Source organism: Bradyrhizobium sp. CB3481 (assembly GCF_029714305.1).
Classification (GTDB): domain Bacteria; phylum Pseudomonadota; class Alphaproteobacteria; order Rhizobiales; family Xanthobacteraceae; genus Bradyrhizobium.
The window spans coordinates 7,310,362-7,541,047 of record NZ_CP121647.1; the positions used below are offsets into that span (position 1 = coordinate 7,310,362).

Annotated in this window: 209 protein-coding genes and 4 pseudogenes (2 of these 213 running past the window's edge); 98 read left to right on the top strand and 115 right to left on the bottom strand. The window is 63.5% G+C overall.

Features of this window, described 5'->3' with window-relative positions:
- The 7 genes from gap to QA643_RS35400 all read left to right on the top strand — a co-directional run.
- A protein-coding gene (gap, locus tag QA643_RS35370) for a type I glyceraldehyde-3-phosphate dehydrogenase (RefSeq protein ID WP_283030270.1) crosses the window boundary here: on the top strand, positions 1-36 show its final stretch. 972 nt of this gene lie to the left of the window's left edge; 36 of the gene's 1,008 nt are visible here — the last part of the coding sequence; the start codon falls outside the window, past its left edge; it ends in the stop codon at positions 34-36.
- 135 nt (positions 37-171) lie between these two features.
- Entirely contained in the window at positions 172-1,368 is a 1,197-nt protein-coding gene (locus QA643_RS35375; RefSeq protein WP_283030271.1) for a phosphoglycerate kinase, read from the top strand.
- Positions 1,369-1,418: 50 nt separating this feature from the next.
- Entirely contained in the window at positions 1,419-2,486 is a 1,068-nt protein-coding gene (gene fba / locus QA643_RS35380) for a class II fructose-bisphosphate aldolase (RefSeq protein ID WP_283030272.1), read from the top strand.
- A gap of 159 nt (positions 2,487-2,645) precedes the next feature.
- Complete coding sequence (locus tag QA643_RS35385) at positions 2,646-3,671, top strand: class I fructose-bisphosphate aldolase (protein WP_283030273.1); 1,026 nt, start codon at positions 2,646-2,648, stop codon at positions 3,669-3,671.
- Between the two features lie 2 nt (positions 3,672-3,673).
- Positions 3,674-4,369, top strand: a complete 696-nt coding sequence (locus tag QA643_RS35390; RefSeq protein ID WP_283030274.1) for a thiamine phosphate synthase — start codon at positions 3,674-3,676, stop codon at positions 4,367-4,369.
- Between the two features lie 8 nt (positions 4,370-4,377).
- On the top strand, positions 4,378-5,526 hold the full coding sequence (locus QA643_RS35395) for a tetratricopeptide repeat protein (protein WP_283030275.1): 1,149 nt from the start codon (positions 4,378-4,380) through the stop codon (positions 5,524-5,526).
- A 44-nt stretch (positions 5,527-5,570) separates the two neighbouring features.
- Positions 5,571-6,362 (top strand): inositol monophosphatase family protein, encoded by a 792-nt coding sequence (locus tag QA643_RS35400; protein ID WP_283030276.1) that lies wholly within the window; start codon positions 5,571-5,573, stop codon positions 6,360-6,362.
- 114 nt (positions 6,363-6,476) lie between these two features.
- Here the strand turns inward: QA643_RS35400 and QA643_RS35405 are convergent, their stop codons facing one another.
- Together QA643_RS35405 and QA643_RS35410 are read right to left on the bottom strand one after the other, a co-directional pair.
- Positions 6,477-9,635, bottom strand: a complete 3,159-nt coding sequence (locus QA643_RS35405) for a multidrug efflux RND transporter permease subunit (RefSeq protein ID WP_283030277.1) — start codon at positions 9,633-9,635, stop codon at positions 6,477-6,479.
- Between the two features lie 8 nt (positions 9,636-9,643).
- On the bottom strand, positions 9,644-10,855 hold the full coding sequence (locus tag QA643_RS35410) for an efflux RND transporter periplasmic adaptor subunit (RefSeq protein WP_283030278.1): 1,212 nt from the start codon (positions 10,853-10,855) through the stop codon (positions 9,644-9,646).
- Positions 10,856-11,650: 795 nt separating this feature from the next.
- On the opposite strand from QA643_RS35410, the gene QA643_RS35415 reads away from it, so the two are divergent.
- Positions 11,651-12,643, top strand: a complete 993-nt coding sequence (locus QA643_RS35415) for a flagellar motor protein MotA (protein ID WP_283030279.1) — start codon at positions 11,651-11,653, stop codon at positions 12,641-12,643.
- Positions 12,644-12,789: 146 nt separating this feature from the next.
- Positions 12,790-13,818 (top strand): peptidoglycan -binding protein, encoded by a 1,029-nt coding sequence (locus tag QA643_RS35420; RefSeq protein ID WP_283030280.1) that lies wholly within the window; start codon positions 12,790-12,792, stop codon positions 13,816-13,818.
- Positions 13,819-13,890: 72 nt separating this feature from the next.
- Here QA643_RS35420 and QA643_RS35425 read toward each other — a convergent pair whose 3' ends face one another.
- Positions 13,891-14,091 carry a hypothetical protein gene (locus QA643_RS35425; protein ID WP_283030281.1) on the bottom strand — a complete coding sequence of 67 codons (201 nt, stop codon included), beginning with the start codon at positions 14,089-14,091 and terminating at the stop codon, positions 13,891-13,893.
- A gap of 79 nt (positions 14,092-14,170) precedes the next feature.
- Complete coding sequence (locus QA643_RS35430) at positions 14,171-16,024, bottom strand: ABC transporter ATP-binding protein/permease (protein ID WP_283030282.1); 1,854 nt, start codon at positions 16,022-16,024, stop codon at positions 14,171-14,173.
- A gap of 180 nt (positions 16,025-16,204) precedes the next feature.
- Between QA643_RS35430 and rpmE the strand changes: the two genes are divergently transcribed.
- Positions 16,205-16,432, top strand: coding sequence for a 50S ribosomal protein L31 (gene rpmE / locus QA643_RS35435; RefSeq protein ID WP_057833964.1), 228 nt, complete (start codon positions 16,205-16,207; stop codon positions 16,430-16,432).
- Between the two features lie 176 nt (positions 16,433-16,608).
- Here rpmE and QA643_RS35440 read toward each other — a convergent pair whose 3' ends face one another.
- Positions 16,609-17,121, bottom strand: a complete 513-nt coding sequence (locus tag QA643_RS35440; protein ID WP_283030283.1) for a DUF1465 family protein — start codon at positions 17,119-17,121, stop codon at positions 16,609-16,611.
- A gap of 511 nt (positions 17,122-17,632) precedes the next feature.
- Positions 17,633-17,824, bottom strand: coding sequence for a DUF1192 domain-containing protein (locus QA643_RS35445; RefSeq protein ID WP_283030285.1), 192 nt, complete (start codon positions 17,822-17,824; stop codon positions 17,633-17,635).
- Positions 17,825-17,945: 121 nt separating this feature from the next.
- Here QA643_RS35445 and QA643_RS35450 point away from each other — a divergent pair, with 121 nt between their 5' ends.
- Positions 17,946-18,944, top strand: a complete 999-nt coding sequence (locus QA643_RS35450) for an NAD(P)H-quinone oxidoreductase (RefSeq protein WP_283030286.1) — start codon at positions 17,946-17,948, stop codon at positions 18,942-18,944.
- Positions 18,945-19,065: 121 nt separating this feature from the next.
- Complete coding sequence (locus QA643_RS35455) at positions 19,066-21,942, top strand: EAL domain-containing protein (RefSeq protein ID WP_283030287.1); 2,877 nt, start codon at positions 19,066-19,068, stop codon at positions 21,940-21,942.
- Positions 21,943-22,040: 98 nt separating this feature from the next.
- Here QA643_RS35455 and QA643_RS35460 read toward each other — a convergent pair whose 3' ends face one another.
- Positions 22,041-22,325: a hypothetical protein gene (locus QA643_RS35460; RefSeq protein ID WP_283030288.1), complete on the bottom strand. Its 285-nt coding sequence runs from the start codon at positions 22,323-22,325 to the stop codon at positions 22,041-22,043.
- A gap of 132 nt (positions 22,326-22,457) precedes the next feature.
- Between QA643_RS35460 and QA643_RS35465 the strand changes: the two genes are divergently transcribed.
- Positions 22,458-23,984, top strand: coding sequence for a diguanylate cyclase (locus QA643_RS35465; protein ID WP_283030290.1), 1,527 nt, complete (start codon positions 22,458-22,460; stop codon positions 23,982-23,984).
- A 128-nt stretch (positions 23,985-24,112) separates the two neighbouring features.
- Here QA643_RS35465 and galU read toward each other — a convergent pair whose 3' ends face one another.
- Positions 24,113-24,991, bottom strand: a complete 879-nt coding sequence (gene galU, locus QA643_RS35470) for a UTP--glucose-1-phosphate uridylyltransferase GalU (RefSeq protein ID WP_283030292.1) — start codon at positions 24,989-24,991, stop codon at positions 24,113-24,115.
- A 236-nt stretch (positions 24,992-25,227) separates the two neighbouring features.
- Here galU and QA643_RS35475 point away from each other — a divergent pair, with 236 nt between their 5' ends.
- Positions 25,228-26,589, top strand: a complete 1,362-nt coding sequence (locus tag QA643_RS35475) for a lytic murein transglycosylase (protein WP_283035039.1) — start codon at positions 25,228-25,230, stop codon at positions 26,587-26,589.
- Positions 26,590-26,749: 160 nt separating this feature from the next.
- On the top strand, positions 26,750-28,483 hold the full coding sequence (locus QA643_RS35480; protein WP_283030293.1) for a DUF459 domain-containing protein: 1,734 nt from the start codon (positions 26,750-26,752) through the stop codon (positions 28,481-28,483).
- 88 nt (positions 28,484-28,571) lie between these two features.
- Here QA643_RS35480 and QA643_RS35485 read toward each other — a convergent pair whose 3' ends face one another.
- The 3 genes from QA643_RS35485 to QA643_RS35495 all read right to left on the bottom strand — a co-directional run bounded on the left by QA643_RS35485 (position 28,572) and on the right by QA643_RS35495 (position 30,330).
- A complete protein-coding gene (locus QA643_RS35485) occupies positions 28,572-28,967 on the bottom strand; it encodes a CsbD family protein (RefSeq protein WP_283030294.1) in 396 nt (131 codons plus the stop codon).
- A gap of 90 nt (positions 28,968-29,057) precedes the next feature.
- On the bottom strand, positions 29,058-29,792 hold the full coding sequence (locus QA643_RS35490) for an SDR family oxidoreductase (RefSeq protein ID WP_283030295.1): 735 nt from the start codon (positions 29,790-29,792) through the stop codon (positions 29,058-29,060).
- A 22-nt stretch (positions 29,793-29,814) separates the two neighbouring features.
- The gene (locus QA643_RS35495) at positions 29,815-30,330 is read right to left on the bottom strand and encodes a GNAT family N-acetyltransferase (protein WP_283030296.1); all 516 of its coding nucleotides are present in this window, start codon (positions 30,328-30,330) and stop codon (positions 29,815-29,817) included.
- 86 nt (positions 30,331-30,416) lie between these two features.
- On the opposite strand from QA643_RS35495, the gene QA643_RS35500 reads away from it, so the two are divergent.
- A complete protein-coding gene (locus QA643_RS35500) occupies positions 30,417-31,196 on the top strand; it encodes an SDR family oxidoreductase (protein WP_283030297.1) in 780 nt (259 codons plus the stop codon).
- A gap of 115 nt (positions 31,197-31,311) precedes the next feature.
- A complete protein-coding gene (locus QA643_RS35505; RefSeq protein ID WP_283030298.1) occupies positions 31,312-32,196 on the top strand; it encodes a TauD/TfdA family dioxygenase in 885 nt (294 codons plus the stop codon).
- Positions 32,197-32,319: 123 nt separating this feature from the next.
- Here QA643_RS35505 and QA643_RS35510 read toward each other — a convergent pair whose 3' ends face one another.
- The gene (locus tag QA643_RS35510) at positions 32,320-32,970 is read right to left on the bottom strand and encodes a YqgE/AlgH family protein (protein ID WP_283030299.1); all 651 of its coding nucleotides are present in this window, start codon (positions 32,968-32,970) and stop codon (positions 32,320-32,322) included.
- 136 nt (positions 32,971-33,106) lie between these two features.
- Here QA643_RS35510 and QA643_RS35515 point away from each other — a divergent pair, with 136 nt between their 5' ends.
- Positions 33,107-33,943 (top strand): protein-disulfide reductase DsbD domain-containing protein, encoded by an 837-nt coding sequence (locus tag QA643_RS35515; protein ID WP_283030300.1) that lies wholly within the window; start codon positions 33,107-33,109, stop codon positions 33,941-33,943.
- A gap of 295 nt (positions 33,944-34,238) precedes the next feature.
- Here the strand turns inward: QA643_RS35515 and QA643_RS35520 are convergent, their stop codons facing one another.
- Positions 34,239-34,445, bottom strand: a complete 207-nt coding sequence (locus QA643_RS35520; RefSeq protein ID WP_283030301.1) for a hypothetical protein — start codon at positions 34,443-34,445, stop codon at positions 34,239-34,241.
- 240 nt (positions 34,446-34,685) lie between these two features.
- On the opposite strand from QA643_RS35520, the gene QA643_RS35525 reads away from it, so the two are divergent.
- From QA643_RS35525 to QA643_RS35535, 3 genes are all read left to right on the top strand, one after another.
- Positions 34,686-35,033, top strand: a complete 348-nt coding sequence (locus QA643_RS35525) for a hypothetical protein (protein WP_283030302.1) — start codon at positions 34,686-34,688, stop codon at positions 35,031-35,033.
- Positions 35,034-35,408: 375 nt separating this feature from the next.
- The gene (locus QA643_RS35530; protein WP_283030303.1) at positions 35,409-36,791 is read left to right on the top strand and encodes an oligosaccharide flippase family protein; all 1,383 of its coding nucleotides are present in this window, start codon (positions 35,409-35,411) and stop codon (positions 36,789-36,791) included.
- 256 nt (positions 36,792-37,047) lie between these two features.
- Positions 37,048-37,878: a sulfite exporter TauE/SafE family protein gene (locus QA643_RS35535; protein WP_283030304.1), complete on the top strand. Its 831-nt coding sequence runs from the start codon at positions 37,048-37,050 to the stop codon at positions 37,876-37,878.
- Between the two features lie 167 nt (positions 37,879-38,045).
- Here QA643_RS35535 and QA643_RS35540 read toward each other — a convergent pair whose 3' ends face one another.
- The 12 genes from QA643_RS35540 to cysG all read right to left on the bottom strand — a co-directional run bounded on the left by QA643_RS35540 (position 38,046) and on the right by cysG (position 49,535).
- Positions 38,046-38,834: a 3-hydroxybutyrate dehydrogenase gene (locus tag QA643_RS35540; protein ID WP_283030305.1), complete on the bottom strand. Its 789-nt coding sequence runs from the start codon at positions 38,832-38,834 to the stop codon at positions 38,046-38,048.
- A gap of 5 nt (positions 38,835-38,839) precedes the next feature.
- On the bottom strand, positions 38,840-40,015 hold the full coding sequence (locus tag QA643_RS35545; RefSeq protein ID WP_283035040.1) for a DUF3734 domain-containing protein: 1,176 nt from the start codon (positions 40,013-40,015) through the stop codon (positions 38,840-38,842).
- Positions 40,016-40,175: 160 nt separating this feature from the next.
- Positions 40,176-40,673: a CAP domain-containing protein gene (locus tag QA643_RS35550; protein WP_283030306.1), complete on the bottom strand. Its 498-nt coding sequence runs from the start codon at positions 40,671-40,673 to the stop codon at positions 40,176-40,178.
- Positions 40,674-40,861: 188 nt separating this feature from the next.
- Entirely contained in the window at positions 40,862-41,911 is a 1,050-nt protein-coding gene (locus QA643_RS35555) for a sulfate ABC transporter ATP-binding protein (RefSeq protein WP_283030307.1), read from the bottom strand.
- Positions 41,908-42,876, bottom strand: coding sequence for a sulfate ABC transporter permease subunit CysW (gene cysW, locus QA643_RS35560; RefSeq protein ID WP_283030308.1), 969 nt, complete (start codon positions 42,874-42,876; stop codon positions 41,908-41,910). Before cysW ends, QA643_RS35555 begins: the two co-directional genes overlap by 4 nt.
- A 10-nt stretch (positions 42,877-42,886) precedes the next feature.
- Positions 42,887-43,672 carry a sulfate ABC transporter permease subunit CysT gene (cysT, locus tag QA643_RS35565; RefSeq protein WP_283035041.1) on the bottom strand — a complete coding sequence of 262 codons (786 nt, stop codon included), beginning with the start codon at positions 43,670-43,672 and terminating at the stop codon, positions 42,887-42,889.
- Between the two features lie 90 nt (positions 43,673-43,762).
- Positions 43,763-44,752, bottom strand: coding sequence for a sulfate ABC transporter substrate-binding protein (locus tag QA643_RS35570; protein WP_283030309.1), 990 nt, complete (start codon positions 44,750-44,752; stop codon positions 43,763-43,765).
- Positions 44,753-44,890: 138 nt separating this feature from the next.
- The gene (locus QA643_RS35575) at positions 44,891-45,616 is read right to left on the bottom strand and encodes a phosphoadenylyl-sulfate reductase (protein WP_283035042.1); all 726 of its coding nucleotides are present in this window, start codon (positions 45,614-45,616) and stop codon (positions 44,891-44,893) included.
- Between the two features lie 2 nt (positions 45,617-45,618).
- Positions 45,619-46,134, bottom strand: a complete 516-nt coding sequence (locus QA643_RS35580; protein ID WP_283030310.1) for a DUF934 domain-containing protein — start codon at positions 46,132-46,134, stop codon at positions 45,619-45,621.
- The gene (locus QA643_RS35585; protein ID WP_283030311.1) at positions 46,121-47,776 is read right to left on the bottom strand and encodes a nitrite/sulfite reductase; all 1,656 of its coding nucleotides are present in this window, start codon (positions 47,774-47,776) and stop codon (positions 46,121-46,123) included. Before QA643_RS35585 ends, QA643_RS35580 begins: the two co-directional genes overlap by 14 nt.
- A 14-nt stretch (positions 47,777-47,790) precedes the next feature.
- The gene (locus QA643_RS35590) at positions 47,791-48,102 is read right to left on the bottom strand and encodes a DUF2849 domain-containing protein (protein WP_283030312.1); all 312 of its coding nucleotides are present in this window, start codon (positions 48,100-48,102) and stop codon (positions 47,791-47,793) included.
- Positions 48,099-49,535, bottom strand: a complete 1,437-nt coding sequence (gene cysG / locus QA643_RS35595) for a siroheme synthase CysG (protein WP_283030313.1) — start codon at positions 49,533-49,535, stop codon at positions 48,099-48,101. Before cysG ends, QA643_RS35590 begins: the two co-directional genes overlap by 4 nt.
- 255 nt (positions 49,536-49,790) lie before the next feature.
- Here cysG and cysD point away from each other — a divergent pair, with 255 nt between their 5' ends.
- The 6 genes from cysD (at position 49,791) to QA643_RS35625 (ending at position 58,684) form a co-directional block, all read left to right on the top strand.
- Positions 49,791-50,585 (top strand): sulfate adenylyltransferase subunit CysD, encoded by a 795-nt coding sequence (gene cysD, locus QA643_RS35600; protein ID WP_283035043.1) that lies wholly within the window; start codon positions 49,791-49,793, stop codon positions 50,583-50,585.
- A 24-nt stretch (positions 50,586-50,609) separates the two neighbouring features.
- Positions 50,610-52,547 carry an adenylyl-sulfate kinase gene (gene cysC, locus QA643_RS35605; protein ID WP_283030314.1) on the top strand — a complete coding sequence of 646 codons (1,938 nt, stop codon included), beginning with the start codon at positions 50,610-50,612 and terminating at the stop codon, positions 52,545-52,547.
- A gap of 131 nt (positions 52,548-52,678) precedes the next feature.
- Complete coding sequence (locus QA643_RS35610; protein WP_283030315.1) at positions 52,679-54,841, top strand: malate synthase G; 2,163 nt, start codon at positions 52,679-52,681, stop codon at positions 54,839-54,841.
- A gap of 260 nt (positions 54,842-55,101) precedes the next feature.
- Positions 55,102-57,792, top strand: a complete 2,691-nt coding sequence (locus QA643_RS35615) for a DUF2235 domain-containing protein (RefSeq protein ID WP_283030316.1) — start codon at positions 55,102-55,104, stop codon at positions 57,790-57,792.
- Positions 57,793-57,801: 9 nt separating this feature from the next.
- The gene (locus tag QA643_RS35620; protein ID WP_283030317.1) at positions 57,802-58,368 is read left to right on the top strand and encodes a hypothetical protein; all 567 of its coding nucleotides are present in this window, start codon (positions 57,802-57,804) and stop codon (positions 58,366-58,368) included.
- A gap of 115 nt (positions 58,369-58,483) precedes the next feature.
- Positions 58,484-58,684 carry a CsbD family protein gene (locus QA643_RS35625; protein WP_283030318.1) on the top strand — a complete coding sequence of 67 codons (201 nt, stop codon included), beginning with the start codon at positions 58,484-58,486 and terminating at the stop codon, positions 58,682-58,684.
- Between the two features lie 93 nt (positions 58,685-58,777).
- On the opposite strand, the gene QA643_RS35630 is transcribed toward QA643_RS35625, so the two are convergent.
- Entirely contained in the window at positions 58,778-58,930 is a 153-nt protein-coding gene (locus QA643_RS35630) for a Thivi_2564 family membrane protein (protein ID WP_283030319.1), read from the bottom strand.
- 209 nt (positions 58,931-59,139) lie between these two features.
- On the opposite strand from QA643_RS35630, the pseudogene QA643_RS35635 reads away from it, so the two are divergent.
- Positions 59,140-61,232 (top strand): annotated as a pseudogene (locus tag QA643_RS35635) (HAMP domain-containing methyl-accepting chemotaxis protein).
- A 74-nt stretch (positions 61,233-61,306) separates the two neighbouring features.
- Here the strand turns inward: QA643_RS35635 and QA643_RS35640 are convergent.
- Both QA643_RS35640 and QA643_RS35645 read right to left on the bottom strand, forming a co-directional pair.
- The gene (locus QA643_RS35640; protein WP_283030320.1) at positions 61,307-61,945 is read right to left on the bottom strand and encodes a DUF2865 domain-containing protein; all 639 of its coding nucleotides are present in this window, start codon (positions 61,943-61,945) and stop codon (positions 61,307-61,309) included.
- A 31-nt stretch (positions 61,946-61,976) separates the two neighbouring features.
- Positions 61,977-62,741, bottom strand: coding sequence for a L,D-transpeptidase (locus QA643_RS35645; protein WP_283030321.1), 765 nt, complete (start codon positions 62,739-62,741; stop codon positions 61,977-61,979).
- Positions 62,742-63,048: 307 nt separating this feature from the next.
- On the opposite strand from QA643_RS35645, the gene QA643_RS35650 reads away from it, so the two are divergent.
- From QA643_RS35650 to QA643_RS35660, 3 genes are all read left to right on the top strand, one after another.
- Complete coding sequence (locus QA643_RS35650; protein ID WP_283035044.1) at positions 63,049-64,152, top strand: AI-2E family transporter; 1,104 nt, start codon at positions 63,049-63,051, stop codon at positions 64,150-64,152.
- A 66-nt stretch (positions 64,153-64,218) separates the two neighbouring features.
- A complete protein-coding gene (locus tag QA643_RS35655; RefSeq protein WP_283030322.1) occupies positions 64,219-64,578 on the top strand; it encodes a DUF883 family protein in 360 nt (119 codons plus the stop codon).
- A gap of 148 nt (positions 64,579-64,726) precedes the next feature.
- Entirely contained in the window at positions 64,727-65,173 is a 447-nt protein-coding gene (locus QA643_RS35660) for a hypothetical protein (RefSeq protein ID WP_283030324.1), read from the top strand.
- Positions 65,174-65,964: 791 nt separating this feature from the next.
- Here QA643_RS35660 and QA643_RS35665 read toward each other — a convergent pair.
- Positions 65,965-66,378 (bottom strand): hypothetical protein, encoded by a 414-nt coding sequence (locus QA643_RS35665; protein ID WP_283030325.1) that lies wholly within the window; start codon positions 66,376-66,378, stop codon positions 65,965-65,967.
- Positions 66,379-66,700: 322 nt separating this feature from the next.
- Here QA643_RS35665 and QA643_RS35670 point away from each other — a divergent pair, with 322 nt between their 5' ends.
- Entirely contained in the window at positions 66,701-67,210 is a 510-nt protein-coding gene (locus QA643_RS35670; RefSeq protein WP_283030327.1) for a DUF4269 domain-containing protein, read from the top strand.
- Between the two features lie 57 nt (positions 67,211-67,267).
- A complete protein-coding gene (locus QA643_RS35675; RefSeq protein ID WP_283030328.1) occupies positions 67,268-68,356 on the top strand; it encodes a mandelate racemase/muconate lactonizing enzyme family protein in 1,089 nt (362 codons plus the stop codon).
- A 34-nt stretch (positions 68,357-68,390) separates the two neighbouring features.
- Here QA643_RS35675 and QA643_RS35680 read toward each other — a convergent pair whose 3' ends face one another.
- From QA643_RS35680 to QA643_RS35695, 4 genes are all read right to left on the bottom strand, one after another.
- On the bottom strand, positions 68,391-68,606 hold the full coding sequence (locus QA643_RS35680) for a hypothetical protein (protein WP_283030329.1): 216 nt from the start codon (positions 68,604-68,606) through the stop codon (positions 68,391-68,393).
- A gap of 87 nt (positions 68,607-68,693) precedes the next feature.
- Positions 68,694-69,971 carry an MFS transporter gene (locus tag QA643_RS35685; RefSeq protein WP_283030330.1) on the bottom strand — a complete coding sequence of 426 codons (1,278 nt, stop codon included), beginning with the start codon at positions 69,969-69,971 and terminating at the stop codon, positions 68,694-68,696.
- Between the two features lie 340 nt (positions 69,972-70,311).
- Positions 70,312-70,917: an NYN domain-containing protein gene (locus tag QA643_RS35690; protein WP_283030331.1), complete on the bottom strand. Its 606-nt coding sequence runs from the start codon at positions 70,915-70,917 to the stop codon at positions 70,312-70,314.
- 428 nt (positions 70,918-71,345) lie between these two features.
- Positions 71,346-72,152, bottom strand: coding sequence for a response regulator (locus QA643_RS35695; protein WP_283030332.1), 807 nt, complete (start codon positions 72,150-72,152; stop codon positions 71,346-71,348).
- 301 nt (positions 72,153-72,453) lie between these two features.
- On the opposite strand from QA643_RS35695, the gene QA643_RS35700 reads away from it, so the two are divergent.
- Together QA643_RS35700 and QA643_RS35705 are read left to right on the top strand one after the other, a co-directional pair.
- Entirely contained in the window at positions 72,454-72,651 is a 198-nt protein-coding gene (locus tag QA643_RS35700) for a NepR family anti-sigma factor (RefSeq protein WP_025588264.1), read from the top strand.
- A complete protein-coding gene (locus QA643_RS35705) occupies positions 72,651-73,199 on the top strand; it encodes a sigma-70 family RNA polymerase sigma factor (protein ID WP_225675277.1) in 549 nt (182 codons plus the stop codon). Before QA643_RS35700 ends, QA643_RS35705 begins: the two co-directional genes overlap by 1 nt.
- 376 nt (positions 73,200-73,575) lie before the next feature.
- Here QA643_RS35705 and QA643_RS35710 read toward each other — a convergent pair whose 3' ends face one another.
- From QA643_RS35710 to urtA, 16 genes are all read right to left on the bottom strand, one after another.
- Entirely contained in the window at positions 73,576-75,234 is a 1,659-nt protein-coding gene (locus QA643_RS35710) for an HWE histidine kinase domain-containing protein (RefSeq protein WP_283030333.1), read from the bottom strand.
- A 430-nt stretch (positions 75,235-75,664) separates the two neighbouring features.
- Entirely contained in the window at positions 75,665-76,294 is a 630-nt protein-coding gene (gene ureG, locus QA643_RS35715) for an urease accessory protein UreG (RefSeq protein WP_283030334.1), read from the bottom strand.
- 213 nt (positions 76,295-76,507) lie between these two features.
- Positions 76,508-77,248: an urease accessory protein UreF gene (locus tag QA643_RS35720; RefSeq protein ID WP_283035045.1), complete on the bottom strand. Its 741-nt coding sequence runs from the start codon at positions 77,246-77,248 to the stop codon at positions 76,508-76,510.
- On the bottom strand, positions 77,229-77,822 hold the full coding sequence (locus QA643_RS35725) for an urease accessory protein UreE (protein ID WP_283030336.1): 594 nt from the start codon (positions 77,820-77,822) through the stop codon (positions 77,229-77,231). Before QA643_RS35725 ends, QA643_RS35720 begins: the two co-directional genes overlap by 20 nt.
- Before the next feature lie 160 nt (positions 77,823-77,982).
- Positions 77,983-78,282, bottom strand: a complete 300-nt coding sequence (locus tag QA643_RS35730) for a putative quinol monooxygenase (RefSeq protein ID WP_283030338.1) — start codon at positions 78,280-78,282, stop codon at positions 77,983-77,985.
- A gap of 25 nt (positions 78,283-78,307) precedes the next feature.
- Positions 78,308-78,607 carry a putative quinol monooxygenase gene (locus tag QA643_RS35735; protein WP_283030340.1) on the bottom strand — a complete coding sequence of 100 codons (300 nt, stop codon included), beginning with the start codon at positions 78,605-78,607 and terminating at the stop codon, positions 78,308-78,310.
- 48 nt (positions 78,608-78,655) lie between these two features.
- Positions 78,656-80,371, bottom strand: a complete 1,716-nt coding sequence (ureC, locus tag QA643_RS35740; protein ID WP_283030341.1) for an urease subunit alpha — start codon at positions 80,369-80,371, stop codon at positions 78,656-78,658.
- Positions 80,372-80,499: 128 nt separating this feature from the next.
- The gene (locus tag QA643_RS35745) at positions 80,500-80,955 is read right to left on the bottom strand and encodes a DUF559 domain-containing protein (RefSeq protein ID WP_283030342.1); all 456 of its coding nucleotides are present in this window, start codon (positions 80,953-80,955) and stop codon (positions 80,500-80,502) included.
- Positions 80,956-81,042: 87 nt separating this feature from the next.
- Positions 81,043-81,348 carry an urease subunit beta gene (locus tag QA643_RS35750; protein ID WP_283030343.1) on the bottom strand — a complete coding sequence of 102 codons (306 nt, stop codon included), beginning with the start codon at positions 81,346-81,348 and terminating at the stop codon, positions 81,043-81,045.
- Positions 81,349-81,484: 136 nt separating this feature from the next.
- Positions 81,485-81,787 carry an urease subunit gamma gene (locus QA643_RS35755; RefSeq protein WP_057858346.1) on the bottom strand — a complete coding sequence of 101 codons (303 nt, stop codon included), beginning with the start codon at positions 81,785-81,787 and terminating at the stop codon, positions 81,485-81,487.
- A gap of 24 nt (positions 81,788-81,811) precedes the next feature.
- Positions 81,812-82,648, bottom strand: coding sequence for an urease accessory protein UreD (locus QA643_RS35760; protein ID WP_283030344.1), 837 nt, complete (start codon positions 82,646-82,648; stop codon positions 81,812-81,814).
- Between the two features lie 42 nt (positions 82,649-82,690).
- Entirely contained in the window at positions 82,691-83,386 is a 696-nt protein-coding gene (gene urtE / locus QA643_RS35765; protein ID WP_283030345.1) for an urea ABC transporter ATP-binding subunit UrtE, read from the bottom strand.
- Positions 83,387-83,543: 157 nt separating this feature from the next.
- Positions 83,544-84,305 carry an urea ABC transporter ATP-binding protein UrtD gene (gene urtD, locus QA643_RS35770; protein ID WP_283030346.1) on the bottom strand — a complete coding sequence of 254 codons (762 nt, stop codon included), beginning with the start codon at positions 84,303-84,305 and terminating at the stop codon, positions 83,544-83,546.
- On the bottom strand, positions 84,302-85,477 hold the full coding sequence (gene urtC, locus QA643_RS35775; RefSeq protein ID WP_283030347.1) for an urea ABC transporter permease subunit UrtC: 1,176 nt from the start codon (positions 85,475-85,477) through the stop codon (positions 84,302-84,304). Before urtC ends, urtD begins: the two co-directional genes overlap by 4 nt.
- Before the next feature lie 173 nt (positions 85,478-85,650).
- Complete coding sequence (gene urtB / locus QA643_RS35780; protein ID WP_283030348.1) at positions 85,651-87,264, bottom strand: urea ABC transporter permease subunit UrtB; 1,614 nt, start codon at positions 87,262-87,264, stop codon at positions 85,651-85,653.
- A 103-nt stretch (positions 87,265-87,367) separates the two neighbouring features.
- Positions 87,368-88,651 (bottom strand): urea ABC transporter substrate-binding protein, encoded by a 1,284-nt coding sequence (gene urtA / locus QA643_RS35785; RefSeq protein WP_283030349.1) that lies wholly within the window; start codon positions 88,649-88,651, stop codon positions 87,368-87,370.
- A 599-nt stretch (positions 88,652-89,250) separates the two neighbouring features.
- Between urtA and QA643_RS35790 the strand changes: the two genes are divergently transcribed.
- The 3 genes from QA643_RS35790 (at position 89,251) to QA643_RS35800 (ending at position 91,479) form a co-directional block, all read left to right on the top strand.
- A complete protein-coding gene (locus QA643_RS35790) occupies positions 89,251-90,687 on the top strand; it encodes a DEAD/DEAH box helicase (RefSeq protein WP_283030350.1) in 1,437 nt (478 codons plus the stop codon).
- 23 nt (positions 90,688-90,710) lie between these two features.
- Positions 90,711-90,998, top strand: coding sequence for a translation initiation factor IF-1 (gene infA, locus QA643_RS35795; RefSeq protein ID WP_283030351.1), 288 nt, complete (start codon positions 90,711-90,713; stop codon positions 90,996-90,998).
- A gap of 268 nt (positions 90,999-91,266) precedes the next feature.
- Positions 91,267-91,479 carry a cold-shock protein gene (locus QA643_RS35800; protein ID WP_002714433.1) on the top strand — a complete coding sequence of 71 codons (213 nt, stop codon included), beginning with the start codon at positions 91,267-91,269 and terminating at the stop codon, positions 91,477-91,479.
- Positions 91,480-91,612: 133 nt separating this feature from the next.
- On the opposite strand, the gene QA643_RS35805 is transcribed toward QA643_RS35800, so the two are convergent.
- The 8 genes and pseudogenes from QA643_RS35805 to QA643_RS35840 form a co-directional block, all read right to left on the bottom strand.
- Positions 91,613-92,203, bottom strand: a complete 591-nt coding sequence (locus QA643_RS35805; protein ID WP_283030357.1) for a TadE/TadG family type IV pilus assembly protein — start codon at positions 92,201-92,203, stop codon at positions 91,613-91,615.
- Between the two features lie 25 nt (positions 92,204-92,228).
- On the bottom strand, positions 92,229-92,765 hold the full coding sequence (locus QA643_RS35810; RefSeq protein ID WP_283030358.1) for a TadE/TadG family type IV pilus assembly protein: 537 nt from the start codon (positions 92,763-92,765) through the stop codon (positions 92,229-92,231).
- A gap of 188 nt (positions 92,766-92,953) precedes the next feature.
- Complete coding sequence (locus QA643_RS35815; RefSeq protein ID WP_283030359.1) at positions 92,954-93,460, bottom strand: pilus assembly protein N-terminal domain-containing protein; 507 nt, start codon at positions 93,458-93,460, stop codon at positions 92,954-92,956.
- 201 nt (positions 93,461-93,661) lie between these two features.
- Positions 93,662-94,486: pseudogene (locus QA643_RS35820) on the bottom strand (sterol desaturase family protein); the annotation flags it as partial.
- Positions 94,487-94,555: 69 nt separating this feature from the next.
- Positions 94,556-95,608, bottom strand: a complete 1,053-nt coding sequence (locus QA643_RS35825) for an acyltransferase (RefSeq protein ID WP_283030361.1) — start codon at positions 95,606-95,608, stop codon at positions 94,556-94,558.
- On the bottom strand, positions 95,605-97,053 hold the full coding sequence (locus QA643_RS35830) for a hypothetical protein (RefSeq protein WP_283030362.1): 1,449 nt from the start codon (positions 97,051-97,053) through the stop codon (positions 95,605-95,607). The genes QA643_RS35825 and QA643_RS35830 overlap by 4 nt, the downstream gene beginning before the upstream one ends.
- A gap of 70 nt (positions 97,054-97,123) precedes the next feature.
- The gene (locus tag QA643_RS35835) at positions 97,124-98,593 is read right to left on the bottom strand and encodes a hypothetical protein (protein ID WP_283030363.1); all 1,470 of its coding nucleotides are present in this window, start codon (positions 98,591-98,593) and stop codon (positions 97,124-97,126) included.
- Positions 98,594-98,702: 109 nt separating this feature from the next.
- A complete protein-coding gene (locus tag QA643_RS35840) occupies positions 98,703-99,530 on the bottom strand; it encodes a sterol desaturase family protein (RefSeq protein ID WP_283030364.1) in 828 nt (275 codons plus the stop codon).
- 306 nt (positions 99,531-99,836) lie between these two features.
- Between QA643_RS35840 and QA643_RS35845 the strand changes: the two genes are divergently transcribed.
- The 9 genes from QA643_RS35845 (at position 99,837) to QA643_RS35885 (ending at position 108,605) form a co-directional block, all read left to right on the top strand.
- On the top strand, positions 99,837-100,001 hold the full coding sequence (locus tag QA643_RS35845) for a Flp family type IVb pilin (RefSeq protein ID WP_283030365.1): 165 nt from the start codon (positions 99,837-99,839) through the stop codon (positions 99,999-100,001).
- A 177-nt stretch (positions 100,002-100,178) separates the two neighbouring features.
- The gene (locus QA643_RS35850) at positions 100,179-100,703 is read left to right on the top strand and encodes a prepilin peptidase (RefSeq protein WP_283035046.1); all 525 of its coding nucleotides are present in this window, start codon (positions 100,179-100,181) and stop codon (positions 100,701-100,703) included.
- Between the two features lie 126 nt (positions 100,704-100,829).
- Positions 100,830-101,624, top strand: coding sequence for a Flp pilus assembly protein CpaB (cpaB, locus tag QA643_RS35855; protein WP_283030367.1), 795 nt, complete (start codon positions 100,830-100,832; stop codon positions 101,622-101,624).
- Positions 101,625-101,641: 17 nt separating this feature from the next.
- A complete protein-coding gene (locus tag QA643_RS35860) occupies positions 101,642-103,114 on the top strand; it encodes a type II and III secretion system protein family protein (RefSeq protein WP_283030368.1) in 1,473 nt (490 codons plus the stop codon).
- An 8-nt stretch (positions 103,115-103,122) separates the two neighbouring features.
- Positions 103,123-103,875 (top strand): CpaD family pilus assembly protein, encoded by a 753-nt coding sequence (locus QA643_RS35865; protein WP_283030369.1) that lies wholly within the window; start codon positions 103,123-103,125, stop codon positions 103,873-103,875.
- Entirely contained in the window at positions 103,872-105,149 is a 1,278-nt protein-coding gene (locus QA643_RS35870; protein ID WP_283030370.1) for an AAA family ATPase, read from the top strand. Before QA643_RS35865 ends, QA643_RS35870 begins: the two co-directional genes overlap by 4 nt.
- Before the next feature lie 22 nt (positions 105,150-105,171).
- A complete protein-coding gene (locus QA643_RS35875; RefSeq protein ID WP_283030372.1) occupies positions 105,172-106,632 on the top strand; it encodes a CpaF family protein in 1,461 nt (486 codons plus the stop codon).
- A 15-nt stretch (positions 106,633-106,647) separates the two neighbouring features.
- Positions 106,648-107,619 (top strand): type II secretion system F family protein, encoded by a 972-nt coding sequence (locus QA643_RS35880; protein ID WP_283030374.1) that lies wholly within the window; start codon positions 106,648-106,650, stop codon positions 107,617-107,619.
- Positions 107,620-107,630: 11 nt separating this feature from the next.
- Entirely contained in the window at positions 107,631-108,605 is a 975-nt protein-coding gene (locus tag QA643_RS35885) for a type II secretion system F family protein (RefSeq protein WP_283030375.1), read from the top strand.
- Between the two features lie 278 nt (positions 108,606-108,883).
- Here the strand turns inward: QA643_RS35885 and QA643_RS35890 are convergent, their stop codons facing one another.
- Positions 108,884-109,726 carry a tetratricopeptide repeat protein gene (locus QA643_RS35890; protein WP_283030376.1) on the bottom strand — a complete coding sequence of 281 codons (843 nt, stop codon included), beginning with the start codon at positions 109,724-109,726 and terminating at the stop codon, positions 108,884-108,886.
- A gap of 128 nt (positions 109,727-109,854) precedes the next feature.
- Between QA643_RS35890 and QA643_RS35895 the strand changes: the two genes are divergently transcribed.
- Together QA643_RS35895 and QA643_RS35900 are read left to right on the top strand one after the other, a co-directional pair.
- Complete coding sequence (locus tag QA643_RS35895) at positions 109,855-111,237, top strand: leucyl aminopeptidase family protein (RefSeq protein ID WP_283030377.1); 1,383 nt, start codon at positions 109,855-109,857, stop codon at positions 111,235-111,237.
- A complete protein-coding gene (locus QA643_RS35900; protein ID WP_283030379.1) occupies positions 111,230-112,072 on the top strand; it encodes an NlpC/P60 family protein in 843 nt (280 codons plus the stop codon). Before QA643_RS35895 ends, QA643_RS35900 begins: the two co-directional genes overlap by 8 nt.
- A 143-nt stretch (positions 112,073-112,215) precedes the next feature.
- On the opposite strand, the gene QA643_RS35905 is transcribed toward QA643_RS35900, so the two are convergent.
- From QA643_RS35905 to QA643_RS35930, 6 genes are all read right to left on the bottom strand, one after another.
- Positions 112,216-113,829, bottom strand: coding sequence for an ABC transporter ATP-binding protein (locus QA643_RS35905; RefSeq protein ID WP_283030380.1), 1,614 nt, complete (start codon positions 113,827-113,829; stop codon positions 112,216-112,218).
- A gap of 12 nt (positions 113,830-113,841) precedes the next feature.
- Positions 113,842-115,020, bottom strand: coding sequence for an ABC transporter permease (locus QA643_RS35910; RefSeq protein ID WP_283030382.1), 1,179 nt, complete (start codon positions 115,018-115,020; stop codon positions 113,842-113,844).
- The gene (locus QA643_RS35915) at positions 115,020-116,129 is read right to left on the bottom strand and encodes a microcin C ABC transporter permease YejB (RefSeq protein WP_283030384.1); all 1,110 of its coding nucleotides are present in this window, start codon (positions 116,127-116,129) and stop codon (positions 115,020-115,022) included. Before QA643_RS35915 ends, QA643_RS35910 begins: the two co-directional genes overlap by 1 nt.
- A 3-nt stretch (positions 116,130-116,132) precedes the next feature.
- A complete protein-coding gene (locus QA643_RS35920) occupies positions 116,133-118,001 on the bottom strand; it encodes an extracellular solute-binding protein (protein ID WP_283030385.1) in 1,869 nt (622 codons plus the stop codon).
- Positions 118,002-118,013: 12 nt separating this feature from the next.
- Entirely contained in the window at positions 118,014-119,915 is a 1,902-nt protein-coding gene (locus tag QA643_RS35925; RefSeq protein ID WP_283030386.1) for an extracellular solute-binding protein, read from the bottom strand.
- A 220-nt stretch (positions 119,916-120,135) separates the two neighbouring features.
- Positions 120,136-120,687 (bottom strand): cytochrome c family protein, encoded by a 552-nt coding sequence (locus QA643_RS35930; RefSeq protein WP_283030387.1) that lies wholly within the window; start codon positions 120,685-120,687, stop codon positions 120,136-120,138.
- A gap of 198 nt (positions 120,688-120,885) precedes the next feature.
- On the opposite strand from QA643_RS35930, the gene QA643_RS35935 reads away from it, so the two are divergent.
- Positions 120,886-121,626 carry a 3-deoxy-manno-octulosonate cytidylyltransferase gene (locus QA643_RS35935; protein WP_283030388.1) on the top strand — a complete coding sequence of 247 codons (741 nt, stop codon included), beginning with the start codon at positions 120,886-120,888 and terminating at the stop codon, positions 121,624-121,626.
- Positions 121,627-121,658: 32 nt separating this feature from the next.
- A complete protein-coding gene (locus QA643_RS35940) occupies positions 121,659-122,519 on the top strand; it encodes a prephenate dehydratase (RefSeq protein WP_283030390.1) in 861 nt (286 codons plus the stop codon).
- A 674-nt stretch (positions 122,520-123,193) separates the two neighbouring features.
- Here the strand turns inward: QA643_RS35940 and QA643_RS35950 are convergent.
- Together QA643_RS35950 and QA643_RS35955 are read right to left on the bottom strand one after the other, a co-directional pair.
- Positions 123,194-123,322 carry a hypothetical protein gene (locus QA643_RS35950; RefSeq protein WP_283030392.1) on the bottom strand — a complete coding sequence of 43 codons (129 nt, stop codon included), beginning with the start codon at positions 123,320-123,322 and terminating at the stop codon, positions 123,194-123,196.
- Between the two features lie 166 nt (positions 123,323-123,488).
- Positions 123,489-124,508, bottom strand: a complete 1,020-nt coding sequence (locus tag QA643_RS35955) for an LLM class flavin-dependent oxidoreductase (RefSeq protein WP_283030393.1) — start codon at positions 124,506-124,508, stop codon at positions 123,489-123,491.
- A gap of 383 nt (positions 124,509-124,891) precedes the next feature.
- Here QA643_RS35955 and metF point away from each other — a divergent pair, with 383 nt between their 5' ends.
- From metF to maiA, 3 genes are all read left to right on the top strand, one after another.
- A complete protein-coding gene (gene metF / locus QA643_RS35960) occupies positions 124,892-125,806 on the top strand; it encodes a methylenetetrahydrofolate reductase [NAD(P)H] (RefSeq protein WP_283030394.1) in 915 nt (304 codons plus the stop codon).
- A 4-nt stretch (positions 125,807-125,810) separates the two neighbouring features.
- Positions 125,811-129,662: a methionine synthase gene (metH, locus tag QA643_RS35965; RefSeq protein WP_283035047.1), complete on the top strand. Its 3,852-nt coding sequence runs from the start codon at positions 125,811-125,813 to the stop codon at positions 129,660-129,662.
- 252 nt (positions 129,663-129,914) lie between these two features.
- Positions 129,915-130,577 carry a maleylacetoacetate isomerase gene (maiA, locus tag QA643_RS35970; protein ID WP_283030396.1) on the top strand — a complete coding sequence of 221 codons (663 nt, stop codon included), beginning with the start codon at positions 129,915-129,917 and terminating at the stop codon, positions 130,575-130,577.
- 133 nt (positions 130,578-130,710) lie between these two features.
- Here the strand turns inward: maiA and QA643_RS35975 are convergent, their stop codons facing one another.
- The gene (locus QA643_RS35975; RefSeq protein ID WP_283030397.1) at positions 130,711-131,340 is read right to left on the bottom strand and encodes a glutathione S-transferase family protein; all 630 of its coding nucleotides are present in this window, start codon (positions 131,338-131,340) and stop codon (positions 130,711-130,713) included.
- A gap of 222 nt (positions 131,341-131,562) precedes the next feature.
- Between QA643_RS35975 and QA643_RS35980 the strand changes: the two genes are divergently transcribed.
- Positions 131,563-131,979 (top strand): DUF6636 domain-containing protein, encoded by a 417-nt coding sequence (locus QA643_RS35980; RefSeq protein WP_283030398.1) that lies wholly within the window; start codon positions 131,563-131,565, stop codon positions 131,977-131,979.
- A gap of 158 nt (positions 131,980-132,137) precedes the next feature.
- Here the strand turns inward: QA643_RS35980 and QA643_RS35985 are convergent, their stop codons facing one another.
- From QA643_RS35985 to QA643_RS36015, 7 genes are all read right to left on the bottom strand, one after another.
- Positions 132,138-132,731: a GNAT family N-acetyltransferase gene (locus QA643_RS35985; protein ID WP_283030399.1), complete on the bottom strand. Its 594-nt coding sequence runs from the start codon at positions 132,729-132,731 to the stop codon at positions 132,138-132,140.
- A 117-nt stretch (positions 132,732-132,848) separates the two neighbouring features.
- On the bottom strand, positions 132,849-134,351 hold the full coding sequence (glpK, locus tag QA643_RS35990) for a glycerol kinase GlpK (protein WP_283030401.1): 1,503 nt from the start codon (positions 134,349-134,351) through the stop codon (positions 132,849-132,851).
- A 229-nt stretch (positions 134,352-134,580) separates the two neighbouring features.
- Positions 134,581-135,354, bottom strand: a complete 774-nt coding sequence (locus tag QA643_RS35995; protein ID WP_283030403.1) for an SDR family oxidoreductase — start codon at positions 135,352-135,354, stop codon at positions 134,581-134,583.
- Between the two features lie 167 nt (positions 135,355-135,521).
- Positions 135,522-136,664, bottom strand: a complete 1,143-nt coding sequence (pimD, locus tag QA643_RS36000; protein ID WP_283030404.1) for a pimeloyl-CoA dehydrogenase small subunit — start codon at positions 136,662-136,664, stop codon at positions 135,522-135,524.
- 169 nt (positions 136,665-136,833) lie between these two features.
- Entirely contained in the window at positions 136,834-138,024 is a 1,191-nt protein-coding gene (gene pimC / locus QA643_RS36005; protein WP_283030405.1) for a pimeloyl-CoA dehydrogenase large subunit, read from the bottom strand.
- A 202-nt stretch (positions 138,025-138,226) separates the two neighbouring features.
- Complete coding sequence (gene pimA / locus QA643_RS36010) at positions 138,227-139,915, bottom strand: dicarboxylate--CoA ligase PimA (RefSeq protein WP_283030407.1); 1,689 nt, start codon at positions 139,913-139,915, stop codon at positions 138,227-138,229.
- A 128-nt stretch (positions 139,916-140,043) separates the two neighbouring features.
- Positions 140,044-142,140 (bottom strand): 3-hydroxyacyl-CoA dehydrogenase NAD-binding domain-containing protein, encoded by a 2,097-nt coding sequence (locus QA643_RS36015; protein ID WP_283030409.1) that lies wholly within the window; start codon positions 142,138-142,140, stop codon positions 140,044-140,046.
- Positions 142,141-142,308: 168 nt separating this feature from the next.
- Here QA643_RS36015 and QA643_RS36020 point away from each other — a divergent pair, with 168 nt between their 5' ends.
- The 10 genes from QA643_RS36020 (at position 142,309) to QA643_RS36065 (ending at position 154,462) form a co-directional block, all read left to right on the top strand.
- A complete protein-coding gene (locus QA643_RS36020) occupies positions 142,309-143,172 on the top strand; it encodes an IclR family transcriptional regulator (protein WP_283030411.1) in 864 nt (287 codons plus the stop codon).
- A 69-nt stretch (positions 143,173-143,241) separates the two neighbouring features.
- The gene (locus QA643_RS36025; protein WP_283030412.1) at positions 143,242-144,039 is read left to right on the top strand and encodes an ABC transporter ATP-binding protein; all 798 of its coding nucleotides are present in this window, start codon (positions 143,242-143,244) and stop codon (positions 144,037-144,039) included.
- The gene (locus QA643_RS36030; RefSeq protein WP_283030413.1) at positions 144,036-144,749 is read left to right on the top strand and encodes an ABC transporter ATP-binding protein; all 714 of its coding nucleotides are present in this window, start codon (positions 144,036-144,038) and stop codon (positions 144,747-144,749) included. The genes QA643_RS36025 and QA643_RS36030 overlap by 4 nt, the downstream gene beginning before the upstream one ends.
- 12 nt (positions 144,750-144,761) lie before the next feature.
- Entirely contained in the window at positions 144,762-145,640 is an 879-nt protein-coding gene (locus QA643_RS36035) for a branched-chain amino acid ABC transporter permease (protein WP_283030414.1), read from the top strand.
- A gap of 2 nt (positions 145,641-145,642) precedes the next feature.
- The gene (locus QA643_RS36040) at positions 145,643-146,659 is read left to right on the top strand and encodes a branched-chain amino acid ABC transporter permease (protein WP_283030415.1); all 1,017 of its coding nucleotides are present in this window, start codon (positions 145,643-145,645) and stop codon (positions 146,657-146,659) included.
- A gap of 30 nt (positions 146,660-146,689) precedes the next feature.
- Entirely contained in the window at positions 146,690-147,913 is a 1,224-nt protein-coding gene (locus QA643_RS36045; RefSeq protein WP_283030416.1) for an ABC transporter substrate-binding protein, read from the top strand.
- 187 nt (positions 147,914-148,100) lie between these two features.
- Entirely contained in the window at positions 148,101-149,330 is a 1,230-nt protein-coding gene (locus QA643_RS36050; protein WP_283030417.1) for an ABC transporter substrate-binding protein, read from the top strand.
- Between the two features lie 157 nt (positions 149,331-149,487).
- Positions 149,488-150,714: an ABC transporter substrate-binding protein gene (locus QA643_RS36055; protein ID WP_283030418.1), complete on the top strand. Its 1,227-nt coding sequence runs from the start codon at positions 149,488-149,490 to the stop codon at positions 150,712-150,714.
- Between the two features lie 128 nt (positions 150,715-150,842).
- Positions 150,843-152,132 (top strand): DUF4147 domain-containing protein, encoded by a 1,290-nt coding sequence (locus QA643_RS36060; RefSeq protein WP_283030419.1) that lies wholly within the window; start codon positions 150,843-150,845, stop codon positions 152,130-152,132.
- 182 nt (positions 152,133-152,314) lie between these two features.
- Positions 152,315-154,462, top strand: coding sequence for an EAL domain-containing protein (locus tag QA643_RS36065; RefSeq protein ID WP_283030420.1), 2,148 nt, complete (start codon positions 152,315-152,317; stop codon positions 154,460-154,462).
- Positions 154,463-154,576: 114 nt separating this feature from the next.
- Here QA643_RS36065 and QA643_RS36070 read toward each other — a convergent pair whose 3' ends face one another.
- Complete coding sequence (locus QA643_RS36070; protein WP_283030421.1) at positions 154,577-155,107, bottom strand: MarR family transcriptional regulator; 531 nt, start codon at positions 155,105-155,107, stop codon at positions 154,577-154,579.
- Between the two features lie 194 nt (positions 155,108-155,301).
- On the opposite strand from QA643_RS36070, the gene QA643_RS36075 reads away from it, so the two are divergent.
- From QA643_RS36075 to QA643_RS36090, 4 genes are all read left to right on the top strand, one after another.
- Entirely contained in the window at positions 155,302-156,342 is a 1,041-nt protein-coding gene (locus QA643_RS36075; protein ID WP_283030422.1) for a branched-chain amino acid ABC transporter permease, read from the top strand.
- Positions 156,343-156,346: 4 nt separating this feature from the next.
- A complete protein-coding gene (locus QA643_RS36080; RefSeq protein WP_283030423.1) occupies positions 156,347-158,116 on the top strand; it encodes a branched-chain amino acid ABC transporter ATP-binding protein/permease in 1,770 nt (589 codons plus the stop codon).
- Positions 158,113-158,844 (top strand): ABC transporter ATP-binding protein, encoded by a 732-nt coding sequence (locus tag QA643_RS36085; RefSeq protein ID WP_283030424.1) that lies wholly within the window; start codon positions 158,113-158,115, stop codon positions 158,842-158,844. The genes QA643_RS36080 and QA643_RS36085 overlap by 4 nt, the downstream gene beginning before the upstream one ends.
- A 174-nt stretch (positions 158,845-159,018) precedes the next feature.
- Positions 159,019-161,592, top strand: coding sequence for an EAL domain-containing protein (locus QA643_RS36090; protein ID WP_283035048.1), 2,574 nt, complete (start codon positions 159,019-159,021; stop codon positions 161,590-161,592).
- Between the two features lie 237 nt (positions 161,593-161,829).
- Here QA643_RS36090 and QA643_RS36095 read toward each other — a convergent pair whose 3' ends face one another.
- The 9 genes from QA643_RS36095 to QA643_RS36135 form a co-directional block, all read right to left on the bottom strand.
- Positions 161,830-162,981, bottom strand: a complete 1,152-nt coding sequence (locus tag QA643_RS36095) for an ABC transporter substrate-binding protein (RefSeq protein ID WP_283030425.1) — start codon at positions 162,979-162,981, stop codon at positions 161,830-161,832.
- A 66-nt stretch (positions 162,982-163,047) separates the two neighbouring features.
- A complete protein-coding gene (locus QA643_RS36100) occupies positions 163,048-163,488 on the bottom strand; it encodes a thioesterase family protein (RefSeq protein WP_283030426.1) in 441 nt (146 codons plus the stop codon).
- A 27-nt stretch (positions 163,489-163,515) separates the two neighbouring features.
- Positions 163,516-164,277 carry an SDR family NAD(P)-dependent oxidoreductase gene (locus tag QA643_RS36105; RefSeq protein ID WP_283030427.1) on the bottom strand — a complete coding sequence of 254 codons (762 nt, stop codon included), beginning with the start codon at positions 164,275-164,277 and terminating at the stop codon, positions 163,516-163,518.
- A 35-nt stretch (positions 164,278-164,312) separates the two neighbouring features.
- The gene (locus QA643_RS36110) at positions 164,313-166,199 is read right to left on the bottom strand and encodes a feruloyl-CoA synthase (RefSeq protein ID WP_283030428.1); all 1,887 of its coding nucleotides are present in this window, start codon (positions 166,197-166,199) and stop codon (positions 164,313-164,315) included.
- Position 166,200: 1 nt separating this feature from the next.
- Positions 166,201-167,004, bottom strand: a complete 804-nt coding sequence (locus QA643_RS36115) for a crotonase/enoyl-CoA hydratase family protein (protein WP_283030429.1) — start codon at positions 167,002-167,004, stop codon at positions 166,201-166,203.
- Between the two features lie 411 nt (positions 167,005-167,415).
- Positions 167,416-167,877 (bottom strand): DUF3237 domain-containing protein, encoded by a 462-nt coding sequence (locus QA643_RS36120; protein ID WP_283030430.1) that lies wholly within the window; start codon positions 167,875-167,877, stop codon positions 167,416-167,418.
- Between the two features lie 8 nt (positions 167,878-167,885).
- Positions 167,886-169,202, bottom strand: a complete 1,317-nt coding sequence (locus tag QA643_RS36125; RefSeq protein ID WP_283030431.1) for a TRAP transporter permease — start codon at positions 169,200-169,202, stop codon at positions 167,886-167,888.
- A 5-nt stretch (positions 169,203-169,207) separates the two neighbouring features.
- Complete coding sequence (locus tag QA643_RS36130) at positions 169,208-169,717, bottom strand: TRAP transporter small permease (RefSeq protein WP_283030432.1); 510 nt, start codon at positions 169,715-169,717, stop codon at positions 169,208-169,210.
- A 203-nt stretch (positions 169,718-169,920) separates the two neighbouring features.
- Entirely contained in the window at positions 169,921-170,937 is a 1,017-nt protein-coding gene (locus QA643_RS36135) for a TRAP transporter substrate-binding protein (RefSeq protein WP_283030433.1), read from the bottom strand.
- A 263-nt stretch (positions 170,938-171,200) separates the two neighbouring features.
- On the opposite strand from QA643_RS36135, the gene pobA reads away from it, so the two are divergent.
- Positions 171,201-172,370, top strand: a complete 1,170-nt coding sequence (gene pobA / locus QA643_RS36140; protein ID WP_283030434.1) for a 4-hydroxybenzoate 3-monooxygenase — start codon at positions 171,201-171,203, stop codon at positions 172,368-172,370.
- 260 nt (positions 172,371-172,630) lie between these two features.
- Positions 172,631-173,056 carry a PaaI family thioesterase gene (locus QA643_RS36145; protein ID WP_283030435.1) on the top strand — a complete coding sequence of 142 codons (426 nt, stop codon included), beginning with the start codon at positions 172,631-172,633 and terminating at the stop codon, positions 173,054-173,056.
- Positions 173,057-173,108: 52 nt separating this feature from the next.
- On the opposite strand, the gene QA643_RS36150 is transcribed toward QA643_RS36145, so the two are convergent.
- On the bottom strand, positions 173,109-174,002 hold the full coding sequence (locus tag QA643_RS36150; protein WP_283030436.1) for a LysR family transcriptional regulator: 894 nt from the start codon (positions 174,000-174,002) through the stop codon (positions 173,109-173,111).
- 118 nt (positions 174,003-174,120) lie between these two features.
- On the opposite strand from QA643_RS36150, the gene QA643_RS36155 reads away from it, so the two are divergent.
- The gene (locus tag QA643_RS36155; protein WP_283030437.1) at positions 174,121-174,753 is read left to right on the top strand and encodes a pyridoxamine 5'-phosphate oxidase family protein; all 633 of its coding nucleotides are present in this window, start codon (positions 174,121-174,123) and stop codon (positions 174,751-174,753) included.
- Here the strand turns inward: QA643_RS36155 and QA643_RS36160 are convergent, their stop codons facing one another.
- Entirely contained in the window at positions 174,754-175,482 is a 729-nt protein-coding gene (locus QA643_RS36160) for a glutathione S-transferase family protein (RefSeq protein WP_283030438.1), read from the bottom strand.
- Between the two features lie 68 nt (positions 175,483-175,550).
- Complete coding sequence (locus QA643_RS36165) at positions 175,551-175,799, bottom strand: hypothetical protein (protein ID WP_283030439.1); 249 nt, start codon at positions 175,797-175,799, stop codon at positions 175,551-175,553.
- A gap of 103 nt (positions 175,800-175,902) precedes the next feature.
- Between QA643_RS36165 and QA643_RS36170 the strand changes: the two genes are divergently transcribed.
- Both QA643_RS36170 and QA643_RS36175 read left to right on the top strand, forming a co-directional pair.
- Positions 175,903-176,601 carry a YafY family protein gene (locus QA643_RS36170; protein WP_283030440.1) on the top strand — a complete coding sequence of 233 codons (699 nt, stop codon included), beginning with the start codon at positions 175,903-175,905 and terminating at the stop codon, positions 176,599-176,601.
- Between the two features lie 158 nt (positions 176,602-176,759).
- Positions 176,760-177,080: a YkgJ family cysteine cluster protein gene (locus QA643_RS36175; protein WP_283030441.1), complete on the top strand. Its 321-nt coding sequence runs from the start codon at positions 176,760-176,762 to the stop codon at positions 177,078-177,080.
- A gap of 144 nt (positions 177,081-177,224) precedes the next feature.
- Here QA643_RS36175 and QA643_RS36180 read toward each other — a convergent pair whose 3' ends face one another.
- Positions 177,225-177,626, bottom strand: a complete 402-nt coding sequence (locus QA643_RS36180) for a hypothetical protein (RefSeq protein WP_283030442.1) — start codon at positions 177,624-177,626, stop codon at positions 177,225-177,227.
- A gap of 190 nt (positions 177,627-177,816) precedes the next feature.
- Positions 177,817-178,170, bottom strand: a complete 354-nt coding sequence (locus QA643_RS36185; protein ID WP_283035049.1) for a DUF3307 domain-containing protein — start codon at positions 178,168-178,170, stop codon at positions 177,817-177,819.
- A gap of 442 nt (positions 178,171-178,612) precedes the next feature.
- Here QA643_RS36185 and QA643_RS36190 point away from each other — a divergent pair, with 442 nt between their 5' ends.
- Both QA643_RS36190 and QA643_RS36195 read left to right on the top strand, forming a co-directional pair.
- A complete protein-coding gene (locus QA643_RS36190; protein WP_283030443.1) occupies positions 178,613-180,001 on the top strand; it encodes a TAXI family TRAP transporter solute-binding subunit in 1,389 nt (462 codons plus the stop codon).
- Positions 180,002-180,853: 852 nt separating this feature from the next.
- Positions 180,854-181,453 (top strand): CarD family transcriptional regulator, encoded by a 600-nt coding sequence (locus QA643_RS36195; RefSeq protein WP_283030444.1) that lies wholly within the window; start codon positions 180,854-180,856, stop codon positions 181,451-181,453.
- A gap of 795 nt (positions 181,454-182,248) precedes the next feature.
- Here QA643_RS36195 and QA643_RS38815 read toward each other — a convergent pair.
- From QA643_RS38815 to QA643_RS36210, 3 genes and pseudogenes are all read right to left on the bottom strand, one after another.
- Positions 182,249-182,458: pseudogene (locus QA643_RS38815) on the bottom strand (MaoC/PaaZ C-terminal domain-containing protein); the annotation flags it as partial.
- A 64-nt stretch (positions 182,459-182,522) separates the two neighbouring features.
- On the bottom strand, positions 182,523-183,797 hold the full coding sequence (locus QA643_RS36205; RefSeq protein WP_283030446.1) for an OpgC domain-containing protein: 1,275 nt from the start codon (positions 183,795-183,797) through the stop codon (positions 182,523-182,525).
- A gap of 86 nt (positions 183,798-183,883) precedes the next feature.
- Entirely contained in the window at positions 183,884-184,132 is a 249-nt protein-coding gene (locus QA643_RS36210; protein ID WP_283030447.1) for a hypothetical protein, read from the bottom strand.
- A 554-nt stretch (positions 184,133-184,686) separates the two neighbouring features.
- Here QA643_RS36210 and QA643_RS36215 point away from each other — a divergent pair.
- Entirely contained in the window at positions 184,687-185,673 is a 987-nt protein-coding gene (locus QA643_RS36215) for an AraC family transcriptional regulator (RefSeq protein ID WP_283030448.1), read from the top strand.
- A gap of 50 nt (positions 185,674-185,723) precedes the next feature.
- Here the strand turns inward: QA643_RS36215 and QA643_RS36220 are convergent, their stop codons facing one another.
- The gene (locus tag QA643_RS36220) at positions 185,724-186,611 is read right to left on the bottom strand and encodes a DUF6537 domain-containing protein (protein WP_283030449.1); all 888 of its coding nucleotides are present in this window, start codon (positions 186,609-186,611) and stop codon (positions 185,724-185,726) included.
- A 16-nt stretch (positions 186,612-186,627) separates the two neighbouring features.
- Positions 186,628-187,296, bottom strand: a complete 669-nt coding sequence (locus tag QA643_RS36225) for a cyclic nucleotide-binding domain-containing protein (RefSeq protein ID WP_283030450.1) — start codon at positions 187,294-187,296, stop codon at positions 186,628-186,630.
- 317 nt (positions 187,297-187,613) lie between these two features.
- Between QA643_RS36225 and QA643_RS36230 the strand changes: the two genes are divergently transcribed.
- The 4 genes from QA643_RS36230 (at position 187,614) to QA643_RS36245 (ending at position 192,078) form a co-directional block, all read left to right on the top strand.
- Positions 187,614-188,726: an ion transporter gene (locus QA643_RS36230; RefSeq protein WP_283030451.1), complete on the top strand. Its 1,113-nt coding sequence runs from the start codon at positions 187,614-187,616 to the stop codon at positions 188,724-188,726.
- Positions 188,727-188,880: 154 nt separating this feature from the next.
- Complete coding sequence (locus QA643_RS36235; RefSeq protein ID WP_283030452.1) at positions 188,881-189,657, top strand: enoyl-CoA hydratase/isomerase family protein; 777 nt, start codon at positions 188,881-188,883, stop codon at positions 189,655-189,657.
- 306 nt (positions 189,658-189,963) lie between these two features.
- Positions 189,964-190,209: a hypothetical protein gene (locus QA643_RS36240; protein WP_283030455.1), complete on the top strand. Its 246-nt coding sequence runs from the start codon at positions 189,964-189,966 to the stop codon at positions 190,207-190,209.
- Between the two features lie 237 nt (positions 190,210-190,446).
- Positions 190,447-192,078 carry a hypothetical protein gene (locus tag QA643_RS36245; RefSeq protein ID WP_283030457.1) on the top strand — a complete coding sequence of 544 codons (1,632 nt, stop codon included), beginning with the start codon at positions 190,447-190,449 and terminating at the stop codon, positions 192,076-192,078.
- Here the strand turns inward: QA643_RS36245 and QA643_RS36250 are convergent.
- The 8 genes from QA643_RS36250 to QA643_RS36285 form a co-directional block, all read right to left on the bottom strand.
- Positions 192,075-192,773 (bottom strand): nitroreductase, encoded by a 699-nt coding sequence (locus QA643_RS36250; RefSeq protein WP_283030459.1) that lies wholly within the window; start codon positions 192,771-192,773, stop codon positions 192,075-192,077. The genes QA643_RS36245 and QA643_RS36250 overlap by 4 nt on opposite strands.
- Positions 192,774-192,903: 130 nt before the next feature.
- A complete protein-coding gene (locus QA643_RS36255; RefSeq protein ID WP_283030461.1) occupies positions 192,904-194,148 on the bottom strand; it encodes an acyl-CoA dehydrogenase in 1,245 nt (414 codons plus the stop codon).
- Between the two features lie 120 nt (positions 194,149-194,268).
- Positions 194,269-195,516, bottom strand: coding sequence for an acyl-CoA dehydrogenase (locus tag QA643_RS36260; protein ID WP_283030462.1), 1,248 nt, complete (start codon positions 195,514-195,516; stop codon positions 194,269-194,271).
- Between the two features lie 147 nt (positions 195,517-195,663).
- On the bottom strand, positions 195,664-196,791 hold the full coding sequence (locus QA643_RS36265) for an acyl-CoA dehydrogenase family protein (RefSeq protein ID WP_283030463.1): 1,128 nt from the start codon (positions 196,789-196,791) through the stop codon (positions 195,664-195,666).
- Between the two features lie 178 nt (positions 196,792-196,969).
- Positions 196,970-198,841: an AMP-binding protein gene (locus QA643_RS36270; RefSeq protein ID WP_283030464.1), complete on the bottom strand. Its 1,872-nt coding sequence runs from the start codon at positions 198,839-198,841 to the stop codon at positions 196,970-196,972.
- A 51-nt stretch (positions 198,842-198,892) separates the two neighbouring features.
- Positions 198,893-199,699, bottom strand: coding sequence for an enoyl-CoA hydratase/isomerase family protein (locus tag QA643_RS36275; RefSeq protein WP_283030465.1), 807 nt, complete (start codon positions 199,697-199,699; stop codon positions 198,893-198,895).
- A gap of 154 nt (positions 199,700-199,853) precedes the next feature.
- Entirely contained in the window at positions 199,854-200,612 is a 759-nt protein-coding gene (locus QA643_RS36280) for an SDR family NAD(P)-dependent oxidoreductase (RefSeq protein ID WP_283030467.1), read from the bottom strand.
- A 75-nt stretch (positions 200,613-200,687) separates the two neighbouring features.
- Positions 200,688-201,386, bottom strand: a complete 699-nt coding sequence (locus tag QA643_RS36285; RefSeq protein WP_283030469.1) for a TetR family transcriptional regulator — start codon at positions 201,384-201,386, stop codon at positions 200,688-200,690.
- Between the two features lie 114 nt (positions 201,387-201,500).
- Here QA643_RS36285 and QA643_RS36290 point away from each other — a divergent pair, with 114 nt between their 5' ends.
- Positions 201,501-202,673, top strand: coding sequence for an acetyl-CoA C-acetyltransferase (locus QA643_RS36290; RefSeq protein ID WP_283030470.1), 1,173 nt, complete (start codon positions 201,501-201,503; stop codon positions 202,671-202,673).
- 187 nt (positions 202,674-202,860) lie between these two features.
- On the top strand, positions 202,861-204,402 hold the full coding sequence (locus QA643_RS36295) for an acyl-CoA synthetase (RefSeq protein ID WP_283030472.1): 1,542 nt from the start codon (positions 202,861-202,863) through the stop codon (positions 204,400-204,402).
- A gap of 192 nt (positions 204,403-204,594) precedes the next feature.
- On the opposite strand, the gene QA643_RS36300 is transcribed toward QA643_RS36295, so the two are convergent.
- Positions 204,595-205,101 (bottom strand): hypothetical protein, encoded by a 507-nt coding sequence (locus tag QA643_RS36300; protein ID WP_283030473.1) that lies wholly within the window; start codon positions 205,099-205,101, stop codon positions 204,595-204,597.
- Between the two features lie 215 nt (positions 205,102-205,316).
- On the opposite strand from QA643_RS36300, the gene QA643_RS36305 reads away from it, so the two are divergent.
- The 5 genes from QA643_RS36305 (at position 205,317) to QA643_RS36325 (ending at position 210,220) form a co-directional block, all read left to right on the top strand.
- A complete protein-coding gene (locus QA643_RS36305; protein WP_283030474.1) occupies positions 205,317-206,492 on the top strand; it encodes an alpha/beta hydrolase in 1,176 nt (391 codons plus the stop codon).
- Positions 206,493-206,544: 52 nt separating this feature from the next.
- Entirely contained in the window at positions 206,545-207,516 is a 972-nt protein-coding gene (gene mbfA / locus QA643_RS36310) for an iron exporter MbfA (RefSeq protein WP_283030475.1), read from the top strand.
- 159 nt (positions 207,517-207,675) lie between these two features.
- Positions 207,676-209,148, top strand: a complete 1,473-nt coding sequence (locus QA643_RS36315; protein ID WP_283030476.1) for an amidase — start codon at positions 207,676-207,678, stop codon at positions 209,146-209,148.
- A gap of 149 nt (positions 209,149-209,297) precedes the next feature.
- Complete coding sequence (locus QA643_RS36320; protein WP_283030477.1) at positions 209,298-209,828, top strand: hypothetical protein; 531 nt, start codon at positions 209,298-209,300, stop codon at positions 209,826-209,828.
- A gap of 38 nt (positions 209,829-209,866) precedes the next feature.
- Positions 209,867-210,220 (top strand): nuclear transport factor 2 family protein, encoded by a 354-nt coding sequence (locus QA643_RS36325; RefSeq protein ID WP_283030478.1) that lies wholly within the window; start codon positions 209,867-209,869, stop codon positions 210,218-210,220.
- A 158-nt stretch (positions 210,221-210,378) separates the two neighbouring features.
- Here QA643_RS36325 and QA643_RS36330 read toward each other — a convergent pair whose 3' ends face one another.
- On the bottom strand, positions 210,379-211,467 hold the full coding sequence (locus QA643_RS36330; protein ID WP_283030479.1) for a Zn-dependent alcohol dehydrogenase: 1,089 nt from the start codon (positions 211,465-211,467) through the stop codon (positions 210,379-210,381).
- A gap of 48 nt (positions 211,468-211,515) precedes the next feature.
- Positions 211,516-211,986, bottom strand: a pseudogene (locus tag QA643_RS36335) (acyl-CoA dehydrogenase family protein); the annotation flags it as partial.
- Positions 211,987-212,193: 207 nt separating this feature from the next.
- Here QA643_RS36335 and QA643_RS36340 point away from each other — a divergent pair.
- Together QA643_RS36340 and QA643_RS36345 are read left to right on the top strand one after the other, a co-directional pair.
- Positions 212,194-212,895 (top strand): SDR family NAD(P)-dependent oxidoreductase, encoded by a 702-nt coding sequence (locus QA643_RS36340; RefSeq protein ID WP_283030480.1) that lies wholly within the window; start codon positions 212,194-212,196, stop codon positions 212,893-212,895.
- Positions 212,896-213,019: 124 nt separating this feature from the next.
- The gene (locus QA643_RS36345; RefSeq protein WP_283030481.1) at positions 213,020-213,850 is read left to right on the top strand and encodes an enoyl-CoA hydratase; all 831 of its coding nucleotides are present in this window, start codon (positions 213,020-213,022) and stop codon (positions 213,848-213,850) included.
- A 107-nt stretch (positions 213,851-213,957) separates the two neighbouring features.
- Here QA643_RS36345 and QA643_RS36350 read toward each other — a convergent pair whose 3' ends face one another.
- Both QA643_RS36350 and QA643_RS36355 read right to left on the bottom strand, forming a co-directional pair.
- The gene (locus tag QA643_RS36350; RefSeq protein ID WP_283030482.1) at positions 213,958-214,578 is read right to left on the bottom strand and encodes a GNAT family N-acetyltransferase; all 621 of its coding nucleotides are present in this window, start codon (positions 214,576-214,578) and stop codon (positions 213,958-213,960) included.
- Between the two features lie 71 nt (positions 214,579-214,649).
- Positions 214,650-214,853 (bottom strand): DUF1127 domain-containing protein, encoded by a 204-nt coding sequence (locus QA643_RS36355; RefSeq protein WP_283030483.1) that lies wholly within the window; start codon positions 214,851-214,853, stop codon positions 214,650-214,652.
- Between the two features lie 114 nt (positions 214,854-214,967).
- Between QA643_RS36355 and QA643_RS36360 the strand changes: the two genes are divergently transcribed.
- The 5 genes from QA643_RS36360 to QA643_RS36380 all read left to right on the top strand — a co-directional run bounded on the left by QA643_RS36360 (position 214,968) and on the right by QA643_RS36380 (position 220,300).
- Positions 214,968-215,876, top strand: a complete 909-nt coding sequence (locus QA643_RS36360) for a transcriptional regulator GcvA (RefSeq protein ID WP_283030484.1) — start codon at positions 214,968-214,970, stop codon at positions 215,874-215,876.
- Positions 215,877-216,052: 176 nt separating this feature from the next.
- Positions 216,053-217,456, top strand: coding sequence for an FAD-dependent tricarballylate dehydrogenase TcuA (gene tcuA / locus QA643_RS36365; protein WP_283030485.1), 1,404 nt, complete (start codon positions 216,053-216,055; stop codon positions 217,454-217,456).
- Positions 217,457-217,631: 175 nt separating this feature from the next.
- Positions 217,632-218,663, top strand: a complete 1,032-nt coding sequence (locus QA643_RS36370) for an esterase (protein WP_283030486.1) — start codon at positions 217,632-217,634, stop codon at positions 218,661-218,663.
- Between the two features lie 31 nt (positions 218,664-218,694).
- Positions 218,695-219,810 carry a tricarballylate utilization 4Fe-4S protein TcuB gene (gene tcuB / locus QA643_RS36375; RefSeq protein WP_283030488.1) on the top strand — a complete coding sequence of 372 codons (1,116 nt, stop codon included), beginning with the start codon at positions 218,695-218,697 and terminating at the stop codon, positions 219,808-219,810.
- A gap of 211 nt (positions 219,811-220,021) precedes the next feature.
- Positions 220,022-220,300 (top strand): hypothetical protein, encoded by a 279-nt coding sequence (locus QA643_RS36380; RefSeq protein ID WP_283030490.1) that lies wholly within the window; start codon positions 220,022-220,024, stop codon positions 220,298-220,300.
- A gap of 80 nt (positions 220,301-220,380) precedes the next feature.
- Here QA643_RS36380 and QA643_RS36385 read toward each other — a convergent pair whose 3' ends face one another.
- The 3 genes from QA643_RS36385 to QA643_RS36395 all read right to left on the bottom strand — a co-directional run bounded on the left by QA643_RS36385 (position 220,381) and on the right by QA643_RS36395 (position 223,029).
- Positions 220,381-220,794, bottom strand: coding sequence for a Rieske (2Fe-2S) protein (locus tag QA643_RS36385; protein ID WP_283030491.1), 414 nt, complete (start codon positions 220,792-220,794; stop codon positions 220,381-220,383).
- A complete protein-coding gene (locus tag QA643_RS36390; protein ID WP_283030492.1) occupies positions 220,794-221,897 on the bottom strand; it encodes an amidohydrolase family protein in 1,104 nt (367 codons plus the stop codon). Before QA643_RS36390 ends, QA643_RS36385 begins: the two co-directional genes overlap by 1 nt.
- Positions 221,898-221,958: 61 nt before the next feature.
- Entirely contained in the window at positions 221,959-223,029 is a 1,071-nt protein-coding gene (locus QA643_RS36395; protein WP_283030493.1) for an amidohydrolase family protein, read from the bottom strand.
- 131 nt (positions 223,030-223,160) lie between these two features.
- Between QA643_RS36395 and QA643_RS36400 the strand changes: the two genes are divergently transcribed.
- Positions 223,161-223,655, top strand: coding sequence for a CinA family protein (locus tag QA643_RS36400; RefSeq protein WP_283030494.1), 495 nt, complete (start codon positions 223,161-223,163; stop codon positions 223,653-223,655).
- 130 nt (positions 223,656-223,785) lie between these two features.
- A complete protein-coding gene (locus tag QA643_RS36405; RefSeq protein WP_283030495.1) occupies positions 223,786-224,673 on the top strand; it encodes a hypothetical protein in 888 nt (295 codons plus the stop codon).
- A 159-nt stretch (positions 224,674-224,832) separates the two neighbouring features.
- Here QA643_RS36405 and QA643_RS36410 read toward each other — a convergent pair whose 3' ends face one another.
- The 3 genes from QA643_RS36410 to QA643_RS36420 all read right to left on the bottom strand — a co-directional run bounded on the left by QA643_RS36410 (position 224,833) and on the right by QA643_RS36420 (position 228,516).
- Positions 224,833-226,140 carry an HlyD family type I secretion periplasmic adaptor subunit gene (locus tag QA643_RS36410; protein ID WP_283030496.1) on the bottom strand — a complete coding sequence of 436 codons (1,308 nt, stop codon included), beginning with the start codon at positions 226,138-226,140 and terminating at the stop codon, positions 224,833-224,835.
- A complete protein-coding gene (locus QA643_RS36415; RefSeq protein WP_283030497.1) occupies positions 226,137-227,882 on the bottom strand; it encodes a type I secretion system permease/ATPase in 1,746 nt (581 codons plus the stop codon). Before QA643_RS36415 ends, QA643_RS36410 begins: the two co-directional genes overlap by 4 nt.
- 364 nt (positions 227,883-228,246) lie before the next feature.
- On the bottom strand, positions 228,247-228,516 hold the full coding sequence (locus QA643_RS36420) for a GlsB/YeaQ/YmgE family stress response membrane protein (protein ID WP_161851617.1): 270 nt from the start codon (positions 228,514-228,516) through the stop codon (positions 228,247-228,249).
- Between the two features lie 125 nt (positions 228,517-228,641).
- Here QA643_RS36420 and QA643_RS36425 point away from each other — a divergent pair, with 125 nt between their 5' ends.
- A complete protein-coding gene (locus QA643_RS36425) occupies positions 228,642-228,857 on the top strand; it encodes a hypothetical protein (protein WP_283030499.1) in 216 nt (71 codons plus the stop codon).
- Positions 228,858-229,001: 144 nt separating this feature from the next.
- Here QA643_RS36425 and QA643_RS36430 read toward each other — a convergent pair whose 3' ends face one another.
- Entirely contained in the window at positions 229,002-229,985 is a 984-nt protein-coding gene (locus tag QA643_RS36430) for an ABC transporter ATP-binding protein (RefSeq protein ID WP_283030501.1), read from the bottom strand.
- On the bottom strand, positions 229,982-230,686 hold the 3' portion of the coding sequence (locus QA643_RS36435) for an amidase (protein WP_283030502.1). Its footprint extends 708 nt past the window's final position; 705 of the gene's 1,413 nt are visible here — the last part of the coding sequence; the start codon falls outside the window, past its right edge — the gene reads right to left on this strand; it ends in the stop codon at positions 229,982-229,984. Before QA643_RS36435 ends, QA643_RS36430 begins: the two co-directional genes overlap by 4 nt.

A 230,686-nucleotide genomic window follows, 5' to 3' on the forward strand; every position in this document is an offset into this window, starting at 1 on the left:
GCCGATACCGCCGTGGCGATGGGGAAGCTGCTGTAAGTGTAAGTCTCGTGTCCCGGACGCGCCGCGGCACGAAGTGACGCGGCGCAGAGCCGGGACCCATTCCAGCGTAGAGGTCCCGGTTCAGCGCAGCGTCACTTCGTGCCGCAGTGCGCCCGGGACAAGAGACCCGCCATGACAAAATCATTCCGCACCCTCGATGACGTTGACGTGAAGGGCAAGCGCGTGCTGCTGCGCGTCGACCTCAACGTACCCATGGAAAACGGCCGCGTCACCGACGCGACCCGGCTCGAGCGCGTCGCGCCGACCATCAGCGAAATTTCCGGCAAGGGCGGCAAGGTCATCCTGCTCGCCCATTTCGGCCGGCCGAAGGGCCGCGACGCCAAGGATTCGCTCAAGCCCGTCGCTGACGCGCTTTCGAAGGTCGTCAAGAAGCCGGTCGCTTTCGCCGACGACTGCATCGGCGAGGCTGCGGCCAAAGCCGTTGGCGCGATGAAGGACGGCGACATCCTCTGCCTGGAGAACACCCGCTTCCACAAGGAAGAAGAAAAGAACGATCCTGCCTTCGTCGGCGAACTTGCAAAACTCGGCGACATCTGGGTCAACGACGCGTTCTCGGCCGCGCACCGCGCGCATGCGTCCACCGAGGGCCTCGGCCACAAGCTGCCGGCCTATGCCGGCCGCACCATGCAGGCCGAGCTCAATGCGCTGGAGAAGGCGCTGGAAGCGCCGACCAAGCCGGTCATCGCGATCATCGGCGGCGCAAAAGTCTCGACCAAGATCGACCTGTTGGAAAACCTGGTGACGAAAGTCGACGCGCTGGTGATCGGCGGCGGCATGGCCAACACCTTCCTGCATGCGCAGGGCGTCAATGTCGGCAAGTCGCTGGCCGAGAAGGACCTCGCCGCGACCGCGCTGCGCATCGTGGAAAAAGCCAATGCCGCGAACTGCGCCATCATCCTGCCCGTCGATGCCGTGGTCGCCTATCACTTCGCGGCCAACTCGCCATCGCACGCCTATGGTCTCGACGCCATTCCGGCCGACGGCATGATCCTCGACGTCGGCCCGCAATCGATTGCGCGGATTCACGCGGCGATTGACGACGCGGCGACGCTGGTCTGGAACGGCCCGCTCGGCGCCTTCGAAATGACGCCGTTCGATCGCGGCACGGTGGTCGCGGCCAAGCATGCCGCGGAGCGGACCAAGGCGAAGAAGCTGATCTCGGTTGCCGGCGGCGGCGACACCGTCGCGGCGCTGAACCAGGCCGGCGTGGCCGACGATTTCTCATATGTTTCGACGGCCGGCGGCGCCTTCCTCGAATGGATGGAAGGCAAACCCCTGCCCGGTGTGGAAGTTCTCAAATCACGTTAGATCAAGACTTAATGGGGCGCCAACAGCGCGGCAAATACAGGAGAATTTGAATGGCTCGCATTACCTTGCGTCAACTGCTCGATCATGCGGCAGAGCACGATTACGGTGTGCCGGCGTTCAACATCAACAACATGGAGCAGGCGCTCTCGATCATGGAGGCCGCCTCCGCCGTCGACGCGCCCGTCATCATCCAGGCTTCGCGCGGCGCCCGCTCCTACGCCAATGACGTGATGCTCAAGCACATGATGGATGCCGTCACCGAAATCTATCCGCAGATCCCGGTCTGCGTGCATCTCGATCACGGCAACGAGCCCGCCACCTGCATGACCGCGATCCAGGCCGGCTTTACCTCTGTCATGATGGACGGCTCGCTGAAGGCGGACGGCAAGACCCCTGGCGACTGGGACTACAATGTCGGCGTGACCCGGACTGTCACCGACATGGCGCACCTCGGCGGCATCTCGGTGGAAGGCGAACTCGGCGTGCTCGGGTCGCTCGAGACCGGCATGGGCGACAAGGAAGACGGCCATGGCGCCGAGGGAAAACTGTCACACGACCAGCTGCTGACCAATCCCGACGAAGCCGTGAAGTTCGTCAAGGAGACCAAGGTCGACGCGCTCGCGATCGCGATGGGCACCTCGCACGGCGCCTACAAGTTCACCCGCAAGCCGGACGGCGACATCCTCGCCATGAACGTGATCGAGGAGATCCATCGCAAGCTGCCGAACACGCATCTGGTGATGCACGGCTCCTCCTCGGTGCCGCAGGAACTGCAGGAGATCATCAACGCCAATGGCGGCAAGATGAAGCCGACCTGGGGCGTGCCGGTTGCGGAGATCCAGCGCGGCATTAAGAACGGCGTCCGTAAGATCAACATCGACACCGACAACCGCATGGCGATGACCGGTCAGATCCGGAAAGTGCTGAAGGACAATCCGGAAGAGTTCGATCCGCGCAAATACCTGAAGCCCGCGATGGAGGCCATGACCAAGCTGTGCAAGCAGCGGCTGCAGGAATTCAATACCGCAGGCCAGGCCAGCAAGATCAAGAAGGTGCTGACCACCGCCGAAATGGCCAAGCGGTATGCCAAGGGTGAGCTCGATCCCAGGACAGCCTGACGGGACAGCCCGATAGGACAGCCTGATAGGACGGCCCTGACAAGCCGCCCGAACAGGCGCCCTGCAAACACCCAAGGTGCGACGAACGATTTCTAGGCATTTGCCCGAGAACCGCCTATTTTGGTTTGCAAGGGCATGATGTTTCCGGAGAACGTTCCCATGAATCTTGCTGACCTCAACAAGGTTGCCCTCGCCATGGTCACCCCAGGCAAGGGCATTCTCGCCGCCGACGAATCCTCAGGCACGATCAAGAAGCGTTTCGACGCCATCAAGGTCGAATCCACCGAGGAGAACCGCCGCGACTATCGCGAGATGCTGTTCCGTTCCACCGAGGCGATGAGCAAGTATGTCTCGGGGGTGATCCTTTACGACGAGACGATCTGGCAGAATGCGAAAGACGGCACGCCGCTGGTCAAGCTGATCGAACAGGCCGGCGCGATTCCCGGCATCAAGGTCGACGAGGGCACGCAGGCGCTGCCGCAATGCCCGGGCGAACTCGTCACTGTCGGCCTCGACAAGCTCGCCGAGCGCTTGAAGAAATATTACGAGCGCGGCGCACGCTTCGCCAAATGGCGCGCGGTGATCGATATCGGCAGCGGCATTCCCAGCATGACCGCGATCAGCGTCAATGCGCATGCGCTGGCGCGCTATGCCGCGCTGTGCCAGGCGGCGCAGATCGTGCCGATCGTCGAGCCGGAAGTCTTGATGGACGGCGATCACGACATCGACCGCTGCTATGACGTGACCCAGCGCGTGCTGAACAAGACGTTCCAGGAATTGCGCGTGCAGCGCGTCGAGCTCGAAGGCATGGTGCTGAAGCCCAACATGGCCATCTCAGGCAAGAAGTGCGCGAAGCAGGCGTCCGTCAGCGAAGTCGCGGAAAAGACTGTGCGGATGCTGAAGGCCTGCGTGCCCGCGGCCGTGCCGGGCATCGCCTTCCTTTCCGGCGGGCAATCCGACGAGGAAGCGACCGCGCATCTGGATGCCATGAACAAGATTGGCGGCCTGCCCTGGAAGCTCACTTTCTCCTATGGCCGCGCGCTGCAGGCGGCGCCGCAAAAGGCGTGGTCCGGCAAGGCTGAGAACGTCGCTGCGGGCCAGCGCGCATTCACGCATCGTGCGAAGATGAATGCGCTGGCAAGCAAGGGCGAGTGGGAAACCGGCCTGGAAAAGAAGGTCGCCTGAACTTGGCCAATAAACCTGCTCCGTCGCGCCCGGCGCCGCGCCTCTATCTCGCGACGCCCGAGGTGGACGATCCGTCGCACCTCGTGTCCGGGCTTCCGGAGCTGCTCGCAGCGGCCGACGTCGCGGCCGTGCTGGTGCGGCTGAAACAGGCCGACCCGCGCAGCATGATCACCCGCGCGAAAGCGCTGGCGCCTGCGGTCCAGAACGCCGGCGCGGCGCTGCTGCTCGACGGTCACGCCGAGCTGGTGGCGCGCGCCGGTGCCGATGGCGCGCACCTGACCGGGCTAGCCGCGCTGGAAGATGCCTGGCCGTCGCTGAAGCCGGACCGCATTGCCGGCATCGGCGGCCTTGCTACGCGGCACGATTCGATGACGGCGGGCGAAGCCGGCGCCGATTATGTGCTGTTCGGCGAGCCGGACGCGAAAGGCCAGCGCCCCTCGATGGAAGCGATCGCCGAGCGCCTGCAATGGTGGGATGAGCTGTTCGAGCCGCCCTGCGTCGGCTTTGCCGTCACGTGCGAGGAGGCTGCTGAATTTGCCGCTGCCGGCGCTGATTTCGTCCTGGTCGGCGATTTCATCTGGGTCGATCCGCGCGGCGCAAAGGCGGCGCTGATCGAGGCCGCAGAGGCGATTCGCAAAGCGCACGAAACCGCGTTCGAAAAAGCCAAAGACAGCTCTGACATGGCCGGGCACGGATAACGCCGGAGATGAAGCTGCTGCGTCCCACATCGCTCCTTGCGGGCCTCTTGATGACGATGTCTGCCGCCTCCGCGCAGGTCTCGCTTACGCCACCGGCCGCGCAGCCGCCAGCCGCCCCGCCGGCGGCGAAAAAGGAAGCGCCGAAGCCGAAGGCCTCGCCCGCCGCGAAGCAGCACACAGCAGCGCCGAAGCAACCGGCCGCCGCGCCACGACCGGCGGCGACGCCGACGCCCTCCCCCTCGCCCTCGGCGGCGTTCGAGGACCCGAACGTCGATCTCGTCTACGGCGCCTATCAGCGCGGCATGTACAAGACGGCGTTCGATCTCGCCACCACGCGCGCGCAGTATAACTCCGACCCCAAGGCGATGACGATGCTGGGCGAGCTCTACGCCAACGGGCTCGGCGTCAAGCGCAACTATCCGAAGGCTGCGGAGTGGTATCAGCGCGCCGCCGATGCCGGCGACCGCGAGGGCATGTTCGCGCTCGCGATGATGCGACTATCCGGACGTGGCGGAAACAGCAATCGCGAGCAGGCCGTCAAGCTGCTCGCCTCCTCGGCCAAGCTCGGCAACCCGAAGGCGGCCTATAATCTGGCGCTGCTCTATCTCGACGGCAACACGCTGCCGCAGGATCTCGGGCGTGCCGCCGAACTGCTGCGTGTCGCGGCGGACGCCGGTAACGCCGAGGCACAATACGCGCTCGCCACCTTCTACAAGGAAGGCACCGGCGTGCCGAAGGACCTCGAACGGGCCGTGCGGCTCTTGCAGGCGGCGGCGCTGGCCGACAATGTCGATGCCGAGGTCGAATATGCCATCGCGCTGTTCAACGGCACCGGTACGCCGAAGAACCAGCCGGCCGCCGTCGCGCTCTTGCGCAAAGCTGCCCGGCAAAACAACGCGATCGCGCAAAATCGGCTGGCCTGGGTGTTGGTCTACGGTGCAGGCACATCGGTGGACAAGATCGAGGGCTTCAAATGGCATCTCGTCGCCAAGAGTGCCGGCAAGGGCGACCCCAAGCTGGACGAGATGCTTGCGGAACTGCCCCCCGCGGATCGCGCCAAGGTGCAGGAGGCGGCGGAGCGATGGACCGGCGCCGCCACCAGCAAATCACGCCTTGACGGCGGCACGTCAGCAGGGCACCCAGTCGCTAAACCCTGACGGCATCAGGCCGTTCCCTCTCACGCCATAAGCGGCTCCCCCTCATGCTCCACTCCGCCCTTATCAATGTCATGGTGAAGGCCGCGCGCCGCGCCGGCCGCAGCCTCAAGCGCGACCTCGGCGAGATCGAGCACCTGCAGGTGTCGCTGAAGGGCCCGGCGAACTTCGTCAGCAAGGCCGACAAGCGCGCCGAGGAAATGCTCTATGAAGATCTCGCCAAGGCGCGGCCGGGCTACGGCTTCATCGGCGAGGAAGGCGGCACGCGCGAAGGCGCCGACAAGACCCACACCTGGATCGTCGATCCCTTGGACGGCACCACCAACTTCCTGCACGGCATCCCGCAATTCGCGATCTCGATCGGTTTGCGGCGGGAAGACACCGTCATTGCCGGCGTGATCTACAACCCCGCCAATGACGAGCTCTATATCGCCGAGCGCGGCAAGGGCGCGTTCCTCAACGACCAGCGCCTGCGCGTCGCCGGCCGCCGCCGGCTCGATGAATGCGTCGTCGCCTGCGGCCTACCGCATATCGGCCGCGGCGACCATCAATTGGCATTGAAGGAAATGGCAGCCCTGCAAAACAAGGTCGCCGGCTTCCGCCGCTTCGGCGCCGCCTCCCTCGACCTTGCCTTCGTCGCCGCCGGCCGCATCGACGGCTACTGGGAACGCAATTTGTCGCCTTGGGACATCGCCGCGGGCCAGATCATGGTGCGCGAGGCCGGCGGCACGATTTCGGATATCGGCGGCAAGGATGATGCACTGTCGACCGGCCACGTGGTGTGCGGGAATGAGTTCGTGCATGGGGAATTGGTGCGGATATTGAAGCCGCTGGGGTAGCTCGCGCCACTCGCTCCGCTGTCGTCATCCGCGAAGGCGGATGATCCGGTACGCCGCGGCCAACATCGACTGTCACGGCGTACTGGATGCCCCGCCTTCGCGGGGCATGACAAGTCAGGACTTGGCCGGTGCCGGCGGCCCATGCGGCTCGCTCACAGCGGCCTGCTCGGCCACCTTCTCCCGGTCGCCCGCCAGCACGCGCTGCACGGAGACGAAGAACACCGGCACCATCAAGAGCGCCAAGATCACCACGGCGATCATGCCGCCCATGACGCTGGTGCCGAGCGCCTGCTGGCTGGCGCCGCCCGCGCCGGTCGCGATGGCCATCGGCAGCACGCCGCAGACGAAGGCCAAACCTGTCATCAGGATTGGGCGGAAACGAAGCGAGCAAGCCTCGAGGGTCGCTTCCAGCAGCGGCTTGCCCTGGGCGCGCAGATCCTTGGCGAACTCGATGATGAGGATGGCATCCTTAGCGGCAAGGCCGATGATGGTGATCAGGCCGACGGTGAAATAGACGTCGTTCGGCAGGCCGCGCATGGTCGCGGCGACCACCGCGCCGCAGACGCCGAGCGGCACCGTCAAGAGCACCGCGAGCGGGATGGTCCAGCTCTCATAGAGCGCGGCGAGCAGCAAAAACACCACCAGCACCGAGAGGCCGAGCAGGAACGGCGCCTGCGAGCCCGACAGCTTCTCCTGCAGCGATTGCCCGGTCCATTCATAGCCGAAGCCGCGCGGCAGCTTATTCGCGAGCCGCTCCATTTCCGCAATGGCGTTGCCTGAGGTGAAGCCAGGCTTGGCTTCGCCCGAAATGCGCACGGCGGGATAGTAGTTGAAGCCCGCGATTTGCGTCGGGCCCCTCTGCCACTGCACGGTGGCGAAGGCCGAGAACGGCACCAATTGGCCGCGGCTGTTCTTGACGTTGTAATTGAGAATGTCGTCCGCGTTCATGCGGCTGGTGCGATCCGCCTGGACGATGACGCGCTGCATCCGCCCGCGGTTCGGGAAGTCGTTGATGTAGTTCGAGCCGAGATTGGTCGAAATGGTCTGGTTGATGTCCTCGAAGGTGACGCCGAAGGCGCCCGCCTTCTCGCGGTCGATCAACAGATTGACCTGCGGCGCCGGCGGCAGGCCCTCGACATAGACCTTCTGCAGCACCGGGCTGGCATTGGCTTCGGCGATCAGCCGGTCGGCGGCGGCGACCAGCGCCGGATAGCCCTTCTGGCCGCGGTCCTGCAGGCGGAACGAGAAGCCGCTAGAATTGCCGAGATTGTCGATCGGCGGCGGCTGCAGCGCCGAAATCCGGGCGTCGCGGATCGACGACAGATCGCGGTTGATGTCGGCGACGATCGCGGCGGCGGAATCCTTCGGCCCGCGCTCCTTCCAGTCTTTCAGCGTGATGAAGGCCTGCGCGGTGTTCATGCCCTGGCCGAGGAAGCTGAAACCGGTGAGGAACGTGACGTCCTCGACGCCCTGGCGCTCGCGCAGGTATTTCTCGACCTGCTCGACTGCGGCCTCGGTGCGGGCATAGGACGAGTCGGACGGCGTCTGTACGTCGGTGGTGATAAAGCCCTGGTCGTCGACCGGCAGGAAGCCGCCCGGCAGGCGGACGAACGCCCAGCCGAGGCCGATCAGCAGCACGGCGTAGATCAGCATCAAGCGTCCGGTGCGCTTCAGCGAGCCCTTGACGGTGCGCGTATAGCCGCCGCGGCCGCTCTCCAGCACGCGGTTGAACCAGCCGAACACGCCCTTGCGTGCGTGGCCGTGACCGGCCTCGACCGGCTTGAGCAGCGTCGCGCACAGCGCCGGCGTCAGCGACAGCGCCATCAAGGCGGAGAAGGCGATCGCGGAAACCATGGTGACCGAGAACTGGCGGTAGATGATGCCGACCGATCCCGGGAAGAACGCCATCGGCACGAACACCGCCATCAAGACCAGCGTGATGCCAATGATGGCGCTGGTGATCTGCGACATCGCCTTGCGGGTCGCCTCCTTCGGCGGCAGACCCTCTTCGGCCATGATGCGCTCGACGTTCTCGACCACGACGATGGCGTCGTCGACGAGGATGCCGACCGCCAGCACCATGCCGAACATGGTCAGCATGTTGATCGAATAGCCGGCGGCCATCAGCGTCGCGCAGGTACCGAGCAGCGCCACCGGCACCACAATGGTCGGGATGATGGTGTAGCGGATGTTCTGCAGGAACAGGAACATCACGATGAAGACCAACACTACCGCTTCCACCAGCGTCATCAGCACCTTGTTGATCGAGGCCTTGACGACGGGCGTGATGTTGTAGGGGATGTCGTAGGAGATGTTGGCCGGAAAGAACTTCGACAGTTCCGTCATCTTGGCTTCGACGGCGCTGGCGGTCGCGAGCGCGTTGCCGGTCGGCGACAGCAGCACCGAAAGGCCCGCCGTCGGCTTGCCGTTCAGCCGCGTATTGAACTGGTAGCTGAGGCCGCCGATCTCGATGCGCGCGACGTCGCGCAGCCGCACCGTGGAGCCGTCAGCGTTGGCGCGCAGCGTGATCGCGCCGAATTCCTCCGGCGAGGAGAGCTGGCCCTTGACCAGCACGAGGGCAGAAATCTTCTGCTCCGGCGTGCTCGGCTCGGCGCCGACGCTGCCCGAGGCGACCTGCGCGTTCTGCGCCGTGATCGCCTTGTTGACGTCGTCGGCGGTGAGGCCGTAGCCGACCAGCTTTGCCGGATCGACCCAGATCCTGAGCGAGCGTTCGGTCGAATACAGCGTGGCGCGGCCGACGCCGGGAATACGCCTGATCTCGCCGAGCACGTTGCGGATCATGAAATCGCCGAGCCCGATTTCGTCGAGCGAGCCGTCGGTCGAGTTCAGCGTGATGATCTGCAGCACCGCGCTGGATGCTTCCTCGATCAGGATGCCCTGCTGGATCACGGCGCGCGGCAGCCGCGCCTCGACGCGCTTGATACGGTTCTGCACCTCCACCGACGCCGCGCCGGTCTCGGTGCCGGGCACGAAATTGGCGATGATTTCGACCTGCCCCAGCGAGTCGGAGGTCGATTCGAAATTGAGGATGCCGTTGGCGCCGTTGAGCTCCTCCTCGATCAGCCGCGTGACGCTGTTATAGAGGTTTTCCGGCGACGCGCCGGGATAGCTGGTCGAGATCGAGATCGAGGGCGGCGCGATGATCGGATATTGCGCGACCGCGAGCAGCGGGATCGAGATCGCGCCGATCAGGCAGATGAAAAGCGCGACGACCCAGGCGAAGATCGGCCTGTCGATGAAGAAGCTAGGCATCGATCAGCTCAGCGGGCGGCCTGGGTCGCCGGCGCACTCGATACCGAACCAACCGAGGCATCCGCGTCGATCCACGCCTTCGCCTTGACCTTGTCACCGGGAACGAATTTCTGGAACCCGTCGACCACGATACGGTCGCCGTCCTTCAGGCCTTCGCTGACCAGCCAGAGGCCGTCCTGCACCGCGCCGGTGCGGACCGGCTGCGTCGCGATACGGCCGTCATCCTTGACGACGAAGACTTCGCTGCCGCCGCCCGCGTCGCGCTGGATCGCCTGCTGCGGCACCGCGATGGCGTCGGAATCGATGCCCTGCTCGATCAGCACGCGGACATACATGCCGGGAAGCAGCTCGCGGTTCGGATTCGGGAACTGGCCGCGCAGCGTGACCTGCCCGGTATAGGCGTCCACTTTGGCTTCCGAGAATAGCAGCCTGCCGGAAATCGGATAGACCGTGCCGTCGTCGAGCACGAGGCGGACCTTGGCAGTATCAGGCGCAATCCGGTCGAGATCGCCGCTGTCGAAGGCGCGGCGCAGCTTGTGCATCTCGGAAACCGACTGGGTGAAGTCGGCGTAGATCGGGTCGAGTTGCTGGATGGTGGCGAGGCTGGTGGTCTCATTCTGCACCACCAGCGCGCCTTCGCTCACCAGCGCGGCGCCGACCACGCCGCTGATCGGCGCGCGGATCGTCGCATAATCGAGGTTGAGCTTGGCGCGCGCGACCTCGGCCTTACGGGCGCCGACTTCGGCCTCCGCCTGGCGCTGCGCAGCGATGGCCTTCTCGTTCTCCACCTCCGGCGCCGCGCGCTGGCTGGTCAGCGTCGCTATGCGCTTCGCATGTTGGGTCGCCAGATCAAGTGCAGCCACCGCCTTGTCGAGCGCAGCTTCGCTGGCCTGCAGTTCCACCTCAAACGGCTTCGGATCAATCCTGTAGAGCGGATCGCCAGCCTTCACTTCGGTGCCTTGCTGGAACAAGCGCTCCACGATGATGCCCGACACGCGGGCGCGGACCTCGGAAACCCGCGTGGGCGCAATACGCCCCGGCAGTTCACGAACGAGGGCACGCGACTGCGAACGTACGGTGAAGGTGCCGACTTCGGGTTCCGGCGGTTTGGCAGCGGCGGTTGCGCTTGCCGCGTGCGGTTCGTTGCAGCCAGCCAATAGCGGCGCCATCGCCGCCAACATCAAAACGATGCATGCCGATCGCGTTGGTAGTCCGGACATTGAAAGCATTGCCCCAGTTCAGGTTTGAAGCGCGAATTGAGCACTCGCGACGTTGTCGTAGAGAATCTTGGAACTCACGGTTGATGGCAGAGAGGATAGGTTGAGCCTGCTGCGATGCAATAGTTGGCGCGGCGGCCCAATGTCACACGACGCTATCGCGCTGAATTTGCGCTGATTTCGGAGGACTCACTCGATTGTGAGGCGGTTCCATCGCACGTTCCGCGGCGGAACCGAAAAATGAACGGTTGGAACGCGTCGTTTGGCTGCATTCAGATGCAGAAGATGCGCGTTGCTGCATCGACGGGCATGATTCGGTTAATCCGGATCTAACCGGTTGCCTTCAGGGCGCGGCCGATCCGAGGCGGCTCGCAATCCAAAGGGATCGGCAATTCGTTTAATGCCGCTCGGCTCGACGGTTGCGAACGGGAATTTGCCAGCATCGCAATCCGTCATGCGCTGCCGTCGCCATCACGTCGCGACATACGTGCCTCGACGCCATAACATTTGGCCTGTCGCGGCCTGATACACGATGGAGCGGGCGCCGCCTCCCAGAATCGGACCGCCCGGCGTTAACCATTTCTTCAGTCAAGGCATCCGACCGGCGGCCCGCGACGCCGTCATGAAAAATCCCGGTTGGACATCGAACAGTTCCCAAATACGTTGATGTCAAAGCCGGGTTTCGGGACGAGGTTTCCGCGTGGTCTGCCCGAAATGGCGGCTTGCCAGCTTTTTTATCCGGCCCGCTGTGCCATATTGGCCGCCAGCGCGGCCTTTCGTAACGGATGACACCCGCAAATGCCCTCAGGCCCCTCCTCCCGCTCCGACATGGAGATCGAACTGAGCAAACTGTCCTCACCCCGGATTTTCCTGGTGCGGATGCTGGTGTTCCTGGTGCTATGCGCGCTGATCACGGTCGTGCTCTACAAGCAGATCATCCTGGCGTTCTTTGCCAATCCCGGCCTCAATGCCCTGATCGGCGGGGTGCTCTTGATCGGCATCATCCTGTCGTTCCGGCAGGTAATCCGGCTCTATCCCGAAGTGTCCTGGGTCAACAATTTCCGGATCGCCGACCCCGGTTTGGCGATCGACCGGCGTCCGAAGCTGCTGGCGCCGATGGCGGCGATTCTCGGCGGCGAGCGGGCGGGACGGATGACGATCTCGCAGCAGACCATGCGGCATTTGCTGGATTCGATCGCGACGCGGCTGGACGAGGCCCGCGACATTTCCCGCTATATGACCGGCCTGCTCGTCTTTCTCGGCCTGCTCGGCACCTTCTGGGGCCTGATCGAGACGGTCGGTTCCGTCGGCAAGGTGATCGACGGCCTGAAGGTCGGCGGCGATGCCGCATCCGTGTTCGATACACTGAAAGAGGGGCTGGCGGCGCCGCTCGGCGGCATGGGCATTTCGTTCTCGTCCTCGCTGTTCGGCCTCGCCGGTTCGCTGATCCTCGGCTTCCTCGACCTGCAGTCGAGCCAGGCGCAGAACCGCTTCTATACCGATCTCGAAGATTGGCTCGCCTCCACGGTCCGTGAATACGGCGATGGGTCCGGCATGGGCGGCGAACTCCAGCATGCGATGGAGCGCATCCGCGCGGTGGTCGAAGAGGGCGGCGGCAGCCGCAGTACCACGGCGGCAATGGCCAATCTCGCCGAAGCCATCCAGGGCCTGGTCGCCCATATGCGCACCGAGCAGCAGATGATCCGCGAATGGGCCGACGGCCAGGGCGAGCAGAACCGCGAGATCAAGAAACTCCTGGAGCGGATCGCCAAGCAGCCCGAGAAGAGCTGAGGGGCAAATGTTCATGTCCCGGACGCGACGCAGCACGCCAGTGATGCGACGCAGAGCCGGGACCCATCGCGAGTAGGTCCCGGCTCTGCGGAGCAGCGTTTCACGCTGCACCGCGTCCGGGACACGAGATTGTCGGAGAATTCAACATGGCCCTCGCCCGCGCCCGCCGCAGTGAATCCGGTTTCAACTACTGGCCGGGCTTCGTCGACGCGCTCTCGACGCTCGTGCTGTCGATCGTATTCCTGCTGTCGGTGTTCCTGGTGGTGCAGTTCTTCCTGTCGCAGGAGGTCACCGGCAAGGACAAGGCGCTGGAGCAGCTCAACGCCAAGATCGCACAGCTCAACGATCTGTTATCGCTGGAGAAGCTCGGCAAGCTCGCGCTCGACGACCAGATCACGCAATTGCGCGCCGGCCTCGCCGCCGCGGAGGGCGAACGCGACCGCATCAAGGGGCTCTATGAGGGACTGTCCGGCGCCGGCGGCGACGCGCAAGGCCGCGCCAACGAGCTCACCAAGGCGCTCGAATCCGAAAAGAGCGTCAGCACGCGCGCGCTGGCTCAGATCGAGGTGCTGAACCAGCAGATCAGCGCGCTGCGCCGTCAGCTCGCGGCGCTCGAGGAAGCGCTGGAAGCTTCCGAGAAGCGCGACAAGGAATCGCAAGGGCGGATCGCCGATCTCGGCCAGCGTCTTAACGTCGCGCTGGCGCAGCGCGTGCAGGAATTGTCGCGCTACCGCTCGGAATTCTTCGGCCGCCTGCGCGCCATTCTCGGCAACCGTCCGGATGTCCGCATCGTCGGCGACCGCTTCGTGTTCCAGTCTGAAGTGTTCTTCGATAGCGGCCAGGCGCTGCTGCTGCCCGAGGGGCGCGCCGAGCTCGACAAGCTCGCCACCGCGCTGATCGATCTCGACAAGCAGATTCCGGCGGAGATCGCCTGGGTGCTGCGGGTCGACGGCCACACCGACATGCGGCCGATCAATTCGCCGCTGTTCAAGTCGAACTGGGAATTGTCGTCGGCGCGCGCCATCTCGGTGGTGCAGTACCTGATCTTCCTCGGCGTGCCCGCGCAGCGGCTGGTCGCCGCCGGCTTTGCCGAATTCCAGCCGCTCGACAACGCGCCCAACGAAGACGCCTACAAGCGCAACCGCCGCATCGAGCTGAAGCTGACGGAACGATAGTTAGCGAGGGATGATCCCGACGTCATGGCCGGGCTTGTCCCGGGCATGACGACATGCCCAATGCGGCAGCCGTCATACGCCGCGGATCAAAACCCCTACCGTCAGCACCACATAGGCGATCGCCAGCACGTCGAACACATGCGCCGGCGTGATGATCGGCATCGATACATGCGCGTAGCGCACGAGCAGCGCGCAGACTGCGAGAATGAACGAAACCAGGAAGATAGCGACCGAGGGAGGCGTCAGGGCAAAACCACCGCGGCGGAAGGGCATAACCGTCTCCTGTTGAGCTGACCTTTCAAAAGTATGGTCAGGCAACAACGAGGTGGCCCTTTCGGTTCCCGTCAATCGGCTACGCGCCCTCGAATTGCAGCCGCGCCAATCGCGCGTAGAGCCCGTTCGCTGCAACCAGCTCCGCATGCGTGCCCTGCTCGACGATCTTGCCCTGGTCCATCACCATGATGCGGTCGCACGACAGCACGGTCGCGAGGCGATGGGCGATCACCAGCGTGGTGCGGTGGCGCATCAACTCTTCCAGCGCGGTCTGCACCAGCGTCTCGCTTTCGGCATCGAGCGCGGAGGTGGCTTCGTCGAGCAGCAACAGCGGCGCATCGCGCAGGATGGCGCGGGCAATCGCGATGCGCTGGCGCTGGCCGCCCGACAGCGTCACGCCGCGCTCGCCGAGCTGCGCCTCGAAGCCGCCAGGCAGACGGCGCAGGAATTCGGTGGCATGCGCCAGATCGGCGGCGCGCTCGACTTCGGCATCCGTGGCATCCGGCCGGCCGAAGCGGATATTTTCGCGCGCGCTGGCCGCAAACACCACGCTATCCTGCGGCACCAGTGCGATGCGCGAGCGCACCTCGACCGGATCGGCCGATTTGACCGGCACGCCATCCAGCGAAATCGTGCCGCGCGCCGGATCGTAGAAGCGCAAGAGGAGATGAAACAACGTGCTCTTGCCGGCCCCCGAGGGCCCGACGATCGCGACCTTTTCGCCGGCCTTGACCGACAGCGAGACGTTGTCGACCACCAGCACGTCCGGCCGCGCCGGATAGGCAAAGCTGACCTTTTCAAAGCCGACATCGCCGCGCGCGGGCTTGGGCAGCACGACCGGCTGCGGCGGCGCGGTGATCTGCGATTTCACCCGAAGAATTTCGAACAGCCGCTCGGCTGCCCCTGACGCCGCCGAGACCTCGCCCCAGACCTCGCTGAGCTGGCCGAGGCCGGTGGCGGCAAACGCCGCGTACAGCACGAACTGGCCGAGCCGGCCCGGCGTGATCTGGCCGGTCAGCACGTCATGCGAGCCGACCCAGAGGATGGCGACGACGCTGGAAAACACGATGAAGATGATGATCAGCGTCAGCACCGCGCGCGCCCGCGTTGAGCTGCGCGCCGCCTCATAGGCCTGTTCGACCTCGCCGCCGAAGCGGTTCGTTGCCAGCCGCTCGCTGGTATAGGCCTGCACCGTCCTGATCGCACCGACTAGTTCGGAGGCGTAAGCGCTGGCATCCGCCAGCGTATCCTGCGCATTGCGCGACAGCCGCCGCACCCAGCGCCCAAATGCGACCAGCGGGATCACGATCACGGGGATAGCGAGCAGCACGAAGCCGGACAGTTTCGGGCTCGTGATCACCATCATGGCGGTGGCGCCGATGAACAGCATCATGTTGCGCAGCGCGATCGACACCGAGGCGCCGACCGCCGACTTGATCTGGGTCGTATCCGCCGTCAGCCGCGACACCAGTTCGCCCGAGCGCGCGGAATCGAAGAAGGCCGGCGACAGCGAGACCAGATGCGCGAACACATCGCGTCGGAGATCGGCGACGATGCGCTCGCCGATCGTCATGACGAGGTAATAGCGCGAGGCGCTGGCGGCGGCGAGCACCGCGACGACCGCGATCATGACGCTGAAATAGCTGTTGATCAGGGCGATGCCTTCGGGGCTGAAGCCGAAATCGATCATGCGGCGGACCGCGATCGGCACCACCAGCGTCGTGATCGCCGCAACCGTCAGCGAGACGAAGGCGAGCAGCGCGCGGCCACGGTAGCGCGCGACATAGGGCGCGAGGGCGAGTAGCGGGCGCAGCCTGGCGCGGGTCTTGGCCGGCGACTGCGTCAGCTGACCCTCGATGAACGCCTCTTCCTCGAGCAGGGCGTCGCGCGGCGGTGTGCCGCGGGGGGCTTCAATCTGTTCCACTGCGCTCATGAAATCCGACCCGTTTTTCCGCCCTCAGATAGGCCTCCGCGGCCCCCTCTGGCAAATCCGGGAGATTCCCAATCCGGGCATATACGTAGCTTGTTTTGGCGGGCGGCTTACGTTATAGAGCCGCCAAATCCCGTATACCCTGACATTTGAGATGGGCGCCGGCGCGCCGAAGGATATGCCATGAAAGCCGAAATTCATCCGAATTATCATACGATTACGGTCGTGATGACCGACGGGACCGAGTATCAGACCCGCTCCACCTGGGGCAAGGAAGGCGACAAGCTGAATCTCGATATCGACCCCAAGTCGCACCCGGCCTGGACCGGCGGCTCGCAGCAGATCCTCGACCGCGGCGGCCGCGTGTCGCGCTTCCAGAAGAAGTTTTCGGGCTTCCTCAAGAAGGACTGAGGGGTCTCGGACCGCTGTCCTCCTGTCCAGAAATACAAAACGCCCCGGTCAAGCCGGGGCGTTTTTGTTTGGGCTGTTTACAGCCGTCATTCCGGGCGCGAAGCGAACCCGGACTCTCGAGATTCCGGGTTCGATGCTTCGCATCGCCCCGGAATGACAGTGCGAGATTTTCGGCCCTACTGCTCGAACGCCGCCTTCAGGCGGTTGAGCTGCGGCACCAGCGGGTTGCCGATCGGCGCGCGTTCGGCTGGCGGTGCATGGATCGAGGTATCGAGCCGGCGGACCTTGGCCTGCAGGTTCATCGAGCGCATGATCAGGTCCTGCAATTGCTGCGGCAGTTTTTCGATCATGTCCTGCGGGCCGGGATCGGCAGCCGTAAGCTTGACCTTGGTCTTTTCCCGGTTGGCCTGGGTCAGCGTCATCTCGCCTTCCTTGACCGCGCGGTGCAGCAGCAGCCAGGACGCGAGCTGCATCAGGCGGGTGGTGAGGCGCATGCTTTCGGTTGCGTAAGTGAGACTGACAGAACGCTCGAGCGCCTTGGCCTCGGTGCGGCCCTCGCCGTCCAGATAGGCGGCGGTTTCCTCGACCAAATCCATGCCTTCCCTGAAGAGAGTTCCGAACGCCGCCGAATTAGTCAGTCGCTCGCTGAACATCACGAGCGCGGTTTCGCTTTGCGAACGCTCCGCCATGGTTAACGCCCTCACGCCACTATTTGCCCCAACCGGCTGTGAACCACCGGCTTATGATGAACAAATCATTGCTCGGGCGGGGTCGAGAGTCCAGCGGCAACCAAGTTTATGGTTTCCAGCGTATGGGGGCACAAAATAGCCGTGCTCAGCACAAAAAAGAGCCGCCGTTTCCGGCGGCTTTTGAAGTTGATAACAGGGAGGCGTCAAACAGAGTGGACAGGAGCCACTCGGTGTCCAAACGAGGACAGTGACAGTCATAATCGAGAAAGCTTAACGGGTCGTAAACGAGCGATTTTTTTTAGACTTTGTTTGCCATGTCGGCCATTGGCCGAGTGCTATTGTTGACTCTAACCGCGGTCGTCCCCGCGCACGCGGGGACCCATAAACACCAGCGGATATGATTGAGGGAAGTCGGCCAGAGGCCTGCCACAAGATGAGCCGCGGCGTATGGATCCCGGATCGCGTTCGCTGCTCTCACTTGTCCGGGACGACGAAGGAGAGAGTTTGAATTCTAAGATTTGAAAAAGCTGTTCGCCGCATCCTTCGACGCGCGCTTCTTGGTGACCGCCTCTTGCAGCCGCACGATCTCGGAATTCAACAGCGCGATGCGCTCGGTCAATTCCTCGACCGACAGCAGCGACAGGTCCTGGCCGATCTCGTGGGTGATCTTCTTGCGGGGCTTGTCGTCGTCCTCGATCGCCATGCGCTTCCTCCCTTCTTCCCTTGCCTGCAGGTCAGGCCATCCCCTCACGCGGTTGCCAGCCGGAGCCGGGCTGGCTAATCAGGAACCGCCCTTCATTCTCAGCCTTTCGCAAGGACAAATCATGGAAAAGCTGCCCGCGCAAATGACCGTCATCGGCATCAGCAAGCCCGGCGGCCCCGAGGTGTTGCTGCCGGAAACCCGTCCCGTGCCGGTGCCCGGTCCGGGCGAGATCCTGGTCAAGGTGATGGCGGCCGGCGTCAATCGTCCCGACGTCGCGCAGCGTTCCGGCGCCTATCCGCCGCCGCCCGGCGCCAGCGACCTGCCCGGCCTCGAAATCGCCGGCGAAGTTGTCGCGCTCGGCGAAGGCGCCAAAAAGCACAAGCTCGGCGACAAGGTGATGTCGCTGGTCGCGGGCGGCGGCTACGCCCAATATTGCATTGCGCAGGATGCACAGGCGATGGCGGTGCCCCCCTCGCTCTCGATCCAGGAAGCCGGCGCCATTCCGGAAACGCTGATGACGGTCTGGCACAATGTGTTCGAGCGCGGCGCCCTCAAGGCCGGTGAAACCCTTTTGATCCATGGCGGCTCGTCCGGCATCGGCACGATGGCGATCCAGCTTGCCAAGGCATTCGGCGCCAAGGTGATCGTGACCGTCGGCTCGCAGGACAAGATCGATGCCTGCCTCAAGCTCGGCGCCGACCGCGCCATCAACTACAAGACGGAAGACTTCGTCGCCGTGGTCAAGGCGGAGACCAATAATGTCGGCGCCAATTTGATCCTCGACATGGTCGCCGGCGACTATGTCGATCGCAATTACGATGCCGCCGCGGTCGATGGCCGCATCGTGCAAATCGCAACCCTCAACGGGCCCAAGGTCAGCGTCAATATTGCCAAGGTGATGGTGAAGCGGCTGACCCACACCGGGTCCACACTGCGCCCCCGTACTAATGCGGATAAGGCGGCGATGGTGGCCGCAATTGAGGCCAAGGTCATGCCGCTTTTGCGCGAGGGACGTGTAAAACCCCTGATGGACAGCTCATTCCCGCTGGAAAAAGTCGCCGATGCGCACCAGCGGATGGAGACCAGCGCACATATTGGCAAAATTGTGTTGGAGGTTTGACCGATCGCGCGCGGAGTCAGGGTGGAAACCCTTTGATTCGATTTGCTTTCATGTCATTTATCGCGGCCTACGCCGACCCGTTCGCTGGGCCGGGAGAATCGTTGGTCGCGGAGTACTGACATTGCGTCTGATCAGGTGCCTGGCGCGGCTCGCGCTGGGCCTCATGATTGTTGCGGCAGCGCCTGCGGCGCACGCCATTGACGCTGTCAGCGTCCGCAGCGACGCGCCTGCCATCGATCTCACCGCCGTCCTCGACCATCAGCGCAGCGAAACCGACCGCATCCAGGTTTCGACCGCGCCGGGAACCGACGGCATCGTCCGCCGCATCGAGGTCCGCGCCCGCGAGGGTGGGCAGAACTGGGTGGTGTTCGCGCTCGCCAACAACACCGACGACCAGCTCGACCGCCTGATCGTCGCCCCACATTATCGCATCGTCTCGTCGGGGCTGTTGTGGCCCGACCTCGGCCTGTCGCGCATCGCAACGATTACGCCGTCCACCGGTGACCGCCCCGAGCGGCAGGAAAGCGCGACCGCCGACATTTTCCGCATCACGCTCGACCCCGGCGCCGTCATCACCTTCGTGGCGGAACTGCGCACCGACAAATTGCCGCAGCTCTATCTCTGGGAACCCGACGCCTACAAGGACAAGGTCAACTCCTTCACGCTCTACCAAGGCATCGTGATCGGCATCTCCGGCCTGTTGGCGCTGGTGCTGACGATTTTGTTCGTGGTGAAGGGCAGCATCATGTTCCCGGCCGCCGCCGCGCTGGCCTGGGCGGTGCTGGTCTATATCGGCGTCGATTTCGGCTTCTGGGGCAAGGTGCTCGACATGTCGAACAACGCCGAGCGCGTCTGGCGCGCGGCGGGCGAAGCGATCCTTGCGGCAACGCTTCTGGTGTTCCTGTTCGCCTATCTCAATCTCAGCCGCTGGCATGTGCGCTATTCCCACATCACTGTCGGCTGGCTCGCCTTCCTCGGCTCGCTGGTAGGGCTGGCGCTGTTCGATCCCGCGGTCGCCTCGGGCATCGCGCGCATCTCGCTGGTCCTGATCGCCTTCGCCGGCTTTGCGCTGATCGTCTATCTGTCGACGCATGGCTTCGACCGCGCTGTGCTGTTGATCCCGACTTGGTTCCTGCTGGTGGTCTGGGTGATCGCGGCCGGCATGACGGTTGCGGGCTCCGTTACCAACGACATCGTCGGCCCCGCGCTGCTCGGCGGCCTCGTGCTGATCGTGATGCTGATCGGATTTACGGTGATGCAGCACGCTTTCGCCGGCGGCGGCGCCACCACCGGCATCGTCTCCGACGTTGAACGCCGCGCGCTGGCGCTGACGGGCTCCGGCGATCTGATCTGGGACTGGGACGTCTCCGCCGACAAGGTGTTCACCAGCCCGGAGACCGAAAGCCTCTTGGGCCTGAAGCGCGGCACGCTGGAAGGTCCCGCCGCCAAATGGCTCGAGGTGCTGCACCCGCTCGACCAGGACCGCTTCCGCGCCGCGCTCGACAGCGTGCTCGACCAGCGCCGCGGCCGCCTGGTGCAGGATTTTCGCCTGCGCACCCCCGACGGCCACTTCATGTGGTTCGCGCTGAAGGCGCGCCCGGTGGTCGGCTCCGACGGCGAGGTCTCGCGCGTCGTCGGCACGCTCACCGACGTCACCGAGTTCAAGAACGCCGAAGAGCGGATGCTGCACGACTCCGTGCATGACAACCTTACCGGCCTGCCGAACCGCAAATTGTTCATGGACCGTCTCGGCGCGGTTGCCAATTTCACCAAGGCCATGCCGAACCTGCGGCCGACGCTGATGGTGATCGACCTCGACCGCTTCAAGCAGGTCAACGATTCCGTCGGCATTGCGGTCGGCGATTCCATCCTGCTGACCCTGGCGCGGCGGCTGACGCGCATCCTCAAGCCGCAGGACACGCTGGCGCGGCTCGCCGGCGACCAGTTCGGCCTGATCCTGTTGTCGGAGCAGGATCCGGCGCGCATCACCAATTTCGCCGAAACCATCCGCAAGACGATCCGCGCCCCGATCGCGTTCAACGACCGCGAGATCTTCCTGACCGCATCGATCGGCCTCGCGCTGTCCGACCCGCAGACGCCGCTCAGCGAAGAGATCATCAAGGACGCCGAGCTGGCGATGTATCATTCCAAGCGCATCGGCGGCGACCGCATCGACGTGTATAAGCCCGCAATGCGCGCGCGGAAGACCGACCGCCTGACGCTGGAAAGCGAGCTGCGCCGCGCCATCGAGCGGCAGGAAATCACCATCCTGTACCAGCCGATCGTACGGCTGGAAGACCGCTCGATCGCCGGCTTCGAGGCCTTGGCGCGCTGGGACCATCCAAAACTCGGCCGGATGTCGCCGTCGGAATTCATCTCGATTGCCGAGGAGATCGGCCTGATCGTCGATCTCGGCATGTTCGTGCTGGATCAGACGGCGCGGCAGCTTTCGGTCTGGCAGCGCGCGATGCGTTCGCGCGAGCCGATCTTCGCTTCCGTCAATGTCTCCTCGCGGCAATTGCTGCGGCACGACCTGATCCACGATATTCGTACCGTGCTGTCGCGCTCGTCGGTGGCGCGCGGCACGCTGAAACTGGAGCTGACGGAATCGCTGGTGATGGAAAATCCCGAGCACGCCGCGCAGATGCTGACGCGCATCCGCGAGCTCGGCACCGGGCTGTCGCTCGACGATTTCGGCACCGGCCATTCCTCGCTGGCCTATCTGCAGCGCTTCCCGTTCGACACCATCAAGATCGACCAGTCCTTCGTGCGCACCACCAGCCGCGGCACCCGCCCGGTGATCCTAAAATCAATCATCGCGCTGGCCCACGACCTCGGCATGGACGTGGTGGCGGAAGGCGCCGAGACGGATTCGGACGCCGTCGAGCTCTATCAGCTCGGCTGCGAATACGCGCAGGGCTTTGCCTTCGGCGAGCCGATGGACGCCGATGCCGCGATGCGGCTACTGACGGAAGAGCGGCTCGAAGCGGCGAGCTGAATTGTTTCCGTCGCCCCTGCGAAGGCAGGGGCCCATACGCCGCGGCCTTTCGGTGAAATGATGGGGCCAATTGTCTTCACTATAACAATGGCCGGCGATTATGGGTCCCCGCTTTCGCGGGGACGACGGCGGTCCTGCGGCATCCTTTTGAACTTCACGCTCTGCCCATCTGCCTGGCGGGTGGCGATGTAACCGCCGTCGAGGCATGCCTCGCGCTGCGGCATCTTTTCCTGCGGGCTGCGCAGGCTGTCCCACCAGGAGGCGCGCTGCGCCGCCCGCGGTAGCGCGGCGTCGATGATCTCCTCGATTTCCTCGAAGCTCAGCACGAATTCGGCACGCGTTTGCGCCTTCAGATAGTCCCGTAGCGGGTCGTAAACGTTCACGCGTGTCCTCGATGGTGATTTGCGGAAAACCGTGGGCGCCGGCAACCAGCCGTTAACTCTCTATCATATCGCCCTTGCCGCTTAAGGCCGCAACAATTTATGCGGAGCATACCGGATGGCTTGGAGCAGACGATGCTATTCGGGCGGCAAAGCGACGTGGCCGGAAAGGGTTGGTTCAGGAAGGACTCCGGCCGCCGCCACTGGCGTTTGTCCGTGAAGCTGCTCATCGCATCGTCGATCGCAACCGTCATCGGCTTCTCCGCAATTTGTATCAGCGTGATGCTCGACATGCGCCGCGGCGAGGAAGAGCTCGCGCGCCAGACGCTGGAAAATCTCGCAACGGGAATAGATTCCGATATCGCGCGAAACCTTGAGCTCTACGATCTGTCGTTGCGCAACGTCGCCAACAATCTGGTGATGCCGGAGATTCACAAGGTCAGCAAGGAGATCCGCCATCTGATCTTGTTCGATCATGCCGCGACCGCCAAGCACTTCGGCGCGATTCAGGTATTCGATGCCGATGGCAAGCTCAGCATCGATGCCGCCAGCCTCGATCCGGCGCCGGAGGATCGTAGCGATGAGGAGTATTTTCAGGTCCATCGCGCCAGTCCCGACGTCGGCCTCTACATGAGTCGCCCGATGCTGCGTCGCAGCGCCTATTCGATCGTGTTCAGCCGGCGCATCAATGATTCCGACGGCGGCTTCCTTGGCGTCGTGGTGGGCTCGATCCGCTTCAGCTATTTCCATGAACTGTTCGGCCGGCTCACGCTCGATCCCGGCGATACGATCACGGTGCTGCGTCAGGATCGAACGGTCATCATGCGCAAGCCGTTCGACCTCGACATCATCGGCAAGAATCTGGCTGAGCGGCCAAGGTGGAATCCGGCAAACCTGAAGGAAGGCGGATCTTATGCCGGGGTCGGCCCGGTCGATCCGACCCCACGGCTGTTCGTTCGCGCCGGTACGACGAGCCTGTTTTTCGTCGTGGTCGGAAAGCCGCTGGCGAGCATCTTAAAACTTTGGCACCGCGAAGCGCTCCGGATCGGGGCGATCATGATCGTGCTCACCTTGTTCGTGGTCGGCACCACGCTGTTCCTCGCACGCGAGATCGGCCGCCGGGCAAAAGCGGAGGAGAAGCTCGAGGAACTCGCGACGACGGACTCGCTGACCGGACTGAAGAACCGGCGCAAATTCGATACCGAGATCGACGCCGAGTGGCGGCGGGCGACGCGCAACAAGACGCCGGTCGCGGTCCTGATGATCGATGCCGATCATTTCAAGGCCTATAACGACACCTACGGCCATCAGGCCGGCGACCAGGTGCTGGTCGGCATCGCGATCTGCATTTCCGACACGGTGCGACGGGCCGGCGATTGTCCGGCGCGCTATGGCGGCGAGGAGTTCGCCGTGCTGTTGCCGGGCCTCTCGGCGATCGAAGCATTCACCGTCGCCGAGGTCATTCGCCTGAAGGTCGAACAATGGTCCGAAGACCCCAACGTGACGACCGTCAGCATCGGCGTGGCAAGCATGACGCCGACAGGAGCGGTCGGCTGGTCCGATCTGATCGAAGCCGCCGACAAGGCGCTCTACGCCGCCAAGGCCAACGGCCGTAACCAGTCCGTGGTCGCCACAATCCCGCAGCTCGCGCTGGTGGCTTAGGCGCACTGTCGCTGACCACCGTCATTGCGAGCGAAGCGAAGCAATCCATGCTTCAGTGTATGCGGAACGATGGATTGCTTCGTCGCTCCGCTCCTCGCAATGACGGCGAAGGACCTCCGCGCCTTACTTCATTTATCCAGATACTTCTTCATCTCCGCGCGCAGGCCGTCGCGCAATTCGTCGCGGGCCATGCCGTAGGCGATGTTGGCGCGCAGGAAGCCGGATTTCGAGCCGCAATCGTGGCGCTCGCCCTCGAACTCGACGCCATAGAATTTCTGCGTCTTGGCGAGGGTCTTCATGGCGTCGGTGAGCTGAATCTCGTTGCCCGCGCCGCGCTCCTGCTTCTCTAGGATCTTGAAGATTTCCGGTTGCAGGATGTAGCGGCCGGTGATCGAAAGATTTGACGGCGCCGTGCCCTTCGGCGGTTTCTCCACCATGCCGTCGACCTCGAACATATTGCTGGCGAGGCGCTGGCCGACGCCGCAGATGCCGTATTGATGGGTGAGATCGTCGGGCACCGCTTCCACCGCGAGCAGGTTGGATTTTGCGCCGAGCTTGCTTGCGGCCTCGATCATCTGCTTGAGGCAACCGGGCGTATTCAGCACCAGCTCATCCGGCAGCACCACTGCGAACGGCTCATCGCCGACAATGTCGCGCGCGCACCACACCGCATGTCCGAGGCCGAGCGGCGCCTGCTGGCGGGTGAAGCTCATGGCGCCCGCTTCGGGCTGGTCGCGCGCCAGAATGTCCTGCTCGACCTTCTTGCCGCGCTGGGCCAGCGTGGTGTCGAGCTCGAACATGCGGTCGAAATGGTCCTCGATCACGCCCTTGTTGCGGCCGGTGACGAAGACGAAATGCTCGATGCCGGCCTCCTTGGCCTCGTCGACCACATATTGGATCAACGGCTTGTCGACGATGGTCAGCATCTCCTTCGGCATTGCCTTGGTGGCAGGCAGGACGCGGGTGCCGAGACCGGCGACCGGAAAAACGGCTTTACGGATCTTCATGGGATGTCGGGAGCCCTAGAAACGAGGAAAGTGCTTTGAAAGCACGTTGATAGCCGGTTTGCAGCCCTGAACAAAGGCGGATGTATGGTCCCCTTGCGCGTAAGCGACGGGACAACAAAATGCCCACTGTTAAGCTATTGGAAACCGTGACCGGGCCTTTAGAACCGGGGTGAGAAACGACGGACGGACACTGCATGGGCTTAGCTGAACGAGCGATGAGCAAATGGGCCGGCACGATGCTAATCGTGGCCGCGCTGTTGTGTTCCTGTCCGGCCGCTTTCGTCACCCCGTCCCATGCCCAATCGTCGGGCAAAGACGGGATTTCGAACTTTTTGGGCAACATCTTCTCGGGTCCGAACGCCAGCCCCGTGCCGCAAGCCGCGCCCGGCCCGAACGGCGCGCCGCCGCCCTGGAGCGGCGAGGACGGCGCTTCCGGCCATCCCCTGATGACCGCTGATGCGATCCGGCAAGCGGCGACGAATTTTCAGAACTGCGTTGCCTCAATGTGGCCTGATGCCGCACGGCGCAACATCAGCCAGGAAAATTTCCAGCGCTTCACCGCAGGGCTCGAGCCTGATCTGCGCATCATGGACCTGATGGATTCGCAGCCCGAATTCACCAAGGCGATCTGGGACTATCTCGACATTCTCGTGAACGACAACCGCCTCGCCAAGGGGCGCGAGATCCTCGCCAAATACAAACCGCAATTCGACGCGGCGGAGAAGGCCTACGGCGTCGACCGCTACATCATCGCCTCGATCTGGGGCATCGAATCCAACTACTCGACGCAAATCGGCGACCGCAGCGTGGTGAATTCGACAGCGACGCTGGCCTGCATCGGCCGCCGCCAGGCCTATTTCAAGGATGAATTCCTCACCGCGCTGGAAATCCTCAACCGCGGCGATCTGCGTATCGAACAGATGCGCGGCTCCTGGGCCGGCGCGTTCGGTCCGACGCAGTTCATGCCGACCGCGTTCAAGCGCTATGCCGTTGACGGCGACGGCGACGGCCGCCGCGACGTCGTCGACAACGCCGCCGACCTGATCGCCTCCACCGCCAACAACCTCAAGAAGGACGGCTGGCAGAGCGGCCGGAGCTGGGGCTATGAAGTGGTGCTGCCGCAGGGCTTCAACTTCATGCTGGCGGACAAATCCAAGGCGATGACGATCGCGCAGTGGCAGGCCCAGGGCCTGACCCGGGCCGACGGCAAGCCTTTCCCGGATACGACCGAAAAGGCCTATCTGCTGGCGCCGGCCGGCATGCAGGGGCCTGGCTTTCTGATGCTGCAGAATTTCCGGGTGATCATGAAATACAACCCGGCGGAGGCCTATGCGCTGGCGATCGGCCATTTTGCCGACCGCCTTCGCGGCGGCCCGCCCTTCGTGCAGGCCTGGCCGCGGCAGGAACGGGTGCTATCGCGCGCCGAGCGGCTGGAACTGCAACAGCTCTTGGCCCAGCGCGGCTTCTACAAGGGCACCCCGGACGGCCAGTTTGGCGGCCAGACCCGGGAGGCGCTCCGCAGCTTCCAGGCCTCGATCGGGGCGCCGACTGACGGATTTGCCTCGGCGGACGTATTGGATCGGCTGAGAGGGCGTTAAACGCCCCCCTTTCCGGGCCGAAAGGGGGCTGAAAACCACGATTCGGCAGAAACCTTGACGGTCGGGCCGGAACACCAGTTTATGGGGAAAATCTGCCCGCTTGCGGCCCGATTCCGCTACTATATTTGACGCTTCACGATCCATTTTGCGACCGAGCCGGATGCGAAAGCCAAAGTCCTTCTTGCGCGTGTTCACCGACACCGGCCCGCTGGCCGTGCTGGCGGTTGTCATCGCGCTTCTGGTCGGAATCGCGGGACCGGCTTCCGCGCAGTTTTTCAACTTCGGCGGCTTCGGCGGTCCGCCGCGGCAGGCGCCGCAACGCGACCGTGGGTGGTTCGGCGGCGATTTCTTCGCGCCATTCCAGCAGTCTCCCCAGCAGCAGGCGCCGCGCCAGGATTTCTCCCGTGCGCCGGGCCCCGCCAAGCGCGACACTGTGGCGGAGCACAACATCCTGGTGCTCGGCGATGCCATGGCCGACTGGCTCGCCTATGGCCTCGAAGACGCCTATTCCGAGCAGCCCGATATGGGCGTGATCCGCAAGCACAAGACCGCCTCCGGCCTGATCAAGTATCAGCCGCGCGGCGAGCCCGCCGATTGGGCCGCGGCGGCAAAGGCCATCCTTGCCACCGAAAAGCCGGACGCCATCGTCGTCATGCTCGGCCTCAACGACCGCCAGGCGATCCGCGAGGTGGTCACCGAGAAGAAGACCGACAAGAAGGACGAGAAGAAAGACGCGCGCAAGCCGGACGCCAAGCCTGCGGACGGCAAGTCTGCCGACGGCAAGCCGAAGCCGGAAGGCCAGGCGGAGACGGCAAAGCGCGACGACAAGCCGGCCGACGCCGAATTGTCGCCTGACGATGCCGACAACGACACGCCGCAAGCCGCCCCGGAGAAGAGCGCGCGCTCGGGCGGCGGGCTCTATGAATTTCGCGACGAGCGCTGGGTCGAGCTCTACGCCAAGAAGATCGAAGAGCTGATCGGCATCCTGAAAGCCAAGGGCGTGCCGGTGTTGTGGGTTGGGCTGCCGGCAATCCGCGGGCAAAAGGGAACAGCCGACATGCTGTTTCTCGACGCGCTCTATCGCGACGGTGCGGGCAAGGCCGGCATCACCTATGTCGATATCTGGGACGGCTTTGTCGACGAAGCCGGCCGCTTCCTGCAGAAGGGCCCCGACTTCGAAGGCCAGATCCGCCAGCTCCGCACCGCCGATGGCGTGTTCTTCACCCGGCCTGGCGCGCGCAAGCTTGCGCATTATGTCGAGCGCGAAGTGACGCGCCTGCTCGCGGCACGCTCGGGCCCGATTGCGGTGCCGATCGAGCCGACCGCGCCCGAGGCCAATGTCGCGCCCGGCCAGCCGGCGCCGCGGCCCCTGGCCGGACCGGTCATGCCGCTGGTGGCCTCCTCCGTCGGCACCGACCAGTTGCTCGGCGGGCCCGGCTCGCGTCCCGCCGCGGTCGATGCTCTCGCCGCACGTACGCTGGTGAAAGGTGAAGCGCTGGCGCCGCCTGCCGGCCGCGCCGATGATTACATGTGGCCGCGCCGGGAAATCGGCCGCGAGCCCGCCAAGGGCGATGTTCCGGTTGCGGCTGCCTCACCCAGCGGCGCAGCACCGGCAGCGCCCGCGCAGAAACAGCTTCTGCTGCCGCCGCCGCAGCAAGTGCAGCAGCAGCAACGGAGACTAGCGCCGCCACCGCCGCCGCCGATGCAGCTTCGGCCGGCGCAAAACAACGGGCCGTCGCTGCGTGATTTCTTCGGCGGCTTCGGCGCGGCACCGCGCGCCCCTGCTCCGCCCGCGGCGGCACCGCCGCGCGGGCCGTTTGGCCCGGGCGCACCGCGCCCGCCGGGTAACGTCGGACGCGCGGCCGAAGTCCCGCCCGGCAATTTCTGGCGATAATTTCTGAAGCCTCAGCCCAGGGCCGCGTTCGCGCGTCATCGGACGATGCACTGCATCGCCCGATGAACCTGTGAGGATGAGGTACGCTTTAGCCGTAATAGCGCCAGCGCGGCGGCGGGCGACGGAGCGGGCGCGTCATTAACAGCGCCAATGCAAAGCCGATTCCGCCGGCGACGAGCAGTGCGCCCAGCGGATTTTCCCGCACGGTTTTCGCCACCGCCTTTTGGCCGCTACGAACCGTGTCGCCGCTGTTTTCGTAGGCGTCCTTGGCGTAGTTGACGGCGGCGTCGGTGGCGTCGCGGGCCGCGTCCTTGACGTCGCGGGCTGCATCCTTGGCCTGGCCGTAGAGATTTTGCACCGTGCCTGCGGCTTCGCGCGCGCGGCCCTCGACCTGCGTCTTCGCATCGCCGGCCATGTTGCCGACCGTACTTTCGACCTTACCGGCAAAGTCTTTCGCCGAACCGGCAATCCGATCCTTATCCATTGCGGTCACTCCTGTTTTCAAGAGGTGTAACCGACGAGCCCCCGTCCAGGTTCCTGCCGCTACAACGCGCCGCTACGCAAGATGCCGGGCTTACAGGATCAGCCCGCCATCGACCACAATGGTCTGGCCGATGATGTAGGACGCCAGCGGCGAGGCGAGGAACAAGGCCGCGCCGGCCATGTCCGCGGGCGTACCGAGTCGCTTCAGGGGGATCCGTTCCAGCGCGCCTTCGAGCCGCTTTGGATTTGCCGTCGTTGCTTTGGTCATCTTGGTGTCGACAAGGCCCGGTGCGATGCCGTTGACGCGAATGCCGTTCTCGGCCCATGCCTCGCCGAGCGTGCGCGTCAGGCCCACCGCGCCGGTCTTGGAAGCGTTGTACGCCGGATTGCCCATGGTGGAGTGATAGGCGGCGGTAGAGCTGACGATGATCAGCGAACCCTTTGCCGCGCTCAGCATCGCCTGAAATCTGGTTGCGCACGCCATCAGGCTTATCAAATTGACTTCCACAACCTTGCGAAAACCGTCCATCTCGAACTCGCCGCGGCGATAGATCACCGCGCCCTGCGCCAGCACCAGCACGTCGAGTGTTTCGAAGGCCGGCTTGAAGGATTGAATGGCCGGCGCGTCGCTGACGTCGAGCTGGAAATAGTCGAGGCCTTCGAGATGCGATCCCTCGTCGGGCGAATAGTCGGCGGCGCTTTTGCGCGTGCCGCAGACGGCGACCTTCGCACCCTTGGCGCGAAAGGCCTGCGCGATGCCGTTGCCGATGCCGCTGGAGCCGCCAACCACCAGCACCTGCCTGCCGCTGAAATCGAGTTCGTTCATCCCTGCGATCCTTTTCTTGTTTCTAATTTGAGCCTTCGTCGAGGAATTTGACCATCAGAAATTCGTCATAATATCGTCCGTCCTGCTTGAGGGCGCGCTTCTCATAACCGTACTCGACAAAGCCCATGGCCTTGTAGAGCCGGCACGCTGCTTCATTCTCGCTCACCGCGGTCAACTGAACCATCTCCACGCGCCCTCGCGCATGGTCGAGAATGGCGGCGACAAGCTGTTTTCCAACGCCCGTGCCGCGCGCCGTGCTTCGAACATACATCGCCCAGAGCATGCCCTTGTGCGCCTGCTTTGAACCTTCCTGCGCAGAAAATCCCGCTATTCCGGCGAGCTTGCCGTCCAGGAACGCGCCGAAGATCGCCGCGCGGCCGATGGCCGCTTCGAACCACGATAGTGGCTGCGCGCTTTCTCGTTCGAACGTGCTTCCGAACGCTGCGGAATCATTCAAAAGCGCTTCCAGCCGGATCTCCCGGTAGAGCGCTGCATCAGCCGGCTCCAGGCGACGTATATGCGCGCCAATGTCGATCACGTCTGCACCTCGCTTCGTTTGACCTGTCTGCGGATCGGTGCCAGCCTTGTCAATCCTGCAACGCGCATCTCTGTCCGGATCCCGCCATGTCGGATTTCAAACAGCTCAGCCGCTCGGTCAAAGGCCTGACCGTTCTCGTCACCGGCGCCGCCAGCGGGATGGGCCGCGCCACCGCGCTGGTGTTCGCGGCCGAGGGCGCCCACGTTGCGGTCACTGATCTGAATGCCGAAGCCACGCTGGCGGTTGCCAGCGAGATCGCATCGAGAGGCGGTTCTGCGAAAGCATGGACGCTCGACGTCGCCAATGCCGGCGACATCACCAAGGTGGTCAACGAGGTCGCCGCGCATTTCGGCGCGCTCGATATCGTCATTAACAATGCCGGCATCTCCGTGCGCGTCGCGATCGACGATGACGGCTATGATGCCGCCTGGGACAGGGCGCTGGCGGTGATGCTCACAGCACATCCCCGCATCATCCGCGCCGCGCTGCCGCACTTACGCAAGTCGAAATCGCCCCGCATCGTCAATATCGCCTCGACCGAGGCGCTTGGCGCCACCGCGCTGCACAGCCCGTACTCCGCTGCCAAGGGCGGCGTCACCAGCCTGACCCGCTCGCTCGCCGTCGAGCTTGGCCGCGAGGGCATCACGGTGAACTGCATCTGCCCCGGCCCGATCCGCACCGCGATCACCGAGCGGATTTCCGAGGAGCACAAGACCATTTACGCCAAACGCCGCACCGCCCTCGGCCGCTATGGCGATCCCGAAGAGGTCGCGCACATGACGCTGAGCCTATGCCTGCCGGCCGCCTCGTTCCTGACCGGCGCGGTGATCCCGGTCGACGGCGGGCTGATGGCGCGGAATGCGTGAGCGCTACCTGCGTCCGGGACACGAGGCCATGCATCATCGACAGAACCGATAACGTTGACATCGCGCGGCCCGGGAGTAGCCTTTCGGAAAAAGCAACGCAGCAGGGAGAGGCGCCATGGCCTTGGCCATCCGTCAGTTGCAGAAATATTTTGTCGGCGAGGTTTCCGGCCTCGATTTGCGCGTGCCGCTGACCAGGGAGCAGGCCGCCGAAGTCGAGGCCGCCATGGACAAATATGCCGTGCTGGTGTTTCACGGCCAGGACATCACCGACGAGCAGCAGCTGGCCTTTGCGCTGAATTTCGGCGAGCGCGAAAAAGCGCGCGGCGGCACGATCGTGAAGAAGGACGAATATCGGCTCGCCACCGGGCTGAACGACGTCTCCAATCTCGGCAAGGACGGCAAGCCGCTCGCCCGCGACAGCCGCGCCCACCTGTTCAATCTCGGCAACTGCCTCTGGCATTCCGACAGCTCGTTCCGGCCGATCCCGGCAAAGTTCTCGCTATTGTCGGCGCGCGTCGTCAACCCGAAGGGCGGCAATACAGAATTCGCCGACATGCGCGCGGCCTATGACGCGCTCGACGACGAGACCAAGGCCGAGATTGAGGACCTGATCTGCGAGCACTCGCTGATGTATTCGCGCGGCTCGCTCGGCTTCCTCGACTACACCGATGAGGAAAAGGAGATGTTCAAGCCGGTGCTGCAGCGCCTGGTGCGCACGCACCCGGTGCACGGCCGCAAGTCGCTGTACCTGTCCTCGCATGCCGGCGCCATCAAGGGCATGAGCATGCCGGAAGCGCGGCTGCTCTTGCGCGATCTCACCGAGCACGCCACGCAGCCGGAATTCGTCTACGTCCACAAATGGACGCTGCATGATCTCGTGATGTGGGACAACCGCCAGACCATGCACCGCGTGCGGCGCTACGACCAGTCGCAGCCCCGTGACATGCGCCGCGCCACCGTCGCCGGTACCGAGCCGACGGTGCAGCAGGCGGCGGAGTAAGCAAGCGGTGTCGTAGGGTGGGCAAAGCGAAGCGTGCCCACCATTCTCAAGAACAGGGTTGGATGGATGGTGGGCACGGCGCAAGTGCGCCTTTGCCCACCCTACCGTGTTCGCGACGGCTAGCTACGCGTGCCCAGCTTCGTTTGACAGCATGCCGGGATCGATGCCGATCTTGCGCAGCGCGCGCTGGTATTTTTCCTCGACGTCGTCGCCGAAGATCAGATCCGGATCGGCGTCGCAATGCAGCCAGCCATTGTGCTGGATCTCGTTCTCGAGCTGGCCCGGCGCCCAGCCGGCATAACCCAGCGCCAGGATCGCGTGCTTCGGCCCGGTGCCCTCTGCGATCGCCTTGAGAATGTCCACCGTTGCCGTCAGACAGATGCCGTTATCGATGTTCAGCGTTGCATCCTGGATGAAGAAATCACTGGAATGCAGCACGAAACCGCGGCCGGTATCGACCGGGCCACCCTTGAGCACCTGCAGGGTCTCGGCGTTCTCCGGCAGCTTGATCTGGTCGGCCTTTTGGATGATGTCGAGCTGGACCAAAAGCCCCGGAAAATCAATGCTGCCGGCCGGGCGGTTGACGATGATGCCCATCGCCCCTTCCGACGAATGGGCGCACATGTAGATCACGGATCGCTCGAAGCGCGGATCGCCCATGACGGGCATCGCAATCAGCAGGCGGCCGTCCAGATAGCCTTCGCCGGAAAAGCCATCGCCAATCCCGGCAGCTTTGCGGCGGGCGGACTTCGGTGTCTTGCCTTCAGGGCTCATCCGCAAAAGCCTCTCTTGCAGGGTTCATATCCTGATATCGGGGGCGGTTTCTGTCAATCAAGCTTGCGGCCTCATTCGCCGAACGATCACACGCAATTCAATGGTTTGCGGCGAAACTTGCCTGTAAAGACGTGCCATGATCCCTATGGTTCCCCTGCGCGCCGCGATCGGCGCTGCCGCTTTGTGCGTTGCGTGTGCGATGTCGGAAGTTCGCGCCGAGGATGCCTCGCCGTGGCAACGCGACGCGCATTCCGCGCTGCGGCTATTGGCTGGCTCGCGCAGCGGCACAGTGCTGCTCGGCGGCGTCGCCATCCAGCTGCAGCCGGGGTGGAAGACCTATTGGCGGACGCCCGGCGATTCCGGCGTCCCGCCCCGCTTCGATTTCTCCAAATCCGACAATGTCGAAGCCGTGACGGTGCTGTGGCCGGCGCCGAAGAAATTCGACGACGGCGCTGGCGGCACCGCGCTGGGATACAAGCACCAGGTCGTGCTGCCGCTCCGCATCGTCGCCAAGAGCGCCGACAAGCCGGTGACGCTGCGGGCCAATATCAGCTACGCGGTCTGCGAGAAGATCTGCATTCCCGTCGAAGCCCATGCCGAACTTGCCTTTGCCAGCGTGGCAAGCACCGAGGACGGCACGCTGTCCGACGCGCTGAATGCGGTGCCGAAGCCCGCCAATGTCGGCGACCCCACTCCGCTGACCATCCGCGACGTCAAGCGCGAGGGAAAGAACAGCGTGCTGGTCGACGTCACGGCGCCGGAGGCCAAGGAGGTCAGCCTGTTCGTCGAAGGGCCGACGCCCGATTGGGCGCTGCCGGTGCCGCGGCTGGTCGAACAAAGCCAGCCTGGGGTCAAACGCTTTACCTTCGAGCTCGACGGCCTGCCCCCCGGCGCCAGCCCCGATGGCGCCGCGCTCAAGCTGACGCTGGTCGGCGGCGACAAGGCCTATGAATTCAACGTCAATTTGAACTGACTTCCTCCGCCCATTCCCTAACTTTGGAAGCCCTTGCCCCAACGGAGAGTTACGAAGTCGGGGGCGGCGCCATCATGGCTGGAGGTGTCGTGTGGACAGGCCGGGGATCGGGGTTCAGGATGAGATAGAGCCCGCCTGCGACTAGCATGACGGCAGCTATCACCAGCCCCATCATCGCCAGCACCAAATCGCTTGGGTCATCCATCTCAAGGCCGGGACGGGATCGGATTCGAGCAGACGGCAGCCACCGCCTTTGGCTATCCGCGCGAGCGCGCGTGTTGAATAACGGCGGGTCCTAACGACCTTTGGCTATCCGCGACAGGCGCCGTTGTGAACGGCGGGCGATGGCTCCGCCGCAACAAACGATGGCCAGACCATTTTGTTCCTGGGGACCTTCGCCGTTTTGCGCCATCATTGCAGCAGCGAGAATGGGCAGCCGTCCGTCGCCGCCTGTGAAAAATTTTTCAGTCGACCTCTTGAACGCGATTTTCGGTACACCCAAATCGCTTTCCGCGCCGGAGGCGCTTTGACGTCGCACGGTGTGCTTTGGAATGCGGCCGGGCCGAAAGCCAGGCACGGTATTCGCCAAACAAGAAAGGATGGATGAGTAGGGAGCCTGAGATGAGCGCGTCTGTTCAGGGAACGCCGCGCAAACGCGCAGCGCTGGTTCTGGATTGGCTCATGTTCGCAATGAGCTTCGCAACAATCGCGTGGATCAGTTTTCGAACGATAGGAGGATGAGATGATCGCTGATCACACCATTGTCTCCGCTCGGGCGGAGATGAGCAAACACACCGCCGCGGATCGACCCTTCAAGGGACGATTGATGGCAATTGCCATTGGCGCGGCACTGACCATGCCGGCGCTGGCGGCTTGGGGGACGGACAGTCCACATGTCCGGCAGCCTTTCAATGGCACTGCTACTCCCATCACGTTACCGCCGGTTCCCTACATTGAATCGATACCTTGGATGAAGTGGGACGCGAACACCAACGCGTTCAAGACCGACCTCCTGCTGTCCCCGACACAGCAGTGGGGTATCGGGCCAACGCGGCGGCCTCAGGGCACGCAGCAACTGTCCGCCAATTGAGCCGATCAGCCCGATGCGCTTGCGTTGATATCGCAGACCGCATCGGGCCCGCGATCCCATCATCCGACTATGTCCAGCCGGTCGATCCAGACCCAGCATTCGTCCGAAGCAGCCATATTCCAGCAATTGCCCCCGAGCGTCCGAGCGTTCCTGCTCGAAAGCGAGCGCCGGGTAATCGAGCATTGTCTACGCCTGTTGCGAGCGCCAAACTTCGCTGGTGACCACCGCCAGCGCCTCTTGCGTCTGGCGAAGCGCGCGGAATCCCACCTGCAGCGGCTCGATGGAACAGCTCCCCCATCCAACCGAATCTTAACGAATGGTTGATACATCCGGCCATCGCCGCCGCCTCGCGGCGCGTTTCGGGGATGCATCCTTGTGGCTGTGATCGAGACACAATCCGCAACCGCCTCGCCTTCCGGCGTGGTCGGACGCCTACGTGCCCTGCTCGGCGGCTCCCATGAGGCCTCGGTCACGCGGCGCCTGGCCGGCACAATCTTCGTCATTCGCGTCTTCAGCGCCGCGCTCGCCTATGTCTCGCAGATCCTGCTGGCGCGCTGGATGGGCGGCTCGGATTACGGCGTCTATGTCTATGTCTGGACCTGGGTGCTGCTGCTCGGCAGCATGATGGATTTCGGCATCTCGGCATCCGCGCAGAAGATCATTCCGGAGTACCGGACCCGCGGCGAACATGCGCTACTGCGCGGCTTCCTCTCCGGCAGCCGCTGGATCACCTTCGCGGTCTCCTCCATCGTCTCGCTGCTGCTGGCCGGCGCGGTGAAGGGATTGTCGCCGTGGATCGACGGTAACGCGATCGTTCCGCTCTATATCGGCTGCCTGACATTGCCGGCCTTTGTCGTCGCCAATACCCAGGACGGCATCGCCCGCTCGCATGACTGGATGCAGCTCGGCCTGATGCCGCAATTCGTCGTGCGGCAGGCGCTGATCGTCGGCTTTACCGCGGGCGCCTTCGTGCTCGGCTTCAATCTTGGCGCCACCGCCGCGATGCTGGCGAGCGCCGCGGCGGTGTGGATCGCGATGATCGGCCAGATGGTCGTGCTCAACCGCAGGCTAGGCGGTCATGTCGAGCCCGGCCCCAAGGCCTATGACTTCCGCGGCTGGCTCGCCGTCTCGCTGCCGATCCTGATGGTGGAAGGATTCTATTTGCTGCTGTCCTATACCGACGTACTGATGCTGCAGCAATTTCGCTCGTCAGAAGAAGTCGGCGTCTATTTCGCCGTAGTGAAGACGCTGGCGCTGGTCTCCTTCATTCACTACGCGATGGCGGCGACGACGGCGCACCGCTTTGCCGAGTACCATGCGCAAGGTGACAAGCCGCGGCTGTCGGCCTACGTGGCGCATGCGATTCAGTGGACGTTCTGGCCGTCGCTGGCTGCCACTATCCTGCTGCTGGCGCTGGGCAAGCCGCTGTTGTGGCTGTTCGGGCCGCAATTCGTGGTCGGCTACGACATCATGTTCATTGCCGCCGTTGGCCTTTTGGTGCGCGCGGCGATCGGCCCGGTCGAGCGGCTCCTCAACATGCTCGGCCACCAGCACATCTGCGCGCTGGCCTATGCGCTCGCCTTCGTCATGAACGTCGTGCTCTGCGTCATTCTGGTACCGCGCTTCGGCGGCCATGGTGCGGCGGCCGCAACCTCGATCTCGCTGGCGTTCGAGACCGTGTTGCTGTTCGGGATCGTGCGCCGGCGGCTCGGGCTCCACGTGCTGGCGTTCGGCAAGCGCGCACCGAACGAGCAATAGGACAGCAATCGCGTCACATTTCGACCGCCTCTTTTAGGAGGGGAACAGATGGTCGCCGGCGCGTTCCGCCAGCGCTCGCGATGCCTTGGGAGCGCCACATTTGAGGCCGCAGGACGTTGCCATCGCCGGAGCGGCCCAATGGAGAAAATATCGACGCACTCTGGCACCAGCATAAAACATTGTTATCCGGGCCAATCGGGACGCCCACGCCAGCGTTGCTATATACTCCATGGAATCAACGATCTGACATTTGGAAATGATTGATCCTCTCTACGTTGCATCGGGATTCGGCGTCGGCCTTCTGGTCGGGATGACCGGCGTCGGCGGCGGTTCGCTGATGACGCCGTTGCTGATCCTGTTGTTCGGCATTCACCCGTCGACCGCTGTTGGCACCGACCTGCTTTACGCCGCGGCGACCAAGACCGGCGGCAGCCTGGTGCATGGCCTGGCGCGGAGCATTCACTGGCCGGCGGTGATCCGCCTTGCCAGCGGCAGCATCCCGGCAAGCATCGTCACTTTGCTGATGCTGTGGCAGCTCGAACTCGACAGCGAGACCGCGCGCAGCCTGGTCAATCTGGTGCTGTGCTTTGCACTGATCCTGACCGCGACCTCTTTGATCTTCCGCAAAGCCATCATGGAGCGCTACCGCCGGCGGATGGAACAGCTCGGCGCGTCGACGACCGGCCGCGCGACTATCGCGGTCGGCGTGGCGCTCGGCGTCCTGGTTTCGATTTCATCGGTCGGCGCCGGCGCCGTCGGCGTGACCGCGCTTCTGCTGCTCTACCCGCGCCTGCCGATGGCGCGCATCGTCGGCTCCGACATCGCGCACGCCGTGCCGCTGACGCTGGTCGCCGGCGCCGGTCACTGGGCGCTGGGTTCGGTCGACTGGGCGCTGATGGGCGTGCTGCTGATCGGCTCGCTGCCGGGCATCATCATCGGCAGCTACTGCGCGGTTCGCGTACCGGAGGCCGTACTACGCCTGCTGCTGGCCACCGTGCTGATCCTGGTCGCCAGCAAGCTTGCCTTCAGCGAGCTGCAGATTTCGACGGAGAGTGTCGCAGCCGCCGCCCGGAGCTTCACGCACTAAAAACAGGGCGGGCTTCCCAAGCGGCAGACGCCCTGATGACGAACCCTCATCCTGAGGAGCGGCGTCTTCGCCGCGTCTCGAAGGATGCGGGCCCGACTTGGCCTCATGGTTCGAGACGGCGCAAGAGCGCCTCCTCACCATGAGGGGCAACGGCGTTTGCGAATTCGCTACGCGGCGGTCCAGCCGCCGTCGATCGACAAATTGGCGCCGGTGATCTGCGCGGCGTCATCGCTGCACAGGAACAGCGCCAGTGCCGCGACCTGTTCCGAGGTCACGAACTCCTTGGTCGGCTGCGCCTCGAGCAGCACGTCGTTGATGACCTGCTCCTTGGTCAGGTTGCGCGCCTTCATCGTATCGGGAATCTGCTTCTCGACCAGCGGCGTCCAGACGTAACCGGGACTGATGCAGTTGCAGGTGATCTTGAAGGTCGCAAGCTCCAGCGCCACCGTCTTGGTGAGGCCGGCGATGCCGTGCTTGGCCGAGACATAGGCCGCCTTGAACGGCGAGGCGACCAGCGAATGGGCGGAGGCCGTATTGATGATGCGGCCCCAGCCGCGCTTCTTCATGCCGGGCACCGCGGCGCGGATGCCGTAGAACGCCGACGACAGGTTGATGGCGATGATGGCTTCCCATTTCTCCGGCGGAAACTCCTCGATCGGCGACACGAACTGGATGCCGGCGTTGTTGACGAGGATGTCGACCGAACCGAAGGTCTTTTCGCCGAGCGCGATCATTTCGGCGATCTCGGCCGGCTTGGTCATGTCGGCGGGCGAATGCACGGCACGCACCTTGAAATCGGTCTCGATACCCGAGCGCTCGCGCTCGATATCGGCAGGCACGCCCATGCCGTTGAGCACGATATTGGCGCCGGCGGCCGCGAAAGCGCGCGCATAGGCCAATCCGATGCCACTGGTCGAGCCGGTCACGACGGCGGTTTTGCCTTTTAACGTTGTCATTGCATTCACTCCTGCTTGGCGCCAGGGGTTTTGGGAGTATCCCCCGACATGTCGTAAGCCATCATTGTCTCGCCGGATTGCGGGCGCTCCAGCACGTCCTTGTGACGCATCGACTGATGAACGTCGCGGACGCCCGCGTTCCAGTGCTCGACCATGGCGACGTGTGAAAAGTCGTAGTCCTTGGACGAGGTTTCGTAATTCTTGCTCTTGTAGATCAGGTGCACGACGGTGACCGTGTTTTCCTTGGCGGCGTTGCACAGCACTTCCACCGACGGATCGTTCTTCAGCTCATCGGGCAACTTGCCGAGCAGTTCACGCAGCGCCTTGCGCGCGTTGTGCAGTTGCTTGTTCTTGTCGGTCGCCATCCGGGTGCGGCTGGAATAGCGGATGTCCTTTTCGCGTTCGGCGGCTTCCAGCAGCGATGTCGGCAAGTCGCCGGTCGCGCTGAACAGGTCGACCTGGAAGATCAGGAGATCACGGTTAGTTTCCTCACCCAACACGAAATCCAGCGGCGTGTTGGAGGCGATGCCGCCGTCCCAATAATGCTCGCCCTCGATTTCGATGGAGGGAAAGCCCGGCGGTAGCGCGCCCGAGGCCATGATGTGCTCCGGCCCGATCTTCTTGCCGAGCTTCCTGAATTCGAAATTGTCGAAATATTTCAGATTGCCTGAAGCCACGCCGACGGCACCGACGCTGAGCCGCGTCTTCAGATCGTTGATACGATCGAAGTCAACCAGCCGCTCCAACGTCTTCTTTAAGGGCGCGGTGTCATAATAGCTCTGCGACTGCCGGCTGCCCGGCGGCCATAGCGGCGCCGGCGGAACACGCGGCGTGAAGAAGCCGGGGACGCCAAAGGTCGCGATCAGCGCCGCACTGGTTTCGTTGAACAAAGAGCGGGCGCGATCGCCCGGCGTCACCGGGCTCCACGACACCGGCGACGATACCATCTCCCAGAATTCCTTGAGCCGATCGACGCGCGTTGAGTTGTCGTTGCCGGCAATGATCGCTGCATTGATGGCGCCGATCGAAATGCCGGCAATCCATTCCGGCTCGAATCCAGAACGACACAGCGCCTGAAAGGCGCCCGCCTGGTAGGAGCCGAGCGCGCCGCCGCCTTGCAGCACCAGCACACGCTGCGCCATGGCCGGCGTGGTGGCCGGTGCCGCGTCGGAAGAATGCATGGTGACCGTATGGAGAGAATCCATCGTGACCGCCGGCTAGTGGACAATGACCGCGGCACCGTGGCGGCAGTTCGCGGCCGCGTCAATCAGCGAGATCGAAGCAAGGATCACGCCGAGTTTATCGCCTTGTGAGGGGCCGACGACCTCGCGGGCCCTGCCTTCAGGTCGATGCAAGGATGAGCGTCCAGAACACCTTGTATTTGGTGTTTGGCGCATAGGCCGCCGCGATGCCCAATTTTGTGACACCGTTCTTGAGCATATTGGCCTTATGCGGCGGCGAGTCGCGCCAGCCGGAGAAGGCCTCCGCCAGCGTGTGGTATCCGGCCGAGACGTTTTCGACCGCGAGCGTCGCCGGGTAGCCGGAGGATTTCAGCCGCTTGTCCAGCGGCCCCTTCACGTCGTGGTCCATCTTGTTGCGGGCGGCCATCGCCTGCGACTGCTGCTCGGCGAGCCGGGTCAGTTCCGGATCGACCACCACGGTGCCGAGGCCGTTGTTCTGACGGTATTGCGAGATCATGATCGCGGCGGCGGCCGTATCGAGGGTGGCGCCGGGCTTGGACATGTCGATATACATCGACGGCTGCTCCGGCAGCTTGACGTCGCCCGCGCAGCCGGCAAGCAGCAAGAGCCCGATAATGGCGGTTGTGGCCCGTTTCACCGAAAAATCCCCCGAATCCCCTAAGGCTGGATGGCCGTTGTTGCATACCAACCGTGGCTGAATGGTGAACGGGGAATTATTTGGCCGTCATTCCGGGGCGATGCGCAGCATCGAGCTACGGGGCGCCCTTGCGCCCCTGAGAATCTCGAGATTCCGGGTTCGCTTCGCGCCCCGGAATGACGGCCTCACTATTCCTGGGCTGCGAAAATCCGGTAGCGGCGGGGCTGCAGGCCGATGATCTCGCCGGCCTGCAGTTCCCGGTCCCGCGGGGCATCGATCTCGATCACGGTCTTGCCGTCGCCATCCGTCAGGGCGACCTCTGCACGCTGAATCGGGCCGAAGGAGCGGACATGGCGCACCGCGCCCTCCAGCGAGCCGGTTCCGGCGGGGCCGATCTGCATGTCGTGGCGGCGGACGAACAGTTTTGACGCACCAGCTGCGACGCCCGCGGCGGCGATGTTGAGCGGCCGGCCGCCGAGATGCACGGAGCCGCCGGCGACCTCCACCGGCAGCACGATGGACTCGCCGATGAAGCCGTGGACGAACGCGGTCGCCGGATTGTCATAGACATCGCCGGGTGTGCCGATCTGCTCGATACGGCCCTTGTCCATCACCACCACGCGGTTGGCGACCTCGAGCGCCTCTTCCTGATCGTGGGTGACGAAGATCGAGGTGACGTGGATTTCCGAATGCAGCGAGCGCAGCCATTGCCGCAGCTCTTTCCGCACCTTGGCGTCGAGCGCGCCAAAGGGCTCGTCGAGCAAGAGGATGCGCGGCTCGATCGCAAGCGCACGCGCCAGCGCAATGCGCTGCCGCTGGCCGCCGGAGAGCTGGCTCGGATAGCGGCTCGCCAGCCAGTCGAGTTGCACCAGGTCGAGCAGTTCCTTGACTCGGGCGCGGATCGTCGCTTCGTCCTTGCGCACGGCGCGCGGCTGCACGCGCAGACCGAAAGCAACGTTCTCGAACACCGTCATGTGGCGGAACAGCGCGTAGTGCTGAAACACGAAACCGACATGGCGCTCGCTGGCGCCGTGGCCGAGCGCGTCCTCGCCGTCGATCGTCACCTCGCCCGCATCCGGCCAGTCGAGGCCGGCGATGATACGCAGCAACGTCGTTTTGCCCGAGCCGGATGGACCGAGCAGCGCCAGCAATTCGCCCTTGCCGACCTTCAGATCGACATTGTCGAGCGCGGCAAACGAGCCGAATTTCTTGACGATGTTCTTGACTTCGATGGTCACTTTAAATCGTCCTTTGGGGTTTGCCCCTCGTCCAGGCGCTGCTCGAGAACGGTCTTCACCACCAGCGTGATCAGGGCGAGCATCGCCAGCAACGAGGCAATCGCGAATGAGGCCACAAACTGATACTCATTGTAGAGGATCTCGACCAGTAGCGGCATGGTATTGGTCTCGCCGCGAATGTGGCCCGAGACCACCGACACCGCGCCGAACTCGCCCATGGCGCGCGCATTGCACAGCAGGACGCCGTACAGCAGGCCCCATTTGATGTTGGGCAGGGTGACGCGGAAGAAGGTCTGCAGGCCGGATGCGCCGAGCGAGACCGCCGCCTCTTCCTCCTGCGTGCCCTGCTCCTGCATCAAGGGAATCAGCGACCGGGCGACGAACGGAAAGGTGACGAAGATCGTCGCCAACGCGATGCCCGGCACCGCGAACAGAATGTGGATGTTGTGCGCCTGCAGCCAGGTGCCCCAATAGCCCTGCGCGCCGAACAGCAGCACGAAGACGAGGCCCGAGATCACCGGGCTGACCGAGAAGGGCAGATCGATCAGCGTGATCAGGAAGGTCTTGCCGGGAAAATCGAACTTTGCGATCGCCCAGGCGGCAATCACCCCGAACACCAGATTTAGGCTGACCGAGATCGCCGCCACCAGCAGCGTGAGCTTGATCGCGGACAGCGCCTCCGGCTCGGCAAGTGCGGCAAGATAGGCGCTGATGCCCTTGGAAAAGGCCGAAGCGAACACGACCACCAGCGGCAGCACGACGAAGATCGTGAGAAAGGAAAGGGCGAGCGCAATGATGATGAACCGGATCGGCCCGGGCTCGCTTCGCAGATCCTTGGAGGCGGCCGCGTGGCGCGCACGGTCGCTTGCCGCGCGCGGGGCCGGCGGAGAAATCGCAAGGTCTGCCGTGGAGGCATAGGCCCGCAGCGAGGTCGCCGGAGTCACGAAGCTTGTTTGCGTCGACATCGACCGGCCCTCAATGCGCGGGAATGCGGGTTTGCGCCCAGCGTTGCAGGCGATTGACGGCGAAGATGATCACGAACGAGGCCAGCAGCATGACGACGGCGATTGCCGTCGCATCGGCATAGCGGAATTCCGACAGGCGGATCACGATCAGGAGCGGCGCGATCTCGGAAACGTTCGGCAAATTGCCGGCGATGAAGATCACCGAACCGTATTCGCCGACCGCGCGCGCAAACGCCAGCGCGAAGCCGGTCAATAGCGCCGGAATCAGGCTCGGCATGATCACCCGGAACACAGTATGCCAACGGTTAGCCCCGAGGCTTGCCGCCGCTTCCTCGATCTCGGGATCGAGATCGATCAGCACGGGTTGCACCGTGCGCACCACGAAGGGAATACCGATAAAGACCATCGCGATGAAAATACCGATCGGCGTGAACGCCACCTTGATGCCGAGCTCGGCCAGCGGCGCGCCGAGCCAGCCCTTCTGCGCAAACAATTGCGTCAGCGCAACGCCGGCTACCGCGGTCGGCAAGGCGAATGGAATGTCGACGATGGCGTCGAACAGCCGCCGCCCGGGAAAGCGGTAACGCACCAGCGCCCAAACGATGATCGTGCCCATCACCAGATTGACGCAGGCCGCGGCAAAGGAAAGGCCGAACGAAATCCTTAGCGCATTCAGAGTGCGGCGGCTGGTGAGGATTTCCCAGAACTGAACGAGCGAGAGGTCGAACGTCCTTAGAAACAGGCCGGCGAGCGGAATGAGAATGATGACGGAAAGCCAGGTCAGGGTCAGTCCCATGGTGAGACCAAACCCGGGCAGGCTGCTTCGCCGTGCGACCGCTGTGCTCACAAATCCCCCTGCTTTCGCTCCGGCCGCCCGTTCGCCAGATCAATTCTTGTAAATCTGGTCGAAAATGCCGCCTTCGCCGAAGTGATCCTTCTGCGCCTTGGTCCAACCCCCGAAAACGTCGTCGATGGTGAAAAGTTCGACCTTGGCGAAGGATTTTTCGTATTCCTTCGCGATCTCTGAATCGCGCGGACGATAGGAATTGCGTGCGGCGATTTCCTGGCCTTCCTTGGTGTACCAATATTTCAGATAGGCCTCGGCGACGGCGCGGGTGCCCTTTTTATCAGCAACCTTGTCGACCACAGCCAGCGGTGGCTCGGCAAGGATCGATAGTGGCGGCGCCACGATCTCGAACTTGTCCTTGCCGAATTCGCGCTGTGCCAGGAAAGCCTCGTTCTCCCACGCCAGCAGCACGTCGCCGACGCCGCGCTCGACGAAGGTTACCGTCGAGCCGCGCGCGCCGGTATCCAGCACCGGTACGTTCTTGAAGAGATCGGCGACGAACTTCTTGGCCTTGTCGGCGGAGCCGTATTTCTTCTCGGCGAAGCCCCACGCCGCGAGGTAATTCCAGCGCGCGCCGCCTGAGGTCTTGGGGTTCGGTGTGATCACCTGCACGCCGGATTTGATCAGATCGTCCCAGTCCTTGATCGCCTTGGGGTTGCCCCTGCGCACCAGGAATACGATCGTCGAAGTATAGGGCGAGGCATTGAGCGACAGCTTCTTCTGCCAGTCCGCGGCCACCAGGCCCTTGGCGGCGATCGCGTCGATATCATAAGCGAGCGCCAGCGTGACAACGTCTGCCTGCAGGCCGTCGATCACCGAGCGCGCCTGCGAGCCCGAACCGCCATGCGACTGCTTGATCTCGACGCTCTTGCCGGTTTCCTTCTTGAATGCCGCGGCGAACGCCTTGTTGAAATCGGCGTAAAGTTCACGCGTCGGATCGTAGGACACGTTGAGCAGGCTAAAATCAGCGGCGAAAGCCGAACCTGCAATGAGCAAGCCCGCGAGGAGCGGCAGAATGCGACTGATCATCGTTGATCTCCATTCGGCTCGATGAAGCATATCATCAAAGCGCGAAGGTATAAGTCGCGACGAAAGGTCGCTCAGTCAACGAAACCGCATTTCATTGTTTGCGGTTCCGCAGCTCCGTTGTCCTATGAAGTACGAGTTCTAGGAAGTTTTCGTCGTATGAATGCCGCATTCCGTCTTGGCGCGGCCGCGCCAGCGACCCGCACGGGCATCCTCGTCCGGTGCGGTGCGGCTCGAACATGGCATGCATCCGACCGACAGGTAGCCCGAGGCGACCAGCGGATGCGGCGGCAATTTGGCCAGCTTGTAGATCGCCTCGATCTCTTCGCGCGAGACATTGGCGAACGGATTGAACTTCAACCGCTCGCCATCCTCTTCGACGACGGGAATCTCGGCGCGCGCGCCACCCTGAAAGCGCTTGCGACCGTTGATCCAGGCGGAGAACGGCTTGAGTGCCCGCGCCAGCGGCTCGACCTTGCGGATGCGGCAGCAGGCATCCGGATCGGAGAACCACAATTCGCGATCGGGATCCTGACGCGAGAGCGTCTCTTCCAGTGGCTTGATGGAGCGAACGTCGAGAAGGCCGAGCACGTCGGTCAACTTATCGCGATAGGCGAGCGTCTCCTCGAACAGCCAACCGGTATCGAGGAAGATCACCGGGATCGCCGGGTCGACGTCCGCCATCACCTTGAGCAGCGCAGCTGACTCCGTGCCGAAAGACGACACCAGCGCCAGCTGCTCGCGGCCGACGGTCTTCAGCGCGGTCTCGATGACATGCGCCGGCGAGGCGCCGCGCAGGGTATGCTCGAGCGTCTGCGCCGAAGGAAGGATCGCGGGAGCTGCGGCCAGTGCATGCGGTGAAATCATGGTCACTGCCCAGCACTCTCCGAATGGCGCAATTGCATCCGCCGATTGAGCGCGGTGACGCGGCCGTCGCCGGTCGGCTGATAGAATACCGAATAGCGCTTCATGGTCTCGGCAAACGCATCGGCATCGGCGTCCTTTTTCACCTCGAAGGTGTCGAAGCCGGCGCGCGACATGAATACGAACTGGTCGCGCAGCACCTGGCCGGTGGCGCGCAGCTCGCCGTCATAGCCATGCCGCTCGCGGAGCAGGCGCGCCTGGCTGTAGGCGCGGCCATCGCGGAAGGTCGGGAACACCAGCGCCACGGCGGCCAGACGCTCGAGATAGGGCAGGAGATCGTCGACGGCGCGGTTGTTCGGCCAAATCACGCCGGTCTTGCCCGCACGGCGCAACAGCGTTTCGGGATCGGCGAGAAACCGTTCCGATGAAATCAGGATGTCCCCGTTACCAGGTAGTTCCTCGCCGTCGGCGACGCGGACGAACAAATCGGTGACAATTCTTCCATTCTTAACGAGTGGCATAGACCCGCTCCTTGAAAGGCTCGACGCCCAGACGCTTCACCGTATCGACGAATAGCTCCTCGGGACGGTCGCGCAGCGCCAGATAGGCTTCGACGATGTCTTCGATCACGTCGGCAACTTCGGCATAGGGAACGGCCGGGCCGATCAGGACGCCCATCTGCGCGTTTTCGTCGGCACGGCCGCCGATCGTGATCTGGTAAAATTCCTCGCCGTTCTTCTCGACGCCGAGAATGCCGATATGGCCGACATGGTGATGGCCGCAGGCATTGATGCAGCCGGAGATGTTGATGTGCAGACGGCCGATCATGTCTGATGTGTCGTGGTTGGCGAACCGCCGGGTCAATTCCTGCGCGATCGGAATCGAGCGCGCATTGGCCAGCGAGCAATAGTCCAGTCCAGGACAGGCTATGATGTCGGTGACCAGGTTGACGTTCGGCGTCGCGAGCCCGAGACGGTCGAGCGCCCTCCAGAGCTGCGGCAGGTCGCGCTTGGCGACATGCGGCAGCGCCAGGTTCTGCTCGTGCCCGACGCGGATTTCGCCGAATGAATATTTGTCGGCGAGATCGGCGACCGCGTCCATCTGGTCGGCGGTGGCATCGCCGGGCGGACCGCCCACCGGCTTCAGCGACAGCGTGACGATCGAATAGCCCTGCACCTTGTGCGGCGCGACCGAGTTCTTGCGCCAGCGCTCGAACAGCGGATCGGCCGCCGCCTGCTTCAGTTCGTCCGGCATATGCGGCAGCTTTTCGTAGGCCGGATAGGAAAAGCGCGACCGCACCTCCTCGATCGCGGAATGATCGAGCGTCAGGGCGCTGTGGCCCATCTGCTTCCATTCCTCCTCGACCTCGCGCGCGAACTTTTCGATGCCGAGCTCGTGGACCAGGATCTTGATGCGGGCCTTGTAGATGTTGTCGCGGCGGCCGTACTGGTTGTAGACGCGCAGGATCGCCTCGACATAGCTCAGGATGTCGCGGCCATGGACGAACGGCTTGATGGTCTTGGCGATGAACGGCGTACGGCCGAGGCCGCCGCCGACCAGCACCTCGAAGCCGGTCTCGCCGTCCGCGTTCTTGTGCAGGCGCAGACCGATGTCGTGGATCTTGATCGCGGCGCGATCGTGCTCGGACGCGGTGATCGCGATCTTGAACTTGCGCGGCAGGAACGAGAATTCCGGATGCAGCGTGGTGTGCTGGCGCAAGATCTCCGACCAGATGCGAGGATCCTCGACCTCGCCGGGCGCAACGCCGGCCCACTGATCCGAGGTGACGTTGCGCATGTTGTTGCCGGAGGTCTGCATCGCGTGGATGCCCACTTCAGCGAGCTCGGCCAGCGCATCGGGCAGCTCGGCGAGCTTGATCCAGTTGTACTGGATGTTCTGGCGCGTGGTGAAATGGCCATAGCCGCGGTCATATCGCCGCGCGACACGGGCCAGCGCCCTCAATTGCTTCGACGACAGCGTGCCGTAGGGGATCGCGACGCGGAACATGTAGGCGTGCAGCTGCAGGTACACGCCATTCTGCAGCCGCAGGATCTTGAATTCATCCTCGGTCAGTTCGCCGGCGAGGCGGCGCTTCACCTGATCGCGGAATTCCGAGACACGCTCGTTGATGAGCGTGCGGTCGAGTTCGTCATATGCATACATGATGGACTAGCCTTTTAGGCCGGAAGAAGGTCGATGGTGACGCCCTTCGACCGGATGTGTTCGCGCAAATTGCCGGGCTTGATCGCGCCGGCCTTGAGTTCGACCGGCGCGATATAAGCGCCGACCGCACCGACGTCGTCGGCGACGCTCTCGGCGAGCAACGCACGTGCATCATCCGACGTGCTGACGATCGCGGCGTCAGCCAGTGCGGTCGTCCAGCCCTGTTCCGCAGTCCGCCAGACCACGGCGCCGTCCCAGGTGCGGTTGGCGGTCACCACCGACGGCCCGGTGATTCTGATTTTCTTCTGTTCGAGTGGAGAGGTCATTCGGCAGCATCCAGCAGTTTGGAGATGACTTGATTGAGGTTTGACTGACGCCACGGCGCGGAATGCGCGACGACGTCGCCGATGATGAGGATGGCAGGACCGCCATCGATTTTTTCGACCAGCGCAGGCAGATTTTCCAGCGTGCCGACCACGGCCTGTGCGTCGGTGCGCGTCACCCGCGCGAAGATGCCGACGGGCGTTTGCGGCGATCGTCCCGCGGTCAGGAGCCCCGCGCGGACCGACGGCGCCGCCGTCATGCCCATGTAAACGACGATCGTCATCTTCTTATCTGTCAGCACCGACCAGTCGACGGCTTCGGCGTCCTTGGCCTTGTGCGCGGTCAGGAAGGTGATGCGCAGCGCCTCGTGCCGATAGGTCAGCGGCGCCTCGAACTGCGCGGCCGCGCCGAGGCCCGCGGTAATGCCGGGCACCACCGAATAGGCAACGCCGGCGGCGCGCAGCACTTCGATCTCCTCCCCGCCGCGGCCGAAGATGAAGGGATCGCCCCCCTTCAGCCGTACCGCGCGCTGTCCGGATTTCGCCGCATCAATCAGCAGTTTGTGAATCGCATCCTGGCCGATGCCGGGCTTGCCGACGCGGCGGCCGACCGGAACGCGCGAGGCATCGCGGCGCACGCGATCGAGAATTTCCGGCGAGACCAGCTCGTCGTAGAAAACGATGTCGGCATCCTGCAGCGCGCGTAGCGCCTTGATGGTGAGCAGATCCGGATCGCCCGGCCCTGCGCCGACCAGCGTCACCCGGCCTTCGGCCTTGCCGTCGTCATTCGCTCCAGCGAAGGCGGAGAGATCGGCGATTTCGTTCAGCGCCTTTTCGGCGTCGGCCTTGCGTCCGGCCAGCACCAGCGCGCCGATCGGCCCATCGATCACGCGCTCCCAGAAGCGGCGGCGCAACGCGAATTCGGGAATGCGCGCATGGATCGCTTTGCGGAAGCTGCCGATGAAACTGGCGAGGTCGCCGATGCGTGCCGGCAGCACCGCCTCGATGCGCTCGCGGATGCGGCGCGCCACCACCGGCGAGGTGCCGCCGGTGCCGACGGCAACGACGACGTCGCCGCGATCGACGATCGCGGGAAAGATGAAAGTGGAATGCGCGAGGTCGTCCATCACGTTGACGGGCAGGCCGACCGCCTTCGCGCGCGCCGACATCGCAACGCCGATATCGCCAGCGCCGGCGCAGAGGATTGCGATGATGCCGGAGAGATCGGCCGACAGCGGATCACCCATGGCCAGCTCAATCCGGGCCACGTCGGCGGCGGCGAGGCCCGCGAGATCATGATTGCCGTCGGTCGCATACCAACGCACCTCGGCGCCCGCCGCGGCCAGCAGCCGCAACTTGGCGCGTGCAAGATCACCCGCTCCGACGAGCAGCACCTTGCCGCGTTGCAAATCCAGGAAGACAGGCAGATAGCGCATCCGACACTCGCTTTCCCCAAGTTGGGGGTTGACTGAAATTATTTTCTATTTATCTCTCGATCAAGAGCCGCAAAGAGAAAATTATTTCTTCTCTATTGCAGCGCAACTTTAGAATTTTTCCACTCCCAAGTCCAAGGCTCAGAGATGCATCTTCTCGACCATGAATCCAACGGACAGGCGTTGCGGCCTGCTGCCCGTCACGAAGCATCATCTGTGCCGAAAATTTTTAACGGCCGAAGCCTGCCGCCGCCCTCGATGGACCACCTCGACGAGCTCGAGGCGCAGAGCATCTACATCCTGCGGGAGGCGTTCGCGCGGCTGAAGAAGCTGGCGCTGCTGTGGTCGCTGGGCAAGGATTCCAACGTGATGATCTGGCTGGCGCGCAAGGCCTTCTTCGGCCGCGTGCCCTTCCCGGCGCTTCACGTCGACACCGGCAAGAAATTTCCGGAGATGTATGCGTTCCGCGATCACTACGGCAAGGAATGGGATCTCGATCTCAAGGTCGAGCCCTGCCCGCCGATCGACGCGGTCGATCCGACCTTGCCGCCGGCCGCCCGCTCGGCTGCGCGCAAGACCGAAGGTCTAAAATGGGCGCTCAACAAGTATGGCTTTGACGGTCTGATCGCCGGCATTCGCCGCGATGAGGAAGCCACCCGCGCCAAGGAGCGCGTGTTCTCGCCGCGCGGCCTCGAAGGCGGCTGGGACGTGCGCGATCAGCCGCCGGAATTCTGGGATCAGTTCAACGCCTCGGTGCCGCAAGGCGCGCATTTGCGGGTTCATCCGATCCTGCATTGGACCGAGGCCGACATCTGGGCCTACACCAAGCGCGAAAACATTCCGATCATCCCGCTCTATCTCTCCAACAACGGCAAGCGCTATCGCTCGCTCGGCGACGCCGACATCACCTTCCCGGTGGCTTCGGCCGCTTCCAATATCGATGAGATCCTGACCGAGCTCGACGGCACCAAGGTGCCGGAGCGCGCCGGCCGCGCGCTGGATCACGAGACCGAAGACGCTTTCGAGCGGCTGCGCGTCGCAGGTTATCTCTGACGGACATTGGGTGTGAGCGTCGCCATGAACATGATCCTTCCCGCCAGCGTTTCGGCCACGCCGAACGGCACCACGTCGATGCCAAATGGCACGACGCGACCCCAGGTCCGCATCGTCATCGTCGGCCATGTCGATCACGGCAAATCCACCCTGGTCGGCCGCCTGCTGCATGAGACCGGCAGCCTGCCCGAGGGCAAGCTGGAAATGCTAAAGGCCGTGAGTGCACGGCGCGGCATGCCGTTCGAATGGTCGTTCCTGCTCGATGCGCTGCAGACCGAGCGTGACCAGGGCATCACCATCGACACCACGCAGATCCGTTTTCGCACCGGCTCGCGCGACGTCGTCTTGATCGACGCGCCCGGTCACGCCGAGTTCCTGCGCAATATGATCACCGGCGCCTCGCAGGCCGATGGCGCGGTCCTGATCATCGACGCGCTGGAAGGCGTGCGTGACCAGACCAGGCGCCACGGCTATCTCTTGCATCTCCTCGGCATCAAGCAGGTCGCGATCGTCGTCAACAAGATGGACCGCGTCGATTTCAGCGCCGATCGCTTCAAGCAGATCAGCGACGAGATTTCGGCGCATCTGACCGACCTCGGCGTGAAGCCGTCGGCCGTTATTCCGATTTCCGCGCGCGACGGCGACGGCGTCGCCGAGCACACCGCGCGCATCGGCTGGTATAAGGGGCCGACGGTGGTCGAAGCGCTTGACGCGCTCGAACCGGCGCGCCCGCTGGAGCAGCTCGCGCTGCGCTTGCCGGTGCAGGCGATCTACAAGTTCGACGACCGCCGCATCGTGGCCGGCCGCATCGAGTCCGGACATCTGAGCGCCGGCGACGAGATCGTCATCATGCCGGCCGGCAAGATCGCGAAGATCAAGACGGTGGAGAGCTGGCCGGTGACGCCGCTTAAGGGCAGCCACGGCGCCGGCCGTTCGGTCGGCATCACGCTCGACCGCGAATTGTTCATCGAACGCGGCGACATCATCGCGCATGCCGGCGCCACGCCGCGCGACACGCGGCGGATTCGTGCGCGGATTTTCTGGCTGCATGAAAAGCCGTTGTCGAAAGGCGACCAGATCCTGATCCGCCTCGGCACGCGAGAAACCCGCGCCAGCGTCGTCGCGATCGAAAAGGCGATCGATCCTGGTGAGCTCTCCAACGAGGAGACCAAGGCGATCGCGCGCAACCATGTCGGCGAAATCGACATCTCGCTGGCGCAGCCGATCGCCGCCGATCCCTATCAGGACAATCCGCGCACCGGGCGCCTCGTGATCGAGGTCAACGGCCGCATCGCCGGCGGTGGTCTCGTGCTGTCGGTCGATGCCGGGGCACGCGCCGTCCCGATCGACATCGTGCCGGTCGAATCCGCGTTGCGCCCCGAGGAACGCTCGGCGCGCTACCGCCACAACGGCGCGGTGGTGTGGCTGACCGGTCTGCCAGGAGCCGGCAAATCCACGCTGGCACGCGCGCTCGAGCGCCGCCTGTTCTCGCGCGGCGGTTCACCGATCCTTCTCGATGGCGACACGCTGCGCGCCGGGCTCAATGGCGACCTTGGTTTCTCGGCGCAGGACCGCACGGAAAATATCCGCCGGCTCGCCGAGGTCGCGACCCATCTGGCCCGCAACGGGCACATCGCGGTCGTTGCCGCGGTATCGCCGTCGGCGGATGATCGCGCCGCCGCACGCCGCATCGCCGATACCACGTTCCGTGAAATCTATGTCGCAACGCCTGCCGAGGTGTGCGAGAGCCGCGATCCCAAGGGCCACTACGCCAAGGCGCGCGCGGGCACGCTGCAAGCGTTCACCGGGATCGGCAATGACTACCAGCCGCCGGCCCAGGCAGAACTCAGCATCGACACCTCGACCCGCACGGTTTCCGATGCGACCGACGAGATTGAGCGGATGCTGGCGGAGACCGGTATTCTGTTCGACGAACTGGTGGACCTCGCGGCCAACATCTAGGCCTTTTAGGCACTTCTCATCGACCCGGCTTTAGGGCTAAAAGGGCGGCCAATGCCGCCCCTTTGGCGCGTTTTTTGCTGTTTTGGCCCGAAAACAGCCTGCAAACGCCATTTCTTTTGAGAAAGCCCATCATGAAGCGTGTCGATGCCCACGGATTGAAGATCGCCCCTGTCCTGTTCGATTTCATCGCCAAGGAGGCGACCCCCAAAACCGGGATTGCCCCCGACGCGTTCTGGGCCGGCGTCGCTGCCATCATCAAGAAGCTGGGACCGAAGAATCGCGAGTTGCTCGCCTACCGCGATGCGCTGCAGGCCAAGATCGACGACTGGCATCGCGCCAACAAGGGCAAGGCGTTCGACGTCAACGCCTACACGGCCTTCCTCAAGGAGATCGGCTATCTCCTTCCCGAACCTGCGACCCAGAAGGTCGAGACCGCAAACGTCGACGAGGAGATCGGCAAGATCTGCGGACCGCAGCTCGTCGTGCCCTTGACCAACGCCCGCTACGCCTTGAACGCGGCGAATGCGCGCTGGGGTTCGCTCTATGATGCCTTCTACGGCACCGATGCGATCCCGCATGACCCGAGCGAGAGCGGCAAGGGCTACAACAAGGCGCGCGGCGACAAGGTGATCGCCAAGGCCAAGGCCTTCCTCGATGCCGCCGTGCCGCTCGCGACCGGCAGCCACACCGACGTGACGTCCTACAGCGTGATCGCCGGTCAGCTCGCCGTGAAGCTGAAGAGCGGCAACGCCACCGCGCTGAAGACGGCTTCGCAGTTCGCCGGCTACCAGGGCGACGCGGCACGGCCTTCCGCGGTCCTGCTCGTCAACAACGGCATGCATGTCGAGGTCGTGATCGACCGCAGCAACGTGATCGGCAAGGACGATCCCGCCGGCGTCGCCGACATGATCCTCGAAGCCGCGGTTTCGACCATTCTCGACATGGAAGACTCCGTCGCCGCCGTCGATGCCGAGGACAAGGTGCTGGTCTACCGCAACACGCTCGGTCTGATGGATGGCACGCTGTCGGCCGATTTCGAAAAAGGCGGTAAGACCGTCAAGCGCTCGCTCAACCCCGACCGCATCTACAAGACGCCCGATGGCAAGGAGCTCACGCTGCACGGCCGCAGCCTGCTGTTGATGCGCAATGTCGGCCATCACATGTTCACCGACGCGGTGCTCGACGAGAACGGTGAGGAGATTCCCGAAGGCCTGCTCGACGCGGCGGTTGCCGGCCTGCTCGCAATCCACGACCTCAAGGGCAATTCGAAGACGAAGAACAGCCGCACCGGCTCGGTCTACATCGTCAAGCCGAAGATGCACGGCCCCGACGAAGTGGCGCTGACCTGCGAGCTGTTCGGCGAGGTCGAAAAGCTGCTCGGGCTACCCGAGAATACCATGAAGGTCGGCATCATGGACGAGGAGCGCCGCACCACGGTGAACCTGAAGGCCTGCATTCAGAATGCGTCGAAGCGCATCTGCTTCATCAACACCGGCTTCCTCGACCGCACCGGCGACGAGATTCATACCTCGATGGAAGCCGGGCCGATGATCCGCAAGAACGACATGAAGGCGCAGCCCTGGATCAAGTCCTATGAAGACTGGAATGTCGACATGGGCCTGATCGACGGCCTGCCCGGCCATGCCCAGATTGGCAAGGGCATGTGGGCGGCGCCCGACAAGATGGCTGATATGCTGACCCAGAAGCTCGGCCATCCGCAGGCCGGCGCGACCACGGCCTGGGTGCCCTCGCCGACCGCGGCCACGCTGCACGCGCTGCACTACCACCAGGTCAACGTGATCGCGCGTCAGCAGGAACTCGCCAAGGGCGGTCAGCGCGCAAAACTCTCCGACATCCTCACCATTCCAGTGTCGCAGTCGAACTGGGCGCCCGACGACGTGAAGCAGGAGATCGACAACAACTGCCAGGGCATCCTCGGCTATGTCGTGCGCTGGATCGACCAAGGCGTCGGCTGCTCCAAGGTGCCTGATATTCACGACGTCGGCCTGATGGAAGACCGCGCCACCTTGCGCATTTCCAGCCAGCATCTGGCGAACTGGCTGGCGCATGGCGTCGTCAGCAAGGACCAGGTGATGGAATCCTTAAAGCGCATGGCTGTGGTGGTCGACAAGCAGAACGTCGGCGATCCGCTCTACAAGCCGATGGCGCCTTCGTTCGACGGCGTCGCGTTCCAGGCCGCCTGCGACCTGATCTTCAAGGGCCGCGAGCAGCCGAACGGCTATACCGAATACATTCTCACCGCGCGCCGCCGCGAGGCGAAGGCGGCGGGCTGATAAGCGGACATTCAAGAAGCCCCGGCCGGCGTGCCGGGGCTTCTTTCGTTTCAGCACTTGGTGAGCAAGCAACCGGTTAATACTGCATCGCATCTCGGCGCGATCACCCGCGTTCGCCTTGCACGAACACTCAACCTGAGGCAGTATTTTAACATCCTGATTCCGGCAAGGACGCAGCATTCTCTTTGGTTTGATTTTCGCTGCATTTGGTTTTTTCGCTGCGCTGATTTCAAATTTGCTTTTTCTTCCGGGGGCAACCTATGTCCAAGCGCATCATCCTGTTGTCGGATGGCACCGGCAATTCGGCCAGCAAGGTCTGGAAATCCAACGTCTGGCGCGTGTTCGAGAGCCTCGATCTCAGGGCAAACGATCAGGTCGCCTTCTACGATGACGGCGTCGGCACCTCTTCTTTCAAGCCGCTCGCGATCCTCGGCGGCGTTTTCGGATGGGGCCTGAAGCGCAACGTTCTCGATATCTACAGATTCCTTTGCGCCAACTACGAGCCGGGCGATCAGATATTCGGCTTCGGATTCAGCCGGGGCGCTTTCACCATGCGCGTCGTCGTCGGCCTGGTTCTGAATCAGGGGCTGGTGACTGGAGCGACCAAAGCCGAACTTTACGAACAGGCCGCAATGGCCTACCGGGCCTATCGCGCCGAGCGCTTCCATACGTTCCTGCGCTTCGAGTGGCCATTCCGGAAGCTTCGGGATGCGGCCCTCTATTTATTGGGCAAACGCTACAACAACACCCGGAATCGGCCTGTTGAACGCATCGACTTCATAGGCGTCTGGGATACCGTTGCTGCATACGGATTACCGATCGATGAGATGGCGCGGGGCGTCAGCCAATATATCTGGCCGCTCGAGCTGCCCAATCGAAATTTTGACACGCGAATCCAGCGGGCCTGTCACGCCCTTTCGCTCGACGACGAGCGGACAACCTTCCATCCTGTGCTCTGGAACGAGCAGGGCGTGCCTCGCGATCGTCTAAGCCAGGTATGGTTCGCCGGCGTTCACTCCAACGTCGGGGGCGGCTATCCCGACGATTCGCTCGCCTACATTCCGCTCTACTGGATCATGAAAGAGGCCCAGGCGCTCGGCCTGCAGTTCAAGACGATCCCCAACCAGCCGACCAATCCCGACCCCGACATGATGGCCTATGCCGAATGGCGTCGTGATAAGGACGGCCGGCTGTACGACTCGCGCAACGGACTCGGCGGTTATTATCGTTACGGGCCGCGAAGGATCGCGGACCTCAGTCACATGAGGTTTTCCTGGCGTGAAGGCGATCGCGTCAACAACAACGCGCCCACCATTCACGAGACGGCGATCGTCCGAGCGCAGAAGGGCGCGCACCGCTATGCGCCGATCGGCATACCGCAGCACTATGACCTGCTCACCGATACCGGCATTCAGCCGCAGGCAAATCTGGAGAGCCAGGCCCAGGCGGCGGCGCGATGCGACATGCAGGAGCAGATCTGGAATGATGTCTGGCGGCGACGTCTGATCTATTTCATCACCGTATTTGCTTCGCTCTATCTCGCTATCTATCCGCTGTCGCGCATTATTCCCCGCTCCGGCGAGTTCACCAGCCCACTCAGCCTGGTCTCCGGAGCCATCCGGGCGCTTGGCCACGTCCTGCCGGGGGGCCTCGCGCTGTGGATCGACGCCTATGCGCGCGATCCCAGTCATTTCCTGGTGCTGGGATTCTTCGTTGTCTTGCTGATCTGGCTCGGGGTCCGCCTCGGAAAGCGGATCGAGGACAGGATGGAGCGCGTCTGGCGCTCCGCGCCAGCTGCGGCCCCTTCGAAATTGGGCATTGCCTATGGCATCCTCAGTCTTGCTCTCATTGTCTACTTTCTTGGGCACGCCCATCTGCCGGCCTGGCTGCGTCCGCCCAGGAGCGTCGCGCAATTTCTAGCGGCGCATATGAGCTTCTCGGTCGCCACTATCATGATCGCCACCTGGCTGGCGCTCTTCACACCGAGCAATCTGGTTCATCACCTGCGCACCTGGCGACCGTACCGAACGGCGGTTCGCAGCCTGAAGCTCATCATCTTGCCATTCGTGTTCGCAGCCTCGTTCCTGACGCTGGCCGTTTTGTTTGGCAGCCATCTCGTCTTCAGCATCGAAGAGGCCGGTGGTCGCATCTGCCGTCAGAGTGACAACATCACCGCGGCCATGGCCCGCGGCAGGGTCGCAAATCAGGGCCTCGATGCCTGCATCTCTCCGGGGATTGCCTCCTGCTCGAAACCGGGTGAGCCGCCGAAATGCAGCAACGGCCGCGACGTGTTTTGCGGGGAGGGCCAGCCGGTCTGCGAGCCCATGCGCAAGGCTGGCTGCGATGACACCAGGGCCAGCTGCCGTTACGACATGCCGGTCTGCCGTGCGTCCGCTTCGCCCGAGCCGGGCAAGCCGCCGTCAACGCGAATTGCCAGCGTCGCAACCTGTCCCTTCACCTGCGAAATCGGTCCGGTCGGCGAAAAGCTGAGGCAGCTGGATATCAGCGAGGTCTGCCACGCGACGGGCATCTGGCTCGAGCAGGGTCAGAAATACAGCATCATGGTGACGCCCCCCGATCCGAAAGACAGGGAACACGCCTGGCGCGACGGCGACGGCACCATTGTCAGCACTCGCGGCAGGTTGAATCCAGGCTTCATCGCCAAGCTGAAGGAAGCGATCAAGTGGCCGCTCAAGCGGCACCTGTTCGTGGAGCCGTTCAAGGTCATCGCCCGCGTCGGATCGATCGGAAGTGACGAGCGCGTGCTCGAACCCGACGACGATACCCGGACCAACCGGCTCGACGTTCAGATCATTCCCAAGAGCAGTGGAGAGTTGTTCCTGTACGTCAACGAAGCTGTTTTGGTTTGGCCCGGGAAACGCAACTACTTCCACCAAGACAATTCCGGCAAGGCCACGATCAGCGTGCAGCGCGCCCGGCAGCCGAACTGAGAGGTCACGATGAAAGCGATCATCTTGCTGGCGACGGCGGCCATCGCCCTTCCCTTCGTTGTTTCTGGCGTTGCGCCAGGCCATCGGCCCGTTGCGGACCGATTCCTCGAGCGGGCCTTTCTGGTAACACCGACCATACCGCCTGACGACGGCGAGGCACGCAATGCCAACGAACCGCACAAGGTCGTAGACGCCGGCAATTTGCTGGCATGGGTCAGCAAGAATCCAGCGGCAGCTCAGGCCTATGCGTGGCAGGTGATGCCATTGGACTTCCTCTACCTCGCGGTTCTCGGCGCGTTCCTGGCGCTGGCCGCAAACTTTTTTGCATCCGGCGTCGCGCCGTCCTCTACGTTGGCGAAGTTGCCGTCGTGGACATGGTTTATCTTCCCGGCAGTCTACGTCCTTGCTGATTTTGTCGAGGGCTGCCTGATCGTCATGATGATGTCCCAGCCCGCCACCATCAGCGATCGTGCGATCAACCTTTTGACCGCGTTCCGGAACGTCAAGATCGGCGCCAATGGCCTGTCGATCATCCAGATCTTCGTGCTGGGAATTGCTGGCGCGAGTTGGAAATAGATCGATGGCGACGTCTGGATTACGGGGTCCACCGGCCACGATGCCGCATTGGCCGGCCAGGAACGCTTGAGCTTTCTAGCCGTTGATCGTCATCCCAACATTGAAGGAGATGGCGATGGACTGGAACAGGGTTCAAGGTAACTGGAAGCAGTTCAAGGGCTCCGCAAAGGAGAAATGGGGCAAGCTCACCGATGACGATCTCAACGTCATCGAGGGCCGCCGCGACCAGCTCGAAGGCAAGCTGCAGGAGCGCTACGGCTTCGCCAAGGACCAGATCCGCAAGGACGTGGATGACTGGTTCGGCACCTTGAAATGACAAGCAAGCGAAAGCCCCGGTCGAACGCCGGGGCTCTTTTTCGTTACGGCTCCGCGTCGCCATTGGGCGCGGCGACGCCGGGCCGCAGCCGGACTACACCGAGATATATCTCAGCAGCGAAATCACGCCGAGAATGATCACCACGACACGCGCGATCTGTTTGGCGCGGCCATCGAGCGGCAGGAGGTTGATAAGGTAGAGGACGAGGATAACGACCAGAAACGTGATGAGTATGCTGACGAGCATGCGGGTCCCCCTTGGGCATTTGCACTGGAAATTCGCCGGTAGTGATTTGTTAACGTGAACGCCCGCCGCCGGTTCCCGCCCAAGGAACTTCAGCTCGCTCGGAAAAAGCCAATCATTTCAAACGAATCCCGTAATACTACGCGGTTCCCGCCTCGATAAGTATTTACGCTTTTCCCGCCAAATGACCGCGCATCTTGGGGGAGAGCATCATGTTGAACCGTCTGACCGTATCCGCGCTGCTGAAAATCGTCATTCTCGTCACGTCGTTCTGCGTGGTGGTCGGATTTTCGCTCAATGCCTGGGACTCCTGGGCCGCCTACAGGCGGCGAGCCGCATCGCCGTGATCGCCGACGCCTCCGCCAACATCTTCAAGGCGATGCACAATCTGCGCACCGACCGCTCGACGACTAATCGCCTCTTGAACTCCGATGCGCCGATGGACGCCGAGATCGAAAAATACCTGCGCAACATCCGCGACACCGAGATGCCCGCGATGGGCAACGCGCTCGGCCTGCTCAATGGCCTCGAGTTCGCGCAAGCCCAGACGCTGGTGCCGGAATTCGACCGCATCTACAAGACGATGATCACGCTGCAGAAGGAGTTTTGGGAGGCCGTAGCCAAGCCGAAGGCTTCCCGCCGCCCGACGCTCGCCAAGGATTACATGGACGCGGCGAACGGAATGCTTGATGTGCTCGAAAGGCTTTCCGGCGCGTTGGCCGCCGCCGTCAATCATCAGGATGCAACCATCGACCAGCTGCTGGCGATCAAGCAGATCGCCTGGCTGTTGCGCAACACCGCCGGCGAAGCCTCGCTGATCGTCTCGACCGGGCTCAGCGCCGGCAAGGTCGCGCCGGAGGCGCGGCTTGCCTACACCAAATATGTCGGTGGCATCGACGCCGCCTGGAGCGCGCTGGGGCTGACCGCATCGGGCATGCAACTGCCGGCGCCGATTTCGAGCGCGATCGCGGCGACTAAGACCGCCTATTTCGAGCCGTCCTATCTCAGCCTGCGCGACCGGCTGCTGACGCAGATCGCGGACGGCGGAAAGCCGGAACTGACCGCCAACCAGTGGACCCCGGTCACCGTGGGTCGCCTCTCCGCCGCCGTCAACGTGGCCGAAGCCGCGCTCGACGCCGCCAAGGACCACGCTGCGCACCTCTACACCGCGGCCCAGCGCTCCCTGATGATGCAGCTCGTGTTGCTGACCGGCGCGCTCGCGCTGGCGTTCGGCGCCATGACGATCGTCACCCGCCGTGCGATCAAGCCGCTCCACACCATGCGCGATGCCATGCTCAAGGTCGCGGCCGGCGATCTCCAGGTCGATACCGGCTACGCCGCGCGCCATGACGAAATCGGCGCGCTGGCCGGTGCGCTCGAGACCTTCAAGCAGCAAGCTACCGACAAGGCCCGCATCGAGTCGCAGGAGCGCGAGCGCAACGCCGCCGCCATGGCGCGCCAGCAGGCGATCGAGAGCTATGTCGGTGAGTTCGAAGGCACGGTGCGCGAAACCCTCAGCCAGCTCGGCGATGCGTCCGGCCAGATGCGGACCACCTCCTCCGGGCTGTCGACCATCTCGCGCCAGACCAATGAGCGCGTCCAGGTCGCCGAGAAGGCCTCCGGCGAGGCCTCGATGAGCGTCGAGACGGTCGCCGCCGCATCCGAGGAGCTCAGCGCCTCGATCAACGATATCAGCCAGCAGGCCGCGCATGCGGCCGAAATCGCCAGCCGCGCGGTTGGCCAGGCGCGCAACACCGACGGCACCGTCCAGGGCCTTGCCCAGTCGGCGGGCCGGATCGGCGAAGTGGTCGGCCTGATCAACACCATCGCCGCCCAGACCAACCTGCTGGCACTCAACGCCACCATCGAGGCCGCCCGCGCCGGCGAGGCCGGCCGCGGCTTTGCGGTGGTCGCCTCCGAGGTCAAGTCGCTGGCGAGCCAGACCGCGAAGGCGACCGAGGAGATCTCCGAGCAGATCTCCGACATCCAGCGCGTCGCCGGCGAAGCGATCGACGCCATCAAGGGCATCGGCAGCATCATCGGCGAGGTCAACGAGGTCGCCACCGCGATTGCCGCCGCCGTGCAGCAGCAAGGCGCCGCTACCCAGGAGATCACGCGCTCGACGCAGTTTGCGGCGCAGGGCACCAAGAACGTGTCCGAAAACATCAACGGCGTGAAGGCCGATGCGGATGCTGCCGCAGCCGCTGCCGAGGATGTGAAGCAGGCTTCGCAGACGCTGGAGACGCAGAGCCGGCAGCTCGGCAGCCAGGTCACGACGTTCCTCGGCAAGATCCGGGCGGCTTAGTCGCCCTGCGAGGTTGCCAACTTCAAGCATCCGTTATGCCCTCCCCCGCAAGCGGGAGAGAGAGAGTAATTCTTTCACTCCTGCGCCACCACGGGTGCGCGGCCGTATTTGGCGCGGAGCTTTTCGGAAGCCGGCGAGAAATTCAGTTCGGCGCCGCGCTTATCGGCGCTGCGGCCGGCGACCAGAAGCCCTTTTTCGCCGGCGACGATGTCGCCCTTCTTCAGCGTCGGGTCGTCCTCGATCTTGACCTGCGCCAGCCCGACCGCGTCCTTGCCGTTGCAGGTGCATCCGCTGACGAGCTCGTTGCGGTATTTGAACGCGTTCGGCAGGTCCGAATAGGATTTTCCGTTCTCGGCGGTCGCGTCGTCGATACTGCCGCCGTAGTACACCTTCGTTTCGCTCGCCGGGCAGAGCTTGCTGCAGGAGGCAGCACGGCTGGCGTTATCCGAGGCGGTGATCGGGAAGTAGCGGCCATCGCAGGTTCGCACGCAATAGGCCTGGCCGCCGCCGTAGCTGCGGCCACGCCCCTCGCTGCGCGGCGCGGCGACCTGGCCATCGTCGGCGAACGGCATCTGGATGTAGGGCTGGTGGCGCGGACGATTGAAGCCGCCGAACAGCTGCGAGAAGAAGTCCTGTGCCTGCGCGGCAGGCGCCAGCACGGACGCGCATAGCAGCGCGGCGATCCCCCAGGCTGCCAGTTTTCCAGATCGCATCAAGCTTCTCCCGTTGCGCAACAGAGCGCCTTCATTCAGCTACCTGCGGCGCCAGAAGGTTCATCGCCTGGCGGCCGGAGGATGTGGCCACGGCCGGACGCGGCGCCGTCCTGGCCGGATGAATCGTCCTGCCCTCCCCGCCGCGCGCCATCACCGGCGCATTCTTCGGCAGCACCACCACCTTGGTGCCGACCTCGACACGGTTGAACAGATCGATAACGTCCTCATTGGTCAGTCGGATGCAGCCAGACGAGACGAATTTTCCGATCGTCGAGGGATCGTTGGTGCCGTGGATGCGGTATTGGCTGGTACCGAGATACATCGCGCGGGCGCCGAGCGGATTGCCGGGACCGCCGGCCATGAAGCGCGGCAGATAGGGCTGGCGCGCGATCATCTCGGCCGGCGGATGCCAATCCGGCCATTCCGCCTTGCGGCTGATGGTCTGCACGCCGGACCAGGTAAAGCCCTCGCGGCCGACGCCGACCCCGTACCTGATGGCCCGGCCCTGGCCGAGCACGTAGTAGAGCGTGGTGTTGCCGGTATCGATGATGATGGTGCCGGGCGCCTCGTTGGTCCCGAAGGCGACGACGGCGCGGCGCAGCCGCTCAGGCGTTGCGCCTTCATCCGTGCCGATCACCTCGTCGGCGGGATAGCCGTTCGGTTGGGTGGAAGCATAGCCGAACGTCTGCGCGGTCGCGGCACTCGATACCGTTAATGGTAGCAGCAACGCGGCGCTGATGAGGACGAGCGCGCTTGCGACGCGCGACAAAAGTCGGCGAGCGTAGGACTGTGTCATGGGACTGCCCCGTGGGATGTGCATCTTGCGATACTCTGCCCAACAAACGCCACTCGACCGTTGCGGTTCCGTACGACCTATGGCGGGGAGCTTCACGTCAAGCGTCACATCACTCACGCTTGCGCGATGGAACCTGCGTGGCCTCACTCCGTTATGCCTGCAGTCCGTTTCGCGACGTCGCCTTTGCTGTGTCATCGCCGGCTTCGGGCGAGGGAAAACCATTGTGAGCGTCACTCCCCCTAAGCCTTCGCCTGCCAAGCCTGCGCCCGCCAAGTCTTTGGCCGCCAAATCCCCGCCGCCCAAGCATCTGCCGAGCGAGCGCCAGCTTGCCCATGAAGGCGAAGGCACGCCGGTCGTCGAGAGCAAGCTCGAGCTGCCCCCGATCATCCGCCGCCAGGAAGTGGTGGCGATCTGCCTCGTCGGCCTCCTGATCATCTGCATTGTCACCGGCCTCTATCTGGCGAAGGCATTCTTTCTGCCGATCACCATGGCCTTCATCGTCGGCACCATGCTGTCGCCGGCCGCAAGTCTTCTGGAGCGGTTGCGCATTCCGCGCGCGCTCGCAGCTGTCCTGATCGTCACCGCTGCCGGCGCCGGTGCCGCGTTCATGGTGGGCTTGATCGCTTCGCCCGCGGTGGAATGGAGCGGCAAGCTCCCCGAACTGGGCGCCATGCTGAAGGACAAGCTGCACGTGTTCGACCGGCCGCTGGCGCTATGGCAGGAACTTCAGAGCATGATCGGCGGCCCCGGCACGCTGACGACATTGCATCTGCCGAAGATCGACTGGGTGCAGCCGACGCTGGAATTCCTGTCACCGACCTTCACCGAATTCCTGCTCTTCGTCGTCACCCTGATCCTGTTCATCGCGAGCTGGCGCGACCTGCGGCGGGCCATGATCATGAATTTCGGCGAGCGCGAATGGCGGCTGCGGACGCTGCGGATCCTCAACGAGATCGAGGATCATCTCGGCAACTACCTTCTGGTCGTGACCACGATCAATATCGGGGTCGGCATCGCCACCGGTCTGATCTGCGCCGTCACGGGCATGCCCAATCCGGCCGGCCTCGGCGCGCTCGCCGCAATCCTCAACTACATTCCGATCATCGGTCCCGTCGCGATGTTCGCGGTGCTGGTGGTGGTCGGTGTCGTCTCGTTCCCGACCCTGAGCGGCGGCCTTTTGGCATCGGCGATCTTTGCGTGCATGACGTTCATGGAAGGCCATTTCCTGACGCCGACGATCGTCGGACGCCGCCTGGCCTTGAACGCGCTCGCCGTGTTCCTGGCGCTGGCGTTCTGGACCTGGCTGTGGGGACCGATGGGCGCGTTCCTGTCCTCGCCGCTTCTGATCGTTGCGCTGATCGTGAAGGAGCACCTGATGCCTCCAGATGCCCCGCAACTGCCGGAGGGCTAGTTCAAGGAACTTCCCGTTCCGCGAGGCGTTTGTTCCAGAGCTGAATTCGGTAACCGGGAGCTTTCGATGTCTGACGCCGCCTTCAAGAATCTGACGGACAAAGCGACCTCTGAACGCCTGCAAAAGGAAGTCACTGCCGTGAAAAACGATATCGCAGCCCTGACCGAGCAGATCACCGATGCGCTGAACAGTTTTGCCGGCACCGCCAGCAAGCAGGCCCGGCGCGGCTACAACGAGGCCCGCGCCAACGCCGAAGCTGCGGTCGACGACATGTCCGAGCGCGGCAGTGCGATGATGGATGCTGCGCAGAACGCGGCCTCTTCGATCGAGGAGACGCTGGAGGACGTCATCACGCAGCGCCCGCTGGCGACCGTCGGCCTTGCGCTCGGCCTCGGCTTCCTGATCGGCGTGACGTGGCGAAGATAGTTTTGGCGAAGATAGCTTTGGCGCAGGTAGATGTAGCGCCGGCATTTTCGGCGCCGAGAATCGTTCACGGTGCGCGCCGGCCGCGGCGACGTTGCGGCGCGCGGTGTCATTTGTTTCGGTGGCGTCGTTTTCAGATCGAGGCCGGATCATGCTTCAACGGTTCATCGATGATTTCAAGGATTCGGCAGGCAGCGCGCTGCGGCTGACGTCGCTGGCAGCAGCGGCGGCGATGGCGCTGCTGGTCACGACCGCCTTTCTGTGCGCAGCGGCTTTCGTGTTCGTGTTGCAGAACTACGGCCCTGTGCAGGCCTGCCTCACCGGCGCTGCGATCTTCTTTGTCGTCGCCATGATCGCCGCCGGCTGCTACATGATGCGCAAGCGGCAGATCGAAGCGCGCGCGGAGCAGGCAGCCAAGGCCGCCAAATCGACCGCGCAGACCATGCTGTCCGACCCCGCGATGGTTGCCGTCGGCCTCCAGGTGATCCGCGCCGTCGGCATCAAGCGGCTGATCCCGATCCTCGCCATCGGCGGCCTCGCGCTGGGGTTTTTGGCGAGCCGCGCCAATGCGAGCAGCAACGAAGCGCCGGCGGAGTAACTAAAAGTAGCACCACACACCGCTGTCATCCTCCGCGCAGGTGGAGGATCCAGTACGCCGCGGCTTATCGGTTCAATCATTGGCGTCTCTGGGATACTGGATCCCCGCCTTCGCGGGGACGACAACGGAATATGAGGCGGCGATCTCGCGACATGATTTGCCCGAGGTTTGCTGAAACTTTCCGCCCTCTCCAATCAGAGGGCACAGGGAAGACCGGGTGCGCGCCGCACCCGCGGTCTCGCGTGCTGTTTGCGCATAGGCAAGAGATGCACACGAGCATACAGGTTCGGCGGAAGCATCCCGGCCTTCCCTGCGCAATGGCTTTACGGCTTACTTCGTGCTCTTCCCGGAGAACGGCTCTTTTGCCTCCGTCGTCCCTGGGATGCTTTCGCTTCCCAGCGGACTTAACGCCAGCACCACGGCGCCAGAACCACACAACTTGACCGTACGCCTCAGCCAGACTCGTCAGTTACGGCCTTGGCGTCCATCGCATCTCGCCGCGCGTCAGTGACGATGGCCAACGCCCCTCATCTCGCGGTGAGACGGCCGATCTTATGCCGCTGATTTGGGTAAAAACGGAAGCGGAATATTTCTGGTTTTCAGAAATTATTAGCTTGACGCGACTTCCGAAAATCGGAAGTGAGTTGCCCGTCGGGCAGTCACATTGACGGTGCGTAGGGTGGGCAAAGCGACAGCGTGCCCACCATCAAACAGCACGATCGGTGATGGATGGTGGGCACGTCTCTTGCGCTCCTTTGCCCACCCTAAGGCACCCATTGCGCGTCAGCCGATCACGTCACACAGCGGCCGGGCTGGAGCAGCTTGGCGATTTCGGTGAGCACGCTGACCGGCGGCTCGCAGGCGATCGTCGTCTTCGATGCGCCGGGCTTAGATCCTTCCTTAGATCCCTCGGGCTTGGCCGGCGGCGCGGGGCGGTTCCGCGCCTCTTCCTTGACCACGGGAACACGGACGACCACCGACGTGTCGTCGAGGCCGACGGCGCGGATCGTAATCGTCTCGGTCTGGTTGGAAGCGGCTTTGAGCGCGCTGCGATCAGCCTTGCTGGTGCGATTGACATCCGAGTGAGGCGAGGTTCCGGCAAGCTGCCGAAGGCCAGCGAGATCATGACCCGAGGCCAGTTGAACCGCGCCGAGCGTTGCGGAACCGGCGAGAAAACCAAAAAATACTTTGAAAATCTGTGACATGACCTTCTGTCCCGCGCCCCAATGGCGACGAGACGACAACCCGATCCGAGCCGCAGGGGGTCCGGCGCTTCTCGATCACTTAACCGTGTACGAAAAATATTTCGAAACCGCCGGAACGAAATCGGGGGCCTCGGAGTCATCTCGGCAGCCGGTTATTCCCCCTGCCCCATTGACCGGCGACGTAGGGCGCGACCGTGGTGATGCCGGTCGCGCCCTGCTTTTTTTTGTGCGTTCTGCTGTTTGTGCGTATTGAGATCATCGAAGATCTCCAACCGGCAGACCCTGCCCGACGTTCTCTGCGCAGCAGTCTCGTTACACTTTCATGGACTACCAAGCTGCGATCCTCAGCTCCGCTGTGCTGGACGTTCTGCGCGCGTTCGATCCGAGAGTGGTCGGAACGCTGCCGCTCGGGCTTTCCGTTCCAGGAAGCGACGTCGATATCGTTTGCCACGCCTCCGAGCCGACCGTTTTGGCAGAGGCGATCTGGGCGCACTACCGGTGCTGCGATGGCTTTGCGCTCTATCAGTGGCTCGCTCAAGAACGACCGCTGATCGCGCGTTTCGAATGGGGCGGCTGGTCCTTCGAGGTGTTCGGCGACCATCGTCCGGTCGATCAGCAGCGGGGCTGGCTGCATTTCGAGATCGAAAGGCGGCTGCTGGTGCTCGACGACGGTCGCCTGAGGAAAGCTGTCGCCCGGCAAAGATCGCAGGGCGTCAAGACGGAGCCGGCCTTTGCGGCCGTGCTTGGAATACCCGGCGATCCCTATCTCGGCCTGCTCGATCTGGCCGGCGAGACCGACGCGCAACTGCGCCGCCGCCTGAGCCGGTTGTGAAGCAGCCTGCGACGCTGCTAGCCTGCCTCCCAACAAGAAAACGCGGGTGGAAGCACAATGGCCCCTATCAAAAAAATCGAAACCGGACTGTACCGGATCCCCCTCACCGTCACCCTTTCCGACAGCACGCATGGCGAGATCAGCGCATTCGAGCTGATTACCGTTCGGCTCCACGATGCCGACGGCGCCGAGGGCGTCGGCTATACCTATACGGTCGGCCGCAACGGCGGCGCGGTGGCCGATATCCTGCGGCGGGAAATTCCTGATATGATCGAGGGCCGCGAGGCCGACGATACCGAAGCGATCTGGCATCAGGTGTGGTGGGGCCTGCATTATGGCGGGCGCGGCGGACCGCCGGTGCTGGCGCAGTCGGCGCTCGACATCGCGCTGTGGGACCTGAAGGCGCGCCGCGCCAATCTGCCGCTGTACCGCCTGCTCGGCGGCTTCGACGGTCGCGTGCCCTGCTATGCCGGCGGCATCGACCTCGATCTCTCCGTTACCGACCTGTTGAAGCAGACCGACGATAATCTCGCCAAGGGCTTTCGCGCGATCAAGATGAAGGCCGGCCGCCCCGATCTCGCCTCCGACGTCGCGCGGGTGCAGGCGATGCGAAAGCATCTCGGCGACGGCTTTCCGCTGATGGTCGATGCCAACATGAAATGGACGGTCGAGGAAGCGATCCGCGCCGCCCGCGCCTTCCAGCCCTATGATCTGACCTGGCTCGAAGAGCCGATCATCCCCGACGATATCGCCGGCCATGCCCGCATCATGGCCGCCGGCGGCGTTCCGATCGCGGCCGGCGAAAACCTGCGCTCGCTGTGGGAGTTCAAGAACTACATCGCCGCCGGCGCGGTGTCCTATCCGGAGCCCGACGTCACCAATTGCGGCGGCGTCACGGTTTTCATGAAGATCGCGCGGCTGGCCGAAGCGTTCAATCTGCCGGTGACCAGCCACGGCGCGCATGACGTCACCGTGCACCTGCTCGCGGCCTGCCCGAACCGCTCCTATCTGGAGGCGCATGGATTTGGCCTCGATCGCTATATCGCGCACCCGCTGGTGCTCGATCAGGGCATGGCGCTTGCGCCGGCGCGGCCCGGACATGGCGTTGCGTTCGATTGGGAAGGCTTGTCGCGGCTGGCGGGGTGACCGCGCTTGTGCAGGAGGCTCTCTCGGGCCGCGCCTACTCTTTTCGTTCCTTTGACTGCCGCTCGCGTGCCCGCAGATAGCTGAGGCCGTGCACGGTCAGGCGGCCGGGATCCTGCGTTCCCTGCTCCGCAACCTTCTTGATATGCCGCGCGAGATCGCGCTGCGTCTGCATGTCCAGCTCATGCCTGGTCATGGAGCGATAGATGTTGATCGCGCGCGCGAGCGGCTTTGCAATGTTCAATGAGGCCATGTCGGGCAACGCACGATCCGTCGTGGTGTTCCTGTTCCCGCGGCGCGCGGGAACAAAGGCAAGGCCGGCGTCGTCCCATCCGCGCCGCTACGCCATTTGCCGCGCCTTCATCTCCTCGCTCGGCTTGACGTCCTGTGAGCGGCTGTAGATCGCGACCGCCGCGAGGAGCACCAGCGTCAGCGCGCCGAACAGCGCGCGGTAGGCCTCTTCGGTGCGCGCGCCGCCGGCGAGCGGTTCGAACGCGCCGACGATGATGCCGGACAGCGTCTGCATGCAGGCGACGCCGAGCATCACAGCCGTGTTCATCGTCGAAATGCCGCGGCCGATCAGCCGGTCCGGGAAGATGCCGCGGCCGTGCGTCATCACCATGGTGCTGGAGGCCGAGAAGAAGCCCATGGCGATGATCACTGATATCGGCAGCCAGGCGGGCGGATGCGAGAACAGCGCGAGGACCGCGAGTAGCGCTGTTATCACCAGCGTGCCGCCGATCGCGATGCCCTTGCGGGTGTCGAGCCGGCGGTCGAGCGGGCCGAAGGCGAGCATGCCGCATTGATAGGCGATGACCGCGACGAACAGCACGTTGCCCGCCGCGATCGGGCTCAACCCATGCACCTCGCGCAGGAACGGCCCGCCCCACAGGCCCTGCACGGTGAAGGTGCAGGCATAGTTGCAGAAGTTCAGCGCCAGGATCGGCTTGAGACGCGGGTTGCGCAGCACCTCGAGGAGGCCGCGGAGCATCTCGCTGGGCGGCTCGGCCTTGCGGGACAGAAAGGGATGGCCGGGCGGCGCATCGCGCACCACGAGGAAGATCGCGACCGTCGCCAGCGCCGTGAAGATGACGACGGCGCCGAATACCGGCCGCCAGCCGATCGCCTGCGCCGCCCAGGCCAGCGGCGTGGTGGCGGCGAGATTGCCGAGCAGGCCGATCGACAGCACGATGGCGGTCAGCGTCGAGAAGCGGTCCGGCGGAAACCAGCGCGAGATCACCACCATGCTGCCGATCAGCATCACGCCGCAGCCGGCGCCCATCAGCATCCGCCCGGTCAGCAGCGCGGGCCAGCCCGGCGCCAGCGTGAACAGCGCGCCGCCGAGGCTGGCGACGATCAGCATGCCGACCACGGTGTAGCGCGGCCCGAAGCGGTCGAAGAAAAAGCCGCAGGGAATCTGCATCGCGGCAAAGCCGAAGAAGAAGGCACCGGTCAGCGCTCCCAGCGCCTCCGGCCCGATCGAAAGATCGCGCATCAGATCGAGGCCGATGGTGACGTTGGAAGCGCGGAAAAAATGGCTGGCGACATAGGCGGTCGCCATGGTCGCAACGATGATCAGGCCCCGGCGGTAGGGGAAAGGCCGCTCGGCGGGCTGCATCGGAGAATGGGCGTTTCCGGTTGTTATTGTTCCGGCGAGCCTATGCGCGGGGCATGCGCAATTCAACCCGCAATGCGACGCATCTCAGGCGGCAGCAAGCGTCGGGCCTTTTCACGCGCAAAAAAATCCGGCGCGCTAGGTGGGACGCGCCGGATTAGTCCAACCAGCTTTCAAATCAGGGCTGGTGGCCCGAGCCAGGGGGAGGTGCCTGGCCTCGAACTCAGATCGCCCGTCCCAAGGCGTCGTCCAATGTCACGATGATAATACCGCAATCCGCCCGAACACGACGTGAACTGGATCACAGAATGCGCGCATCTGGCGCAACCACGGACCAACAGGGTCATTTCGCAATCCCGTTTGCGTTGGCCGTCGCACGCAGGAACTGCGGCGATTGCTGGCGGATGTCGCGCACCGGGCGCTCCGACGGATCGCGCCCGATCTTCAGCTTCAATTCCGCAAGATCGAGGAAAGCGTCGGCCTGACGCCGCAGCTCGTCTGCGACCATCGGTGGCTGGCTGGCCAGGGTGGAGACGACAGTGACATGCACGCCGCGACGCTGCACGGCCTCCAGTAGCGGCCGGAAGTCACCGTCGCCCGAAAACAGAAACATCGCATCGACATGATCGGCGAGCTCCATCGCATGGACGGCGAGCTCGATATTCATGCTGCCCTTCACCCTGCGGCGACCGCCGGCGTCGACATATTCCTTCGTGAGCTTGGTGACGGCGGTATATCCGTTATAGTCGAGCCAATCGATCAGGGGACGAAGCGAGACAAATTCCTGATCCTCGATGAGGGTCGTGTAATAGAACGCCCGCAATAGCGCGCCGCGGTCCTGGAATTCTTTAAGCAGGCGCTTGTAGTCGACATCAAAGCCGAGCGCCCTGGCGGTGGAGTACAGATTGGCACCATCAATAAAGAGCGCAATTCTGGTAGAGGGCAACATCCGGGACTGTCCTCTCGTTCAGGAATATGCAGGCCGACTACAAACTTTGCCCGCAGGCAAGGTGATACCAAAATAACCGAAGTGTCGAGGCGGGCGGCGCCGGCTACCGGGAGCAGGAACCGACGATGCGCCGAGCAATTGGACAATACGCAGCCTGCCTCGACAGGCTGATGCTACGACCGCTGTGCGTCGCGCTCAATTGTACGGAAGTAAATCGCCGGTATCGAAACGGATCGACCGAGCTATACGAAGGTTTAGGCGCGGGCCGTTGCAACGGCGTTCCATCCAGGTGCGAAAACAAATCCGACGACCGGAATTGACGCGGCGTCGACCACAAAGGGCTACGACAAGAAGGGCCACGACAAGAAAAATCCGGCGCGCAGTGGGGCGCGCCGGATCAGGTCAAAACTTACGCTACCGTACTTCGATCAGCCGGTCGCCGCGCGCGGCGCGCGGTTGCGCGAGTTGCGCTGGAAGAACAGCGCCTGGCTCGCCACCGCCGAGACCATTGCAGGCTGGAACGGCTTTGAGATCAGGAACGCCGGCTCGGGCCGCTCGCCGGTCAGGAAGCGCTCGGGATAGGCGGTGATGAACACCACCGGCACCTCGAACACGCGCAGCAACTCGTTGACGGCGTCGAGGCCCGACGAACCGTCGGCGAGCTGGATGTCGGCGAGGATCAGGCCGGGCTTCTTGTTCTTGGCCAGCGCCACCGCATCGGCATGGGTGCGCGCGACCCCGATCACGTTGTGGCCGAGATTCTTCACGAGGCTTTCGAGGTCCATCGCGATGAAGGTCTCGTCCTCGATGATCAGGACATCGGTGGCGATTTCCGCCGCCATTTCGCGGCCCGCCAGATCGGTCAGGCGGCGCGTCTCGGCGATATCGGTATTGAGAATGAACGCCACCTCCTCCTCGGAGAAACCTTCGAGCGAGAGCAGGAGGAAGGCCTGGCGCGGCAGCGGCGTGATGTTTGACAGTCTCCGCTCCGGCGGCAGCGCCAGCGTCGCGACGTCGGGGTTGTCGTTGAGCGAGACCGAATTCCAGATCTGGGTGAACAGCTTGAACAGTCCGGCGCGCGGGCCGTACCGTTCATCCAGCAACGAGGCATCCTGCAGCAGGGCCTCCAGCATGGCGGCCACATAGGCATCGCCCGAGGCCTGGTTTCCGGTCAGCGCACGGGCATAGCGCCGCAACAGCGGCAGATGTTCAGCAACGAGCTGTGATCGGGACATCCCCATACCATCCTTATCTTTAGGCCGTATCCTTGGCCATACTTAGGGTCGCAGCCGGGCGGACGTAACCAGATACGCCCGTTTTGGGCGTCAATTTTAGTTGCGTGGGGGGACCCTGGTTCCCCTGTGCCCCCGACTACTCCCGGGGGGCAAAAAAGTTCCAAAATAGTTCCGGGAATTCGGAACCTTCCGCAACTATTCGCATTAGCCTTGACCTAACAACTCGGCGGCCAAGGCCCAATTTCGAGGTAACCTCTTGAAACCACAGAGAATTAACTCTCGGGGAAGCGTGGATCAGACCATGAAGGAAGTAAAGAAGCAGGGCGGGCTTAACGCCGAGATTCAATCCAGAATCGGCCACCAGCTCCGCGCCATGTATGACGACGTGGTCCGACAGGGCGTGCCGGACCGCTTTGCCGAACTGATTCGAAAACTCGATGGGCCTGAGGCGGCGGCGGCCCAGATCGACGAAACAGCAAAAACTGACGGGAGGGACTAATGCCTCTCACAGACTCCCTTCGCGACGACATTTTGGCGTCGGTGCCTAGCCTGCGCGCGTTCGCGATCTCGCTCTCGGGCAATGGCGATCGTGCGGACGACCTCGTGCAGGAAACGTTGCTGCGCGCCATTGCCAATATCGACTCGTTCCAGCCCGGCTCGAACCTGCCGGCGTGGCTGTTCACCATTTTGCGCAACCTGTTTCGCTCCGACTACCGGAAGCGGCGGCGCGAGGTGGAGGACGCCGAGGGCAATTACGCGAAAACCTTGAAGACCCAGCCGTCGCAAGGCGCGCATCTGGAGTTCGAGGAGTTTCGCGCCGCGCTCGACAAGCTGCCGCAGGACCAGCGCGAAGCGCTCATCCTGGTCGGCGCCTCCGGCTTTTCTTACGAGGACGCCGCCGCCATCTGCGGCTGCGCGGTCGGCACCATCAAGAGCCGCGTCAACCGCGCGCGCTCAAAGCTCTCCGCGCTGCTCTATGTCGAAGGCGCCGAGGATTTCGGACCCGACGAAACCGTGCGCGCCGTGATCGGCGGCAATGGCGGCTGATGACGTCGTCGAAGTGAAACGAAAGGGCGGCCCATGCGGCCGCCCTTTTGCTGTGATGAGTGAATGCGTGGCCGTTCAATGCAAACCGCCGAAGGCATAGATCAAGACCAGAATCGGAATCGGCACGCCCAGCAGCCACAACAGCAAATAACGTCCCATGGTAAACTCCTCCCATCGTTCGTTGATGCGGGGTCAATGCGTGGCGACTTGATGGGGTTCCGGCGAGTCCTTCGCCCTCTTCCCGTCCTTTACGGGGAGAGGGTTGGGGTGAGGGGCTCTCTCCACGAGCTCCGAACGACGTGAGACCTGTACCCCCTCACCCGCCGCGCAAGAGCGCGTCGACCTCTCCCCGCAAGCGGGGAGAGGTTGAAGACTGCTACCGCGGCGGCCGCACCGGCGCGGAAATCTCTCCGGTACGGTCGCGCTCGGTCATGTCAACGACGGTGACCATCGGCGCGGTGAGCTCGTAGACGTAGCTGACGTCGGTGAAGTAGCGCTTGGCGCTGCCGCCGAGCGCTTCCGGCGCGACGCGGTCGAGCAGGATCAGGCCAAAATCGCTGTCCTCGCGCCGCGTCGCCGAGCTGGTGTTGAACTCTTCCCAGCGGAAGTGGAAGGTCGTGTCCGGCTCCTCGCCGGTGACTTCCCAGTTGGCGACGATATGCGGGTGCTTGCCGACCAGCGACAGGCCCTCGTCGGAATGCGAGGCCAGCTCGAAGAACAACAGCGACAGCGACTGCGCCGCGCGGGCGCTCACCGCGATATCGGGGCCGTTCACCACGATGCGGTCGGCATGCGGGATGGCGCGCGATTCGAACAGGCCGCGCAGCTTGACGCCCTGCCACTGGCTTTCGCTGAGCAGCGTCACCACGTTAGACATCGCATGGATACGGCCGATCAAGAGTTCGCGCGAAACGTCCATGTCGGAGCCATGGCGCAGCGTGCGCGTCACGATCGACTGGATCACGGCCAGGATGTTCTTGACCCGGTGGTTGAGCTCGTCGATCACAGCGGTCAACCGCCGCTCGAAACCGATGCGGACCTGGATCTCCCGGCTGAGCCGCAGATTGTTGTAGGCGACGTAGCCGAACAGGCCGCAGATGATGCCGGTGAGCGCGAGGCCGATCGCCGCCACGACAATCGCCGTCTGCTGCGCGCGCTGCACGGCGTTGTTCTTGGAGTAATAGCCGAGCGACCAGTCGCGGCCGCCGAACGTCACGGTACGCACCACCGACGGCAGCGGATCGCCCTGCTTCACCGCCCGCAACGTGACGGCGCCCTGCTCGTTGGCGACATATTCGTCGCTAGCATCGTCCGGGTCCTTGAGTACCACCGAGAACAGCGAGCGGTCGTCATTGGTCAGCATCAACGGCGCCAGCTCGTAGGAAAAGGCGACGAAGCCGACCGGCTCCGTGGTGCCTTCCTTGAAAATGGCAGACGCCAGCACGAGACCGATCGGCCCGTTCTGCCGCAGCATCGGGATCGGGTCGGACGCCACCGGCTTCCCGGTCGCCGCCGCCCGCGCCAGCATCGGCCCGATCACCGAATGGCGCTCGAAGGCGCGGCCCGGAATGCCCAACATGTCCGCGCTGCGCGGCTCGACATCCATCATGACGTCGAGCGGCTTGTCGACCGTCTTGATGTCGATCGGCTTGTCGTCGAAATCGCGGATCGTCGGATTTGTGAACCCGGCGCTCTTCAGCTCCGCCTGCGCCGCGGCGAGATCGCTGGGCTTGAGCCGCGCAATCCAGGACGCGATCACGAAATCGCTCTTGAAGGCGTAGATCGCCGAGCGCAGCGGCTGCAGCATGTTGGCCCTGACCACTGAAGGTGAACGAAACAACCCGGATGCAACGCGCGCGAGCAATTCGCGCTCGGTCAGGCGGTCCTGCACCAGGCTGGCATGGACGTCGATGGCGCGTGCCAGCGCGATGCCGTCGAGCGCCAATTCCTGTTCGTGGACGCGATAGGCTGCGAGACCGGAGAGCAGAACTCCGATCAGCGCGATGAAGCCGATAATGAAGCCCAGCCGAACCACTCGCTTACTCAGGAATGACGTGTTGGCGAAGACGTATTGAAAGCATCCCGGGGTCTGCCGGAGCAGAGACACATGGCAACAACGAGAAAGCCAACCCGCGGCGAATATGACGGAGCGATCATCAGCACGCAACTGAGAGGTTGGCAGCGGGCAACAATACGGCCGCCGTTAACGCTGATTTGGCGGGGCCAGAAGTTGATAAGCTCACAGCGCCGATTTGGTTCCTTCGTGGATGGGATAATTCGCGAACGATGGCGAAGGACCGGCCGTTAAGATTAACGCCGTTCATCCCCGCGAGCGGCTGACCGGCGCCATTCCGGCGCCCCATTGGCGCCCGCTGTCCGTGCCATTACGCCGCCGTTATCTATCCTTGATCTATCCCTGATCTATCCTTGGCCGCAACGGCGGAACGCGCGCGCCGGCACCTCACCTACCCGGCCTTGGATGGACGCAGGCCGCCCTTGGCCTCGATGAAACCGATGATGCGGTCGAGGCCCTCGCTCTTTTTCAGGTTGGTCATGACGAAGGGGCGCTCGCCCCGCATCCGCCTGGCGTCGGTATCCATCTTCTCCAGGGAGGCGCCAACGTAAGGCGCGAGGTCGATCTTGTTGATCACGAGCAGGTCCGAGCGCGTGATGCCGGGCCCGCCCTTGGACGGGATCTTGTCGCCGGCGGCGACGTCGATGACGTAGATCGTGAGATCGGCAAGTTCGGGTGAAAACGTCGCGGCAAGATTGTCGCCGCCGGATTCGATCAGCACCAGATCGAGACCCGGAAATTTCGCGCGCATGTCGGCCACCGCCGCGAGATTCATCGAGGCGTCCTCACGGATCGCGGTGTGTGGACAGCCGCCGGTCTCGACACCGGCAATGCGGTCCGGCGTCAGCGAGCCCGAGCGCACCAGAAATTCCGCGTCCCATTTGGTGTAGATGTCGTTGGTGATCGCGGCGATGTCGTAGCGCTCGCGCATCGACTTGCAGAGCAGATCCATCAGCGCAGTCTTGCCGGAGCCGACGGGGCCGCCGACGCCGATGCGGAGCGGACCGTGAGATTTAGACATGTGAAGTGCTCTCTATGCTGTGTAATGACGTCGGCTGCATCCGGGCCTGCATGGTTCGAGACGGCGCTTTGCGCCTCCTCACCATGAGGGGAAGCAAACGAGCAAGCGGCTCAAAAAAGATCGCCGATACCGATCTGTTTCCCCTCATGGTGAGGAGACCCGCGCAGCGGGTCGTCTCGAACCATGCAGGCCCCCGACACATCGCCGCTTCCTTCATGACCGGAACAGCCGCGTATATTGCGTTTCGTGGCGGAGGCTGGCGAGGTCGGCGCGGAAGGTGGCGCTGCCGAGATCGTCGAGCGAGGATTCCAGCGCACGCCTGGCCGTGGCGGCGACATCGGCTTCGAGGCTTGCGAGGATGCGCTGGCTGTCGGTCTGCCCGAGCGGCACCAGGCGCGCGCCGGCGGAAATCCAGTTCGATACCACCGCGTGAAGAAAGGCATGCAGCGCCGGCGCCAGCGGTACGCCGTGGGCGGCGCTGACGATGCCGACCGCGACGGGATAAACCGTATCGCCACCGCACGCTGCAACGAGACCGTCGAGCCCGTCGCAGGGCCAGGCCGCGCGGGCAATGTCGATGAAAGCTCGGCCCTGGGTCGAGGTTTCGAGCTGGCGCTCACGCGAGGGCACGAAGGCGGCCGCGAGTTCGGCAATCTCGCGCAAGGCGCTGATGTCCTGCTCCGATGCGGCGCGATGCGCCTGCGCCAGGAACACGGCATCGCAGAAGCCGGAGCCGTCGCCGAGCATCGCGTCGAGCCAGTCGCGCAGCGCGGCGGCATCGGTGATGTCGCCCGCCTCCACCGACCATTCGATACCGCTGGAATAGGAGAACGCGCCGACCGGAAAGGACGGCGACAGCCATGTCATCAACCGGTACAGCGCCGCCGCCTCGGCATCCGACATGTCGCGCCGGTCGCCGTCGACCGGCACGGGCTCATTTGTGGCCATGAGCATGGGAGTGATCGTGGTGGTGGTGATCGTGGTCGCAGTGCTCGTCGTGGTGATGATGGTCGTGACCGGCGTGATCGTGATCGCCGTGATGGTGATGATGATCGTGATGATGGTGATCGTGGCCGTGACCGGCATGATCATGCGACGCCTGCGCATAGGCGCCGCCCTCAGGATCGAACGGCGCCTCGATCTCGATGATGCGCGCACCGAGCCCCTTCACCATCGCCTCGATGACATGGTCGCGGCGGATGCGCAGGCCCTTCGGCATGATCTGCGTCGGCAGGTGCCGATTTCCGAGATGCCAGGCGATACGGACCAGATGCAAGGGATCGGTGCCGCGGATCTCGATCAGCGGCTCGGCCGCCGCCACCACCTCGATCAGCCTTCCGTCCTCCAGCACCAGCGCATCGCCGCCGCGCAGCGCGACGGCGTTCTCGAGATCGAGCAGGAATTCAAGCCCGCGCGTCCCGGTCATCGCCATCCGCCGCCGGTGCCGGTCGTCGAAATCGAGCACGACGGTATCGGCGGCTGATTGCGTCCAGCGATGCTGGCCCAGGACTTCGGTCGCGCGGATCATGTGGGAATACCTGAGGCACGTTCGGGCATCGGGGCCACATGGTTCGAGACGCGCGGCGTTGCCGCGCTCTTCACCATGAGGGTCTTTGACCTCATCCTGAGGAGCGCGCTCTTGCGCGCGTCTCGAAGGATGAAGCCACCGAATGCGCGACGTATAATCACTAGAATTTCTCCACCTTGCCGTCGCTGATGATTTCGATCACCGTCGGCGCCGTCTTCATCTGCGAGGAATATTCCCGCCACACCTTCATATGGGGCGCGCGGCCGTGCGCGTTAAGGTCCTCGCGGGTCTCCCAGCGTTCCACCACCACATAGAGATTGGGATTGTTTACGCTGACATGGCCGTCATAGGAGATGCAGCCCTTTTCCTTCAGCGTTTCGGCGGTACAGGCCTTGTGCCCCCTGATGAAGTCGTCCTTGTTCTCCGGCTTCATCGGCGTGGTGGCGATGACGTAGATCATGAGTTTCTCCCGTTGGCTTTTCTTGTTAGCGGGTTTCGACCTTGGCGGGCGTGATGTATTCGATCTTCGGCGGCGCGGTCATGCATTTGACGGCGACGCGGCCGAACGTCTTCATGTGCTCCGCGGTCCGATGCGGCCCCAGCGCTTCCATGTTTTCCCATTGCTCGACGAACACCATCTTGGCGGGGTCGGTGACGCTTTCGTGCAGATCGTAAGCGATATTGCCGGACTCTTTCCGGGTTTCCTTGATGCAGGCAGTAGCGGCGGCGATGAAATCGGCGCGCGTCTCCGGCTTGATGGTCAGCGTTGCGACAACGTAAATCACTCAATCCTCCCGGACTTTTGTTCTGGCTTTGATCGCCCGGGACCGACCTTAGAACATGAAATAGCGCTGTGCCAGCGGCAGAACCTCGGCCGGCGCGCATGTCAGGAGCTCGCCGTCTGCGCGCACCTCATAGGTCTCGGCGTCGACCTCGATCTTGGGGGTGGCGCCGTTATGGATCATGCTCTTCTTGGAGATGCCGCCGCGGGTATTCTTGACCGGATAGAGCGTTTTGCTGATGCCGAGCTTGCGCGCCAGCCCGCCCGTGACGGCGGCCTTGGACGTGAACACCACCGAGGACGCGGTCAGCGATTTTCCGAAGGCGGCGAACATCGGCTGGTAATGCACCGGCTGCGGCGTGGGAATGGAAGCGTTGGGATCGCCCATCGGCGCTGCCACGATCGAGCCGCCCTTGATGATGCAATCCGGCTTGACGCCGAAGAACGCCGGCGACCACAGCACGAGGTCGGCAAGTTTGCCCTTCTCCACCGAGCCGATCAGCTTTGAGACACCATGCGCGATCGCGGGGTTGATGGTGTATTTAGCGATGTAGCGCTTGACGCGGAAATTGTCGTTGTCGTTGCCCTTGTCCTCTGGCAGCGCGCCGCGCTGCTTCTTCATCTTGTCGGCGGTCTGCCAGGTGCGAATGATGACTTCGCCTAACCGGCCCATCGCCTGCGAGTCCGAGGACATCATCGAGAGCGCGCCGAGATCGTGCAAAATGTCTTCGGCGGCGATGGTCTCTTTCCGGATGCGGCTTTCGGCAAACGCAAGGTCTTCGGCGATCGACGGGTCGAGATGGTGGCACACCATCAGCATGTCCAGATGCTCGTCGATGGTGTTGCGCGTGAACGGCCGCGTCGGGTTGGTCGAGGACGGCAGCACGTTCTTCAGGCCCGCGATCTTGATGATGTCAGGTGCGTGGCCGCCGCCGGCGCCCTCGGTGTGGAAGGCATGGATGGTGCGGCCCTTGAACGCCTTCACCGTATCCTCGACGAAGCCGGATTCGTTGAGCGTATCCGAATGCAGCATCACCTGGACGTCGTAATCGTCCGCGACGGCGAGGCAATTGTCGATCGCGGCCGGCGTGGTGCCCCAATCCTCGTGCAGCTTCAGCGCACAGGCGCCGGCCTTGATCATCTCGACCAGCGCAGCCGGGCGCGCGGCATTGCCTTTGCCTGAAATGCCGAGATTGACCGGGAAGGCGTCGAACGACTGGATCATCCGCCCCATGTGCCAGGGGCCGGGCGTGCAGGTGGTGGCAAAGGTGCCGTGCGAGGGTCCGGTGCCGCCGCCCAGCATCGAGGTGACGCCAGACATCAGCGCGTGCTCGATCTGCTGCGGGCAGATGAAATGGATGTGGCTGTCGAACCCGCCGGCGGTGAGGATCTTGCCCTCGCCTGCAATCACGTCGGTGCCGGGGCCGATCACGATGGTGACACCGGGCTGGATATCCGGATTGCCGGCCTTGCCGATCGCGGCGATCATGCCTTCCTTGATCGCGACGTCGGCCTTGACGATGCCCCAGTGATCGACGATCAGCGCATTGGTGATGACGGTATCGGCCGCGCCCTGCTTGTTGGTCGCCTGCGACTGCCCCATGCCGTCGCGGATCACCTTGCCGCCGCCGAACTTCACCTCCTCGCCGTAAGTGGTGAAATCCTTTTCCACCTCAATGATGAGGTCGGTGTCCGCCAGCCGCACCTTGTCGCCGGTGGTGGGCCCGAACATGTCGGCATAGACGCTACGTTTGATTTTCACGGACATGTCAGGCTCCAGCCTTCAGATGTAATCGGTGCTTCATTACGGGCATTGTGACTCGCGGCATACCCGCTCCCCAACCCTCCCCCGCAAGTGGGGAGGGAGCCTTGGCAGCGTGCTCACCCCACATTGGCTCACGGATGCTCCTCGGTATCTTTGGCACCAGTCAGGGACGCATCGGCGGTAGGGTTCCCTCTCCCCTTGCGGGAGAGGGTTAGGGAGAAGGGTACCGCTTGCTCCGCTGCTTCGAGAATGGAAAGAACAACACCTTCGAGATTTTTCATCACGTCGTCATTGGTGAAGCGGAGCACGCGATAGCCGCGGGAGGCGAACCATTCGTCGCGCTTGGCGTCGTGTCGAATGCGCTCCTCAAAATCGTGACTCTCGCCATCGACTTCAATGACGAGCTTGCAAGAGTGAGCAGCGAAATCCGCGATGTAATTGCCCGTCGGGACTTGGCGGCGAAATCCCAGCCCCGCGAGCCGTTTCGCTTTTAGATGGCGCCATAGCAACGTCTCCGCGCGCGTCATCTCGCGCCTCAGCCGCTTGGCGCGATCTCGCTGAATCTTGCTGACTTCGTCGTGTGGCATACCCCTCTCCCCAACCCTCCCCCGCAAGGGGGGAGGGAGCCCTCCCAGCGTGCTCACCTCACTGCGGATCACTGTGCATTCCCTGGATTACAGCTTGCCCTGCACGTCGCCGCGGAAGCCGTAGACAACGCGCTTGCCCGCGAGTGCGACGAGTTGCACATCGCGGGTCTGGCCGGGCTCGAAGCGAACGGCCGTGCCGGCGGCGATGTCAAGGCGCATGCCGCGGGCCTTTTTGCGATCGAATTTCAGGGCGGGGTTGGTTTCGAAGAAATGATAGTGCGAGCCCACTTGAATGGGGCGGTCGCCGGTGTTGGCGACCGTGAGCGTCACGGTCTTGCGGCCGGCATTGAGCTCGATCTCGCCGTCCTTGATGAAGAGTTCGCCGGGGATCATGTCTGGTACCTCGCATTGCTCTGCTCCGTCATGGCCGGGCTTGGCCCGGCCATCCACGTCTTTGTGGCTCAGAAAAGAAAGACGTGGATGCCCGGGACAAGCCCGGGCACGACGGTGTTGACGGTTCGTGTGCGCTTCACCGGATCGGCTCATGGACGGTGACGAGCTTGGTGCCGTCCGGAAACGTCGCCTCGACCTGGATGTCGTGGATCATCTCGGGGATGCCGTCCATGCACTGCGCGCGGGTGATGACCTGCGCGCCTGATTGCATCAGCTCGGCCACCGTGCGGCCGTCGCGTGCGCCCTCGACGATGAAATCGGAAATGATGGCGACCGCCTCGGGATGGTTGAGCTTGACGCCGCGTTCGAGCCTTCGGCGTGCCACCATGGCCGCCATCGAGATCAAGAGCTTGTCCTTTTCGCGGGGGGAGAGATTCATGCGAGCACTCGGGTGATTGAAGACCTAGTTAAGCCACAGCCGGGGTAGCGCCATGCCACTGGCGCGGCCGAGCACCGTCATCATGTCGGCGCGCAACCGGGCGGCATCTTGGGCACAGAAGCGCACCATTGCAAATCCATTCCAGCAGGAGATGCCGACCTCACCGCCGAACGTGTCGGACGCCGCGCGAATCCGCTCCACGATGGCCTCATCGCCGGGCACGATTAGCGCCGTGCCGATGGCAGCACCGCCACCCGCGATCGCCCGCCGCGCCAGCTTGGCGCCGATATCGCCATCGAGCCGGATCGTTTCCGCAAACACGAGACGACCACCACGGCGCAAGCGCCAGCGATCGACGAATTCCCCGTGCTGCATTGTCTCGCCCATTGCCGCGCGGCCGAACACCACGATTTCGCAGAGCAGGAGCGAGGCATCTTCAGCGAGGTCAATATCGATGCGCCTTGAAATCCGCGCCCGGTCGAACAGGATGGTCTCCTGCGGCAGCCAGGAAAGATGCGCCCCCCTCTCCGCCTTCAGCGCGATAGTGAGCTGCGCGGCCGGGCCGGGCGCGCGATAGACCTTTTCCGCTGCCGCCGTCGTCAGCGTCAGCCGCGCGCCCTCGCCTGCCGTGATACCGATGTCGAAGCGGTCGCCGCCGGCAATGCCGCCCGCGGTGTTGACGAATACGCCGGAGAGTCCCTCTTGCTCGGGCGAGGGAAAGCGCACGCGCAGCGAGCCGGATTCATGCAAATCGCCGCGGCGGGTGACGCCATCCTTGAGGTGCACGCCGAATCGCACCGCGCCCTGGGCGCGGTTGGCCGCGAAGGTGGCTGATGCCGCGCGCGCAATTTCGGTCCGCATCCGTCCCCCAGCCGGCGTTACGATCAACCCGACCTGCGAGCCTTACAACGCCATCTGGCGGCTGATCTCGGCCGGATCGAGGCTGGCGCGGTCGCAGGCATATTTCACCGCGCCGCGGTCCATCACCGCGAAATTGTCGCCGAGCTCGCAGGCAAAGTCGAGATATTGTTCGACCAGCACGATCGCGATGTTGCCGAGGTTGCGCAAATAGGAGATGGCGCGGCCGATGTCCTTGATGATCGAGGGCTGGATGCCTTCGGTCGGCTCGTCCAGCAATAGCAATTTCGGCCGCATCACCAGCGCCCGGCCGATCGCAAGCTGCTGTTGTTGCCCGCCGGAGAGGTCGCCGCCCCGCCGGCCCAGCATGGTGTTCAAGACCGGGAACAGCGAGAACACGTCGTCCGGGATGTTGCGCTGGTCGCGCTTCAAGGGGCCGAAACCGGTCTTCAGATTCTCTTCCACCGTGAGCAGCGGAAAGATCTCGCGGCCCTGCGGCACGAAGCCGATGCCGCGCCGGGCGCGCTCGTAGGATTTCAACGGCTTGATGTCTTCGCCGTCGAAGGTGATGCTGCCCGACGAGATCGGGTATTGCCCGACCAGCGCGCGCAGCAACGAGGTCTTGCCGACGCCGTTGCGGCCGAGCACGCAGGTCACCTTTCCGGGCTCGGCGGTCAGCGAAACGCCGCGCAGCGCCTGGGCTGCGCCGTAGTAGAGACTGATGTTGTCGACCTTCAGCATTTGGCACCTCGCTCCGGCTGGGAGGTTGCGTCATACCCCGCGAAGGCGGGGTATCCAGCACGCCGAGCCATTGCGGTAGTCCTCACCGTCTCGGAGTACTGGATCGTCCGCTTTCGCGGACGATGACAGCTTTCGCGAGGAACCGTCAGCATATTCCTCACCTTCCCAGATAGACTTCAATGACCCGCTCATTCGACGAGACTTGATCGATCGTCCCTTCCGCCAACACCGTTCCTTCATGCAGGCAGGTCACCTTGACGCCGAGCTCGCGCACAAAGGTCATGTCGTGCTCGACCACCATGACGGTGTGATTGCGGTTGATCTGCTTGAGCAATTCCGCCGTCAGATGCGTTTCGACGTCGGTCATCCCGGCGACGGGCTCGTCCACCAGCAAGACTTTCGGGTCCTGCGCCAACAGCATGCCGATCTCGAGCCATTGCTTCTGGCCGTGCGACAGGCTGCCGGCAAGACGGTGGCGCGCGTCGGTGAGGCGGATGGTTTCAAGCACCCTGTCGATGCGCTCGGATTCGGCCTTGTTGCCGCGCCAGAACAGGGTGCCCTTGACGCTGTGATCGACATTGAGCGCGAGCAGCAGATTGTCCTGCACGGTCTGGCTCTCAAACACGGTCGGCTTCTGGAATTTCCGGCCGATGCCGAGCTCGGCGATGCGGGTCTCATCGAGCCGCGTCAGGTCGGTGACGCCGTCGAACAGCACCACGCCCTCGTCCGGCTTGGTCTTGCCGGTGATGATGTCCATCATCGTCGTCTTGCCGGCGCCGTTCGGGCCGATGACGGCGCGCATCTCGCCGGGCTCGAGCGTCAGCGACAAATTGTTGATGGCGTGAAAGCCGTCGAACGAGACGTGCACGCCGTCGAGATAGAGGATCGCCGAAGTCTTGCGGGTGTCCATGACATTCATGTGCTCACTCCGCCGGCTTCGGGCGCGACGCCGTCTTCACGCGCCGCGCTGGCGGCAGCGTCACTGCCAAGCCCGAGCTTGCGCTGCTCCCACCACGCATTGAAGGTGCCGATGATGCCCTTGGGCAGCAGCAGCGTCACCAGGATGAACAACGCGCCCAGCATGAACAGCCAGTACGGCGCCAGCGGACCCGAGGTGAAGAAGGTCTTGGCATAGTTGACGACGACGGCGCCGAGCGCGGCGCCCACCAGCGTGCCGCGGCCGCCGACCGCGACCCAGATCACCGCTTCGATCGAGTTGCCCGGCGAGAATTCTGAGGGGTTGATGATGCCGACCTGCGGCACATAGAGCGCGCCGGCAACGCCCGCCATGCAGGCCGACAGCGTGAAGACGAACAGCTTGTAGGATTCGACGCGGTAGCCGAGGAAGCGGGTGCGCGATTCCGCGTCACGGATCGCGACCAGCACCTTGCCGAGTTTGGAGGTGACGACCGCGCGGCAGATCAGGAAGGCCGCGATCAGCGCCGCGCAGCTCAGGAAGAACAGCGCGCAGCGCGTGCCCTCGGCCTGGACGTTGAAGCCAAGAATGTCCTTGAAATCGGTCAGGCCGTTATTGCCGCCGAAACCGAAATCGTTGCGGAAGAAGCCGAGCAGCAGCGCATAGGTCATCGCCTGCGTGATGATCGACAGGTACACGCCGGTGACGCGGGAGCGGAACGCGAACCAGCCGAACAGAAACGCCAGCAAGCCCGGCACGACGATGACCATCAGCGCCGCGAACCAGAACAGGTCGAAGCCGTACCAGTACCACGGCAGGCTCGGCCAGTTCAGGAAGACCATGAAGTCGGGCAGGATCGGATTGCCATAGACGCCGCGGCTGCCGATCTGCCGCATCAGGTACATGCCCATGGCGTAGCCGCCGAGCGCGAAGAACGCGCCGTGGCCGAGCGAGAGGATGCCGCAATAGCCCCAGATCAGATCGATCGAAAGCGCGAGGATGGCGTAGCAGACATACTTGCCCCATAGCGCCACCAGGTACGTCGGCACCTGGAACATCGAACCCGCCGGCAGTAAGAGGTTGGACAGCGGGATCAGCACGCCTAGCCCGGCGACCACCAGGATGAATATGGCGGCGGCGCGGTCCAGAGAGCGGGTGAGAAGATGCGGCGTCATCGGTATTCACCTCTCCCGCTTGCGGGGAGGTCGACGCGCAAAGCGCGGCGGGTGGGGTGCCTCCCCACGCGAGGCCGTCGCCCGCGGAGAGACCCCCACCCCAGCCCTCCCCCGCAAGCGGGAGAGGGAGTGGCGCCGCGACGCGGGGCAATAGCTGAGCACAAAAGGCGGCGTCATGCTTCCACCGCCCGGCCCTTGAGCGCGAACAGGCCGCGCGGACGCTTCTGGATGAACAGGATGATCAGGACGAGAATGGCGATCTTGCCGAGCACGGCGCCCGCCACCGGTTCCAGGAACTTGTTGGCGATGCCGAGCGTGAAGGCGCCGACCAGCGTGCCCCAGAGATTGCCGACGCCGCCGAACACGACCACCATAAAACTGTCGATGATGTAGCTCTGGCCGAGATTGGGGCTGACATTGTCAATCTGCGACAGCGCGACACCGGCAATGCCGGCAATGCCGGAGCCGAGCCCGAAGGTCAGCGCATCGACGCGCGACGTGGCGATGCCCATCGAGGCCGCCATGCGGCGGTTCTGCGTGACCGCGCGCATCTCGAGCCCGAGCGCAGTGTAACGCAGCATGGCGAGCAGGATCGCGAACACCGCGAGTGTGAAGACGAGGATCCAGAGCCGGTTATAGGTGATGGTGATCTGGCCGAGCTCGAACGCACCGCTCATCCAGGAGGGATTGCCGACCTCGCGGTTGGTCGGGCCGAACGCGGTGCGCACGGCCTGCTGCAATACCAGCGAGAGCCCCCAGGTGGCGAGCAGCGTCTCCAGCGGGCGGCCGTAGAGGAAGCGGATGATGCCGCGCTCGATCAGGACGCCGATCGCGCCGGCGACCAGGAAGGCGAGCGGCACGGCGATCAGCAGCGAATAGTCGAACAGGCCGGGATAGCGGGTGCGGATGACCTCCTGCACCACGAAGGTGGTGTAGGCGCCGATCATCACCATCTCGCCATGGGCCATGTTGATGACGCCCATGACGCCGAAGGTGATCGCAAGGCCGATCGCGGCGAGCAGCAGCACCGATCCCAGCGACAGGCCATACCAGGCGTTCTGCACCATCGACCACATTGCCAGATTGCTCTGGATCGAGGCGATCGCGCTGGTCGCGGCGCGGGCGACGCTGGGCGGCTGGTCGGCGGGCAGGCCCGTCAAAAGCGCCATCGCTTCCTGGTCGCCGCGCGCTTTGACGACGGCGATGGCTTCGAGCTTTTCCACCTCGGAGGCATCGGACTTGTAGAGCAGAATGGCGGCGCGGGCTTCCGTGAACGCCGCCTTGACGGCCTTGTTGGTCTCCTTGGAAAGCGCGTCGTCGATCACGGCCAGCGCGCTCTCCTCGTGGCTCTTGAACACGGACTGCGCGGCGGCGATGCGTTTGCCGGGATCCGGTGACAGCAGCGTCAGGCTGCCGAGCGCGGCCTCGACGGCACGGCGCAGGCGGTTGTTGAGACGGACGGCGGCGGCATTGTCGGGCAGCTTGTCGACGGCCGCGCCAGTGGCGGCATCGATGATCTTGCCGTCGCTGCCGGTGACGAAAACCTTCTTGGTATCGGGATCGGCGGACAGCCGCCCGTCCTGCAGCGCGCTGATGATCGGAAAGGCCAGCGGATTGCCCGAGCTAGCGACCGCGCCGATCGCTTCATCGGTGTCGGAAAAATCGTCGTTGGCGAATTTGGCTACCGCGTCCTCGAACGGACCCGCCAGCGCCGGCGCCGCGAAGCAAGCAGCCAAAAGAAGTGCGAACAGAAGCGCCCGCAAGCGGTCAAGGAAATTGGCAGACACAATACGACCCCGGCAGGAGTGTTGAGGAGAAGGCGACGGCATCGCCGCCTTCTCCGTTCTTGTCATTCTCTTGGAAGTTTATCGTTGCAACTTTATGGGGAGATCAGGAGCCCTGACCGCCGCACTTGTTGGTCTTGGTGTTGTAGTTGCCGCACTTCTTGCCGACCCAATCGCCGATCAGGTCCTTGGAGCCCTCCAGCTCCTTCGACCAGGCGTCGCCGGCAACCAGCGACGGCGTCTTCCACACCACGTCGAACTGGCCGTTGGCTTTGATTTCGCCAATGAACACCGGCTTGGTGATGTGATGGTTGGGCAGCATCTTGGAGGTGCCGCCGGTGAGGTTCTTGGCCTCGATGCCGGGCAGCGCGTCGATCACCTTGTCCGGATCGGTCGATTTCACCTTCTCGACCGCCTTGACCCACATGTCGAAACCGATGACGTGCGCTTCCATCGGGTCGTTGGTCACGCGCTTCGGATTCTTGGTGTAGGCCTGCCAGGCCTTGATGAACTTGTCGTTCTCCGGCGACTTGATCGACTGGAAATAGTTCCAGGCGGCGAGATGGCCGAGCAGCGGCTTGGTGTCGATACCGGCGAGCTCTTCCTCACCGACCGAGAACGCGACCACCGGAATGTCGGTCGCCTTGATGCCCTGGTTGCCGAGCTCCTTGTAGAAGGGAACGTTGGCGTCGCCGTTGATGGTGGAGACCACGGCGGTCTTCTTGCCGGCCGAGCCGAACTTCTTGATGTCGGCGACGATCGTCTGCCAGTCCGAGTGACCGAACGGCGTGTAGTTGATCATGATGTCTTCCTGCTTGACGCCCTTCGACTTCAAGTAGGCTTCGAGGATCTTGTTGGTGGTGCGCGGATAGACGTAGTCGGTGCCGGCCAGCACCCAGCGCTTCACCTTCTCATCCTTCATCAGGTAGTCGACGGCCGGGATCGCCTGCTGGTTCGGCGCAGCACCGGTGTAGAACACGTTGCGCTCTGACTCCTCACCCTCGTACTGCACGGGGTAGAACAGGATCGAGTTCAGCTCCTTGAACACAGGCAGCACGGACTTGCGCGACACCGAGGTCCAGCAGCCGAACACGACCGAGACCTTGTCCTTGGTGATCAGTTCGCGGGCCTTTTCGGCAAACAGCGGCCAGTTCGAGGCGGGGTCGACCACGACGGCTTCGAGCTTCTTGCCGAGCACGCCGCCCTTCTTGTTCTGCTCGTCGATCAGGAAGAGGATGGTGTCCTTCAGCGTGGTCTCGCTGATGGCCATGGTGCCGGAGAGCGAATGCAGCACGCCGACCTTGATGGTCTCCTGCGCCTTGGCGGGCGAGAAAGTGGCGAGGCCCAAAACCAGGCCGGCGGTGGCCGCCAGCCAGCGACGGCGGCTCATCGTCGCTATATCGTGAGTCAATTGAGTAAGCATGAGATGTCATCTCCCTGACGCAGACGTTTATGCGCTGCGAAACGGCCCCCGCGGCCGCCTGCGTTTAGGGAATCGCAAGAACCATGCCACGGCCGGAAGACGGCATAAGCCTATCTAATCGCTCGGGAATCCGGAGTCCGTGGAAACCGGCCGCGGCAAAATTGCCTGTTTTTTAGCCGCTGGAAATGTATGCTTTGGCGGCAAACTATCTATTTTTTGTGCAAAAGCCGCATTTTGGCTAAATTTCTTGCACGAATTTTGATCGTTCGGTTTTCTGGCGGGCAGCAAACGCGCTCCGGTTGATTGGATTCCTTAACCGCCCGGACCCATCACGCGGAATTCGTCTTGAAAGCGCCGCTCGCGTGCGCCATATGTTCGCCGTGACCTAGAGAATCATCAGGTCCCTGCGAGCCGCGTGTTCTGATCCCGTTTTGCGGTTTCTGGCTTGCCTCCTTTCAGCTAGCAAAACCGACGCCCCAAACACGCGGGTGTCCTAAAGACACACTCGCGCGCTCCTGGCCATGGAAGCCGGGCGCCTGCCTTTTTTGATGGAAAGAACCCCTCTTTTGACCTCCTTTCAGGATTTCGGCCTCGCCGATCCCATCTCGCGTGCACTCAAGGAAGAAAATTACCACACGCCCACGCCGATCCAGGCCCAGACCATCCCCCTCGCCTTGGCCGGTCGCGACGTCGTCGGCATCGCCCAGACCGGAACCGGCAAGACCGCTGCCTTCGCGCTGCCGATCCTGCACCGGCTCCTGGAAAACCGCATCCGCCCGCAGCCGAAGAGCTGCCGCGTGCTGGTGCTGTCGCCGACCCGCGAATTGTCGGGCCAGATCCTCGACAGCTTCAACGCCTATGGCCGCCATGTCCGCCTCTCCGCGGCGCTGGCGATCGGTGGCGTGCCAATGGGCCGCCAGGTCCGCTCGGTGATGCAGGGCGTCGAAGTGATGGTGGCGACCCCCGGTCGCCTGCTCGACCTCGTCCAGAGTAACGGGCTGAAGCTGAACCAGGTCGAGTTCCTCGTGCTCGACGAGGCCGACCGCATGCTCGACATGGGCTTCATCAACGACATCCGCAAAGTCGTCGCCAAGCTCCCGATCAAGCGCCAGACGCTGTTCTTCTCGGCCACCATGCCGAAAGACATCGCGGAACTCGCTGAATCGATGCTGCGCGATCCCGCCCGCGTGGCAGTGACGCCGGTGGCTGCAACCGCCGACCGCATCACCCAGCGCATCATCCAGGTCGATTTCGCCGCCAAACCGGCGGTGCTGGCGCAGCTTCTGAAGCAGGAACCGGTCGACCGCGTGCTGGTGTTCACCCGCACCAAGCACGGCGCCGACAAGGTCGTGAAGGTGCTGGCCAAGGCCGGCATCGAAGCCAACGCCATCCACGGCAACAAGTCGCAGAACCACCGCGAGCGCGTGCTGGCGGCGTTCCGCTCCGGCGAGGTCCGCACGCTCGTCGCGACCGACATTGCCGCCCGCGGCATCGACGTCGACGGCGTCAGCCATGTCGTGAATTTCGACCTGCCCAACGTGCCTGAAACCTATGTCCACCGCATCGGCCGCACCGCCCGCGCCGGCGCCGAGGGCGTTGCGATCTCGCTGATTGCGGGCGCTGAGGAGATGGGCTATCTGCGCGACATCGAGCGGCTGATCCGCATCAACTTGCCGCGGGAAGACCGCCGCACGCCGGGCGGACGGGATGCCGCTCCGGCCGCGCCGCATCCAGTCCAGCACCGCAACGGACGGCCCGGGGCACGTGCCCATGGCGGCCGTTCCAATGAACAGGCGCAGGCCGCAAAAGGCCCTCGCCGACGCCGCCGCGGTGGTGGTAATAATGCGCCGCCGCCAGCGAACCGGCATGAAGGACCGCGTCCGGCACAGCATGGCGGCAAGGGCCAGGGCGGCCACAGCGAGGGCATTCAGGGCGTTGCCTTCTTGCATCGCGAGAGCCGTCCGAATAATCAACCGAACCGCAGCCACCGACCGCAGCGCTAGCCTCGATCGACCTGGAGACCACCATGGCTAAAGAAGAGCTGATCCAGTTCGAAGGACTGGTGACCGAAATTCTCCCCGATGCGCGCTATCGCGTGCAGCTCGATGCCGGACATGAGATTGTTGCCTATACCGCAGGCAAGATGAAGAAGAACCGCATCAAGACGCTCGCGGGCGATCGGGTTACGGTAGAAATGTCACCCTACGATCTGGAGAAGGGACGCCTGATCTTCCGTCACAAGGACGAGCGTCCACCATCAGCCGGCGCGCCGCGTGGCGGGCCGCCCCGCGGCGGACAGTTCCGCCGTCGGTAAACGAACCCTTAACGCCTGCGAAAACGCGCCCGATAAGCTCCCATTGTGCGCGAATGCGGGCTGTTGCCTGCCGAATCACTTTTTGTGCACGTCAGGATTGTTTTGGACTGTGCAATCGAATAATATTAAGCATCGATTTTCGGCCGGACGACATTAGCTATCCACCGGTACAGCCGGTTTAGACGCTGACGACCCTTCCAAAAATTCGATCTCACCAGCCCATCGAAGGGTGGGCTACGACTTGTATATCTGAGAAGGGACTACCCCAGTGAGCATGGGAACCGTGAAGTGGTTTAACGCAACCAAGGGCTATGGCTTCATCCAGCCGGACGACGGTGGCAATGACGTGTTCGTGCACATCAGCGCTGTCGAGCGTGCCGGCCTCGGAACGTTGCGTGAAGGCCAGAAGATCTCCTACGAAATCGTGGCAGATCGCCGCTCTGGCAAATCTTCGGCCGACAATCTGCGCGCCGCCGGATAAGCGATTTTCCGGGACGCGTTCCGGAGATCGCCGCTGAATCAATCAGCCGAATAAATCAAAAGGCCGCGCCAATGGCGCGGCCTTTCTGTTGAGTCCGATCTTGATGCAGCAGCGGTTGCGATACGATCGCGCGTCAGTCCGTCGGACAGGCCGGCATTGCCACGCCTTGCGCCGGCGCCGGATAGACAACGCAGAGGCTCTGGCGCGGACGCGTGTAGCTGACATCCGTCAGCGTGATGCCGTTCTCCTTGTTGATGAACCAGGCAACGCTCGGCGTGTACTTGTACTTGACCTCGCTGAAGATCAGGTAGGTGCCGGCGATCTTGAGCGCCTCCGGGATCTCGATGATGTCACCTTTCTTGTGCAACGTAGTGTCCGTGCTCCACTGGACCCGCGCCTTCAGCGTGCTCGGATTGATGTAGAGTTCCGTGATCGTGCCCTGCACCGGGGACGAATCGTAGGGCGTCATGATGGCCTTGCCGGCGGTGAAGTAGTTGGTCAGTTGCGTGTCGCTGACCGCGGTGTTCTGCGAGGTCAAGTCCGACAACGTGCGCGCCATGATCGTCACCTTGCGGTCGACGGCCACACCCGCCGCGAACTCGTTGGTTCCAACGAGCAACGCCGCCATGATCGGGATGATCATCGCGAACTCGACCGCCGCAAGACCGCTGTTGTTGCCGGCCCATTCGGACGCGCGGCGGCGCATGCGAAGCCAAATCCTCATCGTCGGTTTCATGGTCTTGGTCGCCTTAATAGGGTTCGTTCTGGAATGCGGCGGTCGCCGTCAACAGCCGCTTGTTTCCGGCGATATTGGCGGGGTTGAAGCCGAGGCCGGTGACGAACAGCGGCCACTTGTAGAACAGCCGCACGACGACGACGTCGCCGGGGCCGCCGGGCAGATAGTTGTTCGGCGGCACGAAATTCTTGCCGGCATCGATCGGGTCGGCGATGTTGGCCAAGTCGAACGACTTGTAGCTCTGCACATCGATCGAAACGCCGTTCGTGCAATCGAACATCGTGACGAGCTTGGCGCAAACCTCGTTCTTGAATTGCGCCTGCGTGAAGCCGGCGTTCTGCGCCTGGCCCGTCAAGATCAGGCGCGCCGTATCCTGTGTCACGGTCTCGAGGATCTGGCTGGCAAAGAATATCAGCGCCAATTCGATGATCGCGAACAGAACGGCGAAGAACATCGGCGCAACCAATGCGAACTCGACCGCGGCCGAGCCCCTTCGGTTGCGGCGAAACCGGCGCAGGATGCTGGTCTTGGGAATGACGGAAGGCGGCATCAAACAGACCTCAAGAACGTGAGGGGGATTGCCACCAAAACCTATCCGAAACTGATTGTTGAATTGTTTCGGGCAATTCAGCCAGAACGACCCATTCGGTTAAACGCAGCTTAACCACGCCGGAAGACCGGCGATGCCGCCCGCCGGACGTAGCCGGCGGGTCCCTGGCAGGCAGGTCTCGGCTTGGCTTACTTGCTGCCGCCGCCGCCCACTGCCGCGCCTGAAGCCTGGCTGGACAGCGAGCCGGCCTGATCGATCGCGGTCTGGAAGTAGCCGGCGCCGTCGCCGAGCGTGATGCGGCGCTGGCAGATCGGCATGCAGCTATAGGATTCCCGTTCGACGCCGCGGTACACGGTGACCATCTGATCAGTCGGGCCTTCGACCTGAATCTGGCGGTCGACCAGCACCTCGCCGTTGCGATCCATGGCGATGAAATTGGTCGCGCCGTAGCCCTTGCCGGTGACGACAATGATGCCGCCGCTCTGCAGGGTCACATCCGCGATCAGCGGATTTCCGACCACGATGGTGGAGACCTTGGCAGGAAGCTTTACCAGCTTGGCCTGGTCGACATAGACGGCGATGCGGTCCGGATCGGGCGCGGCAAGGCTGACAGCCGGCCACAGCAGGATTCCTGCCGCGAGAGAACGCAATCCAAAACGCGCATGGGCGCGAATACGCTGGAACTTGAACGACATACTTTACCCCGGGGCATCTACAAGCCGGCAGTGGCGATACGCAGCGGAACCGGCGCCCGACAATGGTGAATCTGACGACAATTCGTGAACAAAGGGCAAATAGGCCCGCGATTGCAGCAAGAAATCCGTCGTCTAGCCCGCGGGAAAATCGGTCCGCGCCTTGCGCCACCACCGCCCTTCCGGCGGTCGGAGCGTGCCCGACTTTCGGAACGGATAGGCCAGCTGGCCGATGATCTCGCCTGGAAACGAGGCCTGATCGTCCACGCCGTAGCGCGCCGGCAGGCGATCCGGCGGCATCCGGAAGGTTCCGAACAGGATATCCCAGAGCGGAAAGGTGCCCGCGAAATTGGTGTCGCCGCCCTCTTCGCGGAAGGTATGGTGCCAGCGATGGAAGACCGGCGTCGCCAGGACGTATTTGAACGGCCCGAGCGTCCAGTTGAGGTTGGCGTGGACGAACGCCGAATGGAAAATGTTGAACGGCCCGAGCCAGAGCATCACTTCAGGCGAAATGCCGGCCAGCAGCAGCGCGACGTCGACCCCGATGGTACCTAACAACAGGTTAACCGGGTGAAAGCGCGCCGCCGAGATCCAGTCGACATCTTCCGACGAGTGGTGAATGGCGTGGTACTTCCAGAAGCCGCCGCCATGAAACATGCGGTGCAGCCAGTACATCATGAAATCGGCGGCGACCAGAAACAGGATCGCCTGCAGCCACAGCGGCAGAAGTGACAACGGGCCATGGCCGTTGTCGTAGAACGCGATCAGCGCATCGGCGTCGCGGATTCCGAACAGCAGGGCGGCGCCGAACACCAGGAGGCCGATGCGGAACACGCGCGCGAACAACGGCACCAGAAACCAGTAGCAGATATCGGTGACGAGCTCGCGCTTGCGCCACCAGGGCCGGCCCGGATTGCAGGCCCAGAAATGCGCCAGCACCGAAAACACCAGGGCCAGCGCGATCGTGACCGGCACCACCTTGGCCAGGGTCTGGCCCAGCATCTCGACGATTTCGACCGGCAGATTCATTTCGACCGGCGTAGCAGAATCCCCGTCTCGCCGCCAGTTTGCGCGGCCGTCAGAGGCTTTAGAAGGGCTTCAGGAGGGCGTCATGACGGCTTTCGGGGCGCCGCCGGCCGATGCCAGCGCGTGGCCCAGCCGGTTGAAGCGGCGCTCGATCCGCGGCTCGATCAGATAATAGCTGAACGCCAGCGATGCCGCGGCGACCAGCACGAACAGCGGCACCAGCCCCATCGGCAGCAGCCCGGCAATGAACGACACCACGGCGAAGTGGATAAGATAGATCGCATAGGAGTGGCGTCCGAGCACCGTCATCCACGACAGCGAGACATTCGAGATCAGGACGGCGAAGGCAAGCGCCGCGAGCATCGTCACCTCGAGCCCGAGCGGCGGAGACATCAGCGCGGCGCCGAGCAGAAACAGCAGGCCGAAGGCCGGCCGGTTCTTCAGCTCGATAAAGTCGTACAGCAGGATGCCGAAGCCGAAGCAGATCACCTGGTGCGGCAGCCAGCTCGTGAACACGCCTTCGGCGAGATACGCCTGGCTGGCAGGCAGCGACACCGCCACCTTGGGAATCAAATAGGGCTCGACGACGGATTGGCCGACGACGCTCGCAAGCGCGATCAGCGCGTAGCACAGCGTGGCGCCGCCACGCCGGCGGAACAGACAGATCAGAAGCGGAAACAGCAGATAGAACTGCATCTCGACCGCGATGCTCCAGCCGCCCGGAACGACCGAATTGTAGGCGGTGGCGCTGGTCCATTGCAGGAAGAAGAACGTCCGCAACACGTCATCGACGCCGACGCCGCCCGGCGCGAAGTTGGTGATGCCGCGGCCTCGCGTCAGCAGCAGGTAAAAGACGATTGCGATCCAGAACAACGGCGCGATCCTGAAAAAACGCCGCAGATAGAACGAGCGGGCAGCGGCGAGATCGAGCCTGTCGCCATATGTCCGCATCATCGTGTAGCCGCTGACGATGAAAAAGAGCTGCACGCCGAGCCCGCCATAGGTTTTGGCAAACCAGCTCAGGGTGGGAACGACGCCGGTGGATTCCTCCTGACAGTGCACCAGGACGACGAGCAGGATGGCCACGCCGCGCAACAGGTCCAGCGACTGGTTGCGCTGTGTCATGGCGCCGTGCGGACGTGCAATACGGCGTTGCCGTCGGCGTAGGCGCGCCGCCAGCCGCCGATGTGATCGAGCAGGCTCGCCGCCGGCGTATGCGGCGTCAGCAGCACGGCGTCGATGTCCCATTTGCCCAGCATTTTGAGGAACTCGTTGACGTCCTTGAGCTGCATGGCCCGGTAATAGGCAACGTCGAACGCTTCGCCGTAGAGCTCGGCGCGGCCGTCGACGAAGACCGGGATCTGCCGCCAGATCAGATAGCCGCCGAACGGCAGATCGTTGAGGACCCGCTTGGGATTGTGCGACTTCAGCGCATCGACAGCCGCCGCCGGCGACTGGCTTTCGGGCGGCGCAAAGCCGGTATTGGCCGCAACGAGCCATGTCCAGCCGCCGAGCAGACACAGGACCGTCGCTAGCATCGGCGCCGGAGGGAGCGTGCGGGCGAGCCAGGCCGGGCGCAGCGCGAACTGCTGTGACACCGGCGTCAGCACCACGATCGGCAGCAGCAATGCGAAGATCTCGATGTTCCTGACATGCGACAGGGCCATGTGCAAAAGCCCCAGCGCCAGCGCGATGCGCGGCGGCGATAGCTTGACGCCGCTATAAAGCGCACCGCCGATCAGCACGAGGATCGCCATCTCGAAGGCGCTGAACCTGGCGAAGTTCGCCGGCATCCACTCATAGATCAGGTGCAGGAGCTCGCCGAGATCGAGGATCTTGCGCGCCGCGAGTATAGATCCCCATCCATACGGCGTGGCGCAGCACGCCACGAGCGCGGCGATGCCGAATGCCGCCCAGCGCAGCACCAGCGAACTTCGCACCGCACGATCGGCATTCCACAGCGCGTCGAGCGCGAACGCACCGACCAGCACCAGGCCGAACACGAAGCCGCCATGCAGATTGGCCCACAATGCGATCCACGGCAGCAGCCATGGCGACGGCGCCTGGCCGCGCTCGCTCGCCGACATCAGCCCGTATGCCCAGGCAAGCATGACCGGCAGCACCAGCACATGCGGGCGCGCCAGAAGGTGGCCCATCGAGAGCACCAGCACGGCCAATGCGACAATGACGGCATGGACCGCCGGAATATGGCGGCCCAGATTGAAGGTGAACAGCGCGAAGGTGGCGGCGATGCAGCTGGCCGCGAGCACGACCGGCCCGGTCCAGCCCGCCAGGTTGTAGCTCGTCGCATAGAGCACCTGCGCCAGCCAGGAGGACGACGTCCACGGCTCGCCTGCCCTGGTGAAGGAATAGATATCGGTGCGCGGCATCGTCTGGTGGTCGAGGATCCACTGGCCGACGGTCATCTGCCAGTAGGTGTCGGAATCGACGAGCAGCGCCCGGCCGCCGATCAAGAGCAACGCGTAAACGGCAATTCCGACCCAGAGCCAGGCAGGCAGCCGGCCGAGGATGGTGGACTTCTCGCTGGACGCCACCGTGATGCTCGTCATGCCGGCAGCCCGCGACGTGTCGGGAGATTCCGCTCAAGGCAAATGGAGAACGAAGCCGCGGCGCGCATCATCAACTGCCCCCGCGCACGTAGAGGACGGCCGCATCGTCAGCGTAGACGCGTCGCCAGCCGCCGAGATGATCGAGCAGGCCGGTTGCGGGCGCGCCCGGCCGCAGCAGCAAGCCATCAACCTCGTGTTCTCTGAGCAGGCCGAGAAACTGGCCGACGTCCTTCAGCTCCAGCGCGTTGTAATAGGCCATTGTGAATTTTTCGCCGTACAGTTCGGCCCGCCCGTCGATGAACACGGGTATCTGTCGCCAGATTAAATAGCCGCCCATGGCACGATCGTTGAGAACCCGCCGGAGATCATGCGCCTTGATGGCCTCGACGGCGGCGGCCGGCGAATCGCCTTTGGCAGGCGCGTAGGCCTGATGCGCCGCCAGGGGGAAGGTCAGGATGCCGAGCGCGACCATGAGCGGTGCCACGGCGGCAAGCCTCGCCCTGCCCGGCCAGGCCGGTTGCAGAACAAGCTGCCGTGACACCGGCGTCAGCACGACGATCGGCAGCAGCAAGGCAAAGATCTCCAGATTCCTGCCATGCGCGAGCGCCATGTGCAGCAGGCCGAGCACCAGCGCGATCCGCGGCGGCGACAGGACGATGCCGCGGTAAAGCGCTCCCGCGATCAGAGCGAGAATTGTCAGCTCGAAGGCGCCAAGCTTGCCGAAATCCGCAGGTGCCCATTCGCTGATCAGCCGCAGCAGTTCTCCGAGGTCGAGAATCCTGCGTGACGCAAGCATCGATTCCCAGCCATAGGGCGTGACGCAGCAGGCCGCCAATGCGCCCAGCCCGAACACAAGCCAGCGCATCGCCAGCGGCCTCCGCTGCGACGGCTCGGCGTTCCACAGCGCGTCGATGGCGAACGCGCCGGCCAGCACCAGGCCGAACACGAAGCCGCCGTGCAGGTTGGCCCACAACGCAATCAGCGGCAGCAGCCAGAACGACGGCGGCTGACGCCGCTCGCTCGCCCTCATCAAACCATATGCCCAGGCCACCATGACCGGCATCGCCAGGACATGCGGACGCGCCAGCAAATGCGGCGTCGACAGCACCATCGCCACCAGCGCGACCAGGGCCGCATAGACGGCGGGAACGCGGCGCTCCAGGATATGCGCCAGCAGCGCGAAGGTCGCCGCAATCGCGCCCGCCGCAACCACCACCGGTCCGGTCCAGCCGGCCAGATTGTAGCTTACGGCATAGAGGATCTGCGCCAGCCAGGACGACGATATCCAGGGCTCGCCAGGCCGGCTGAAGGAATAGACATCGACGCGCGGCAACGCCCCGTGATCGAGAATCCACTGGCCTACGGCGATCTGCCAGTAGGTATCGGAATCGTTCAGAAGCGCGCTGCCATTGACCAGCATCAGCACGTAGACGCCGGCGCCGAGCCATAACCAGGCCGGGATCCGGCCAAGGATTTGGCCAAGGGCCCGGCCAAGGCTGAGCGCTTTCGCTTGGTGAAGCGTTGTGCTGTCCATGCTCATGACACGTCCCAGGCCGGCCCCCTTGCGCGCGATCGGATCAACCCGGCCCCCACTTACTGCCACGGCGCGTTTCCCGGTCGCGCTTCCGCGCGCGCTTTCCGGCTATGCGCTATTGGCGGAACGGATAGGCCAGTTGCCCGCCGATCTCGTGCGGAATCTGTTGATCGTCGGCGCCATATGCTTCCGGCAACCGGTTCTCCGGCATGCGGAACGTCCCGAACAGGATGTCCCAGATCGGAAAGGTGCCGGCGAAATTGGTGTTGCCGCCCTCTTCGAGCGAGGTGTGATGCCAGCGGTGGAAGACCGGCGTGGCAAGCACGTATTTGAGCGGCCCCAACGTCCAGTTCAGGTTGGCGTGAACGAACGCGGAGTGGAACGTCGTGAACGGTCCGACCCACAGCATGATGTTGGGAGAAATGCCCGCCATCAGCAGGATGACGTCGACCAGGATCGTTCCGATGAACAGGTTGACCGGATGAAACCGCGCCGCGGAGATCCATTCGAGATCCTCCGAGGAGTGATGGATGGCGTGATATTTCCAGAACGCGCCGCCGTGAAACATCCGGTGCAGCCAGTACAGCATGAAGTCGGACGCAACGAGAAACAGCAGCGCCTGCACCCACAGCGGAAGCTGCGCCAGCGGTCCATGGCCGTTGTCGTAGAACGCGATCAGCTCGTCGACCTCATTGATGTTGAAGACGACGGAGGCGCCCAGCACCAGGAGCCCGATGCGGAAGATGCGGGCAAACACCGGCACGAAGAACCAGTAGCAGATATCGGTGACAAGCTCGCTCTTGCGCCACCAGGGTTTGCCCGGATTGCAGGCCCAGAAATGCGAGAGCGCCGTGAACACCAGCGCGAGCGCGATCGTTGCCGGAACGATCTTCGCCATCGTCTGACCTATGACTTCGATGACTTCCATTGGCAGACTGGACATGCGGCCTCGCTCGATCGGAGAGTTCAGAGGTATCCGGTCGCGCTTAAGGAGCCGTGAATAGAAGGCATTTCGAGCCGGTTCAGCGCACCCAACAAGCTACCGCTGACGCTGCGCTTGCATTTTATCGAACGCCTTAATGCGACGTTTACTGTGCTCAAGAACTGCAAGTTCCAAGCATTTTTGCATGGTCGAATTAACTGCGCCGAAATTGTCGCACCCTAGGGTGACGCCATGGTCACGGTGCTGAGAACGCCGACGGACCAAGCTTAAGTTCGACCAGCCACGTGTACACAGGAGTTATCGTCTATGAAGAATCTCGTTTCGCGTTTCGTGAAGGATGAGTCCGGCGCCACCGCCATCGAATACGGCCTGATTGCCGCCGGCATCGCGATCGCGATCATCACCGCCGTCAACGGCCTCGGCTCCAAGCTGTCGACCAACTTCAACACGATCTCGACCTCGCTGAAGTAAGCGGCGGTAACGAGCAAATCGTCAAAGGCCTCGGTACGCCGAGGCCTTTTTCGTTTCTGCACGGCACGGCGGCGGATGCGGCATGCCGGCAAATGCCGCCGTTTCCCGATTGTTCATCTCTGGTGGCTAGGCTCGACCGGCATTCTGGACCCGTTCACCCGCAGCAAGCGTGAAATCATGATTCTCGATACCGCCCGCCTTCTGCTGTTTCCGGCCCTGATGGCGTTTGCGGCTGCGAGCGACCTGTTCACGATGACCATTCCGAACCGTGTGTCGCTGGTGCTGGTCGCCGGCTTCATGGCGCTTGCGGTGCTGGGCGGCATGAGCCTGAACGATATCCTGATGCATTTCGGCGCCGGCGCGATCGTTCTGGTGGGGGCCTTCTTCTGCTTCGCAATGGGCTGGATGGGCGGCGGCGACGCCAAGGTCGCGGCCAGCGTGGCGCTCTGGTTCGGCTTCGACCACCTGCTCGACTATCTGCTCTACGTCTCGCTGCTGGGCGGTGCGCTGACCATCCTGCTGATTCAATTCCGGCAATGGCCGCTGCCTTCCCTGCTCTCGGGGCAAGCCTGGCTGAGCCGGCTGCATGACAAGCAGACCGGCATTCCCTACGGCATCGCGCTCGCGCTCGGCGCGCTGATCGTCTATCCGCAGACCGAATGGATCAAGGCGGTCGACCTCGCGCACCTCGCCATGCGCTGATCCGGCGCTGCTAACTTTCCGTTAAGGCAATTTACACACGCCTCATTAACCATGCTTTGACGAATAGCTGGTCAACTCCCATCACGGCGACGGAAGCGTCGCGGCGTAATGTGGAAAGTGAAGCGTATGAATAAGCCACGCATCGTGGTCCTGGCCATCGCCATCGGCGCCGGAGGCATCGCCGCCTATCTCGCCAGCGGATCGTCAGACGACAAGCCTGCACCGGCCCAACAGGTCGTGCAGATGCAAACCGTCGATATTCTCGTCGCAAAATCGGATATCGGCCTCGGCCACTCGCTCAAGCCGGGCGATATCGACTGGCAGGCCTGGCCGGCCACGAGCGCCAGCGGCAACCTGATCAGCCGCGCCAGCAGGGCTGAGGCGATCAGGGAGGTCACCGGCTCGATCGCCCGCTCGCCGTTCATCGCGGGCGAGCCGATCCGCGACCAGAAGCTGGTGAAGGCCGACGGCTCCGGCTTCATGGCGGCGATCCTGCCCGCGGGCTACCGGGCCATTTCCACTGAAATTTCCCCGGAAACCGGCGCCGGCGGCTTCATTCTGCCGAACGACCGGGTCGACGTCATTCTCACCAAGCGCGAGAAGAATCCGGACAGCAAGGGCCCGGACAGCTCCAACTCGGAGATCATTCTCAGCAATGTCCGCGTTCTCGCAATCGACCAGGCGCCGAAGGAGAAGGAAGGCTCCAGCTCGCTGGTCGGCAAGACCGTGACCCTCGAACTAAAGCCCGAGCAGGCCGAAACGCTGGCGCGCTCGCGCCAGAGCGGCACGCTGACGCTGGCGCTGCGCAGCATCGCCGACATCAACGCACCCGAAAAGCAAGACGATACCCAAGTCAAGCGCGGCGAAAACCTCAACGTCATCCGTTACGGCGTTGCCAGCCAGCAGATGATGCAGAAGTGACCGAAAGGACGCACGTTATGAAGTGCAGGGAAATTCAGCCGATGATGCGAACGTTCATCGTCCGCGCCCTGTCGTTTTCGGCCGTGGCTGCTCTCACGCTCAATCCGGCGCTGACGCCGGTGGTGGCGAGCGACTATCGCGTCGCGCCGGTCGCCGCGGATGGCCAGATGAGCGCGCGCTTCGTTTCGCTCGGCATCGGCAAATCGATGGTGATCGACCTGCCGCGCGAGATCAAGGACGTCCTCGTCGCCGATCCGAAGATCGCCAACGCGGTGGTCCGTTCGAGTCAGCGCGCCTATATCATCGGCGCCGCGGTCGGCCAGACCAACATCGTGTTCTTCGATTCCACGGGCGCGCAGATCGCCGCCTATGACATCGCGGTCAAGCGCGACCTCAACGGCGTGCGCGCGGCGCTGAAACAGTCGCTGCCGAATTCGGACATCCAGATCGAGGGCGTCGGCGACGGCGTGGTCCTGACCGGCACCGCGGCGACCCCGATCGAGGCGCAGCAGGCCGCAGACATCGCCGCCCGCCTCGTGAACGGCAGCGACAAGGTGGTCAATTCGATCGCCGTCCGCGGCCGCGACCAGGTGATGCTGAAGGTGACGGTCGCCGAAGTCTCGCGCAACATCATCAAGCAGCTCGGCATCGATCTCACGGCCAACCTGAACTACGGCACGTCGGTGGTGAATTTCAATAATACCAATCCATTCACCGCGCTTGGCCGTCCGCTGGTCGTGGGCAACGAGCTCCAGACAAAGTTCGGCGCCACACCGTCGGTGACCGCGACCCTGCGCGCCATGGAGGGCTCCGGCGTCATCCGCACGCTGGCCGAACCGAACCTGACCGCGATCTCGGGCGAATCCGCGACCTTCATCGCCGGCGGCGAGTTTCCCGTTCCCGCGGGCTATTCCTGCGACCCGCTCACGCGCGTCTGTACGACCCAGATCTCGTTCAAGAAGTTCGGTATCTCGCTCAACTTCACGCCTGTCGTGATGACCGAAGGCCGCATCAGCCTTCGTGTCATGACGGAAGTGTCGGAGCTGTCGAACGAGAACTCGATCACGCTGACGCAGGCCCTGAGCAACAATTCGAGCAACTCGCTGACCATTCCCTCGATCAAGACCCGCCGCGCGGAAACCACGCTGGAAATCCCCTCGGGCGGCGCGATGGCGATGGCAGGCTTGATTGCGGACCAGACCAAGCAGGCCATCAGCGGACTGCCGGGACTGGCGCAACTGCCGGTTCTCGGCACGCTGTTCCGCAGCCGCGACTACGTCAACAACCAGACCGAACTGATGGTCCTGGTCACGCCCTATGTGGTGCGCGCGGTGGCACAGAAGGACCTGTCGCGTCCCGATGACGGCTTTGCCGCCGCCTCGGACCCGCAGGCCGACCTGCTCGGCAACATCAATCGCATCTACGGCGTTCCGGGCCGGGTCGAGAAGGCACGGAATTATCGCGGCACCTACGGCTTTATTACGGACTGAGGCGGGACATGACACAGAGGACAACCCCAACCAAGCCCGCCGATATCAGGCGCGCCCTGCGCCTGACGGGAGCGCTGCTCGGCCTTTCGATGGCGCTCGGCGCCTGCAAGCACGTCACTGACGTCGTTGCGACGGGGAGCGTGCCCGATGACTATAAACAGCGCCATCCGATCGCGGTGACGGAGGCCGACCGCTCGATCGTGGTTTTCGTCGGCCGCGGCCGCGGCGGCCTTTCCGCGACGCAGCGCGCCGACGTGATGGGCCTGGCCCAGAGCTGGCTTCGCGAAGGCACCGGTGCCATCAGCGTCGACGTGCCCGTCAAGACGCCGAACGCGCGGGCGGCCGAGGATTCCTTGCGCGAGATCCGGGCCACCTTCGCCGCCGCCGGCGTGCCGCCGCGCGCGATCAATATCCGCGAATACCACCCGGAAGACCCCCGGCACATGGCCGCGATCCGCCTCAACTATCCGAAGATCTCGGCGGTCGCCGGCCCGTGCGGGCTGTGGCCGGAGGACATCGGGCCTTCGATTCACAACAAGAGCTACTTCGAGAACAAGCAGTACTACAATTTCGGCTGCTCCAACCAACGCAATCTGGCGGCAATGGTCGACAACCCGTCGGACCTGGTGCAGCCGCGTTCCGAAACCGCGGCCTATGCGCCGCGCCGCGCCGCCGCCTTCGAGAAATATCGCAAGGGTACGTCAACCGCGACGACGTATCCAGAGAGCGACAAGGCCAAACTTAGCGATACCGGCAAATGATCACTTACTCGCGCCAGAACACAGATCCGCAGCAGCCGCCCGAAGTCGGGGCGCCGTCCACCGAGGACCACATTGCGCCGGCGCCTCGGGTGTCGGTGCAGGCATTCTGCGAGACGGTGGAGACCGCGGCCGCCGTGCAGTCGGCGGGCGAAGACCGCCGCCTGGGCAAGGCTCACCTCAAGATCCAGATGGGCGGCATGGCCGCCGCCATCGAGGCCTACCGCTCGGCCCCGACGCCGAACGTCATCATCCTGGAGACCGAGGGCCGCAACGACATCCTCGCCGGCCTCGACCAGCTTGCCACTGTCTGCGACGCAGGCACCCGCGTCATCGTGATCGGCCGCATCAACGACGTCATGCTCTATCGCGAATTGGTCCGGCGCGGCGTCAGCGACTACGTCATCGCCCCGGTCAACGCGATCGACGTCGTGCGCTCGGTCTGCAACCTGTTCTCGTCGCCGGAAGCCAAGGCCGTCGGCCGCATCATCGCCATCGTCGGTGCCAAGGGCGGCGTCGGCGCATCCACCGTCGCCCACAACGTCGCCTGGGCGATCGCGCGCGACCTGTCGCTGGATTCCGTGGTCGCCGATCTCGACCTCGCGTTCGGCACCGCCGGCCTCGACTACAACCAGGACCCGCCGCAGGGCATCGCGGACGCGGTGTTCTCGCCCGACCGGATCGATACCGCCTTCCTCGACCGCCTGCTGTCGAAGTGCACCGACCATCTCAGCCTGCTGGCCGCGCCGGCGACGCTCGACCGCGTCTACGATTTCGGCGCCGAAGCGTTCGATGCGATCTTCGATACGCTGCGCACCACGATGCCCTGCATCGTGCTCGACGTCCCACATCAGTGGTCGGGATGGACCAAGCGCGCCCTGATCGCGGCCGACGACATCCTGATCGTCGCCGCGCCCGATCTTGCCAATCTGCGCAACACCAAGAACATCTTCGACCTCTTGAAGTCGTCGCGGCCGAACGATCGCGCCCCGCTCTATTGCCTCAACCAGGTCGGCATCCCCAAGCGTCCGGAGATCCCCGCCGCCGAGTTCGCCAAGGCGATCGAAAATCACCCGATCGCCACCATCCCGTTCGAGCCGCAGATCTTCGGTTCGGCCGCCAACAACGGCCAGATGATCGCGGAAATCTCCGCGACCCATAAGACCACCGAGATCTTCCTGCAGATCGCGCAGCGGCTGACCGGCCGCGGCGAGACCAAGAAGCCGAAGAGTTCGTTGCTGTCGCCTTTGATCGAGAAGTTGCGGGCCAAGAAGTAGGTCGCCCGCGTGGAGTGCCATCGTGTTCGGTAAGCGTAGCGGAAATGATGATGTTCGGGCGCTGAAGCCCACCTTCCAGGCGCCGGAGCCGGCTCCCGCCGCAGCCCCGGCGCGCGAGATCGCCGCGCCGACGGTCGCCTCGCCGCCGATTGCCCCCGCCAAGCCGCCGCCGGCCCCTGCTGCGGCCGCGGGGCGGTCCGACAATTACTACCAGGTCAAGGCCACCATTTTCGGTGCGCTGATCGAGGCGATCGACCTCGCCCAGCTCGCCAAGCTCGACGGCGAGTCGGCGCGCGAGGAAATCCGCGACATCGTCAACGAGATCATCGCGATCAAGAACATCGTGATGTCGATTGCCGAGCAGGAAGAGCTGCTCGACGACATCTGCAACGACGTGCTCGGTTACGGACCGCTCGAGCCGCTGCTGTCGCGCGACGACATCGCCGACATCATGGTCAACGGCGCCGGCACGGTGTTCATCGAAGTCGGCGGCAAGATCCAGAAGACCGGCATTCGCTTCCGCGACAACCAGCAGCTGCTCAACATCTGCCAGCGCATCGTCAGCCAGGTCGGCCGGCGCGTCGACGAATCCTCGCCGATCTGCGACGCCCGCCTCGCCGACGGCAGCCGCGTCAACGCCATCGTGCCGCCGCTGGCGATCGACGGTCCCGCGCTCACCATTCGTAAATTCAAGAAGGACAAGCTCACGCTCGACCAGCTGGTCAAGTTCGGCGCGATCTCGCCGGAGGGCGCGACAATCCTGCAGATCATCGGCCGCGTCCGCTGCAACGTTCTGATCTCCGGCGGCACCGGCTCCGGCAAGACGACCCTTCTGAACTGCCTGACCAACTATATCGAGCATGACGAGCGCGTCATCACCTGCGAAGACGCCGCCGAACTTCAGTTGCAGCAGCCTCACGTGGTGCGGCTGGAAACCCGGCCGCCCAACATCGAAGGCGAAGGCCAGGTCACCATGCGCGAACTGGTCCGCAACTGCCTGCGTATGCGCCCTGAACGCATCATCGTCGGCGAAGTCCGCGGACCCGAGGCGTTCGACCTCCTGCAGGCCATGAACACCGGCCACGACGGCTCGATGGGAACGCTGCACGCCAACAATCCCCGCGAAGCGCTGTCACGCTGCGAATCCATGATCACCATGGGCGGCTTCTCGCTGCCCTCGCGCACCATCCGCGAGATGATCTGCGCCTCGATCGACGTCATCGTGCAGGCGGCGCGCCTGCGCGACGGCTCGCGCCGCATCACGCACATCACCGAGGTGATGGGCATGGAAGGCGACACCATCATCACCCAGGATTTGTTCCTGTACGACATGGTCGGCGAAGACGCGAACGGCAAGATCATCGGTCGGCACCGCTCGACCGGCATCGGACGCCCAAAGTTCTGGGACCGGGCGCGGTATTACAACGAAGAGAAGCGGCTTGCGGCTGCGCTCGACGCCGCCGAAGTCACCGACAAGGCCTAAAGGGGGCGACCGAGCATGCAGACACTCGCACTGGCCTTTCTGGCTGCCACCGCGATCGGCGGCCTGGCCTGGGTATTCATCTATCCGATGCTGTCGGGCGAGCGGAAGGCCGAATCCCGCCGCGCCTCGATTGCCCGCAACGACGCGCCGGCGCGGCAGGCCGAGAAGACGCAGCGTTCCCGCCGCGAGCAGGTCGAGGGATCGCTGAAGGAGCTTGACGCCCGCCGCAAGAAAGACAAGGCCGTTCCGCTCTCGACTCGTCTGGCGCAGGCTGGCCTCGGAACATGGACGCCCCAGAAATTCTGGATCATGTCCGGCATCTTCGCCGCCGTGGGCTTCGTGCTCGCCTTCTTCGTCGGCGGCTCGCTGCTCGGCGCTGTCGTGATGGCCTTCGGCACGGGCCTCGGCCTGCCGCGCTGGATGCTGAGCTATCTGAAGAAACGTCGCGAGAATGCATTCCTGAAGGCACTGCCCGACGCCGTCGACGTCATCGTGCGCGGCATCAAGGCCGGTCTGCCGCTGTTCGAATCGATCAAGGTGGTCGCCGCCGATTCGCCGGAACCGCTCAAGAGCGAGTTCAGCGCCATCATCGAAACCCAGACCATCGGCATGCCGCTCGGCGAGGCCTGCTCGCGGCTGTACGAGCGGATGCCGCTGCCGGAAGCGAACTTCTTCGGCATCGTGGTCGCGATCCAGCAGAAATCCGGCGGCAACCTGTCGGAAGCCCTCGGCAACCTCTCCAAGGTGCTGCGCGACCGCAAGAAAATGAAGGAAAAGATTCAGGCGATGTCGACGGAAGCCAAGGCCTCCGCGGGCATCATCGGCTCGCTGCCGCCGGCGGTGATGTTTCTGGTCTGGCTTTCGACGCCCGACTACATCTCGCTGCTCTGGAACACGCATCTCGGCCAGTTCATGCTGATGTGCTGCGTCGGTTGGATGACGATCGGCGTCCTGGTGATGAAAAAAATGATCAACTTCGATTTCTGACGGGTACGGCCATGATTGATTTTCTGATCGCCAAGATGCACGACGCGCGGTTCATGACCATGCTGCTTGCCGCCATTGCGGCGAGCGCGACCGCCTATACCCTGATCATGCCACTGTTCGCCGGCGAAGGCCTTGCCAAGCGCATGAAGGCGGTGGCCAACGAGCGCGAGCGGCTGCGGCAGCGCGAGCGCGAGCGCCTCAACAAGTCGGAGAAGGTATCGCTCCGGCAGAGCCCGAAGCAGCTCGTCTCCAAGGTGGTGGAAGACTTCAACCTGACCAAATGGCTGGCGCAGGAAGCCGCACGCGACAAGCTCATCATGGCCGGCTATCGCGGCCACGCGCCCTATGTGACGTTCCTGTTCGCTCGCGCAGTGACGCCGATCGTGCTGTTCCTCGGCGCGGCGCTCTACGTGTTCGTGATCACGCAGATGGACAAGCCGCTGACGATCAAGCTCGGCATCTGCATCGGCGCCGCCTATCTCGGCCTGCAGGCACCAATGCTGTTCCTGAAGAACGCCATCAGCAAGCGCCAGCTCTCCATCAAGCGCGCCTTCCCCGATGCGCTCGATTTGCTGCTGATCTGCATCGAATCCGGCATGTCGGTCGAAGTCGCCTTCCGCAAGGTCTCTACCGAAATCGCCTCGCAGTCGGTCGCACTGTCGGAGGAATTCGCGCTAACCACGGCAGAGCTTTCCTACCTGCAAGACCGCAAGGTTGCCTATGAGAACCTCTCCAAGCGCACCGGGCTGGAAGGCGTCAAATCGGTCTGTCTGGCGCTGATGCAGTCGGAACGCTACGGCACCCCGCTCGGCCAGAGCCTGCGCGTGATGGCCCAGGAAAATCGCGACATGCGAATGACCGAGGCCGAGAAGAAGGCGGCCGCATTGCCGCCGAAGCTGACGGTGCCGATGATCCTGTTCTTCCTGCCGTGCCTGTTCATCGTCATTCTCGGGCCGACCTACATCAAGCTCCAGGCAATGAACTAGAGCATGATCCGGAAAAGTGTGAAGCGGTTTTCCGAAAAGATCATGCTCAAACAAAGACCTAAAGCGCGATGACGATTCATGCAAATCTCATCGCGCTTTAGAGGCGAAAACGGCGCGGCGAATGCCGCGCCGTTCGACCTTCAATGTCGCGCCGCCCCGACCATACCGGCTCAGTAAAATCCCGGACAGCACCGCCCGATCCGCCGTCAGCCATTGCGCTGCGGCGGATCGTTCATTTGTGAAAGCTGATGGCTGCAGCCGCGACGGCGGCGAGGATCTCAATCCCGGTTGAGAGCTGCGACCGGGACGGTCGCCCGGCTGCCGGGCGGACGCGAATTGTCCTTGTCCTTGCGGCTCAGCATTTCCCGCAGATAGGCCACGTTGGCGGCGGCCTCATCGGCGGGCAGGTCGCCCTTGGCGATGGTCTCGGCTTCCGCGAACCGGCCCTCGAGGCCAACCACGAGCGCCAGATTCTGCCGCACCCTGGCATCGGCGCGCGGATTGGAATAGGCCCGCCGCAGCGTCTCCTCGGCCTGCGGCAATTCCCGCGTCAGCATGTAGGAAAGGCCAAGATTGGACAGCACCGAGGGCTCTTCCGGCGCGAGTTTCAGCGCGCTCGCATAGTAGCGGCGCGCCTCGTCGTGCTTGCCCATCTTGTCGAGCGTGGTGCCCTGCACCGAAAGGATGCGCCAGTCGGGATTGGCGGGCGAATGGGCGCGGCTCAGCACGTCGAACGCGGCCTGCGAATTGCCGTTGTCGGCGAGCGCACGGCCGTAAGCCGCGAGCAATGTCTTGTTGCCGGGATGAGCAAGGGTGGCCTGCTCGAGCACGGCGGCGGCCTGCGCGCGCTGGCCGTTGGCACGGAGCGCCTGGCCATAGCCCAGTGCCGCCTCGGCATCCCTGGGGTTGGCGCGATAACGCTCGCCATAGACTTCGGCGGCGCGGTGCGGATCCTCGGGGGCAGCGGTCTGTGCCTTTGACGACGATGAGGTTAGCGACCCCGTGATATCAGACATGGTCTGGCAGCCGCCGAGGCCAACGGCCAAAATCGCCGTTACGGCCGCGGAGGACAGGAACCGGACAAAGCAGAAGGACCCGGCATGGCTGGACGGTCGACGCATGGCAACTTCAACTCACGAAAAAGGGCTGACGGATGGAGCCAACAAGCCAGCAATAGACTGTTAACCCTAACGGCCGGTTAATCGGCCGTGCTATGCCAAACCTCAACCTGCCCCCTCGCGAGACAAGCATGCCCTTCCCGTTCGAGACCGCGCCCGCCCCATCAGCCGTTCCCATTACCTTCGCCACCAAGACGACCTGGGACGCGATCGCCAAAGAGCTTCCCGAGCAGGCCCGGCAATTCGCCTCGGCCAATGATTTTACCGCCAAGCCTGGCAAGTGCCTGACGCTGCCGGCACCCGACGGACAGATCGCGCAGGTCCTGTTCGGTCTCGAGGACGAGAGCAGCGGGTCGCGCGACCTGTTCCGGGCCGGCGCGCTGCCAGGACTGCTGCCGCCCGGCGTCTACCGTTTCGCCAATGCGCCGCACGATACGCGGCTCGCGACGCTCGCCTTCGCGCTCGGCAGCTACCGCTTCGGCCGCTACCGCAAGGCGGACAAGCCCGAGGTCCGCCTGGTGCCACCCGAAGGCATCGATGTCGCCGACATCGCGCGGATGGCGGAAGCGGCCGCGCTGGCGCGGGACCTGATCAACACGCCATCCAATGACATGGGACCGGAGCAGCTGGCGGACGCCGTAAAGGCCCTGGCGGAGCGCTACGGCGCAGATTTCGGCTGCATCACCGGCGACGAGCTGGTGCAGCAGAACTTTCCGCTGATCCACGCAGTCGGCATGGCCTCGACGCGCGCCCCGCGCCTGATCGACATGAGCTGGGGCGATGCTTCCCACCCCAAGGTGACGCTGGTCGGCAAGGGCGTCTGCTTTGATACCGGCGGCCTCGACCTGAAACCGTCCAGCGGCATGCTGGTCATGAAGAAGGACATGGGTGGTGCCGCCAACGTGCTGGCGCTGGCGCAGATGGTGATGGATGCAAAGCTGAAGGTTCGGCTGCGCGTCCTGATCCCGGCGGTGGAGAATGCGGTCGCCGGCAACGCCTTCCGTCCGCTCGACATCTTCAAATCGCGCAAGGGGCCGACGGTCGAGATCGGTAACACCGATGCCGAGGGGCGGTTGGTGCTGGCAGATGCACTGGCGCTGGCGGACGAGGAGAAGCCGGATATTCTGATCGACCTGGGCACGCTGACCGGCGCGGCGCGGGTGGCGCTGGGGCCGGACTTGCCGCCCTTTTACACCCATGATGAGACGCTGGCCGAAAGCATCGCTATCCATGCGAAGCGGGAGAACGATCCGTTGTGGCGAATGCCGCTGTGGCTGCCCTATGATTCCTGGCTAGATTCGAAAGTGGCCGACATCAACAATGCACCAAGCGGCGGCTTTGCCGGCTCGATCACCTGCGCGCTGTTCCTGCAGCGCTTCGTCACCGACGCCAAAAGCTGGCTGCATGTCGATATCTACGGCTGGACCCCATCAGCAAAGCCTGCGCGTCCCGAAGGCGGCGAATGCCAGGCCGCGCGCGCGATCTACAAACTGTTGAGCGAACGCTATGGATGATCCGCGCCTGACGCCGGCACGGCCCGAGGTTGCCGCAAAATATCTCGAAGGCAGGGTCAAGGCCGTGCGCTTCGTCGAGGGCGAGGTGTTCGAGGTGAAAGAGGCGATCGCGCCGCTGCGACAACTCCCTGCACCCGATGCCGAGTTGATGACGCAGGCGCTGAAAGGCGATCGCGTGACGATCTACGACCACAACGGCGAAGGCTGGGCCTGGGGCCAGCTGGGCAGCGACGGTTATGTCGGCTGGTTGCCGGAGAGCTCGCTGGCGCAGCCCGCAGCGCCGGCGACGCACAAGGTCACCGCGCTCTGGACTTTTGGCTTTCCCGGGCCGTCGATCAAGTTGCCGCCGGCCGCCACGCTTCCGATGGGCGCTGAGATCGCGATCGTCCGTGACGAAGGTACATTCGCGGTCGATGCCGACGGTTACTTCCTGCCGCGGCAGCACCTTGGGCCGCGCGACGCCAAGATGCCCGATTTCGTCGCTGTCGCCGAGCGCTTCGTCGGCACGCCCTATCTCTGGGGCGGCAAGAGTGCCTTCGGTATCGACTGCTCCGGCCTCGTCCAGGTCTCGCTCACCGCCGCCGGCACCGGCTGCCCGCGCGACAGCGACATGCAGCAGGATAGCCTCGGCCGAGCCTTGAACCCCGCTGAGATGACAAAGCTGCAGCGCGGCGACCTGATCTTCTGGAAGGGCCACGTCGCGATCGTCCGCGATGCCGACACCATGGTACATGCCAACGCGCATCACATGGCGACGGTGGTGGAGAACACGCGGGACGCGATCGCGCGGATCAAGGCCGCGGGAAGCGACGTGACAGCGATCAAGCGGTTGTAGCGCCGTAAGCTCCACTGTCATCACCCGCGAAAGCGGGTGATCCAGTGTTCCAGAGACATTCGTGATTGAGAAGCCGCGGCGTACTGGATCCCCCGCCTTCGCGGGGGATGATGACCTTCATTGGGGCTCCGACAACGCCCCTACTACGCCTCCGGCACCGCCTCGATCCGGAACGCCGCCGCGAACAGCGCGCGGGTGTAGTCGCTCTTCGGATTCTTGAACAGCTCCGCCGCCGGCCCCTCCTCCACCACCTTGCCGTGACGCATCACGATGAGGTGGCTCGCTAGCGAGGCCACGACGCGCAGGTCGTGCGAGATGAACATGTAGGTGAGATCGCGCTTGCGCTGCAGCTCGCGCAAGAGATCGACCATCTGCGCCTGGAACAGCATGTCGAGCGCGCTCGTCGGCTCGTCCAGCACGACGAAATTCGGTTCCAGCACCACCGCGCGCGCGATCGAGATGCGCTGGCGCTGGCCGCCGGAGAATTCATGCGGGTAGCGGAAGCGCGTTTCCGGATCGAGGCCGACGTCGCGCAGCGCCTTGACGACGCGCGCCTCGCGCTCCTCATAGGACAGCGACTTCTGATGCACCGAAAGGCCCTCGGCGACGATATCGCCGACCGACATGCGCGGGCTGAGCGAGCCGAACGGGTCCTGGAATACGATCTGCATGTCGCGGCGGAACGGCAGCATGTCCTTGAAGCGCAGGCCCTGAATGTCGTTGCCGAGAAATACGATCGGACCGTTGGAGGAAATCAGCCGCAGCAGCGCCAGCCCCAGCGTGGTCTTGCCCGAGCCGGATTCGCCGACGACACCGAGCGTCTCGCCCTTGCGCACCGCGATGCTGACGCCGTCCACCGCCTTGATATGGCCGACGGTCGAGCGCAGCAGACCGCGCTTGATCGGAAACCAGACCTTGAGGTTGTCGGCCGACATCACCACCGGCTCGTTCGGCCGCGGCGGCGCCGGATCGGGCTTCGGCTCGGCCGCGAGCAGCGCGCGCGTATAGTCGTGCTTCGGCGCGGTGAAGACCTGTTCAACCGGCCCCTGCTCGACGATCTTGCCGGAATTCATCACGCAGACGACGTCGGCGATGCGGCGGACAATGCCGAGGTCATGGGTGATGAACAGCATGCTCATGCCGAGCCGCTGGCGGATATCGGCGAGCAGCGCCAGGATCTGCGCCTGCACGGTGACGTCGAGCGCGGTGGTCGGCTCGTCCGCGATCAGAAGATCCGGCTCGTTGGCGAGCGCCATCGCGATCATGACGCGCTGGCGCTGGCCGCCGGACAATTGATGGGGATAACTCTTCAGCCTCGTTTCGGGATCGGGGATGCCGACCTGCCGCAACAGCTCCAACGTGCGCGCCCGCGCCATCTGGCCGCTGATGCCGGTGTGCAGGGAAAGTATCTCGCCGATCTGCGCCTCGATCGTGTGCAGCGGATTGAGCGAGGTCATCGGCTCCTGGAAGATGATCGAGATGTCGTTGCCGCGGATCTCGCGCATCTCGCGTTCCGACGCCCGCAGGAGATCGTTGCCGCGGAAGCGGATGTGGCCGGAAGGATGCGAGGCGCTGGGATAGGGCAGCAATTTGAGGATAGATAGCGCGCTGACGGATTTTCCGGAGCCAGACTCGCCGACCAGCGCCACGCATTCGCCGCGCCTGATCGAGAATGACACGCGGTCGACCGCAAGCGTCCTGCCGAACGCCACTGAGAGATCGCGGACATCGAGCAGAGGCTGGTTGATGGCGTCCATGCGCTAGCCTCGTTACCGGAACGTCTTGCGGGGGTCGAAGGCGTCGCGCGCGGCTTCGCCGATGAAGATCAAAAGCGACAGCATGATCGCAACCGAGAAGAAGCCCGTGAAGCCGAGCCACGGCGCCTGCACATTGGCTTTTGCCTGCGACAACAGTTCGCCAAGCGAGGGCGAGCCCGGCGGCAGCCCGAAGCCGAGGAAATCCAGCGCCGTCAGCGTCATCACCGAGGACGACACGATGAAGGGCAGGAACGTCATGGTCGCGACCATCGCGTTCGGCAGCAAATGACGGAACATGATCACGGGATTGGGAACGCCGAGCGCCCTCGCCGCCTGGATGTATTCGAAGTTTCGCCCGCGCAGGAATTCGGCGCGCACCAGCCCGACCAGCGCCACCCAGGAGAACAGCAGCAGGATGCCGAGCAGGACGAAGAAGCCCGGCACCAGCACCGACGACAGGATCAACAGCAGATACAGCGAGGGAATGGCGGTCCAGACCTCAATCAGCCGCTGAAAGGTCAGATCGATCCAGCCGCCGAAATAACCCTGCACGCCGCCGGCCGCGATGCCGATGATCGAGGAAACAATCGTCAGCGTCAGTCCGAACAGCACCGAGATGCGGAAACCATAGATCAGCCGCGCGACCACGTCGCGGCCCTGATCGTCGGTGCCGAGCCAGTTATATTCGAGGTCGCTGCAGCTCTTAAGCCCCTTCTTCTGCACGACATCCTTGCACTGGGCTTCCGTCAGCATCCAAGTCGGCGGCGACGGCGCCGGCGTCGGCAGATCGAGATTGTGGGTGTGATAGGAAAAGCGGATCAGCGGCCAGACGATGGTGCCGCCCTTCGCCGCGATCTGCTTCTGCAGGTACGGATCGCGATAATCGGCCGACGTCTCGAAGTCGCCGCCGAAAGTGGTTTCGGAATAGTTGACGAAGGCCGGCCAATAGAGATGACCGTCATATTTGATCAGGAACGGCCGGTCGTTGGCGATCAGCTCGGCGAACAGCGAGATCACGAACAGAAACGTGAAGATCCAGAACGACCAGTAGCCACGGTGGTTGGCCTTGAAGTTCTGCCAGCGGCGGCGGTTGAGTGGCGACGGCGCGAAGGCGTGGCGGGTGACGGGAACGGCTCCGCCGAGCGGCGATTGCGTCGAGGTCTCTATCGGCTTGGGCGCAGTAATCGTCATCAGACCTCACGCGCCTCGAAGTCGATCCGCGGATCGACCCACATATAGGTGAGGTCCGAGATCAAATTGACCACGAGGCCGACCAGCGAAAAGATGAACAGCGTTCCGAACACCACGGGGTAGTCGCGATTCAGCACGCTCTCGAAACCGAGCAAACCCAGGCCGTCGAGCGAGAAGATGGTTTCGATCAACAGCGAGCCGGAGAAGAAAGCGTGGATGAACGTGCTCGGAAAGCCCGCGATCACGATCAGCATCGCGTTGCGGAAGATGTGGCCGTACAGCACCTGCCGCTCGCTGCAGCCTTTTGCGCGCGCGGTCATCACATACTGCTTGCGGATCTCGTCGAGGAAGGAGTTCTTGGTGAGTAGCGTCATGGTGGCGAAGGCGCCGAGCGCCATCGAGATCAGCGGCAGCGTGATGTGCCAGAAATAATCGATGATCTTCCAGTACCAGGGGAATTGCGCCCAGCCGTCGGAGGTCAATCCGCGCAGCGGGAACAGATTGAAGAACGAGCCGCCGGCGAACAGGATGATCAGGAGGATCGCGAACAGGAAACCCGGGATCGCAAAGCCGATGATGATCACCGCCGAGGTCCAGGTATCGAACTTTGAGCCGTCCGCGACGGCCTTGCGGACACCGAGCGGGATCGAGATCAGATAGGTCAGGAGCGTCATCCAGATCCCGAGCGACATCGAGACCGGCAGCTTCTCCTTGATGAGCTGGAGCACGCTGACATCGCGGAAATAGCTTTTGCCGAAGTCGAAGCGGGCGAAATTCCACAGCATCAGCGCGAAGCGTTCCGGCGCCGGCTTGTCGAAGCCGAACTGGACCTCGAGCTTCTTGATGAAGTCGGGATCGAGCCCCTGCGCGCCGCGATATTTCGAACTGACGGCGTCCGCGGCGGCGCCAACCTGGCCGCCCCGCGCGCCGAAGTCGCCGCCGCCGCCCGATACCCTGGAGGTCCCGCCGGTATCGGCTCCGGAAAGCTGCGCGATGACGCGCTCGACCGGACCGCCGGGCGCGAACTGCACGACGACGAACGACACCAGGAGGATGCCCAGGAGCGTTGGAACCATCAGGAGAATGCGGCGGGCGATATAGGCGGTCATGAGCTATTTCGCCTGATCGAGCTTGGCGGCCTTGGCGGCGTCATACCACCAGTATTCCGGCGCGCCGGTGCCCTGCGTGTAGCGCGCCGGCTTTTCTGGATGGGCGAACACGTCCCAATAGGCGATCGGGTGATTGGTACGATACCATTGCGGCACCCAGTAGCGGCCGGCGCGAAACACGCGATCGAGCGCGCGGCAGGCGGTCGTCAGGTCTTGACGCGTATCGGCGCCGATCGCCTTGTCGACCAGCGCATCGATGGCGGGGTTCGCGACGCCGGCCAGATTGTACGACCCCTTGGTGGCCGCCGCGTGCGAGGTGAAATACGGCCGCAGGCTGTCGCCCGGCGTTGGCGACATCGAAAGACGCATAACCGTCATATCGAAGTCGAAGGACTCGACCCGGGCGCGGTACTGCACGGCGTCGATCAAGCGGATGCTGGCTTCGATGCCGAGCTGGCCGAGATTCTTGATAAAGGTCGCGTGATGCGGCTGGAACGACGGCTCATCGAGCAGGAATTCGATGGTGAAGACCTCGCCGTTCGGCAACACTCGCTTGCCGTCCTTGACCGGCAACTTGGCCTCCTGAAGCAGTTGCTGCGCCTTGCGCAGCAAGGTCCGGTCCTGGCCCGAACCATCCGATACCGGCGGCACGAACGGTTCGCCGAACACCTCGTCCGGAATCTGGCCGCGGAACGGCTCGAGTAGCTTCAGCTCTTCCGGCGACGGCTTGCCGGTCGCCACCATGTCCGAATTCTGGAACGGAGAGACCGTGCGCGCATAGGCGCCGTACATCACCGTCTTGTTGGTCCATTCGAAGTCGAACGCATTGATGATCGCTTCGCGTACCCTGGGATCCCTGAGCTTGTCGCGGCGGGTGTTGAAGAACCAGCCCTGCCCGCCCGACGGCAGTTCATCCGGCAGGGTCTCGCGCTTGACGCGGCCGTCCTTGATCGCCGGAAAGTCGTAGCGCGTCGCCCAGATCCGCGCGGTGAACTCCTCGCGGTAGAGATAGTTCTTGCCGGTAAAACCCTCGAACGCGACGTCGCGGTCGCGATAGAACTCGTAGCGCACGGTATCGAAATTGTAGCTGCCGCGATTGACGGGAAGATCCGCCGCCCAATAATCCTTGACGCGATCGAACTCGACGTAGCGGTTGATCTCGTATCGGCCCACCTTGTACGGCCCGGAGCCGAGCGGGACATCGGTGGTCGATTCTTCGAACGGTCGCGTTGCGTAATAGGCCTTGGAGAAGATCGGCAGGCCCGCGACATAGAGCGGCACGTCGCGGGCACGGTTCGGCGCGAAGGTGACAGTCACCGTCGCATCGTCCGGCGCCTCGGCTTTCACGAAGTCGCGGAGCTGCACAAGGATCAGCGGGTGACCCTTTTCCTTCAAGATATTCAACGAAAAGGCTACGTCATGCGCCGTTAGCTTCGAGCCGTCGTTAAACCGCGCCTCGGGCCGCATGGTGAATTTGTAGGTCAGCTTATCCGGTGAAATCCACACCGACTTGGCGGCAAGGCCATACATCGCGTCGGGCTCGTCATTGGCGCGCGACATCAGCGAGTCGAACGTCAGCTCCATGCCCTTGGCGCCTTCGCCCTTGAGGATGAAGGCGTTGAAGGAATTGAACGTATGGAAGGACTGGTTATAGGCGCGGACCGACGGGATCGTGGAGAACAAGCCCCCCTTCGGCGCTTGCGGATTCACATAGTCGAAATGCTTGAAGTCGGCCGGATATTTCAGATCGCCGAACACCGACATGCCGTGCATCTCGGTGCCGCCATTGTCGGCCGCGGCGGGAGAAAATCGGCTTACGCAAAGCGCGCCGATGCCGAGCCCTAGCGCGTGCCGACGTGTGATGTGCGCCATGCGCTTTTCCTTTTAGCTGCGCTTGCTGATCTTCGCTGCCTTTTCGGCGTCCCACCACCACAGGTTCGGAAAGCCCGTTACGCCGTATTTCGGCAGCGGATCGGGACGGCTCAAGCGGTCCCAGCGCGCGGCACGCTCGAATCCGGCGGCAAACTGTGGAACGACATAGCAGTTCCAGAGCAAGACCCGGTCCAGCGCCTTGCAGGCCGCCACCAGGTCTGCGCGGTCCTTGGCAAAGATGATGCGTTCGATCAGCGCGTCGACCGCCGGATTTTTGATGCCGGGCCGATTGCGCGAACCGGGCCGATCTGCTGCATCGGAGCCAAAGAAGTCACGCTGCTCGTTGCCCGGCGACAGCGACTGTCCCCACACGGTCGTGGTGACGTCGAAGTCGAAACTGCGCAGCCGGTTCTGATACTGCACGCTGTCGACAGTGCGGATCGACACGGTCATGCCAAGCCGTTCCAAGTAAGGCTTGTAGAACAGCACGCCGCGTTCGTCGCCCGGATCGCCGCACAGGAATTCGACGCTGACGGGCTTGCCCGAGGGATCGACAAGTTTGCGATCGCGATTTTCAAATCCGGCTTCCTTGAGGAGGCGGGCGGCTTCACGAAGATTGGCCCGGCTCGCCTCTTCATTGCCGCCAACCGGATTCTTGTACGGCGTCGTGAACAGTTCGGCTGGCACCTTGTCGCGGATTGTTTCCAGGATTTTCAGCTCCGCACCTTCCGGAACTCCTGTGGCCATGAACTCCGGAATGCCGTCGAAATAGCTGCCGCAGCGATGATACTCGCCGTTCGAGAGCAGCCGGTCCGAGGTTTCCCAGTCATAGGCATAGTTGAAGGCGCGCCGGACCCTGACGTCAGCGAACAACGGACGGCGCAGGTTGAGGCCAAAACCCTGCATCCGGCCCGAGGCCGAATTGGTGAACTTCTCCTTGATGACCCGCTTTTCGGTGACCGCGGGAAAATCATAGGCCGTCGACCACTGTTTGCCGCTTCGCTCGGCAAACCAGTCGAGCTGATCCGCCTTGAAGGCCTCGCGCCCGACCGAGTCGTCGCGGAAGAATTCGTAGCGGATCTCATCGAAATTGTTCTGACCGACATTGACCGGGATGTCCTTGCCCCAATAGTCGGCAACGCGCTCAAGCACCACCGAACGCGCGGCAACGAACTCCTTGATGCGATAGGGCCCGGACCCCAGCGGAATTTCCAGCGTCGTCGCGGTCACGTCGCGCTTGCGTCCCTGCGCATCGGTGCCTTCCCACCAATGCCTGGGCAACACCGGAACCTCGCCGGCGATGCTCGGCAGTTCGCGATTGCCGGGCATGTCGAACACAAACTTCACCTCACGGTCGCCGCTCTTCTCGCATTTCACGATGTGCCGATAATACGCATTGTACATCGGGCTGTTGGCCTTGAACGCATCGAACGAGAAGATCACGTCCTCGGGCGTGACCGGCTTGCCGTCATGCCAGCGTGCCGCCGGATTCAGGCGATAGATGACGTAGGAAAAATCGTCGGGGTAGGCGGCCGCATCCGCAAGCAGGCCGTAAGCGGTCGAAGGTTCGTCCATCGAGCGCGTGGTCAGCGTCTCGATGATCTGCCCGACGCCGCCGGCGAGCGAGCCTTTCACACCCTGGATCACCATGTTGAAGTTGTCGAACGTGCCGAACTCGAACAAGCGAACCACGCCACCCTTGGGGGCGCTCGGATTGACGTAATCGTAACGCTTGAAGTCGGCGGGATACTTTACGTCGCCGAACGTCGAGATGGCGTGGCGCCATTTCAGCCCGCCTGGGGCGTCGTCTGCATACGCCGGCGCGATGGCGAAGATCGTCGGGGTGAGCCCCAGGCCCGGAGCCAGTGCGGCCGCGGCAGTGCCTTGGAGAAGGTGTCGTCGGGTAATTGCCAAATGCGGAAATCCTGTTGCTTACGGGAAGCTAGCCAGCACCCAATATAAGGCAAGGGTTCGACCAATTACGTTGCTTTTTCCTCATGATAGCAGCTTGGGAACACCGCCGCTGCGGCGAAAAGTCCCGATAACAACTCCGCTAGCCACGATGTGATCCCCGATAAGCGAAACGGCCAGGCAATGCCTGGCCGTCCTGTCGCCTCAATATCCGGGATGGGTATTACTTCGCCGCGGTCGGCAGCGGTGCCGGCTTTTCCGACAGCGAGTTCAAATAGGCGATGACGTCCGCGCGCTCGCTATCCTTCGGGATACCCGCGAAACCCATCGCGGTACCCGGCACGAAGGCCTTCGGATTGGTCAGGAACTTGTTGAGATCGTCAAAGGTCCAGTTGCCGCCCTTGCTCTTCATGGCCGCCGAGAAATTGAACCCGCCGCGACCAGAGCCCTTCGGCTCGTTGACGACGCCAAACAGATTCGGGCCGACGCGGTTGGGGCCGCCCTTCTCGAAGGTGTGGCAGGCGCCGCACTTCTTGGCGGCGGCGGCGCCCTTCTCGACCGAGGCGGTCTGCAACAGCTTTTCGATCGGCTCGGAGGGAGCCGCGGCTTCCTTGGCGCCACCGTGCGAGGTATCTTCCTTCACGGCGATTTCGAAGCCCGGCTTCTCCAGTGGCTTGGGGGTGAAGATCGCATGGGCGGCAAAGCTCGTCACCAGAACGAGAATGCAGGTGGCCAGGATGGCACCGAGAATCTTGTTAAGTTCGAAGGAGTCCATAACGGATCAGGCTCCAGGCCGGAAAATCGACTGAAGGCCGGTGAGGCGGCCGCGGGTGGGCGTGAGGAATCAGCCTTTCGCGCCGCACCCTCAGCAGGGCCTGAGATATCGGTTTGCCCGGGCTCTGGCAACCCGTATAAACGCGCCGAATTTCGTCCCATCCCCATCAAATCCGCTCATCCGGCCGGGCCTCAGACGATGACCGATTCCCGTATTCTGGTGCTGATTCCGGCCCGCATGGCCGCGACCCGGCTGCCTGGCAAGCCGCTGCTGGATATCGCCGGGCTGCCCATGATCGTGCACGTGCTGCGGCGGGCCGAGGAGGCCAATATCGGCCGCGTGGCGGTTGCGACCGATACGGTCGATATCGCCGACGCGGTAAGGGCCCATGGCGGCGAGGCGGTTATGACCAGCCCGGAACACCCCTCCGGCTCGGACCGCATCTACGAAGCGCTGAGGGCGCTCGACGCCGTCGGCAAAACCGAGGTCGTGGTAAACGTCCAGGGCGATCTGCCAACCATTCCCCCTAAGGATATCCGCGCCGCGGTCGCGCTGCTCGACGATCCTGAGGTCGATATCGGGACTCTGGCTGCGGAAATCCGGCGGGAGGAAGAGCACACCAATCCGAGCGTCGTGAAGCTGATCGGGTCGCCGACCAGCGGCCAGCGGCTGCGCGCACTGTATTTTACGCGCGCCACGGCGCCTTACGGCGATGGCCCGCGTTATCATCACATTGGGCTCTATGCCTATCGCCGGGAGGCGCTGGAACGCTTCGTCAAGCTGCCCCCGTCCGTCCTGGAAAAGCGCGAGAAGCTGGAGCAGCTCCGGGCGCTGGAAGCCGGCATGAGAATCGATGGGGCCATCGTCCATTCGGTCCCCCTTGGCGTCGATACCCCGGACGACCTCGAAACCGCCCGCAAGATACTGGCTAAAGTCTGAGCCGCTGCTAAAAGGCCGCCAGGAAAGACAGCATGACCAAAAAGCTCAAAATCGCATTCCAGGGCGAGCCTGGCGCCAATTCCCATATCGCCATCGTCGAGGCCTACCCCGACGCCGAGCCGATGCCGTGCGCGACCTTCGAGGACGCGCTATCGGCCATTTCCTCCGGCGAAGCCGACCTCGGCATGATCCCGATCGAGAACTCGGTCGCGGGCCGCGTCGCCGACATCCATCATCTGCTGCCGGCCTCCGGCCTGTTCATCGTCGGCGAATGGTTCTTGCCGATCCGTCACCAGCTTATGGCGCCGAAAGGCACAAAACTCTCTGACATCAAGACGGTGGAAAGCCACGTCCACGCGCTCGGCCAGTGCCGCCGCATCATCCGCAAGCTCGGCATCAAGCCGGTCGTCGCGGCCGATACCGCCGGCAGTGCGCGCGATGTTTCCGAGCGCAAGGACAAGACCGTGGCCGCGATCGCCTCGCGCCTGGCGGCGCAGATCTACGGGCTCGATATCCTCGCCGAGGACGTCGAGGACGAGGCCCACAACACCACCCGCTTCGTAGTGCTGGCCCGCGAGGCGGACTGGGCCAAGCAGGGCTCCGGGCCGCTGGTCACGACTTTTGTTTTCCGGGTGCGCAATTTGCCCGCCGCGCTTTACAAAGCGCTCGGCGGCTTTGCCACCAACGGCGTCAACATGACCAAGCTCGAAAGCTACATGGTCGACGGCAATTTCTTCGCGACGCAGTTTTATGCCGATGTCGACGGCCACCCCGACGACAAAGGTCTCACCTTCGCGCTGGAAGAACTGAAATTCTTCTCGCGCGAATTCCGCATCGTCGGCGTCTATCCGGCCCATCCGTTCCGCGCGACGTTTTCCGAGAAGCAGGACTGAGGACGCGCACACTTCTGCTCGCGTCCCGCAACGCCCTGCTTAATGCTGCAACGGATACCGAACTCTGAAGCGGTACTCGCGGCGTTATCGGCCGGCGAGTGCCGCCGCTCCGATCACCACCATCGGCGGTCCCAGCCCCATCCTGGGCGCGGGCCCCATACCGGACGCGGACCCCAACCGGGGCGCGGCCCCCAAACCGGGCGCGGCCTCCAAACTGGCGGGGCGCCCCACGCATAGGCGCCGCGCCATCCCGGACGCCACACGCGACGCGGACCCCAGGCGCCATAGACGCCCCATCTTGGGCCCGGACGCCACCAGCAGCGCCCCCAGGCATTGCAGACCCAGCGGACCTGCTCGACATCATTGGATTGACGTGAAATCTGGTTGGCCTGCGGAAGACCATTCGGCATCGCGGCGGAAGCCGGGCCGGCGGTGAGCACAACGCCGCCGAGGGCGGCCAACCCAACAATAGCAGATTTCAGCTCCATGGCTTGTCTCCTTGGTTGGAGACCTCAATAACCCCTTCGACAATGTTTGGTTGCTTTTCAGAGTGGAGCCAACGCAGGGTATACTCAGAAAATGAGATGGAGATTCGAGGAAAAGTCATCACTCATCCGGCTGACTGGCCGCCAATGCCGGCTGCGGTTCACTACGTTCGCAAGGGACGATCGAGTTCAGCCGAACCGTTTCAGCGCCGCCAGCCACAGCTTCCAGATTTCCGGGGTATCCGACGTCACTGTCCGCGCGGCTTTCGGCAACAATTCCCGCAGCACAGGTTGCGGCGAGACCGGAGAGCGCAGCACGTCGAGAAAGCATCGGTTCGTTTCTCCGTGTCCCGGACGCGGCGCGGCACGGAGTGACGCGACGCAGAGCCGGGACCCATCTCTCCGCACACGTTGGGCCCCGGCTCTGCAGCGCACGACGCCGCGAAACGGGCGCACTGCGCTGCGTCCGGGGAACGGAGAGCGGTTATGCCGCGACCTTCTTCGCTAAGCCGAACGCGTCCGCCAGCAGACTATACGACTTCTTCCGCGCGTCGTGGTCGTAGACCGCCGTGATGATCATCAGCTCATCCGGCTGGCTCGCGGTGATCATCGGCTGCAGCTTTGCCATGATGGTCGCCGGGCTGCCGACGAACAGCCGCGAGCGGTTGCGCATCACCGAAGCGCGCTCGGCATCCGAATAGTTGTAGGCCAGCGCTTCCTCGACACTCGGCAGCGGCAGATATTGCCCGCGGTCGCGGCGCAGGCGATTGAGGTCCATCGACGAGGCAAGCTGTTCGGCCTCGGCGTCGGTTTCGGCGGCAACCGCGGCGATGGCGAGAATGCCGTGCGCGGTGTCCCGCCATCCGGATGACTTGAAGTGACTGCGGTAGTTGGTCATCGCCGCGACCGCATCGTAGGACGCAAAATGGTGCGCGAAGGCGAAGCCCATGCCGACCTGCGCCGCCAATTCCGAACTGTAGTCGGAGGAGCCGAGCAGCCAGATCGGCGGCAGCGGCGTGTCGTCAGGCATGGCGACCACATTGTTGTAGGGATGGCCTTCCGGGAAACCGCGTGTCTCCCACAATACGAGCTCGCTCAGCCGCTCGAGAAAATCGTCGCCGTCGCGGCGATCAAGCCGACTGCGCAGCGCGTGGGCGGTGGCGCCATCGGTGCCGGGCGCACGGCCGAGGCCGAGATCGATGCGGCCGGGAAACAGCGCCTCCAGCATCTTGAAGCGCTCGGCCACCACCAGCGGCGCGTGGTTGGGCAGCATCACGCCGCCGGAGCCGACGCGGATATTTTTGGTCACCGCCGCGATCTGGCCGATCATCAGGTCGGGCGCGGGGCTCGCCACAGACGCCAGGTTATGGTGCTCGGCGAGCCAGTAGCGGACATAGCCCAACTCATCGACGTGGCGCGCCAGATCGATGCTGTTGCGCAGCGCGTGGGCCGGACGGGTGCCTGTGGTGACGACGGAGAGATCGAGGACGGAAAGCGGAATCATCGGCCTAAGCTAGTGCGGCCAGCGACAGCGACAAAGGCCTGGCCTGCGCAGATCAGGCCCGCGCTTGTGGGGAAAGGGACGGCAGATTTCCAATACCTGGTTGGGACGAAATATGACAAATTCAGAACAATCAATCCTGCCCACCACTCACACAATCCCTAGATTCGAGACTTTCCTCCATCATATCATTGATATAATTATATAAAATTTCATACACTTATAGCCCACGACCTACTCTGAAGGGACTATTGCATCGAATTTCTTGTATGAATTGGGCTACTTCCCATGCCCAATGGGCTGTTTGAACATGCCGGTTTGGCCTATTTTAGCTCCTCGCCGCTACGCCAGACGTCCGCCCATCCTTTTGGAGCCTTGTGAGTGCCATGACCGAGATTACGCCCCCCGCTTTTGACGGCCATCGCGCGCTCCACTCGCCCAAGATTTCCTTCGAGTTCTTTCCGCCCAAGACCGAGGAGATGGAGCGCAGCCTGTGGGAGACCATCAACCGCCTGGCGCCGCTAGCCCCCAATTTCGTCTCGGTGACCTATGGCGCCGGCGGCTCGACCCGTGAGCGGACCCATTCGACCATTGCCCGCATCCTCAAGGAGACCAACCTGGTCCCGGCGGCGCATCTGACCTGCGTCGGCGCGCCGAAGGGCGAGATCGACGAGGTGGTGGCGCGCTATCACGAGATCGGCGTCCGCCACATCGTGGCGCTGCGCGGCGATCCCACTACGGGCATCGGCACGCCCTATCATGCGCATCCCGACGGCTATCAGAGCTCGCCGGACCTGATCGAAGGCATCAAGAAGCGCTATCCCGATATCGAGATTTCGGTATCGGCCTATCCGGAGAAGCATCCGGAAAGCCGGACCATCGATACTGACATCGATACGCTGAAGGCCAAGGTAGACGCCGGCGCGGCGCGCGCGATCACGCAGGTCTTCTTCGATAACGACCTCTATTTCCGCTATCTCGACCGCGTCCGCGCCCGCGGCATCGACATTCCGATCGTGCCCGGCATCATGCCGATGCACAATTTCAAGCAGGCGCGCGGCTTTGTGACCCGCGCCGGCACGTCCGTGCCGGACTGGCTGGCCGACAAGTTCGAAGGCCTCGACGACGATGCCGAGACGCGAAAGCTGGTCGCCGCCACCGTTGCGGCCGGCCAGGTGCAGAAGCTCGCCAAGCACGGCGTCGACACCTTCCATTTCTACACCATGAACCGCGCCGACCTCGTGTTTGCGATCAGCCATTTGCTGGGCATTCGCCCCAATGGCGCACAGAAAGCCGCCTGATCCGATGAGCGTTCCGATTTCACCGAAGCGAACCGCCCTGCTCGCCGCCGCGCGCGAGCGCATCCTGGTGCTCGACGGCGCCATGGGCACCATGATTCAAGGCCTGCAGTTCGACGAAACAGCGTTTCGCGGCAAGCGTTTTGCGGATTTTCATCGCGACGTCCGCGGCAACAACGATCTGTTGATCCTGACGCAGCCTGACGCGATCGAGGACATCCACGCCGCCTATTTGCGCGCGGGCGCCGACATCGTCGCGACCAATACGTTCTCCTCGACCTCGATCGCGCAGGCCGACTACGACATGTCGGACCTCGCCTATGAGCTGAACCGCGATGGCGCAAAGCTCGCGCGCGCCGCCGCCGAGCGCGTCAGCGCCGAGGACGGCAAGCCGCGTTTCGTCGCCGGTGCGCTCGGTCCGACCAATCGCACCGCTTCGATCTCGCCCGATGTTGCCAACCCCGGCTATCGCGCTGTCACCTTCGACGACCTGCGCAAGGCCTATGGCGAACAGGTCAACGGTCTGCTCGACGGCGGGGCCGACCTGCTCCTGGTCGAGACCATCTTCGACACGCTGAATGCCAAGGCGGCGCTTTACGCGATTTCGGAGATTACGGAAGAACGCGGCATCGACGTGCCCGTAATGATCTCGGGCACCATCACCGACAAATCCGGCCGCCTGCTATCGGGCCAGTTGCCGGAAGCGTTCTGGAATTCGATCCGCCACGCCAAGCCGGTTACCGTCGGCTTCAATTGCGCGCTCGGCGCCGAGGATCTGCGCGCCCATATCGCCGATATCGGCCGCGTCGCCGATACCTTGGTTTGTGCTTATCCGAATGCCGGCCTGCCCAACGAGTTCGGCCAATACGACGAGACGCCGGAATATATGGCGCGGCTGATCGGTGAGTTCGCCGAGGCCGGCCTCGTCAACATCGTCGGCGGCTGCTGCGGCACCACGCCGGACCATATCGCCGCGATTGCTGCGGCGGTCGCTCCGCACAAGCCGCGCATTGTCCCGACCATCGAGCCGCGGCTGCGGCTTTCGGGCCTCGAGCCGTTCGAGCTGACGCCGGCGATCCCCTTCGTGAACGTCGGCGAGCGCACCAACGTCACCGGCTCGGCAAAATTCCGCAAGCTGATCACCGCCGGCGATTACACCGCGGCACTTCAGGTGGCGCGCGACCAGGTCGAGAACGGCGCGCAAATCATCGACGTCAACATGGACGAGGGCCTGCTGGATTCCGAAGCTTCGATGGTGACGTTCCTCAACCTCGTCGCCGCCGAGCCCGATATCGCCCGCGTGCCTGTCATGGTGGACTCCTCGAAGTTCAACGTGATCGAGGCGGGCCTGAAATGCGTGCAGGGCAAGCCGGTGGTGAACTCGATCTCGATGAAGGAGGGCGTAGAGAAATTCATCCACGAGGCTCGCATCGCGCGCCGCCATGGCGCAGCGGTCGTGGTCATGGCGTTCGACGAGGTCAGCCAAGCCGATACGTTCGCGCGCAAGACCGAGATCTGCAAGCGCGCCTATGACATCCTGGTCGGCGAGGTCGGCTTTCCGCCCGAGGATATCATCTTCGACCCGAACATCTTCGCGATCGCGACGGGCCTGGAGGAGCATAATAATTACGGCGTCGACTTCATCGAGGCGACGCGCTGGATCCGCCAGAACCTGCCGGGCGCGCATGTCTCCGGCGGCGTCTCCAACCTCTCTTTCTCGTTCCGCGGCAACGAGCCGGTGCGTGAAGCCATGCACTCGGTGTTCCTGTATCATGCCATCCACGCCGGCATGGACATGGGCATCGTCAATGCCGGGCAGATGATCGTCTATGACGACATCGACCCCGAGCTGCGGCAGGTGTGCGAGGACGTCATCCTCAACCGCGATCCCGGTGCGGCCGAGCGGCTGCTGGCGCTGGCGGAAAAATTCCGCGGCAAGGAGAAGCAGAGCAAGGAGCAAGACCTCGCCTGGCGCGAATGGCCGGTCGAGAAGCGGCTCAGCCACGCACTGGTGCACGGTATCACCGAATTCATCGAGGAGGACACCGAGGCCGCGCGCAAAACGGTCGAGCGTCCGCTGAACGTGATCGAAGGCCCGCTGATGGCAGGCATGAACGTCGTCGGCGACCTCTTCGGCGACGGCAAGATGTTCCTGCCGCAGGTGGTGAAGTCGGCGCGCGTGATGAAACAGGCGGTCGCCTATCTGATGCCGTTCATGGAAGAGGAAAAGGCGCGCAACCTTGCCAATGGCGTGGCCGGTGACGGCCGCAATGCCGCGGGCAAGATCGTGCTTGCCACCGTCAAGGGCGACGTCCACGACATCGGCAAGAACATCGTCGGGATCGTCCTGCAGTGTAACAATTTCGAGGTGATCGACCTCGGCGTCATGGTGCCCGCCACCAAGATCATCGAGACGGCCAAGGCGGAAGGTGCTGACATCATTGGTCTCTCCGGCCTGATCACGCCCTCGCTCGACGAGATGAGCTTTCTCGCCGGAGAGATGGAGCGGCAGGGCATGAAGATGCCGCTGCTGATCGGCGGCGCCACCACGAGCCGCGTGCATACGGCCGTGAAGATCGACCCGAACTATCCGGGCGGACCGGTGGTGCATGTCAATGATGCCAGCCGCGCGGTCGGCGTCGCTTCCTCGCTGCTTTCGCCCGACAAGCGCGAGGCCTACGCGGCCGACATCCGCACCGAATACGCCAAGATATCGGCGGCGCATCTGCGCGCCCAAGCCGACAAGAAGCGGCTGAAGCTGGCCGATGCCCGCGCCAACGCGGTCAAGGCTGACTTTATCAAGGCGCCGCCGAAAAAGCCGTCCTTCCTCGGGCTGAAGAGCTTTGAGGCCTATGATCTGGCGGAGCTCGCGCAGTTCATCGACTGGACGCCGTTCTTCCAGACCTGGGAGCTGACCGGGCGCTTCCCTGCCATTCTCGACGATCCCAAGATCGGCGAGGTTGCGCGCTCGCTCTATGACGATGCGCGCAAGATGCTGGACCGCATCATCAAGGAGAAATGGTTCACGGCGCGCGCCACCATTGGCTTCTGGCCGGCGAACGCCGAGGGCGACGATATCTCGGTGTATGCCGATGATACCCGCGCGAAAAAGATCGCGACCTTCCACACGCTGCGCCAGCAGCTGGAAAAGCGCGAAGGCCGCTTCAATGCCGCGCTGTCCGACTTCATCGCGCCGAAATCCTCCGGCGTGCCTGACTATGTCGGCGGCTTTGTCGTCACGGCGGGAATCGGCGAGGATGCCGTCGCCGACCGCTTCAAGAACGCCAATGACGACTACTCCTCGATACTCTGCAAGGCGCTTGCAGATCGTTTGGCCGAGGCCTTCGCCGAGCGGATGCATCAGCGCGTCCGCAAGGAGTTCTGGGGCTACGCCCCGGACGAGGCGCTGACTTCCGACCAGTTGATCCTGGAGCAATATGCCGGCATCCGCCCGGCGCCCGGCTATCCCGCGCAGCCCGACCACACCGAGAAGGCGACGCTGTTCCGCCTGCTCGATGCGGAAAGGACCGCCGGCGTCAAACTGACCGAGAGCTTTGCGATGTGGCCGGGCTCGTCGGTATCGGGGCTCTATTTCAGCCATCCCGAAAGCTTCTATTTCGGCGTCGGCAAGATCGAGCGCGACCAGGTCGAGGATTACGCCGCGCGCAAGGGCATGAGCGTCACCGAGACCGAGCGCTGGCTGGCCCCGGTGCTGAACTACATTCCCTCGCAGGAGCAGGCGATGCCGGCTCCGGTGGCGGCGGAGATCGTGCCCGCCAACGACGTCACCTCACACCCGCCCGGCTGCACCTGCGCCGTGCACCTGGCTTGGCGCAAGAAGGCGGTGGGGGCGGGCTGATCGCTTATCCTCCCCTGGAGGGGGAGGATCGGTTCGCATGAAATGCGAACCGAGGTGGGGTGACGGTCTCTCTCCATCCAACAGTGCCTGTGTCGAGAGATCACCCCACCCCGCCGCTCATTGCATGAGCGTCGCCACTCCTCCCTCGTCATCACCGGGCTTGACCCGGTGATCCATCTTCACAAGACTCGTGGCGAGGGGATGGATGCCCGGGTCAAGCCCGGGCATGACACAGTGCCCGAGGCTCTTCCCATGAAATTCTTCTCGTTCTGGCGATCGCTGGCGAGCTTTCGCGTACGCATCGCCCTCAATCTGAAAAACGTGCCGGCCGAAGTCATCTTCGTCGACATCGACGCCAACGCCCATCGGGATCCCGAATACAGGAAGATCAATCCGCAGATGGCGCTGCCGGCACTGGTGGAGGATGACGGCACCACGCTGTTCCAGTCGCTCGCGATCCTCGAATATCTCGACGAGAAATATCCCTCCCCGCCTTTGCTGCCGACTGACCTGAACGGCCGCGCCCGCGTCCGCGCGCTGGCGCTGATGGTTGCCTGCGAGGGCCATCCGCTACTCACGCCGCGGGTGCGGCGCTATCTCGATCACGAGCTGAACCTGCGCGACACCCAGCAGGCGGCCTGGCGGCGGCACTGGACCGTGGAAACGCTCACCGGGCTGGAAGGGCATCTCGCCGACAACAAGGCCACCGGCCGCTTCTGCCATGGCGATGCGCCGACGCTCGCCGACATCTGCGTGGTCGGCCACGTCACCGTCGCGATCACACAGCAGATCGATTTGAAGATCTACCCGACGGTGAAGCGCATCTTCGAGACCGCGATGGCACTGCCGGAATTTGCAAACGCGCATCCGCTGGCGCAGCCGGATACGCCAGAGGCGATGCGGGCCAAGGCCTGAAAGCGGGCCTGGCCGTTCGGCGGCGCGGCTTTCCGACGCGCCTCACCCGGTCCAACAAAAATCGCGAAAACAACCCCATGCACAGTAGGCTTGGGCCTGGCGCTGGGCGCGGCCGGACACTGTCCGGCCCTGACTATCCCTTCGGCGGCGCCAGCGGCTGGACGATTCCCTGGAACGGCGGCAGCGCTTCGCAGCGTTCGGAATGTGCCTTCAGCGCCGGATAGCGCGCGTCGAACAGCGGCGGGTGCGCCTCGCCGACGAAGCGCAGCACGCAGGCGACCGCGATGTCGGCGTGGCCGATTCTGTCACCCGACCAGTACGGTGCCTTCACCGCGGCGCGCTCCTTCTCCAACACCTCGAGCACGCCTGAGATCTGCGTCTTGCAGCGCTCGACCCAGAGCTCGAGTTGCTTGTCCTTGCGCAGCACGCGCTCGTAGAGCAGGCTGACGCCCTTGTCGCCGAGCCCCATCGCCAGCGCGCAAATCCGTTGATGCTTCCAGCGCGCCTCGCCGCTCTTCGCGATCATCGCCTTGCCCTCGCCGACGCGGTCGTCGAGATAATCCAGGATCATCGCGCTCTCGATCAGCGCCTCGCCGCTATCCAGCACCAACGTCGGCACCCGCCGCAGCGGATTATAGGCCGCGATCTTGTCGGCATCGCCAAAGGTCGACCACGGCTTGTGCTCGAATTCGATGCCGTAAAGCCGCATCGCGATGGCAACACGGCGGACAAAGGGAGAGTCGAATTGGCCGATCAGGATCATGTTCGTATTGCTCTCTGCCTGTCATGGCCGGGCTTGAACCGGCCATCCATCTTTCTTCGAGAGACTCTTCCGAAGATTGATGGATGCCCGGGCCTTCGCCGCGTCGAAGGGGCTTCGGCCCCGCAGGCGGGTCAAGCCCGGGCATGACGAGGTTGTTGTGGGTTGCGCTGCACGCCATCCTAAGTACGTTAGATAGCAATGCAACACGCCAGGTACGTCCCGATGCGCACCCTACCCATGCTCTCTGCGCTGTTCTTGCTGACAGTGGCCGCCACCGCAAACGCCCAAACCACCCCCGCCGGCTTCCAGTCGCCATCGAAAAACATCGCCTGCCAGTATTTCGACTACGACAAGCAGAACATACTCCGCTGCGACATCAGCACGATGGATACCAAGCCGCGCCGCCCCGCCGATTGCGAGCTCGACTATGGTGGCGCTTTCGAGATGAACGCCAAGGGCGCGGCCGCGCGCATCTGCCACGGCGACACCGTGATGGATAAATCGCTGCCAGTCCTCGGCTATGGCGAGGTGTGGCAGCGCGGGGGATTTACGTGCAAATCCGAGCAGGCGGGTGTGACGTGCTTCAATACGGAGCGGCGCGGGTTTTCGCTGGCGAAGGCGAAGCAGGAGGTGTTTTGAAGAGAGACGCTCGAAGGCGCGCCAAATACAATCGTCGTACTCCGCGAAAGCGGAGTATCCAGTACGCCGCGGCGGCTCGGCTCTAGCCCAACTGCTCTGGAATACTGGATCCCCGCCTTCGCGGGGATGACAGCGGTCGATGAGGACGCGTTGGCGCCTTACTCAATCACCGGCACATGTTTCGCCACATCCCGCGCCACGGTGCCGTCCAGCCGCGGATCATCCGTCACTTCGACCTGCCGCCGGAACGGGCGAAAGCCGGAGCGCTGATAGAACGCCAGCGCCGCGGGGTGGTCGAAGGTGCAGGTGTGCAGCCAGAGTCGATCGATCGGCCGCGACCAGGCGATATCAAGCGCGCGGTCCATCAGCCAGCGGCCGGCGCCGCTGCCGACCAGTTTTGCCGTGACGCCGAACATGACGATCTCGCACTGGCCGGGCTCGCGGAAATCGAGTTCAAGCAGGCCTTCGTCGCCGCCGTCATCGACCAGCGCATAGACTTCGAGCTGCGGCGAATGCAGATGAGCCGCAAGCTCGGCATCGCTCATCCTGATCCGGGAAATCCACAGCCATTCCTCGCCGATGCGGCGATAGAGATCGCGAAACCAGTCGAGCGGCGGCGTCTCGACCCGGCGCAGCGACCAGGCGCCGGCGGGATCAGGGCGCGGCGTCGGACGCGCCGTCATCTCCAGATGCGTAACGATGGCGGCGACCTTGCCGGCGGGGATGTCGAAATAGCCGTCGGGAAGGATCATTGTGCAATCTTTCTCAACGTCATGCCCGGGCTTGTCCCGGGCATCCACGTCTTGCTTTGCTTGCGTGGCCAAGCGTGGATGGCCGGGTCACGCCCGGCCATGACGGCGGAGTGAGGGCTACTCCCCCTCGTCGCTCGCCAGCACGCCCTTCACCGCCCTCGCCCAGCCCGCCAGCTTGCGCTCGCGCGTGGCCTTGCTCATGTTCGGCTTGAAGCGATGTTCGAGCCGCCAGTTGTCGGCGAACCTTGCCGGCTCCGGATAGACGCCAGCGAACAGGCCCGCGAGATAGGCCGCGCCCAGCGCCGTGGTCTCCTGGATCATCGGGCGATCGACGGGGGCGTCGAGCAGGTCGGCGAGGCGTTGCATGGTCCAGTCGGAGGCGGTCATGCCGCCGTCGACGCGGAGCACGATGTTGGCGGCGGTGGCGTCCGGCCAGTCGGCGCGCATTGCGGCCCAGAGGTCGAAGGTCTGGTAGCAAACGCTTTCCAGCGCGGCATGCGCGAGCTCGGCGGGGCCGGTGTTGCGGGTCAGCCCGAACAGCGCGCCTCGCACGCGTGGATTCCAGTAGGGCGCGCCCATGCCGACGAAGGAAGGCACCAGATAGACGCTCTGCATGGAATCGGATTTGTCAGCGAGCGGGCCGGTCTCGGAGGCCTGCTTAATGATGCCGAGGCCGTCGCGCAGCCATTGCACGGCGGAACCTGCGACGAAGATCGAACCTTCCAGCGCGTAGGTGCGCTTGCCGCCCAGTTGATAGGCGATGGTGGTGAGCAGCTTGTTCTTCGAGGCCACCGGCGTCGTGCCGGTGTTGAGCAGCGCGAAGCAGCCGGTGCCGTAAGTCGATTTGATCATGCCGGGCGTAAAGCAGGCCTGGCCGATGGTCGCGGCCTGCTGATCGCCGGCAATGCCCGCGATCGGAATCGAGCCGCCGAGCAGGTCGGCGTCGCTGTCGCCGAATTTGGCCGAAGAATCCTTCACCTCCGGCAGCATCGAGCGCGGCACGCGCAGAAGCTTTAATAGATCGTCATCCCACTCGCCGGTATGGATGTTGAACAGCAGCGTGCGCGACGCATTGGTGGCGTCGGTCGCGTGCACCTTGCCGCCGGTCAGCCGCCACAGCAGGTAGCAATCGACGGTGCCGAACATCAGTTCGCCGCGGCCGGCCCGTTCGCGCGCGCCCGGCACATGGTCGAGAATCCAGGCGACTTTTGTTCCCGAGAAATAGGGATCGATGATCAGGCCGGTCTTGGCCGAAATCGCGGGCTCGTGCCCCTCGGCTTTCAGCTTGGCGCAGATGTCGGCGGTGCGGCGGTCCTGCCAGACGATGGCGCGATGCACCGCCTGCCCGGTGGCGCGGTCCCAGACGACCGTGGTCTCGCGCTGGTTGGTGATGCCGATCGCAGCGATGTCCTTGGCGTTCAGGCCGGCTTTCTCCAGCGCTTGGCGGCAGACCGTCATGGTCGAGGTCCAGATGTCCTCAGGCTCGTGCTCGACCCAGCCGGAAGCCGGAAAATGCTGCGGGAATTCCTGCTGCGCGGTGGCGGCGATGGAAATATCTGATCGGAACACCATGGCGCGCGAGGACGTGGTGCCCTGATCGATGGCCAGCACAAAGGACATGACGTTGCTTCCCCGGGAGGATTGTCGGTTAGGAAGAGAGGCAATCCGATTGGGAGGCGAAGGTCAATATCTTGCTGTCGTCCCGGCCAAGCGAAGCGTGAGCCGGGACCCATACGCCGCGGCCTCTCTATTTTGCGCTGGAGTTAGATGGTCCTCACCAACTAACGACGGTGGTTATGGGTCCCGGCTCAAGGCCGGGACGACGCGTGGATAGGCCGCGGCGCGAAAGCTACGTCGCCGCGGTCGTCACGCCGCCGTCGACCACGATGGTCTGGCCGGTCATGAAGGTGGAGGCATCGGAGGAGAGATAGGCCACGGCGCCGGCGATCTCGTCGGGCTCGCCGATGCGGCGCAGCGGTGTGCTTGCGGTGCGGCGCTTGAGGTTTTCTGGATCTTCCCACAGCGCGCGGGCGAAATCGGTTTTGACGAGGCCCGGCGCGACGCAATTGACGCGCACGCCCTTCGGGCCCCATTCGCCGGCGAGGCTGCGGCACAGCGCGAAATCCGCCGCCTTGGAGATGCCGTAGGCGCCGATCACGGTCGAGCCGCGCAGGCCGCCGATCGAGGAGATGATCACCACCGAGCCGTTGCCGCGCTCGGCCATCTGCGGGATCGCCAGCGCGCAGAGCCAGATGTTGCTCTTGACGTTACTGCTCATGATCTTGTCGAAGGCCTCGTCCTTGATGTCGAGCAGCGGGCCGTAATACGGGTTCACCGCAGCGTTGCAGACGAGGATGTCGACCTTGCCGTAATGTTTTGTCGTGCCCGAAATCAGCGCCTCGACTTCCTCGCGGCGCGAGATGTTGCAGGCAATGACATGGGCGTTGCCGCCGGATCTCTTGATGCCTTCAGCCACCTCGTGGCAGGCGTCGGCCTTGCGGCTGGAGATCACGACTTTTGCGCCGAGTTTTGCGAGCAACTCTGCCGAAGAGCGGCCGATGCCGCGGCTGGAGCCGGTGATGACGGCGACTCTTCCGGTGAGATCGAACGGGGTGTTTTTCATTGTTAGTTTCTCCGCGTGCTCCGCACACCACTGTCGTCGCCCGGCCTTGTGCGCAATTGCGCACTGGGACCGGGCGACCCAGTACGCCGCGGCAGAAGTGATGATGGCGAATTCTCTGGAATACTGGATCCCCCGCTTTCGCGGGGGATGACAGCTTGAGTGCGGTCTTACACCAGCCCGCCCGCGTCGGTGACGCGGCGGAGGTGGTAATCCGTGTCGCCAAACGTATTTTCGATCATGGTCAGCCGCTTGAAGTAGTGGCCGATCTTGGCTTCCTGGGTCATACCGATGCCGCCGTGAAGCTGGATCGACTGCTGGCCGATGAACTTGCCGGACTTGCCGATCTGCACTTTGGCGGCGGCGACGGCGGTGGCGCGCTCCTTGGCGCTGTCGAAATCGGCGGCCATGGTCGCGAACATCGACATGCTGCGGGCCTGCTCCAGCGCGACGAACATGTCGGCGGCGCGGTGCTGCAGCGTCTGGAAGCTGCCGATCGGCACGCCGAACTGCTTTCGCGTCTTGAGATATTCGATGGTGCTCTTCAGCGATTCATCCATCGCGCCGACCGCTTCCGCGCACATCGCGGTGCGGGCCTCATCGACCACGCGCTCGATCAGCGGCAGGCCGTTCTCGGGATCGCCGATCACAGCATCCGCGCCCACCTCGACGCCGGTGAAGGTGATGTCGGCAGCATGCAAGCCGTCCTGGGTCGGATAGCCCTTGCGGGTGACGCCCTTGGCGTTCGCCGGCACGATGAACACGCCGACGCCGGTCTTGTCGTGCCGGCCACCCTTGGTGCGGGCGGTGACGATCAGCGTGTCGGCATTCTCGCCGTTCAGCACGACGAACTTCTCGCCGTCGATCACCCATCCGTCGCCCTTCTTCTTGGCCGTGGTGGAGACATCGCCGAGATCATAGCGCGAGTTCTTCTCGAGCTGCGCAAAGGCAAAGGTCTTGCTGCCGTCGATAATGCCGGGGATGTGCGCGGCCTTCTGCTCGGCCGAAGCGCCATGGCGCAGGAATCCGCCGCCGATCACGACGGTGGCGAGATACGGCTCCAGCACCAGCGCCTTGCCGAGCGCTTCCATCACGATCATGGTCTCGACCGCGCCGGCACCGATGCCGCCATCGTTCTCGGCGAACGGCAGGCCCAGCAGGCCCTGCTCGGCGAGCTTGTTCCAGACGGCCTTGCTCCAGCCGCCCTTCTCCTTCTGGTACTTCTTGCGTGCATCGAAATCGTAGGAGTCGGTCAACAGACCGTCGATGCTTTCCTTGAGAAGCCGCTGCTCCTCGGTCAAATCAAAATCCATGTTCTCTGCTCTCTCCAGAATTCAATGCGGGCAGCCCTGTTGCCTTACTCTCGGTCGTCATCCCCGCGGAAGCGGGGATCCAGTAATCACCGGCGCGTCGTAAGCCATGACCGCTGCGGCGTACTGGGTCCCCGCCTTCGCGGGGGACCGCATTTGTTTGTGCGGCGAACTACAGCCCCAGCACCGCCTTGGTGATGATGTTGCGCTGGATCTCGTTGGAGCCGCCGTAGATCGAGACTTTGCGGTTGTTGAAGTAGCTCGGCGCGATTTGAGCGGTCCAGTCCATGGTCTCGTTGGAGCCGTCGTCGCCATGCACGTCGTAGGGCGCGGCGAACGGGCCGATCACTTCCATCAGAAGCTCGGTGGTGGTCTGCTGGATTTCCGAGCCCTTGATCTTCAGCACCGAGGACGCGGGGTTGGGCTTGCCCTTGCCGTGCTTGCCTTCGTCGGCGACGACGCGAAGCTGGGTCAGTTCGAGCGCCTTCAGCTCGATCTCGCACGCCGCAAGCTTCTCGCGAAAACCCTGGTCCTCGATGACGGGCTTGCCGTTCTGTTCGACCTTGGAGGCGAGATCCTTGATGCGGCGCAGCCGCTCCTTGGAGACGCCGACCCGGGCGATGCCGGTGCGCTCGTTGCCGAGCAGGAATTTTGCATAATCCCAGCCCTTGTTCTCCTCGCCGATCAGATTCTCGACCGGCACCTCGACGTCGTCAAAGAAGACTTCGTTGACCTCATGACCGCCGTCGATGGTCTCGATCGGGCGCACGGTGACGCCCTTGCTCTTCATACTGAAGACGATGAAGGAGATGCCCATCTGCTTCTTGGCATTGGTGTCGGTGCGGCACAGGCAGAAGATCATGTCGGCGTGCTGGGCCAGCGTCGTCCAGGTCTTCTGGCCGTTGATGATGTACTTGTCGCCTTTGCGCTCCGCCTTGGTTTTGAGCGAGGCGAGGTCCGATCCCGAGCCCGGCTCCGAAAAGCCCTGGCACCACCAGTCATCGACATTGGCGATCCGCGGCAGGTACTGCTGCTTCTGCTTCTCATTGCCGAAGGTGTAGATGACCGGGCCGACCATGCTGACGCCGAAGGCGAGCGGCGCCGGCGCCGGATGCATCTGCAGCTCTTCGTTGAAGATGTAGTGCTGCACCGAGGTCCAGCCGGTGCCGCCATATTCCTTCGGCCAGTGCGAGACGCCCCAGCCCTTCTTGTTCAGGATGCGCCACCAGGCGATCATCTCTTCCTTGGAGAGATGACGGCCCTCGACCATCTTGCGCCGGGTCTCCGGCGGCACGTTGTCCCGGAAGAAGGCCCTGACCTCTTCACGAAACGCGATTTCTTCCTTGCTGAAAGCGAGATCCATCGGACCCTCCTGTGAGCGAATGAATTACATTCGTTGTAGCGTGAACTCTCTATTTCGTCGTCCCCGCCTAGTGCGCAATTGCGCACGGGGCGCGGGGACCCATAACAACCGGCTTCTGTAACTGGCAAAGCCGTCTCCCCATCTGCCCCAAGCGTGGCCGTGGCGTATGGGTCCCGGCGCAAGGCCGGGACGATGGTGCGGTTTAGGCGCGACCTCCTGATGCGGCTTGCTGTTTCGATGGCGCAGCCTGCGACGTCTGCTGCATGCGCAATTCGTGGCGCGACAGCTTGCCGACCGCGGTGCGCGGCAGTTCCGCGGCGAACTCGACGGCGGTCGGCAGCTCGTGCTTGCCGAGCTTGCCTGCGAGGAAGCCGCGCAGCTCATCGATGGTGAACGGCTCGGCGCCGGCGCGCAGCGTGATGAAGGCTTTCGCCGACTCGCCGCGGTAATCGTCCGGGATGCCGATCACGATCACTTCCTGCACGGCAGGATGGGTGTAGATCGCCTGCTCGATCATCTGCGGATAGACGTTGAAGCCGCCGGAGATGATCATGTCCTTCTTGCGGTCGACCAGGTAGAAATAGCCGTCGGCATCCATGTAGCCGATATCGCCAGTGAGGAAACGGTCGCCAACGAAAGCCTCGGCGGTTGCCTTCGGCAAATTCCAGTAGCCCTTGGTGACGTTTGGCCCCCTGATGCGGATTTCGCCGGTCTCGCCGACGGGCAGCACCTTGGTCGGGTCTTCCAGCGACACCACGTCGATCTCGATGCCGGGCAGCATCACGCCGACCGAGCCGGGCTTGTCCGGTCCGTCTTCCGGATGCGCAGTGCCAGCGGGGGATGTCTCGGTCATCCCCCAGCCGCTCCGCAGCTTCATGCCGACCTTGCGCTCAAAAATCCTTGCGACTTCCATCGGCAGCGGCGCGCCGCCCGAGCCGGCGGTGCGCAGCGATGAGAAATCCCGCCTGTCGAGATCGGGCAGCGCGGCGATGGCGATCCACATCGTCGGCACGCCGGGAAAAATGGTGGCACGCTTCACCTCGATGTCCCGCATCACGGCTTCGACGTCGAAGCGCTGGTGCAGCGACACCAGATTGCCGTGGCGGAGCGAGGAGAGCATCACCACCGTGAGCGCATAGATGTGGAACAGCGGCAGCACGCATATCACGCGTTCGATCGCATTGCGCTCGGCCCGTGCCGGCCCGCTCCAAACGTCGTAGATCGAGACTGCCGCCGTGAGATTACCGTGGCTGAGCATGGCGCCCTTCGGCAGGCCGGTGGTACCGCCGGTATACTGCAGCAGGGCAACGTCATCCACGCCGATGGCGGGCCAGCTGGCCGGCTTGCTTACGCCTTCCACGAACTGCCGGTAGGTGATGATGGCGGGATTATTCGGCAGCGGCGTTTGCGGCGTGCCGACCTTGCCCCAATCGTCGTCCTCGCAGACGATCAATCTGTCGATCAGCCCCTTGTCGAGAAACTTCAGCGCGGTCGGAAGCAGCGCGGAGAGATTGCTGGTGAGGACGACCCGCGCGCCGGAATCGGTGAGCTTGTGCGACAGCGCGATCTCGCCGTCGAGCGGCGACAGATGCACGAGGCGCGCGCCCGCCTTCAATGCACCGAAGAAATTGATCGGATGATCGGGCGTGTTGCCGAGGAACAGGGCGACGGACGTATCCTTGCCGTAGCCGGCGCGCAGGAAGGCGCTCGCGGCAATCTCGACCATGTCCTCCAGCCCGGCATAGCTGATCGGTCGGTCGCGGAATTCGATCGCTGTGCGCGTGCCGTAATCGCGAACAGCTCGCGACAGCAGATCAGGCAGCGGATAGCGCTCGATGGGTTCGTCCCAGCGGACGCCTTGCGGATAGAACTGTTCGCCGGGATGGGTCATGGGCGGTTCTCAGAGAATATTCGCGTCATTCCGGGGCGCTCGCGCACAGCGAGCGAACCCGGAATCTCGAGGTTCCGGGTTCGCGCTCTGCGCGCCCCGGAACGACCGAGGATGAGGCCTTCGGCCCATCAAGCCGCCTTCGACGCCGCGGCCAGCGAGGCAAACGTCTTGCCTTCCGCGGCGAGGCGCTTGAGCAGCGGCGCCGGCTCGAGCGAGGGATCGTTGGTCTCCTTGGCATAATAGGAGAGACGGTCGGCGATGTGCTTCAGCCCGACCTGGTCGGCGTAGAACATCGGGCCGCCGCGATAGATCGGCCAGCCGTAGCCATAGAGCCAGATCACATCGATATCGCTCGGCCGCGCCGCGATGCCCTCTTCGAGGATGCGCGCACCCTCGTTGATCATCGGGTACATCATGCGCTCGAGGATCTCGTCGTCGCTGACGACGCGGCGCTTCTTGCCGAGCTTCTGCAGGGTCTCGTCGATCAGCTTCTCGACATCGGGATCGGGCAGCGGCGAGCGCGAGCCGCCTTCATATTTGTAATAGCCCTTGCCGGTCTTCTGGCCGAAGCGGCCGGCTTCGCACAGCGCGTCGGCGATTTCCGACTTGATGCCGCGATCTTTCCGGGAACGCCAGCCGATGTCGAGGCCGGCGAGATCGCTCATCGCGAACGGCCCCATCGGCATGCCGAATTTTGTCACCACGGCATCGACCTGCTGCGGCAATGCGCCCTCAAACAGCAGTTTTTCCGACTGCTTGCCGCGCTGGGCCAGCATGCGGTTGCCGACGAAGCCGTCGCAGACGCCGACCACGGCCGGCACTTTTGCAATCTTGCGCGATATGGCAACGGCGGTCGTCAGTGCATCCGGCGCGGTCTTCTCGGCGCGGACGATCTCGCACAGCTTCATGACGTTGGCGGGCGAGAAGAAGTGCATGCCGAGCACGTCCTGCGGCCGCTTTGTCACTTTCGCGATCTCGTCAATGTTGAGATAGGACGTGTTGCTAGCGAGCACCGCACCGGGCTTGGCGTGCTGGTCGAGCGCGCCAAACACCTCCTTCTTCACCGCCATGGTCTCGAACACGGCTTCGATCACAAGGTCAGCGTCCTTGACGTTCTCGAGGCCGACCTTGCCGTCGATCAGCGCCATGCGCTTGGCCGGCGCATCCGCCGGGATGCCGCCGCGCGCGGCGGTGGCTTCCCAGTTCTTCTGCATGATGCCCATGCCGCGCTTGAGCGCTTCCTCGCCGGTCTCGATCAGCGTGACCGGGATACCGGCATTGGCAAACGACATCGCGATACCGCCGCCCATGGTGCCGGCGCCGATGATGGCGACGCGCTCCACCTTGCGCGGCTTGGTGCCTTCAGGCACGCCGGCGATCTTCGAGGCCTCGCGCTCGGAGAAGAAGGCATAGCGCTGCGCCTTGGACTGGTCGCTGGCGACCAGCTTGAGAAAACCTTCACGCTCCTTCTTGAGGCCTTCATCGAACGGCAGTTCGATCGCGGCGCGCACGGCGTCCGCCGCGGCGAACGGGGCTTCCAGGCCCCTCGCCTTCTTGGTCATCGCCGCGACCGCATTGGTGAAGATCGAGATATCGGCCTTGGCCGCGGCCAGCTTGGAATCGTCGTCGCGCAGCTTGCGCAGCGGGCGGTTCTCGGCCAGCACCTTGCGGGCAAAGGCTTCGCCGCCCGACGCCGGTCCCTCGACGATCTCCTCGATCAGGCCGTTCTTGAGCGCGTCCGCGGCGCTGATCGGATCGCCGCCGACGATCATCTTGACCGCAAGCTCGGGGCCGACCGCACGCGGCAGCCGCTGCGTGCCGCCCGCGCCGGGCAGAAGGCCCAGTTTCACTTCGGGTAGGCCGAGCCTGGCTTCCTTAACGGCGACGCGATAGTGGCATGCCAGCGCGACCTCGAGGCCGCCGCCGAGCGCGGTGCCGTGAATGGCGGCAACGATCGGCTTCGGCGACTTTTCCATGAGGTCGAGAACCTCGGCGAGACCCGGGGGCTTCGGCGGCTTGCCGAACTCGGTGATGTCGGCGCCGGCGATGAAGGTACGGCCGGCGCAGGTCAAGACGATCGCCTTCACCTCAGCATCCGCAATCGCGCTCTTCATGCATTCATAGATGCCGCCGCGCACGGCGGCGCTCAGCGCGTTGACCGGAGGACTGTCGACCGTGACGATGGCAATGACGTCATGACGATCGAGTTTTACAACTTCGCTCACGGGACTCTCCCTGGTCGCTTGTTCTTGGATGCCACGCGACTTGCGTCGAGTGGTTACGGGGTCATTCTACTAATTTCGCAGTGCGAAATTTAATTCCACATCTTGACACGGAGGGTTATTTTGAAGCACGTCCGTTGTCAACGAGCTCATCAGCAGCAGTAGCGGGTAATGAAGCGTCCAGGGAAAAAAGTGGCGACCGATCGCAGCTTTGTCGTCGCCCTCTCCCGCGGGTTAGATGTGTTGCGCGCATTTCATCCCAATGACGGGCTTCTCGGCAATCAAGAACTTGCCGCCCGTACTAATTTGCCGAAGCCAACCATTTCCCGGCTGACTTACACCCTGACCAAGCTGGGATATCTTACACCCGTTCCGCGCTTCGAAAAGTATCAGCTGGCGCCGTCAGCCATGGCGCTGGGGTATGCCGCCCTGGCCAATCTCGGCGTTCGACATTTGTCCGAACCTTATCGTGAAGAAGTGATGCGCGAGACCGGCGGCGCCGTTGCCGTCGGCGGGCGCGACCGCCACAGCATGATCTATTTCGGGCAGAGCCGTACCGGCTTGCTCGGCATCCAGCTCGACGTCGGCTCGCGCGTGCCGATCGCGACCACGGCGATGGGGCGCGCCTATATCTGGGCGCTGCCTGACGACGAACGTGCTAATTTGTTGCGCGAACTGCGCGATCATTATGGCAGCCGCTGGTCGCGGATGCGCGACGGCATCGAACGCGCCGGCGAAATGGTTGCGCGTCACGGATTCACGATCTCCGCGGGCGAGTGGCAGGAAGATGTGCATGCGGTAGGCGTGGCGCTGAAGCTGAATGACGGAACAGGTCCGTATGCCTTCAACTGCGGCGCGCCGGCATTCCGCTTCACGGAAGGACGCCTGATGACCGACATTGGACCTCGCCTGGTCACGATGGTAAGAAAAATCGAGGCTGCGCTGGGCGGCGCAGCTCCGCAAATCAAAAAAACAGACAGCAAGAAGTCGAAAGCAGGAGGAAGAGTTGCACGTTTGGCCGAGGGGATCGAATAGCCTTCACCATGACCGGGAAATAATTTCGCACGGTCATTCCCGCTCCGTTTTCAGGGCGGGCGGGACGCGATGACGCAGGCACAGCTCGCGCAGGGACACGCTCCTCTGCTCGCGGTTCGCGACGTCAGCGTCGTGTTCGGCGGCATCATCGCGCTGAACGGCGTTTCCTTCGACATGCACAAGGGGCAGATCCTCGGCCTGATCGGGCCGAACGGCGCCGGCAAGACGACGCTGTTCAACTGTCTCTCGCGACTCTATCAGCCGTCCTCCGGCGATATCCTGATGGAAGGCGCGAGCATCCTGACGCGCCCGGCGCACAAGATCGCCGAGATCGGCATCGGCCGCACCTTCCAGAACGTCGCGCTGTTTCCCAACCTCTCGGTATCGGACAATGTCCGCGTCGGCTGCCATGCGCGCACCTCCAGCGACATCGTCTCGGACTCGCTGAAGCTTGCCTGGGTTCGCCGCAGCGAAGCCAGTGTCAACAGGAAGGTCCACGAGATCCTCGCCTATCTCAATCTCGAGGAGGTCGCCCACACCGTGGTGTCGGGGCTGCCGTTCGGCACCCAGAAGCGCGTCGAGCTGGCGCGGGCGCTTGCCGCCGATCCGAAGATCCTGCTGCTCGACGAGCCGGCCGGCGGCCTCAACCATGAGGAAGTCTATGTGCTCGGCGACCTCATCAAGAAGCTTCGCGACGAGCGTCATCTCACCGTGCTGCTGGTCGAGCATCACATGGGTCTCGTGATGTCGATCGCCAACCACGTCGTCGCGCTCAACTTCGGCCGCAAGCTTGCCGAAGGAACCCCTAGCCAGGTCCAGGCCGACCCTGACGTCATCAAGGCCTATCTGGGGAGCAAGGACCAATGACCGCGATGCTCAACGTCAAGGATCTGCGCGCCTATTACGGCCAGGTGCAGGCGCTCCACGGCTTATCCTTCTCGCTCAACGAGGGCTCGCTGACCACCCTGCTCGGCGCCAACGGCGCCGGCAAGACCACCACGCTGCGCGCGATCTGCAACATGGTGCGCTCGACCGGCGCGATCGAGTTCGAGGGCAAGCCGATCGGCACCCGTTCGACCGAGAACGTCGTCCGCCTTGGCATCGCCCATGTGCCGCAGGGCCGCGGCACCTTCACCACCATGACGGTGGAGGAAAACCTGCAGCTCGGCGCCATCACCCGCACCGACAAGAAGAACATCGTCGCCGACATCGAGCGCATGTACGAGCACTTCCCGGTGCTCAAGGAGCGACATACCCAGCAGGCCGGCACGCTGTCGGGCGGCGAGCAGCAGATGCTCGCGGTCGCCCGCGCATTGATGCTGCGGCCGCGCCTGATGCTCCTGGACGAGCCGTCGTTCGGCCTGGCGCCGCTGATCGTGCGCGAGCTGTTCAAGATTCTCGGCAAGATCAACCGTGAGGACAAGGTCACCATCCTGGTGGTCGAGCAGAACGCGCAGCTGGCGCTGGAACTCGCCGACCAGGCCTATGTGATCGAAACCGGACGGATCGTGATGTCGGGCAATGCCAAGGACATCGCGAACAACGAAGACATCCGCAAATCCTATCTCGGCTACTAAAGGAGCAGGACTATGGAGCTGTTTACCAACCAGGTCCTGGCCGGCATCGCCACAGGCGCGATTTACGCCTGTATGGCGCTTGCGGTGGTGATGATCTACCAGGCGATCGACCATTTGAATTTCGCCCAGGGCGAAATGGCAATGTTCTCGACCTTCATCTCCTGGCAATTGATGCAGTGGGGCGTGCCCTATTGGTGGGCGTTCCTGATCACGCTGGTGATCTCCTTCGCCGGCGGCATCCTGATCGAACGCCTGCTGTTCAAGCCGCTCGCCAAGGCGCCGGTGTTGACCAACGTCGCGGGCTTCATCGCGCTATACGGAATCATCAACTCGGTCGCCGGCCTGATCTGGGATTTCACCATCAAGCAATATCCGACGCCTTTCGGATCATCGCCCTTCCTCGGCAGCCAGCTGATCTCGACCCACCAGGCCGGCATGATCGGCGTGACCATCCTGCTGCTGGTGGCACTTTATCTGTTCTTCCAGTTCACCCGCATCGGACTTGCGATGCGCGCGGCGGCCGCGCTGCCCGAATCGGCGCGCCTCGTCGGCATCAACACCTCCTGGATGATCGCGCTCGGCTGGGGCATGGCTTCGGCAATCGGCGCGATCGCCGGCATCCTGATTGCGCCGGTCGTGTTCCTCGAGCCGAACATGATGTTGGGCGTGCTGCTCTATGGCTTCGCCGCGGCCGTGCTCGGCGGCCTGACCTCGCCGCTCGGCGCCGTCGTCGGCGGCTTCCTCGTCGGCATCTTTGAAAATCTCGCCGGGACCTACATCCCCGGCGTCGGTAACGAACTGAAACTGCCGATCGCGCTTGCGCTGATCATCACCGTCCTGGTCTTCAAACCCGCTGGCCTGCTCGGCCGGCCCATCGTGAAGCGAGTTTGATCATGAGCGCTGCTGAGGAAGTCGTCACAGAAGCACCGGCCGTCGAGGCCGTTCCGAAGCGGGCGATGACGCTCGGCCTGGGCACCTCGCTGGTGGTTCTGGCCGCGCTGGTCCTGGCTCCGCTGTTCGTCAAGAACTTCATCATCTTCCAGATGACGATGCTCCTGATCTACGGGCTCGCGGTTCTTGCGCTCAACATCCTGACCGGCGGAAGCGGCCAGTTCTCGCTTGGCCAGAGCGCGTTCTATGCGGTCGGCGCCTACACGTCGGCGATCCTGATGGAGCACGCCGGCATGAACTACGCGCTGACGCTGCCGATTGCGGGCGTGATCTGCTTTGCCTTCGGATTCCTGTTCGGCCAGCCGGCGCTGCGGCTTTCCGGCGTTTATCTCGCGCTGGCGACCTTCGCGCTTGCCACCGCGATGCCGCAATTGCTGAAGCTGCACTTTGTCGAACACTGGACCGGCGGCGTGCAGGGGCTGGTCGTAACCAAGCCCGATGCGCCGTTCGGCCTGCCGATGTCGCAGGACATGTGGCTGTATTACTTCACGCTCGCGATCACGATCGGCATCTACGTCGCGTCCGTCAATTTGCTGCGGTCGCGATCGGGCCGTGCCTTCATGGCGATCCGCGACAATGAAATCGCGGCGTCCGCCATGGGCGTCGACGTCGCACTGTACAAGACGCTGGCGTTCGGCGTGTCCGCCGCCATCACCGGCGTGGCCGGCGGCTTAGGCGCCATCGCTGTGCAGTTCGTGGCGCCCGACGGCTACACTATTGTGCTGTCGATCTCGCTGTTCCTCGGCATGGTCGTCGGCGGCGTCGGCTGGCTGCCGGGATCGATCGTCGGCTCCGCCTTCATCATCTTCGTGCCCAATATCGCCGAAAGCATCTCCAAGGGCCTCTCCGGCGCCGTATTCGGAGTGCTTCTGTTCCTGGTGATCTTCCTCGTACCGCACGGCGCAAGGCAGGTCGCGCTGATCGCCCAGCAGATCCTGGGCAAGCTCAAGAAGAACTAAGAAAGCTAACGGACAAACTCAGGAGACATCATGCCCGCATCACGCTGGACTGCCGCCTTAGGGGCGGCGGTCGCCGCATTCGTTTTCACGTCCGGTCCCGCGCTCGCGCAGAAGAAATACGACACCGGTGCGACCGATAGCGAAATCAAGATCGGTCACATCGTGCCCTACAGCGGCCCAGCCTCGGCCTACGGCATTATCGGCAAGACCGAAGAAGCCTTCTTCAAGATGATCAACGACAACGGCGGCATCAACGGGCGGAAGATCAAGTTTATCTCGTATGACGACGCCTATAGCCCGCCGAAGGCCGTCGAGCAGGTGCGCAAGCTCGTCGAGAGCGACGAGGTGCTGGTGGTGTTCAATCCGCTCGGCACGCCGTCCAACACCGCGATCCAGAAATATCTCAACGCCAAGAAGGTGCCGCAACTGTTCGTCGCCACCGGCGCCACCAAGTGGAACGATCCCACGCACTTTCCGTGGACCATCGGATGGCAGCCCTCCTATCAGAGCGAGGGGCGCATCTACGCCAAATACCTGATGAAGGAAAAGCCGGACGCCAAGGTGACCGTGCTCTATCAGAACGACGACTTCGGCAAGGACTACCTCAAGGGCCTGAAGGACGGGTTTGGCGCCAAGGCCTCGATGATCATCGCCGAGGAAAGCTACGAGATCTCGGAACCGACGATCGACAACCACATCGTCAAGCTCAAAGCCAGCGGCGCCGACGTCCTGATCAGCATCACGACGCCGAAATTCGCGGCGCAGACCATCAAGAAGATGGCGGAGATCGACTGGAAGGCGCTGCAGATCGTCGCCAACGTCTCGACGTCGGTCGGCGCCGTGATGAGGCCGGCGGGATTCGAGAACGGGCAAGGCGTGCTTTCGGCGCACTACGCCAAGGACGCTGGCGACGCGCAATGGCACGACGATCCCGGAATAAAGAAGTTTCTGGCCTTCCTCGACAAGTACTATCCGGACGCCGACCGCCACAACAGCCAGGTCATCTATGGTTATGGCGCGGCGCAGACCCTGACCAAGATGCTCGAAATGTGCGGCGACGACCTGACCCGCGCGAACATCATGAAACAGGCCGCGAACCTGAAGGACTTCGCGCCCGATACGCTGCTGCCGGGAATCAAGATCAACACGTCGGCCACCGACTTCGCCCCGATCGAGCAACTTCAAATGATGCGCTTCAAGGGCGAGAAGTGGGACATGTTCGGCGACGTCATCAGCGGCGAAGTCGGCCATTAACCAATATTCCGCCGGGCGGTAGTTTCCCGGAGTATCCGACTAAATATCGGCCCCCGCGACACCGTCGCGCGGGGCTTTTTGTTGCTGGACAAGGCTGAAAGGTATTCAATAGCCCTACAAAGAGCCGCCAAGCGCTCCAATCAAAAAGAAGATGACACATCCATCGTGATCCTAGGGAGATCAAACAATGCTCGCTATCAACTTGCGATTGGGAGCCTGTGCGGCTGCCCTCGCATTGCTAGCCGCAACCAGCAGCGGCGCATTAGCACAAAAGAAATACGACACCGGCGCCACCGATACCGAAATCAAGATCGGCAACATCATGCCCTACAGCGGACCGGCTTCCGCCTACGGTGTGATCGGCAAGACCGAGGAAGCCTATTTCAGGAAGATCAATGCCGAGGGCGGCATCAACGGCCGCAAGATCAACTTCATCAGCTATGACGACGCCTACTCTCCGCCGAAGACGGTGGAGCAGGCCCGCAAGCTGGTCGAGAGCGACGAAGTCCTGCTCATCTTCAATTCGCTCGGCACGCCGCCGAACACCGCGATCCAGAAGTACCTCAACTCAAAGAAGGTGCCGCAACTGTTTGTCGCCACCGGCGCCACCAAGTGGAACGACCCGAAGGAATTTCCGTGGACGATGGGCTGGCAGCCCAACTACCAGAGCGAATCGCAGATCTACGCCAAGTACATTTTGAAGAACCACCCCAACGCCAAGATCGCCGTGCTCTACCAGAACGACGACTATGGCAAGGACTATCTGAAGGGCTTCAAGGACGGCCTGGGCGCGAAGGCAGCTTCCCTGATCGTCATTGAGGAAAGCTACGAGGTTTCCGAACCGACGATCGACTCCCACATCGTCAAGATGAAGGCGACCAACGCCGACGTCTTCTTCAACATCACCACGCCGAAATTCGCGGCGCAGGCGATCAAGAAGAACGCCGAGATCGGCTGGAAGCCGTTGCACTTCCTCAACAACGTTTCGGTTTCGATCGGAAGCGTGATCAAGCCGGCCGGCTTCGAGAACGCCCAGGACATCATCTCCTCGGCCTATCTGAAGGATCCGACCGATCCGGAATGGAAGAACGATGCGGCGGTAAAGGCCTGGAATGAGTTCCTGGATAAATACTATCCCGAGGCTAATCGCGCTGACGTCAGCGTGATGTACGGCTACATCGTGGCGCAAGGCCTCGTGCACGTATTGAAGGCCTGCGGTAACGATCTGACGCGCGCAAACGTAATGAAGCAAGCAGCCAACATGAAGGACTTCGAACCGAGTGGCCTGCTGCCGGGCGTCAAGGTCAATACCAGCCCGACCGACTTTGCGCCGCTTTCGCAGTTGCAGCTCATGCGCTTCAAGGGCGAAAGCTGGGAGCGGTTCGGCGACATCATCAGCGCCGACGTCGGCGGCTAGCCCTTCGGGCCGCCCACCAAGGAAGCAGCCCCTGCGGCTTTGCCGCAGGGGCTTTTTGTTGTGAGGCCTCCGGCAAGATGCTAATCACGACGCTGTCACAAGAGCCTCGTCAAGCGGCCCGACGGTTACATTAAGAAATGAAAAGGGAGAGACAGAAATGTCCAAAATGAAAAAACTTGCGGTTGCTTCGGCCGCGTTCGGATTGCTCGTGGCAACCTCGAGCAGCGTTTTCGCACAGAAGAAATACGATCCCGGCGCCAGCGATACCGAAATCAAGATCGGCAACATCATGCCCTACAGCGGACCGGCTTCCGCCTACGGCGTGATCGGCAAGACCGAGGAAGCCTATTTCAAGAAGGTCAACGCGGAGGGCGGCATCAACGGCCGCAAGATCAACTTCATCAGCTATGATGACGCCTACTCGCCGCCGAAGACAGTCGAGCAGGCGCGCAAGCTGGTCGAGAGCGACGAAGTCCTCTTGATCTTCAATCCGCTGGGCACGCCGCCGAACACCGCGATCCAGAAGTATCTGAACAGCAAGAAGGTGCCGCAGCTGTTCGTCGCGACCGGCGCCACCAAGTGGAACGATCCGAAGAACTTCCCGTGGACGATGGGCTGGCAGCCCAACTACCAGAGCGAAACACAGATCTATGCGAAGTACATTCTGAAGGAGAAGCCGAACGCCAAGATCGGAATTCTCTACCAGAACGACGACTACGGTAAGGACTATCTGAAGGGCTTCAAGGACGGGCTCGGCGCCAAGGCTGCGTCGATGATCGTGCTGGAAGAAAGCTACGAGGTTTCCGAACCAACAATCGACTCCCACATCGTCAAGCTGAAGGCGACCGGCGCCGACGTGTTCATCAACATCACCACGCCGAAATTCGCGGCGCAGGCGATCAAGAAGAACGCCGAGATCGGCTGGAAGCCGCTGCACTTCCTCAACAACGTTTCTGCCTCGATCGGCAGCGTCATCAAGCCGGCAGGCATGGAAAATGCCCAGGACATCATCTCCTCGCAGTATCTGAAGGATCCGACGGATGCGCAGTGGAAGAACGATAAGGGCATGAAGGCATGGAACGAGTTCCTGGACAAATATTATCCGGAAGCCAACCGCGCCGATGCCTCGGTGATGTTCGGCTATACCGTCGCGCAGGGCCTCGTACATGTGCTCAAAGCCTGCGGTGACAATCTCACCCGTGAGAACGTCATGAAGCAGGCCGCGAGCATCAAGGATCTCGAGCTCGACGGGCTGTTGCCGGGTATCAAGGTCAACACGTCGCCGACCGACTTTGCCCCGATCTCCTCGGTGCAACTGATCAAGTTCAAGGGCGAGACCTGGGAACGCTTCGGCGAGATCCTCTCCGGCGACGCCGGCGGCTAGTCATTCGGAATCCCGATTGGCCGATTTACGGCTACGGGCGCCCCCGCGGACCTTCCGCGGGGGTTTTCTTTTGCGGCGAATGGATGGATAACCAGACCCCCCGTCCTGTTAGCAGCCCGTTGCAAGCCATGACTGACCAGCGTTCCCTCTTGCGTGCGATCTTTGACGCGGCCGTTGCGGCCGCCCATCCCGACGTCGTGCTCTCGGCGCATCTGCCTCCGGCCCCCAAGGGCAAGGTGGTCTGCCTTGCCGCCGGCAAGGGCGCGGCCGCGATGGCCGCCGCCGCCGAGCGGCACTATCTCGACACGCTGGGGCTCGATCCGTCGCGGCTGGACGGCCTTGCCACCACGCGCCACGGCCACGGCGTGCCGACGCGGCGGATCAAAGTCGTCGAGGCCGGCCATCCCGTGCCCGACGAAGCCGGATTGAAAGCAGCCGACGAAACGCTGCGTCTTGCTGCGGAAGTGACCGCCGACGATCTGTTGCTGGTATTGTTGTCCGGCGGCGGATCGGCCAACTGGATCGCACCGGCCGACGGTGTTTCGTTTGCGCAGAAGCAGCAGGTCAACCGTGCATTATTGCGATCGGGCGCACCGATCGGCGAGATGAACATTGTCCGCAAGCATCTGTCGCGGATCAAGGGCGGCCGGCTGGCCCGCGCCGGACAGCGGGCCGCCGAGATCGTGACGCTCGCGATCTCGGACGTGCCGCACGACGAGCCTTCCGCGATCGCATCGGGACCGACGGTGCCCGATCCGAGCACGCTGGCGGACGCCCGCGCGCTGGTCGCAAGATATCATCTCGTGGTCGACGACGCCGTCAAACGCGCCCTCGACGACGCCAGGAATGAGAGCTGCAAGCCCAGCGATGCCGCCTTCGCCCGCGCGCGTTTCGAGATGATCGCAAGGCCGAAGGCCTCGCTCGACGCGGCGATCAAGGTCGCAAGGGATGCGGGCTATGAGGTGATCGGCCTCGGCGCCGATCTCGAAGGCGAGGCACGCGAGGTTGCCGCCGACCACGCTCTGCTGGCGCTGAAGGCCCGCAGCGACGGCAAGCGCACCGCCATCCTGTCGGGCGGCGAGCTGACGGTGACCGTGCGCGGCAACGGCCGCGGCGGCCCCAACCAGGAATATGCACTGGCGCTGGCGGATATTCTAAAGGACACGACCGGCATCGTGGCGCTGGCCGCCGACACCGATGGCGCCGACGGCGGCGCCGGCAGTGCGACCGATCCCGCCGGCGCCCTGATCGATCAGACGACGTTTGCGAAGATGAAATCGCTCGGACTCGATCCGGCGGCCTATCTCGCCAACAACGATGCGACCGCCTTCTTCGCGGCAACCGGCGATCTGTTGCTGACCGGCCCCACGCTGACCAACGTCAACGACGTCAGGGTGCTCCTGGTGGACCTCGCCTAGGTTTTTCCGGCAACGCTTCGCATCCTCTACGTGCCGAAATGGCATTAACGCTTTGTTGAGCACGTTAGCAGGAACACGCGAGCGGATACCCGCCTTCCAAGCTGCGATTCACCAGCTTGCGCTTCTAATGGGCCGATCTCCTGGAGGAGGAGAGCCGCCGATAGCGGCTGGGGAAACGCTATATGACGGATTGCAGCCAGATCACCGCCACGCGGTCGGCGCAGTTGAGCGCACGCCTCGAAGAGGCGATCAATCATTTGTCGCTCGGTATCGTCGTCTTCGACGAGAAGCGCGAAGTGGTTTTCTGCAACGCGCGTTACCGGGAACTTTACGGGCTCTCACCCGAACAGGTTAAGCCGGGCACGCCGACCCGGGATCTGATTCAGCACCGGCTCAATCTCGGCCTGAAGGTGCAGCTTGCGCCCGACGATTACATCCGTGAGCGCATCGGCCGCGACATCGCGCTCGACACCACCGTGCAGGCATTCACCGACGGCCGGATCATCGCCTACACCGTCTACCCGATGCCCGGAGGTGGCGGGATGGCGACGCATGAGGACGTCACCCAGCGCGAAGAACTCAATGCCCAGCTGAAGAACCAGTTCGAACTCGGCCGCGAGCAGGAGGAAGCGCTGCGGGCCAAGAACTTCCAGTTCGACACCGCGATCAACAACATGTCGCAGGGGCTGTGCTTCTTCGATTCCGACCACCGCCTGATCGTCTGCAACGATCGCTTCGTCTCGATGTACGATATCGCGCCCGAGCGCGTCAGCCCCGGCATGTCCTTGGTCGAGATCGTCGACCTCAGGTTCGAGGCCGGCAGCTTCCCCGCCATGACGCGGGACGAATATCTGCGCTGGCGCACCAACGTCGCGGTCTCCAACGAACCGAAGGACAGCGTCGTCGAGCTGATGAACGGGCGCACTTTCAAGATCCGTCACCGGCCGATGCCGGGCGGCGGCTGGGTCGCGACGCACGAGGACATCACCGAGCAGCGCCAGTCCGAGGTCAAGATCGAATACATGGCGCATCACGATGCGCTGACCGACCTGGCCAACCGGGTACTGCTGAACGACCGGCTGGAGCACGCGCTGGTCAGGGTTGAGAGCTGCAAGATGGTGGCCGTCCATCACCTCGATCTCGATCAGTTCAAGGCCGTGAACGATACGTTCGGCCACCCCTGCGGCGACAAATTGCTCAGGATCGTCGCCGAACGACTGCGCGCCCTCGCTGCCGACGCCGACACGATTGCGCGGATGGGCGGCGACGAATTCGTCATCGTACAGGCCGCCATTGCTGACCCGGCGGACGCCACCGCGCTGGCGCAGCGTGCCATCGATGCGTTGAGCGAGCCCTATGACATCGATGGCCAGCAGGCGGTGATCGGCGTCAGCATCGGCATTTCGGTCGGCCCCGGCGACGGATCGAATCCCGACAAGCTGCTGCGCAACGCCGACCTTGCGCTCTATCGCGCCAAGAGCGACGGCCGCGGCACGTTCCGCTTCTTCGAGCCCGTGATGGACCTGCAGATGCAGACCCGCCGCATCATGGAGCAGGATCTGCGCCGGGCGCTGCCGGCCGGCGAGTTCGAGCTGCACTATCAGCCCGTCGTCAACCTCGCGAGCAAGGAAATCTCGGGCTTCGAAGCCTTGATCCGCTGGAATCATCCGACCAAGGGATTGATCTCGCCGGCCACATTCATCCCGCTGGCCGAGGAGATCGGCTTCATCGTGCCGATGGGCGAATGGGTCATCCGGCAGGCCTGTGCCACCGCGGCGCAATGGCCAGAACATCTTCATGTCGCCGTCAACATTTCGGCGATCCAATTTCGCAGCCCCGGCCTGATGCAGGTGATCGTCAGCGCGCTTGCGGCCTCCGGTCTTTCACCGACGCGGCTAGAGATCGAAATCACCGAGAGCGTGCTGCTGCACCACAAGGAAACGACGCTGGCGCTGCTGCATCAATTGCGCGCGCTCGGAATCCGCATCGCCATGGACGATTTCGGCACCGGTTATTCGTCGCTGACCTATCTGCAGAGCTTTCCGTTCGACAAGATCAAGATCGACCGTTCCTTCGTCAAAAACATCACCGAGAATTCCAGCTCGCTCAACATCGTGCGGGCCGTCGCGGCGCTGGCGAATGGCATGGGCATGACGGCGACCGCCGAGGGCGTCGAAACTGCGGAACAACTCCACAGCATCGCTTCCGAAGGATGCACGGAGATGCAGGGCTTTCTGTTCAGCAAACCGCTACCCGCCGCCGAGATCGAGCGGCAGTTCCTGTCGGGACGAGGGCTGCGGGGGATTCAGGGCCGTATCGTCGCGGCGTGACACCCGCATCGTCATTCCGGGATGGTGCGTAGCACCAGACCTCAGGTGCGCAATTGCGCACCGGGGAATCTCGAGATTCCGGGTTCGCTTCGCGCCCCGGAATGACGTCGGCCCTCAAAACTCCGCCGCGATTTTCGACAGCATTTCGAGCAGCGCCACCCGGTTGGCGGAACCCAATAGCTCGTTGAGCCGCGCCTCGTGCTTGGTGGCGACGAGCTTCTTGGCGCGCGCCAGCACCGCCTTGCCCTTATCGGTCAGAACCAGGATGTGCGAGCGGCGGTCGTTGGTCGAGCGCATCCGGGTGCAGAGGCCGCGGCTCTCCAGCGCGTCCAGCATCGACACGAAATTCGGCCTGAGGATGCCCAGCGTGTTGGCGATTTCGGTCTGGTTACGCCCGGGATTGCGGTCGAGCAGCAGCAGCACCGAGAACTGCGCTGGCGTCAGTTGCAGCGGCGCGACGCAGCGCAGGAAATCCTCGAACACTTTGAGCTGCGCCCGCTTGAGGGAATAGCCGAGCAGATCGGCCAGTTCGCCCAGCTGCAGCCCGGCATTGTCAGGCGCGCCATCCGCAGCGCCGCCCGCAATTTCCTTGCCGTTGTTGCGCGGCGACTTGACGGCATCGGTTGCTGCCTTGGAAACTGTCATTTGGAAACTGTCATGGCGTGAGGCTCGCACCCCTGGAAAAAGCCCTGGCCGGTGGCCGGGCCCTTGATGTTATATTCGATAATTGTTATCGGATATATCAAATATCGGCAAGCTTTCAACTGCCGAGGTATCCGGACGGCCGACGGACCGCATCAGGGTCAATATCGGCGACGCTTTTAGGGGGAGCGCCAGTCTTGAATACGACGATCATGCTGTTCCTGCTGCAGGACGGCATTACCAATGGCGCGATCTATGCGCTGCTCGGGCTCGCGCTGGTGCTGGTGTTTGCCGTCACCCGCGTCATTCTGATCCCGCAGGGCGAGTTCGTCACCTATGGCGCGCTGAGCTACGCCATGCTGGCAACAGGCCAGGTGCCCGGCACGGTGTGGCTGGCGATGGCAATGGGCGTCGCCGCCTTCGGCTTCGACCTGTTCGATGCGCGGCGGTCGTTACGGCCCAGGCGGATCCTGCGCTCTCTGGCCCTCAACGTCGTCCTGCCGGCCGCCATCCTGGCCCTCACCTATCGCCTCGCCGGTCCCAAGACGCCAATCGCGGTCAATATCGCCCTGTCGCTGCTGATCGTCGCGGCGATCGGGCTCTATCTCTACCGCCTCGCATTCCAGCCGCTCGCGCACACGTCGGTGCTGGTGCTGCTGATCTCGTCCGTCGGCTGCCATCTCGCTTTGCAGGGCCTTGGCCTCGTGTTCTTCGGTGCCGAGGGCCTGCGCGGTCCGGCGCTCTCGACCGCGGCGCTCACCGTCGGCCCGCTGCGCTTCACCGGGCAGAGCCTTGCGGTGTATGGACTGACCATCGCCTTCATCATCGCGCTGTGGCTGTTCTTCGGCTTCACGCTGATGGGCAAGGCGCTGCGCGCCACCGCCGTCAACCGCCTCGGCGCCCGTCTCGTCGGCATCCGCACCACCCTCTCGGGCCAGATCGCATTCCTGCTGGCGTCGCTGATCGGTGCGATTTCCGGCATCCTGATCGTGCCGATCACCACGCTCTATTACGACACCGGCTTCCTGATCGGCCTGAAGGGTTTTATCGCCGCGATCATCGGCGGCCTGGTGAGTTATCCCTTGACCGCGGTCGCGGCGCTCGTCGTCGGCAGCGTCGAGGCGTTCTCCTCGTTCTACGCCAGCAATTTCAAGGAGGTCATCGTCTTCACGCTGATCCTTCCCGTGCTGATGCTGCGTTCGCTCGCAGCGCCTGAAGTCGAGGAAGAGAAGGATTGAGGCGATGAAGCAGCGAACCCCTCTCATCCTCTTCGCGATCGTCACGGCGGCGATCCCGTTCATCCCGGGCCTGCCGCCGTTCTGGATCGTGCTGCTCAACAATATCGGCCTTGCCGCACTGGTGGCGATGGGCCTCGTGCTACTGACCGGCGTCGGCGGCCTCACCTCGTTCGGCCAGGCCGCGTTCTGCGGCTTCGGCGCCTATACCACGGCGGTATTGACCACGGCCTATGGCGTCTCGCCATGGCTGACGCTGCCGCTCTCGCTGCTCGTCAGCGGCATCGCCGCCGTCCTGCTCGGCATCATCACGGTGCGGCTGTCCGGCCATTATCTGCCGCTCGGCACCATCGCCTGGGGCATCGGGCTGTTCTATCTGTTCAGCAAGCTGGAGTTCCTCGGCCGCAATGACGGCATCTCGGGCATCCCGCCGCTCTCGATCGGCAGTTTCCGGATGCTCGATCCCGGCGCGATCTACTTTGCGATCTGGATCGCGGTGCTGGTCTCGGCGCTCCTGACCATGAACCTGTTGGACTCCCGCACCGGCCGCGCGATCCGCGCGCTGCGGCGCGGGCATATCGCCGGCGAGGCGTTCGGCGTGCAGACACCGCGCGCCAAGCTATTGGTATTCGTCTATGCGGCCGTGCTCGCCGGCCTGTCCGGCTGGCTCTATGCGCATTTCCAGCGCGCGGCCAATCCGACCCCGTTCGGCGCCCATGCCGGCATCGAATATCTCTTCATCGCCGTGGTCGGCGGTGCCGGCTATGTCTGGGGCGGGGTGCTCGGCGCCGGCATCGTCGTGATCCTCAAGGAGATCCTGCAGAGCTACTTGCCCTATGTCTTCGGCGGCCAGAGCCAGCTCGAGACCATCGTCTTCGGCATCCTGCTGGTGATCCTGCTGCAGTTGGCGCCGACCGGGGTCTGGCCCTGGCTGATGTCGCGGCTGCCGATCAAGCCGGCCCGCAAGACGCCGGATGCCTCGCTTCCGCTGGCCGCGCCCGTGCGCGAAAAGGCATCATCAGGCACGCTGCTGCAGATCGAGAAGGCGCGCAAGCAGTTCGGCGGCGTGATCGCCGTCAACGACGTCTCCTTCGACGTCGGGGCGCGCGAGATCGTCGCGCTGATCGGCCCCAACGGCGCCGGCAAGAGCACGACCTTCAACCTGATCACCGGCGTGCTGACGACGACCGGCGGCGCCATCTCCGTGCTCGGCCGCAAGGTCGACAACGCGCCGCCGCAGGAGGTCGTCAAGCTCGGCGTCAGCAGAACCTTCCAGCACGTCAAGCTGGTCCCCGACATGACCGTGCTGGAGAACGTCGCGATCGGCGCCCATCTGCGCGGGTCATCGGGCGCGATCGCCAGCATGTTCCGGCTCGACCGCGGCGATGAAGCAAAACTGCTGGCGGAAGCCGCACGCCAGATCGAGCGCGTCGGCCTCGGCGAGCAGATCGACCAATTGGCGGGCAGCCTCTCGCTCGGCCAGCAGCGCATCGTCGAGATCGCCCGCGCGCTATGCGTCGACCCGCTGCTGCTATTGCTCGATGAACCCGCCGCCGGATTGCGCCATATGGAGAAGCAGCGGCTCGCCGTCCTGCTCCGCCAGTTGCGTGACGGCGGCATGTCGGTGCTGCTGGTCGAGCACGACATGGGCTTTGTGATGGACCTCGCCGACCGCATCGTGGTGCTCGATTTCGGCACCAAGATCGCCGAAGGCACGCCTGGCCAGATCAAGACCAACCCCGAAGTGATCAGGGCCTATCTCGGAGCCACCGCATGAGCGCGCTGTTATCGGTCTCCGACGCCCACGTTGCCTACGGCAAGGTCGAAGCCGTCCGCTCGGTCTCGCTCGAGGTCGCCGACAACGAGATCGTCACCATCATCGGCGCCAACGGCGCCGGCAAGACCACGCTCTTGAACGCCATCATGGGCGTGCTGCCGCTCAAGGGCGCCACCGCCTTTGACGGCGCCGACATGGCCACGCTCGACATCGAGGACCGCGTTGCGGCGGGCTTGAGCCTCGTGCCTGAGCATCGCGAATTGTTCGCCACGATGAATGTCGAGGACAATCTGCTGCTCGGCGCGTTCCGGATCCCGAAAGCCACGGCGGCCAGATCGTTCGAGCGCGTCTATACGCTGTTTCCGCGGCTGAAGGAGCGGCGCAAGCAACTCGCCGGCACGCTCTCCGGCGGCGAGCAGCAGATGCTGGCGATGGGCCGTGCCCTGATGGGCGCGCCAAAACTGCTGATGCTGGACGAACCGAGCCTCGGGCTCGCGCCGATCATCGTCGCCGACATCTTCCGCACCATCGGCGAACTGCGCGCCGCCGGCGTCTCGGTGCTACTGGTCGAGCAGAACGCGCAGGCCGCGCTCAAGATCGCCGATCGCGCCTATGTCATGGAGCTCGGCGAGTTCATCCTGTCGGGATCGGCCAGGGAAATCGCCAGCAACCAGCGCGTCGCGGCGAGCTATCTCGGCTTCCAGCACGAAGGCGCGAGCGAGATTTAGAATTGCGCGCGCCGCCTTCGTTAACGAAATCGTAATCATGATGAGAGTTCCCGCCGCCACAACGTGAGCTGGACAACTTCGTGAACACTCGCGGGCTTCTAACCTTGCGGTAATGTTGCCACTTTCGCCCCGATGCGGGCGCCGATGGTGGCTGGCAGGTCACAAGGTCGGATGATGCACACTTCGGATTGCCCCACGACAGACACCAGCGAATTCCTGCTGGCTGCGCTCGAGCAGGCAAGCGAGGCGGTCGTCATCGTCAATGCCGATCGGCAGATCAGCCATTTCAACGCCGCGGCGGAGGCGATCTGGGGTCTCTCGCGCAAGGATATTCTCGGCCTCGACACAGGCTGCCTCGGTCTGACCGATCTGCAGCCGCATTCCGAAATCACCATCCGCCGTGCCGACGGCAGCCGGCTTCGCGCTGCCGTCTCGGTCTCGCGGGTCGAGATCGGCGGCCGAGACAGCTACATGGTCTTCGTCCGCGACGTCACCGCCGAGGTCGAACGGCGCGAGCGGATCGCGCTGCTCAACCTCGTCGCCGACAAGACCACCCGCGCGGTCGTCGTCACCGACCGCAAGCTGCGCATCGTCTATACCAATGCGGCGTTCTCCGGCGCGTTCGGCCATTCGGCCGAACAGGTGCAGGGACGGCAGGTCGACCAGTTGCTCGCCGGGCCGCTGACCGACCGCAAGACGTTGGCAAGGCTGCGCCGCCGGATCTGCGATGACCGCCGCGAGGAGGAGGAAATCCTCGCTTACGACCATAATGGCAACGAGATCTGGGTTTCGGCCATCGTCAAGGCGTTCCGCAACGATCGCGGGCGCATCAAATATGTGTTCGCGCTGCTGAGCGACATCAGCGAAAGCAAGCAATTGCGGTCGCTGCAGCAGCTCATCATGGGGGCGCTGGCCGACGAGCTTCCGCTCACCGAGATTGCCGACCGACTTTGCCGGCGCGTCGAATTAATCGCGCCCGACGTCGTCGCCTCGGTGCTGCATGTTGATTCCGACGGACTGGTGCATCCGCTCGGCGGACCCAGCCTGCCGGAGGATTATTCGCGCGCGCTCGACGGCATCACGATCGGCCCCGACGTCGGCTCGTGCGGATCGGCGGCCTATTACGGCAAGCCGATCCTGGCCGAGTATCTCGACACCGATCCACGCTGGCAGCCCTACAAGGCGCGGCCACTCGAGGTCGGCCTGAAAGCCTGCTGGTCGACCCCGATCAAGGCCAAGGACGGCCGCGTGATCGGCACGTTCGCATTCTATTTCCGGGAATGCCGCGCGCCGAGCCGCTGGCATCAGCGGATCGTCGAGGCCTGCGTTCATCTCGGCGCGCTGGCGATCGAGCGCAAGGAGGCGCGCGCCCAGATCGCCCGGCTCGCCTATCACGACATGCTGACGGGCTTGCCGAACCGCGCCCAGCTGCGCCAGCTCGTCACCCAGGCGATCGACGAAGGCAAGGGCCGGCAGCTCGCGCTGATTTTTCTCGACCTCGATCACTTCAAGGACGTCAACGATACGCTCGGACACTCGGCCGGCGATGCGCTGCTGGTCGAGTTCGCCAAGCGGCTGCGCGCCCGCATCCAGCCATCCGACCTGCTGGGCCGCCTAAGCGGTGACGAGTTCGTCATCGTCCTGCCGAACTGCGACCCGGCCCGCGCCTCGCTGGTCGCCTCGCAGATCACCCAGGCGCTGGCCTCGCCGTTGTGGATCGACAACCGCCAGGTGCCGATTTCCGCCAGCATGGGCATCAGCATCTATCCTGACAACGCGACCGACATCGACACGCTGATGCAGCAGGCCGATGCGGCGATGTACAAGGCCAAGCAGGCCGGCCGCTCCACCCATCGCTTCTTCAGCGCCGACATGAACCGCCTCGCCGAGCAGCGGCTCGTGATCAGCGCCGCGCTCCGCCAGGCTATCGCCAATAACGAATTGAGGCTCGCCTATCAGCCGCAGACCCGAACGGTCGACGGCACCCTCTATGGCGTCGAGGCGCTGGCGCGCTGGCATGATTCCGAACTCGGCGAGGTGCCGCCCGCCAAATTCATCCCGCTGGCCGAAGAGGTCGGGCTGATCGAGCAGATCGGGCTGTGGTCGATCCGCGAGGCATGCCGGCAAATGGCCGCCTGGCGTAGCGCCGGACTGGATGTGCCTTGCGTGGCGGTCAACCTATCGCCGCTGAACTTCCAGAACGCGAAGCTCGCCGACGTCGTCGCCGAGACCATCAAGGCCCACGGCCTGCCGCCCGAAGCCTTGATGCTCGAGATCACCGAGGGCGTGCTGGCGAACGAGCGCTCGGCGGCGATCGAGACCATGAATGAGATCCGCAAGCTCGGCGTCGGCCTGTCGCTGGACGATTTCGGCACCGGCTACTCGAGCCTGAGCCGGCTGGCGCATCTGCCGATCCGCGAATTGAAGATCGATCGCAGCTTCATGCGCGATATCGAGCGCGACGCCAGCGCGCTCGCGATCGCCACGGCCGTGGTGCGCGTCGGGCAGAGCCTGAACATGGCCGTGGTCGCCGAGGGCGTCGAGACCGAGGGGCAGCGCAAGCTGCTCGCTACCCTCGGATGCGACGTCGTGCAGGGCCATCTCTATGCGCGCGCGATGTCGCCCGAAGCGTTCGAGCGATGGCTGATCGATCACGTCGCCGCACAGGCGCGGATGATGCGCAGGAACGTCGATGAGGCCCGTTCGCAGCCGACGCCGTCATTGTTGATCGCGTCGACCGGTGGTTAGGAAGCGGTCTTATCCTCCCCTGGAGGGGGAGGATCGGTTCGCATGAAATGCGAACCGAGGTGGGGTGACGGTCTCTCCGCCTCCGACAGTGCCCGAGTGGAGAGATCACCCCACCCCGTCTCATCTTCTTCGCTCAACATGAGCCGACCCTTCCCCTCCAGGGGAGGGTGGAAAAAAGTCGGCCCCGCGAGTCAGGGCCGACTCCAATTCGTTGATGAACCGAGAGGTTGCCATCCCTCACTTCGCCGGAACGTACTTCCCGTCCTTCACCGTCAGGATGATGCGCGAGCGGTCGTCGAGGCCGTAGCGATCCTTTTCGGTGAAGTTGTAGACGCCCTGGCTGGCGGCGATTTCCTTTTCCGACATCAGCGCCTGGCGGATCGCCTCGCGGAATTCCTGCGTGCCGGGCTTTGCGGTCTTGAGCGCCACCGGGATCACGCGCTTGAGCACCTCGAAGGCATCAAAGGAATGGCCGGCGAACTGGCTGCGGCTGTTGGCGCCATACTTGGCTTCATAGGCGGTGTTGAGCGCAAGTCCCGGCTTCTTGGTCAGCGCACTATCCGGCTGCGATTCCGGCGACATCACCGGGCCTGAGGACATGATTACGCCTTCCGCCGCGGGACCTGCGATGCGGATGAAGTCCATGCTGGCGGCGCCGTGGGTCTGGTAGATCAGGCCCTTGTAGCCGCGGTCGCGCAGGGTGCTCTGCGGCAACGCTGCAGCGGTGCCGGAGGCGCCGACGAGAATGGCGTCAGGATTGGCTGCGAGCAGCTTGAGAACCTGGCCCGTCACCGACGTATCGGTGCGTGCGAAGCGCTCCTCGGTCGCCAGGGTCATGCCCATCGGCACGGCCTGTGCCTTGAAGTCGTTGGCCCAGAGATCGCCGTAGGAATCGGAGTAGCCGATGTAGCCGACGGTCTTGATGCCATGCGCCTTCATGTGCTCGTACAGCACCTTGCCCATGATCGGAATCGGCTGCGGCATCGCGACCGACCACTTCATGCGCGCTTCGTTGATCGGCAGCGGCGCGAGGGCGAAATGCGGAATCCCCGCCTCGTTCGCAACGGTCGAGACTGCAATGGTGGGCGGCGTCGTCGACGAGCCCATGATGATGTCGGCCTTGGATTCCGTCACGAACCGCCGCGCATTGGTCGTCGCTGCGGTCGGGTCGCCGCCGTCGTCGAGCACGATAACCTTGATGGGAACGCCGCCGATCTCCTTCGGCACGAACTCGAGCGCGTTGCGTTCGGGAATGCCGAGTGCCGCCGCAGGGCCGGTCGTGACGATGCTGATGCCGATGGTGATTTCGTTGGTCTGCGCCGCGGCCGGCGAGCCCGGCAGCGCGAGGGCAGCAACGATGGCCGCCGCGGACAGAAGAGCCTTCTTCATTCATTCCTCCCTTGATTTTCTCTTTATCGTGTAAAGCAAAAACAGACGCGCAATTCAGCCCCTTCTTTAGGTCATGCGGCAGACCTCGTCACCCCGCATAAAACGCTCGATGATCTCCGGCGGCATTGGCGCGGACTTCAGCTTCGCGGGATCGTCCGGATGCTTGCCTACCAGCACTCGGGTCTCGAACGCCTCGATCGCCAAGGCATCGCCCTTGAAGACATTGTGGACCACCTCGAAGCTGGAGCGCTTGAAACTCTCGATTCGGCTTTCGATTCTGATCCAGTCGCCATGGGTCGAGGGAATGTGGAATTTCGCCCGCGTGTCCACCATGGGTATGCCGACCAGACCATATTTGTGGATGATGTCCTGTTTCGAGAAGCCGGCAGCTTCGAACATGATCGAGGTCGAATCGTCAAACATCGCGAAGTAGCGCGGGTAGTAAACGATGTTGGCGGGGTCGCAATCACCCCATTGTATCTGCACATCCCGCTTGTTGACGAACATGGACTATCCTCGACCAGGCATCATGCGCTAGCGCGGCGCCATGCGAAGCGCGGCATCGAGCCGCACCACTTCGCCGTTCAGGTAGGGGTTGTCGATCATGTGCAGCGCCAGCGAGGCGAACTCTTCGGCCTGGCCGAGCCGGCGCGGGAACGGAATCGACGCAGCTAGCGAGTCCTGCGCTTCCTGCGGCAGGTTGGCGAGCAGCGGCGTGAGGAACAGCCCGGGTGCGATCGTCAGCACGCGGATGCCGAACTGCGCCAGTTCGCGCGCGATCGGCAGCGTCATAGCGACGATGCCGCCCTTCGAAGCCGAATAGGCGGATTGACCGATCTGGCCCTCATAGGCGGCAACGGAAGCGGTGGAGACGACGACGCCGCGCTCGCCGGTCGCCAGCGGCTCGAGCTTCGACATCGCTGATGTCGCCAGCCGCAGCATGTTGAAGGAGCCGATCAGGTTGACCTTGATCACCTTCTCGAAATCGCCGAGCGCCATCGGCCCTTCCTTGCCGATCACGCGCTTGGCAACACCAATGCCGGCGCAGTTCACCAGCACGCGCGCCGGACCATGCGCCGCCGCGGCTTTCGCAATCGCCGCCTCCGCCGAAGCCGCATCCGAGACGTCGGCGACCACGGCGACGCCGCCGATCTCAGCCGCAACCGCCTCGGCGAGGTTGGCATTGAGATCGCAGACGGCAACCTTGGCACCCTGCGCCGCGAGCCGGCGCGCGGTCGCCGCACCCAATCCCGATGCACCCCCGGTGACGATGGCGGCCTGGTCCTTCAACTGCATGGTGCTCTCCCTGACAAGCTCTTGTGCAAATTTGGTTACAGCGTGATGACCTGCGCCGGCGGCGCGGGTGAATAGATTTGTTCGATCAGCGCGCTGCGGTTGTCCAGCACGGCGCGCTGGTTGATCGAGCCCTTATCGGTGACTTCGCCGCGATCGATCGACAGCGGCGTATCCAGCAGCACGGCACGGGTGATCCGGGTCGAGGAGCCGGTGGCTTCGGCGAGAAACTTCCGAAACCGTTCGCGGAACGCCTCGATGATCAGCGGATCGGATGCCACTGCAGTCAAATCGTCCAGCGGAAGCGTGGGATTGATCAGGCGGCAGCCGTCGAGATCGAGCACCACCAGCGCCGAAATCTCGTCGCGGTTGATGCCCGCGATCACGACGTCGCGGACCAGCGGCGCGCAGGCCGCGACGAAGCGCGCCCGCAGCGGGCCGACGCTGACCCAGGTGCCGCTGGCGAGCTTGAAATCTTCACCGATGCGGCCGTCGAAATCGAAGCCGGCGTCAAAGTTCACTGGGTCGGCGGGCTTGAGCGCGTCGCCCATCCTGTAGAAGCCTTCCTCGTCAAAACACTTCGCGGTGATGTCGGGCTGGCGCCAATAGCCCGGCATCACGTTCGGTCCTTTGGCGCGAACCTCGAGCTTGCCGTTGTTGGGCACGAGCTTGGCGTCATTGCCGAGCACCGGCAGGCCGACATGGCCGGAGCGGCTCGTGTGCGGATTGACCGACATGAAGAATGGCGCGGTCTCGGTCGCGCCAAGCCCGGTCAGCATCGGCACCCGATAGCCGGTCTCGCGAACCGAGAGTTCGTCGAGGCTGTTCCAGACGAAGGCCGACAGCGCAGCGCCCGAGAAGAACATCGCATGCAGGCGGGCGAAGAATTTTTTGCGTAAGGCGGCGTCGTCGCGCAGATAGGGTAATAGCGATTCATAGCCCTTGGGCACGTTGAAATAGACGGTGGGCGAAATCTCCTGGAGATTGCGCACGGTCTCCTCGATGCCGCCGGGCATCGGCTTACCCTCGTCGAGATACATCGAGCCGCCATTGTACAGCGTGAGCCCGATATTGTGGTTGCCGCCAAAGGTGTGATTCCATGGCAGCCAGTCGACGATAACCGGCGGCTCGTCCTTGAGGAACGCCAGCGTCTCGCGCAGCATCACTTGGTTGGCGCAGATCATGCGCTGGGTGTTGATGACAGCCTTGGGATTGCCGGTCGAGCCCGACGTCAGCAGGAATTTTGCAATCGTGTCCGGGCCGATCGCCTCGTGCTGCGCGTCGAGACGCGGATGTAGCGGCGTCGCCACCAGATCGGCAAGCGTTGTGACGTCACGGCCCGCCACCGCACCGCGGGAGGCAGCGATCTCGGTCCCGAACGAGACGTTGGCGGCGAGCGCATCGGAAAATTTCGTGGCGTCATCGGCGAAGACGAGGCCCGGCGTCAGCAGCTTCATCAGATAGCCGAGCTTGCCGTAGTCACGCGACACCAGCGAATAGGCCGGCGATACCGGGCAGAACGGAATGCCGGCATAGAGCGCGCCGAACGCGACCAGCGCATGGTCGATCGAATTGCCGGAGAGGATGACGACCGGCTTCTCGGCGGAGAGACCGCGCGCCAGCAGCGCGGAGGCGATGTGCCGCGAGGAGGCGAGCAGTTCGGCATAGGTGATCTGCCGCCAGCCCCGCGCCGCGTTGCGCTCCGCCATGAACACACGATCAGGCGCGGTGGCGGCCCAATGGTGCAGGCGATCGGTGATGCGGATCGGATAGTCGCGCAATTGCGCCTTCGGGCGCAGATAGATGGTGCCGTCGTCGCGGCGCTCGACATGCACGGCGGGCGTGCCGAACGAGATCGGGCGCAGCGGATGATCGCCGGCGCGGGCTGGGTCAGTGGCGGCGGACATGCTGGGCTGGGCGCTCATGTCAGGTCGGCTTCACCTTTGCGGTCTTGTGATCGAGAAAGGCGCGAATGCGGCGCTTGGCTTCCTTGTCGCTCTGCGCCACCGTCGCCATCAGCGACTCCATCAAGAGACCGGTCTGCGGATTGGCCTCGGCGATCATCGGCAGCGCCTGCAGCACGGCGAAATTGGTCAGCGGCGCATTCGCAGCGACGCGTTCGGCAAGCTCCAGCGCCTTGGGCAGCGCGCCGCCCTCCTCGGTGAGGTACTGCGAGAAGCCATAGGACGAACCCTCGGTGGCCGAATAGACCCGCCCCGTCAGCATCATGTCGATCATCCGCGCCACGCCGATCAGGCGCGGCAGCCGCACCGAACCGCCGCCGCCGACAAAGATGCCGCGCTGGCCCTCGGGCAGCGCGAAATAGGCACTGGGCTCGGCGACACGGATATGCGCCGCGCAGGCCAGTTCCAGGCCGCCGCCGATCACCGCCCCCTTCAGTGCCGCGATCACGGGGACGCGGCTATATTGGATGCGGTCGAACACCCGGTGCCACATCTGCGAATGGCGCAGGCCCTCGGTGGCGTCATGCTCGGTGAGTTCGGACAGATCGAGGCCGGAGGAGAAATGATCGCCAATGCCGTGGACGACCACGGCGCCGATGCCCTCGGGGAGATTGGAGAAGCAATCCTGGATCGCGAGGATGATGCCGTCGTTCAGCGCGTTGCGCTTGGCCGGACGGTTGAGGCCGACGGTCAGCACCGCGCCCTTCTGCTCGATCTTGAGCAGGTCGGACTGACCCGCAGCGGCGGTGGCGTCGGCGTTTCCCATGGGCTCTTATTGCTTCCTGTCCAGAATAGTTATGTTTTATAACGATTTTAGGATAGGGGAGTCAAGCTGGGTGTTGGCGCGTCCGGTCGGGATTGCGAACAATGGGTAGAGCGCAGCCCGACTATCCAGGCGTCGGTAGATATGCCCGAGATCGCGAAGTCATATTCCGCTGTCGTCACCCGCGCAGGCGGGTGACCTAGTATTCCAGAGACCTAGTATTCCAGAGAAAGCAGTGATCAAGCCGATAAGCCGCGGCGTACTGGTTCCCCGCCTTCGCGGGGATGACATTTGAGTATGGTGGCGCTGTCTACGCGTCATGCGAGCGCAGCGAAGCAATCCATGCCTCGACTCGGGGATGGATGGATTGCTCCGTCGCTACGCTCCTCGCAACGACGCGGCGAGAGCGGTCGCTCACAACACCTGATGCACATCTATAACCACGCGGTCGGCGTGGCGGGACGCGGAGGCGATGAAGAGGTTCTCCATCAGCCAACGATAGTTGGGCGCGCCGGTCTCGAATTTCGGCACGGTGCGGAAATAGATCAGTTTGGGATCGACCGGCTCGCCGCGCTTGAGCTTTTGCAGGAGATCGACCGGGCCGAAACGCAGACCCTTGTTCTCGACATAGACGACCGCGCCGTCGTCGGTCTCGAAGGCGTACTTGGCTTCCAGCTCGATCAGTTCGTTCGGGCGGATGATCTGGAAGTCAGCGCCAAATGGGAGGACTTTGCCGTTGATACTTTCACCCTTCACCTCGCCGCCTGTGATCGGAATGATCCGGCGCACGCCGGTGCCGATCTCGCCCGCCGAGGTCACCTCGCCGATCCGCGCGGTGATGGTGAAGACATATCTGGTCTCGAGCTGCGGGGTCATCGTGCACCCTACCCGGCCATGCGCTGCGGCAGCCACAGCGCCAGGATCGGAAATGCGATCAGGATCACCAGACGAATCAAATCGGTCGCCACGAACGGAATCACGCCGCGGAAGATGGTGGAGAAGGAAACGTCCTTCACAACGCTCTTGATGACGAACACGTTCATGCCGACCGGCGGATGGATCAGGCCAAGCTCGACCGTCATCACGATGATGACGCCGAACCAGATCGGATCGAAACCGAGATGCATGATGACCGGGAAGATGATCGGCACGGTGAGGATGATCATGGCCATCGCGTCCATCAGGCAGCCGAGCACCAGATACATCACCATGATCAGCGCCAGGATGCCGTAGGGCCCGAGACCGAGGCCGGTGAGCAGCTCGGTCACCTTCTGCGGGGTCTGCGTCACCGTCAGAAAATAGCCGAAGATCAGCGCGCCGATGAGCACCGTGAACACCGCGGCCGCGGTGCGCGTCGCCTGCAACAGCGAAGCCAGGATCTTGTCCTTGTTGAGCCGTCCGGTGAGGACGCCGATGAGGAACGCGCCGGTGGCGCCGACGCCGCCGGCTTCGGTCGGCGTGAAGCGCGGCAGGAACGGCAGGCCATAGAGCCCGCCGATCACGAAGATGAACAGCAGCACCGGCGCCCAGATGTCCTTCAATCCGGCAAAGCGCTCGCGCCAGGTGGTTTGCTTACCCGTCGGCAGGAAATTTGGCCGGAACCAGCCGATCAGCGCGATGGTGATCATGTACATGGTCATCGCCAGCAGGCCGGGAATGATGCCGGCGATGAAGAGTTTTCCGATGTCCTGCTCGGTGATGATGCCGTAGACCGCGAGCACGGTGGACGGCGGCAGCATGGCGCCCAGCGTGCCGCCGGCCGCGATCACGCCTGTCGCAAACGACTGCGGATAGCCGAAGCGGCGCATCTCGGGATAGGCCACGGCCGAGAAGGTCGCGGCGGTCGCCACCGACGAGCCGCAGATCGCGGCAAAGCCGCCGCAGGCCGCCACCGTCGCGATGCCGAGGCCGCCGCGCAGGTGGCCGACAAAGCCGTTGGCGGCGCGGAACAATTCGCGGCTCATGCCGGAATTGCTGACGAACGTTCCCATCAGCAGGAACATCGGGATCACACCAAAGGTGTAGTCGGTGACCGTGCGCATCGAGGTCTGGCCGACCAGCTTCAGCGCCGGCGTGAAGCCTGTGATGTAGCCGAAGCCGCAGACACCGACGAGGCCCATCGCCATCCCGACGGGCACGCGCAGCAGCATCAGCGCAAACAGCGCAACAAATCCGATGACGGCGACGGCATCTGTACTCATGGGGCTTACTCTACCGTCTTGACCTTGGCGTCATGGATGTCTTCGGGGTGGAAAATCAGGCGGTAGGTGCGGATCGCGATCAACAGCACCGCAGCGCCATCGCCGGCCCAGGCGATGGCGAAGAACGGCCAGGTCGGCATGTGCATGTCGAAGGTGAGGACGTTGTCGTTGTAGGTTCCCCGCACCTTGTCGAACAGCGTATAGGTCTGCACCGTCACCACGAACAGCAGCACCAGCGTCGCAAACACGTCGATCATGCGCTGGTACTTTGGGCCGACATTGGCCCAGATCAGATCGACGGTGATGTGGCCGCCGCGATAGCTGGTGGCCGCGATGCCCCAGAAGATCAGGATGCCGAGCAACATGCGCCCGATGTCGAAGGAATCGGGGATCGCGTAGTTCAGCGTGTTGCGTAGCAGCACGCCGATGAAGATGTTGAGCGCCACGATGCCGACGAAGCCGGCGGCGATCCATTCGATCGTGTCGATGAAACGATCCATCCACGCGCGATTCATGTCCGGAGGTCCCCTTCGACTGACACCAGGTGTTGAACTGGCCGCGAACTCACTTAACCTCTCCCGCTTGTGGGGTCGAGACGAGCGAAGCTCGCTCTTAGGTCGGCGCGCAGCGCTGGGTGGGGCTCCATCCACACGAAGAACTCTCCGTGTGGAGGCACCCCACCCGACCTCCCCCGCAAGCGGGAGAGGAAGAAGAGGGACTACTGCGCGAGCGCGTTGTACTTGGTCAGTGACGCCTTCAGCTCGGCCAGCGCCGCATCCGGATCGCCGCCCTGCTTCTTGACGCCCTCACCCCAGGTCTTGACCAGCGGCTCGGCCGCCTTCTTCCAAAGTCCGATCTGCTCGGGCGTGAGCTTGTAGACCTCGTGACCGGACTCCGCCTTGATCTTGTCGATCCCCGCGTCTTCCATCTTGCCCCAGTGCTCGCCGACCTTGCCTGCATTCTCGGTATTGCAGTTGTTGTCGATCGCCTTCTTCTGCCTGTCGGACATCGCGTTGTACTTGTCCTTGTTGATCACGAAGGCGAAGGTCGTGACATAGAGTGGCGCCTCCATGTCGTACTTCGTCACCTTGTCGATGCCGAACAGCAGAAGCGAGCCCCACGGGAACGTGACGGCGTCGGCGACGCCGCGCTCGATGATGTCGCGGACTTCAGGCGCGGATGACTGCACGTTGGTGCCGCCGAGCTGGGTGACGAAATTGGCCATGGTGGCGTGGGCGGGACGGATCTTCATGCCTTTGATGTCGTCGGGCACCACGATCTTCTTGGTGCGCGAATGGAACGAGGACGGGGAATGGACGAAGGCGAGGCAGAACTTGACGTCCTTCATCTCCTTCTCGGCATATTTGCGGTACCAGGCGTCGAGGCCCTGTGAGCCGCCCTTGGCGTCCGACATCAGGAACGGCAACTCACCGGCGCCGATCAGCGGGAAACGCCCCGGCTGATAGCCAGGGTTGACGTAGGTGACGTCGGCGATACCGTCGCGCGCCATGTCGTAATGGTCGAAGGCCTTGCCGAGCTGCTGCGCCGGAAACACTTTCGACTTGATGGTGCCGCCGGAATCCTTCTCGACCGCGGCCGCCCAATCCTCCAGCGACTTCTGCAGCGGATGCGAGGCCGGCACCCAGTGCGAAATCTTCAGGTCGACGTTCTTTTCCTGCGCCAGCGCAGGCGTCACGCTGGCGGCCAGCAGCATCCCCAGAAATGCTTTCCTCATCGGCATCCTCTCCCTTCACGCGGGCTGTTAGATCGCCCGACCACATTAATTAACATGTTATCTAGCTCGGCCGCCTTTTCAAGACGGACATTCAGCCGCGGCGTCTTCCTTCTCCCCTTTAGGTCACGATGTGCACTGCCGCGAAGTAACGTCCCTACAACGCGAATGAGCTTTGCCAAGACCGTTATATGATATAACTATCACGACAAGCCCAGCCGCAACCATTGGGCCAGGAACCTTATAATACCGGGGAGGAGCGGGTATTGAGGACAAAAGTCGCAATCATAGGTGCCGGTCCGGCCGGATTGTTGCTTGGGCAACTATTACACCTCTACGGCATCGAAAACATCATCCTTGAGCGGCAGACACCGGAATACGTGCTCGGCCGCATCCGCGCCGGCCTGCTCGAGGAAGGCACGGTGGCGCTGCTCGACGAGGTCGGCGCTGGCGCACGCGCGCATCAGGAGGGGTTGGTCCATCATGGCGTAGAGCTCGCCTTCGGCGGCGCGCGCCACCGCATCGACATGCACGGCGCCACCGGCAAGACGGTGATGATCTACGGCCAGACCGAGGTGACGCTCGACCTGACGAACGCCCGCAAGGCCGCCGGCCTCACCTCGGTCTACCAGGCCGCCGACGTCAAGCCGCTCGATTTCGATACCGACCGGCCCCGCGTGAGTTACGTCAAGGACGGCGTCGCCCATGAGATCGAATGCGACTTCATCGCCGGCTGCGACGGTTTTCATGGTGTCAGCCGCGCCAGCGTCAAGCCGGCGGCGATCAAGACCTATGAGCGGGTCTATCCGTTCGGCTGGCTCGGCATCCTCTCCGAGACCCCGCCGGTGAGCCCCGAACTGATCTATTCCAACCATGCGCGGGGATTTGCGCTCTGCACCATGCGCTCGACCAGGCGCAGCCGTTATTACGTGCAATGCCCGCTCGACGACGACATCGCGCAGTGGCCTGACGAGCGCTTCTGGGATGAATTGAAGCGGCGGATCGACCAGAAGGCGGCGGACGAGCTCATCACCGGCCCTTCGATCGAAAAGAGCATCGCTCCCTTACGCAGCTTTGTCGCCGAGCCGATGCGCTTCGGCCGGATGTTTTTGGCCGGCGACGCCTCCCACATCGTGCCGCCGACCGGCGCCAAGGGGCTGAACCTCGCCGCCAGCGACGTGCATTACCTCTCGCACGCCTTCCGCGAATATTACGACGAAAAATCCTCCGCCGGCATCGACGGCTATTCGGCACGCGCGCTGGCGCGGGTCTGGAAGGCGGTGCGCTTCTCCTGGTGGATGACCTCGATGCTGCACCAATTCCCCGACCAGGGCGAGTTCGGCGCACGCATTCAGCTTGCCGAGCTGGAATATCTCGTCAGCTCAAAGGCGGCCTCGGCGTCGCTGTCGGAGAATTATGTAGGGCTGCCGTTTTAGGTATTCCGCGACGCCGAAATCACCGTCGTCATACCCCGCGCAGGCGGGGTATCCAGTACGCCGCAGCTTCTCGATTCATCACTGACGTCTCTGGAATACTGGGTCACCCGCCCCAGTGCGCAATTGCGCACAAGGCGGGTGACGACAGTTGTGCGCATTTCAAACACCCATCGTAATCCCGTTTAAAACTTTGTAGGTGGTGACTTCGCGCGGCGCTTGCGTTCAATGATGCGCAAACATCATCCCAACGCGAGCCGCAAATGACCGTATCCGATATCCCCGCAGGCTTTGAACGCCGCACCCGCAGCAGCCCGCTGACGGACCCTTGGGAGCCGCTGTATTCGAAGACGACCGACAAGGCCGTCATCATCGGGCTACGATTGGCAAAGCCGCACACCAATGGCCGCGGCCTGATCCATGGCGGGCTGATCGCAGCGCTCGCCGACAATGCGATGGGCCATAGCTGCGCCCATGTGATGGGCGGGGTGTCGTCGCTGGTGACGATTTCGCTTGCGGTCGATTTCATCGGCACGGCCGAGGTCGGGCAATGGCTCGCGATCGAGAGCGATGTCGTCAAGACCGGCAAGACAATCTGCTTCGTGCAAAGCCTGATCAAGGCCGACGACGTCGTGATCGCGCGGGCCAATGCAACGTTTCGCGTGGTGCCGAAGAAGGAGCCGGTGTAGGCCCCGGCTCTGCGGCGCATCACTACGTGCTGCGCCGGGTCCGGGGTACGAGCTAGCCGAAATGCCAGTCGGCCGTCTCAGCCACGAGATCGATGAAGGTTCGCACCTTGGCCGACAGCAGCCGCGAGGTCGGATAGACGATGTGGATCGGCAGCGCCGGCTGCTCGAACGGTGCGAGCACGATTCTGAGCCGGCCTGCTTTCAGCGATTCGGCAGCCTGATAGGCCAGCACGCGCGTCAGCCCGCCGTCCGCTTCTGCGTACTGGATTGCGGCATCGGAACTGTTGGTGGCAAAGCGCGGCGTACTGGCGACGCGGATCTCGTGGCCATCTTCGACGAACCGCCAATCGAGCGCCGCGGTCATGGCGCCGAACTGGATGGTGTCATGCGCGGGAATTTCCGCCGGCCGCTTCGGCTCGCCGCGCGCCTTGAGGTACCGGGGCGAGGCCACCACGATCCGCCGCATCTCGCCGACATGGCGCGCCACCAGTGTCGAGTCGGGCAGATGGCCGATTCTAACCGCGAGGTCGACGCCGTCTTCAACGAGGTTGACCACGCGGTCCGACAAACGCAGATCGACGGCAACATCGCCATAGCGCTTCAAATAGGCCGTGACGATCGCGCTGACATGAAGCCGGCCAAAGCCGACCGGCGCCGAGATGACAAGCTGCCCCTCGGGCCGCGTGCGCTCGCCCGCGACGGCACCTTCCGCCTCCTCGACATCGGCCAAAATCCGCCGCGCCCGCTCCAGGTAACGCGCGCCGGCATCGGTCTGCGTCACCTGCCGGGTGGTCCGCTGCAACAGCCGCGCGCCGAGGCGCTCCTCCAGTGCCGCAATCAGCCGCGTCACACCCGAAGGCGACAGGCCGAGCTTGCGCGCCGCGGGGGCAAAGCCGCGCAGATCGGCCACCGAGACAAAGGCCTGCATGGCATCGAGCCGGTCCATCCTGCTATTGCATATTCAGCAATAGTGAAGTGTCAATCTAGAAGATTGTTTAAATTCCGGAAACGGCCATTTTGAGGGGCGAAGGACGACCGTAGTGGCGCTCCATCGGGAGGCTCAGATGTCTGACGTTCACACCTATTCGAGCGACGTGGCCTTCACCGCGGCGGTGAAGGCGATCCAGGCTCGCAAGGGTTCGCGCGAGGCCTACGCCAATGTCGAAGCGCGCGGCGGCTGGCGTACCGAGATCGACGAAAACCTCGCCGGCTTTCTGGCTGAGACGAGCAGCTTCTATCTCGCGACTGCCTCCGCCGACGGCCAGCCCTATATCCAGCACCGCGGCGGGCCGAAGGGCTTTGTCAAAATCGTCGACAAGAACACGATTGCCTTTGCCGATTACAGCGGCAACCGGCAGTACATCACGCAAGGCAACCTGTCGGAGAATCCGAAGGCGCATATCTTCGTGATGGACTACGCGCATCGTCGCCGCGTGAAGATCTGGGGCGAGGCGCGCGTGGTGGAGGACGATCCGGCCCTGACGGAGGCGCTGATGCCGAGGGGTTACAAGGCGCGGCCCGAGCAGGTGATCCTGTTCAGGATTTCGGCGTGGGACACCAACTGCCCGCAGCACATCCCGCAGAAGTTCGACGCCGCCGATGTCGCGCAGGCGCTCGCCGTGCGCGACGCTCGCATCGCCGAGCTCGAGACGGAGCTGGCGGCCTTGCGCGGCCAGCCCGCATCGGTCGCGCCGTAATCAGGCGGCCTGCTGCACCGGCGACCAGGCGAATTCCGGGTAATACAGCAGCATCATCCGGTCGACATAGGCGGTGAGGTTTTCGAACTGCTCGGTGCGTTGCCGCAGCACTGATTCGAAGAACGGGGTGAGGATTCCGGCAAGCATGCCAAAGGCGGTCGCATCGAGGCCGCAGGGCGCCTCGCCCATCAAGAACGGCTTGTCGCCGAGCTGGACTGACAGCGCAAACAGCGAGCGGACCGCAAGGTCGATATCTTCATCCGGGGCGTGACGGCCGAGGCCGCTGAGCAAGTAATTCTCGGCGACACGAAACTGGGCGTCCTCGCGCATCTTCTCGCGCAAATGCATCGGCGCGCTGTCGAAGAAATGCGCCGGTCCCTTGGCGAAGTTGTCGCCATCGACCCAGCGCGCGCCGACCAGCGCCCAATAGATGTGATGCTCGATCATCCGCTCGAAGGCCCAGGCCTGCGCGCGCGCCTGCAGGCTGAGCGGCGCGTCGAAATCGAAGCCGTATTTGGCCTCCAGATGGGCGCGGATGAAGGTGGAATCGGCGATCGTCTCGGCATCGTCGACGATGTAGGGTAACTGGCCCTTCGGCGAGGACGGCGGCTTGGCTCTCTCCTTGCGATAGGCAAGACCAGCCATCTTGAGCTGGACCTCGGTCTTGGTCACAAAGGGGCTGATCTCCGGCAGGCCAAAACCCGCACCGAAGCCGTAAAGCGTAATCATTTGCCGATCTCCCGATCTTCCCTGAAACGTCGCCTGAAGGCTAGGACCCCCCTGCTGCCAACGTGTTGTCAGCAGCAGCAGTGCCGGCCATGGCCTTGCTCGGCCCGGGGTGCGCGTGCCTTGCGCACCCAGGCGACAAGCTGGCCATGCGCGAGGGCGCACATTGCCGTGAACGACCGCCAGGCCAGCTCGGCCATCGCCCAGCGCAGGTCCGTGGTGACGCAGTGGACGGAAACCAGCTGTTCCAGGGCAAATCCCCTCGCATTGACCAGAGGCTTGCTGTTTCCAAGGGCGCCGAATTCGCTGAAAATCGTCATGGACAAATTCCCTTCACTTGAGGTGTTGTCCTTATGTACCGCCCCCCTGCTGCCAACATGCTGTCAGCATCGGACAAACGCTTTTTAGAAAAGAGACCGAGCCATGCGACGGGCCGACCGTCTGTTCCAGATCATTCAGGTGCTTCGGCGTACCCGTAAACCCCTGACGGCGGACGCGATCGCCGCCGAGCTGGAGACGTCGAAGCGAACCATCTACCGCGATATAACGACCCTGATCGAGCAGCGGGTGCCGATCCGCGGCGAGGCCGGCGTCGGCTACATCCTGGAAAAGGGATTCGACCTGCCGCCGCTGATGCTGACGCCCGACGAGATCGAGGCCTGCGTGCTCGGCGCCCAATGGGTGGTCGGCCATGCCGATCCCGCGCTGGCGCGCGCGGCGCAGGACCTGATGGCCAAGGTCGCCGAAACCGTGCCGGAGCGGCTGCGGCCATTCGTGCTGGAGCCTGCCAGCCGCGCCCGGCGGGCCTGGAATCGCGAGCCCGACCGTATCGACATGGTGCGCACACGGACGCAAATCCACGAGGGCAAGAAGATCACGCTGAACTATCGCGACGAGCGCGGCCGCGACAGCCAGCGTACGATCTGGCCGATTGCGGTCGGCTATCACGAAGCGGTGCGGATCCTTGCGGCGTGGTGCGAGCTGCGGAAGGATTTCCGCAGTTTTCGCACCGACCGGGTGGTCGACGCGGTCTATCACGAGGAAAAATATCCTGAACGGCGCGACATCCTGCGCGCGAAATGGCGGCGCAGCCTGGTCTGGGAGGCACCGAAAGATACGTGACACCGTTAGACCCTCATCCTGAGGAGCCCGCGCAGCGGGCGTCTCGAAGGATGTGGGCCCGACTGTGGCCTCATGGTTCGAGACGGCGCTAACGCGCTTCCTCACCATGAGGGGCTAATAAGCTGGCTGCGACCGCGATTTGGCGCTAAACGCTGACCATGCCTCGAATCGCCACCGATAGCGAAAGCCCGTGCCAGGCCTGCGGCGCCTGCTGCAGCTATTCGCGGAACTGGCCACGCTTCACCATCGAGGAAGACGCGGCGCTCGACCTGATCCCGGAAAAATTCGTCAACGACAGACTGTCGGGAATGCGCTGCGACGGCGACCGCTGCTCGGCGCTGTCGGGCAAGATCGGCGAGGCGACGTCATGCCTGATCTACACGATACGGCCGGAAGTGTGCCGCACCTGCATGCCCGGCGATGCCGAATGCGCGATGGCGAGGAAGCGGCATGGATTGCCGGTGCTGGGTGAGCGGTAGCCGGCAATTGATCCGTCGTCCCGGCGAAGGCCGGGACCCATACCGCGTGATCTATCGATAGAGCAGAATGGCTAACGCCGGCGATAACCAACCAGGGCCGGTGGTTATGTGTCCTCGCCTTCGCGAGGACGACCGGCGGAGAGATCAAGCCGTCACCGCTTCCGCAAAATCGTCGTCGGCCTCATCCTCGATCGGCTTGAAGGTCGAGAGCGGCTTGGTCGAGAGGGTGATCGGCTTGCGGCCGCCGCTGGCGGACGACGAGGCGGCACGCGCGGCGGGTTCGCGCGACAGCGCGTAAAGCGTGGAACCGACCCGGCCGCCGAAATGGACCAACTCGCGCTCGGTGCAGCTTGCGGCAATCGCGAGCGCCAGCGTGTGGAGATGGCTGCGGCGGTAGCAGAACAGCGCCAGCATGGCGCGGACGTCGGGCGAGACGCTTTCCACCAGCAGCGCAAGACCGTGCGGATTGGCGCGATACATCTCGCCAAGCAGCTCGTCCCGGACCGGACAGAAATCGTTCTCGAAGGCGTCGCGGCTTGAAAACATTGCGGTTCTCCCCTTTCCGGAAGATGCCGCGTAATTCTCTAATGAAGGGTTAACCACGCCCAGCAGTACTATTCCGGGGAACTTGCCAATAACAACCGAATCGGAAGCAAGGCGTGCTTTGCCCGGCACGGAAAGCGTGCCGAGCGGGCGCGGAAGGCAAATCGAAACAGCGAAGCCGATGCCGCCAGGCTCAATTCGCGGCCATGTAGATGGCGAGGCCGAAGCCGGTCAGATGGTGCAGCGCCTGATCGACGCCGATCAGGGTCCAGAACCAGGGATGCTCGTTTTCCAGCGTCACGCCGAATCGGGAAGCGATGATCCCCTTGAGGCGGTCCACCGTTATATGAATGAAGAAATCGATAAAGGCGACGAACCAGAAACGCGGCGAGACGATCAGGATCAACACCAGCGAGACCGCAAGATGCACCAGGCAGTGCGCCAGCAGCGGCAACGCCCAGCCGGTCTTTTGATCCTTGCCGATCGCCATCCAGGAAGTCTGCAGCATGAAGTCGGCGATGACGTGCTTCACCGTAAGGAGCAGCATCCATCCGACCAGCGCACCTACCACGATCGAGGACGACATCGAGGGAAACAACAAAGCTGACGCCCTTTGGCTGGGACTGACGGGGTGGCGAAAAAACCGGGGCCTAGGCTGTCAGCGCAATGTTCTTTTCAAACCCGGACTATTCGAACGTTGCCTTTATTTATGACATCTCCTTTACCGGAATGCACCTCTTGGTAGTCTGAAAATCGCACGGTGTGGCGGAACTGCGATACTGCGGCCAGACGTGCAGCCGGCCTTGGCAACCGGTCTTGGCAGACGTCTTGGGTAAGGTTACCGCCGGACCCGGTTTGCAATCCCATAGGAGGGGGCTATCATTGCCCGGCGGGCAAAATTATCGTTCTTTTCTAGGCATTTACGAATTCATTCGGACGGCCCGCGGCGCCAGTTCGGCGGGCACGTCCCTTACCTCCGGGTACGAGCCATGAGTGCTGAGGCCCCAACGCCGCATCCGAAAATGCCGCGTCGCCGCGTTCGGACCGTCAAGAGCAACCGCGCCCAGATCCTGCTGTTTTCCATCCTGACACTGGTCCTGACCGCTGCCGTGGTGTGGGGCGGCCGGGCCTTGCTGCGCAATTCCGAGACGCTGGTGTTTGCGGTCGGCGAGGCCAATGGCCCCGAGGCGCGTTTCGCCGCGCGGCTGGCGAGTGTGCTGAAAAATAATTCCTCCCGGCTGCGGCTCAAGATCGTGGCCAATGGTGACAATGCAAGGGCATTGTCGCAATTCGACCGCAAGGAAGCCAACCTTGCGATCCTGCGCACCGACGCCCGCATCCCGCCCCGCGCCCGGTCGATTGCGATCCTCGAGCATGACCTGCTTCTCCTGGTCAGCCCGACCGGCAAGAAGATCAAATCGATCGCCGAGCTGAAGAAAAAGAAGATCGCTGTCGTCGCCGACGGCGACAGCGGTGCCGTGCTGGTGCGCAACCTTCTCGAACTGTCGGACAACCCGGACGCCACCACGCGGGTCCAGCCGGCGCCGCCGAACCAGAGCTTCGACCAGTTGTTCGCCGCAGGCTTTACCGCCGTGATCAAGATCGCGCATGCCTCGCAGATCGTAAAGGACAAGAGCTACGAGCAATATGCCAGGCGCGGCGGCTTCACGCTGAACGCGATCGAATCGGCAAAGGCGATCGCCAGAAAATACCCGGCGATCTCGGAGGAAACGGTGGCGACCGGCATGCTGTCCGCCTCCCCTGCCGTGCCCGCCGAAGACGTCGATACGATCGGGCTTGAATGGCTGCTGGTCGCCCAATCCAAGCTTCCGACCGCGACCGTCAGCGACCTCGCGCGGATCATCTACGAGAACAAGGCCGAACTCGCGCTGCCCGACGGCTTTGCCTCCAAGATCGAGCCGGCGGCGACCGACAAGGACGCCTTCATCGTCGCCCATCCCGGCGCCGCCGAATACATCAACGACGAAATCAAGTCGTTCGTCGAGCGCTACAGCGATTTGATGTATGTCGCGCTGGCGGCGCTCAGTATCATCGGCACGATGTTTGCCGCCATCTACGCCAAGGTCACGCGGGTCGCGCCGGAAAAAGCCAGCCAGCTCGCTACCGCGATTCTCGATATCGGCGAGCGCATGGAATTTGCCAACTCCCTCGATGCCCTCGACGAGCTGCAGGACGAGCTGGAAGGCGTCCTGCGCGGCGTGGTGATCGGGTTGCGCGACGGCACCATCAGTAGCGACGGGCTCGACACTTTCAAGCTCGGCTATGAATTCGTCCGCGACGAGATCACCTTGCGCCGCGAGCATCTCAAGCGCCACGCTGCGCAGGACGACAAGGTCGTGATCGTCAAGAGCGCGTAAGCGCCAGATCGAGGGTCGGCAGAGCGACCTGTCCGCCGCAGCTCGAAGAGCGAAGGCGGAAGCGTGGCACTATCATCCGCTCGCACGCATAGCGATGGCGGGCACGTCGCCAGCGCTCGTTCGCCCACCCTTACGCATGTGCGGGATCGGCCAGCGGGCGATTAAACCTAATTGGCAAGCTTAATCGGCGCTTTTCATCGCGGCGCGCCATGGCTGCGCTATCGTCATCCCGACCTTCTGAAATTTATCGACGATTGAACGGGGATCGCTCGGCCAGGGAAGGCGGTAATTCGAAAGGAATGCGCAAGATGACAAAGGCCTCCACTCCGACCAAGGCCGACCTGCACAGGATGCTGGCCGAGGCAGTCCGCAATACGCAGCCTCAACCGGCTAACCCGCTACCTCAGCCTGCTCGCAATGATCAGCCCACCCCCAAGCGCGCAAGCCCGCCTCGCAACACGCGCTCCACAAAGAAACGCACGGTCAAAGCCAAGCGCATTCGAGCATCCGTTAGCGGTAAGCTGAAACCTCGATAATGCGGATGACGAAGCCGTCCAAAAAGAATCGCGGCGAGGCTCGAGACTCCGTCTCGTCATAGCCGCGCGATCGAACAGCTCGGTCGCCTGTGGGTAAAACCCGGTTTCCGTCCGGAACAAGTTGCCGATAAGCCACATGGCTCGATGGGAATCCGACGCGTGTCATCATTGTCGTGGCGATGTCAGCTTCTCCGTTTTAATGAGGATGCGATAGCAAAGACGGCGCGAAGCGCGCCGCAGCGACTGGAACGTTCAAGTAATTTGCCGCGTGATTGGCGATCAGTCGGAGCAACACCCGAAGGAGTCGAACCGCGACATGAGCTTGGACGGCCAAACAGCGAAATCCGATCGTTTCCCTGAGACATCGGACACGACCTCGGCGCCATCAGATGCGCATGGAAACCGAAACCTTCCATTGCAATTCAAGCCAACGGAATTCGTCGTCTATCCGGCGCACGGTGCAGGACAGATCCTCTCGATTGAAAAGCAGACCGTTGCCGGAGCGAGCCTGGAATTCTTCGTGATCTATTTCACGAAAAGCAAAATGACCGTCCGCGTTCCGATCCGGAAAGCTGCGACCGCCGGAATGCGCAAGTTATCGGATCTTGCTACGGTCCGGGAAGCGAAGCGGGTTTTGAGCGAATCTCCCCGGAAAGGCCGTGGCAACTGGTCCCGGCTTGCACAAGAATACGAAAGCAAGATCAACTCGGGAGATATTGTCGCGGTCGCGGAAGTCGCTCGCGATCTCTTCCGACCGGGCGAATCCGAGCAGAGTTTCAGCGAACGGCAGTTGTACGTTTCCGCGCTGAACCGCCTCTGCGGAGAAATCGCGCTGGTGGGCGGAGTCTCCGAGGAACAGACGATCAAAGAGCTCGAGGGCCTGATGAAGACCGGCACGGTCAAGCGTAGCGCGTGACCTTCAGCGGGTGATCCGCCGCTAATCCACGAACTCGACTCGTGCTGAAGAAGTCTCCTCAATCGAAGGCACGATCGAAGGCGAATCGGGCTCGTCGAGCTCGCTAAGGCGCGCCATCAGTCTCGCCAGATTTGGTGGGACTGGAGGAATATCCCTTAATGCAACCCGCAAGCGGTCGCCGATCTCGGCGCAAATTGCGCGAGAGTGCTCCTCACTGATCTGGATTGCTGCAGGATCTCTTGCCACAATCTTTTTCCGGGGCTCATTGGATGACATGTTCAAAATGTCGCCGAGCTATCGGCGTGCGTAGGCCTGCAACACGAGCAGCATGGCCGGCAATGTCAGGACCGCCGATAAACCAGTTCACAGGCTAACAGTAAGTTGTTTAGCCCCAGTTAGAGAAGGTGGTTATCAGCGCGTTTAGGACGGGTATCGCGCATTGAAGCCTACCTGAGCGAGGAAGGTAAGAAAGCGAGACGGGTGGCCATTCAAGTAAGCCAGCGGCGGACTTCCTCCATAGCGTCTCAATTCCGAATCCAACGCCATGTCGGCCCCGACCAGATGGAGCCATCTGCTCCAGAGTCTAACGGCTCGATTCCCAAAGCTAGCGTAGGATGGGAGAAGCGAAGTCAACCCGACAGACTGGATAGATGGTGGGCACGTCACTAGCGCTCCTTTGCCCACCCTTACGTCTAGCCGGCGCACACTCGATCCGCTCATGGTATGTGATGCGCGACGCGGGCGCACAGGGATGGGCAATCTGAGTTCATCCCAACCGGGCCCAGCAATGACGCGAAGCGACAAGGATATGAGTATCGCGAAGGTGTGGGCGCCCGAGGCCGTCAACCCTGCGAAGACCGACCGCGCGGCGGCTTCCTCGTCTATGTGGAAGGGCTGGGGATCATACTTCTTGGCAAACTCGATGATCTCCTCACTGGAGACGAGATAGGGGCCAACCGTACGCGGTTGGCCGATCTCGGCCTCGTCGAAGTACAGACTGGTCATCAATGTGCTCGCAATGCTCACCGGGACTGACCTGTGATGAGTGTATCGGTTCCAAGGCGCGGTGTCAGCGGCCCGCTTCGGACCGGATGCAAAGCGGCGGACCATCTGTGGGGTTTGCGTAGTTCAGCAAGACTTGGCGCGCCGAAGAAGGCGGGCTACGCACCAAGCTAAAATCACCGTGCGCCAGAGCATGATCGTGAGGGTACTGCCGCTTGGGCTTGATCCTCATCGCGTTCAGGAGAATCCCGGCGACGATCATCATTAGTATCCCACCGAGACTGAGTGCGATCTGCATCGGAAGCCCATCCGAGATGCCGAGCAGCGCTACGCGGCTAGCGAGCACCAGCAGAACGCCGAGGCAATAGATTGGCAGCGAGTTTTCCCCACAGCCCACCGCGCCGCGAATCAAAGGCGCCATTAGCTTTGGCCAAGTGTGAGGCACAAACCTTAGCGCCAAGATCGCAAGAGCAAGGAAGTGCAGCACGCGCAATGGACTGAGATTCGATTTGTCCACCGGAACCAGCAAATTCGTCAGAGCCTGCGGGACCGCAGGTTCCAGCGACTTGATGCCCGAACTCAATGCGATGATGAGGCTGAAAGCCAGATAGAGAACGGCAAGCACCAGCGCCGTGCGCGAAGTCACCCATGGCCGCAGCCTCTTCCCCTCGATGACCCACCAGCCGCCCAATACGATCAGAAATTGCCAGGCGAATGGATTGAAGTACCAGACATTGTTGGGCCAGGCGGCGATGGTCCACCCAAAGACGTGCACGAGCGCATAAAGCAGCAGCGAGGCGCCGAGTGTCACGTTCGGCGCGCGCAGCAGCAGCCACAGCAGCGGCGCGAACAAAACGTGATAAACCACGAACACCGGCAGGATGTCCGTGTTAACCGGACGGTATTGCAGGACCGCAGCATGCGCGAGCGCCGCGCCCGGATGTTCCAACAGGACACGCGTGTTAGTATCGTCGGCAAGATGATCGCGGCCTGCGAGGTAAACCATGATGGCGCAAGCGAGCGCGAGCAGGAGAAATGCGGTATAGATGTCCCATCCTCGCCGCAGCGAACGCCTGATCACACCGCGCCAACCCTCGCAACGACGTGCCCTGTCGTAAGCCAGCGCGCAGGTCACACCCGAGATGAACATGAATACTTCGGCGGCATCGCTGAAGCCGTAGTTCCGTAGCGTCAACCAGCTTCCGATGTTGTTGGGGACGTGATCAAGAAATATCCACCATAGCGCGATACCACGGCAGACATCGATGCGCGGGTCGCGACCGAACACCTCCGGTGGCAGTTCGTCGATCAGTGCCTTCGAGGTGTAGATTCCACCATGCATATGGTTGCCCCGTCCGGCCTGCGAGCGCGCGCTCGGCCGGAAGCCGGCCGATCAGTCACGCGTGGGGAATGCCTTTGCCTTTCAAGTTACCCGTGATGCTCCAGGGGTGTGACGATACCGAGCACCTCGTCGACCGAGCCGATGCCGACACCAGATGGCTGGGACTTCTTTGCGGTGTCGTCACCCGCGCCGTGGTCCCGATCGTCAAGACCGCCGGCATCCCAATTTGCTGCCGCGGTTTCATCGTTCGCACCCGAGAGCAGAAGCTGTTTCCGCATTTCGGCAAGGCGGGCACGGCAATATTCGCGGTAAAGCAGGTCGAGTATCGTGGACATGATCGAACCCTCGCTTGATTACCACTTCCCAGGCGATCGTCTTCCACCAATTCGCCCGCGGCACACAATGAACTGCGCGCGGGAATTTGTTGCTGACGATTTCGGTCTGATACCGAACTTACGGCACGACGTCGGTATCAGAGGACCAAACATCCAAGTGCTGCAGGCAGATCGCTCCGCGGATCGTTGATTCCGGTCGACTGCGATCAACGAGTAAAGCTGGAGCCTACAGTTGTGCCGTCGGACCAGCGAGTCTTCAAAACGAGTGTGATGATGACAACTAGAAATCGGTTCATCATGGCGATCTCGTCTTAAAAGAGATTTTTGCACCATCACTTTCGTAATGACATTAGCTTGATTGTTTTGCCGCGGCGTGAGCCAGTTCACATGCGGCCTCGATCATACTGAGTGAGACTAACAGGCGGACGCTGTCGTTTCTTGGACTTCTGCGCACCACAAAACAGAAGCGCGGTGCGCGAATTGCAAATTAAGGATACCGACGACAACTTGTCAGGGTACTTTGGCCGAACGCTTATCAATGCTGGGAGACTCGCATGCCAGCGTGTACAGCGGATTTTACATCGCTTCGATTCTCGACACGCGCGATTCCGGAGCGGATGCGCATCCCTATGTGGCGCGAGGAGTTTGGGCGATGCGTCGTCCATGTCGACATCGAGCCTTCATCGGCCGTTCCGTTTCACGTCGAAGCAACGCTGCAAGCACTTCCGGGTCTGCGCACGCTCGCATGGCAGGGTTCACCCATGCGCTTCAAGCGTTCAGATGCGAACACTGTTGACGGTGACGACTCGATTGGCTTCGTCATTTGCTCTCCCAGCAAGAGTCAGCTATCGCAGCGCGGCCAAGAGGTCGAGCTTCGCGCCGGCGATGCAATCGGACTTCTGCATTCGGAACCCGCGATTGTCACCTATGCAGAAGGACTGCAATTTGGTCTGTCCGTGCCGCGCGAGGCACTGACGCAGCGTGTGACGAATGTCGACAGCCTCACCATGCGGCCGATTCCTCGCCGAGCCGAAGCGCTACGACTCCTCATGGCTTATCTGAAGTCAGCATTGAAGGAGGGCGCTCTGGCTGCCCCCAAGCTGCGTGACGTGGTCGTGACGCACATCCATGATCTCGTGGCACTCGCAATGAGCGACTGCGCTCCTTTGGGCGAGAGCAGCGCGAGCGCTGTTGTGGCGGCGCGCCACAGCGCCGCCCTCGACCACATCGTGGGTCATTTCCAGGACCCGGAGCTGAGCCTTGAGGTAGTCGCCCGTCGTCAGGGCATTTCTCCTCGTTACCTGCAGCACCTGATGACGTCATCCGGAACTTCGTTCACGGAATGCGTAAACGAGTTGCGGCTGCAACGGGCGTTCGCGTTACTGGTCGAGCCTCACAGCAGTGCGCAGCGAATTTCCGACATCGCGCTAGAGGTCGGCTTTTCCGATATTTCGCATTTCAACCGACTATTCCGGGCCCGCTTCGGCGTTTCCCCGCGTGGCGTGCGGAGCGCCGGAAGGTTGCTAGCTGAGTCCAAATGACTCGTTCCGTGAAATGGGACCCGCCGCGCTCCTTTGCCTGCCGTGCCCTGTCAGCCAGACGGTGCGGGCACATACCCTGCGGCCGTCGCCCGCGCGCGAATCTCGGCGATCTTACGCTTGAGCGCCGCTTGCCGCGGGTCGGGCACGGCGGCGGCGCGTGCCTCAGCCACCGCGCCGGCGAGGTCTGACAGGGGCAGCACGCCGTCGAAGGTCGGCTTGGCGAGCCCGTCGATGATCGCATTCCAGTCCGCCATGCCTTGCCGGTAGACGTCGCCATATCCCACGATCATGGTCGCGGTGTGAATGATTGCCGGCGCTGCCTGGGGCTGCTTGGTCAGGGCGCGATCGATCATGTGCAGCCAGCGCTCGACCCAGACCCGCTCCCTGGCGTAGCGCACCGAGAGCAGCCGCCACCGCCGGAACCCGGCCTCGATCTTGAGGCGGCGAATGCCGAAGCGGCTTTTCGTACTGAAACGGATCGAGACGCGCATGCGGCGCGTCCAGCCCACCCAGTCGAGCGCATCGAGAATGTACTCGGCGATCACGGCCGGCAGTGCGCCGATCAGCTCGTCGAGGCTAAATTTCCTGACATCGACGGATCTGGAAGGCGCACCGGCCCCACTCGCCAGCTCGGCGAGTTTGAGCTGGGCGATGCGGATCGGGTCCTCATAGCTCATGCGCACCGCCATCAGGCGGGCAATGTCGGCCAACATCTGATCGTCGATGCCCTGCTTGCCGACGAACCGCCGCAGGCGGTCGACATAGAGCCGGGCGTAGCCCGGCCCCTGATAGTCGATGAGCAGATGGATGGCGTCGCTTGCCAGCGCCATCACCGGCGCCGGCAACCCTTCGGGCAGGAACGGCGGTTCGTCGTCATCCTCGCCGATGAAATCGGCGAACAGGTAACGCAGCGACGATACTATACCGCGGTCTGCCACCCCTTCGCTCCGGCTCCTACGCGGGCTTCGACTCGGCGGCGTTGGCCGCGATCACCTGGGCCAGCCGCTTTTCCGCCGCCTCGAGGTTCTGGAAGAGGCGCGCGCTGGCGAGACGAAGGAAATAGAAACCGAAGGCGGGATTCTGCACGTAAAGCTCCTCGACCTTGGTGTAGCTGACGCTCAGGATCAGCCCGGCCTCGACACATTCCAGCGTCTGGGTTCGCGTGTTCGATGGCGACAGCATGCCGAGCTCGCCGACGATCGCGCCTACCGGCAGCACGATGCCTGACTCCACCAGCTTGAATTTGCCGCTGACGATATAGAGCATGTCCTCGGCCTTCTCGTCCTTGTAGAACAGGATTTCGCCTGCCGCGTAATTGCGCTCGGTCATGAATGGCTTCAGCCATTCCATCGAGAGGTCGCTGTTGACGGATTTCTTCACGTCACGCACCAGCTGCAGCATCTGGTGCAGGCGATAGGAGTTGACCGAAAACATGGCGAACTGCACCACCATGACCAGATAGTTGTGGGTTGGAATCGCCGTCACGAACAGAACGACGTTGGCGAGAATGCCGAACACCCGCAGCGGGATCATGGTCTTCATCGTGGTGGTCGCGATCACGAAGATCGATGCGAACAGCGCGCCCGCGGTTCCTGCGTGTTGTGCCAGATGAGACGTGTCCATGGAGGCCAACCAAATTCTTCAGGGAGTGGAATTTTTTCGCGATTCTGCAGCCGTGCCCGCTATGTAACGTCGGCCGGACCCTTTTGGTATACGAGGAAAGGCTGACGTTTTGTCGGGTTTCTCACTATTTCCGGGGAAAAATCGCCTCCCGAGCGCCGCCTCCATGGCCCAAACCGGCCCGCGCGATGGCGCGGCAGGCACAGGGCTGTCGTTGACGGGCCTCCCGCTGGCAGGCACTTTGCCGCCCATTGGTCGCCGCTGCGGCTCGACCGCCGTTTTAACATTTAAGCCTTGTTGTACCGTCAGGCCCCTCATCGATGTCCAAGCGGCTCATTCTCTCGGCACTGACCCAGTTCACGGCCAGGGCGGCAGGCCGCAACATGAGCTCCGCGGCCTATGTCGCGGTTGCCGCCGGCGTCGCCGCGATGGCAGTGCTGACGTCCGGCCCGGCCTACGAGGCGGCGCATCATTGGATCGACGCGGTGCTATGGGCATGCCTTGCCTATTTCGTGTTCGAATGGCTGGTGCGGCTGCGGCACATGGCGCGGCAGGACCGGCTGTCGCTCTATCTGCTTTCCTCAAGCGGAGTGGTCGACGCGATCGGGGCCCTTGCCGTGCCGCTCGCGCTTGTCGCAGGCGTCGAGCCGAGGACGGCGTGGCTACTCAGCATCCTCTGGGTGCTGAAGGTGGTGCCGGGCATCCCCGGACTGCGACAACTGCGCCGCGTGCTGGTGCTGGAATCCGGGCCGCTGCTCAGCGTGCTCGTGATCTTCCTGATGGTGGTGTTCCTGGCTTCCGTTGCGGAGTATTTTTTGGAGCGCGACGTGCAGCCGGCTACCTTCGGCAGCGTGCCGTCGGCGCTGTGGTGGGCGGTGGTGACGCTGACCACGACCGGTTATGGCGACGTCGTGCCGATCACGCCGCTCGGCCGGATGGTCGCGGCGCTGGTCATGATCTCCGGCCTCGGCGTGTTCGGACTCTGGACCGGTATTCTGGCGACCGGCTTTGCCGCCGAGACCCGCCGCGACAATTTTTTGAAGACCTGGGAGACCGTCAGCAAGGTGCCGTTCTTTGCGACCCTGGGTCCGTCGGCGATCGCCGACGTCACCCACGTGCTGCGAACGATGGACCTGCCGGCGCGCACCATGATCATCCGCAAGGGCCAGCAGGGCGACTGCATGTATTTCATCGCCGCCGGCGAAGCCGAGGTCGAACTGCCGGGCAAGAAGGTGGCGCTCGGCGAAGGCGCATTCTTCGGCGAGATGGCGCTGCTCGGCAACAGCGTGCGCGGCGCCAATGTCACGACCACCAAGGTGACGCGGCTGCTGGTGCTCGACCTCGTCGACTTTCGCCTCCTGATGGCGCGGCATCCCGATCTCGCCGAGACGATCGACGCCGAGGCGAAGCGGCGCGCGCAAGAGAACAAGTAACAAGAAAGGAAGCCGTCATTGCGAGGAGCGATGCGACGAAGCAATCCATCTATCGCCGGGCTGAGCTATCGATTGCTTCGCGGAGCCTGTCATCGGGCGCGCATTTCGCGCGACCCGTTGGCTCGCAATGACGACTGAAACCATGGAGAAAATAATGCCCGATTCAGCGAGCGCGCCCATCCTCGAGATCAGCGGCGCGCGCGCCACCATCCGCCTCAACCGGCCACAGCACCTGAACCGGCTGCAGAGCGAGGACCTCGGCGAGCTCACAAGACTGTTCGACCGGATCGAGGCCGACCGCGCGATCCGCGTGTTGGTCCTGACCGGCACCGGCCGCGCCTTCAGCGCGGGCTATGATCTCAATTCGGTGGCGGACCGCGCTACCAGCGAGAAGGAGCAGCAGAGCGCAGGCTCGGCGTTCGAGGTCGTCGTCAATCGTCTGGAGGATCTCGGCGTGCCGACGATCTGTCGGCTCAATGGCGGCGTCTATGGCGGCTCGACCGACCTCGCGCTGGCCTGCGATTTCCGCATCGGCGTCGACAGCGCCGAGATGTTCATGCCAGCGGCCCGGCTCGGGCTGCACTATTACCCTGGTGGCATCAAGCGCTACGTCTCACGGCTCGGCGTGGACAACGCAAAGAAGCTGTTTCTGACCGCGCAAAAAATCACCGCGCCCGAAATGCTGCGGATCGGCTATCTCACCGCCATGGTGCCGGCCGAAGCACTGGACGAGGAAGTGGATCGCCTCGCCGAGATCCTCGCCGGCAACGCGCCGCTCGCGATGCGCGGCATGAAGCGCGCGATCAACGAATTCGCGCGCGGCGCGCTGGACGAGGAAGCCGCCGACCGCCGCCACCGCGAAAGCATGCGCAGCGCCGAGATCAAGGAAGGCATCAAGGCGTTTGCGGAAAAGCGTCCGCCGCGGTTTTAGGCGGCTGGGCACTCCCCGGATGCCGCGCAGCGCCAACAGCGCGTTCACGCGCGTCTTTGACGCGCTATGCCTTCGCGGCGTGGTGCGCTGCTAAGCCGGGGTCCATCACGTAGGTCCCGGCTCTGCGTCGCGTCATTTCATGCCGCGCCGCGCCCGGGACATGATATTTTGCTGGATTCTCATCGCCGCGAAACAATTCTGAAACACGATTCTCCCCTTCCCGCTTGAACGCGATTTGCCGCACGGCCGACTGATGGGCAGGGACGCAACAATGGCCTCGTGCCTCGTAACTGGAGAATTTTAACGATGTTTCGCAAGATCGCCCTCGGACTGATCGCCGCCACCACTCTCACCTTCGCCGCCGCTGCGCCCGCTTCCGCCGGTGGATTTCACCATCATCACTGGGGCCATCATTGGGGCTGGGGTCCCACCATCGGCGTCGGCTTCGGCGGCGTCTATGTCGACACCGCCGTGAACGGCTGCCTGCAGCAGCGCTGGGTCGAAACCCGCCGCGGCATGCGCCTGCGCACCGTGAACGTCTGCGCCTACTGATTGAACATCTCCAGGAATCCCGGTCGCGATCCGCGGCCGGGATTTTTCCGGCTGGAGCCACGCGCTTCCGACCGATTTGACCATCGCCTGCGCCGGACATATGGTGGCGCATGCGGTGCAAGCCGCTCCCGGGCCCGCGGGAAGGGTTGAACCCACTTGCAGCTTTCGAGCGACATCTAGAGCCTTTGTGCAGCCGGTATTGCGGGCCTTCGGCGATGTCACGCACGGAGGTATCTGATGGACCGGTCGCCCGATCGACTGAATCTCGATCATCTGAAGAAGCAAGCCAAGGACCTGATCCGCCTTCATCGAAGCCGCGACGCGGCGGCGATGGCGCGGTTTCGCGCCGCACTGCCCGCTGCTGCCGGGCACAGCGATGAGGCCATTTCCTCGCTGCAGCTTCGCCTGCACGACGCGCAATCCTGCATCGCGCGCGAACACGGGTTTGCATCGTGGTCCGATTTGAAGCGCTATGTCGAAGTCCAGATGGCGCTGCGCGGTGAGCGCGCGTCGCGCGTGCTGCACTGGGCGCAGCTGCTTTATTCCGGCGATGTCAGCGGCACGGTCAACCGTGCCAATCCGCGCGTTGCCCTGCGGATGCTGGCCGATGATCCCGCGCTTGCTGCTGACGATCCTTATCTGGCCTGCGCCATCGGCGACGAAGGCGTGCTGCGGCAGACGAGCGAGGCCGATCCATCGTGGGTCAACCGGCCGGGCGGTCCGCTACAATTGCCGCCGCTGTTTGCGGTAGCGCATTCGGGCCTGCTGCGCATGCAGGAATTTCGCGAGCGTCTACATCGCTGCGCGGAGCGCCTGATCGCCGCCGGCGCCAACGTCAACCAGCACATTTTCAGCCGCTGGGCGCCGGCATCGCTCGAGAAGCCAGACCTGCGCTATCCGCTCTCGACGCTCTATGGGGCGGCCGGCAGCAATCACGATGCCACTCTGACCAAGCTTTTGCTTGAAGCCGGCGCCAACCCGAACGACGGCGAGTCGCTCTACCACTCACTGGAGAATCCGGCATGCACCCGCCTGCTGCTCGAGCATGGCGCGCGCATCTCCGAGAGCAATGCGATCTACCGCGCGATGGACCTCGACGACGACAGCGCGCTACAATTGTTGCTGCAACACGGCGGCGATCCGAACGAGCCGGCGCGGAATGCCCCGTTGACCGACTGGGGCTCACCGCTGGCATGGGCCATTTACCGGCGGCACCCTCGTCATGCCAGCGCGCTCCTGGAGGCCGGGGCCGACGCGTCGCGGCCAACGGCGGACGGTGTGAGCCCATATCGGCTGGCACTGCAATTCGGGCTCTCTGACGTCGCGGCCCTGCTGCGGGCGCAAACCAACCCGCCTGATATTTCCGACGAGGAGCGATTCGTTGCCGCCTGCGCACGCGGCGACGAAGCCGAGGCGCGCGCGATTCGAGCCCGGCGGCCCGATTTGCCGGCGTCGCTGTCAGCGAAGCAATTGCGCCTGTTGCCCGACATGGCCGCCGCCGGCGCCGATGACGTCGTCAGGCTGATGGTCAGCCTCGGCTGGCCGATCGCCGTGCGCGGCGGCGACTGGGATGCGTCGGCGCTCAACCACGCGGTGTTCCGCGGCGACGCCGGCCTGACTCGCTTCCTGCTCGAACACGGTGCTGATTGGCGCGAAAAGCACGGCTACGGCGACAACGCCTGCGGCTCGCTGGCATGGGCCTCATGCAACGAACCGGTCGAAGGCGGCGACTGGGTCGGCTGCGCGCGCACCCTGCGCGATCACGGCATGCCCGGCGCCACGATTATTCCTGGTGATTCCGACCATGTGATGGTCGCCGGAAAAAAGAAGCGGTTTTCGGATGAAGTTACCGAGGAATTGCTGGGTTAGTCGACGAACGTCACGGTATCGGCGACGCTCGCCCGCGAGGTGCGATAGCTGTTGACCTTGTGGGCGTGGTCGGCATAGCCGAACGAGATTCCACAGACCACGCGGCGATCATCGGCGAGCTTGAAGTGGCGCCGGATCAGCCCGGAGTGCCGCGCCAGCGCGGCCTGCGGAATGGTGCCGAGACCGAGCGCCTGCGCCGCCAGCATGAAGTTGGCGACATAGGCGCCGCAATCGACGGCGCCATAAATGCCGAGCGGCTCGTCGGTGTGGATGATGGCGACGTGCGGCGCGCCGAAGAAATTGTAGTTCTCAAGCGCCTGCTTGGCGTAGGCCGCCTTGTCACCACGCGCGATGCCCAGCGTGTTGTAAAGCTGGAAACCGCTCTCGCGGCGGCGTTCCAGATAGACACCGAGATATTCGCGCGGCGGCGCAAAATCGTGGTTGTCCTTGGCACCGGAAGCCGCCTCGGCATAGATCGCCTTGCGGAAGGTCTCCTTCGCCTCACCGCTCGCGATCAGGACCTGCCAGGGCTGGCTGTTGCACCATGACGCCGTGCGCTGAGCCACCTTCAGAACATGCTCGATGGTCTCGCGCGGCACTTCGCGGGGCAGGAACGCGCGCACGGAATAGCGCTCGTCGAGGAGCTCTTCGAGCACGCCGATGCGGTCTCTTTGTTCGGTTGCAGAAACATCCATGGCCTGACTCGCTTTCGTGCCCCGGACGCGATGCGGCACGAAGTGACGCTTCGCAGAGCCGGGGCCCATCACACTAGGTCCCGGCTCTGCGGCGCAGCGTTTCACGCTGCACCGCGTCCGGGACACGAGACTATCTTCCCTTGGTCGGGATCTTGTTGAACGGCACGTCCTTGTCGACGCGAATATCTCCCGGCAAACCGAGCACGCGCTCGGCGATGATGTTGCGCAGGATCTCGTCGGTGCCGCCGGCGATGCGCATCGAGGGCGAGGATAGCAGCATCTGCTGGAACTGGCCGCGTACCAGCTCTTCATCAGTGCCCGTGAGCGCGCCGGCCGCGCCCTGCAGGTCCATCGCGTAAGCCGCGATATCCTGCAGCATCATGCCCGACACCAGCTTGCCGATGGAGTTTTCCGGACCGGGACGTTCGCCCTTCGACAACGAGGAGATGGCGCGGTAGCTGGTGTATTTCAGCCCACTCGCCTTCACCGCCCAGCTCGCAAGCCTGGAACGCACTGCGGGATCGTCGATCGCAAGGCCGTCCTCCAGCATCAGGTTCGAGCAGAATTCGAACATCTCGGGGACGCCGGTGGCAAGCCGCGAGCCGATCGACATGCGCTCGTTCATCAGCGTGGTCAGCGACACGTTCCAGCCGTCGCCGACCGCGCCCAAGCGCTGGCTGTCCGGGATCACGACGTCGGTGAAATAGACCTCGTTGAATTCCTGCATGCCGTTGGCCTGCTTGATCGGCCGCACCTCAACGCCCTTGCTCTTCATGTCGAGGAAGAACATCGTCAGGCCCTTGTGCTTGGGCACATTGGGATCGGTGCGGGTGATCAGAAGGCCGTAGTCCGAGTAGTGCGCGCCGGAGGTCCAGATCTTCTGGCCGTTGACGATCCAGTTGTCGCCGTTCTTCTCGGCGCGGGTGCGCAGGCCCGCGACGTCGGAGCCGCCCGCCGGCTCGGAGAAAAGCTGGCACCAGATGTGTTCGCCGGAAGCAAGTTTTGGCAGATAGTGGCGCTTGTGCTCCTCGCTGCCGAACGCCATCACGGTCGGGCCGCACATGCCCTCGCCGATCTGGAACGGCTGCGTCAGCTTGCCGTAGACGCCCTCTTCCTGCTGCCAGATCACCTTCTCGATCGGCGTTGCGCCGCGGCCGCCATATTCCTTCGGCCAGTGCAGGCAGGCCCAACCGCCCTCGGCCTTCTTCTTCTGCCACGCCTTGCCGACATCGACGATCTCTTCCTTCTCCAGGCGGATGCGGCCGAGCGAGGATTTGGACAGCTCGGCCTCGTATTGCTTCGGCGCATTGGCGTCGATCCATTTGCGGGCGGTAGCGCGGAATTCCGCTTCCTGCGGGGTGTCGTCGAAGTTCATGGCGGCTTCCTTTTTTGTTCTGCGTAGGGTGGGTTAGCCGAAGGCGTAACCCACCAGTTCTATCGGCATCGTTGCTCCCGATGGTGGGTTACGCTTCGCTAACCCACCCTACAAATTCTCTTACGCCCGCCCTTTCGTCGGGATCTGGTTGAACGGCACGTCCTTGTCGACCCTGATATCGCCGGGCAGGCCGAGCACGCGTTCGGCGATGATGTTGCGCATGATCTCGTCTGTGCCGCCCTCGACGCGGGTGCCCGGCGCACGCAGCAGCATCGCCTGGAATTTACCGGCGACCTCGGCATCCTCGGGTCCGCTCAGCACGCCGGCGGCGCCCTGCAGATCAAGCGCATACATCGCGACTTCCTGGACCATCGATCCCGCCACCAATTTGCCGATCGAATTTTCCGGCCCCGGACGCTCGCCCTTCGACAGCGCCGAGATCGCCCGCATGCTGGTGTATCGCAGCCCACTCGCCTTCACCGCGTAGTTCGCAAGACGAGAGCGAACGCTGCGGTCCTCGATCGCGGGACCATCTTCCAGCATCAGGCTGTTGCAGAAGTCGAACAGTTCGGGAAAGCCGGTGGCAACGCCGGCGCCGATCGACATGCGCTCATTCATCAGCGTGGTCAGTGACACGTTCCAGCCGTCATTGACAGCGCCGAGACGCTGCGAATCCGGAATCTTCACGTCGGTGAAGTAGACCTCGTTGAAATCGGACTGGCCGCTCGCCTGCTTGATCGGCCGCACCTCGACGCCCGGGCTCTTCATGTCCAGAAAGAACATGGTGAGGCCCTTATGCTTCGGCACGGTCGGATCGGTGCGGGTCAAGAGGATGCCGTAGTCGGAATAATGCGCGCCTGATGTCCAGATCTTCTGGCCGTTGACGATCCAGTCATCGCCGCGTCTCTCGGCGCGCGTGCGCAGCCCCGCGACGTCGGAGCCGCCCGCAGGCTCGGAGAACAACTGGCACCAGATCTTCTCGCCTGACGCCAGCGGCGGCAGGTATTTGCGCTTCTGCTCTTCGCCGGCGAACGCCATCATGGTTGGCCCGCACATGCCGTGGCCGATGATGAACATGCCGGAGAGCTTGCCGAACGGGCCCTCTTCCTGCTGCCAGATCACACGCTCGATCGGCGAGGCACCACGGCCCCCATATTCCTTAGGCCAGTGCAGGCAGGCCCAGCCGGCATCGGCCTTCTTCTTCTGCCAGGCCTTGGCGATTTCGAGAATGTTGGCGCCCTTCAGCACGGTGCGGCCGAGCGAGGACTTTCGCAGTTCTTCCTCATATTGCTTCGGCGCGTTGGCTTGTATCCACGCGCGGGCTTCAGCGCGGAACGCGGCTTCCTGCGGGGTGTCGTCGAAGTTCATGGCGCTTCTCTTTCCTCTCGCGTTCCCCGGATGCTGCACAGCACGAAGTGGTGCGCTGCTGATCCGGGGTCCATCGTTGGGCACCTGTGGGTCCCGGTTCTGCGAAGCAGCGCTACGCGCTGCATCGCGCCCGGGACACGAGAATCCTCACGCCGCGTTCTTCTTGCGCATGCGGTCGATCAACTGATCTTCCCAATACGACAGGCTGCCGAGCGTCAGCGCGGTCGCATTGGCGCGGCGGTAGTACATGTGGCAGTCGAACTCCCAGGTGAAACCCATGCCGCCGTGAACCTGGATATTGTTCTTGGCGCAGTGCTGGAATGCCTGCGTGGCGCTGATGCGCGCGGCCGCGGCGGCTTCCGGCAATTCACCGGCGTTGGTCGAGAGCGCCCAGGCGCCGTAATAGCAATTCGAGCGCGCCAGCGTCGCCGAGACATACATGTCGGCCAGCATGTGCTTGACCGCCTGGAACGAGCCGATCGGACGGCCGAACGCGATACGGTCGAGCGCATAGTCGCGGCCCATTTCGAGCGCACGGTCGGAGCCGCCGACCTGCTCGAAGGCGAGCAGCACCGCGGCACGATCAAGCACCTGCGTTAAAATGCTCCAGCCTTCGCCGGCTGCGCCGAGCGGCTCGGCCTTGGCGTTCTTGAAGGTGAGTTCGGCCTGGCCGCGGGTCGGATCGATATTGGTCAGCGGCTTGGCTTCGACGCCGCCCGCCTTCAGATCGACCAGGAACAGCGAGATATCAGCATCGCGCCCGGCGGAGCCGGTGCGCGCCGCAACGACAGCGAAATCGGCAATCGCGCCATCCGGCACCGGCTTCTTCACGCCCGACAGCGTGCCGCCGGATGCCTGCAGCTTGATTGCCTTCGGCGACGGATTGCCCTTGCCTTCGAACAGCGCCAGCGTACCGATCGCCTCGCCGCTCGCGATCTTCGGCAGCCATTTCTGCTTCTGCGCGTCGGAGCCGGCGAGCAGCAGCGCTTCGGCGGCGAGATAGACGGTGGAGGAGAACGGCACCGGCGCGTTGGCGCGGCCCATTTCCTCCGCGATCACACAGAGCTCGAGGTGGCCGGCGCCCGCGCCGCCGAATTCCTCGGGAATCGCAACGCCGAGGAAACCCATCTCGGCAAGGCCCTGCCACAGCGCCTTGTCATACGGCGCCTTGCCGTCGAGCACCTCACGCACGGCCTTCGGCGGGCATTTCTCGGCGAGGAACTTCCTCGCCTCATCGCGCATCTGTTTTTGTTCGTCGGAGAAATCGAAGTTCATGGCGTGGTACTCGCGTTGTGTGGGTCTGCTGTGTGTATCTCTAACTCGTCGTCCCCGCGAAAGCGGGGACCCATAACCACCGGCGGTTATGTTTTGTCCGGAATTCGCACCAACCTAACATCGATGGGCCTCGGCGTATGGTCCCCGCGTTCGCGGGGACGACAATGAAGGGTGGTTTTCATTGCAGCACAATCACATCTTCGCCGGGGCGATCGGCATAAAGTCTCTCCACCAGCGCCGCGCGGCGTTCGAGGCCGGCGCGCTGGTTGATGTAGCCCTTGTCGGTGAGTTCGTTGCCGTCGATCGAGGGCGGCTCGGCCATCAGCATGGCGCGTGCAATGCGCATGCTGCTTCCGGTGGCGGAGGCGTTGTGCGCTTCCAGCCCGCGCTTGAGGTGGGCGATCACTTCGGGATGGCTGATCACGTCTTCGAAGCTCGCTTCGGCGTTGCCGGCGATCTGGCGGCAGGCGTGCAGATTGGGCCAGGCGAGCAGCCCGATGAATTCCCGATCCTGTCCCGTGACCAGCGCGTCGTGCACGACAGGCGTTGCGGCCGCGATCGCATCCGTGCGCAAGGAGCCGACATGAACGAAGGTGCCGGTCGTGAGCTTGAAATCCTCGACCACGCGGCCGGCGAAGATGATGCCCTGCAGCGGGTCGTTGTCATCGACGAACACGCCGGCATCGCCGATGCAGTAAAAGCCTTCCTCGTCGAACATCTTCTTCGTGAGGTCAGGCTGGCCGAAATAGCCGGACGTGACGTTGACGCCGCGCAGCCGCAATTCGTACTTCGAGCCGCACGGCACCAGCTTCAATTCGACGCCGGGGAACGGCAGGCCGATCAGGCCGACGCGCTCGGTGTCCCAATAGGTGCCGGTCGAGGTCGGGGCGGTCTCGGTCGAGCCCCAGCCGGTATAGAATACGATGCGCTCGCCGGTGGTCTTCACCGCCAGCGCCTGCATGCGGTCGTAGAGATCGTCCGGCAGCCGCGCCCCCCCATAGGCCATGATGGAGAGGTTCTTGAAGAAGCTGCGGCACAGCGCGTCGTCCTTCTCCATCGCGGCCGCCAGCGCCGCGTAGCCGGCCGGCACGTTGGCGTAATAGGTCGGCGATACTTCGCGCAGGTTTCGGATCGTCTCCTCGAACTGGCCCGGCATCGGCCGGCCGTCGTCGATATAGAGCGTGCCGCCATCGACGAGGATCGGATGAAACGCGGCATTGCCGCCCATGGTGTGATTCCAGGGCATCCAGTCGAGCACGGTCGCGATCGGCCCGTCGGGATCGCGCGGGCGCACCTGCATCATCATCGCCGCATTGGCGCACATCATCTCCTGGGTGTTGATGACAGCCTTGGGCATGCCGGTCGAGCCCGACGTGAACAGAAGCTTGCCGACGGTCTTGGGCGTGATCTTCGCAATCGAGTCCTCGACATCCTTTGTCACCGGCGTCGCCGCGAGGTCGGTAAACGACACGCTTTTGATGCCGTCGCAGGGCCTTAAGACATGCACGACCGTGATGCCGGTGAGATCGAGGGCCTTCAATGCCTTCTCGAAGGTCGGCCCGTCCTGCACCATCACGACTGCGGGCTTGATCAGGTTGAAGAGATATTTGAGCTTGAGATGATCCTGGCTCATCAGCGAATAGGCCGGCGATACCGGCGCAGCCGGCAGGCGCGCCTGCATCGCAGCCTGCGTCATCAGCGCATGTTCGATCGAATTGCCTGACAGGATCGCAAGGGGCCGGCCCTCTTCAAGGCCGAGATTAAGCAGTCCCTGCGTCAGCCCATCGACGATGCGTTTGGCCTCGCCGTAGGAGACTTTGCGCCATTGCCGGTCCGGCCCGCCGCGCTGCGCAAGCCAGGTTCGCTCCGGTGCTTCCTTCGCCCATTTCGCCAGCGAGGCCGGGATATGTTTCTCGTAGGGCTGCAGTGGAATGCGCGACTTCAGAACGATGACGCCGTCGGGGCGACGCTCGACCGCAATGTCGCGCGCCAGCCATTCGATCTTGCGAAACGCTGGCTTGGTCAACACGGCGGCGGCACTCCCACTCATATTGCGTCTCCCGGAATTCGTCCTTTGCGGATCTCGTAGCGCTTGTTCGTTCTACCGCCTGATATAGACAGGCTTTCGTTTCTCAAGGAAGGCCCTGATGCCTTCGTTGAAATCTTCCGAGCGGCTGCACAACACCTGATTGCGGTCTTCCATCGCGATCACGGCCTCGATCGAGCCGGCATCGACGCTCATATTTAGACACTCTTTCGACAGCCGAAGGCCGACCGGCGATGCCGTCATCATGGCATCGACGTAAGGCTCGGCTGCAGCATCGAGCCCGCCCTCCTCGACGACCTCGGAAACCAGGCCAACCGCGAGCGCGCGTTCGGCTCCGATGAAGCGGCCGGTGAGGATCAGTTCTGATGCGACGGAGATGCCGACCAGCCGCGGCAGAAAGTAGGACGTGCCGATGTCACAGCCGCCGAGACCGAGCTTGATAAAGGCGCAATTCATCCGTGCCGATCTTGCGGCGATGCGGATATCGGCGGCGAGGGCCAGCGCAAAACCGCCGCCGGCCGCCGCGCCCTGGATCAGAGCGATGATCGGTTGCGGACAGCGCCGCATCAGCATCACGATGTCGGCGATGCGCCGCTGCGAGTCGAGGGACTCGGTGACATCGGGCGGCTCCTGCTGCCCGGCGCGGCGCTTCATCGCATGTTTCAGATCGAGCCCGGCGCAGAACGAGGCGCCGGCGCCTTTGAGCACCACGACACGGGTCGAACTGTTGCGCTGCAGGCCTTCGAAATAGGCGTTGAGCGCGTCGATCAGCGAAGGATCGAGCGCGTTGAGGTTGTCGGGCCGGTTGAGCGTGACCCAATCGACGCCGTCATGATGTGCGATCAGTAGCGGTTGAGTCACGGGCGCTCCCCATCACCGTCGTCCCGGCCAGGCGCAGCGCGAGCCGGGACCCATAACCACAGGCTTTTGTTATTACTCCGCGGCGTCTGACAAGTTCGCCCGAGGCCGCGGAGTATGGGTCCCCGCGTTCACGGCGACGACAGTTACGTGTGACCTACCGCGGCGCCATGCGGATGGCGCCGTCGAGACGGATGGTCTCGCCGTTGAGCATCGCATTCTCGACGATGTGCACGGCGAGCGCACCGTATTCGTCGGGCTCGCCGAGGCGGGCCGGGTGCGGCACCTGGGCGCCCAGGCTCTTGCGGGCCTCCTCGTTCAGGCCCATCAAGAGCGGCGTGAAGAAGATGCCGGGCGCGATGGTGTTGACACGGATCTTCAGACTGGCGAGGTCGCGCGCGGCTGGCAGCGTGAGGCCGACGATGCCGCCCTTCGAGGCCGAATAGGCGATCTGGCCGATCTGGCCTTCATAGGCCGCAACCGACGCGGTGTTGATGATGACGCCGCGCTCCTCGCCGATCGGGGCCGCGGTGGCAAGCCGTTCTGAGAACAGGCGCAGCGCGTTGAAGGTGCCGATCAGATTGACGTTGATGATACGTGCGAACTTGGCTAGCGGATAGACGCCGTCCTTGCCGACCACGCGCTGCGAGCCGCCGATGCCGGCGCAGTTCATCAGGACGCGCGCCACGCCATGCGCCGCTTCCGCCTTGGCGATCGCGGCCTTCATCCCTTCTTCGTCGGTGACGTCGGCATGAAGCGCCACGCCCTTCACTTCAGCCGCGACCTTCTCGGCATTTTCCTTGTTCTGATCGAGCACGCCGATCTTGGCGCCCTTGGCGGCCATGGCGCGGGCGGTCGCCGCGCCGAGGCCGGAGCCACCGCCGGTGATGATTACGGCAACTTCTTTCAACTGCATTTGAGAACCTTTCCTTGGGTAGTTTCTTCTCTGGTTTGGCGAATGGCGAATAGGGAGTAGCGAATAGTCTATTCGCTATTCGCCACTCGCTATTCGCCCGTTCAACATTCCGCCGAAGATCAGCGCTTCCATATGTTTGATGTAATCGCGGCAGACTTCGTCGGTGACCGGACCGACCCCGGTCGCCCGCGACATCGCGTGGCGGCCGAAGAACAGGTGATCGCAGGCGCCGATCAGGCTGGTGTAGAACAGCACCGGATCGATATCGCGGAACTCGCCGGCCTTGACGCCCTCGGCAAGCAGGCGGCGGTGAAAGTCGAGAAGCGGCGCGACGAAGAACTGCGAGACTTCGTCGGCGGCCTCCGCGCTGCTCTCGTGGAGGAGATAGTGGATCAGCCGGTTCATATAGGGGAACTGGTGATAGGCGCGGATGATGCCGCCGATATGCAGACGTAGCTTTGCGGTCGGCGTGATCGGCTGGCTGAGCAGGTATTCGAGCCCCGACATTTCGGTGGCGGCATCGCGCGCCAAGAGCGCCAGCAGCAGCCCGTCCTTGTTGCCGAAATGATATTTCACCAGCGCGGCGTTAACGCCCGACTTCTGCGCGATGTCGGACAGCGAGACCTCGATCGAGGCGCGCTCGATCATCAGCTCGCTCGCCGCGACGAGCAGCTTCTCGGCGGTGGCATTTCGGCCGCTCGGAAGCTTGGTCGGTACGCTGGTATTCAACTGATATCCCGTCACAGCCTGAGGAAAGGAAACCTGGCCGCACATAAGCGCATGCCGCGGCTGCGCTCAAGAGTTAATTGATTGATTGACTAAATCCCGTCGCGCCCCTTAAATCCCGCCCGACTTTCCAACAAGACAACAAGATCAGGGAGAACAGACATGGCTGAGGCCTATATCGTCGCCGCCGCGCGCACCGCGGGCGGCCGCAAGGGGGGACGTCTGGCGGGCTGGCACCCGGCCGATCTCGCCGCCTCCGTGCTGGACTCGCTGGTCGACCGCACCGGCGTCGATCCCGCCCAGATCGAAGACGTGATCATGGGCTGCGTGATGCAGGCCGGCGAGCAGTCCAACAACATCGCCCGCAACGCCGTGATGGCCTCGAAGCTGCCGGAGAGCGTGCCCGCCACCTCGGTCGACCGCCAATGCGGCTCGTCGCAGCAGGCGCTGCATTTTGCGGCGCAGGCGGTGATGGCCGGCAGCATGGATATCGTGATCGCCGCCGGCGTGGAATCGATGACGCGGGTGCCGATGGGCCTCGCCTCGCAGCTCCCGGCCAAGAACGGCTTTGGCCACTACAAGAGCCCGGGCATCGAGAAGAAATATCCAAACATCGTGTTCAGCCAGTTCACTGGCGCGGAGATGATGGCGGAGAAGTACGGCCTCTCCAAGGACCAGCTCGACGAGTACTCTTACCAGAGCCACCAGCGCGCGATTGCCGCGACGCAAGCCGGCAAGTTCAAGGACGAGATCGTGCCGCTGCAGATCACCCGCGCCGACAACTCGACCGACACCCATCATATCGACGAAGGCATCCGCTTTGACGCCAGCCTCGACGGCATCAAGGGCGTCAAGCTGATTGCCGAGAACGGCAAGCACACCGCCGCCAGCGCCAGCCAGATCTGCGACGGCGCTTCCGGTGTGCTGGTCGTCAACGAAAAGGGCCTCAAGTCGCTCGGCGTCAAGCCGCTGGCCCGCATCCACCACATGACCATGATGGGCGGCGATCCCGTGATCATGCTGGATGCGCCGCTGCACGCCACCAAGCGCGCGCTGGAAAAAGCCGGCATGTCGATTGGCGACATCGACCTGTTCGAGGTCAACGAAGCTTTTGCCGCCGTGCCGGTGGCGTGGCTCAAGACCACCGGCGCCGACCCTGAACGGCTCAACGTCAATGGCGGCGCCATCGCGCTCGGCCATCCGCTCGGCGGCTCCGGCACCAAGCTGATGACCACGCTGGTCAATGCGCTGAAGCAGCGCGGCAAGCGCTACGGCCTGCAGACCATGTGCGAAGGCGGCGGCATGGCCAACGTGACAATCGTCGAACGGCTGTAAGCCTCTCATGGCCACAGTCGTCTCAACGATAAAGGTGTCGTCCCGGCCTTGAGCCGGGACCCATATCCACAGGTGCTTGCGGTTATGCCAGGCCGGAGCTCCAGCTTGCTTCAAAATCCACATTAGTGGTTATGGGTCCTGCGTTCGCAGGGACGACAAAAATAAAAAAAGTCACCGAGGAAGCGTTGTGACCCACCCCTCCATCCACGCCCGCACCACACCGAACAAGATCGCCTATCAGATGGCTGGCACCGGCAAGGCGATCACCTATCGCGAGCTCGACGAGCTCTCGAACCAGGGCGCGCATCTGTTCCGCTCGCTCGGGCTAAAGGCCGGCGACCACATCGCGCTCTTGATGGAAAACCGCCTCGCCTTCATGGAAATCTGCTGGGCGGCGCAACGCGCGGGACTCTATTACACCGCGATCAGCCGCTATCTGACGCAGGACGAGATCGCCTATATCGTCAAAGATTGCGGCGCGAAGGTCTTCATCACCACGCCGAAATGCGCCGAGCAAGTCAAAGGGCTGGTCGGCCAGGTCGATGGTCCCCTGCTCTACATGATGGACACACCCGAGCCCGGCTTCCGCTCCTATGACAAGGAAGCGATCGCGATGCCGACGACGCCGATCGCAGATGAAGTCGCCGGCTACGACATGCTCTACTCTTCCGGTACCACCGGGCGGCCGAAGGGCATCAAGAAGGCGTTCGAGGGCAAGGCGATCGACGTGCCGAACCCGCTTTTGAGAATCCTTTGCGCCGACATGTGCGGCATGTCCGCAGACAGCATCTATCTGTCGCCGGCGCCGCTCTATCACGCGGCTCCCTTGCGCTTCAACATGATGGCGATCACGCTCGGCGGCACGTCCATCATCATGGAGCACTTCGATGCCGAGGAATTTTTGCGGCTGGTCGAGAAATACAAGGTCACGCAGTCGCAGCTGGTGCCGACCATGTTCGTACGCATGCTGAAACTGCCAGACGAGGTGCGGGCGCGCTATGACGTCTCCTCGTTGAAGGGCGCGATCCACGCCGCGGCGCCCTGCCCGGTCGACGTGAAGGCCAAGATGATCGAATGGTGGGGGCCGATCCTGATCGAGTATTACGCCGGCTCCGAGGGCAACGGCGTCACCGTCTCAACTTCGCAGCAATGGCTGACCCATCGCGGCACCGTCGGGCGCGCCGTGGTCGGCAAGGTGAAAATCCTGGATGAGAATGACGAGGAGCGCCCCGTCGGCGAAATCGGCACGGTCTACTTCGCCGACGCGCCCGCCTTCACCTATCACAACGATCCCGAGAAGACGAAGAAGGCCTATAACGAAAAAGGCTGGTCGACGCTCGGCGACGTCGGCTATCTCGACGCCGAAGGCTACCTCTATCTCACCGACCGCAAGAGCTACATGATCATCTCCGGCGGCGTGAACATCTATCCGCAGGAGACCGAGGACATCCTGATCACCCATCCCGCCGTCTCTGATGTGGCCGTGTTCGGCGTCCCGAACGAGGAGATGGGCGAGGAGGTCAAGGCAGTGGTGCAACCGCACGACATGGCCAAGGCGAGCAAGGAGTTAGAGGCCGAACTGATCGCGTTCTGCCGAAAGCATCTGTCGCCGATCAAATGCCCGAAGAGCATCGACTTCGAGGCCGAGCTGCCGCGCACACCGACCGGGAAGCTGGTGAAGCGGCACCTGCGCGACAGGTATTGGCCGAAGGCGGCAGCGAAGGCGTAGCCGTCATCCTCCAATGGAGGGGGGGATCGGTTCGCATGCAATGCGAACCGAGGTGGGGCGACAGTCTGTCGTATCGGGCGCTGCCCGTGTTGAGAGAGACCCCACCCCGCCTCACATCTCGCTTCGCTCGCTGTGAGCCGACCCTCCCCCTCCAGGGCCCTCCAGGGGAGGGTGGGAGACCCTCTCCGGCCTCTACACCGTCCCAGCCGGCGCGCAGGCAGCGGCGGGCAAGGCGCGCATCTCCAGATGTCCCCGCTGTCCCGTGGTCGTCGTGGTCCATTGGGCATCGATCTGCTGCAAGTCTTTCGACAGCCTTCCGCGATGGCTGCCATCCGTCACGAATGCCGCGCTGCCTTCAGGCGACAGCTCGAAAATTTCCACCTGCAGGTCCGGCAAGCGGACAAGCATCCGGACTTTAATCTTCGTCACCTCGCGCCCGACCTCGTAGGTACCGCATCCCTGCGCTTCGGCGCTCTGGCTGTCGAGGGCCCGCACCGAGTCGAAGGTGATAACGACGTTCTGCACTATTCCGTCACCATCCCAGCGAAATTCGCCGGAAAACGCTCGCGGCATGTTTTGCGTCAGATCGTCCATCTCCGACGCACTGGCAATGGAAGCAAGGAACAGACTTGCAGCCGCGATCACTACAGCGATACGCAAAAACAAGCCGTGAAAATTAGCGGTCCCGATCGAGCGCATGCGGCCTTCATCCTCCAGGGAATGTTATCGCCGTTAGACGGCCCCGACGAGGCGAAGGTTCAAGCCGCTATCATCCCGTTGAGTTTGCAGCTTTGAATTCATCGAAGTTATTTGCTTGCGGCGGATGATATGCGTTTGCGGGCTACCGGAGATGATCGAAAGCGCGTAAACCCCTCGTTAATGCGTTGAACAACGTTTTTCCAGGTAAACGTGTCATGAGTGCCGATCTTCCCGACATTCCGCTGCCCTCCACCATCCGCTCCCGCTACGTCGACGGCATCAACGGCCTGCGCATGCATGTGCTCGAGTCCGGGTTCGAGACGCGCGGCCGGCCCTGCGTGTTGCTGCTGCACGGCTTTCCCGAGCTGGCCTATTCCTGGCGCAAGGTGATGCCGGTGCTCGCCGAGGCCGGCTACCACGTGATCGCGCCGGACCAGCGCGGTTATGGCCGCACCACCGGATGGGATCCGAATTATGACGGCGATCTCGCTTCCTTCCGCCTGCCCAATCTGGTGCGCGACGCACTGGGGCTGGTTTCGGCGTTCGGCTACAAAAGCGTTGATGCGGTCATCGGGCATGATTTCGGCTCGTCGGTCGCGGCATGGTGCGCGCTGATCCGGCCGGACGTGTTTCGTTCGGTCGTGATGATGAGCGCGCCGTTCGGCGGCCCGCCGTCGCTGCCGTTCAACACCGTGAATAGCCCTGCCAAACCTGCCGCGGAAGATCCGATCCATCGCGATCTCGCCGCGCTGCCGCGCCCGCGAAAACATTACCAATGGTACTACTCGACGCGCGAGGCGAACGACGACATGCACCGCGCGCCGCAGGGCGTGCATGATTTCTTGCGTGCCTACTATCACCACAAGAGCGCGGACTGGAAAGCCAATAGGCCGTACCCGCTGAAATCATGGACGGCGGACGAGATCGCAAAACTGCCGACCTATTATGTGATGGACCTCGCCAAGGACATGGCCGCCACGGTTGCCGAGGAGATGCCATCGCCGGCCGAGATCGCCGCCAACAAATGGCTGCCGGACAGCGAGCTTGCCTTCTACGCCGCCGAGTATGAGCGCAACGGATTCCAGGGCGGACTGCAATGGTATCGCTGTGGCACCTCCGGCGCGTTCACGGGCGAATTGCAGCTATGGTCGGGCCGCACGATCGATGTGCCCTCCGCCTTCATTTCGGGCAAGCAGGACTGGGGCACCCATCAGCGGCCCGGCGTCTACGAGGCGATGCAGAAGGCGGCCTGCACCAAGATGATCGGTTGCCATCTCGTCGATGGCGCCGGCCACTGGGTGCAGCAAGAGCGGCCCAACGAAGTGAGCTGGTTGCTGGTGAATTTCCTGCGAGGGACGACCAAGGCGAAGCAGGGCACAACCGACAATTGACCACGGCACGCGTCAATATTAGAATGATTCTAAACTAAGAAAGGCGCGTGCCGTGAAGAATTTCGCCGACCTGACCGAGCGCGAGGTGCTGGCCGTTGCGATCTCCTCCGAGGAGGAGGACAGCCGCATCTACATGACGTTCGCCGAAGACCTCGCCGAACGCTACCCCGACTCGGCCAAGGTTTTCGAGGAGATGGCCGAGGAGGAGCGCGGCCACCGCCACCGCCTGCTCGAACTCTATGAGAAACGCTTTGGGCAGCATCTGCCGCCGATCCGGCGGGAAGACGTCAAGGGCTTCCTGCGCCGCCGTCCGATCTGGCTGACCAAGAACCTGCCGCTCGACACCATTCGGAAAGAAGTCGAGACGATGGAGCTCGAGGCCGAGCGCTTTTACGCCAAGGCCAGCGAGCGGGCCGAGGATGTCGGCGTGCGGCGCCTGCTCGGCGATCTCGCCGAGGAGGAGAAGCATCACGAGCAGCTCGCGGTCAAACTGACCGGTGAAATCCTCAAGCCCGACGTGCGCGCCGAAGAGGACAAGACGCGGCGGCGCATGTTCGTGCTGCAATATGTGCAGCCGGGACTCGCTGGCCTGATGGACGGCTCGGTCTCGACACTGGCGCCGCTATTTGCGGCGGCCTTTGCCACGCATCAGAACTGGCAGACGTTTCTGGTCGGACTCGCCGCCTCGATCGGCGCCGGCATCAGCATGGGTTTTGCGGAAGCCCTGTCCGACGACGGCTCTTTGACCGGACGCGGCTCGCCCTGGCTGCGCGGCATCACCTGCGGGCTGATGACGACGCTCGGCGGCATCGGTCATACCCTGCCCTATCTGGTGCCGGACAGCTGGCCGAATGCGTTCTGGATCGCAACCGCCATCGCCTGCGTCATCGTGTTCTTCGAGCTCTGGGCAATCGCCTTCATCCGCGCGCGCTACATGGACACACCGTTCCTGCAGGCAGTGTTCCAGATCGTGCTCGGCGGCGCGATCGTGCTGGCGGTCGGGATATTGATCGGAGCGGCCTAATGCGAATAGCCGCCGTCGCGCTGCCGAGTGTGACGGCGATCACTACGCTAAACCCCTGGCTGCACCATCGAATTGCTGCTGTACAGCTATTGCTCTTGCTGCACACGCGCAAACTGAGCATCATCCGCGCCGCAATCAGAACCGCGCGGGGAGTATGCCTTGGCCAAATCGCAATGGAGCTTCAAGACTGCCATCGAATTGTCTGGCGCGCTGGCAGCAAGGAAAGTCTCGGCAGTCGAACTCGCCGAGGACGCCATCGGGCGCATCGAACGGCATGATGCCAAGATCAATGCGATTTGTGTTCGCGATTTCGATCGCGCGCTTACCGCCGCCCGCGCCGCCGATGCTGAACTGGCGCGCGGCGTGACGAAGCCGCTGCTTGGCCTGCCGGTGACGGTGAAGGAATCCTACAACATCGCGGGGCTGCCGACGACCTGGGGCATTCCGGCGCAGAAGAATTTCACGCCGACCGAAGACGCACTGTCGGTCGCGCGCGTCAAGGACGCCGGCGGCGTCATCTTGGGCAAGACCAACGTGCCGCTCGGGCTCGGCGACTGGCAGAGCTACAACGAGATCTACGGCACCACCAACAATCCCTTCGATCTCGGCCGCACGCCGGGCGGCTCGTCCGGCGGCTCCTCGGCCGCGCTGGCCGCGGGCTATGGCCCGCTGTCGCTCGGCTCCGACATCGGCGGCTCGCTGCGCGTGCCCGCCTTCCACTGCGGCGTTTATGCACACAAGCCGACGTTTGCGCTGGTGCCGGGGCGCGGCCACACGCCGCCGCCGTTCCAGCCGCTGCCGCTCGATCGCGACCTTGCCGTGACCGGCCCGATGGCGCGCAGCGCCGCCGATCTCTCGCTGCTGCTGGACGTCATGGCCGGCCCGGATCCGCTTGAAGCCGGCAAGGGCTTCAAGCTCGCGCTGCCGCCGCCACGCCACACCGCGCTGAAGGATTTTCGCGTCCTCGTGGTCGACACCGATCCTGTGATGCCGACCGACGAGGTGGTGCGCGGCACGATCCACAAGCTTACCGCCAATCTCGAAAAGGCCGGCGTCAAGGTCGACCGCAACAGCCCGCTGCTGCCGAACTTTGCGGAGACATCCCGGCTCTATATGCGGATGCTGATGTCGTTCCTCGCGGCCTCGTTCCCGCCGGAGGTCTATGCCGGTGCGCAGGCCGCCGCCGCCGCGCTGCCCGCGAGCGATATCAGCCTCGCCGCCGAGCGCCTGCGCGGCATTGCGATCAGCCATCGCAACTGGTTGATGGATGACGTCGCCCGCGCCCGCCTGCGTGCACAGTGGCGCGAGTTGTTCAAGACCTATGACGCCGTGATCTGCCCGATCATGCCGACGCCGGCCTATCCGCACGATCATTCCGACGAGCAGGAGAAACGCCGCATCAAGATCGACGGCAAGGATCACATCTATCCCGACCAGCTCGCCTGGCCCGGCATCGCCACCCTGCCCGGCCTGCCCGCGACCGCGCTGCCATCAGGCTTCTCGCCGGACGGCCTGCCGGTCGGCGTGCAGATCGTCGGCCCATGGCTGGAGGATCGCACGCCGCTGAAGCTGGCCGAACTGATCGAGCGTGAGTTCGGCGGCTTCAGGCCTCCGCCGATGTTTGATGATTGAGGGCAAAACTTAGCCGCGACGTCATTGCATGCGGCGCGAAGCGTGAGATGTAATCGGGGCCTCATGTTCGAGACGGCGCTGACGCGCTCCTCACCATGAGGGACAGGTATTGACGCGTCATGAGGACTTTTTTTCGAGTCGTCATATCGGTGATCGCGGGATTCCTGCTGATGTGGCCACTTGGCTATACCTATGCCGCGCTCGGCTGGCCAACATTCCACTCGTGGGGGCTGATGCATGGCACCTTCGTCGCGGCCTGGCCAACGCTATCGATCCTGGCATTCCTTGCACTGGGCTATCTGCCGGTTTTCCGGCGCATCGATGACACAGTACTTCTGATCGCCGGCCTCGTTTGGGGCCTGTTGCTGGCCACTGGTTTCAACATCCGCCACGCCCTCGGCTTTGAGGTTGCCTATGGCCTATTCAGCGCGACGGCCGTTATCGTTGCAGCACTGTGCGTCTTTGCCAAACACCGGCTCCGTCTGGCGTTGCTCGCGATATCGCCGCTTGTTTTCCTGAACCTGGATCTTCTGCTGCCGCCACCGGCGCTTGAACAGTTACTTTCTCGCGCCATCTCTGATCTCAAGGCCCTTTTGCCGCCAGTTGCTTTCTCGCTTGCGGGTTACGTACTTGGCTCGCTCGTCCGCCTCGCGATCAAGCGCTCGCCGCGAACAGTATGATGGCCGCTCTGCATTAACGAACAAGAACTGGAGGAATCATGAACGACGACCTCGCCGAGCTGGCAAAACTCAACCAAGACTATGTCGCGTCCGTGCAGAATTCCGACGTCAAGCGCTTCGATCAAATCCTCGCCGCCGATTTCTACTGCTCCAATCCCGATAAGTCTCTGGTCGATCGCGCCGCGTTCCTGCAACAGACGGCAAGGCCGGTCGCGATCAAGGGCCTGCGCGCGGAAGACGTGAAGATCCGTATCCTCGGCGACTTCGCCATCATCCACGCCGCCACCAGCTACACTACGCCGGATGGGCAACAGGCGCACGGCCGCTATACCGATTGCTGGGCGAAGCAGAACGGGAGATGGCTAGCTGTGTCAGCGCATGTGACGCGGTAGCTCAGCTCACACCAAGTCGTCCCGGCGAACGCCGGGACCCATAACCACTGCTGCCTGTTGGGAGAGAAACCGTCTACCGTCGTGCCATTTCCATCCGCCGCGGCGTATGGGTCCCGGCGTTCGCCGGGACGACGGGCACGTTTACGTTCGACTCGACCTCAACTATCAAACATGATCACGCTGCGCAGCGTCTTGCCCGCCTTCATGTTGGCAAAACCCTCGTTGATCTCCGAAAGCGTCAGCTTGGCCGAGATCCAGTCCTCCAGGTGCAGCTTGCCGCGCATGTAGAATTCGACAAGGCGGGGCATGTCGACGCGGAAATGGTTGGAGCCCATCGACGAGCCCTGGATCTTGCGCTCGCGCAGGAAGTCGAAGCCGTGCAGCTCGATCTTCTGGCCGAACGGGATCATGCCGACGATGGTCGCGGTGCCGCCGGGCGCCAACATGCCGAACGACTGCTCCGCGGTTTCCTTGCGGCCGAGCACCTCGAAGGAATGATGCACGCCGCCGCCGGTGAGCTCGCGAACCTGCTGCACGACGTCGCCCTTGCTGGGATCGACGATATCGGTGGCCCCGAGCTTGGTCGCGAGCTGCAGTTTGACCGGGTTAGTGTCGATTGCGATGATGCGGCCGGCGCCGGCAATCGCCGCGCCGTTGATCGCGGCCATGCCGACACCGCCACAGCCGATCACCGCCACGGTTTCACCGGGCTGAACCTTGGCCGTGTTCACGACCGCGCCATAGCCGGTGATAACGCCGCAGCCGATCAGCGCCGCCAGCTCCAGCGGCATGTCCTTGCGGATTTTGACGATGGCGTTTTCGTGCACGAGCATCTGCTCGGCGAACGAGGAGAGATTTAAGAACTGGTGCAGCTTTTCCTCGCGCGCCCAGGACAGCCGGTTGGACTGGCCGGGCAGCATCTTCACCGTGGTGTCGGTGCACAGCACCGTGCGGCCGGTGGTGCAGTTGTCGCAGGTGCCGCAGAACACCGACAGGCAGGTCACGACGTGATCGCCCGGCTTCACATAGGTGACGTCGGAGCCGACCTTCTCGACCACGCCGGCGGATTCATGCCCGAGCACGGCCGGCAGCGGATGCGGATACAATCCTTCCATGAAATGCAGATCGGAGTGACAGAGGCCGGCGACGCGGGTGCGGATCAGGACTTCGCGCGGGCCGGGATTCGGCACGCTGACATCCTCGATCACCAGCGGCTTGTTGACTTCATGCAGAACGGCGGCCTTCATTGGTGCTCCCTTCGACTTTGTTCTTTTTTGATCTGAACTGACGGCAGCCTACGCTGCGACGAGCAATTCGCCAACCTCGGCGATGCCGACGTCGCGATCGCCGAGCGGGTGCTCGGTGATGGCGCGCTGGGTGGTATTTTCCGCAAGCCGGAACGGATCGCCCGTTGCGACACGATGGTCGATCACCATGCGCGACAACAACAGCCGCCGGGCGTCGCCGCGCATCTCGTGGATGCGGCCGCCCTCCCAGGCCAGCGGCACGTTGGCACTGTCATCAAGGCCGGTGTGCAGATCGGCCGCGAGCGCGGCATCGGCGCCGTGGCGGCCGACCGCGCGTCAGCGCTTCGATCGCGACAATGTTGCGGGTGCCCTCCCAGATCGAGTCGTGATGGGCGTCGCGCAGCAGGCGGGCGGTGGCGAACTCCTCAATGTAGCCGATGCCGCCGCGCATCTTCAGGGCATCGCCACGGACCTTGCGCCCTCGCGCGTGGCGCGGAATTTCAACGTCGGCGTCAGGATGACCGACGCCGCCGCACGGTCATGCATGAGTGGATGCATTTTTGAGCCTTGTTCGTTCCGCCCGATATTGGTCAACTACCGATAGCGCAGGCGGGCGAGCCGTCAACTAGCATATTGGAGGACCGCCATGGCGGACGATTGTCAGATGGAATCCGGTTCCTAGATACCTAAGTCCCACCAAAGTCCCACCACCCGAGGACCTCGCCCATGGAATTGCCAAAATACAAGATTGCCCTCATCGTCGGCGCCGGCGAAGGGCTCAGCGCATCGCTGGCGCGGCTGTTCGCGCGCGAAGGCATCAAGGTTGCGCTCGCCGCGCGCAAGATCGAAAAGCTCGGCGCGCTCTGCGCGGAGACCGGCGCTCGCGCCTTCGCCTGCAATGCGATTGAGCCCGAAGAAGTCGAGCGCCTGTTCGGCATGGTCGAGCGCGAGATCGGCACGCCCGATCTCGTCGTCTACAACGCCAGCGGCCGGGCGCGCGGCGCGTTTATCGATCTGGTGCCGGCCGACGTCGCCAATGCGATCGCGGTCTCGGCCTTTGGCGGTTTCCTGGTGGCGCAGCAGGCGGCGCAGCGCATGCTGCCGAACAAGCACGGCGCGATCCTGTTCACCGGCGCCTCTGCCAGCGTCAAGGGCTATCCGCAATCGGCGCCATTCGCGATGGGCAAGTTCGCGCTGCGCGGCCTGGCCCAGAGCATGGCGCGCGAATTGTCGCCGCAGGGCATCCACGTTGCGCATTTCGTGATCGATGGCGGCATAAGGAGCGCCACACGCACCGAGCCCGAGGACAGACCGGACTCGATGCTCGATCCCGACGCGATTGCGCTTAGCTACTGGAATGTGCTGCAGCAGCCGCGCTCCGCCTGGACCTGGGAACTCGAGGTGCGACCGTGGGTGGAGAAGTTTTGAGTCGTGAATTCGTAGGGTGGGCAAAGGAGCGCAAGCGACGTGCCCACCGGTTCTCGCATCGATAAAGATGGTGGGCACGCTTCGCTTTGCCCACCCTACGGCGGAATCACCCATGGGGAATGAAATGACCACCGAAACCAAACTCGACACCGGCACCGACGAACTGCTCTGCGTGATCCGTGACCGCGTTGCCGTCATCACGCTGAACCGCCCGGAGGCGCGTAACGCGTTCTCGGATACGCTGACGCCGGCGCTGCGGGCCATGATCAAGACCTGCGGCGAGAATCCTGACGTCGGCGCGCTGCTCTTAACCGGCGCGGGCACCGCGTTCTGTGCCGGCGGCAACGTCAAGGGCATGGGCGCACATCGCGACAAGAAGAAGCTAGAGATGTCCTATGAGGACAAGGTCGCCGACCTGCAGGAGCGGCAGCGCCTCCTGACCGGCGCGCTGGTTTCGGTGCGCAAGCCGACGATCGCAGCGCTGCCCGGCCCCGCGGTCGGCGCCGGCCTCGCGCTCGCGCTGGCCTGCGATATCCGCATCGCCGCGCAATCGGCCTTCGTCGCCACCGGCTATGTCCGCGTCGGCCTCTCCGGCGATTACGGCATCGCCTGGCTGCTCACGCGGCTGGTCGGAACGTCACGGGCGCGCGAACTGATGTTCACCGGCGAGAAGATCGAAGCTGCGAGATGCGAGACGCTCGGTCTCGTCAACCGCGTGGTACCGGACGACAGACTGCAGGCCGAGGCGTTTGCGCTCGCCAGATCGATGGCTGAGGGGCCGACGCTGGCGCTGCGCTACATCAAGGACAACCTTGACGAAGCCCTGCAATTCGACTTCGCCACCGCCCGCGACCACGAGGCCGAGCGCCTGACCCGCCTAACTACGACTGCCGACCACAAAGAGGCGGTGCAAGCCTTCATCGAGAAACGCAAGCCGATATTTCGGGGGAGTTGAGGTCAACCTGTAGCCCGGAGCAGCGGAGCGAAATCCGGCCTGCGAACCTAAATCATTACGAAGAAAATAGCCCGGTCCTGGTGCGGAGCCAGAACCGGGCTGAGTTGTCAAACCGCAAGCGAGGATATTGCGCTGGGAGAGACGGCGGCAAGCCGCCAACTGGCGCAAGGGATTTCCTGCGGTTCGACGTGAAGCTGCTTCTGGAAGCGCGTCAGCCTCCAGTCGCCGGGCGTATTGGTGAAGGCGTAGCCGGCCTTGCGGGCCAGCGCGATCATGGTCTCGTTGGAGCGCAGCGTATCGCCGAAGACGCGCTCGGCACCGAACGAGGCCGCGCGACACTCGAGATTTTTTAGCAGCGCCGCGCCGATGCCGTGTCCCTGCCAGCGGTCATCGATCGACAGGCCGAACTCGATCGAGGCGGTCGCAGCGTCATAGGCATAACGCGCTTCGCCGACGATGGTCTCGCGGCCGTCGACCAGCATGGTCGCAACGACGCTGAAACGATCCGCTTCGCCGATGTGAATGAAATCCTCAAGCAGCGACGGGGGCAATTCGCTGGCGGCGCCAAGAAAGCGGCTGTAGCGGGAGCGCGCCGAGAGCGAGCGGAAATAATTCTGCAGCGCCTCGGCATCACGCGGCTCGACGAAGCGGACGGTCACGGCCTCGCCGTGCCGGGAGCGCAGCACGTCGGAATATTGCCTGAGGTCGTCGAGACGCATGGTGGTCATGGATCGCTCCCGCGGAGCTAAAGGAAATGGCCGGCGCCCCTCGGACGAGGCGGCGCCGGCCCGGCTGCCATTCAGGCCCGCCAGAACGGTTTTTCGGTCTCGTAGGCGATGTCGCTCCAGGAGACGCCGATGTCGTGCAACTCTCGCTCCGACCAGCTCGCAAGCTCCTTGCGGGCCTGGTAGCGCTGCCGCCAGACATGAAGGGTCTCGGCCAATTGACTCAAAACCCCCGGGCCATGATGATTTATCATCGATTCATGGGTGAAAGTGGACATTTTAGGCTCCTGTAGTAATCTGTTGGCGCTAATATCTGCCTCCACAGGGCTTTCCACAAACGACACTTTGTACCGTTTCGGATGAAATAAACTCATGTATCGAGGGATCGCGGAATGACCGCAAGGCTGCCGTCGCTGAATGGGCTGCGTGCGTTCGAGGCCGCAGCCCGGCATTTGAGCTTCACGCAGGCAGCGTCCGAGCTGAACGTCACGCAGACCGCGATCAGTCACCAGATCAAGCGGCTGGAGGAAGAGCTCGGGGTTCGCCTGTTCATCCGTCAGAACCGCTCATTGGCGCTGACGGCCGAGGCGCAGGACTACCTGCCCGGCATCCGCGCCGCCTTCAACGACCTGCGGCTTGCGACCGATCGCCTGCTGCGCAAGGACGACGACCATGTGCTGACGGTGTCGACGCTGGCCTCGCTCGCCGCCAAATGGCTGCTGCCGCGGCTCACCAATTTTCAGGAAGCGCACCCTGGTATCGACGTGCGCATCACCACCTCGACCAATCTGGTCGATTTTCAGCGCGACAAGGTCGATGCCGGCATCCGTTACGGCCGCGGCCAGTGGCAGGGTGTTCGCGCCGACTGGCTGATGGCGGACGAGCTGTTTCCGGTATGCAGCCCCGCTTTGCTGAACGGCAGCAAGCCGCTGAAATGCCCCGAGGACCTCCGGGATCACGTGCTGCTGCACACTAGCGCCGCCAACAGCGACGACTGGCGGCTGTGGCTGACGGCGGCCGGGCTGCCGGCTGATTTTTCCAGGCAACCGGGCCTGACCTTCGACATGATCTTCATGACGGTGCAGGCCGCGATCGACGGCCTCGGCGTCGCGATGGGCCGCACGGCCTATGTGGAAGAGGACATCGCCAAGGGACGGCTGGTCGTCCCCTTCAAGATTGCCTTCCCGGTTGATGCCGGCTTCTACCTGGTCTCGCCCGCAGGCCGCACTGATCCACCAAAACTGTCGGCGTTCCGGCAATGGCTGCTCGGCTCGGTGCAGAACCATGCCTCAGCTTCTTGATCTTCCGCACAGCGCGTGCATGCGACATCGTCGCATGCAGCCGCGCAAATGACGCATGCATGCGCCACGAGAGGCGTGACGCGGCCGCTGCGTCAGGCTAGACAATCGCGGGGTGGATGGATTTGCCTGGGCAAGCGCCGGTTGGATTTCCAGGCCGACAACGACAACAAGAGCGCATGGCCGATTTAACCAAGAAGTTCGATGTGCTGGTGATCGGCGGCGGCAACGCCGCCCTCTGCGCCGCCATCAGCGCCCGCCGCGCCGGCGCCTCCGTGCTGGTGCTGGAAGGTGCGCCGAAATTCTACCGCGGCGGCAACACCCGCCATACCCGCAACATGCGCTGCGCGCACGACGCCGCGACCGAGATTCTCACCGGCCCCTATACGGAAGAAGAGTTCTGGGACGATCTGCTCCGCCTGACCGGCGGGCAGACCGACGAGGAACTCGCCAAATTCATGATCCGGGAGTCCAAGGACATCCTGAACTGGATCGTCGAACAGGGCGTGCGCTGGCAGCCCTCGCTCGGCGGCACGCTAAGTCTTGGCCGTACCAATTCGTTCTTCCTCGGCGGCGGGCGAGCCATGCTGAACGCACTCTATCTGACTGCAGAGAAGCTCGGCGTCGAGACCGTCTATGACGCCGAGGTTGTCGACCTCCAGATCGAGGACGGCATGTTCCTATCGGCGAAGCTGAAGCAGCCGATCGATGGCGCGAGCGAAATCCGCGCGTCCGCGCTGGTCGCGGCCGCCGGCGGGTTCGAGGCCAACATCGAATGGCTGAAGCAATATTGGGGCGAAGCCGCCGATAATTTCCTGATCCGCGGCACGCCCTATAACCGCGGTTCGATCCTGAAGATGCTGCTCGATAAGGGCGTGCAGGACATCGGCGATCCCACCCAGTGCCATGCGGTCGCGATCGACGCCCGCGCGCCGAAATTCGACGGCGGCATCATCACACGGCACGATTCGGTCGTGTTCGGCATCGTCGTCAACAAGCATGCGGAGCGATTCTACGATGAGGGCGAGGACATCTGGCCGAAGCGCTACGCGATCTGGGGTCGCCTGGTGGCGGCGCAGCCGGATCAGATCGCCTACATCATCTTCGATTCGACCGTCGTTACCAGCTTCATGCCGACGCTGTTTCCGCCGATCGCGGGCGCAGCGCTCAGCGAACTCGCAGGCAAGCTCGGGCTCGAGCCCGCCGCGCTGGAGAAAACCGTCACGGACTTCAACGCCGCGGTACAGCCCGGCACGTTCGATCACACCATCCTGGATGATTGCCGCACCAAAGGTATCACACCGCCGAAGACGCATTGGGCGCGCAAGATCGAGACGCCGCCCTACCTCGCCTATCCCGTTCGGCCCGGCATCACCTTCACCTATCTCGGTACCCGCGTGAACAAGCAGGCGCGCATGGTGATGAAGGACGGCAAGCCTTCAGCCAACATGTTCGCGGCCGGCGAGATCATGGCCGGCAATGTGCTCGGCAAGGGCTATGCGGCCGGCATCGGCATGACCATCGGCAGCGTGTTCGGACGCGTCGCCGGACGGGAAGCGGCGAAGAATGCGAGGAATTGGTAAGTCACCTCTCCCCGCTCTTCGCGGGGAGAGGTCGGATTGCTCCCGGCGATGCGCAGCATCGTCCGGCGCAATTCGGGTGAGAGGCTCTCTCCAAGCACTGTGCTCGCGGAGAGAGCCCCTCACCCCCCCCTCCCCCGCGAAGAGCGGGGAGAGGGAGAACACAAAGGGAGAAATCATGACTCGTCTTGCGATTCTTTCTGCTGCGGCAGCTCTGATGTCCGCAACGCTGGCCAATGCCGCCGAGCCAATCGCGTTGCGCGACATGGGTTCGTTTCATGTCGGCGGCCGGCTGGTGGAAATTTCCGGCAAGCCCGTGAAGGAAGTCACCTTCACGCCCGGCGGCGTGCCGGCAAAGGTCGATCCGAACGGCACCTATCAGGTCGAGCAGATGTATGTGCAGTATTTTCTGCCCGCCAATGAGAAGGGCGCCTATCCGCTGCTGATGTGGCACGGCGGCGGGCTGACCGGCGTCACCTATGAGACAACCCCGGACGGACGCGAGGGCTGGCTGAACTATTTTCTGCGCAAGGGCTGGGCGGTCTACAATTCGGACGCGGTCGAGCGCGGCCGCGCCGGCTGGGCGCAATACCCTGATATCTTCAAGGGCGAGCCGGTGTTCCTTACAACCGCCAATCCATTCGAGCGGTTTCGCATCGGCGACGGCGCCGGCTCCTACGATCCCGATCCCGCCAAGCGCAAGCTGATGCCGGGCAGCCAGTTTCCGAACGAAGGCTATGAGAACTTCGTCAAGCAGAACGTGCCGCGCTGGACCACGACGGACGACGCCATCATCGCCGCCTATATCGCCGAGATCGACCGCGTCGGCCCCTCCATCATCCTGTTCCACAGCCAGGCCGGCAGCTTCGGCTTCAAGGTGGCGCAGGCGCGGCCCGACAAGGTCAAGGCGCTGATCGCGGTCGAGCCCGCCGGCCTCGGCGATCCCGCCAAGGCCGATGCGCTGAAGAACATTCCGACGCTCATCATTTATGGCGACTACATCGAGAAGGATTCGCGCTGGCCGAAGATCCGCGCCAACGGCCTTGCGTTTGCGGATGCCGTTAGGGCCGCAGGCGGCAGTGTCGACGTCGTCGACCTGCCGCAGGTCGGCATCAAGGGCAACTCGCACATGGTGATGATGGACAAGAACAATGCCGAGGTCGCCGGCCTGATCCAGAAATGGCTCGAGGGCAAGGGCCTGACGAAGTGACCGGGTTCGCGTAAATCGCAGGAAGCAACGGATGCACGGAACGCGAATTCTTGAGGAAGCAGACCGCCTGATGACGGTCTGCAACTCCTGCCGCTATTGCGAGGGGCTGTGCGCGGTATTTCCGGCGATGGAGATGCGCCGCGCATTCTCCGACGGCGATCTCAACTACCTCGCCAATCTCTGCCACGCCTGCGGCGCCTGCTACACCGATTGCCAGTTCTCGCCGCCGCATGAGTTCGACGTCAATGTGCCCAAGACGCTCGCGGTAGCGCGTGCGGATTCCTGGGCGGCCTATGTCTGGCCTCGCGTCTTTGCCGGCACGTTTGCGCGCAACGGGCTTATCATCAGCCTCGTCGCGGCTTTCAGCGTTGCCGCATTCATTTTCGGCTTCGCGGCCTGGCATGACCGGCAGGTGCTGTTCGGCATCCATACCGGGCCGGGGGCGTTCTACAAGCTGATGCCGCACAACGCGATGGCGGCGCTGTTCGGCGCAGCGTTTCTCTATGCGATCGTGGCGCTCACCATGGGTGTGCGCGCGTTCTGGCGCGACATCGGCGAGCCCGTTGGCATGAAGACGAATGCCGGCGCGTTGTTCCAGGCGATGCGCGATGCCGGCGAGCTGCGTTATCTGGACGGCGGCGGCGTCGGCTGCTTCAACGAGGACGACCGTCCGACCGACCGGCGCCGGCTCTATCACCATCTTACATTTTACGGTTTCGCGCTGTGCTTTGCGTCCACCTGCGTCGCGACGCTCTATCACTATCTGCTGGCGCGGCAGGCGCCATATGCCTGGTGGGATTTGCCCGTCGTGCTCGGCACGCTCGGCGGCATCGGACTGCTGATCGGGCCGATCGGCCTGCTGGCCGAGCGATCGAAGCGCGACACCGTGCTGGTCGATGAAGCGCGTTACGGCATGGACGTCGCGTTCATCGTGATGCTGTTCTTGACAGGCCTTACCGGTATGGCGCTGTTATTCCTGCGCGAGACGGCGGCGATGGGCCCGCTGCTGGCGCTGCATCTCGGCGTGGTGTTCTCGCTGTTCGTCACCATGCCCTACGGCAAGTTCGTGCACGGCATCTACCGCTTCACCGCGCTGGTGCGCTACGCGATGGAGCGCAAGGCGATGGCGCATGCGGCACCGGAATAGCTCACCGGCCTTTCCTTCTCATGCGAGGAATGCCGGCGACATATCGCCACGAGTGGCATGATCGCGTGTCCCGGAATGACGCGGCTCACATTCCGGTTACCAACGTGATCTACATCACGCTCCCGTTCGAACCGCTTTTCATCTGACATCGTCGAACTCCCCGTGCGAGCCATTCCGGTCTCGCCAACAGGAATGGAGAGTACAGATGTCGATGAAGTTGATGCTGTCTGCGGCAGCACTCGTTGCGCTCAGCGCAACGAGCGCGATGGCCGCGCCCGCTTTCGTGGGCAATCCCTACTGCGACCAAGCCGTCACCCGGCAGGCCTGCGGCGGCCACATGGAGTATGTGAAAGAGCTTCGAAACCGCCCGATCCGCAGTGACATTTCACCAACCCACATGAAGAATCTCGACCCGCGCGAAAATCCGGCGCTGCGTGATGGCGGCGGTGGTGGCGGCGGCGGAGGTGGCGGTGGTGGCGGCGGTCGCTAACGCAATGTTGTAATGCCGTAGGGTGGGCGAAGCGACAGCGTGCCCACCCTCAGGCAGCGCTGACGGATTGGACGGCGTCGCTACAAATCCACGACCACGTAGTCGCTCTCGACCGACACCGCGACCGTCTCCGCGACATAAGGCCCTTTCACCACGGCCGATCCCGGCTCGACATTGACAGAATAGGCACGGGCGCGGAAACGTTTGGGGTCGCAGTAGGACTGCCCGGTGCGGATATCGAATTCCCAGCCGTGCCAGGGGCAGCGGATGATTTCGCCCAGTTTTGTGTATTCGATCTCGCCGGGGTTGGAAGATTGCGCCAGCCCGATCAGTGGCCCCTCGCAGAGCGCCGCGCCCTGATGCGGGCAGCGGTTCAACAGGCCGAAGAACTCGCCCTTGACGTTGAAGATCGCGATCGGCCGCCCGTCGATGTCGAGGAATTTTCGTGTTCCCGGCGGCAACTCGGCCACCGGGGCAATGACGTGGCGAGCCATCAGGATATGCCGTACAGCTTCTTGGCGTTGCCGAGATAGAACGCTTCGCGATTGGCCTCGCTGACGCCGGGCGGCAGCACGCGCGATGGCTCGTCAAAATCCCAATGCGGGTAGTCGGTCGCGAATAGGAGCTTGTCCCAGCCGATCCATTCGATCGCCTGGAACAAATGATCGCGCCGCTCCGGATCTTCCATTGGCTGCGTTGTCCACCAGATGTGGTCGCGGATATATTCCGACGGCTTTCGTTTCAGATGCGGCACCTCGCTGTGCAGCTTCTCAAAGCTCTTGTCGAGCCGCCAGGCGAGCGACGGCGCCCAGCCGAAGCCGGCCTCGATCATCACCATCTTCAACTTGGGGAAACGTTCGAACACACCTTCGAGCACGAGGCTTGCGAGCACCGTTTGCTGGCACTGCGCATGGCCGACCATCTCCTCGATGTAGAAGCTCGGCCAGCCCGATGGGGTGAGCGGATTGCCGCCAAAGCCGAAGGCGTGCACGCCGACCGGCAGCCCGATCTCCTGCGCCGCCTCGTAGACGGGCCAGTAGCGGCGCTGTCCCAGCGGCTCGACATTGCGAGAGAGCAGCAACACCTGCACGAAGTTGGGATCGCTGGCGCGCTTGCAGATTTCGGCGGCCGCAGTCACGCCGTCCTCATTGGCAACGACAATCGATGCCTTCAGGCGCTTGTCCTTGCTGGTCCATTTCTCGATCTGCCAGTCATTGATCGCTGAACAGATCGCACCGGCCAGGTCCTGGTTGCGCAGCCCCTGCCCGCTGTTGAGCGGATTGAGCACGCCCAGCGCGACGTTATAGGGATCGAGCAGCTGCTTCTGCATGAAGGACAGCGAGGAGCCCTGCGGCCCGCCTTCCGGCGGCCAGGCGTCGCGGCGCGAGGCATTCGGCTGCGCCTTCGGATAGGGCGGGCCTTCCATCATGCCGTGATAGGCCTGCTTGCCGTAGGCCTCGAGATGTTCGTGCCAGCGTTTTGCCATGAACGGGAAAAGCTCGTCATTGGTGGCGCGCGCTGGGTGGATGTCGCAATCGGCGATCGCGGTCTTGACGTTGACCGAGGCCGAAGAGTCTGGACGGAACTGGACGTTCATGGCGTCGTCTCCTTATGCCTCGGCATGATCTGGTCCAAAAACCGGTCTCCACTTTTTGGGATCATGCCGGTACTACCTCCAACCGGCCATACGTCGCGCGCGGATTGTCGATCATGATCTTGCGAACCAGATCGGGCGACAATCCCGGCGGCAGCACCTCGTCGCCGTCGAACTGCCAATGCGGATAGTCGGTCGAGAATAGGAGCAATTCGTCCGACTGCATATGGTCAAACAGGCGGTTCAGGGTTGCGGGATCGGGCGGCGCGTCGACCGGCTGCAGCGAGAAGCGGATGTTGCTTCGCACAATCTCCAGCGGCGCGCGATCGACCCACGGCGTTTCCATCCGTATGCCGCGCCAGAACTTGTGCAGCCGCCACAGATAGGCCGGCAGCCAGGTGAAGCCACTTTCCAGCATCACCATCTTCAGACCAGGATATTTTGCGAATACGCCCTCGACGATCAGGCTGGTGAGCTGGGTCTGGAACGCGGTCGCCTGCGCGACATAGTCCTCGATGTGATAGGAACCCCAGCCGACCGAGGTCGGTGGGTTGTGATAGGCACTGCCGGCATGAATGCCGATGGGCAGGCCCAGCCGTTCGGCGGCGGCGTAGATCGGCCAGTAGGCGCGCTTGCCAAGCGGCATGTCGCCCATGACCAGCATCAGCACCTGGACGAAGCGCTTGTCCTTGGCGCAGCGCTCGATCTCGGCGACGGATTTGTCGACGCTCTGCGTCGGAATCACGATCGAGCCGCGCAGGCGATCGTCCTTGTCCAGCCACTCCTTGGTGAGCCAGTCGTTCAATGCGCGGCAGAACGCATCCTGCATGTCTTCGGAAAACACCATCTGCACGCCGTAAAGCGGATTGCAGATGCCATAACGAACGCCGAACCGATCGAGCGCCTGCTTCTGCATGTCGGCAATATCGGCGCCCGGCTTGCCCTGCGCCGGCCGCCAATCGGGTCGCGAGGAGATCGGCGAGTTGGTCGGGTAGGATTGCGAGACCAGGTCGGTCATGCCGCGGGTCGTCACCTGATCGCGCCAATAGTCGTTCATATAGGGCAACAGGCTGGTCAAATGCGGAACGGCGGGATGCAGATCGCAATCCACGCCGCCGGGAAGCGGCGACGTCATGGTGTTTCCCCTGTGCCGCATCAAGGCGGTCGTTTGAACCATTCAATCAGGGCGGCCGGCGCGTCGCAACTCGGCAAACGTGAACCTCCTGTGCTAGGAAGACATGACTGGCGGGATTTTTGGGAGGTGAGATGAAAGAACTCATAACAATAGCCGAACAGATTGCCGCTCAATTGATCGCACGCAAACAGACGATTGCGGTCGCAGAATCTTCAACCGGCGGCCTGATCTCGGCGGCGCTGTTGTCGGTGCCGGGCGCCTCCGCCTATTTCCTCGGCGGCGGCGTGGTCTATACGCGTGATGCCCGGCGGCTGCTGATGGATATCCCGGATGAGGCGATGGAGGGCATCCGCTCGGCCTCCGAGCCTTACGCGAAACTGCTGGCGAGCACCGTCTGCCAACGCTTTGCGACCGACTGGGGCCTGTCGGAGACCGGGGCGACTGGACCGACCGACAACCGCTATGGCGATGCGGCCGGACATTGCTGTATCGCGGTCGCTAGTCGGGCGGTTAGTGGAGCGGACTCAGTGACCACGATAGAGACCGGCAGCAACGATCGTCAGGCGAACATGCAGGCGTTCGCGAAGATGGCGCTGGAGTTGTTGCTGCTACGTCTAACTCCCTGACAAGCGAGTGCAGTCTCGTAGGGTGGGCAAAGCGCAGCGTGCCCACCAATTTGATCTAGGGAAAGAAGGAATGGTGGGCGCGCTGCGCTTTGCCCACCCTACGAAGGCAGGCCACCTGAGGATCACATCCATGCAACAGTTCGACCGCGCCGCAGAAGATCTCGGCAATTCGATCCATCTCGAGCACGTCAACGTCACCATTCCCGACCAGCGCCTGGCGACGCTGTTCTATGTCGCCGGCCTCGGGCTGACCCGCGATCCCTACCTGATGGTCTCCGACAGCAACATGTGGGTCAATGTCGGCAGGAGCCAGTTTCACCTGCCGCAAGGCAGGGCGCAGGTGCTGCGCGGCCATACCGGCCTTATCATCGCCGGCCGCGCGGCGCTGCTGGATCGGCTGGCATCGGTCGCGAAGAAGCTGGAGGGAACATCGTTCGCATTCAGCGAGCGCAACGACCATGTCGAGGCGATCTGCCCCTGGGGCAATCGCGTGCGCTGCTACGAGCCGGACGCAGCGCGCTTCGGACGCATTACGCTCGGCATCCCCTATGTCGAGTTCGACGTGCCGGTTGGGACGGCGAAAGCGATCTCTGGGTTCTATCCCGCGGTCATGGGAATGCAGGCTGAGCTATTGAACGGCGACGGCACGGTTGCCCACGTCAAGGCCGGCAAGAACCAGTACCTGCAGTTTCGCGAGACCGACCGCGTGCAGCCGGATTACGATGGCCATCACGTGCAGATCTACATCACGGATTTCTCCGGCCCGTACCGCCGCCTCGGCGAACGCGGCCTGATCTCGCAGGAAGACAATCAGTATCAATACCGCTTCCGCGACATCGTCGATCTCGATGACGGCAGGCACCTGTTCACCGTCGAGCACGAGGTGCGCAGCGCCACCCACCCGATGTTCATGCGGCCGCTGGTCAACCGCAATCCGGCAGAGACCAACCGCACCTACGCGCCGGGGCATGAGGAGTGGCCTTACGCGATGGGACCGGATGAGTACGATCGGCGGTAGGGCGGTTCGCTTCCCACACAACGTCATACCCGCGAAGGCGGGTATCCAGTACGCCGCGGCTTCTCGATTCAATTGCTACCGTCTCTGGAATACTGGATCACCCGCTTTCGCGGGTGATGACAGCGGAGAGCTGCGTTCGCAGGGACGACAGAGAGGGAATCACCGCTCCCGAAACGAACGCATCAGCTGGTCGCTGAATGGCTTCAATAAATACGACATCATGGTGCGGTCGCCGGTCTGGACGAAGGCTTCTACCGGCATGCCCGGGATGATCTTGACCTCGCCGAGGCGCTTCACTTCGTCCGGCGGCAGCGAGACGCGGATGGTGTAGTAGCTCTGGCCGGTGCGCTGGTCGGTGGTGACGTCGGCGGAGACGCGGGTGACGACGCCATTGAGTTCCGGCGTGGTACGCTGATTGAAGGCCGAGAGCCGCAGCAGCGTCTTCTGGCCAATCTGCAGCTTGTCGATGTCCTGCGGATTGACCTTGGCTTCGACGGAGAGGTCGTCGGCCTTCGGCACGATCATCATGATGGCATCGCCTGCGGTGATGACGCCGCCGACGGTATGCACCGTCGATTGCAACACGACGCCGTCCTGCGGCGCGCGGATGTCGATGCGGCGAAGCTGGTCTTCGGCGGTGACCTTGCGCTCGACGAACTCGCCGATCTTGTCGTTGGTCTCGCGCAGATCCTTGGAGACCTCGCTGACCACGTCCTTGTCGATCTGGATGATCTGCAGCTCGGTCTCGGTGATCTTGCCCCTCGCCTGTGCCCGCGCCGCGATATATTGCGCGCGTTCGCCCGACAGGCGGGCCAGGTCGCGCTCCAGCACTGTGAGGCGCGAGATCTGGATCAGCCGCTGCTCATAAAGCTGGCGAACGCCGACCAGCTCCTTCTCGACCAGCGCAACTTCCTTTTCCTTGGCCTGCTCCTGCGCGGTGAGGCCGGCGATCTCCTCGTTGAGCTGCGCCACGCGCTCGCGCAGCTGCGATTTCTGCCCGGCGCGCCCGAACACGCGAACCTCGAACAGCTTGGTTTCGCTCGCCATGACGTCACGGACATCGGGATCGTCGGCGCGCTCGGTCAGTTGCGGCGGAAACTTGATCTTGTCGAGGCCGCGCTGCTCGGCCTCCAGCCGCGCCGCCCGCGCCCACAAGCCGTTCAGCGTCTTGACGACGATGGCAAGGCTCGCCTTGACCACGGTCTCGTCGAGCCGCACCACGACATCGCCGGACTTGACGACATCGCCGTCGCGCACGCGGACCTCGCCGACCACGCCGCCGGTCGGGTGCTGCACCTTCTTGACGTTGGAATCGACCACCACCGAGCCGGGCGCGATCAGCGCACCCGAAATCTGCACCGTCGAGGCCCAGCCGCCAAAGCCGCCGGCGAGCACCAGCATCAGCGCAAGACCCAGGATGAGATGGCTGCGGATCGAACGGCGCGCGCCCTTCAGCTCGGCGGTCATGACTTCTTCGCTGCTCCCGCATCGGACACAATCTTGATCGGCGGCGAAGCCGGGCGCTGCAGCACCTGGTTGAGCACGGCTTCCTTCGGCCCGAACGCCTGCATACGGCCATCCTTCAGCACAAGAAGCTGATCGACCGCCTCGATACCGACTGGCCGGTGCGCCACCACGATGACGATGGCGCCGCGCGCCCGCGCCGCGCGCACCGCGCGCGTCAGCGCTTCATCGCCTTCGCTGTCGAGGTTGGAGTTCGGCTCGTCGAGCACGATCAGGAACGGATTGCCGTAGAGCGCGCGCGCCAGCGCCACCCGCTGCGCCTGCCCGGCGGATAGCGCCGCGCCCTGCTCGCCAACCTGGGTGTCGTAGCCCTCGCGCATCTTGATGATCATCTCGTGCACGCCGGCCTCCTTGGCGGCGGCGATGATCGCGTCCGACTTCGCTTCGGGATCGAAGCGGCAGATGTTCTGCGCCACGGTGCCGCCGAACAGTTCGACGTCCTGCGGCAGATAGCCGATGTAGCGGCCGAGCACGTCCGACGACCACTGGTCGAGCGCGGCGCCGTCGAGCCGCACCTTGCCGCGGGCCGGTGCCCAGACGCCGACCAGCGCGCGCACCAGCGACGACTTGCCTGAACCGCTCGGCCCGATCACGCCGAGACCGGTGCCGGCCTCGACGACGAAGTTGACATCCTGCGCGACGACGCGCTGCTCGCCCGGCGGCACGATGCTGACGGCCTCGACCGACAACCGCGTGGTCGGCGCCTGCAACAGGGTCTGCTGGTTCGCCGGCGGCATCTTTTCCAAGAGCCCGGAAAGGCGATGCCAGCTCTGGCGCGCGGCGACAAAGCCTTTCCAGTGCGCGATGGCGAGGTCGACCGGGGCCAGCGCGCGCGCGCTCAGGATCGAGCCCGCGATGATGATGCCGCCGGTGGCTTCTTGGTGGATGACGAGATAGGCGCCGACCGCGAGCACCGCCGATTGCAGCATCATGCGCAGGACTTTTGCGACGGCGCCGAGGCCGCCGGCGACATCGCTGGCGCGCTGATTGCCGGCCAGATAGGTCTCGTTGGCCTCGCTCCAACGCTTGGTCAGGCGTCCGGCCATGCCCATCGCGACCAGCACCTCGGCATTACGGCGGCTGGTGGCGGCAAGATCGTTGCGCCGCGCCGCCAGCGTCATCGCCTCTCTCGCTGGCGTCCGCGACAGGAACTCGGTGACCAGCGTCAGCGTGACCAGGATGATAGCGCCGATCAGCGCGGTGACGCCGAGCAGCCAGTGAAACGCGAAGCAGATCGCCAGATAGAACGGCAGCCAAGGCAGATCGAAGAACGCACCGGGCCCCATGCTGCCGAGAAACGACCTGACATTGTCGAGGTCGCGCAGCGGCTGCAGTCCCTCATTGCGGCTGCCGACCATCAGTGGCAGACGCACCACGGTTTCGAACACCCGCGTATTGATGGCTTCGTCGAGCGCAGTTCCGATGCGGCCGAGGATGCGGCCGCGAATCAGGTCGAGACCGCCTTGGGCGGCATAGAGGCCGGCGGCGAGAAGCACCAGACCGACCAGGGTCGGCACGCTGCGGCTCGGCAGCACGCGGTCGTAAACCTCCAGCATGAAGACCGAGCCGGTGAGGTACAGGATATTGATCATGCAACTCATGACGCCGACGCCGAAAAAGGCGTTGCGGCAGGCGCGCAGCGCCTCACCGAGCTCGGAACGCCGGACACCGGGAGCGGCTGCCATTAATGCGTATCTCGTCAAATGGATAAGGTACGAACAGGTTTTACCGGTGTTTTCGGACACCGTCTATTTAAGACACGTTAACCGCGATCAGGTTCACCGCTGTGAGTCGGAAAGGCGGGCATCGGGAGCCCCGCCGGGCCCTTTTGCAGGCCTCGCCAGCCGTTTAGCCGGCCGGCAAGGGTAGAATCGGCACCGGAAATCACCCGGGCGCCGAGATCCGGCCCCTCCCACGAGGCCTTTCGCCGGTCAGGGTCCGGAACGCGGTGCCGCCGTTAACGCTGCTGCGCAGGGCCGGAGCTAAAGCCGCAAAGGCACCGCTTCGCGCTGCGCAGCACCCGGGAACGAGGCCGTGCGAAATAGCGCGCTACCAACGCCCGCCGGTGCGAAGCAGCCGCACGATCACCAGCAGGATGATGGCACCGATGGTGGAATAGACGATCTCGGAGACCAGCCCGGTGCCGAGGCGAATGCCGAGCTTGGGAAACAGCAGGCTGGCCAGCAGCGCGCCGGCGATGCCGACGAGAATGTCGCCGATGATGCCAAAGCCGGTGCCGTGCACGATCTTACCGGCAAGCCAGCCGGCCACCAGGCCGACAAAGAGAATGACGAGAATGCCTTCGTTGGAAATCACCATTTGACGTCCCCCAGGGTTCGGGCCGGCCGATGTCGTGCCATCCCAGATTCCAACTGCGCCTGCGAAGTGAAACTTTTTTATGTCACGCACGTTGTGACGGCATGAAACAAAGCGATATTTGGTATGTGACTTTCGGTCCGGACAAGACGGACGCCGCTGCGGCGAGCACGGCGCGTTCGACCCGTACCTTCAAATCTGAAATCGACGCCAAGCTGTTTGCAATGCAAATCCTGGCCAAGGGCTGGTCCGCCAGCGCCGGCACCCTCAATCCCCATCAGCCGAAGCAGGTCGTGGGGCCGTCACAGATCGAGCAATGGGCCGACCCCGGGCTAGGCGGCTGACCGCTCTCCTGTCCCGGACGCGGCGCGTCACGCAGTGATGCGACGCAGAGCCGGGACCCAATACCTCCACAACAACTGGCCCCGGATCAGCAGCGCACCACGCCGCGAATGCGGCGCGCTGCGCAGCATCCGGGGAACGCCACTTCAGCTAGCGGCAGAAACTTCCACTGACTCCGCCAACACACAACGCGCGGTTCGATCCGGCGGTATCTGCACATTGGGCGGCAGACGCTCGCTGCAGCGCGGCTCGGCTACAGCACAGCGCGGCGCAAACGAACAACTGACGGGCGCCTTGTCGAGCGAAGGCGGCGTACCCGGAATGGTCTCCAGCCGCGCGCCACGTTTGGCGCCGTGCACGGTCGAAGCCAACAGGCCCTTGGCATAGGGATGCACCGGCGTGCGGACGATATCGCGCAATTTGCCCTGCTCCACGATCTGTCCCGCATACATCACCGCGACGCGGTCGCAAATTTCGATGGCGACGCCGATATCGTGGGTCACGAAGATCACGGACATGCCGAACTCGCGCTGCAGCTCGCGCAACAGCAAGAGGATCTGGATCTGCACGGTGGCATCCAGCGCCGTGGTCGGCTCATCCGCCAGCAGGATCTTCGGCTTGCAGGCCAGCGCCAGCGCGATCATCGCGCGCTGGCGCATGCCACCGCTCATCTCATGCGGATAGGCTTCGACCCGGCGCTTGGCGGAGGGAATGCGCACCACCTCCAGCATCTCCAGCGCGCGTGCCATGGCCTCCTTCTCGCTCTTGCCTTCGTGGCGGATCACGCTCTCCGCGATCTGCCGGCCGATCGTGTAGACGGGATCGAGCGCCAGCGCCGGCTCCTGAAAAATCATCGAAACGGTCTGGCCGCGAAAAGCCGAGAGTTCCTCGTCGTTCATCGCCAGCACGTCGCGTCCGAGCACCTTCACCGTGCCGGAAATCTGCGTTCGCTTCCGCGGCAACAGCCGCATCAGCGCGCGCAGGGTCACGCTCTTGCCCGAGCCGGATTCGCCGAGCAGGCCGAGCACCTCGCCCTCGCCAAGCGAGAGCGAGATGTCGTTGACGGCATGAACCGTGCGCTCGCCGGTGAAGCGGATGCTGAGGTTGCTGATGTCGACGAGGTTGCTCATGCCAGCTTGGGTACCTTCTGGTGATAGTCAGTGGCGCGCTGAAACGCCGCGCCAATTCGCACCAGCGTGGCCTCATCGAAGGAACGGCCGATCAACTGCATGCCGACCGGCAGACCCTTGCTGGTGAAGCCCGCGGGGATCGAGAGCGACGGCAGGCCGAGATAGTTGATCGGGCGGGTGAAACGCGTGATCCGCTGGATCACGGCCTCCGCATCGAGGCTGTTGCCGACGTCGCTCTCGGCAATCGTCGCGGCTGGCATCGGCGCGACCGGCGCGATTACGGCATCGGTACCTTCGACCGCCGCCAGATAAGCTGATAGCGCCGGGCCGCGCCAGCGCATCGCTTCGAGATAGGTCACGGCCGGAATGGCGAGCCCGTTCTGCAGCCGCATCAACACCTGTCCGCCGTAATCCTGCGGACGCTCGATCATCCAGCGCTTGTGGAAAGCGGCGGCCTCGGTGGCGAGCACGATCTGGCAGGCGGCGGTGAGCTGGCGCTGGTCCGGCAGTTCGACCTTGACGATCTCGGCGCCCTCTTTTTTGAGAGTCGCAATGGTCTCGTCGAGCACCCGCGCCACTTCGGGATCGAGGTCGTCGACATAGAACGCCGTAGGCACGCCGATCTTCGCGCCTTTCAGCGAAGCCGTGGTCGCCGCCATGTAGTTCGGCACCGGCCGCGTCGACGTGGTCGGATCCTCGGG

Coding starts and splice junctions, on each gene's coding strand:
- QA643_RS36240 (WP_283030455.1), top strand. CDS start 189,964: ATGTTTCGCAAGATCGCCCTCGGACTGATCGCCGCCACCACTCTCACC.
- QA643_RS35640 (WP_283030320.1), bottom strand. CDS start 61,945: ATGCGATCTGGAAAACTGGCAGCCTGGGGGATCGCCGCGCTGCTATGC.
- infA (WP_283030351.1), top strand. CDS start 90,711: ATGGCTAAAGAAGAGCTGATCCAGTTCGAAGGACTGGTGACCGAAATT.
- urtE (WP_283030345.1), bottom strand. CDS start 83,386: ATGCTGAAGGTCGACAACATCAGTCTCTACTACGGCGCAGCCCAGGCG.
- QA643_RS35850 (WP_283035046.1), top strand. CDS start 100,179: ATGATTCTCGATACCGCCCGCCTTCTGCTGTTTCCGGCCCTGATGGCG.
- QA643_RS36070 (WP_283030421.1), bottom strand. CDS start 155,107: ATGACAGTTTCCAAGGCAGCAACCGATGCCGTCAAGTCGCCGCGCAAC.
- QA643_RS35575 (WP_283035042.1), bottom strand. CDS start 45,616: ATGATTTCACCGCATGCACTGGCCGCAGCTCCCGCGATCCTTCCTTCG.
- QA643_RS36260 (WP_283030462.1), bottom strand. CDS start 195,516: ATGAACTTCGACGACACCCCGCAGGAAGCCGCGTTCCGCGCTGAAGCC.
- QA643_RS36060 (WP_283030419.1), top strand. CDS start 150,843: ATGACTGACCAGCGTTCCCTCTTGCGTGCGATCTTTGACGCGGCCGTT.
- metF (WP_283030394.1), top strand. CDS start 124,892: ATGACCGAGATTACGCCCCCCGCTTTTGACGGCCATCGCGCGCTCCAC.
- QA643_RS35660 (WP_283030324.1), top strand. CDS start 64,727: ATGCTTCAACGGTTCATCGATGATTTCAAGGATTCGGCAGGCAGCGCG.
- QA643_RS36410 (WP_283030496.1), bottom strand. CDS start 226,140: ATGACCGCCGAGCTGAAGGGCGCGCGCCGTTCGATCCGCAGCCATCTC.
- QA643_RS36255 (WP_283030461.1), bottom strand. CDS start 194,148: ATGAACTTCGACGACACCCCGCAGGAAGCGGAATTCCGCGCTACCGCC.
- QA643_RS35505 (WP_283030298.1), top strand. CDS start 31,312: ATGGCCTTGGCCATCCGTCAGTTGCAGAAATATTTTGTCGGCGAGGTT.
- QA643_RS36380 (WP_283030490.1), top strand. CDS start 220,022: ATGAAGTTGATGCTGTCTGCGGCAGCACTCGTTGCGCTCAGCGCAACG.
- QA643_RS35525 (WP_283030302.1), top strand. CDS start 34,686: ATGATCGCTGATCACACCATTGTCTCCGCTCGGGCGGAGATGAGCAAA.
- QA643_RS35540 (WP_283030305.1), bottom strand. CDS start 38,834: ATGACAACGTTAAAAGGCAAAACCGCCGTCGTGACCGGCTCGACCAGT.
- QA643_RS35405 (WP_283030277.1), bottom strand. CDS start 9,635: ATGCCTAGCTTCTTCATCGACAGGCCGATCTTCGCCTGGGTCGTCGCG.
- QA643_RS35890 (WP_283030376.1), bottom strand. CDS start 109,726: ATGCGTCGACCGTCCAGCCATGCCGGGTCCTTCTGCTTTGTCCGGTTC.
- QA643_RS35750 (WP_283030343.1), bottom strand. CDS start 81,348: ATGATCCCCGGCGAACTCTTCATCAAGGACGGCGAGATCGAGCTCAAT.
- QA643_RS36040 (WP_283030415.1), top strand. CDS start 145,643: ATGAGCGCTGCTGAGGAAGTCGTCACAGAAGCACCGGCCGTCGAGGCC.
- QA643_RS35515 (WP_283030300.1), top strand. CDS start 33,107: ATGATCCCTATGGTTCCCCTGCGCGCCGCGATCGGCGCTGCCGCTTTG.
- QA643_RS36390 (WP_283030492.1), bottom strand. CDS start 221,897: ATGAACGTCCAGTTCCGTCCAGACTCTTCGGCCTCGGTCAACGTCAAG.
- QA643_RS36160 (WP_283030438.1), bottom strand. CDS start 175,482: ATGATTACGCTTTACGGCTTCGGTGCGGGTTTTGGCCTGCCGGAGATC.
- QA643_RS35400 (WP_283030276.1), top strand. CDS start 5,571: ATGCTCCACTCCGCCCTTATCAATGTCATGGTGAAGGCCGCGCGCCGC.
- QA643_RS36185 (WP_283035049.1), bottom strand. CDS start 178,170: ATGCTGCTCCTTACGGTGAAGCACGTCATCGCCGACTTCATGCTGCAG.
- QA643_RS35725 (WP_283030336.1), bottom strand. CDS start 77,822: ATGATCCGCGCGACCGAAGTCCTGGGCCAGCATCGCTGGACGCAATCA.
- QA643_RS36085 (WP_283030424.1), top strand. CDS start 158,113: ATGAGCGCGCTGTTATCGGTCTCCGACGCCCACGTTGCCTACGGCAAG.
- QA643_RS36020 (WP_283030411.1), top strand. CDS start 142,309: ATGAAGCGTCCAGGGAAAAAAGTGGCGACCGATCGCAGCTTTGTCGTC.
- QA643_RS35385 (WP_283030273.1), top strand. CDS start 2,646: ATGAATCTTGCTGACCTCAACAAGGTTGCCCTCGCCATGGTCACCCCA.
- cysC (WP_283030314.1), top strand. CDS start 50,610: ATGAACATGATCCTTCCCGCCAGCGTTTCGGCCACGCCGAACGGCACC.
- QA643_RS36400 (WP_283030494.1), top strand. CDS start 223,161: ATGAAAGAACTCATAACAATAGCCGAACAGATTGCCGCTCAATTGATC.
- QA643_RS35620 (WP_283030317.1), top strand. CDS start 57,802: ATGAAAGCGATCATCTTGCTGGCGACGGCGGCCATCGCCCTTCCCTTC.
- QA643_RS36330 (WP_283030479.1), bottom strand. CDS start 211,467: ATGAAGGCCGCCGTTCTGCATGAAGTCAACAAGCCGCTGGTGATCGAG.
- QA643_RS36430 (WP_283030501.1), bottom strand. CDS start 229,985: ATGAGCAACCTCGTCGACATCAGCAACCTCAGCATCCGCTTCACCGGC.
- QA643_RS35705 (WP_225675277.1), top strand. CDS start 72,651: ATGCCTCTCACAGACTCCCTTCGCGACGACATTTTGGCGTCGGTGCCT.
- urtC (WP_283030347.1), bottom strand. CDS start 85,477: ATGACGCCGCATCTTCTCACCCGCTCTCTGGACCGCGCCGCCGCCATA.
- QA643_RS36285 (WP_283030469.1), bottom strand. CDS start 201,386: ATGTGCGGCCAGGTTTCCTTTCCTCAGGCTGTGACGGGATATCAGTTG.
- QA643_RS35980 (WP_283030398.1), top strand. CDS start 131,563: ATGCGCACCCTACCCATGCTCTCTGCGCTGTTCTTGCTGACAGTGGCC.
- QA643_RS35940 (WP_283030390.1), top strand. CDS start 121,659: ATGACCAAAAAGCTCAAAATCGCATTCCAGGGCGAGCCTGGCGCCAAT.
- QA643_RS35905 (WP_283030380.1), bottom strand. CDS start 113,829: ATGGACGCCATCAACCAGCCTCTGCTCGATGTCCGCGATCTCTCAGTG.
- QA643_RS35815 (WP_283030359.1), bottom strand. CDS start 93,460: ATGTCGTTCAAGTTCCAGCGTATTCGCGCCCATGCGCGTTTTGGATTG.
- QA643_RS36370 (WP_283030486.1), top strand. CDS start 217,632: ATGACTCGTCTTGCGATTCTTTCTGCTGCGGCAGCTCTGATGTCCGCA.
- QA643_RS36395 (WP_283030493.1), bottom strand. CDS start 223,029: ATGACGTCGCCGCTTCCCGGCGGCGTGGATTGCGATCTGCATCCCGCC.
- QA643_RS36205 (WP_283030446.1), bottom strand. CDS start 183,797: ATGCATGGTGGAATCTACACCTCGAAGGCACTGATCGACGAACTGCCA.
- cpaB (WP_283030367.1), top strand. CDS start 100,830: ATGAATAAGCCACGCATCGTGGTCCTGGCCATCGCCATCGGCGCCGGA.
- QA643_RS36120 (WP_283030430.1), bottom strand. CDS start 167,877: ATGACCCCGCAGCTCGAGACCAGATATGTCTTCACCATCACCGCGCGG.
- pimC (WP_283030405.1), bottom strand. CDS start 138,024: ATGGATCTCGCTTTCAGCAAGGAAGAAATCGCGTTTCGTGAAGAGGTC.
- QA643_RS35395 (WP_283030275.1), top strand. CDS start 4,378: ATGAAGCTGCTGCGTCCCACATCGCTCCTTGCGGGCCTCTTGATGACG.
- QA643_RS35730 (WP_283030338.1), bottom strand. CDS start 78,282: ATGATCTACGTCATCGCCACCACGCCGATGAAGCCGGAGAACAAGGAC.
- QA643_RS35745 (WP_283030342.1), bottom strand. CDS start 80,955: ATGCCACACGACGAAGTCAGCAAGATTCAGCGAGATCGCGCCAAGCGG.
- QA643_RS35675 (WP_283030328.1), top strand. CDS start 67,268: ATGGCCCCTATCAAAAAAATCGAAACCGGACTGTACCGGATCCCCCTC.
- QA643_RS36190 (WP_283030443.1), top strand. CDS start 178,613: ATGAGTGCTGAGGCCCCAACGCCGCATCCGAAAATGCCGCGTCGCCGC.
- QA643_RS35585 (WP_283030311.1), bottom strand. CDS start 47,776: ATGTATGCATATGACGAACTCGACCGCACGCTCATCAACGAGCGTGTC.
- QA643_RS36230 (WP_283030451.1), top strand. CDS start 187,614: ATGTCCAAGCGGCTCATTCTCTCGGCACTGACCCAGTTCACGGCCAGG.
- QA643_RS35860 (WP_283030368.1), top strand. CDS start 101,642: ATGAAGTGCAGGGAAATTCAGCCGATGATGCGAACGTTCATCGTCCGC.
- QA643_RS35645 (WP_283030321.1), bottom strand. CDS start 62,741: ATGACACAGTCCTACGCTCGCCGACTTTTGTCGCGCGTCGCAAGCGCG.
- rpmE (WP_057833964.1), top strand. CDS start 16,205: ATGAAAGCCGAAATTCATCCGAATTATCATACGATTACGGTCGTGATG.
- QA643_RS36195 (WP_283030444.1), top strand. CDS start 180,854: ATGAGCTTGGACGGCCAAACAGCGAAATCCGATCGTTTCCCTGAGACA.
- QA643_RS36305 (WP_283030474.1), top strand. CDS start 205,317: ATGAGTGCCGATCTTCCCGACATTCCGCTGCCCTCCACCATCCGCTCC.
- QA643_RS35415 (WP_283030279.1), top strand. CDS start 11,651: ATGCCCTCAGGCCCCTCCTCCCGCTCCGACATGGAGATCGAACTGAGC.
- QA643_RS36170 (WP_283030440.1), top strand. CDS start 175,903: ATGCGACGGGCCGACCGTCTGTTCCAGATCATTCAGGTGCTTCGGCGT.
- tcuA (WP_283030485.1), top strand. CDS start 216,053: ATGGCCGATTTAACCAAGAAGTTCGATGTGCTGGTGATCGGCGGCGGC.
- metH (WP_283035047.1), top strand. CDS start 125,811: ATGAGCGTTCCGATTTCACCGAAGCGAACCGCCCTGCTCGCCGCCGCG.
- QA643_RS36110 (WP_283030428.1), bottom strand. CDS start 166,199: ATGAGCGCCCAGCCCAGCATGTCCGCCGCCACTGACCCAGCCCGCGCC.
- QA643_RS35410 (WP_283030278.1), bottom strand. CDS start 10,855: ATGTCCGGACTACCAACGCGATCGGCATGCATCGTTTTGATGTTGGCG.
- QA643_RS35975 (WP_283030397.1), bottom strand. CDS start 131,340: ATGATCCTGATCGGCCAATTCGACTCTCCCTTTGTCCGCCGTGTTGCC.
- QA643_RS35430 (WP_283030282.1), bottom strand. CDS start 16,024: ATGAGCGCAGTGGAACAGATTGAAGCCCCCCGCGGCACACCGCCGCGC.
- QA643_RS35805 (WP_283030357.1), bottom strand. CDS start 92,203: ATGAGGATTTGGCTTCGCATGCGCCGCCGCGCGTCCGAATGGGCCGGC.
- QA643_RS35755 (WP_057858346.1), bottom strand. CDS start 81,787: ATGAATCTCTCCCCCCGCGAAAAGGACAAGCTCTTGATCTCGATGGCG.
- QA643_RS35870 (WP_283030370.1), top strand. CDS start 103,872: ATGATCACTTACTCGCGCCAGAACACAGATCCGCAGCAGCCGCCCGAA.
- QA643_RS35425 (WP_283030281.1), bottom strand. CDS start 14,091: ATGCCCTTCCGCCGCGGTGGTTTTGCCCTGACGCCTCCCTCGGTCGCT.
- QA643_RS36145 (WP_283030435.1), top strand. CDS start 172,631: ATGACCGTATCCGATATCCCCGCAGGCTTTGAACGCCGCACCCGCAGC.
- QA643_RS35490 (WP_283030295.1), bottom strand. CDS start 29,792: ATGAACGAACTCGATTTCAGCGGCAGGCAGGTGCTGGTGGTTGGCGGC.
- QA643_RS36420 (WP_161851617.1), bottom strand. CDS start 228,516: ATGGTGATTTCCAACGAAGGCATTCTCGTCATTCTCTTTGTCGGCCTG.
- QA643_RS35665 (WP_283030325.1), bottom strand. CDS start 66,378: ATGTCACAGATTTTCAAAGTATTTTTTGGTTTTCTCGCCGGTTCCGCA.
- QA643_RS35580 (WP_283030310.1), bottom strand. CDS start 46,134: ATGCCACTCGTTAAGAATGGAAGAATTGTCACCGATTTGTTCGTCCGC.
- QA643_RS35830 (WP_283030362.1), bottom strand. CDS start 97,053: ATGACGAGCATCACGGTGGCGTCCAGCGAGAAGTCCACCATCCTCGGC.
- QA643_RS36350 (WP_283030482.1), bottom strand. CDS start 214,578: ATGACCACCATGCGTCTCGACGACCTCAGGCAATATTCCGACGTGCTG.
- QA643_RS36290 (WP_283030470.1), top strand. CDS start 201,501: ATGGCTGAGGCCTATATCGTCGCCGCCGCGCGCACCGCGGGCGGCCGC.
- QA643_RS36090 (WP_283035048.1), top strand. CDS start 159,019: ATGCACACTTCGGATTGCCCCACGACAGACACCAGCGAATTCCTGCTG.
- QA643_RS35500 (WP_283030297.1), top strand. CDS start 30,417: ATGTCGGATTTCAAACAGCTCAGCCGCTCGGTCAAAGGCCTGACCGTT.
- QA643_RS35825 (WP_283030361.1), bottom strand. CDS start 95,608: ATGACACAGCGCAACCAGTCGCTGGACCTGTTGCGCGGCGTGGCCATC.
- QA643_RS35955 (WP_283030393.1), bottom strand. CDS start 124,508: ATGATTCCGCTTTCCGTCCTCGATCTCTCCGTCGTCACCACAGGCACC.
- QA643_RS36180 (WP_283030442.1), bottom strand. CDS start 177,626: ATGTTTTCAAGCCGCGACGCCTTCGAGAACGATTTCTGTCCGGTCCGG.
- QA643_RS35880 (WP_283030374.1), top strand. CDS start 106,648: ATGCAGACACTCGCACTGGCCTTTCTGGCTGCCACCGCGATCGGCGGC.
- pimA (WP_283030407.1), bottom strand. CDS start 139,915: ATGACCCATCCCGGCGAACAGTTCTATCCGCAAGGCGTCCGCTGGGAC.
- QA643_RS36215 (WP_283030448.1), top strand. CDS start 184,687: ATGCCAGCGTGTACAGCGGATTTTACATCGCTTCGATTCTCGACACGC.
- QA643_RS36360 (WP_283030484.1), top strand. CDS start 214,968: ATGACCGCAAGGCTGCCGTCGCTGAATGGGCTGCGTGCGTTCGAGGCC.
- QA643_RS35485 (WP_283030294.1), bottom strand. CDS start 28,967: ATGGATAAGGATCGGATTGCCGGTTCGGCGAAAGACTTTGCCGGTAAG.
- QA643_RS35900 (WP_283030379.1), top strand. CDS start 111,230: ATGGATGATCCGCGCCTGACGCCGGCACGGCCCGAGGTTGCCGCAAAA.
- QA643_RS35910 (WP_283030382.1), bottom strand. CDS start 115,020: ATGACGATTACTGCGCCCAAGCCGATAGAGACCTCGACGCAATCGCCG.
- QA643_RS36165 (WP_283030439.1), bottom strand. CDS start 175,799: ATGACGATTTTCAGCGAATTCGGCGCCCTTGGAAACAGCAAGCCTCTG.
- QA643_RS35920 (WP_283030385.1), bottom strand. CDS start 118,001: ATGGCGCACATCACACGTCGGCACGCGCTAGGGCTCGGCATCGGCGCG.
- QA643_RS35885 (WP_283030375.1), top strand. CDS start 107,631: ATGATTGATTTTCTGATCGCCAAGATGCACGACGCGCGGTTCATGACC.
- QA643_RS35915 (WP_283030384.1), bottom strand. CDS start 116,129: ATGACCGCCTATATCGCCCGCCGCATTCTCCTGATGGTTCCAACGCTC.
- QA643_RS36250 (WP_283030459.1), bottom strand. CDS start 192,773: ATGGATGTTTCTGCAACCGAACAAAGAGACCGCATCGGCGTGCTCGAA.
- QA643_RS35625 (WP_283030318.1), top strand. CDS start 58,484: ATGGACTGGAACAGGGTTCAAGGTAACTGGAAGCAGTTCAAGGGCTCC.
- QA643_RS35845 (WP_283030365.1), top strand. CDS start 99,837: ATGAAGAATCTCGTTTCGCGTTTCGTGAAGGATGAGTCCGGCGCCACC.
- urtA (WP_283030349.1), bottom strand. CDS start 88,651: ATGAGCCGCCGTCGCTGGCTGGCGGCCACCGCCGGCCTGGTTTTGGGC.
- pimD (WP_283030404.1), bottom strand. CDS start 136,664: ATGGATTTTGATTTGACCGAGGAGCAGCGGCTTCTCAAGGAAAGCATC.
- QA643_RS35835 (WP_283030363.1), bottom strand. CDS start 98,593: ATGAGCATGGACAGCACAACGCTTCACCAAGCGAAAGCGCTCAGCCTT.
- QA643_RS36265 (WP_283030463.1), bottom strand. CDS start 196,791: ATGAACTTCGATTTCTCCGACGAACAAAAACAGATGCGCGATGAGGCG.
- QA643_RS35480 (WP_283030293.1), top strand. CDS start 26,750: ATGCGAAAGCCAAAGTCCTTCTTGCGCGTGTTCACCGACACCGGCCCG.
- ureG (WP_283030334.1), bottom strand. CDS start 76,294: ATGTCTAAATCTCACGGTCCGCTCCGCATCGGCGTCGGCGGCCCCGTC.
- QA643_RS35720 (WP_283035045.1), bottom strand. CDS start 77,248: ATGCTCATGGCCACAAATGAGCCCGTGCCGGTCGACGGCGACCGGCGC.
- QA643_RS36105 (WP_283030427.1), bottom strand. CDS start 164,277: ATGCAGTTGAAGGACCAGGCCGCCATCGTCACCGGGGGTGCATCGGGA.
- QA643_RS36300 (WP_283030473.1), bottom strand. CDS start 205,101: ATGCGCTCGATCGGGACCGCTAATTTTCACGGCTTGTTTTTGCGTATC.
- QA643_RS36030 (WP_283030413.1), top strand. CDS start 144,036: ATGACCGCGATGCTCAACGTCAAGGATCTGCGCGCCTATTACGGCCAG.
- QA643_RS35685 (WP_283030330.1), bottom strand. CDS start 69,971: ATGCAGCCCGCCGAGCGGCCTTTCCCCTACCGCCGGGGCCTGATCATC.
- maiA (WP_283030396.1), top strand. CDS start 129,915: ATGAAATTCTTCTCGTTCTGGCGATCGCTGGCGAGCTTTCGCGTACGC.
- QA643_RS36135 (WP_283030433.1), bottom strand. CDS start 170,937: ATGAGGAAAGCATTTCTGGGGATGCTGCTGGCCGCCAGCGTGACGCCT.
- QA643_RS35840 (WP_283030364.1), bottom strand. CDS start 99,530: ATGTCCAGTCTGCCAATGGAAGTCATCGAAGTCATAGGTCAGACGATG.
- tcuB (WP_283030488.1), top strand. CDS start 218,695: ATGCACGGAACGCGAATTCTTGAGGAAGCAGACCGCCTGATGACGGTC.
- QA643_RS36355 (WP_283030483.1), bottom strand. CDS start 214,853: ATGTCCACTTTCACCCATGAATCGATGATAAATCATCATGGCCCGGGG.
- QA643_RS36175 (WP_283030441.1), top strand. CDS start 176,760: ATGCCTCGAATCGCCACCGATAGCGAAAGCCCGTGCCAGGCCTGCGGC.
- QA643_RS35545 (WP_283035040.1), bottom strand. CDS start 40,015: ATGCATTCTTCCGACGCGGCACCGGCCACCACGCCGGCCATGGCGCAG.
- ureC (WP_283030341.1), bottom strand. CDS start 80,371: ATGTCCGTGAAAATCAAACGTAGCGTCTATGCCGACATGTTCGGGCCC.
- QA643_RS35760 (WP_283030344.1), bottom strand. CDS start 82,648: ATGCGGACCGAAATTGCGCGCGCGGCATCAGCCACCTTCGCGGCCAAC.
- QA643_RS36345 (WP_283030481.1), top strand. CDS start 213,020: ATGACCACCGAAACCAAACTCGACACCGGCACCGACGAACTGCTCTGC.
- QA643_RS36080 (WP_283030423.1), top strand. CDS start 156,347: ATGAAGCAGCGAACCCCTCTCATCCTCTTCGCGATCGTCACGGCGGCG.
- QA643_RS35935 (WP_283030388.1), top strand. CDS start 120,886: ATGACCGATTCCCGTATTCTGGTGCTGATTCCGGCCCGCATGGCCGCG.
- QA643_RS35465 (WP_283030290.1), top strand. CDS start 22,458: ATGCTATTCGGGCGGCAAAGCGACGTGGCCGGAAAGGGTTGGTTCAGG.
- QA643_RS35695 (WP_283030332.1), bottom strand. CDS start 72,152: ATGTCCCGATCACAGCTCGTTGCTGAACATCTGCCGCTGTTGCGGCGC.
- QA643_RS35570 (WP_283030309.1), bottom strand. CDS start 44,752: ATGATCAGTCGCATTCTGCCGCTCCTCGCGGGCTTGCTCATTGCAGGT.
- QA643_RS36235 (WP_283030452.1), top strand. CDS start 188,881: ATGCCCGATTCAGCGAGCGCGCCCATCCTCGAGATCAGCGGCGCGCGC.
- QA643_RS36025 (WP_283030412.1), top strand. CDS start 143,242: ATGACGCAGGCACAGCTCGCGCAGGGACACGCTCCTCTGCTCGCGGTT.
- QA643_RS36340 (WP_283030480.1), top strand. CDS start 212,194: ATGGAATTGCCAAAATACAAGATTGCCCTCATCGTCGGCGCCGGCGAA.
- QA643_RS35895 (WP_283030377.1), top strand. CDS start 109,855: ATGCCCTTCCCGTTCGAGACCGCGCCCGCCCCATCAGCCGTTCCCATT.
- QA643_RS36100 (WP_283030426.1), bottom strand. CDS start 163,488: ATGTTCGTCAACAAGCGGGATGTGCAGATACAATGGGGTGATTGCGAC.
- QA643_RS36115 (WP_283030429.1), bottom strand. CDS start 167,004: ATGGGAAACGCCGACGCCACCGCCGCTGCGGGTCAGTCCGACCTGCTC.
- galU (WP_283030292.1), bottom strand. CDS start 24,991: ATGAAGATCCGTAAAGCCGTTTTTCCGGTCGCCGGTCTCGGCACCCGC.
- QA643_RS35995 (WP_283030403.1), bottom strand. CDS start 135,354: ATGAAAAACACCCCGTTCGATCTCACCGGAAGAGTCGCCGTCATCACC.
- QA643_RS36045 (WP_283030416.1), top strand. CDS start 146,690: ATGCCCGCATCACGCTGGACTGCCGCCTTAGGGGCGGCGGTCGCCGCA.
- QA643_RS36095 (WP_283030425.1), bottom strand. CDS start 162,981: ATGAAGAAGGCTCTTCTGTCCGCGGCGGCCATCGTTGCTGCCCTCGCG.
- QA643_RS36415 (WP_283030497.1), bottom strand. CDS start 227,882: ATGGCAGCCGCTCCCGGTGTCCGGCGTTCCGAGCTCGGTGAGGCGCTG.
- QA643_RS36270 (WP_283030464.1), bottom strand. CDS start 198,841: ATGAGTGGGAGTGCCGCCGCCGTGTTGACCAAGCCAGCGTTTCGCAAG.
- QA643_RS35630 (WP_283030319.1), bottom strand. CDS start 58,930: ATGCTCGTCAGCATACTCATCACGTTTCTGGTCGTTATCCTCGTCCTC.
- QA643_RS36130 (WP_283030432.1), bottom strand. CDS start 169,717: ATGAATCGCGCGTGGATGGATCGTTTCATCGACACGATCGAATGGATC.
- QA643_RS36325 (WP_283030478.1), top strand. CDS start 209,867: ATGAACGACGACCTCGCCGAGCTGGCAAAACTCAACCAAGACTATGTC.
- QA643_RS35655 (WP_283030322.1), top strand. CDS start 64,219: ATGTCTGACGCCGCCTTCAAGAATCTGACGGACAAAGCGACCTCTGAA.
- QA643_RS35475 (WP_283035039.1), top strand. CDS start 25,228: ATGCTAATCGTGGCCGCGCTGTTGTGTTCCTGTCCGGCCGCTTTCGTC.
- QA643_RS35930 (WP_283030387.1), bottom strand. CDS start 120,687: ATGGACTCCTTCGAACTTAACAAGATTCTCGGTGCCATCCTGGCCACC.
- QA643_RS36125 (WP_283030431.1), bottom strand. CDS start 169,202: ATGAGTACAGATGCCGTCGCCGTCATCGGATTTGTTGCGCTGTTTGCG.
- cysT (WP_283035041.1), bottom strand. CDS start 43,672: ATGGGACTGACCCTGACCTGGCTTTCCGTCATCATTCTCATTCCGCTC.
- QA643_RS35510 (WP_283030299.1), bottom strand. CDS start 32,970: ATGAGCCCTGAAGGCAAGACACCGAAGTCCGCCCGCCGCAAAGCTGCC.
- QA643_RS35440 (WP_283030283.1), bottom strand. CDS start 17,121: ATGGCGGAGCGTTCGCAAAGCGAAACCGCGCTCGTGATGTTCAGCGAG.
- cysG (WP_283030313.1), bottom strand. CDS start 49,535: ATGCGCTATCTGCCTGTCTTCCTGGATTTGCAACGCGGCAAGGTGCTG.
- cysD (WP_283035043.1), top strand. CDS start 49,791: ATGGACCACCTCGACGAGCTCGAGGCGCAGAGCATCTACATCCTGCGG.
- fba (WP_283030272.1), top strand. CDS start 1,419: ATGGCTCGCATTACCTTGCGTCAACTGCTCGATCATGCGGCAGAGCAC.
- QA643_RS35810 (WP_283030358.1), bottom strand. CDS start 92,765: ATGCCGCCTTCCGTCATTCCCAAGACCAGCATCCTGCGCCGGTTTCGC.
- QA643_RS36050 (WP_283030417.1), top strand. CDS start 148,101: ATGCTCGCTATCAACTTGCGATTGGGAGCCTGTGCGGCTGCCCTCGCA.
- QA643_RS35690 (WP_283030331.1), bottom strand. CDS start 70,917: ATGTTGCCCTCTACCAGAATTGCGCTCTTTATTGATGGTGCCAATCTG.
- QA643_RS36385 (WP_283030491.1), bottom strand. CDS start 220,794: ATGGCTCGCCACGTCATTGCCCCGGTGGCCGAGTTGCCGCCGGGAACA.
- QA643_RS36225 (WP_283030450.1), bottom strand. CDS start 187,296: ATGGACACGTCTCATCTGGCACAACACGCAGGAACCGCGGGCGCGCTG.
- QA643_RS35670 (WP_283030327.1), top strand. CDS start 66,701: ATGGACTACCAAGCTGCGATCCTCAGCTCCGCTGTGCTGGACGTTCTG.
- QA643_RS36065 (WP_283030420.1), top strand. CDS start 152,315: ATGACGGATTGCAGCCAGATCACCGCCACGCGGTCGGCGCAGTTGAGC.
- QA643_RS35680 (WP_283030329.1), bottom strand. CDS start 68,606: ATGGCCTCATTGAACATTGCAAAGCCGCTCGCGCGCGCGATCAACATC.
- QA643_RS36405 (WP_283030495.1), top strand. CDS start 223,786: ATGCAACAGTTCGACCGCGCCGCAGAAGATCTCGGCAATTCGATCCAT.
- QA643_RS36210 (WP_283030447.1), bottom strand. CDS start 184,132: ATGTCCACGATACTCGACCTGCTTTACCGCGAATATTGCCGTGCCCGC.
- QA643_RS35615 (WP_283030316.1), top strand. CDS start 55,102: ATGTCCAAGCGCATCATCCTGTTGTCGGATGGCACCGGCAATTCGGCC.
- glpK (WP_283030401.1), bottom strand. CDS start 134,351: ATGTCCTTTGTGCTGGCCATCGATCAGGGCACCACGTCCTCGCGCGCC.
- QA643_RS36280 (WP_283030467.1), bottom strand. CDS start 200,612: ATGCAGTTGAAAGAAGTTGCCGTAATCATCACCGGCGGTGGCTCCGGC.
- QA643_RS36155 (WP_283030437.1), top strand. CDS start 174,121: ATGTCTGACGTTCACACCTATTCGAGCGACGTGGCCTTCACCGCGGCG.
- QA643_RS35590 (WP_283030312.1), bottom strand. CDS start 48,102: ATGACCTCTCCACTCGAACAGAAGAAAATCAGAATCACCGGGCCGTCG.
- QA643_RS36035 (WP_283030414.1), top strand. CDS start 144,762: ATGGAGCTGTTTACCAACCAGGTCCTGGCCGGCATCGCCACAGGCGCG.
- QA643_RS35535 (WP_283030304.1), top strand. CDS start 37,048: ATGATTGATCCTCTCTACGTTGCATCGGGATTCGGCGTCGGCCTTCTG.
- QA643_RS35375 (WP_283030271.1), top strand. CDS start 172: ATGACAAAATCATTCCGCACCCTCGATGACGTTGACGTGAAGGGCAAG.
- QA643_RS35445 (WP_283030285.1), bottom strand. CDS start 17,824: ATGGCGATCGAGGACGACGACAAGCCCCGCAAGAAGATCACCCACGAG.
- QA643_RS36150 (WP_283030436.1), bottom strand. CDS start 174,002: ATGGACCGGCTCGATGCCATGCAGGCCTTTGTCTCGGTGGCCGATCTG.
- cysW (WP_283030308.1), bottom strand. CDS start 42,876: ATGTCGACGCAAACAAGCTTCGTGACTCCGGCGACCTCGCTGCGGGCC.
- QA643_RS35420 (WP_283030280.1), top strand. CDS start 12,790: ATGGCCCTCGCCCGCGCCCGCCGCAGTGAATCCGGTTTCAACTACTGG.
- QA643_RS35450 (WP_283030286.1), top strand. CDS start 17,946: ATGGAAAAGCTGCCCGCGCAAATGACCGTCATCGGCATCAGCAAGCCC.
- QA643_RS36245 (WP_283030457.1), top strand. CDS start 190,447: ATGGACCGGTCGCCCGATCGACTGAATCTCGATCATCTGAAGAAGCAA.
- QA643_RS36055 (WP_283030418.1), top strand. CDS start 149,488: ATGTCCAAAATGAAAAAACTTGCGGTTGCTTCGGCCGCGTTCGGATTG.
- urtD (WP_283030346.1), bottom strand. CDS start 84,305: ATGAATGTCATGGACACCCGCAAGACTTCGGCGATCCTCTATCTCGAC.
- QA643_RS35610 (WP_283030315.1), top strand. CDS start 52,679: ATGAAGCGTGTCGATGCCCACGGATTGAAGATCGCCCCTGTCCTGTTC.
- QA643_RS35985 (WP_283030399.1), bottom strand. CDS start 132,731: ATGATCCTTCCCGACGGCTATTTCGACATCCCCGCCGGCAAGGTCGCC.
- QA643_RS35700 (WP_025588264.1), top strand. CDS start 72,454: ATGAAGGAAGTAAAGAAGCAGGGCGGGCTTAACGCCGAGATTCAATCC.
- QA643_RS35865 (WP_283030369.1), top strand. CDS start 103,123: ATGACACAGAGGACAACCCCAACCAAGCCCGCCGATATCAGGCGCGCC.